We start from the raw sequence: 229,805 nt of genomic DNA on the forward strand, positions 1-229,805 counted from the left end.
TAGGCATACAAAACAGCTTTGAGCATCATTCGTGGGTGATAGGGAGAACGGCCGAACTCCTTATACAATTTATGGAACGAACTAAGGTCAAGGTTGTCAACCATAGCATTCAGAATACGTACAGGATCGTCCGATGGAATATTTTCATCTATTCTTTGTGGGAAAAGGACGATTTGATTGGGATTGTAAGAACGAAAATGTATCTTTGCCATATTACTTTGCTTATGCCTAAAGATACAAAATCTTTAGGTAATAACAACGCCTCGGCTTGGGAAAGTCGGGGCGTTGTCATAAAAAAAGAGGGTATGCATTTTGACACACCCTCTTTTCCTATGCAAAAATCAATTAATCGAGCTTCAACACTGCTAAAAACGCCTTCTGCGGCACCTCTACCGTACCAATCTGCTTCATACGTTTTTTCCCTCGTTTCTGTTTTTCCAACAGCTTACGCTTACGGCTCACGTCACCTCCGTAACATTTGGCCGTTACATCCTTGCGGACTGCCTTGATGGTTTCACGTGCAATAATCTTGGCACCGATAGCTGCCTGAATGGCAATTTCGAACTGCTGACGAGGTATCAGTTCCTTCAATTTCTCACACATCCGACGGCCCAAATCGTAGGCATTGTCAAAATGAGTCAAGGTAGACAGCGCATCTACTGATTCTCCATTCAGCAAAATATCCAGTTTCACCAGCTTGGAAGGACGGAAACCCGACTGATGATAGTCGAACGAAGCATATCCCTTGGAGATACTCTTCAGTTTATCGTAAAAATCAATCACAATTTCTCCCAACGGCATCTTGTAATGCAGTTCCACACGGTTACCGGAAATATAATCCTGTTTTACCAACTCGCCACGTTTGCCCAAGCAAAGGGTCATAATCGGACCGATATAGTCGGTCGAAGTAATGATGGAAGCGTCAATATAAGGTTCTTCAATGTGATCAATCAAGGTAGGATCCGGCATACCGCCCGGATTATGTACTTCCTGCACCCCACCCTGCTTGTCGTATACCATATAAGATACGTTCGGCACCGTAGTAATGACATTCATGTCAAACTCGCGGTCCAGACGTTCCTGCACAATCTCCATATGAAGCAATCCCAAGAAACCGCATCGGAAACCAAATCCCAATGCCAGAGACGATTCCGGCTGGAAAGTCAGAGACGCATCGTTCAACTGAAGTTTCTCCAATGAAGCACGCAGATTCTCATAATCTTCCGCCTCTATCGGATACACCCCGGCAAACACCATCGGTTTCACTTCCTCAAATCCGTCGATAGCCTTATCGCACGGGCGGTCGATATGCGTAATGGTATCACCCACCTTCACTTCTCGTGAGGTCTTGATACCCGAAATGATATAGCCTACATCACCGGTACGAAGTTCTTTCCGTGGCACCATGTCCATCTTCAAGACACCCACTTCGTCTGCCACATATTCTTTTCCTGTATTGAAGAATTTCACCTTGTCGCCGGTCCGGATGATACCGTTCTCCACCTTGAAATATGCGATAATACCTCGGAAGGAATTGAAGACAGAGTCGAAAATCAACGCTTGCAACGGAGCACTCTCATCTCCCTGAGGAGCCGGAATCCGCTCGATGACGGCCTGCAAGATTTCTTCCACTCCCAATCCCGTCTTACCGGAAGCACGGATAATCTCTTCGCGCTTGCATCCCAGCAAGTCGACAATCTCATCCTCCACTTCTTCCGGCATCGCACTGGCCATATCACATTTATTCATCACCGGAATGATTTCCAAGTCATGTTCCAACGCCATATACAAGTTTGAAATGGTCTGTGCCTGCACACCCTGCGAAGCATCCACTACCAGCAAGGCACCTTCACACGCCGCAATGGAACGAGACACTTCGTAAGAGAAGTCCACATGCCCCGGAGTATCAATCAGGTTCAGAATGTATTTTTCACCTTTATAAGTATACTCCATCTGAATGGCGTGGCTCTTGATAGTAATACCACGCTCGCGTTCCAAATCCATATCATCCAGCATCTGTCCTTCCGTAATCTTGATGGTCTGCGTATATTCCAGCAAGCGGTCGGCCAAAGTGGACTTCCCGTGGTCAATGTGTGCAATAATGCAAAAGTTTCGGATATTCTTCATATATAATATTACAACTTATCAAAATTATTGTGCAAAGATAGGCAAAAAAAGAGATTTTTATGTATGTTTGCCATTGAAACTAATCATAAAACATCATTAACCCATATGAAAAAAACATGGATTATTCTTATCGCAGTAGTCGCTGTCATCGTTATTTACTGCGTTACCTCGTATAACTCTTTAGTGACTCAGGAAGAAACCGTAGGCACTGCATGGAGCAATGTAGAAAACCAATACCAGCGCCGTTCCGACCTGATTCCGAACTTGGTCAACACTGTCAAGGGATATGCTGCTCATGAAAAAGAAACCTTCGATGCCGTAGTTTCCGCCAGAGCCAAAGCTACCCAGATGACCATCGACATCGACGACCTGACTCCGGAAAAGATTGAAGCTTATCAAAAAGCCCAAGGTGCCGTAGGCAGTGCATTGAGCCGTCTGCTTGCTGTGACAGAAAACTATCCGGAGTTGAAAGCCAATGAAAACTTCAAGGAGCTGCAAGCCCAACTGGAAGGAACCGAAAACCGTATCAGTGTAGAACGTCGCAAATTCAATGAAACGGCCCGCGAATATAACACGAGCATCCGCCGTTTCCCGAAAAACATCGTAGCCGGCCTGTTCGGATTTGAAAAACGTCCTTATTTCGAAGCCGAAGAAGGCAGTGAGAAAGCTCCGGAAGTTAAGTTCTAAACCGGGCTTACACATGAAACGTTATTTCTTACTGGGAATATTCTTCCTGCTGACTATCTCCCTCTGCCCCTTGCAAGCAGAAGGCTACAAGGTAGAAGATATTCCCCTTGTACATTTGCAGAACCGGACACGGTATGTCAGCAACCCCGATGGGATATTAAGCGACGCAGCTGTAGCCGTCATGGACACCACGCTTTTCGCCTTGGAGCAAAAGACCGGTATCCAGACCTTGGTCGTGGCTGTCCGTCAGATAGAAGGAGGCGACTGCTTTGACTTCGCTTACCAGTTGGGTGAAAAAAACGGCGTCGGCCAGAAAGGCAAAGACAACGGACTGGTCATCCTGCTGGTCACCGAGGAACGGTGCATCCAGTTTGCCACCGGATACGGTCTGGAAGGTATCCTTCCCGATGCCATCTGCAAACGTATCCAAACCCGCTACATGAATCCTTACCTGAGCAAAGGTAACTGGGATGCCGGGATGGTGGCAGGCGTGCAAGCTGTACGCCAGATACTGGACAAGAGTTCCGGTTCCCCCACTCCTCCCGAAGGAGAATCCGACAACCTCCTGCTCTTCCTTGTATTGGGATGCTGTTTCATTTTGGTGCCGGCCTTGCTTTGGTATTCGGTACGCCAGCGGAACAAATGCCCCAATTGCCACAAACATACCCTGAAGCAAGTCTCCGTCCGTACCATTTCCCGTGTAGGAGGTGTACGAACTGAAGAAGTGACCTACCTGTGCAGCCATTGCGGTCATGTACGCCACGTCCAGCGGAAAGTGAACGATGACGATTTCCACCATCGGGGTGGCAACGGAGGACCTTTCCTAGGCGGACCGTTCTTTGGAGGCGGCTTCGGTGGCGGAAGTTTCGGAGGAGGAAGCTTTGGCGGCGGAGGTGCCGGAAGCAAATTCTGATTACAATCACAATTATACTATACAACCATGTACAATAACACTTTTGGAAATATCTTCCGTCTCACCAGCTTCGGTGAATCACACGGAAAAGCTATAGGCGGCGTCATCGACGGATTTCCCGCAGGCATCGCCATCGATATGGATTTCATTCAACGGGAACTGGTCCGTCGCCGACCGGGACAATCGTCCATCACCACGGCCCGCAAAGAGGCCGATGAGGTGGAATTCCTTTCCGGCATTTACGAAGGCGTATCGACAGGATGCCCCATCGGATTTGTCGTATGGAACACCAACCAGCATTCCAACGATTACGACAACATGAAAGACGTATTCCGTCCTTCGCATGCCGATTTCACCTATACGCAGAAATACGGCATACGTGACCATCGGGGAGGCGGACGTTCGTCTGCCCGTGAAACCATCACCCGCGTAGTGGGAGGAGCACTGGCTAAACTGGCCCTGAAACAGTTAGGCATCCGCATTACTGCCTTCACCTCACAGGTGGGCACCTTCAAGCTCGACAAAGATTACACGGCGTATGACCTGAGCACCATCGAAAACAACCCCGTGCGCTGCCCCGACCAGGAACTGGCACAGCAAATGGCAGACTACATTTACAAGACCAAAGGCGAAGGCGATACCATCGGTGGCGTCATCAGCTGTGTCATTCAGGGATGCCCCATCGGACTGGGACAGCCGGTCTACGGCAAGCTGCATGCCGCTTTGGGCAATGCCATGCTCAGCATCAATGCCGTCAAAGGCTTTGAATACGGACAGGGCTTCGGACACATGGAAATGAAAGGCAGCCAACAGAACGATATTTTCTATCGCGACGGCGACAAAATCGGCTTCCGTACCAACCGCTCCGGAGGTATCCAGGGAGGTATCAGTAACGGACAGGACATTTACTTCCGGGTGGCCTTCAAACCAGTTGCTACCGTACTGATGGAACAGCCCACAGTCGACATTCACGGCAATGAAACCATCTTGAAAGCCCGCGGCCGTCACGACCCTTGCGTCCTGCCGCGTGCAGTCCCCATCGTAGAAGCCATGGCAGCCATGACCATCCTCGATTATTACTTGCTTAACAAGACAACCCACTTATAAATAAAAGCCTCATGGAAATCAAACAATACATACAAGCAAACGAAGCCCGGTTCCTCGACGAACTGTTCAGCCTCATCCGTATCCCCAGCATCAGTGCCCTGCCCGCACACAAGGAAGACATGCTGGCCTGTGCCGAACGCTGGCGCCAACTGCTGCTCGAAGCAGGAGCCGACGAAGCCATGGTAATGCCCTCGGAAGGACATCCGCTGGTGTACGCCGAAAAACGTGTCAGTCCCGATGCCCCCACCGTACTGGTATATGCCCACTACGACGTGATGCCCGCCGAACCATTGGAATTGTGGAAAACCCCGCCTTTCGAACCGGAAGTACGCGACGGACATATCTGGGCCCGCGGAGCCGACGACGACAAAGGGCAGTCGATGATTCAAGTCAAAGCCTTCGAATACCTCGTACGCGAAGGCCTGCTTCACCATAATGTGAAATTCATCTTTGAAGGAGAAGAAGAAATCGGTTCTCCCAGCCTGAATGCCTTCCTGAAAGCGCACAAGGAACTGCTGAAAGCCGATGTCATTCTGGTATCCGATACCAGCATGTTAGGTGCAGACCTTCCCTCCCTCACCACCGGACTGAGAGGCCTGGCTTACTGGGAAATCGAGGTGACGGGTCCGAACCGCGACCTTCATTCCGGCCATTTCGGCGGTGCCGTAGCCAACCCCATCAATGTACTCTGCGACCTGCTTTCCAAAGTCATTGATGCCGACGGCCGTATCACCGTCCCTCATTTCTATGACGATGTAGAAGAAGTGCCGGCTGCCGAACGCGCCATGATTGCCCAGATTCCGTTCGATGAAAAGAAATACATGGAAGCCATCGGCGTGAAAGCCCTGAAAGGCGAAAAAGGCTATTCTACGCTGGAACGCAACAGCTGCCGCCCGTCATTCGATATCTGCGGTATCTGGGGAGGATACACCGGTGAAGGCTCCAAGACGGTTTTGCCTTCCAAAGCCTACGCCAAAGTATCCAGCCGTCTAGTACCCCACCAGCAGCATGAAAAAATATCCCAGCTGTTTGTAGACTATCTTACCCAGCAAGCCCCCGACTATGTACAGGTGAAAGTCACTCCGATGCATGGCGGTGAAGGCTATGTCTGCCCTATCCACCATCCGGCCTATCAGGCAGCCGAAAAAGGATTTGAAAAAGCTTTCGGCAAGAAACCGCTGGCCGTTCGTCGTGGAGGAAGTATCCCTATCATCAGCGACTTTGAACAGATACTCGGCATCAAGACCATTCTGATGGGATTCGGACTGGAAAGCGATGCCATTCATTCCCCGAATGAAAACTTCTCGCTCGATATTTTCAGAAAAGGAATAGAGGCAGTAGTGGAATTCCACTTGCAATATAAATAACAAAAAAGGGTGACTTCAGGTCACCCTTTTTCGTTTTATTCCTCCACCGTCAGTTCCAGCAGTACCGGAAGATGGTCACTGTATCCTCCATGATATTTCATTCCTTTATACGTACGGAAGGGCGTATCTCCGCCATACACATTGTCTTCTTCCAGCAAGAAAGGGAAACGCAAGATGGCGGCCTTTTCCTTTGAGGTCCGGGTACGTGCATCCGGTTGCAGCAAACCACCGTTTACCACCATCTGATCCAGTACGCCCCATTCACTTTTATAACGGTAAGTCCCGTCCGGCTGGTTTTCCATCAGATTATACAAGGCACCCGGTTCCGGTTTTTCACCCAGCACAGATACCCGCAGTCCTTCCTGCAGCGACTTTCCATCGGGATAATCATTGAAATCTCCCATAATAATCAGACGGGGGTCCTGACGCTCAGCCATCACTGAATCGGCCGCCTGGCGAACCCTGCGAGCCACCCACAAACGGTACGGGTCTGTTTTCTCGGCTCCTCCTACCCGCGAGGGAAGATGACAGACAAATACATCCAAGGTGTCCCCGCTGACCACACGCCCCGAAACATACAGCACATCGCGTGTAGGCCGCATACCCAACGAGTCGGAAGGAATGCGGATTTTCTGTGAAGTCAGCAAACGGAACGAAGTGGGCTGATACAGCAGCGCCACATCAATTCCCCGTTCATCGGGTGAATCCGTCATGACATACCGATAGCCTGCTTCCCGAAGCGGAGAATGATGCGTCAGACTCTTCACACAAAACTCATTTTCCACTTCACACAAGCCAACCAAATCGGGCACCTGCTCCTTTCCTGCGGCCAGAATCACCTTGCCAATCTTCTCCAGCTTGTCCTGAAAACGATTGAAAGTCCAGTTCCGCACGCTGCCCGGCAAGAACTCCGTATCCTGCTTCAACGAATCGTGACGGCAGTCGAACAGGTTCTCCACGTTGTACTCCATCACCCGGAATGTCTGCTGTGCCTGAGCCGGTGCGACATCCATGCCGCACACAGCCCATAGCAAACCATAGATTATCTTTCTCATGCACGAGCCGGAATATGTGCCAACACATCCAGCAAGTGACGCCAGAACTTATCTACCGTAGGAATCAGCATACGCTCGTCGGGGGAATGTACTCCACGCAAAGTCGGTCCGAAAGAAACCATATCCAACGACGGGTATTTCTCCAGGAACAAGCCACATTCCAGTCCCGCATGGATAGCCTTCACCTTCGGTTCCACTCCAAACAGACGTTTGTAGCTTTCCACTGCCACTTTCAAAATAGCAGACGACGGATTCGGTTTCCAGCCCGGATAACCGTCCCCAGTGACACAAGTGGCTCCACCCAGTTCGAAGGCCGCACGTACCATCTGCGACATATCCTCGCGAGAAGAAAGAATAGAGCTACGCTGGCTGGTTACTACCACAATCTTGCCGTCGCGCATCTTCACAGAGGCTAAATTGGAAGAAGTTTCCACCAGTCCCTCAATGTCCTGACTCATGGCATATACTCCGTGATGTACGGCATACAATGAAAGCAGGAAGCGCTTCATCGCTTCTTTTTCCATCACTTCCGCACAAGGCGTTTCCGATTCCAGTTCCATGACCAGGTTCGGTTCCGTAACCGAAAACTCATTTTCTACATCTGCCAGGAACATATTCAGGGCTACCCGAACATTTTCCTTGTCGGCCATCGGCACCGCACATACAGCATGTGCCTCACGCGGAATGGCATTGTGCAAATTACCTCCGTCAATCAGGCTCAGACGCAAATCATACTGTTTCATCAGAATCACCAGGAAACGGTCGAGCAACTTGTTGGCATTGGCCCGGTTCTTGTTGATGTCATCCCCTGAATGACCGCCAGTCAATCCCTTGATGGTCACCTTGAAGAAGAAATAACCTTCCGGAGCCGCCGTCATCGGGCACGGGAATTCAGCCGTAGTACCGGCTCCTCCGGCACATCCGATAAACAGTTCCCCTTCGTCTTCTGAATCCAAGTTAATCAGGATGTCCCCGCTCATGAAACCTTCCTTCAAGGCAAATGCCCCGGTCAGTCCGGTTTCCTCGTCCACGGTGAACAAACATTCCAGCGGTCCGTGCTGGATATCCTTTGATGCCAGTACCGCCAGTTCCGTAGCCATTCCGATGCCGTTGTCCGCACCCAGCGTGGTACCTTTCGCTCTCAGCCATTCCCCATCGATATACGTTTCAATCGGGTCTGTTTCAAAATTATGTACCGTCTGGTTGTTTTTCTCACATACCATGTCCATATGCGACTGCAACACTACCTTCTTCAGGTGTTCCATACCCGCCGTAGCCGGTTTACAGATCAGCACATTGCCTGCTTCATCCACCTTATATTCCAACCCTTGTGCCTGGGCAAAATCCACCAGGAACTTCCGAATCTTTTCTTCTTTCTTTGAAGGACGCGGCACACGACAGATTTCTTCAAAATAATGAAAAACTGATGCCGGCTGTAAATCTTTCTTTTCCATAAAAGTATCTCTATAAACGTTTAAAACTCATGCAAACAAAAGTTAAATAAGCCGTTTTCACCTACGTAAAAGGCTTTTTTAAAGACAAAACCCGAAGGAATCGGGACAAAAACTATATCTTTGCAGCACAAAATTAATAGAAATGCTCAAGACTCTTCTGATAACTTTGTTAATAGTTGCTATCTGCATAGCGCTATTATCGGTAAAAATAATTTTCAAGAAAAACGGACGCTTTCCAAATACCCATGTAAGCGGCAGCAAGGCTATGCGCAAAAGAGGAATCGGATGTGTACAGTCACAAGACCGTGAGGCCCAGCACCTCAATCCTCATGCCATTCCGGAAAGACAGCCAGTTCATACCGAAGCAGAATAAACGCTAATAATTAACTAAAAAAACGATATCACTATCATTATGAAGAAAACGAATGTATTGAAGGGACTTCTGGCGCTTGCCGTAGTACTCCTGTTTACACAATGTACAGAAAAAAAGGGAACTTCCACTGAGACAGCTGCTCCGGCAGTAGCAGGTACCAATATGAAAATCGCTTATGTAGAGGTAGATTCCCTGCTGACAAAATACCGCTTCTGGAATGACCTGAACGAACTGATGATTCAGAAAGAAGAAAACATCCGTACTACTCTGAACGAAAAAGCAAAGGAACTGGACGGGGAAATGAGAGAGTTCCAGCGTAAATTGGAAAACAATGGATTTGCCAGCCGCGAACGTGCAGAACAGGAAAATGCCCGTCTGTTGCAGAAACAGCGCGACTTGCAGCAATTGCAGGAAAAGCTTTATGCAGATCTTCAGGCAGAAAACCAGAAGAACAGCTTGCAGCTCCGCGACTCTATCAATTCATTCCTGAAAGTATACAACCAGAAGAAAGGCTACAGCCTGATCATCAGCAACACCCAGTTGGACAACCTGCTGTATGCTGACAAATCACTGGATATCACACAAGAAATTGTAGACGGCTTGAACGCACGCTACAACCCGAGCACCAAGAAATAAATTTCTTATCATTTTATCATACAAAAGAAGAGTCCGGCCTTTTAGACCGGACTTTTTTTATGGCGACTTATCGCCTGTGGTTACATCTCATTCAGCAACGCATTCATTTCTTTCACCATCAAGGCAGGCGATTTCTTGTTCGTCTTAATCCAACCTTCCGGCGTAAACTCCGATAGCTTGGCGTTCAGTTTCTTCAACTTTCCGGTAGCCCCCTTGGCTTCCAGTTCCTTCCGCAGCACATAGATTTTCTCGCAATCCTGCAAACCCTCTACCAACCGTTCAAAACGGATACTGCTGCGCGGACCCGGATAGATACTGTAAGTATCCCCGGCTGCCCATGTACGGAAACGGGAATCACGCAACGGGTCCATCGGCCAGCTGTTCACCGCCCAACGCAGATAACCGTCGTATCCGCCTGCCACAGCATGCAGCGCCGTCCATGCGGCTTCCGCCGGTGCTGAGAAAGTAAACGTATTCGGGAACGCCTCCGTACAGCAAGTGTACACCGTACAGATTTGTCCCTTGCGTTCGCGTTCCGCTTTCACCTCTGCCGGGAACTGGTTTCCGTAAGGAATGCTGAGGTAATACAAATCGCCCTGAATCTCTTCGTGATAGTTTCCGGCCAGCGTAATCTTGAATTCCGGATCGGCCGACTTAATTACCTTGATAGCCTCCTGCATGGCTTCCATCGGACGTTCGTCCATAGAGATAGCCGTCTTTTCAAACCAACCCTTTTCACGCAGGTGACGAGCGAAATCTTTCAGGAAAGTGCCCCAGTATTCTGCGTATGCTTTATCTCCCGGTGCAGCCTTGATAAACTGTACCTGATTGGTAGCTTGGTCAAAATAGTCAAAACTCAACGCCCACGGAATCATCGTGTAGCAGCTGATCAAGTCCTTGATGCCCACTTCGTTCATCATGAACTCCACCCACTTGTCGAACACCGTATAGTCGTACACCCACGTGCCGTCCAGCTTCTTCATCCGGAAAATCATGCTATGATAGGGATCCTCCGTCTGCCCGGCCCAAGGCTTCTCCATGATACTGGCAGTAATGGAACGCTGCCCCGCATTAGCCAGCATCTTCATGATGGGACGCATGGCATCAAAATGTGCCTTGCTCCACAACGGCACCTGATAATATCGCGCCACGGCATACGGATTCTGCCACAAATCCAAATGGAACACCCAGTCCTTGGGAGCCGGCAACGTGCGGTTCACCACCTCAATCTCAAACGGCAGTTTCATTGCCTCAAAATTCTTTCCGGAAACAGTCAGCGTACCTTTATATTTTCCCGGTCTTGCCTCCGCGGGTACCCATACGTTCAGCCACACCGGCTGCGTGGTGCGCGCTTTTACTTCCCGCACCCGTACGATATCGAGCACATCGGCTACCATCGAAGAATCCCACTCCGCCTTATTCTCACGGACACCGCATCCTCCGCTTCCGTCCTTGTTCAATTCATCAGTCATCACGTAACGCACAAAATGAGTCCGTACTGCCGAAGCCGGAATCACCGAACTCCCGTTCTTCAACTCACTGACCATCATTTCTGCCCCTTCCAGGTCTTTCTGTGTCCACAATACCGCCTGTGCGTTCACCCGTTCTCCTTTCCAAGCCTTCAGGCGGAGCGTACCGGTCTGCTTCGCATCCGGCACATCCAGTTTCTTGTAACGCACATCCGTCGTACCCCAGCAGAACTGGACCGGAGCTTTCATCTTGTTCCATACTTCCACCCCGTCGTGAGGCTTCGTGTCTGTCAGTTCCTCATAATCTCCCAAAGGGAATTTCTCTACCTGCTGTGAAAAGCAGGCCGGGCCGCATGCAAGCAGCACCGATAGAATCAGCATTTTTTTCATTTCTTATTATATTTAGGTTAGTATACACTATCGAATTCATTTACATTATTCCCAGCTCCTTCGCCACCCGACAGGCCTCTATGGAACTCTTCACCTGAAGTTTCCGCAGGATTTCCTGCCGATGCCGGCTCACCGTATTGATGCTGATGGAAAGCAGGATGGCAATGTCCTTGCTCATCATCCCCTTAGCTATCAATCGGAGAATCTGTGTCTCCCGGTAAGACAGTATCTGCGAGTCATGCCGACGAGCCAGCTCCATCACCTCGCCCGTCACGGAATTGACCACCACACTCTTTCCGGAAAACATCGGAAGCCAAGGCGTATACACGCACAAAGCCAGCCACAATCCGTTCTCTACAGGAGAAGACACATAAAACAACCGGTGCAGCACAAACTGATAGTTCCCGGCCCCGTCCTTCATGCGCAGCTTGCTGGCCAGGTAGAAATCGGCCCGCTTCATCTTCGGCTGACGTCGCATGAAATGGAAGAAACGGAGCTCCTGCAAATATTTCTCGCGCAAATCGTCCGGATGTATCTGCTTCAGGATAGCCTCTTCCCAGATTGAATCAATCCGATCTTCCGTGCCAGGCACCTGCTTCCATCCCAAGGTCTGAGCAAAATGCCCATAATACACATAGCTGATATTGGTATGCATGTCGCTCAATACTGCCACCGCATTCTCCATTTCCGCATAACCGGAAGCAATCTTCTTGTATTTTTCCAGCTCCGCCACCGGCAGCCCGTCTCCCTGCGGAACCAGACTCTGCGTCAAAAAACGGCTGTTCAATTTATCTACTATGTCCATGAAAATGGTTATTAATCATCATTGTGCATTCGTTTCCAACACACTACATTTGCAAAGATAACGAGGAAAAATGATTATTCACGAATCACTCGGAAAACTTTTCACCAATTTAGAAACCTAAATTAATTTCATCTGATATGAAAAAACAACTCATCTTGGGCCTGGCACTCGGCGCATCACTTCAAGCCGGAATGGCCCAGACACTGGAAAAAATGCAATGGTTCAACGAACCTGAACAATGGAAAATTGAAAATCAAGCCCTGACCATGTTTGTCACCCCGCAGAGTGACTACTGGCGGATTTCACATTATGGTTTTACCGTGGACGACGCTCCTTTCTATTACACCACTTACGGAGGTGAGTTTGAAGTCAAGGTAAAAGTGACCGGCGACTACAAGACCCGTTTCGACCAGGCCGGACTGATGCTGCGCATTGACCATGAAAACTACATCAAGACAGGCATTGAGTTTGTGGACGGCAAGTTCAACCTGAGCACGGTCGTCACCCACAAGACTTCCGACTGGAGTGTCATCACACTGGACAAGCCGGTACCTTACATATGGATCAAGGCTGTCAGACGGTTGGATGCCGTGGAAATCTTCTATTCCTTCGACGACAAGGAATATGTCATGATGCGCAATGCCTGCGTCCCTGTCATGGTAGGTCTCATGGCGGCCAGCCCAGACGGAAACGGCTTCAATGCTACCTTCGAGAATTTCAAGGTAAAGCACCTGCCTGACCTCCGCCGACAGGAATGGCTGAAAAAGAATGCGGAATAAGAAATGAAAAGAGGTTGTCTTCCCAGTTGAAGCAACCTCTTTTATCATTTATGACGGAATCTTTTGTCACAATCCCTGCATATATAATTGGCCTTAGAAATCTTTCCGAAAAATACAATTACAAGAAACGAAATAAACATAGACAATGCGATATAATCGGCAACAGTTGATCTGATACCAAAATCATTTGCCCAAAGAAGATAAACCCCGGGAACAAGAATAAGAAAGATGCACAATAATGCGATAGCAGTTCCGTATTTATTACTTACGGCTATAGCTGATACATTGTAACTTCCACATTTAGGGCACCAGACATGAGATTGATTTCTACTATCCACAATAGGATTTATTATCTCAGCAGCCTTTTCATAGTCTTTTTCAAAAACATATATCGCAATCCCAGTAATAGCACCATAAGCACCTGGATTTTGATCTTGCCCCTCATCATGCTGGCGAGAAACGATATTATTTTCAATAAGCAGATTTGTAATCTCGTCTGCATAAATAGTTGTATCACATTTTATAAGAAGTTTTTCCCTCCTATTGCATTCATTCCGGCTATTGCATGACTTCTCATCACCCGGTGGCTTCTCCTTGGATATATACAATGATTCTTTCATATTATAATTTGATTTTACGCTAATATACTGATATTTAGATAAAAAAAAAAACAAAATTCACCTCTAAATTTTTATCCCTATTTTTTAGGTTGGCTTTTTACTACCTCAAGGTAGATATCATAAGATACTCAGATATATCTTCCATATCGCTCTAAAGTGAATCATATAAAATGAAAATAACATATCACCTTTGAACATTACCATGCTATAACTGATAAATAAGAAAAGTATCCATAAACATAATCACCAAATTTGGTTATTATCCTTTATTGATGTATTTTTGTACCAAAACATAAAGGAATCCAGTATGTATGAAGAATATATCACATCCAAAATGACACCGGCAGGAAAAGTGCTGGAGCATATTTTGAGGAAAGCAAAAATCACTCAAAAGGAACTATCCACCGAGACTGGTATATATCCACAAAGAATCAATGAATTAATTAAAGGAAAGCGGGATTTCACTATCGAGCAGTCTTTAAACATAGAAAAAGCATTAGGAATAGGCATTGAAGGCTATTTTTACATCATACAAGCCAATTATCAAGTTTATGCCTATATTACAGAAAAAGAACGGTCCCAGCATCCAGACTTATCAAAATTCAGCACAGCTTTATTCTGGGATACAAGAGTAGAAAAAATCAACTGGATAAAAAACAAAGAATGGGTCATTCAACGCATATTTGAATATGGTAACCAGCAGGAAATTGAGGAAGCCATCAGATTCTATGGAAAGGATACATTAAAAGCTATATTGCCCACCATAAACAGCGAATGGAAAAAGGAAACGAGGGAAAGGAACTTTAAAGAATTTGTGCAATGAAACTGCATTATGAAACTGTATCCCCACTTTTAGTTAACTGTCTCTGGAATAAAAATATATAAAAGGAATAAATACAGATTAGCTCCATTCTGTAAAGCCCACAGTAGGACGAATTTCTGAAATATTTTATTCTCTTGGTATTGGATGCATATTATATACTAATGAATTTGATTATTCATAAAGATAATATAACATAATATATATAAGTATTTGACAAGCCCTATTATGAAGAATATTCAGGATTTAAATATGCAGATGTAGGGGTGGGCATGTTCAATAATACATTTATTTCAATTTATAAACACCAATTTCTCCAAAAAGTTTTTCTTGGCTTGATGTATCCGTTTTCGTGTGTGCTTTGGGCGATAAATTCAAAACAGCTTCTTAAACATCACCTAAAGCCCTTGCCTTTTCGCCTCTTCCCAGATAGCGTCCATCTCTTCCAATGACATATCCGTCAGTTTCCGTCCGGCTTTCAGCGTATGTTCTTCCAGATAGTTGAACCGGCGGATAAACTTCTGATTTGTCCGCTCCAAAGCATTATCGGGATTGATTTTATACAGACGTGCGGCATTGATAAGGCTGAACATCACGTCGCCGAACTCGGCTTCCGCCTTCTCCTTATCCATTGTGGCTACTTCCGATTCGAACTCGCTGATTTCTTCCTTCACCTTGTCCCATACCTGCGTACGGTCTTCCCAATCAAATCCCACGTTACGCGCCTTGTCCTGAATGCGGTATGCTTTTATCAGTGAGGGCAATGCCTCGGGCACTCCGCTCAACACAGACTTGTTCCCGTCTTTTTCCTTCAGCTTGATTTGCTCCCAGTTCTCGGAAACCTGCTCTGCCGTGTCCGCCTTCACTTCGCCGAATACGTGTGGATGGCGGAATATCAGCTTGTCGCACAGGCGGTCGCACACGTCCTTGATGTCGAAATCGCCCGTCTCGCTTCCTATCTTGGCATAGAACACCACGTGAAGCAACACGTCGCCCAATTCCTTGCAAATGTTTTTCTTGTCGTCCTTCATCAGAGCGTCGCACAACTCATACACTTCTTCTATCGTGTTGGGACGCAAACTCTCGTTGGTCTGCTTCCGGTCCCACGGGCACTTTACCCGCAACTCGTCGAGCACATCGAGCAACCGCCCGAAAGCTTCTATCTTTTCTTCTCTTGTATGCATATACTTATCATTTTAGCGTCTGCAAAAGTAAGGAAAAGCTTCGGAAAAACCTATTGCGGATTTGAAAAAGCATGAATAATAAGTAGATGTTGAGAATTAGTTTATATAATGTGTCAGCTCAGAAACGCAGATTAACGCAGATTTTCGCGGATTATTATTCTAATTATTTGTTCTTAATCTGCGCTAATCTGCGAAAATCTGTGTTTCTGATAATATCATTTCATTTTGCATACTTACTTAAACAGTGAATAGCGACGATAAAAGACATCGCCGCTATTCACCGTTCACTATTTATTACTATTCATTAGAAAGACAATCCGTCGTTCCAACCCGGGTTCTGAGTCAGATTCGGATTCAGCGACCGTTCGTTGATAGGTATCGGATACAGGTAATCACGCTCTTCATTGAAAGCCGTACGTACAATATCGTGATGATAATCGACATACCCATGATCGCCTTCCGACAGAATAATGTCCGACCCAATCTGATATACCTGCGCATCGGGCACTTCGGGTTCGGTATCGCCTTCATCATACAAAACCACGTCAATCTGACCGTCGCCGCTCAAGTCGTATTCGCCTGCACCGGGGAAATACATGCCCATAATAGACTGGTTGATGCAAGCACCCGCTTTCCAGCGCACCAAGTCATCGAAACGGAAACCTTCCTGAGTCAACTCAATGGCACGCTCGCGACGGATTTCCAAGATAACCCCTTGATTGCTTCCGGTCACATTGGTATAGCCGTAATCGGCAGACGACAGGTAACTATCAGGATTTGCATTAGCCTGAGCCATATCCAAATGCGGCATACCTACACGGTCACGGATTTCATTCACCGACTTATCCAAGTCTTCTTGCGTCAATGTTCCCAGTTCTGCCTTAGCCTCAGCAAAATTCAGCATGACTTCAGCCAGACGGAATACAGGAAGGTCGCAGGTAGAACGGTCGTTACGGTCTACCTGACCGCCCGAAGCTGTCGGGTCTTGCACATATTTTATCGGCTGGTATCCTGTTACACTAACCGACAAATCGGGAGCCAGGATGTCTGTCTGCCCGATACGGTGATAACCCGGAGTACGGATGCTTTGTGCCAGACGCGGGTCGCGGTCTTTCACTTCTTCGGTAAACGGCATGGTTTCCCATCCTTCACGGTCGGTAAAACGTGTTCCGTCTTTCATCAGATACGTATTGACAAGCTTACGGGTCAGGCCCGGACGTCCTTGGGTAGGCACCAACGTATGTGCCGTCGCATTGTGGTAAACGCTCATGCCGTAATCGAACTTGATGGCAAGGATGTATTCATCGGGATTGGCATCTTCTTCGGCAAAAAGCATCAGATAGTCTTCTTCCGGATTATCGGTCGAATACAAATGATATTCACCGCTATTAATCAATTCTTCTGCCGCATCCGCTGCCTGTTGCAGATAATACGAATAATCATTCCCCTCCAAAGTCAGGTTATGATATTTCCGGTATGTACCTTCGTACAGACAGAAGCGGGACTTCAACGCCAGTGCCGCCCAGCGGTTTACACGGAAAGGACTGCTGGTCTCTTCTTCCTTGGTGGGCAGGTTCTCGATAGCATAGTCGATGTCGGCAAGCATATTGGTCATCACCAGTTCACGCGAATCACGTGCCTTATACAGGTCAGGGTCATCCGAAAACAATTCCTTGTCATACCAAGGCACATCACCGAAACGCTTTACCTTATCATAATAGAAGTAGGCACGGAAGAAACGTGCCAACGCCGTATATTTCACAGCCGCTTCCGCATCTTCACATTTGTCTACATTGCCCAGCAAGGTATTGACACTACGCAACGCCGTCCAGCTCCATCCTCCCCCGCTGGCAGGAACGATGCGGTTTTCTCCGCCCAACATCTCGTCTGAAAGTTCTTGCTGTACATACACATCGCTCTGCTCGTCATACGGTGATTTATTCAGGATACTGTTATAAAAACCGTTGCTGAAAAGCTGCAGGTCGGTCTCTGTCCTGAAATAATTTTCTTCCGTTATATCACTCAAAGGGCTTTTATCTATCCAGTCGTCACACGATGAAAGTCCGGCAAACAATGCAAGCGCTATAAAGATATTTCTATTTTTCATAATCGTTTTTTCTCTTCTGTTTAAAAATTCATGTTAGAAAGTGACATCGATACCGAACAGGAATGACTTCTGCCACGGATAGAATGCATTGTTGTAAGCTCCGCTCCGGTCGATAGCACCTTCAGGGTCGACATACTTCGAATGTTTCTTCAACGGAGACCAATAGCAGAGGTTTTCACCCGTAAAATATACGCGTACCGACTCAATGCCGGCTTTCTGCGTCCACTGTTGCGGCAAGGTATAACCTACGGTCAGATTCTTGAAACGCATGTAACGTATATTCTGCAAATAACGGTCGTTTACATTGCTCAGCACACCGCTTGATGCCGAATAAGCCATTGCACGCGGGAAATAAGCATCTGTATTATCTGTTGACCATACATCTTGTAAGAAATCCTTTTGCAAGAAAGACAGGTACGGATAAGAGTAAGCTCCCCAGAAAGGCATGGATTCTCCGTCGGGATACCAGTAATGATTGCCTGTCCCCTGGAAGAACGCCGATACATCAATGCCGTTCCAACGCACGCTTGCCGTAATACCGTAAGAAAGCGAAGGCAACGAATTACCGAGTATCTTACGGTCGCCCGGAGCATTCACATTATTGCTTCCGATATTTACCTTATTGTCACCATTCAAATCGACAAACTTCACGTCGCCTGCCTGCCAGCCTCCGGTTTGTCCATTCAATACATAAGTCAAGTCTACTTGGTCGGCGTATGCCTGTGCTTCTTCATCGGTTTGGAAAAGCCCGTCGGTCACGAATCCCCAGATTTCACCGATTTCCATACCTTCATAAAAGTCTCGGGCAAAAGTCTTGTCCTGATTATCATATTTCGTAACAATGCTCTTGTAGTCGCTCAGGTTAACCCCGATGCTGTACTCAAACGGTTTGCCTCCCAGCGTCAACTGGTCATGCCAGTTCAAGGTGATTTCGTATCCTTTCGTACGCAAGTCGGCAGCATTCATCTCCGGCATACTCGCTCCATATACAGAAGGCAGTTCCACACCGTCGGTCAACATATCGCGGGTATCACGTATATAACCGTCTACCGTCAAGTTCAAGCGGTTGCCCAGCATCGTCAAGTCGAAACCGAAGTCCCATTGCTGGGCGGTTTCCCATGTCATGTCCGAAGCAATCGGAGCACCCAACGTAGAATATTTGGGCAATACGCTTCCTTCACCAAACGTATAATTCAGATTGGCGATAGATACCAGACGCGCGAAGGTGTAATAAGAAGACACATTCTGATTGCCCAGGCTACCGAAAGAAGCCCTGATTTTCAAGTTGTCAACCAAACGGCGTGCAGGCAGGAAGAAAGGCTCTTCCGAAATGCGCCATCCTACAGAAGCCGAAGGAAAGAATCCCCAGCGGTTGCCTTTCGCAAAACGGGAAGTACCGTCGTAACGCCCGCTCACTTCGAACAGGTAACGGCTCTTGTAATCGTAGTTGATACGGCCGAAGATACCTAACAAAGCATACTCGTTCTGTCCGCCGCCTACACCGGTAATGGTAGCACCCTCGGCATTCTGACCTACCAAGTCCAAATCGTCCAGGTCGGCAGATACCAGGTTTTCACCGTATGCCGAAATGTTTTTGCTCTTCCATGCTTCGTAGTTCATACCGGCTACTACGGTCAAATGATGCGCATCGTTGAACGTATCGGTATAATTACCGAAGATGTTCGTCGAATAATAATTGCTCGTATTCACCGATTCATCCAAACGGTTGGCACCGGCACCGGTAGCATACGAAAGCAGTTCGCCATCGGGATATTCACGGTAATACATCGGATTGGAACGGCTTGTATTGCGTGTCTGATACAAACGGTATGTGAAGTCGCCCGTAAAGCTCAGTTCTTTTATCGGAGAATAAACCAAACGGGTTGTATTCGAAAAGTCTGTACCACGCTCTACATTGCGGTGTGAATCTTCGCCCAACAGAATATGACGGCCATTTGCCACCTTATAATTCAGATAAGGTGTACTATACAACCACGAACCATCGGGATTCTTCTGCGGGAAACAAGCCAAAGCGTGGCGGGCACTGTATGCCAACGTATTTTCTACACTGCCATCGCCCAAGTAGCTGTATTGCGAACTGTAGAACGACGTATTGTTCGACATCGTAAACCACTTATTAATCCGGAAGTCAATCTTCGAACGCAAGTTGTATTTCCGGTACACATCCGGATTTTCGCGCAAGATACCGGTCTGCTTGTCGAATGAGCCAGACAAATAATACTTGATATCGTCTTTTCCGCCGCTGACAGAAAGGTTGTGCTGCTGCACCGGACGATTATCGCGGTACAATTCGTGCCACCAGTCGTGGTTTCCATAATATACCCACTGGCGGCGTCCGTTACGTACGTCTTCTACCACCCACGGGCGGTCGGGGTTCTCGGTCTTGTCGTTCACACGGTTCAGCAACTCCTGCATGTCCTGGTCTGTATAATCGACATACAATGTACCCGAATTGGCTTGCCAGAACTTGTTGATAGTATATACCGACCAATAACCGGTCGTTTCGTAGTCGGTAGAAGTGGTAGGTGCCTGCCAGCCGAAACGGCCGCTATAATGCACCGTAGCTTTCCCGTCTTTAGCAGCTCCGGACTTGGTAGTCACCAAAATCACACCAAAGGCTGCACGTGCACCGTAAATAGCGGCAGCCGATGCGTCTTTAATTACGGAGATTGATTCTACATCGTTGGGATTGATACGGTCTATCTCGCCTACCGCACCGTCTATCAATACCAGCGGTTCGGCATCGTTGATAGAAGTCACACCACGCACATTGATAGTAGCCGAGCTTCCCGGTACGCCCGAAGAAGTGGTTACGTTCAAACCAGCCACCGTACCTTGCAGCATATTGCTGAGCGAAGTCGTCACGCGGTGTTCCAGTTCATCTCCGTTCACCGTAGATACAGCTCCCGTAAGATTTACTTTCTTCTGCTTGCCATATCCCACAACCACGGTCTCATTCAACAAAACCGCATCCTCACTCAGATGCACCGTAACACTTTTCTGATTGGGTGCCACCGTCACTTTTTGTGCGGCAAAACCTACATACGATACATTCAAAGTGACCTTTCCTTGTGGCACCTGAATCGAAAATGTACCATCCACATCGGTTATCGCTCCGATAGTAGAACTTTCAACCGCAACCGTCACCCCAATAAGAGGTTCATCGTTTGCATCCAACACTTTTCCCGATATGGTCCGGTTCTGTGCAGAAAGCGTCACATTGCTTCCCGCCAAGACCAATATCAGGAACAAAACTACAGATTGTAATGTTCTCATTATTTATTGGTTAAGAATGTGTATTTACACGAAAAATAACAGCCTTCAAGGATGTCACAGGCTGATAGTCTGTGTATAGACTTCGCCGAAACGGTTGGTAAACTCTATTTTGATTTGTCTGGCACCATCGGAAGGCATGGCACGGAACAGGTGAGCCGTAGGTTCAGCCTGGCTGCGGTCTTTCAGTTGCGAAGCACGCTCTTCATCCGAACCGACAAACTGTTCCATATCCCCCATCGGCTTGCCATCCTGATACCATACCACACGGCAAGCACTGTCCCAGTCCCAGACATTGGCTACCACAAAACTGCTTTGAGCCGTAAACTCTCCTTTATTATATATACGGAACTGATAAGCGAAATCGCGGCGCGTTGCCTTGTAATGCCATTTCACATTATCGCCATCTACATCTACTACCATATAGCCATTGGGCGCACCACACTGGTTTACCCAGCCAGCCCACCAGCCGCCACAGGCTGCGCCGATATTGTGCTCGTAAAGCGTAGGCGTCACTTCGTTGTTCTGGAAGAAATGCGTATGCCCGGAGAATACATGCACCTTATAATCTTTCAATACTTCCTTCAAAGCATCCGCATTACGGACATTTCCGCCCGGCGACACCTTATTCCATACCGGCGCATGCATATTCAGAATAACCAGACTTCCTTTCGGCACATAACTTAAATCCTTCTTCAGCCATTCCAACTGCTGCCCTGTAAGGCTTTCTACATAATTCTTCCCGCCCACATAGTTGATGTCTTTCATCGTTACAATGTGCGCCTTGCCGATATTAAACGAATAATCGGTAGGTCCGAAATAGCTTCCGTATATCCTTTCACCGTATACCGGAGTGCCCATCGCCATATTGTGAAGGTCTTGGTATTGCTTATCGAAATCGTGGTTTCCGATGCATTGGAAGAAAACAGCACCGGTATTTTTTACCGACTCTTGATATTCATCGAACAAAGGCATGTTGTCCCACACCAAATCGCCCAAGGTCATGGCAACCACTTCACGCGTCTGCTTTAAAGAATCGATAACTTCTTTCAAATCGGGTACCGTTTCCTGACGCCAGCGTTTCAGTTGTTTTTCATTTTTTACCTGAGGATCCGATATGGCTATATAATGGAAACGTCCGTCTGCTTGCTTCCGCTTCTCCAATACGAAATCATACTTTCCGCCTGCTTGAGCCAAGTCACGTACCGCAATATAATGTCCTGTAGCCAACCCGTCCTGCTGTGGCAAAACATACGCAGCCGGAGTAGATATTGCTACAAATTTACTGATTGTCGTATCCGAATTCAATGCCCATGCTCCCAGCTTGTCTGTCTTGGTAAAATGCACACCGTCATTTACCACCACACCAGGTATTCCCTTACCGCTTTGGTCTGTCACCTTCCCATTGAAACGCAACATTGCTTCCTGAGCACCTGAAGCCAGGCACATACCACAAAAGAAAGCACTAATAATTAAAGATTTACCATCCATCTTTACTTTTGATTTTATAAATTTAATCTAGTTTTGTTTACGAAAGCAAAAGTAAACCTGTGGTATTTCAAATCAGTTACACCTTAATGACATTACTATGTGAGAACAAAGACAAAACCAATACAAACAAAAATGCATACCTGAACCCATGACAAGGATTCAAGTATGCATTTTGATGAACATAAGTGAGTGAACCGTTTCACATAAGTAAGTCGGGCGTTTCACATAAGTAAATCAGGCCGATCACTTATGTTCGTTCGAGGAAGCTTTTTAACCATCAAGCCCAAAAAACTTTTTAGAAGCTGTTTTGAATTTATCGTGCGATGATTTGGGATGAGTTTTTGAGGCATTTTCGCTTCTGTGATGAGGAAGATAGCGGGCTATCTGACGAAGAACAGGAGCGAAAAGGACCAAGAAATCGCCCAAAGCACACACGAAAACAGAGACATCAAGCCAAGAAAAACTTTTTGGAGAAATTCAAAACAGCTTCTCAGTCTTAATTTCCGTTTATGTTCTTCCGATTATAATTCTCCCTCGTAAAAAATCAGTTTGCCACTTATGAGCGTGGAAGTTTGTCTTTCGTTGAAGCCGACTTTAAGACAGAAATTCTCCATACATAACATTTCACGATAATAAGGGAACCATATAGCAGCCTTTGATGAAATGACAATAAGCCTCCGGTAAAATACGTATTTCAAAATAGATAATAATTAGACCAGATTCGTTCTACGATTCAGAATTCATATATCTTTGAGGGTTATTTAAAATAGGCACAAAGATTTACTAAATTATTGCTTTCCATCTCCGAATGAATAGTTTATTTAAAAAACTAAATTCTGTTGCTGTTAGATTACGAAATGAATCAGAAAGCATGATATAGAAATTGTATAAATCCTGATTGGTAAAAACCTTAGTATAAGTTAAATAAATATCAACTCCGAAATGTGTACTGATTTCCTCTGGAATTTCCTTTAAAAAATCAATCGCATAACGAAGCATTTTAGAGTTAAGTTCTAATTCACTTTTTCCGTTATTACTCCAAATAGTATCTCTATATTTTTTTATCAAGTCGTATAAGTTGATGTAAGGCATATCTTTTTTAGAGACTATGAATCCCAATAAATAGCTTCGGTTCCACTGCCGATTGATGTAAAATTCTTTTAAATGCCATTCATTAAAAACAAGCTCTTCTCCATTTCTGTTAATGGGAAAATAAGAAGTATGATAATTCCCGAAATTTTCAGAACCCTTTACTGTAACTTCTGCCATTAAATTTTGAGGCTTCTCAGATAGAAGTTCCAAGTTGTCATCTAAATAGATTTGATAATTATAACTCATAAATTATTGGTATTTAATATTTTGTTTTAAATAGATGTATAGTTCCAGTCGATAGTTGTATATAACAAAACTATAAGTTCTTAATGAACAATGTATCATAAGTCAGAATAATAGTCCAAAGTCAGAACTAATAGTAACATATTGGACACAGCTCATAACTGGAGTTGATTATGAATCAATTTATTATTATCATTGAAAACAGAATCCAAATATAAGAAGAAACTTACAGCTGAATCTTGTTTTCATTTACTCAAATTTCCCTATTAGTTATTCCCACATTCCAACGAGATCTCCATCTAATGTTTTCAAACCGGTATGAAGATGGCAATTGGGGCAAACGTAGTCGTCTGGTTCAGTAACTAATCGCCCACCGCAAGTGCAATGTTTAATATTAGAATCTGTCACAAAAAAAGTTTTTCCACATGTCTCACAGTGTAAGGCTGTCCCATGCTCAGCACCAAAACCATAGTAATTATTCCAAGTATGACCACAATGGTTACAAGTCATTTCTAAACATACTCCCATTTTACTTCTTACTTTATTAATTTCGAAATCGTTTTTAATTATTTGAAAGCTTACAGTATAGTTAAAGTTCATCCAATTCTTCCCCACTTCTTTCCATGATGTTCGCAGCCAGTTTATCCGCTACTTGAATGATTGTAACCAAGGGATAGAGTTTCAGTGAGGTATCGAAACATCTCTGGTCTTCATAGCTGTTTAAGTTAAGTCCCCAGGCTCCCATATGCCAGCGTATAGCTAACATTTCATCATCAGTTAATGATATACCATTACAAAGGATAAGGATAACCGATTTTTCCCCATGTCCCATCGGGAAGTTTTTGTAAGATACTTTATATCCTTCACTATCCTCCCAAGTACCTATTGCTGTTTTCTTTTTCTTGACGCTCCGGAAGTAAATATCACTTTTGCAAACATCATGAAGTAGACTGGCAATAATTACGCTGTCTCTTTCTACTTCCTTCTCCAATCCGGGTCCTAGTGCAATCATTCCTTCCCATACCATAAGTGCTGCTTTGCATGTATTGAGTGAATGCTGTACTAATCCTCCTTCAATATTGAGGTGATGGGTAGAAGAAGCAGGTGCAGTAAAGAATCCGATTTTCTCCAATCCTTCCAATAAATCTTCAACTCCTTCACGATTGGTTGAACGAAGTAACTCTATAAATTCGTCTTTTGTACTCATCTTATTATTGATTGTTCGGTGCATAAAGGTATAAAAAAGATTGTTCTCTTGAGAAAAATTATTGCTCCTAAAAAGAATCACATTTTAATTCCCGAAGAAGAAAAATGAATATATCTCTCACCAGTACACTACCAACCTGGATGATGTGATTATGTTGAAGGCATGATTTGTCCTAAAAAAATATATTGAAAGAACTAGGCTATAATATGCTGACTAGGTAGTTTATATTTATTTGGGGAAACAGGATTCAAAAACTTACAACTGAATCCTGTTTCCATTTACACAAAATTTTGTATAGTGCCTTACATTTCCAAACTATCTTTTAACCGCTCTAAATTTGTATTGCTCCCCAATACTATTTGAATAATCTATATTAGCAATGTCACCATCCAAACTGGTAAACTTATAATACTCTGTAATAGGATCTAATGTGGTTCCTATAACAGTATTCCCTTCAATCTTATACTTTCCTATGTAATAATCTGAGAACATTACCGTTTTGTAGGACCCATCACTTTTCAATGTCATATAGATATACCCTTCAGGAACATCCACACTTTCCCCATCTTGTTCAGCCCATATGACATTCCACGTACCAACAACCTTTTCTGCTGTCACAAATACCTCTTCATCGTCTTTAGAACAAGAGGAAAAAGATACAATCATAGCTGCGAATAGCAGCATTACACCAAATAACTTTTTCATTTTTCTTTCTCCATTTCTATTTCAAAATAAGTATTTTCCCATTTAAAAGCCTTTTGAGTACCTAAATCAATCCCCCAGGCCAGTACGTTCAGTAAATTTATGCAAGCAACAGGATTGAAAGTTGATTCCAATCTCAAGGGGGTTGGTCTATAACCTTCCTTTTTTGCAATAAGTTCTTTAGAAGATATTTTCTTTCGAATGCGGACGCTTGTTTCACCACTCACTCCTATCGTAGCTATTTTCATACCATTGTCATAGATTCTTGTACCTTCTTCCCCAACAAAAGTAACAGTCTGTCTTGCACTTGTAAATATAGAACAGCATGAAGTGTTCAAGAATGGAATAAGAATTCCTAATAGAAACAGTTTTTTCATTTTACAAATCTTTTAGTTAAACATATATTTATTGCAATAAATCCAATAAAGGTTTGTCATACGTTTAACCAAAAAGAAAGACGCAGACAACCACCTACGCCTCTTGGCTCACCACAAGCCATAACACACTAAGTGAGAAGTCTGCGCCATATACGGACTCCTCAATGTGTGTTATTATAGCTCGTTCAGTTCCGAGGTGGTGATTCAGAGGCGATTGAGCTACGATATGTCAAATAAAAAAGCGCACCGGAAAATCCAATGCTTTGCAAAAGTAGCCAATATATTTTATAAATCAAAAGTTTGATGGCCAATCTTCATCCACTATACATAAAAGATAATTTATAGATTCTGCCTCCATAAAAACTTTCTTCTGAATACTCAATCAAAACCCCTAACATAACAAAATGTCAATCTCTCCTATCCCCCACTCAAATTTTCTAATTTAACCGCTCCAATCCCCATGCTTCCTTTTTTAACAAGGAAAAACATTTATACAAATTCAAAAAGAAACAATATTCAAATAAATAACAACCGCTATCACACAAATAAGAAATAAACCACACATATCCTCCACAAAACACAAGCAAACACGTACAAAAAGCAACTCCCATTTTCACACTCCAGGCCTCCCATTCCGCAAAAAAACACCCCCAAAATCCACATTTTCCAACCTCCTCCAGCAGCCCTAGAAACCACCTTCCAAAACGCAAGTACATTTGCCCTCAAACGCCCTTGCGTTTCCTCTCAAACGTCAAAGAGTTTTTCCTGAAACGCTTCGGGGTTTTCGTCCAAACCCTTCGGTATTTTGGCGTCAAATTCAGCTTTTCAGGCCGATTTTCCCGCATTTTCTTCTCCAGATTCATCCGAATACCCGTTTTTAGACAGGAAGCACCCCCTCTACAAGCCTTCTGAGAGGGGTAACTCAAAATTATACACAAAAAAATGCGAAATTCCGTTCTTCAGAAAGAAAGCAGAATTTCGCATTTCAAATCTTATATTCAGCAAAGAGCGAGAAATAAGGACAAAGTGATTTTTCCATTCAATACATCTCCCAATACTTTTCACACTCATGAAGGTAGTCTGTTTCCGGATGGGTACCGAACACCAGTGCATAGAAGGAAGTACCCCGCAAACGGGCACGATGGATGTCGGCCAGCAACGCATCATCGGGAGGGGGCATCTCGAAATCGGAAATCAGCACCACGTCGGCCCGATGCCAGCCGTGGGTACGCAGCATCATCAGCGCTTCGGCAAAAGCCGGACGCACATCGGTACCGCCGTCGAAACGACGTTGCAGGAAGTCCACCAGCACAGGGAAATCGGTCTTCAAATCGCGTACCAAGAGGGTTTGGATGTCTTCCGAAAAGTTGATGACGTAACATTTCCGCGAGGTGGCTTCCGTCAGTCGGGCAATGGCCAGCACGGCCGACTTGGCCAGGCGTTCACGGCCTTCGCGCATGGAACCGGAGGTGTCCACACAAATGATGTAGGGGCCCTGGGCACTGACTTTCTTTTTCTCCGGCGAACGGTCGGAACGGTCCTCACGGGAATAAGAGTCGAACTGTTGCAGGCGTTTTTCCACATAACGCTGCATGAAGACAGGATAGAGCCCCTCGTCCGTGAGGTAGCAATACTCCACGGGCAGCAGGCTGTTGAGGTCGTCGCCCAAGGTCACTCCTTCCACGTCGCTTTGGGCGGCATGATGAATCAGGCTGTCGGCCCGGAGTCCCGACAGGGAGTCGAAACTTTCTTTCCGTCCACCCACGTTCTTTCCCAGGCAGCGCACCAGCTCGCGTATCTGGCGGTTCTGCTCCATGGCTTTCTCATAGGGCACCACTTTCTGATAGAGTTCCGGATGGTTCCGCAACAGCCATTTCACGCGCGAGCCCCGGAGGTTGCCCTCCGTTTTCAGACCGAACGACTTGTCCAGCAGGGCGAACCCGCCGCACAGGCGGAAGAGGTGCTGGTACTGGTAGTCGTATTCCTTCACCGAAAGCAGGTGGTGCCACTTGTCCAGAAAGAGTTCCTGCAAGGCCGCACGTTCTTCGCTTCTTTCGGGAAGCTGGGAGAGGCGACTGATGTAATAGGACACATCGAGTTCGGCCAAGGTATAGCGCTTGCGGAAGGCCGTTTCCATCCGTTGCAGGAAGGTCAGGAAATCGGCCGACGAAAGGGTTTCGTTGGCATAGAAGACTTCCCATTCAGGGGTATAGCGGGAATAGAATTCCTGAAGCGAGGGCACCGTCTTGCGGTAATAGTCCCACACACATTCTTCCAGCTCGCTCTCTAATACCGTCCGCCCCTGAAGATATTCTTCCATCCGCGCCCGGCTCCGCTCACGAAGTTGCTCCAAATAGGCTGTTTTCAGGTCTTTCAGACGGATATTCCTCGTTCTCTTTCCGGTATGCATGTTTCATTTCCTCCAATTCGTTCCGATAGCGGAACAGGGCTTTCGTCGGCTCGCCCAGTATCCGGCTCATGGCTTCTTTTTCTTTTCGTCCGACAAACAGATGGTTCGCGCAATAGTCGGCTTCTTCTTTCACCCAGTCGCCGCAATGGGCTTCCACGTGGCCGAGCTGCTGTTCCAGCCGACTGAAGCGGGCGGGAAGGTCTTCGTGCGACTGTACCTCCATGGCGGGCAGGGCGGTGCAGTCGGGCGTGCACAGCAAGGGGTATTCATAGTCGTTGATGAATACCGAACGGCGGCCCCGACGGAGGGTGTAGACTTTCGAGGGAGATACCTTGCCGCGCATCGAGGGGTCGTATTTCTTCAGCACGTAACAGTCGGTCTTGTACTTGTCCTTATGCAGGTAGAACTGCTTGCCGGTATCATCCAGCTGCTGGTAGTCGGAAGCGAAGAGGAGCAACCGTCCGGCCAGGCGTACGCGCTCCACCTGGTAATAATAGGAGTCGACCAGTTGCAGTCCGGCATCGGCCCGCTCGCGCAGGGCTCCTGCGGAGTCGAGTTCTTTCTTCAGGGCTTGCAGGTCGGCTTCAATGCCGGAGAGGTTCAGCACATAGCCGCGCACGCTCTCGCCTACCGCGGTCAGCACGGCATCGCGCACCCAGTCTATCTGCCCGGTCTCGTTCCACAGGCAGTGTACCATCAGCAGGCAGTCGGACAGGCGGACTTCGGTATTTCCTTGCAAGAAGGCGGAGGCCCGCAGCAGACGCACGATTTTCTTCCAACGGCGGTCGGACACGTACAAGGCGGGCGAAGCGGGTACATCGGCATTTTCCAGCTGACGGTTGTAGTCTTCCAGCTTGTCTTTGAGGGAATGAATCACTTCCAGCACGGAATAGTGCAGACCGACGGCTTTCATCTGTTCCTGCCACCGACGGTATTCTTCGTCGCTCACGGCCAGCTGCTCGTCCATTTCCGGCTCGCTTTCATCGGCGGTCAGAATCATCTGGTCGAATTCAGACAGGTCTTCAATGCCACCCACTAACTTGCGCACCAAGAAGCGGTCGTACAAGGCTTCCAGTCCCTGCCCTGAAGCGGGGAGTTCGTTCGAGGCGGCAATCAACCCTTTCATGGGCACCTGTACGGTGAACTGTCCGTTGCGGTAGATTTTCTCGTTGATGACGGTCAGCAGGGCATTCTGGATAGCGGGACCGGCTTTCCAGATTTCATCTAAAAAGACCACAGTGGCGGTGGGCAGATAGCCTTCGGTCATACGCTCGTAGGTGTCCTCGTTTTTCAGCTTGGCGATGGACACGGGGCCGAATATTTCGTCGGGGGTACTGAAACGCGACATGAGGTATTCGAACGCGGTGCCTCCGCGGAACATGAGTTTCAGCCGACGGGCCACCATACTCTTGGCTACTCCCGGAGGGCCCAGCAGGAAGATGCTCTCTCCGGCCACGGCCGACAGCAGGGCCAGGGCCATGATTTCTTCCTTGCCGTACACCCGCTCGTTCAGGGTTTCCAGCAGTTTCTCAATGCGATTTCTCAATGCTTCCATTTGACGTAGAGTGAGGGGAAAAACTTATGTTGTTTCGACAGCACGTTGAGGGTCTGGAGCACCACCGATAGCACAATCAGTCCCAGTCCCAAGTAGAAACTGAAATTCAAGTCCTTGGCTTCCTGGAAAATAATCATGGCACCGATGATGCTGTATATCGGTTCGAGGTTGTAGCTCAGATTGACCGTAAAGGCGGAAATGACCTTGAGCACCTGAATCTGGAGGATATAGAGTCCGACGGTACAGACCGATGCCAGACAGAGCAGGTAAACCAGGTCTTTCGTACCGGGCAAAATGGAGGCTACAGGGAAATAATGGAGGTAGAAAGGCAACACACACGACAGGCCCAGGAAACCGCCCAGCATCTCGTACATCAGCATGGTACTGGAAGTGTAGTTTACGGCCACCTTCTTGTTGACAATGGTAAACAGCGAAGCCAGGGCCGACGAGATGATACCCATACAGATACCGGTCCGGTAACGGGTGTCGAAATGGAAAATCAGCACGATGCCAAGCACGGCCACTAAGCTGAACAGTATCTCCCGCAAGGAGATGCGGTGACGGTTGATGAGGGGCTCAAAGATGGCCGTAAAGAGGCTCATCACCGACAGGCAGACCACGCCGATGGACACGTTGGAGGCCTTGATGCTGCCGTAGAAGAAAATCCAGTGGCTGGCCAGCAACAGTCCCACGGAGGCAATCTTTGCCACATCGCCCCAGCTGACTTTTCGCAGCTTCTTCAGGAACGAGAGCAGCAGAAAGAACATCACGGAGGCAAACATCATCCGGTACCACACTAACAGCCCTTCGTTCAGGGATATCAGTTTTCCAAACACACCCGTTCCTCCGGCCAGCAAGATGGAAAGGTGCAGTTTTATAAATGCTTCCTTCATATGCAAAAATCGAATGTGATAACTATACAAGAAAGCGAAGAACCCTCCCGAATGACCGGCGGAATTCTTCGCTTCTGAATTTTTTAGGATGAATACAATCGCTACCTGATTACAGCGGCATGTTACCGTGTTTCTTCGGCGGATTGCTCTGGCTCTTGTTCTGAGTCATTTCCAATGCCTGAATCAGTTTGTAACGTGTATCTTTCGGCAGAATGATTTCATCGATGTAACCCTGCTCGGCCGCGCGGTAAGGATTGGAGAATTTCTCCTTGTATTCTTCCACTGCCTTGGCTTTCTCTTCCGGAGTAGCCTTGCGGTACAGGATGTTTACGGCACCGTCGGCACCCATTACGGCGATTTCGGCTGTCGGGTAAGAGAAGTTCACATCGGCACCAATCGGCTTGCTGTTCATTACGATGTAAGCACCTCCGTAAGCCTTACGGGTAATGACGGTAATCTTAGGCACAGTAGCTTCTGCGTAAGCATACACAATCTTCGCGCCGTGACGGATGATACCGTTGTGTTCCTGTGTACATCCCGGCAGGAAGCCCGGCACGTCTTCGAATGTCACGATAGGAATGTTGAAGCAGTCGCAGAAACGGATGAAGCGGGAAGCCTTGTCAGAGGCATCGATGTCGAGTACACCGGCCAGATAAGCAGGCTGGTTAGCCACGATACCTACGGAACGTCCGCCCAGACGGGCAAATCCGACCACGATGTTCTTGGCAAAGTGAGGCATCACTTCAAAGAAGTACTGGTTGTCGACCACCGGCTCGATGATGTTCTTGATATCATACGGCATGTTCGGGTCGTCCGGAATGACGCTCATCAGTGATTCATCGGCACGACGGATGTCGTCGTTGCAAGGAATCATCGGGGCATCTTCCATGTTGTTGGAAGGAAGGAAGCTCAACAGTTCGCGGATGCTCATCAGGGTTTCTTCTTCGGTGTCGCAGAGGAAGTGTGTCACACCGCTCTTGCTGCTATGGGTATAGGCACCACCCAGTTCTTCCTTGTCCACTTCTTCGTGGGTCACGGCTTTCACTACGTCCGGACCGGTGATGAACATGTGGCTCTTTTCCTTCACCATGAAGATGAAATCAGTCAGGGCCGGAGAGTAGCAGGCACCTCCTGCACACGGACCTAAGATGGCCGAAATCTGCGGAATCACACCCGAAGCGATGGTGTTCTGATAGAAGATGGAAGCGTAACCGGAGATACTGCCTACACCTTCCTGAATACGGGCACCACCCGAGTCGTTCAAGGCAATGACCGGAGCACCGTTCTTCAGAGCCAGTTCCTGTACCTTCACGATTTTCTGGGCACCGGTTGTGCTCAGTGTACCGCCAAATACGGTGAAGTCGTATGCATATACATAAACCAGACGGCCGTCAATCTTACCGTAACCACATACGATACCGTCGCCCGGAATATGTTTCTTGTCCATGCCAAAGTCTGTGCAATGGTGGATTACGAACTTGTCGATTTCATTGAACGTACCCTTGTCGAGCAACATGTCGATACGTTCGCGGGCTGTCATGTGACCGTTGGCGTGCTGTTTTTCCACACGTTCTACGCCACCGCCCTGAGAAGCCAGCTTGTCCAGCTCCTCAAATTTCTTATATTGTTCTGCTGTTGTCATTGTTCGTCTTCTTTAATTACATCCAACGTCATTATTACCTGATTGCTGTTGACGGAGTCTCCTTCGTTCACGAGGATTTCCTTCACCACGCATTCACTGTTCACTTTGTAGTTGCTCTGCATCTTCATGGCTTCAATCACTACCACGATGTCACCAGCCTGCAAGCGGTCGCCTACCTTTACCGGAATCTTGACTACCTTGCCCGGCATCGGAGAAACAATCTTGTCCTGCTGCTTCTCTTCGGCACCCTTGCGCATGCGCAGGTACTTGGCCTGAGAGTCGATGATATCGATGTTGTATGACTGGTAATGCGCATTGACGGTGTAGCTCTTTCCGCCTTCCTTACGAATCAGTTCGGCGTTGTACGACTTACCTTCGTGCAGAATGGAACAACTTCCGTTTTCGGCCATCACGATGTCCACATCGTAAGGCACTCCGTCGATGGTCAGCTGTACCTTATTGCCTTCCTTGCTGACCAAGGTCACGTCTGCAACTCTGTCTCCTATATGTATTTCCATAATCTTCTACTTTAATAAATACGTTTAGATTCGCAATACACCTTTCTTCAGGCCGAATTCACGCCAACGGCTGATCGGACGGTTATCGCTGGAAGCCGACTTGTTTTCTTCCAGATTCATCAGGTAGTCGATGTAAGCGGCAATCATGGCGATGTTTTCAGTTTCTTCTTCCTTCTGTCCGGCCCATTTACGCAGCATATCCTGGTGTTTCGGGATGAACAGGGTATTGTAGTGACCTTCTACGAAGTCGGGCACATTCATGATGTGACGCAGGTAACTGATGTTGGTCTTCAGGCCGGTAATCTTGTATTCGTACAACACGCGACGCATACGTTCGATGGCAAACTCACGGGTAGTAGCCCACACAATCAGCTTACCAATCATCGGGTCATAATAAATAGGAATTTCGTAGCTTTCGTACACATAGCTGTCGATACGTACACCGATGCCGTTCGGTTCAATCAGCTGACGGATGACACCCGGAGAAGGCATGAAGTTGTTTTCAGAATCCTCGGCACAGATACGGCATTCAATGGCATGTCCACGCTGCTGCAGGTCTTCCTGCTTGAAGTGCAGCGGTTCGTTGTTCGCGATGCGAAGCTGTTCCTTCACCAGGTCCACGCCTACCACTTCTTCCGTAATCGGATGCTCTACCTGCAAACGGGTATTCATTTCCAAGAAATAGAAATTGCGGTTCTTGTCGACCAGGAATTCGATGGTACCGGCTCCCTTGTAGTTCACTGCCTTAGCCGCAGCCACGGCAGCTTCCCCCATTCTCTGACGCAATTCAGGAGTGACAAAAGGAGAAGGAGTTTCTTCCACGATTTTCTGGTTACGGCGCTGGATAGAACACTCACGTTCAAACAGATGTACCGCATTACCGAAATTATCACCTAAAATCTGGAATTCGATATGATGAGGTTCTTCTACGAACTTTTCCAAATAAACGGTATCGTCACCAAAAGAAGACATAGATTCCGAACGGGCTGTATTGTAAGCTTCTTCCACTTCACTTTCGCTGTGGATAAGACGCATACCCTTACCTCCACCTCCCATGGAAGCCTTCAACATGACCGGATAGCCTATCTGATTACAGATTTCCTTGGCCTCTTCCACACTCTGCAACGGTTGTTCAGTTCCCGGAACAACCGGTACACCGGCTGCAATCATGTGCTTACGAGCTGAAATCTTGTCTCCCATGGCATCCATCGTTTCCGGATCCGGACCGATAAAGATAATACCTTCCTCACGGCAACGACGTGCAAATTCTGAATTTTCAGACAGGAATCCATATCCCGGATGAATGGCATCCACTCCATGACGTTTGGCCGCCATGATAATCTTATCTATGTTCAGATAACTTTCGCGTGACGCAGCAGGGCCTATCAGACAAGCTTCATCCGCATAAAGTACGTGGCGAGCCGTTCTGTCGGCTTCGGAAAAAACTGCGACGGTACGAATGCCCATTTCACGGCAAGAACGCATCACGCGCACAGCAATTTCACCACGGTTAGCGATCAATACTTTGTGTATCATGCTTTATGTTTTAATTATGATTTCTATGATACCGGGTCGTTCTCACACCACCCAATTAGCTGATTATCCACACGCTGAAAAAATCATTCGTGCACAGATAACCTAAAAACTGTGCAAAAATAGCAAAAAAAGAGACACCGTTCCAACGAATGCCTCTTTTTTTGCCAAATCGCTACTTTTTCCCCACAAAATACCTACAAATGAGGAGATAATTATCTTCCTAAAAACAATAACGCAAAGTCGAGTTTACAAAACAACGGAATGCCCAAGATGCATTTTTATTCCTGAAATATTTTATAAATTCTCATTTTGCAGGTCTGGAACAATTTAAGCCCACCGATTTATCGAGTCTGACGGACCGTATAAATCACCTTTCCGTCTTTATTGATCATGTGCAGGCATAACTCTTTCTCATCGGCCGAAACCAAAGAGAAACCGGATTCACCGCTACAGAACTGGGTTCCGTCGACGGCTTTCACCTTACGGCTTAACGAACCGGAAGAGTTTACCACGTAATCAATGGCACTTCCCGGCTTACGGATATACTGGAAATTATGAATATGACCACACAGGTACATATTTACATTTTTATGCTTGCGCAAAATGGAGTCTACTCTTTTTTCCATGTCCAGACGTTCGGCATCGCTCTTGTCGGTATCGGCAAAAATCGGATGATGTCCCACGACCAGCACCCAGTCTTCCTTGGCGGCGGTCAGCACAGAGTCTATCCATGCCAACTGCTTGTCCATGTCCTGCCGACAGGCATCCGGATATTTCTCCACATCTTTCCGATATTTGTCCAACAAGGGAGCGGTATCAATCATGACCAAGCGCACGGTCACATCGTCATTCTCCAACACTTTCGTATAATAACGGGCCGGCATTTCCCAACGGGCACTCACCTGGGCATAATCCAATACGGCCTGGGTATTGCCACGGTATTCATGGTTTCCCAAAATAGGATACCAGGGAATCATCAGTTCCGGATGACTGTATATCAGTTCGTAGTTGGTCATCCACAACGGGTCGTTCACGCTGCGGACACCTTCAAAATGGTGTACATCGCCTGCAGCTACTACAGCCTCGATATCTACATTCTCAGCCAGCTGCCCCATCAGTTCGGCGATAGGCTTCTGATCGTAATAACCGTTACGGCCCAAGTCATTGGCCAGCAGAAAGTTTACCGGCTTTTCCAACGCCTTCCATGCAGAAGCATCCTGCGCAAACGCCACCAATACAGACAAGGACAAACAGCAGGTCCAGAAAAGTTTCTTCAATGAAATCATAAATCAAGCAAATTAAATAAATTGAGATTTTCAAAGAATAAGCCCGAAACATTTTGTCCGGACTTATTCAATTGAGGAAAACGCAGTCACTCTGACTGCCTTAACAAAACTTAGAAAAGGAATCTATCATTTTGCACCATAGGCACCGAAACGAGCTTCTACTTTCGGAGATGTATATGTCTGACCGTTTACACTCAGACCTTCTGTTCCAAAATATGGAGCCAGTGCTGCATCGCTTCCGTCATATGCACCCGTCAGTACCGGAGAACCAGTCTGTACGTGGAAGTCCCAAGCCTCATCGTACACGTAATCTGTCAAAGCCACGTCGTTAATCGGGAAGTTGACAAATTTCGGGTCATTAGCCGTACATTCTTCAGCAGTCTTTGTTATCACGCTGTGTACATCGACTACACCTTCATTATAATTTTTATGTGCATATGCATATCCAGCCCAAGAATAAGCGACTCCTGACTCTTCTTCAAACACTACATCACTTTTCTGTGTTCCAGAAGCATAATAATTGTAATCGATGACAGAACTGCTATTGTATCCTCCATCCACTTTATTAGCATCCTTATAATTCGGAGTCATGGCTCTGAACTTGCAGTTTACCATCAGGTTGTTGAAGACATTTGCCAAGGCATTCTTTTCTACATATACGCAACCGCCTTTTTCACCGTCACGACGCCATCCGGCATTGATAATGGTATTGTTGTACGCCTGGATTTTGGCCATTCCACGTTCTTCGCTCTGACCGGAGCTGGACAGCTTCAAACCGTTGGTATTCGGACTGAACATCACATTGTCGGCCACATCGACCACGCAACCGGCTTTTACATTGACCGCTTCTGCCCCGTCGTATCCATTGGCGGCAAAAATATTATTGGCGATAATGGCATTTCCTCCCATCAGGTAAATGCCATCTGACCAACCGTTACGCAAAATGGAGTTTGTAATCACATAATGTCCGTTAATATTGTCAGTTGTTATCTGAGGATAAGCATCGTCTCCTGCAGTGTACATACCTGAACTAGCAGCTGGAGAACCTTCCACCACCTGGCCTCCTGTATATTCTATGACTGTATGGTCTATCAGCATTTCCCCGCAAGTTGAGGTGGCCACAATACCTCCCCACATTCCTTTCAAAGCGTTCTCTTTCGTACGTTCATCTTCTGCAATTGAGAACAAGATAGGTTTCTCAGCCGTTCCTTCGCAATACAAATTTCCATTTACGGTAAATTCTACGGGTACATGATTGGCTCCCACCCCATCAGTGCTTACAATAATCTGTACACCTTCTTTAATCACCAGACTCTTTCCTTCCGGCACTGTATAATGATCTGTAAGCTTTACAATAGTATCAGCAGGCCAAACAATGACATTGTCATTGGTTTCCTCATTGTTTCCACCATTGTTTTCATCATTTCCATCCGTATTCTCGGTACCGTCACCATTAGCAATAGGATCTTCTTCCGTACAAGCGGTCATAAAAGACAACGCTACCAATGCTGTACTTGCCAGCAAATAATTTTTCAGTCTCATTACGTAATAAATTTAGTTACTAGTTAAATTTTATATTTGATTATAGTTTATATCTGATTCCCAGCATGAACGACTGTCCATGCCATTCTTTCCGTTCAATCACGTTGCCGTTCTTACGTTCATAGTCCACATTTTCTGTATGCGGTCCCTTTTGAATGAATCGCAGCAAAGGAGTGTCCAGCAGATTGGACGCTTTGGCAAAAATACTGATGCCGTTCTTGAAGCTCTTTTCCACAGACGCATCCAGCTGCATGTAGCCGTCTTCCCAAATATCATCGTTATACCAGTTGGAAATGTCACTCAAACGCTTTCCGGTGTAACTTCCGGCAATCTGTCCTTCCCAGCCATATTTGGTGCTTTTAAAAAGCAACGATAAATTCGCCACATGGGCCGCCTGCCCGAACAACGGACGGGTTTGCGAAACGCTCTTCACATCATTGCCGTCCATGATACGCTTCTCGGTCGTAATCGTAGAGTGAGTGTACGTATAATTAGCCTTGATGCCGAACCAGTTGAAATATTTCATGATGTCCACTTCCACACCCAAGTTGGTTGCATCCCCAAAATTCATCGGCTTATAGTAGGTATCCTGTCCCTCGTTGAGCAAACCATATTCAATCGGATTCTGCAACCGTTTGTAGAACATGCCCACCATAAACTGTTCGGATGATTTCGGGAAATATTCATAGCGCAGGTCGATGTTGTCGGCCACGGTATGTTTCAAATCCGGATTACCTTTCTCCTTGTAATCTTCATTGATGATGCTGTAAGGCACAATTTCAAAGAAGCTGGGGCGGTTAATAGACCGTGCATACGATAAACGCAGGTTGGCATTCTTATGTACTCCATATTTTGCATGAAAACTGGGCAGCACATCCGTATATTTCTGGTTTCCTTCCGGATTCACATTTTCAGTCGGGAACTTCAATACATATCCTTGATTGGTGTGTTCCACACGTACTCCCGCAATGAATTCCCATTTCCGATAGGTATATTTCACCATTCCGTAGCCTGCGCCAATCTTTTCAGAAGCATCGTAGTTCAACGGGTCACTGATGTTACCGTATTTCAAGGGAGTAAACAGAATCTCATCGTAATTATTCCAGTCTTCCCCCTGATATTGCGGATCTTTCACGCCTGTTGCCGAGTTGAAGGTATATTCATTGAAAAAACTGTCACGCTTCTTGTCGCGGTACATACCTCCGACAGAGAAATCAAAGACGGAACCGCCGTCCAGTTTCAACTTGTACATCAAGTCTACATACCCTGCCTTATCTTTATCCGAATTGTGTTCCCAACGCCGGGTAGCCGCTCCAGAGGTCTGCACATGAGTGCCCTGCAAGAAAATTTCCGCATTATCCGGCGTCTCACTATAGGCTTTCGAAATCACAGCCGACCAGTTCAGGCGAAGTGCCCCATCGTCCAAAAAGGAATGTTCGCCTTTCAAGGTAGAATTGATGATATACTGGTGATTCCACTTCATACGTACGGCTCCTTCCTTGTCGTCATGACCGTCGCGCACTTCCGCCTCACGCATATCCATGTAACCGTTGTACCAGGTCAGCTTATGATGTTCGTTAATGAAATAATCCAGTTTGGCATGCGCCCCGATACGGGTCTGCTGGGAAGAGTAATTACGATACTCAATGCCGTTGTGAGTGGTGCCCGGCTGATAATACAACTGGCTTTCCTTACCACGATAGGTATTCAGGAAACTTCCGGCCAGCATCACACCCAGTTTGTTCTGGAAGAAACGGTCGCCATAAGAAATTCCGGCAGTCAGGTCCGGCAAAGGCTTTTTCCAGTTCATCCGTAAGTTGTCGGTGGTGAAATTATCCATGGTCACCCGGTTGTCTTCCGGCATTCCCATCTGTTCATAAGGCGACTGTTTGACGATGGCTCCGTGATTGAACGACTGGAAGTCACGGCCAAAATACATGGCATTGTAACCGGTCGACAAATTCACGGTAAACTGCCGTTCCGTAGGCGCATCCTTCATAATCAGGTTGACCGCTCCTCCGATTCCATCACCTTCCATGTTGGCGGTCAAAGATTTGGTTACTTCCAAACGGTCCAACATTTCTGACGGGAAAATATCCAGCGGCACAAAACGGTTTTTGTTATCCGGACTCGGAATTTTCACTCCATTTACTAATGTATAGTTGTAACGCTTATCCATACCGCGAAGAATGGCATACTGCCCTTCACCGCTACTGTTACGTTCAATTGTCACACCTGACATTCGCTGAATCACGTTGGCTACCGTAATATCCGGAGAAAGTTCTATCGCTTTCGCACTCATCACATTCACCACGTTCATTGCCTGACGTTCAATGCCTCTTGCACCGGCTTCAGTTCTTCCCGGATTAGAAGCTACCACCACCACTTCATCCAGAGCAACGTCGTCACTCTTCAAAGGAATTACAATTTCTTTCTTATCTGCTGCTATGCTGACTTCATATTTTTTATAGCCCACATAAGAACAGACCAGTGTATATTTGTCTCTGTTCACCGACAGATTAAAACTTCCGTCCAATCCGGTTACTGTTCCTTTTCCAGGGTCTTCCTTCACAATCACCGATGCACCAATAATTTCTTCTCCAGTCTGTGCATCCTTAATTTTACCTTTCACCACACCAGCTTGCAATCCTGTCGATACCAGTGATAACAATACCAATACAATCTTAGATTTCATTTGCTTTCCTTATTTGCCGCAAAAGTATCTCGTTCCATTTTCATCCGTATTGCATGGAAATTTCTTTTTTGTTACATTTAAGCAAGAGATAATGGCATAAAAAAAGAGGTATTCCTATCAAAAAGAAATACCTCTCCTTACAATATGTATAATGTCTCCAGGTTACTTCACCTTCGCCGGAAGCTGAATACTTTCCACCACTTTTTTCCAGTAACTCCGTACGTCTTTCCACGCATAATAGGGAGCCTTCTCACTACGAAGCGACAATTTCACCTCACGTTCGTTTAGCAATACCTTTACTAAGATATCCTGACCGCCCTTCTTCCGGTAAAATATCAGTTGCACATTTCCACACATCGGGATGATGCGATAAGTACGATACGTATCCGCTATGCGCTGCCAGTCAGCCGTGGAAGTCTGCAAGTCATTGATTCCCATCAGTACCGCCAAAGGAGCTAAGTTCGTATCGTGCCCGTAGCGAAGAGTCACCGCATTCTTTCCCGAAGCAATCACGGTATCGGCCGTTTCAATGAAATTCTTCAACAGATTTTTTTCGAGCTTGTACATGCAGTCGTCACTCAATGGGGAAGCTCCTTTCTCATAGTACCATTCAAAGTTGTTGCGCTGCCACAAGTCATACCGTTCCTGCGGAGTGAACAGGAAAGACAAATCGGGCTGACGGTCGCTGCTCTGACTGATGCCATGCAGTTCAAACAAATCGGTCATCAACTTCACCGGCTGAATATGAGCCTCCACATAAGAAGAATCGCAAAACAGCTGTTTCATCAAACGTGCCGGATGCACATACACGCTATCTGCCACACGATACACCGAGTCACTGTTCTCCAAATGCTGCGCTTCATACAAAGGATTCTTGTATTTTATATAATACGCATCGGCCTCACTGGTCTGCGTGGTGATATGCAGCTTCGGATTCAACCCTTTCAATTCCACACAACCCGCTGCCATGGAAAGAAAGGCACGCGTTTTATAGGTAGAACGTGCATCCACATGCACGCCGTCGGCAAACACCTCCGGATAATGCTGATACATGCGATCGACCAGCTCCCGGTGTTGCCGTGCCCCTTTCAGCGTCAGCTCGCCATAACGGTTTTCCGCTTCCTGCGCTAAGGCAGCCACCACCTTCAAAGCCCGCTTTCCGTCTGCAGTCAACACCCCAGCCTCATCCGCTGCAAGGAGAAGCGACAAAGGCTGTGTATATTTCTTTTCCTTCGTCAGATAACGCGAACCATGACGGGCAAACACAGAAATATAGAAAGGTGTATAACCTGCGGGCGCAGGGGTGAGCTGCACATCGGGTGCCTCATAGGCATAGTATTTTCCTCCCGCCAGTGCCGGATTCTCATCAATCTCTTCACGCGCCGTCTGCCCCTGCATGCACAAAGGGAAAACCAGGAACGGCAGTATCCATCCTATTTTTTTCATAAGCCTGTTTCTAATTTGAGGCATAAAAATAGTGGTTTATTCCTTCCGCTACTTTCTTGCCACCCCGAAAGTGAATCGTTCAAAGCTTACTGAAACAAAAATGCAATCCCACTGTCACCCGATTGAGACAACCGGCTTACTGGGCCTTTTCTCCCTCCATACTGACAATTTCCTGCAAAATGCCGACGGCATCTTGCACGTTGGTCACCTTGGAAACTACCATGCTGCGACGGCCGTTCTGTTCCCGCAGATTGCAGTAACGAGGATTCTTTGACATGTAGGCAATAATCTTTCCGAAAGCGATACTCTGATAATACGGGCTGTCCAGGTTGCTGACAAAGAAGAGGGTCATGCGCTGGGCCTTCAACACCACTTTCTCCACGCCTAAGCGCTTGGCCAGCCGCCTCAACGGCACAATGCGCAGCAACTCTTCCCCTTCGGGAGGAATCTTGCCAAAGCGGTCGAGCAGTCGGGCCCTGAACGCCTCCACATCCTTATCCAGTTCCAGCTTGTCCAATTCCCGGTACAACAGCATACGTTCGCTACTGCTCGGAATGTATTCATTCGGGAACAGTAATTCCAGGTCACTTTCCACCGTACATTCATCTACGAACTCTTCGCCGCTGATTTTCTCTTCGCCGGCCTTGATTTCATCCGCATACAAGTCGGCAAACTCTTCGTTCTTCAGCTCGGTCACCGCCTCGTTCAGAATCTTCTGATAAGTTTCATAACCCAAGTCGGCAATGAAACCACTTTGTTCGGCTCCCAGCATGTTACCGGCTCCACGGATGTCCAAATCCTGCATGGCAATATGAATGCCGCTTCCTAAATCGCTGAAATTCTCGATGGCCTGCAAACGACGTTTGGCTTCCGGAGTCAAAGACGACAACGGAGGAGCCAGCAAGTAGCAGAAAGCTTTCTTGTTGCTTCGTCCCACACGACCCCGCATCTGATGCAAGTCGCTCAATCCGAAGTTCTGTGCCTGGTTGATGATAATGGTATTGGCATTCGGAATATCGATACCACTCTCAATGATGGTGGTCGCCAGCAGCACATCGTAGTCGTAGTTGACAAAGTCGAAGATAATCTTTTCCAGTTCTTCCGGCTGCATCTGTCCGTGTCCGATGCACACCCGACAGTCCGGAATGTTGCGTTGAATCATGGCCTTCAGTTCGGCCAGATTCTGAATGCGGTTGTTCACGAAAAAGACCTGTCCATTACGACTCATCTCGAAGTTGATGGCCTCGGTAATGATTTCCTCATTGAACGTGTGCACCTCTGTCTGAATCGGATAACGGTTGGGCGGCGGAGTCTGGATGACCGACAAGTCACGGGCTCCCATCAGGGAGAACTGAAGGGTACGCGGAATCGGCGTGGCCGTCATGGTCAAGGTATCCACGTTCACCTTTATCTGACGGAGTTTTTCTTTCACGCTCACCCCGAACTTCTGCTCCTCATCGATAATCAGCAGTCCCAGGTCCTTGAACTTCACGCTCTTTCCGATAATCTTGTGCGTACCAATCAGGATATTGATGCTTCCTTCGGCCAGCTCCTTCAAGATGCGGCTGGTATCTTTGGCCGTACGCGCACGACTCAGGTATTCCACCTTGCAAGGCATCCCTTCCAGACGTTTCTTAAAGGTCTGGTAGTGCTGGAAAGCCAACACCGTAGTCGGTACCAGTACCGCTACCTGCTTGTTGTCGGCCACCGCCTTGAAAGCCGCCCGGATGGCCACCTCCGTCTTTCCGAAGCCCACATCGCCGCACACCAGACGGTCCATCGGCTTGTCGCTCTCCATGTCCGCCTTCACTTCCTGCGTCGCCTTCAGCTGGTCGGGCGTATCCTCGTACAGGAAGCTGGCCTCCAGTTCGTGCTGCAAGAAGCTGTCGGGGCTGTATTTAAATCCTTTTTCCTGCTTACGCTGTGAATACAGTTTGATCAGGTCGCGGGCAATGTCCTTGATTTTAGTCTTGGTCCGTTCCTTGATTTTCTCCCAGGCACCGGTTCCCAGCTTGCTGATGCGCGGCTGTTCACCTTCCTTGCCCTTGTATTTGGAAATCTTATGCAGCGAATGGATGGACACGAACACCACGTCGTCATTCTGATACACCAGTTTGATGACCTCCTGCGTGGTATTCCCGTTCGGGATACGTACCAATCCCGCAAAACGGCCGATACCGTGGTCGATATGCACCACATAGTCTCCCGGCTCAAACGTGTTCAGTTCTTTCAGTGACAACGCCACCTTTCCGCTGCGGGCCTTGTCGCTGCGCAGGTTGTATTTATGGAAACGGTCGAATATCTGATGGTCTGTAAAGATGCACATCCGAAGGGTGTGGTCCACAAAGCCCTCGTGCAACGTACGGTCCACCGGCTCAAACGTAATCTGGTCGCCTCTTTCCTGGAAAATATCCTTCAACCGTTCCGTCTGCTTGGCACTGTCGGAACAGATATACAAGCGGTAGCCCCTTTGCAGGAAATCCGTGAAAGAGCTGGACACCAGGTCAAAGTTCTTATGGAAGATAGGCTGGACAGATGTTTCAAAAGTAAGTCGTGCCTCCGGAGTACCGACTGCCTTGTGTCCGAAATCAATCCGGAAGAATTCGAGGGCCCGCACCGTGAACTCTGCCCCGTCAATCAGTTTTTTGGGCAGTTCCAGCAATTCGGTCTGCTCCTCCCCTTCGTAGGCTTTCAATGCCTGTGGCGACACGGTTTCATCGTGCACGGCCTGAATGCGCTCACGCACCCACAGCAAATCCTTTACCCAAAGAATGGCTTCTTTCGACACAAAATCCAGGAAACAAATCTCCGAACTCTCCGAGGCCGACAACTCCGGTACGATGCTGACCGAATCTTTCTTCTCTTTCGACAACTGGGTCTCTACCTCAAACGTACGGATACTGTCAATCTCATCGCCGAAAAAGTCGATTCGGTAAGGATATTCCGAAGCAAAGGAATACACGTCCAGGATACTGCCTCGCAAGGCAAACTGTCCCGGTTCGTACACATAGTCCACGTGCTCAAAGCCGCAACCAGACAGTTTCTCCATGAGTTTTCCCGTATCCTCCTGCTGTCCCACCTTCAGCGTCAGGGTGGACTCGGAGAGCTGATTGCGGGAAACCACTTTCTCGGCCAGCGCCTCCGGATAAGTGACCACCGTCACCGGCTCCTGCCGTTCCAGCCGGCTCAGCACCTCGGTACGGAGAATCTCGTTGGCCGCATCTTTCTGCCCGTATTTGATGGCCCGACGGTAAGAAGAGGGGAAAAACAAAATATCGGTATCGCCATTCGCCTGCACCATGTCATGGTAAAAATACCCGGCTTCTTCCAGGTCGTTCAGAATAAACACATGAATGCCCGGCACCGACTTGATGCATACCGAAGCGAACAACGAAGCGCACGACCCGTGCATGCCTTCTAAAAATACATTTCTTACACTCTTATCCTTACACAAAGAAGCCAAACCCGTGACGTTCGGATGTTTGGCATAAATATCTTGCAGTTCTTTTATACTCATCTTTCACTCCATAAGACGTTGCAAAAATAGCAAATCTTGCCTGAATATGCACACAAAAAAGGCAAAGAATGGAGCAAGAATTCACCCGTCAGAACTTAAAGCTGACACTTCCGTAGGGCAGAAAATTGCTGCGCCAATGCACGGAATAAAAGTTCAGGATGTCCTCTTCCGAAGGATTTCCCACCAGATTATAGACTCCCAGACGCATCGTCAAAGGAAGCAACTTCAAGGGTGTTGTAAGCTACATTCTTGACAAGGAAAAGGACGCTAAAATCCTTGTATGTGACGGCTTGTTTGCCGAGAATAAGGAGACAATCGCGGGCAGTTTCGAGGCACAGGCAAGGATGAATCCGAAGGTGACGAAACCTGTCGGACACATCGCATTGGCATTCTCCAAGAAGGACGAACACCGTTTGACAGACCGTGCAATGGCAGAAATAGCATTGGAATACCTGAAGAATATGGGGATAACCAACACACAAATCCTTATTGTGCGCCACTTCGACAAGGAGCATCCTCATGTGCATATCGCCTTCAACCGCATTGCTAATGACGGCAGGACAATCAGCGACCGGAACGAGCGGATACGCAGCACACGCATCTGCAAGGAGCTGACGCAAAAGTACGGCCTGTACTTCGCTAATGGCAAGGAACAGGTGAAACACCACCGCTTGAAAGAGCCGGACAAGACCAAGTATGAGATTTATTCCATCCTTAAATCCGAAGTTTCAAAGTGTGGGAACTGGAACATGCTCATTGTTAATCTGAAGAAACAAGGCGTGGATGTGCGGTTCAAGTACAAAGGTGGTTCGGATGAGGTGCAGGGTGTCGTATTCTCTAAGAACGGTTATCCGTTCAGCGGTTCCAAGATTGACAGGCGGTTCAGTTACTCCAAGATAGACGTAGTGTTGAACGCCAACCGCCACGAGGGACGGCAAAGGGTAATGAACAACCAAGCAGCAGAATATCCGACACCTTCAATACCACAGTTTGAACCAAGAGGTGATAACGACTTGTATAGTGGTTCCATCGGCCTGTTCATGTCTGCCAATGCAAACGCTCAGGTGGATGAGAACTATTTTGAGGAACAGCTAAAACGCAAGGACAAGAAAAAGAAACAACGTAAAATAAGATTCTAAAAATGGATAACAACGAAGTTTATGCACTTTTCGAAGACATCAAAAATGGCTTGAAGGGTATCAATGACAGATTGGAGAACACTCCAAAAGTAAGTAACAGTCAATCAAGAGAACAAACTCCTGCAATGGATTTGGCTCCCATAAAGGACTTGTTCGACAGTTCCGCAAAGGAGCATCAACAGCAGACGAAAGCTATGCTGACCAAGTTCGGGTAGGCGGAGGTTAACGCATCGAACCGGATTCTGCACCTATTGCGCGATTTGAAAGAGATGTTTGCTCGAAATTCGGAAAAACGGACGGACGATCCGCAGGAACATATCCACCGCCACTGCTTCGACATCCGGTCGAGCAAGGTATTTTCTCTTTTGGTCGGCATGGGCGTCGTGTGCAGCCTCTCCGTCTGGGGAAACATCGAACTCTGGAAGTCCAAACGCCAATATGCGGACGATGCTTTGAAGTTCCGTGTTATCCGTTCATGGGGAGGATGCAACGCAAAGACCATCCTTTGGCTAAACGATGTGTTCGACATCCGGCGTGACGAGGAAACCATTGAATGGCTGCGCCAAGAGGCTGACGGCTATGACAGGGACTTGAAAGCTGTATCCGACAGCCTGATGCAAGATAAAATCAGGCAACAAGGGGAATAATTTGTAATTCTATTTGCATTTACAATTTACGACAGAGGGATATTAAATGTATCCCTTTGCCGTAAATATACAAAGACCGTCACCTTTTATCATTTATTCGGGTTAAAATTCTTATCGTAGTTAATAAGATATTTGGCCATTGCCGGGTCATTGAAGTCCACTTTCAATTTGCCTGTGTCCATCTTGCGTATGGTTTCCATATCTTCTTCTGATAACTTGAAATCATCAATGGCGAGATTGCTTGCCATACGTTCCTTATGAGTAGATTTCGGTATGGCTACAATGCCTTCGTTGAGCAAAAACTTCAAGGCTACTTGCGCATTGGTCTTACCATATTTGTCTCCGATGGCTTTCAAGGTCTCGTTGGTAAAAATGCCGTCAGTTCCTTGTGCAAGCGGTCCCCATGCCATTAACTGCGTACCGTAATCCTTAATGAGTTCACGCATTTTTCGCTGTTGGGAGAAAACGTGAGTTTCCAGTTGCAGCACGGCTGGTTTCACCTCCATGTTTTCCACCAAATCCACAAAACGGGCATCGTAGAAATTACTCAAACCGATGGCACGAGCTTTGCCCTCTTTGTAGGCCTTTTCCAGTGCACGGTAAGTCCCGTAATAGTCTCCGAAAGGTTGGTGGATAAGCAAGAGGTCAACGTAATCTGTCTTCAATTTGTGGAGCGATTCGTCTATGCTTCGGGCTGCGTTTGCTTCGCCTGCATTGGAAATCCATACCTTGGTTGTAAGGAACAGCTCGTTCCGGGGTACGCCACATTTGCTGATAGCTGCGCCCACACCTTCCTCGTTGTAATAAGCCTGTGCCGTGTCTATCAGGCGATAACCTACGCTGATGGCATCCAACACACAACGTTCGCACTCTTCCGGGCTGACGAGGAATACACCGTAGCCCAACATCGGCATCTCAACGCCGTTGTTCAGTTTAATCGTTTTCATATCAGTCATGTATTTTATAAGTTCCGAATCCTCTTACGGTAGGTAAGTCCATGTCGTCATAAATGGGGCTTTTGCCCGTGTCCAGTCCGGAGATGGCTTTCATATCCTCATCCGTAAGCGTGAAATCAAAGATATTCAAGTTTTCTATCATCCGTTCCTTGCGAACACTTTTCGGGATGATGATGATGCCGCGCTGGTTCAGCCAACGCAGGATGACATTGCCCACTGTCTTGTCGTGATGCTTCGCAATGGTTTGCAGCACGGGGTTGTGGAAGATGTCGTTTTTCCCTTCGGCAAACGGTGCCCATGCCTCGTGTACGATACCTTCCTGGCGCAGGAAAGCATTGGCTTCTTTCTGCTGAAAGAACGGATGGGTCTCTAATTGGTTGACGGCAGGTTTCACCTCGTTGTGCAGGAAGAGGTCTTGTACCCGCTCGCTCCAAAAACTGGTGATGCCGATGGCACGGATGCGCCCCTCCTTGTACAATCTTTCGCAAGCCCGCCAAGCCGCATAGTAATTGCCGTAAGGCTTGTGCAGCAGGTAGAGGTCCAAGTAATCCAGCCCCAAAAGTTTCATCGACTTGTCGAAAGCACGCAGGGTGTCATCGTACTCATAGTCCTGCACCCACAGTTTGGTGGTGATGAACAAGTCCTCGCGTTTCAATCCACTGCGGCGGATGGCATTGCCCACTTGCTCCTCGTTGAAATAAGAGGCAGCCGTGTCTATCATCCGGTAGCCGACTTCCAACGCATCGCTAACCACTTTTTCAGTCTCGTTTACCGGAATCTGGAATACGCCGAAGCCGATGGCCGGCATCGTCACTCCGTTGTTCAATTTTACTTCTTTCATTTCTATTCGTATTTTAATATTCTTTTTCCTGTTTTTAATGACGATACAAAATTAAGATAATCAATTGACAATGCAGTTATACAAAAAGACGGGTTATTTATACCTTTTTTCGGTTATTTACCTTTAGCGATGTTTTGAGCCGCCTGCTTTTAGTGTATACAGATAGCGCATAGACGGGAAAGCCGAAATTCCCAAGGCCAGTATGATACAAACGAGAGCCACGGCCATGCCTATATGACAACGCATTCCTGCATCTACGACACCATTGCTTGCCGCTGTCATCAACGAAAGTCCCAATGCACCTCCTATCTGATGAGAGGCATTGACCAATCCGGATGCCGCACCGGAATCACGCTTGTCAACATCTTCTATCCCCAAATTGGTCAGCGGACTCATAGCCAACCCTTGCCCGATACCAATAAACAGTATAGGAAAAGCTATCCCGTATAGATATGATTTTCCAACAGTCAAGGACAAGAGCAAAAAGAAGCCTAAAAGAACAAGAGACAAACCGACATACAAGATTTTCTTATTGCCATATTTATGCACTAATTTGGGGACTTCCACCGCACCTAAAAATGTGGTGATAGTCATTGGTAGGAACGCCAGTCCGGTCAATAAGGGGGTAAAGTGGAATGCATCCTGCATGAATTCGGATATGAAGAAATTATACCCCATCAAGGCGGCGATGAGCAACGCCCTTGCCACGTATGCGTTCCTTCTTGTACGGCTGTGGAACAAGGACAAAGGCATGATGGGCATAGGGGCTTTTTGTTCGGCATGTACCAACAGGGTAAGAAGTACAATGCCCGACACGAGCCATAAAGCTACAGCTGATGCTCCGTCTATGGCATAGATTACGCAAAACACGCCAGCCACCGACAGTAGTGTGCCGATTATGTCGAAACGATGCTTTGTCAAGTCGGCATTGAGCAGATATTTCACGGAAAGGAAAAGCATGACGCCGACTATCGGCACATTTATCAGGAATCCGTCCCTCCACGTAAGATACGTTGTAACCGCACCTCCAATAATAAGCCCGAAACACAGACCTATTCCCGATATAGAACCGTACCAAGCTACGGCTTTCGTCCGTTTTTCCCCTTCAAAGTAGTCCATTATCAATGCCAATGCCGCAGGTGCCATGACTGCCGCCCCGACACCTTGTACAAACCGTGCGGCAATCATGATTCCTGCCGAAGGAGCCACCCCTGCACCCAGTGACCCGAAGCCAAACAGCATCAATGAAAGATTGAACATCCGTTTCCGTCCGAGCGTATCACCCAACCGTCCTCCCAGCAGCATGAATCCGCCAAATACTAGCACATAGGCGTTTTGCACCCATGACAAGGATACACTTGACAACTGCAAGTCCTCCGCAATTCTCTTCAACCCGGTGATGACAATAGAGCCATCTATTGCTGTGATAAAGTAACTGGATAAGACAAGAAACAGGGCAATGCTTTTCACTGTCCGTTCATTGCATTTCCTGTTTTCCTTGATACATTCAAACATAAAACAACATTCTGTCTTATTGGTTGGCAAGCTCTATCCGGACGCTGAAGCTGCCATGCAGTTTTTCAATTTCAGACAGCCGACAATCCACTTTCCCTAAATTAACTTGTTCTCCGTATGCCTCAGACTCCTCTTCATGCCCGATGAGGATGGTAAACCAATTCCCGTCCGGCACAAAGTTGATGTCTCCGTTCAGCCAGCCATACCGTTTTTCGTCCTCTTTGTAAGGAAGTGCCGGATGCATGGTGCCACAGAGGTCGAACTCATATCGGCTTACATTCACGTGCAGAGGTAATTTGCTTAACAATGCTTTTGCTGCACTCGTATTTCCTATCGTGGCAGGGATGGCGGTTTCTCCAAAATGGAGAGTTACTTTGGTTCCTGTTTCTATAACCCGTGTGGCAAGGTCTTTGTCGCTTTTCTGCATATTGGCATCATCCGATGCCTTTTTCCTTTCTTGTCTCATGCTTTTTTCAATTTTAATGTTTTCATTTGAACTGGCTTTCAATGATTGGCTCTGCATGGAACTGACCAACAAAAGGATGACAGTCAATGCGGATGCTGCCATTGACAGCCTGATAAGTCTTTTCATTGTTTGTTTTCTTTATTCTGTCCTTTCTTTTCGTCTTCCCAATTTTTCCCGAAGTCCACCTGTTCCGTTTCCACATGACCACGATGTCCATATACCGTGCAGGCATTCAAGGCGGTTTCCAACTTACGGAATTCGTCATCGGTCAGTTCCACATTGGCCGCTCCGAGGTTTTCCAAGATACGTTCTTGGTTCTTCGACCCGGGGATGGGCACCACGTTGGGATATTTGTGGAGCATCCATGCTAAAGAGATTTGCGCATTGGTGGCATGTTTCTTTTCCGAGAACTCAGCCAAGATGTCCAGTATGGGTTGGTTGGCTATGATGTTTTCCTTGCTCAGTTGCGGTACGAATTTGCGCACATCGTCCACTTTCTCGAACTCGGTGTCCGCCTTGATTTTGCCTGAAAGGAATCCGCTGGCTATCGGCGAGAACGGGACAACCGCTATGTCATGCTCCAGACAATAGGGGAAAATGTCTTTCTCGCAATCACGTTCTACCATCGAATAAAGGTTCTGCACGGCGGCGACAGGAGTAATGGCGTGTGCCCTGGCTAAAGTGTCCGCTCCCACTTGCGACATTCCCCATTCACGTATCAAGCCTTCCTGAATGAGCTTCTCCATGACTGCGGCCACTTCCTCGAAAGGTACATCCTGATTGACACGATGGAGGTAATACAAATCCACGTAATCCGTGTCTAAGTTTTTCAAGGATGCTTCCAAGTGACGACGCGTTGCTTCGTAGATACTTGTGCCGTCCGCCAGTTCATCGGGATGAAGGAAGAATTTGGTTGCCAATACAATGTCTTTGCGGAAATCTTTGACCGCCTTGCCCACCAGTTGCTCATTATGTCCTGGATAGAACACCACATCACCATATACTTCCGCTGTATCAAAGAACGTACAGCCAAAATCATACGCCTTGCGGATGGCTTCAATACTATACGCTTCTTCGGGCACTTTCCCATACCCGTGTGAGAATCCCATACACCCCATGCCTATTTCAGACACTTCCAAACTTCCGATTTTTCTTTTCTTCATCATATTACGCTATTTTTAATTTACGATGCAAAGTTACTGGACATTACCTAAAACTCTTATAAACAGATGTCGGCTTGTATTATACTTTTTTCTGTTTTTTAGGACATACTCCTTAATCACTCTTCTGATTATTCATTATTTTTGTACCCAAAAATATGAGAATGTATGATAGCACAAGAGATTCTTTTTGCGGATGATTTCAGCTTTATGGCCTCCAAAGAGATAGACCGTTATGTCACCCATGCGCTTTGTCATGAGGGAGAAGCCTCCTTCCACTTGGCAGGACAACCGTTTAGGATGAGAAAGGGCGATTGTATCGTGATTACTCATGGAGAATTGGTTACAGATATGTCTGTTTCTGATGATTTCCGCGTGACGGTGCTTTACCTTTTAGGCGAATATGCCTTAAAGAACATGCCTAAGAATGATTATGATGTGATAGGAAAACTGACCCTGCTCCGCAATCCCGTGCTTCCGCTCACTGAGCATGAACGGGAGGTATTCATGGAAGATGTCAATCTGATAAAGCGTAGATACACGGGAACAGACCATCATTTCCACGATGAATTGGTAGGTTGTCTCACGATGGCTTTCTGTCTGGATATTTATGATTTCCATGCCCGAATCTACGAAAATCCACAGATTAGCAAACAGGGGGCAGCCATTCTGACACGATTTATCGACATGTTAAAATCCGGTGAATATGTACGGCATCGTGAAGTGTCCTACTACGCATCACAGCTCTTCATCACCCCAAAATACCTGTCTGAAATATGCAAGAAAACCAGCGGATTCAGTGCGAACTTCTGGATAAGCCGATTCACCATTACTGGAATTACCCGTCTGCTTGCCGAGAAAGATTTAACATTGAAAACCATTTCGGATAATTTCAACTTTTCTTCCTTGCCTTATTTTTGCAGATATGTGCAGAACCTGTTGGGAGTCACGCCCTCTGAATACAGAGAAGGTCTGACATCACATGGATAATGTTTGGCGACATAATTTGTTATGCGAATTCCACAACTATATAAATTCCTTGTTTGTCTAAAAAGGAAAGCAGTATGCAGTATAACAACAAATTAACAGATTAACTTTATAAGATTTTGTAGATTACAAAAAAATGATTAGCTTTGCATTATGCTAATCACCCCACTTCAAAGCGATGAAGAATACAGAAGTTAGCACGTTACAAATCCATTACCTATTTTTAAAATAGCATCTCACAATTAACTGATAGATAATGATTCGCATTTAGGAAGAATAGTTGTTGCCAACTCGTTACCTCGTTTTTTGATGATTCGCATAAACTTTTTATTCTTAGCGGATTATGTGATTCTTCCAAAAATATTACATAAATTTAATTTTCATAAGTTCCAGTTTTTAATCATTAAATAATATGCAATTCTTATTCAAATCCTATCCTTGAAAAGTCTTGCGTTTAGTTTTTCTGTTGTTCCACTTAGCTAAGTTATTTCATCTTCATAACGCAGCCTGGAAAGAAAACCCCTATCCGGAAAAGAAAAAAAATTCCTTTTTCCGGAGCAAAAGTGTCGAACACAATCCTAACCCACTCAATATCAGGTATAAATAAATTTTCCAGAAAGTGTTGTTTTTTCTTTTATCCCCCCTCAAAAAGTGAAAAACAAGAAATAATTATTACTTTTGTCTCAAAAGGACAGAGACAGAAAAGAAATTATGCACAAGGAAATCATTCAACTTTTAAACGAGAAAAGATTAAAAGAAGCTTTTGCCCAAATCAAGGAGGCTGCCGAGACACTCAACAACTGGGAACTGAAGTCGCAGATTGAGGCTCAGCAGACCACTTACCACTATATGCTTCAATATACGGAGATGGGTACGCAAGACCCTCAGCGTGAAGCCATCTACCAGCAATTGCTATGCAAGGGATATGAGCTGGCCGACAAAACCTATTTTCTGAAAGAGCAGGAAAAGGCCTACGGCTACTTTGCCGACAAATTCCGGAAATTTGCCCAGACACCGGCCCATTCCTTCAAGGAAATCGGTTTCATGCTGGAAGCAGCCAAGCAGCCTTCCTTCACTCCGCAGACTCCGGAGGAAGAGAACCAGGTGCTGCAGAACTATACCCTGCACCAAAACACCGTCGACGAACTGTTCAACAAGATATGGGCTTCCACCCAATGGAGTGAAGAGGAACTTCAGGAGGCCCGCAACCTGTTGTCCAGTTCCTCCATGGCCGCCAACGACCGGGCAGTGATGGTCAGTGCCGTCACATTGAGCCTGCTGCAACTTTTCGACCAGCGGAAATTCCTGCTGCTGCTCTTTGCCTATCAGCAAGACCCGGAACCGACCGTCACGCAACGGGCTTTGACGGGTATCGCCCTGGCCACTTACTTCCAGTCAGACCGTGTGCGCCTATATCCGGAACTGGTTTCTGCCTTGAAACTGATGGAAGACGATGCCACGGCCCTGAAACAGTTGCACGACATACAGATTATTTTCCTTCTTTCCCGCGAAACGGAGAAAATCGATAAGAAGATGAGAGAGGAAATCATTCCTCACATCATGCGTAACCCGAAACTTCGCGATCCGGAACTGAAGGTCATCGATATGGAAGACTTGGAAGACCTGAATCCGGAATGGAAAAAAGACATGGAGCAGATGAACCAGCAAATACACGAACTCGGGGAACTGCAGATGGAAGGTGCCGATACCTACATGATGGCTTTCTCCCAGCTGAAGACCTTCCCGTTCTTCCAGGAAGCGGCACATTGGTTCTATCTGTTCAGCCTGAAAGTGCCCGACTTGTACAAAATCTACAAAGGGACACCCCTCAATGAAAAGTCCCTGTTAGGTCTGATGGTCAACTCTCCGGCATTCTGTGACTCCGACAAATTCTCTTTCTGCCTGGCCTTGCAGTCACTGCCTCAGGACCAGCAGACCCTCATGCGTTCCAAGCTGAGCGGAGACGAGATAATGCCCTCCCAGAACGAGCTGAACCAGATGCTGGAAGAACAAAAGCTCAATGCCCTCCAGCGACAATACATCCACAACCTGTACCGGTTCTACAAGCTGTGGAGATTCAAACAGGAGATGCACGACATCTTCAAGGACCAGCTGGATTTCTGGAACAACGACCTGTTGCGCCCCTTGCTGCTGAAAGGGGAGTATCACGGACAGATTGCCGGCTACCTGTTCTCCAAAGGTTATATGACGGAAGCGGCCCACCTGTATGAAACCTTGGCTGAAAAAGATCCGGCCCACACCGAGACCTGGCAGAAATTAGGATTCGCTTATCAGAAAGACAAGAGCTACGAGAAGGCCATCCGGGCTTACCTGCAGGCAGATGCCTTGAAAGCCAACCATGCATGGACCCTCAAACAACTGGCGCAATGCTACAAGCTGTCGGGAGAGTATGCGCAGGCGGCCACCTTCTACCGGAAAGTACTGGAGACCGACCCTGACAACCTGCATCTTCTGATGCAGACCGGACAATGTCTGGCGGCACTGAAGAATTATCCGGAAGCCATTAAGGTATTCTACAAGGTGGAATTCATGGAAACCCATCCGGAGAAAGCACGCCGGGCCATCGGCTGGTGCTATTTCATGTCCGGAAAATACGAAGAGGCACTCCGAATCTACGAGAAACTGCTTGCACTGGAAACTCCACAGGTGAACGACTGGCTGAACTCCGGACACGTCTACCTGGCCATGGGAAACATCCCCCAGGCGCTCACCCATTATCGGAAGGCCCAGGCTGGATGTGAATCGGAAGAGGACTTCATTGCCTTGTTCCTGGCCGACAAAGCGGCCCTGGAATCACAAAAGGTGGCGGAAAGTCAGATTTACCTGATTGCGGATATTCTGCGAAAAGCATAAGACTGATGCCCGAGAGCAAAAAATGGTATCTTGTAGATAGGCCAAGCAGATGCTGTGCATAAGAACCCGTTGGAACCATCCGTGCGCGGTTTCTTTGTGCCAGACTTCTTCATCCATTTGAGAGTAGCAATAGATTCCCTGTATTCTCTTGCTACTTTTCTTTTTTATAGGGCTCCAATGAACTATACTTCAAGTTGGATAATTCATGAATTAACTATATCTCGTATGATGAAACAACTGTGCCGCAAACGTTGCGACGTGTACAACCGCGAGCTTACGACCGACATCACACGATACATGGACGTGGCGATGAAGATACTGAAAGAGAACTGATGCACTCAGTTTGTAGTTTTCCTGTCACAAGGATGTGAACTTCCTGTTCAACGAACCAGAAAGTCATAGAAAGGAGTGTAGAGCCGGTCGTTCACCTCCAGATAGAGATAATTGTTCTTGAAGTCATAGAGTTGGTTGAAACGTTGCAGGAAGTTGTTGCCCAACACGCCGTCCATCGCGTCACTGGCCTGTACACCCGTTGTCACCGTAGAAAAGGCACCGGGTATGCGAGGCAAAGTCAGTGCATCTCCCAGTGTTACCGAATCGAAGTACACATTCTGAAGTTCATCGCCGTCCTTCACCGTACCGGCTATGCGCGAGATGGCAAATGGTTTCTGTGTGCCCCGCAGGCCGTTGCGACGGACGAAAGGTGTATTGAGATCGAACACACGGTCGGAACCGGTATCCACCTCTACCGACACCAGATAATCCACTCCGCCAACACGCACGCCGACCGGAACGACCGGCACTCCCAGACGATAGTCCATCTTCAGCCTGACAGCCTTGTCCGATGCCGCCTTCTGCCCGTCGCCCAATTCATACAGGAAGATGGATTTCCGCCGATAATCAATACGGACATCAAAGTTCCTCAGATAAGACAGCCCCAGCACACCGTCCAAGGCATCGGGCGGATAAGGAATAGCTACCAGTTCCAAGCCGGAAATGGCCCGGCTGCCCATCCTCACCACCTGAGAGGGCTCTGTGGAAGGGATGGTTTCCACCGAATTGGCGCTATTGTTCTCCTCACTTCCCGTAAAGGCAGCCAGCCCTTCGGTGCGCGGCGAATTGGAATTGAGCACCACATCCGTCGCTCCCGTGTCCAGCAGAAAGCGCAGGGGGCGGTCGTCCTGCCCATTAATATAGACTGTCACATACAGACGGTTGTCGGCACCCAGTTCAAAAGGTATCGTGTCGACCGGAATTACTTCTGCCCAAGCCGACAGACTCAACAGACAGAGGAAGCATATGCTCAGCAAAGATATTTTCTTCATATTCTTAATTCTTTCAAAAGTTCGGTCCGGCAAAGATACTGTTTTTTTGTGTAAGTATTCAGATAAATGCTTACGATTCAAACTTAAATCCCTTATTTCCCATTTTCACCCCATATTTTATAGTACCCAATTTGGAGACTGGTATAAATATTGTAATTTTACGCCCATCGGGATGGGGGTCTACCCTTTGGCACTGGCTGTTCCCCGACCGATGAGTTTCCTATAGAAAAATAATACGTGACACTGTTTATTTTATCCCCCCTATTTATCAATGAATATGATTCAAAAAATATATAAATATACATCACTCTTTTTTAGGGACTTTTTTGCATTGTTCGGAATGATGTCAATGTACTATATGCTCACAGAAACTTCAACAAAAAGTATTATCAAACCTTGTTTGTTTTATGCTTTTACTGTGGCTATTGCCAATCTGATAAGGACCATATTTAGAGATAAGAATAAAAAAGCCAGCTAATCCGCAACACTTTGTGTATGAATTAGCTGGCTAATTTTATTCTATTTATTGAATGTCCCTTTTTAGTTTACACTTTTCAATTAGAAAACTCGATGAAATCCTTGCAAACAAAATTCTTTTCTGCCATTCTTTCTTGCCAGCATTAACACTCTTTGCCTATTTCATCCAACAAGTCACTATAGGAAGTCACTTTATGATACTTTACCTTGGCTGTAGAGATAGAGTTATACAACTTCTCGGCACACTCTATCTTTGCTTTTTCTATCCCCCTTATCTCCATAGAGGCCATCGAGCCCTTAGTCTCAGCAATAAAGAAAATATGCTTTATTCCATCTACCTCCATGGCAATGGCCCAGTCCGGTGCATAATTTCCAACTATAAAATATGGTATTTTATGATTTCCCATCCGAAACAGTTGTTCGGAATTTCCGAACAACTATCTCTTCGTCTAACGCCCCTCTTTAAAGATATGCTTAATATGTTCACTGACATTCGATTTACTGGTCTGGTACAGTACACACACTGCGCTTGTGCAAGCCACAAAATGTCATCATCCAACTTGACATCAATCTTAGTTTGCCCGCCGATAGATGTATTTATTATAACCTTGTTTTCTCCAATTTTTCAGTCTTTTTTATTACAGGACTTTTCTTCTTTGTCCCACATAGTCATCATTGTTTTTCCAAGATCTGTCAGCCTGTACTTCTGTTTAGGATGATGCGGTTTATCCGGATAAAGAGGTTCTACCAACTTCATGGCAATGGCCGGTTTTAGAATATTTTTCATAAAAGCCCGTGCGGAATTCATGCGGAGTTCATGCGGAGTTCGTGCGGAGTTCACACGGAGTTGAATTTCATTAGCACTACAATCAACATCTTTCAAACTGAATATCAATCGCTTAAACATATTTACATACTCATCACCATGAGTTTCCAAGTTCGTGCGGAGTTCGTAACAACTTCGTTCCAAGTCCGTGGCATTCGCATCTTTTACTATTACCTCAAACACAGTCAACTTATCAATATTGAATACAGCAGGCTGAGAACCATTTTCCGCCAAAAACTCCTGTACCCGGCTCACACCTCGATTAAACATGTTGACATATTTCATAATCTTCATAGCCTCGGCTATAATGGGATTACGGTAAGCATTCACATTCATTTGACCGAAACCAGTCCGATAAGGTTCATTCCCTTACCAGACTGGTTTCTATTTTTTTGATATAAGCCAACGCCGCACCTATCGCTGTCTGGTATTCGGCATATTCCGGAATGATGAAACGCACGTCGTACATCTGCCCGATGGTTTCAAATACCGGACGGCACTGGGGAAGCTGCGTCAGGTTGCCAATCAGCACGAAATCGCGGATTCCCATCTCCATAGCCGACAACACGGCTGCCTGCCCGATAGACTGCAACACCATGTGCATCAAGCCCAAGGCCAGGTCTTCCGGCGAGGCATTGTTGTCCAGTTTGCCCAGTAAGGAAGCCGTCGCATCCAAGGGAAGGCCGGGCAAGGATGTCCGGCAAATGTCCTGAATCTGCAAGTCCACGTTCCGCAAATCGCCTTTCTCCGCCAGTTCCGATACCCACAGAATGTCCTGCGTATGCAGCAACAGACGCGACAAGCCCATCAAGGTACCACCTCCGATGCCGATGCCGCCCACGTGGCGAATCTCCTCATTCTCCACCCGCACGAAGGAAGTGCCTGTGCCCATGCTCACCACCATCAGCTTGTCCAGTCCGGTGGCATACTGCGCACTCAGTCCGTTGGCGATAAACTCGTCCGTACGGGCAGTGGGCAATCCGTATAAAGGCTGCTGGATGTACGAACTTCCCACTCCGGTCAGCATCACCTGCTCCACCTCCGAGAGCGGAATGGAGTGGTCGTATATGTATTTGCCAAAAGCCCCGAACAAGGAAGTGACCGGGTCGGCCGCTTTCACAAACATCGGATGGCTGATGCACCCGTTTTTCACACCGACAATCTTGGTGGTGCTTCCTCCTACATCGATTCCTATAATCATAACTTTAGTTCCAAATCTTAATTTTCACAATATGGGCGCAAGTCTACAAACTTTTTTCGTGAAAACAGGTACGTCGTCTTCTTTTTTTAATAAAAAATTAGATTAAATTCTCATGGACTTTCTCCTTTAAAGAATGTGAAAATTCTTTTTTCACCACTCATACAGAATCCGAAAAAACGCACTTGCGTTTCAGGCAAAACGTACTTGTCTTCCAACTCAAACGTACTTATGTTTCAGGTAAAACGCACTTGTGTTTCAGGCAAAACGCACTTGCGTTTCAAGACAGCCAGACCCCCCAAATCCATCCCAACCTTGACGGGTTGACGGGTTGGCACCGGTTTTCTAAACTTCCTATATACGGGTGTGGAAAAATATAAAAGTTGTATTTTTCCACACCCGTATATATAGAAGTTATAAAAATGCCTGACAACCCGTCAACCCCGACAAACCTGTCAACCCCAGAATGGAGAAAACCATAAAATCCATTTCCTCGTAAACTGCTGATAAAAAGAATCTTACAAGAGCATTTTCCTAACTGAAGAGAAAAAAGCTTGTCGGGGTTGTCAGGGTTGACAGGTAGTTTGTAAACTTTTATATAGTAGGGTGTGGAAACAGACTCAAATGACTTGTTTCCACACCTGTATATATAAAGTTTGAAAAAATGGGTGGCAACCCCGTCAACCCCGACAAGCCGGCCCTCCCCAAAAACAGGCCCCCTGTGAAGAAAAAAACCTGCCAAGAAAAGGAATCCATATTTTATGCGTATATTTGCACGACATATATAAAAATACCATGCAGACAAGTGACAGTATTGTGATAATTCCTACTTACAACGAGAAGGAAAACATCGAAAATATCATCCGGGCGGTATTCGGACTGGAAAAATGTTTCCACATCCTGGTCATCGAAGACAACTCACCCGACGGCACGGCCGACATCGTCCGCCGGCTGCAAAACGAGTTCCCCGAACGCCTGTTCATGATTGAACGGAAAGGCAAGCTCGGACTGGGCACCGCGTATATCACCGGATTCAAATGGGCCATCGAACACGGATACGACTATGTGTTCGAGATGGATGCCGACTTCAGCCATAACCCCAACGACCTGCCCCGGCTCTACAAGGCCTGTCACGACGACGGTGCCGATGTGTCCATCGGTTCACGCTACGTGAGCGGGGTCAATGTGGTCAACTGGCCGATGGGCCGAGTACTGATGTCGTACTTTGCCTCCAAATATGTGCAATTCATCACCGGTCTGCCCATTCACGACACCACTGCCGGCTTTGTCTGCTACCGCCGGAAAGTGCTTGAAACCATTCATCTGGACCACATCCGCTTCAAAGGCTATGCGTTTCAGATTGAAATGAAGTTCACGGCCTACAAATGCGGTTTTCACATTACCGAAGTACCTGTCATCTTCATCAACCGCGAGCTGGGTACTTCCAAGATGAACAGCAGCATTTTCGGAGAAGCCGTGTTCGGTGTCATCCAGCTGAAATGGGACAGCTGGTTCAAGAAATACCCCAAGAACTCTAATTGAAAACAGTGCTTATGAAACGTACGTGGATACATCATGCAATCATTGTAAACGAGGGACGGCGCTTTGCCGGGTCCGTAGTGGTGGAAGGAGAAAAGATTCAGGGAATCATTGAAGGAGACGGAAAACCTGCTGCCGACTGTGACGAACAGATTGACGCAGAGGGATGCTTCCTGCTGCCGGGAGTGATAGACGACCATGTACATTTCCGCGACCCGGGACTGACGCAGAAGGCGGATATGGCTTCTGAAACAGCCGCTGCCGCTGCCGGAGGAGTGACGGCCTTCATGGATATGCCGAACTGCAATCCGCAGACCACTACCCTGGAAGCACTGAACAACAAGTTTCAGGATGCCGCCACCAAGTGTATCGTGAACTATTCGTTCTACTTCGGAGCGACCAACAACAACACGCACCTGCTCAAGGAACTGGACAAGACCCGGGTGTGCGGCGTGAAGCTCTTCATGGGGGCCAGCACGGGCAACATGCTGGTAGACCGCATGGAGGCACTGAAAAAGATATTTTCGGAAGCGGGTATGCTGATTGCCACGCATTGCGAGGACCAGAATACCATCCGTCAGAATACCGAACACTATAAACAATTATACGGAGAGGACCTCGACATCTCTTTCCATCCGCTGATACGCGATGAGGAGGCTTGCTATCGTTCTTCCTCACTGGCCGTGGCACTGGCCAAGGAAACGGGAGCCCGCCTGCACATTCTGCACATCAGTACGGCACGTGAACTTAGTCTGTTTGAAGACCGTCCGCTGACTGAAAAGAAGATTACGGCAGAAGCCTGCGTATCGCACCTGATGTTCTGCGACGAGGACTATGCCCGCCTGGGTGCCCGCATCAAATGCAACCCGAGCATCAAGACAAAAGCCGACCGCGATGCCCTGCGAAAGGCACTGACCACGAACCTGATTGACGTGATTGCCACCGACCATGCACCTCACCTGCTGTCGGAGAAACAAGGCGGTGCGCTGAAAGCGGTATCCGGCATGCCTACCCTGCAGTTCTCGCTGGTGAGCATCTACGAACTGGTGCACGAAGGCTTGCTTTCGATGGAGCAGCTGGTACAGAAAATGTGCCACGCCCCTGCCCAGCTTTTCCAAATCAGCCGGAGAGGGTTCATCCGTCCGGGCTATCAGGCCGACCTGGTACTGCTGAATCCGCACAAGGAATGGACCGTCACGCCCGACTGCATTGAAAGCAAATGTGGCTGGAGCCCGATGGAAGGACGCACGTTCCACGGGAAAGTAGAGAAAACATTTGTCAACGGGGCCGTGGTTTATGAGAATGGAAAAGTGGACAAAGCTCACCGCGGACAAGCCCTGAAGTTTGAACGATAAGAAAAGCCGTATGAAAACAGACATCACTACCGTCCAATACGACATACACGACCTGGCCGAGTACATCAACTGGATTTACTTTTTCCACGCGTGGGGATTCCAGCCTCGCTTTGCCACCATTGCCGACATTCATGGCTGTGATGCCTGCCGGGCCGGCTGGCTGGCTTCGTTTCCGGAAGCCGACCGTGCCAAGGCTGCCGAAGCCATGCAATTGCATAAGGAGGCTGTGCGCATGCTCAACCACATCGATGGGAAATATCACGTCTATGCCATCTACCGCCTCATGGAGGCCAATGCCGACGGCGACAACCTGATCTTGGATGGAACTTTTTTCCCCTTGCTCCGCCAGCAGACCCGTGTACGCCCCGACGACCCGTTTCTTTGCCTGAGCGACTTTGTACGCCCGCTTTCATCGGGCATCAAGGATACGGTGGGGGGATTTGCCACCACCATCGACCCGGCCATGGAAGAAGAGTTCCTGCACGATGATTACCAGGCTCTGCTCATCAAGACGCTGGGAGAACGTCTGGCGGAAGCGGCTGCCGAAAAGATACACGAAACCGTGCGCAAGGAGGTCTGGGGCTATGCCAAAGACGAGCACCTCACCATGAAGCAGCTTCTGAACGAAGACTATCAGGGCATCCGTCCTGCCGTGGGCTATCCCTCCCTGCCGGATATTTCGGTCAGCTTCCTGCTCGACCGCCTCATCGACATGAAACGCATCGGCATCCGCCTCACCGAGAACGGGATGATGCAACCGCATGCATCGGTATGCGGACTGATGTTCGCGCATCCGGCTTCCCGCTATTTTGCCGTGGGAAAAATCGACGAGGAACAGCTCATGGATTATGCCGCACGACGGGAAATGAGTCCCGATGTGTTGCGGAAATACCTGGCCGCCAACTTACAATCTTAACCTATTCAAATCCAGCCATATGATTCTACTAAGAGTTTCCCTTCTGTTTCTGGCCTTGTTCCTCCTACCCGACTGGTACATCTGCAAGACCTATCTGTCGGATGGACCGTACCGGAAATGGAAGAAAAAATTCTGGTGGCCTACCCTCGTCCTGATTGCCGTACTGATTGTATTCCTGATAGGGCACAACTCACTGCATGACTACTTCGGCACGTACCTGATTGTGGCCTTGTGTGTCACCATCCCGAAAACGATTTTCATGCTGGTCAGCATTTTGCTGAGACTACTCCAGAAACTGTTCCGCTGCCACCTGCCTCACGGCAGCATCTCCTTGGTGCCCGCGGTACTCATCTTAGGATACATCTTGTTCGGTGCCATCAAAGGCAAGGAATATTTTCAGGTGAAGGAGGTGACGTTCTGTTCGCCCGACCTTCCGGACGCTTTCGACGGCTACCGCATCCTGCAACTCTCGGACATCCATTCCGGAAGCTGGAAAGGGAACGGCAAAGCACTCCAGAAAGCCATCGACCTCTGTAACCAACAAAAAGCTGACTTGGCCGTATTTACCGGCGACCTGGTGAACAGCCGGGCCGATGAACTGTTGGAGTTCATGCCGATATTCTCCCAGCTGAAAGCGCCCGACGGCGTGTATTCCGTCTTGGGGAACCACGATTACGGAACGTATGTCCGATGGGAAAACGAACAGGCCCGTCTGGCCAATGTGGACAGCCTGATTGCCCGTGAAGGCCGTATGGGCTGGCACATGCTGCTGAATGATTCGCACATTATCTACAAAGGGAAAGACTCTCTCGCCTTGGCAGGAGTGGAAAACAGCGGTAAACCTCCCTTCCCTGACCGGGGCGACCTGCCCAAGGCCCTGAAAGGAACCGACGGTATGTTTACGGTGCTGCTGAGCCACGACCCGACCCACTGGCGGCGGAAAGTATTGCCTGACACCTCCGTACAACTGACCTTGTCGGGACACACCCACGATATGCAGATCAGCCTGTTCGGGTTCTCCGTGTCCCGGTTCATCTATCCGGAACACCGGGGATTGTATCTGGAAGGCCCTCGCGGACTGTATGTCAACATCGGACTGGGCTATGTGCTCTTCCCCATGCGGTTGGGAGCCTGGCCGGAAATCACGGTCATCACCTTGAAAAAAGCATATTCAACTAACCCTCAAAATAATTCTATCAAATTATGAGATTCTTATACATCATTTACCAAATCTGTATCGGACTACCCATTTTTATCGTATTAACCATTCTGACGGCACTCATCACCATGTTGGGATGCTGGCTCGGGAACGGCCATTTTTGGGGATATTATCCTGGCAAGATATGGTCGCAGCTTACCTGTTTCCTGTTTTTAATCCCCGTCAAGGTAGAAGGCCATCAGCATATCGACCACAAGACCTCGTACGTGTTTCTGGCCAACCACCAGGGAGCTTTCGATATTTTCCTGATTTACGGATTCTTGGGACGGAACTTCAAGTGGATGATGAAGAAAAGCTTGCGCAACATTCCTTTCGTGGGAAAGGCTTGTGAATCGGCCGGTTTCATCTTCGTCGACAAATCCAGTCCGCGAAAAGTGTACGAAACCATCAAACGGGCGGAAAAGATTTTGCAGGGAGGTACTTCGCTCGTGGTATTCCCGGAAGGAAGAAGAACTTTTACGGGACACATGAATGAATTTAAGAAAGGCGCGTTCCTCATGGCCGACCAGCTGCAACTGCCTGTAGTGCCCATGACCATCAACGGCTCATTCAACATTCTGCCGCGTACCGGCAAACTGCTTTCCTGGCATCCGCTGAAACTGACCATCCATGAACCTATTTATCCGAAAGGCAAAGGACAGGAAAACCTTGCCCTGCTGATGGAAGAATCTTACCAGGCCATCGAAAAGGGACTGCCGGAAGAATACAAAGGAAGAAAATAAGGAAAAGAAAAGAGCATAAACAATAATCGGGTAGAAAGCGGTTTCTTTCTACCCGATTATTTTTTTAATGAAAAGGGGCATGCGACATATTCTCGCGCGCCACCGACACATACTCTTGTATCATGTAATTATTCTTGAACGAGTCGGGCGCCCCCTCTATAATCTCCTGCATGAGCGGGGTTAGAAGCGGATAAGGCAGGCTGTTGCCCAACATCAGAAAGACTCCCGGACCCAGTACATTCTCGTAATTGTCCTGAATGAAAGTCTTGGTCAGCTGGTTCATCTCTTCCGACAGCTGGTCTCGTTTTTTCTGGATTTCTTCATGAACGGTCTGCAAGTCTTTTCCGTCCATAATCATCCGGCTTTCTTCGTGTTCCACTTCGTATGCACGATCATCCAGTGAATTTTTCTGCATCACGAAATCATTGAAACAATCATTCAATGGAGTCCCCTTAATTGTGATCCCCGCATTGTCAATCTGTATGGCAATATGTCCTGGTTCTATCACTAAAGGCATAATACAGTCATCGTCCATATACAAAGAAGCCAGTACGGTAGAATCCACTTTCCCCTGCATCTCAAATAAGCCATGAATCACTTCAGCCGAGTCAATGTTGACCAATCTATCACCCACTGGGATTTTTATAAAAAGCATTTTGCCGTCCAACATTGAAACCGATGAAGTACCTTCTATCTTATATTTCTTACTGCAAGAAGTGCAGAGCAGTGCACACAACAGAAAAAAATAAAGTTTATACATGCTGCAACCGTTTAAATTTGTGGGCAAAGGTATAATCTTTCAAGGATGAGCCGAAATAAATTATCAAAATTTATACTAAGATAGTGGTTTATTACCTTTTAATGTAAGCAGATGAAAACGATATACGTTTTTTTGCTATTTTTGTGCTCTTGAATTAACATCATCACAATATGAAAAAGCTAAAAGTACTCGCACTCGCACTTATTTGTGCCGTCTTCTCTCCGGCGAAAGCCGACGAAGGAATGTGGTTGCTCCAACTCATGCAGGAGCAGAACCTTGCCGACCGAATGAAAGCGCAAGGCTTGAAAATGGACATCACGGCAATCTACAATCCGAACCAGATTACCTTGAAGGATGCTGTAGGAATCTTCGGAGGTGGTTGCACGGGCGAAATCATTTCTCCCAACGGACTGATTCTGACCAACCATCACTGTGGCTACGGTGCCATCCAACAACATAGTTCCGTGGAACACGATTACCTGACCGACGGTTTCTGGGCCAAGAGCTATCAGGAAGAACTGCCGACCCCGAGATTGACCTTCAAGTTTGTAGACCGCATCGTGGATGTGACCGACAAAGTAAACCAAGACATCCAGAAAGGCAAAATCAGTGAAACGGAATCCTTCGGAAGCAAGTACCTCAAGAAACTGGCAGACGAAGAATTGAAAAAGAGTGATCTGAAAGGAAAACCCGGTATTTCTGCCATGGCACTTCCTTTCTATGCAGGAAACAAATTCTATCTGTTCTTCATCAAGACTTACAGCGACATCCGTATGGTAGCTGCTCCCCCTTCATCTATCGGTAAGTTCGGTGGAGAAACCGACAACTGGATGTGGCCGCGTCACACCTGCGACTTCTCCATGTTCCGTATCTACGCCGACAAAGACGGAAACCCGGCTAAATACAGCAAGGACAATGTGCCTTTGAAAGTGAAGAAGTACCTGACCATCTCTTTGAAGGGATTGCAGGAAGGCGACTATGCCATGATCATGGGATTCCCTGGAAGCACCAGCCGTTACCTGACCGAAAGCGAGGTACGTCTGCGCATGGAAGGTACCAACATTCCGCGTATCACCGTACGTGAAGTCCGTCAGGATATTCTCCGTAAGGAAATGGCAGCCAGCGACAAGGTACGTATCCAGTATGCCAGCAAGTTTGCCGGTTCCAGCAACTACTGGAAAAACTCCATCGGTATGAACAAGGCCATCGTAGACAACCACGTGTTGGAAGCAAAGGCTGACCAGGAAGCCAAATTCGCTGCTTTTGCCAAAGAAAAACAGAATGCAGACTATGAGGCTGTAGTCGGTAAAATTGATGAGTACGTAAAACGCGTGACTCCGCTCCGCACCCAGCTGACGTATTTCACCGAAACTTTCAGAGGCGGTATCGAATTTGCACGCAGCTCCAAGATGAAAGCCCTGCAGGATCTGGCTGCCGCACTGAAAAAGAACAAGAAAAAAGACATCGAAACAGCCGTCGAAACCCTGAAGGAAGCCTACGCCGACATCCACAACAAGGATTACGACCATGAAGTAGACCGGAAAGTGGCAAAAGCCCTGATTCCGCTGTATGCTGAAAAGGTTCCGGCTGAAGCCCTGCCTGATTTCTATCAGACCATCAAGACGACTTTCAATGGCGACTACAATGCATATGTAGATGCCCTCTACAACAACAGCATCTTTGCCAACGAAAAGAATTTCAATGCGTTCATCGAAAATCCGACCGCAGAAGCCATCGAAAAAGATTTGTCGGCTGAATATGCCAATGCTATCACCAAGAAATACAAGGAACTGTCTGACCAGCTGGACAAGGCTAACGGCGACATCAACCTGCTGCACAAAACCTACGTACGCGGTCTTTGCGAAATGTATGCACCGACTCCGAAAGCACCGGACGCTAACTTCACTCTCCGTCTGACTTATGGTAACGTGAAATCTTACGACCCGAAAGACGGTGTACACTACAAATACTACACTACCCTGAAAGGTGTGATGGAAAAAGAAGACCCGAACAACCCGGAATTCGTGGTACCGGCCAAACTGAAAGAGCTGTATGCTACCAAGAACTACGGACGCTATGCTTTGCCGAACGGCGAAATGCCGGCCTGCTTCCTGACCACCAACGACATTACCGGCGGTAACTCTGGTTCTCCGGTGATGAACGGTAACGGAGAGCTGATTGGAGCGGCCTTCGACGGCAACTGGGAATCTCTTTCCGGCGATATCAACTTCGACAACAACCTCCAGCGCTGCATCGCCGTAGATATCCGCTACGTGCTGTTCATCGTAGAAAAGTTAGGTGGTTGCAAGAACCTGATTGACGAAATGACCATCGTAGAATAATGAAGCATAAGTTTTTACTCACTTTATTTGCCACATTCACCCTCGCCGCTCATGCGGACGAGGGTATGTGGATGCTGACCGACCTGAAGCAGCAGAATGCGGCTGTGATGCAGGACTTGGGACTGGACATTGCCATTGACAAGGTGTATTGTCCCGACAATGTCAGCCTGAAAGATGCGGTAGTGCACTTTGGCGGAGGATGCACCGGAGAAGTCATCTCTTCCGAGGGACTGGTACTGACCAACCACCACTGCGGATACGGGTATATCCAACACCACAGTTCCGTGGAACATGACTACCTGACCGACGGTTTCTGGGCCATGACCCGGGAACAGGAACTTCCTTGCGAAGGACTGAAGGTGACCTTCATCGACCGGATACTCGACGTGACGGAATACGTGCAGAAACAGCTGAAGAAGTCGAAAGACCCGGACGGAACAAATTATCTTTCTCCGTCTTTCCTGGCGGGAGTGGCCGAAAAGTTTGCCAAGAAAGAACACATCCGTACCGACGAATTCACTACCCTGGAACTGAAACCGTTCTACGGTTCCAACAAATACTACCTGTTTGTCAAGACTTCCTACAAGGATGTACGCATGGTGGGAGCTCCTCCCTCTTCCATCGGAAAGTTTGGAGCGGACACCGACAACTGGATGTGGCCGCGTCACTGCGGAGACTTCTCTATCTTCCGCATCTATGCCAGCAAAGACGGCAAACCGGCTGAATACAGTGCGGACAACGTGCCGCTGAAAGTGAAGAAACACATTGCTATCAACCTGAAAGGGGTGAAAGAAGGTGATTTCACGTTCGTCATGGGATTCCCCGGACGCAACTGGCGCTACATGATCAGCGACGAAGTGGAAGAACGTATGCAGACTACCAACTTCATGCGCGACACCATCCGCGGCGTACGCTTGCGGGTGTTGGGCGAAGAAATGGCCAAGGACGCGCACACGCGCATCCAGTATGCGGCCAAGTATGCATCATCGGCCAACTATTGGAAGAACGCCATCGGCATGAACGAAGGACTGGTACGTCTGAAGGTGCTCGACCGTAAGAAACGGGAACAGCAGCAACTGCTGGCCTTCGGCGACTCCATCGGCAACGACAGCTACCGGAAAGCTTACGAGACCATCAAACAGATTGTGGCACAGCGTCATGAGGCAATCTATCACCAGCAAGCCATCTACGAGGCCCTGATGTTAGGTACGGAATTCTTTAAGGTGCCGGATACGGAAGCATTGAAAGCGGCTTTGGAAAGCCAGAAACAAAAAGACATTGACGAAGCGGTAGCCGACCTGAGAGAAGCCGGAAAGAAGTTCTTCAACAAGGACTACAATCCGGAAGTGGACCGCAAGGTATCCAAGCAGCTCATTGCCTTGTATGCCCGACTGATTCCGACAGCCCAACGGATTGACATCTTCCAAACCATCGACAAGGACTTCCAGGGAAATACGGATGCCTTTGTAGACGCTTGCTTCGACCGGTCCATCTTCAGAAGCCCGGAAGCACTGGAAGCCTTTCTGGCACATCCGGATGCCACTCAACTGGAGAACGACCTGATGGTGAAATACGCCGCATCTGTCCGCAACGGTTACCAGGCTACGAGCGATGCCATGCAGGAAGAGACCAATGCCTACAATGCAGCCCACAAAACTTGGGTGGCAGGTATGCTGCAACTGAAAAAGGCACACGGACAGCCTATCTATCCGGATGCCAACTCGACCCTGCGTCTGACCTACGGAAAAATTGGTTCTTACGAACCGGCCGATGGAAAAGAATACCTGTATTATACGACCCTGAAAGGGGTGATGGAAAAAGAAGACCCGAACAATCCGGAATTTGTGGTACCGGCCAAACTGAAGGAACTGTATGAAAAGAAAGACTTCGGTCCTTACGCCATGCCCGACGGACGTATGCCGGTCTGCTTTGCCACTGCTACCGACAACACGGGCGGTAACTCAGGTTCTCCGGTCTTCAATGCGAAAGGAGAACTCATCGGTACGGCATTCGACCGCAACTACGAAGGCTTGACAGGCGACATCGCCTACAATCCTCAACTGCAACGGGCCGCTTGCGTGGACATCCGCTACACCTTGTTCATCATCGACAAGTTTGCGGGTGCAGGCCATCTGCTCAAGGAAATGACCCTTATCCGATAATTCGATTCATTCAATAAAAAAGCCAGACTTTCCGGTCTGGCTTTTTTGTATTAAGCTTGTGCGTCACTTTCTTCTTCGAGAATCTTCTTGATTTCCGCATCGGCTTTATACAATTTGTTCTTACAGAACTTGATCAGCTTCTGCGCCTCCTGCAGATACTCACCCAATTGGTCAATATCCAATTCGTTGCTCTCAATGCGGGCTACGATTTCTTCCAGGCGCTTCATGGCCTCTGAGTAGGTTTCTTTCTTTGCTGCCATATCATTGTTTCATTTGATTACTTTACTTCTGAACCGCCCCTTTGCCAGACGGGTTTCCACTTCATCCCCCGGTTTCAACAAAGCAGCGTCTGTTACTGCTTTTCCGTTCAGCAAGGTAAGGCTGTAGCCTTTCTTCAGCAAGACTTCCGGCGAAGCGGAAGACACCCGTTGCGCCAACAGTTCCAGCCGATGCGTTTCACGCTGCACCCGGTTCTGCAAGGCAGAAAGTACACGGGGCATCAGCTGCAAACGGTAGTTTTCCTGCAACAAACGCGACTGCCAGGCCGTCTTTATCCGGTTCTGAAAACGTTCCTGCCGGAAGTTTTCCCGCTGCAACCGCATCTGTACTTGTCCGGGAATACGGGTCACAAAAGCTTCCAGCCGTTGTTTCTCCTGCTGCAACAAGCGGGGAACTTCCTCATAAATAATTTCTTCGTATCCTTCCAGCTCCTGGGCCGTCTGCCGCAAGTGGTTAATCAGGAACTCGGCGGCGGCCGTCGGGGTCTTCACCCGCGTATGGGCAATCAGGTCCAATACGGTATCGTCGCGTTCATGCCCGATTCCGGTAATAATGGGAAGCGGGAACTGGGCACAGTTTGCTGCCAGCTCGTAAGTGTCAAAGCCGGAAAGGTCGGATGTGGCTCCTCCCCCTCGGATGATGACCACCACATCCCAAAGGTCGCGCGTGGCATTGATACGGTCGAGGGCCTGAATGATGGACTGCTCCACCTGCTCTCCCTGCATGACCGCCTGAAAAAGACAAGAATAAAACACGAAGCCGAAGGCATTGTGCTGCAACTGGTTGCAAAAATCGCCATAACCGGCCGCCGTAGCCGATGAAATCACGGCAATGCGTTGCGTCAGCACCGGCAGTTCCAGTTCTTTATTGAGTGTCAGGATGCCTTCTTCGTCCAGCCGACGCAGAATCTCCTTGCGGCGGCGTACCATATCGCCCAACGTGTACGTCGGGTCGATGTTAACCACCGTCAGCGAATAGCCGTACAGCTCATGAAAATCGACCGTCACCTTGACCAGCACCTTCAGTCCCGACACAAAAGCCTGACCGGTTTCCCGCTCAAAATACGCCCGCAACCGACTGAATACATTCGCCCAGATAATACCCCGGGCCTTGGCCAGCAGGGCATTGCCCGTCGCGTCTTTCTGCACGAACTCCAGGTAACAATGGCCGGAATAGTTCACGCGTACGTCGCTCAGTTCCGCCTGCACCCAATATTCATCCGGCAAGCAGGAAGTGATGCTCCTCCTGACCAGTGAATTCAGTTCCAGCAAAGACAAAGGCTTATTTTCCATTACCGTCCGTTTTCAATTTCAACCCCATCTGATAGGCTTTCCACATATCGGTCACGCCATAACCGTAAATATTGTCCGGATAGGCACTACGGTCGCTGGCCTTGTGCACAATCTCAATCAACTGAGGTACCGTCAACCACGGACAAGCCTGCCACAGACAAGCCACCAGTCCGCAGAACGTGGGAGAAGCAAACGACGTACCATTGGCAAAAGAGGTACCGCCATTCACGCCTACCACGGCTGAATGCACGCCTACCGCCATGACATCCGGTTTGATACGTCCGTCAGCTGTATCACCGATGGAAGAGAAAGGTGCGTTGACTCCCATATTGTCTATCGCTCCGATGGTCAAAATGCCGTCTGCATCCGCCGGAGGCGTAATCTTTTTCCAGGTATCCATGCCTGAGTTTCCGGCACTGCACACTACCAACAATCCTTTCTTCGCCGCATACGAGGCCGAAGAGGCCATCAGGGAAGTACGCCCGTCCAGTTCACGGTATGTATAGTTATCCACCGGGTCGTCAAAAGAGTAATATCCCAGCGACGTATTCACGATATCCACGCCCACACTGTCGGCAAACTCGACCGCAGCCGCCCAATAATCTTCTTCCACCGGCTGCTCCGTGTCATTGTCCTCACTCCGCAACAGCCAGTAACTGGCTTCCGGGGCCGTACCGACCATTACGTGCGGCACATCGGCTGCCATGCACGAAAACACCTTCATCCCGTGATTGTGTTCGCCGTAAATGTCCGAATGCGGATTCACAAAATCATGCGTGCCTAAAATAGACGTTTTACGGAAGATTTTCATGGCATCCACATTGAAGAAACCGGCATCGATGACGGCAATCTGCATGCCCTGTCCCTTGAAACCGGCCAGATGCAAACTGTCTCCGTTATGTATTTTTATCTGGCTGGAAGCCATGCCATAATAATCGTCTTGTTTCTTCCATTGATTTTTCACCAGGTCTTTCCGGTGAGCCACTCTCGGAGGGATGGAATCGGGAGAGGTCCAGACTTTCTTCACCGAACGAACAAAAGGATTATCCAGGTAACGGAGGGCCACCGACTCATCCGGCACTTCCATCAGTACCGTATTGTTCCACTTGCTGGACAACACATACTGTCCCCCCTGCTCCTTCAAACGGTCGATGTACGCCTGGCATATCGGCAAGTCCGTAGAATCGACCGCCAATCCCTGATGCGCCCGACGTGCCAAGGCCCGTGCAGACAAGAAGTCCTCCGGATGTGCCAACGAATAAGTAGTCTTTTTTTTGTCCGTAAGCTGGACCCGGTATTTATACATCGTTTCTGCTGAAGCGCTCCCCAAGCAGGCCAATAGGCAAAGGAATATTCCTACTCTGTTCAATTTCATCCACATAGCGTTTATTTTTGGAGCGCAAAGATACACAAAGTTTTCCCTGATTGCGGAAAAAAACTTACCTTTGCCCGATTTTTTAGAAAATCTAAAGATTACTGAATAACAATTAATAAGAAAAGAATAAGAGAGTATGACGTCACAAAAAGGAACAGCCACCGAGTTGGGAACAGAAAGAATCGGGAAACTATTGATGCAATATGCCATCCCAGCCATCATTGCCATGACTGCCTCCTCCCTCTACAACATGGTAGACAGTATCTTCATCGGACACGGAGTCGGACCGTTGGCCATCTCCGGACTGGCCATCACCTTTCCACTGATGAACCTGGCCGCCGCTTTCGGCTCACTGGTAGGAGTCGGTGCCTCCACCCTTATTTCGGTCAAACTGGGACAGAAGGATTATACCACCGCCCAGCATATTTTGGGAAACGTGGTTTCACTCAACCTACTCATCGGACTGCTGTTCACCCTTGTCAGCCTGCTGTTTCTGGACCCGATTCTGTATTTCTTCGGAGCCAGCGATGCGACCCTTCCTTACGCCAGAGACTACATGATTACCATCCTTTTAGGAAACGTCATCACCCACATGTACCTGGGACTGAACTCCGTGTTGCGTTCGGCCGGACATCCGCAGAAGGCCATGGCAGCCACCATCCTGACCGTGGTCATCAATACGCTGCTGGACCCCTTGTTCATCTATACCTTCCACATGGGAATCCGCGGTGCGGCCATCGCCACGGTACTGGCACAGGTCATTTCCTTATGCTGGCTTATCAAGATTTTCTGTAACAAGAATGAACTCCTGCATCTGAAAAGAGGGATTTATCGGCTCAAGACGACGCTGGTAGAAAACATTATCGGAATCGGACTGGCTCCCTTCTTCATGAACTTAGCTTCCTGCTTCATCGTCATCCTCATCAACAAAGGATTGAAGCTGTACGACGGGGATTTGGCCATCGGAGCTTTCGGCATCGTCAACCGCATCGTGTTCCTGTTTGTCATGATTGTGATGGGACTGAACCAAGGCATGCAACCCATTGCCGGCTATAATTTCGGTGCCCAGCACTACCATCGGGTGAACCAAGTCATGAAGTATACCGTTATTGCCGCCACCATTGTGACCACCACCGGCTTCCTCGTGGGAGAACTGATGCCGGAACTGGCTGTATCGGCCTTTACGACGGATGCGCAGCTCATCCAGCTGAGTGCCAAAGGATTGCAAGTGGTCGTCCTCTTTTTCCCCATCATCGGTTTTCAGATGGTGACCTCCAACTTCTTCCAGAGCATCGGAATGGCTAAGAAAGCCATCATCCTTTCCCTGAGCCGGCAGGTACTAATTCTGATTCCTTGTCTACTGATTCTGCCTCTTTTCTGGGGTGTAAAAGGCGTGTGGTACAGCATGCCGATTTCGGATATTACCGCCAGTATCATTGCAGGCACCATGCTCTACGCCCAGTTCAAGCAATTCAAACAACAACATGCGGCACAGTCTAACCGCTGACGAAAATAAAAGATAAAAAAGTCGCATTTTTCCATAGAATGATTTATATTTGCTTTATATCAAACTAAAGGAATTACACTATGGAAGGACATTATGTGATTAATCTCGGACGCCAGCTCGGAAGCGGCGGAAAAGAAATTGGCGAAAAACTGGCAAATGATCTGGGCATTGCCTTTTACGATAAAGAACTGATCAACTTAGCTTCTGAAGAGAGCGGACTCTGCAGGGAATTCTTTGAAAAAGCCGATGAAAAAGCCTCACAGACCATTTTGGGGGGATTGTTCGGCACCCGTTTTCCTTTTGTAACGGAAGGAGCCTATCCCTATAATTCCTACCTGAGCAACGATTCGCTGTTCAAGATTCAGAGCGACGTCATCCGCCAGCTGGCTGAAAAGCAATCGTGCCTGTTTGTCGGACGCTGCGCCGACTACATTCTCCGTGACCATCCCCGTTGCGCCAACGTCTTTGTGTCAGCCTCTCCCGAAGCCCGCATCGAACGCTTGATGAAACTGCATCACATCAGTGCCGAAGATGCCGAAGACTTGATGGAAAAGGCAGACAAGAAACGCTCGGCTTACTATAACTATTACAGTTACAAGACATGGGGAGCCGCAGCCACTTACCACTTGTGCATCGACTCCTCCGTATTGGGTATTGACGGCACCGTGGAATTCATCAAGAACTTTGTTAAACTGAAACTTCATCTTTAAACAGAATAAGACATCCTCAAAAAAGGAAGGGACTGTTCCATTGAAAAACGAACAGTCCCTTCCTTTTTTCCATCTGCCCAACCGCTACTATCCCAATAGTTATAAAAGCTGAGTTGGTGATATGCTTATCCACTCAGTACTTCCCTTATCTTCGTCTGCTTTCGAACAATTACTGCTTCATCAGATAAGCCTTGAAAGCGGCAAAGTCTTTCGACATCGGCACACTCTGCTTGGTTCCTTTCATGAAAGCCTGCAACTTTTCCGGAATCTTAACCTTCACGCCGATGATACTTTCCACCGTCTGCAAGAATTTGGCCGGATGAGCCGTCTCCAGGAACACACCCACTTCGCCCTCTTTCAATTCTTCGGCCAAGGCACGGTAACCGCAAGCTCCGTGAGGGTCGAGCAGATAACCGGTTTCCTCGTATACTTTCTGCACCGTTTCGCGAATCTGTTCATCGGTATAAGTCTCTCCGCTGATTTCAGAAGCGATGGCGTCATGACTGCCGTCATACAGGTCCAATACACGGGCAAAATTGCTCGGGTCGCCCACATCCATCGCATTGGCAATCGTAGCCACAGAAGGACGCGGATTGTATTTTCCCGTCTTCAGGTATTGATAGAATATGTCGTTCCGGTTGTTGGCGGCAATGAAACGCTTCACGGGCAATCCCATACGCTTACCGAACAGACCGGCGGTGATATTACCGAAATTACCACTCGGTACACAGACTACCAAGTTGTCCGCCTTTCCGATTTTCTTCATCTGGGCATAGGCATAGAAATAGTAGAATGCCTGAGGCAGGAAGCGGGCCACATTGATGGAGTTGGCCGAAGTGAGCTGCATGTGTTCGTTCAAGTCCTTGTCCATGAAGGCATTCTTCACCAGAGCCTGGCAGTCATCGAAGGTACCGTCTACCTCAATGGCCGTAATGTTATGTCCCAGTGTGGTAAACTGCTTTTCCTGAATCTCGCTGACTTTTCCTTTCGGATAGAGCACATAGACATGAATCCCTTCTACCCCCAAGAAACCATTGGCCACAGCACTTCCCGTATCGCCCGAAGTGGCCACCAGCACATTGACCTGTTTTTTCCCTTCCTTACGGATGAAATAGCCTAACAGACGCGCCATAAAACGGCCGCCTACATCCTTGAACGCCAGTGTCGGTCCATGAAACAGTTCCAAAGAATAAATATTGTCTTTCACCTTCACTGCCGGCACATCGAAATTCAACGTATCGTACACAATTTTTTTCAAAGTATCGGCCGGTACATCTTCTCCAAAGAAGGCATCGGCCACCCTATAAGCTATCTCAGGGAAAGAAAGCGTATCAATCTCGTCGAAGAAAGACTGCGGCAATGCCTTAATCTCACGAGGCATATACAAGCCCTTGTCGGCTGCAAGACCTCTGACCACAGCTTCTTCCAAAGTAGCGTCCAGCGCTTTTCCGTTTGTACTGTAATACTTCATATTGTCAATTTGGTTACTGAATGTCCATAAATAAATTCATAAACTCGTCTTTTTCCAGAAGTCCGTATCCGCCCTCCTTACAGCTTACTTCATCGTACGTCTGTACGGCATCGGGCACCATGCCCGGATAGTAAATCAGAAACGGTACAGGCTCATTGGTGTGGGTACGCAACTCGCAAGGCGTAGGATGGTCGGGCAACACAGCTATGGCGACAGGTTCCTTCCATTGCTTCACCGCCTCATAGACCGGACCTACAATCCGACGGTCCAGGTTTTCAATCGTCTGCAACTTCAACGGTACATCGCCTTCATGTCCGGCCTCATCGCTGGCCTCCACATGCAGATACACAAAATCATCGGTCTTCAAGGCTTCGATGGCTGCCTGGGCCTTTCCTTCGTAATTGGTATTGTACAGTCCGGTAGCCCCTTCCACATCGATGCAGCGCAAACCGGCATAACGCCCGATACCCCGAATCAAATCGACGGCCGTAATCACCGCCCCTTTATGGATGGACGGATATTTCTCGGCCAAGGGTTCCATCTGCGGACGGTATCCCGGACTCCAGGGCCAGATGCTGTTGGCCGGGTCCTTTCCTTCTGCCACCCGTTTCAGGTTGACCGGATGAGTGGGCAGCAGCTGTTGTGACTTCAAAATCAGGTCGTTCAACAAGTCGGCCGTTTCCTGCGCTTCCGGACACAGCGCTTTCACCATATTCGAGCGGAAAGGCTGCAACGGAATGTCATGCGGAGGCACACAGGCCAGCCGTTTGTCGCCTCCTTTTATCACCAGCAGATGACGGTACTGCACTCCGGTATAAAAATGGATGCGGTCGGACCCCAGTTTCTCGTCCAAAAAACGAATCAGTTCATCGGCTTCCTCGGTGGTGATATGTCCGGCAGAATGGTTCTTCAACGTATCTCCTTCCACACAGATGATGTTACACCGCATGGCCATGTCTCCTTCCTGAAGATCCACCCCGATGCTGGCGGCTTCCAGCACCCCACGGCCTTCGTACACAGTCGGCAGGTCATATCCCATTACCGACATATTGGCCACCTCACTTCCGGGGTGAAACCCGTCGGCTACGGTCTTCAACATACCCGTACGTCCCATGCGTGCCAGTTGATCCATGTAAGGAGTCTGTGCATACTGCAATAAAGTCTTTCCCCCCAGCGAAGGCACCGCCCAATCGGCCATGCCGTCGCCTAATATAATGAGATGTTTCATAATGGTCTGATTTTAGATATTGGCAATACTCATAATGTCTGCAAACACACCCGCGGCCGTCACACTGGCACCTGCGCCATATCCCTGAATCAACATCGGGTATTCATTGTAGCGTTCGGTGGTCAGCAGAATGATGTTGTTGGTACCGGCCAGATTATAGAACGGATGGTTGCTGTCCACTTCCTGCAAGGCCACTTTTCCATGTCCGTTTTCCAGCGTGGCCACGAAACGCCAGCGTTTTCCTTCCCGTTCCACTTCGCGGCGACGTTCTTCAAATTCTTTATCGAGCTTCGGAATGTTCTTCCAGAAATCATCCAGCGTACCTTCAAAATATTTGTCCGGGATAAACAAGTGAGTTTCCACATCTTCCTGATTCAAGCGATAACCTGCCTCACGGGCCAGAATCACCAGTTTCCGAATCACGTCCTTTCCGCTCAGGTCGATACGCGGATCGGGCTCTGAATAGCCGTCTTCCTTGGCCTGACGGATGGTGGCACTCAACGGCATGTCGGCACTGATGCGATTGAAGATATAGTTCAACGTACCGCTTACCACCGCTTCAATCTTCAGTATCTTGTCTCCACTGTTTATCAAATCGTTAATCGTATTGATGACAGGCAGTCCGGCTCCTACGTTGGTTTCAAACAGGAACTTGACACCTCGCTGACGGGCTATCCGTTTCAGTTCCGCATAGATGTCGTAATCTGAAGAAGCCGCAATCTTGTTGGCAGCCACTACCGATACGTTATGGCTCAGCAAATCCTTGTAGAGTGCTGCAATGTCCGGACTGGCCGTACAATCCACAAATACGGAGTTGAAGATGTTCATGCCCACAATCTCATCCCGAAGCACCTGCGGAGTAGAAGCGATTCCCTTTTCGTTCAATTCGTCCCGGAAATGCTCCAAATCGATTCCCGCACGGGTAAACAAAGCCTTGTGTCCGTTGGCAATTCCCACCACGTGCAACTTCAAGCCCCGTTCCTGTTTCAATTTTTCCTGCTGTCCATGTATCTGCTCAATCAGGCTGGAACCGACCGTTCCCGTGCCACAGATAAACAGGTTCAGCACCTGGTATTCGGACAGGAAGAACGAATCGTGAATCACGTTCAGCGTCTTGCGCAGAGAAGCACCATCTACAACGAAAGAGATATTGGTTTCCGATGCACCCTGTGCACAAGCAATGACATTGATACCGTTCCGTCCCAACGTACCGAACAGTTTTCCGGCAATGCCCGGGGTATGCTTCATGTTCTCCCCCACGATGGCTACCGTAGCCAGATTGCCTTCTGCCTTCATCGGAGAGATTTCGCCCATTTCAATTTCCTTGGCAAATTCCTCATTCAGCACCTCACAAGCCAAATCTGCGTCTTCGTTTCTCACACCGATGGAAGTAGAGTTCTCGGAAGAAGCCTGCGATACGAGGAACACGCTGATGCCGTTCTCTGCCAAAGTCTTGAAAATACGGTGGTTGACTCCAATCACGCCCACCATACCCAGACCAGTCATGGTAATCAGGCAAGTATCGTTGATGGACGAAATACCCTTGATAGGCTTGGAAGAATGGTCGGCATCCTGCTTGACGATGGTACCCGGTGCCTCCGGATTGAACGTATTCTTAATCAGAATCGGAATATTCTTGTGACACACCGGATAAATAGTCGGCGGATACACCACCTTCGCTCCGAAGTTGCACAACTCCATGGCTTCCACATAGCTCAGTTCCTTAATCGGATAAGCCGTACTGATGACCTTCGGATCGGCCGTCATAAAGCCATCCACATCGGTCCATATCTCCAGAATGTCCGCATCCAATGCGGCGGCAATGATAGAGGCTGTGTAATCCGAACCACCCCGGCCCAGGTTGGTGACTTCACCGGTATTCTTGTCGGTCGAAATAAAGCCCGGTACCACGGATACGTCCGGAATTTCACTGAACGTCTCACGCACCAGCTGATTGGTCAGTTCTGAATCCAGGATATGCTTGTTATGTTTCTTTTCTGTCTTGATAAACGTGCGGGAATCAAACCACATGGCTCCTTGGATCAAAGTAGCCACGATGATGGAAGAAAGCCGTTCTCCATAGCTGACAATCGTAGCCGACGTTTTGGGAGAAAGGTCCCGAATCAAATAAATGCCCTGAAAAATATCCTTCAATTCACTCAGCAGTTCATTGACCAGGTCCAGGAGCAGTTCACGACCCCGCCCCGCAGGAATGACCGTGTACACCATTTCAATATGACGGTTCACAATCTCCTTCATTTCCTTTTCATAAGCATCATCGCCCGAAGCCGCCATTTTCGAGGTACAAATCAATTTGTCGGTAATTCCACCCAAGGCAGAAACCACTACAATCACTTTGTCATCTACTGCTTCTACAATGCGCTTTACGCTTAACATGCTATTGACGGAACCTACGGATGTGCCGCCGAATTTCAATACTTTCATAGGTTTATATCATTTTTATCACCGGAGTCCCGATTGTCCGGTTTATTCCCGTGAAAACGAAGTCCTTGCACTCATTCCACACGGAAACAAATACATTAAATTAAAATTGAATGAATAAAATAATTGAGATGTCTGCATCCGCAGACGTGTATCACGTAGAAACACCAAACATACTATCCTTTACCCCCGAGGGGTCATCCCTGTGGCAGAAGTGATGAAAGGCATGTACCCGTGCCCGTTCAACAAGATGATATGAAGACAGCGTTCAGTCATAGATTATTGTTTTTCTGTCGGCAAATATAACAACATTTTTCTACAAACGCACATTTAAGTGATATTTTTTTGGCAGGGTCATAAATAAGCGTAAGATTTCGTACCTTTGTCTGGAATTATCGTGACAAATATGGCAAAAGAAAAAACAGTCTATGTCTGCACGAATTGCGGACAAGAATCCCCCAAATGGGCCGGAAAATGTCCCTCCTGCGGACAGTGGAACACCTTCGTGGAAGAAGTGGTACGGAAAGAAACTCCAGTGGCCAAGCACGTGGCGCATGGCATTGAATCGGTCCGTTCCAAACCCCAGCCGTTAAAGGAAATCGCCTCGGACGAGGAACAGCGCATCGATATGGGAGACGAAGAACTCAACCGGGTCTTGGGAGGAGGACTGGTGCAAGGCTCTCTGACCTTGATTGGCGGCGAACCCGGCATTGGAAAATCGACCCTGGTCCTGCAAACCGTGCTCCGCCTCGCCCATAAAAGAATCCTGTATGTATCGGGAGAGGAAAGTGCCCGCCAGCTGAAGCTCCGTGCGGTCCGTATCCCCCATCCCGACAACGACAACCTGCTGATTGCGTGTGAGACCTCGCTGGAACAGATTTTTACCCACATCAAGAATGCAGCCCCCGGCCTGGTCATCATCGACTCCATCCAGACCATCTCGACGGAAAACATCGATTCTTCTCCCGGCAGCATCGTACAGGTAAGGGAGTGTACGGCTTCTCTGCTGAAATTTGCCAAAGAAACCGGCACTCCGGTCATCCTCATCGGTCACATCAACAAAGAAGGCAGCATCGCCGGACCGAAGGTACTGGAACACATTGTGGATACGGTGCTGCAATTTGAAGGCGACCAGCACTACATGTACCGCATCCTGCGCAGCATCAAGAACCGTTTCGGAAGTACCGCCGAACTGGGCATCTACGAGATGCGGCAGGACGGACTACGGCAAGTGAGCAACCCTTCGGAACTCCTGCTCACCCAAGACCATGAGGGGATGAGCGGGGTAGCCATTGCCGGAGCCGTGGAAGGGGTACGTCCTTTCCTGATTGAGGTACAGGCCCTGGTCAGTACGGCCGCCTACGGTATGCCGCAACGTTCGGCCACCGGTTTCGACCTCCGACGCATGAACATGCTGCTGGCAGTACTGGAAAAGCGGGTCGGTTTCAAACTGGCACAGAAAGACGTGTTCCTGAACATCGCCGGAGGACTGAAGGTCAACGACCCGGCCATCGACTTAGCGGTCATCAGCGCCATTCTTTCCAGCAACATGGATGCGGAAATTGAAACAGGTGTATGTATGGCAGGCGAAGTGGGACTGAGTGGCGAAATCCGTCCGGTCAACCGCATCGAACAACGCATCAGCGAAGCCGAGAAATTAGGATTCCAGCGGATGCTGATTCCCAAGCACAACCTTTCGGGCATCGACCGCAAGAAAATCAAAATAGAACTTGTACCGGTCAGAAAAGTGGAGGAAGCTTTCCGCGAATTGTTCGGATAAGTTTCTTCCGCCCTATCAAGAATCACCACAACCGACACATTTTTTAGAGGGTCTTTTGTAAGGAAACTCTAATTTATGTATGTTTGCAATAGCATTATTACCTAAACACCTAAATAATATCCATGAAACATTATCTATTTCCCTTATTCTGCATGGTCTGGGGAGCCACACCTATGCTGGCCCAGACCGATGCCAGCCTGCTGCAACCCAAGGTGCAGGAGTTTGAACTGAGCCAAAACGAAAAGACTGTGGCCGTGCCGTCCTCTTATCAGCTCGTGCTGACCGAAGGCAGCTGTCCGCATGCCGCCGAAGCCCTGAAACAGCTTCTGCCCAACAAGCAGGAAAAGACCGCATTCAAGATTATTCTCGGCAAGAAAGGTGATAAAGCCGTCAAGAAATATGCAAAAAAAATTCCTTCACACAAAGAAGGCTATTATATAGAGGTGGACGATCACTGCATCGTGATTGCCGGAGCGGATGCACGAGGTGCCTTCTACGGCGTGCAGACCCTCGCACAGATGGTACGTCAGGGAGATTTGAGCCTCTGCACCATTGAAGACTATCCCGACATTGCTTTCCGTGGGGTGGTAGAAGGCTTTTACGGAACGCCTTGGAGCCACGAAGCCCGTATGCGCCAACTGGCGTTCTACGGCCGAAACAAGATGAATACCTATATCTATGGCCCGAAAGACGATCCGTATCACTCTTCTCCCAACTGGCGCAAGCCTTATCCGGAAAAGGAAGCGGCTCAGATTCATGCACTCATCGAGCAGGCTGCCCGAAACGAGGTGAATTTCGTATGGGCCATCCATCCGGGAAAAGACATCAAATGGACGGAAGCCGACCGTGATGCCTTGATCCAGAAATTTGAAGCCATGTACCAGTTGGGCGTACGTTCCTTTGCCGTGTTCTTCGACGATATTTCGGGCGACGGTACAGACCCGGTGCGTCAGGCCGAATTGCTGAATTACATCGATACCCACTTTATCCAACAAAAACACGACGTGACCCCTCTGGTGATGTGTCCTACGGAATACAACAAGAGCTGGTCGGACGTGAAAGGCGGATACCTGACTACGTTGGGCAAGATGCTCAACCCCAGTATCCAAATCATGTGGACCGGCGACCGGGTGATTGCCTGCATCGACAAGCCGACGCTGGACTGGATCAACCCGCTCATCCAGCGCAAAGCCTATATCTGGTGGAATTTCCCGGTGAACGACTATGTGCGCGACCATCTGCTCTTGGGACCGGTGTATGGCAATGCCAAAGGAATCCAGGACGAAATGTCCGGTTTCGTATCCAACCCGATGGAACACGCAGAATCTTCCAAGATATCCTTATATAGCGTGGCCGATTATACCTGGAACCTGGATACCTACGACAGCATTCAGTCGTGGAAACACGCCATACAGGACCTGCTGCCCCAGAAAGCTGCCTATCTGGAGACCTTTGCCACACACTGTTCGGACTTGGGAACGAACGGACATGGCTTCCGTCGTGACGAGAGTGTCCCCCTACAGCCGATGCTGAAAGTGCTGGCACAGGATATGAATGCCTCTGAGGCCGTCGACAGTGTACTTCGGGAATGTATGCGTCTGGAAACGGCCTGCGATGTACTTTTGGCCGACAACGAGAACCCGGCCCTCATCCACGAAATGCGTCCTTGGCTGAAACAGGGCAAACTGCTCGGCGAATACGGTCAGTGTGTATTGCAAATGGTCAAAGCCCTGAATGGAAAAGATGCTGCCTTCATGACCTACTACGACCGCGCACGTGCTTTGCAAACCCTAATGTACGAACTGGATATGACCGAAAACCAGAACCCGTATCAGCCGGGAGTGAAGGTAGGAAGCCTCATCCTGCTGCCGACGCTGAACCAGGTATACACGCAGGTAACCAGTACCTATAACGCACAGCACAAGACTCACCTGGAAACCAAGGCCGAATACAATCCTTACACGCTGACCAGCGACGTGCCTCAGCTGAAGACTCAGGTGGTACGCGCCCGCCATCAGTATGTGAATGTGTCCCCGTCTAACGAGGTCATCAAATGGCCGGCCGGTGCCATGCTGCAGATTGCCGTAGACCAGCCGGTACGCTTCGAGGCGCTGACTATGGACTTAGGAACTCCGAGAGTCGCTTCGCAATTCACGCTGGAGGTAAGCAGTGAAGGTCAGGAGTGGAAGTCCGTTTCTCTATCACAGGCCGCCGAAAAGACTGAAATCACCGCCTCCATCCCGACGGATACTTCCTTGAAGTTTATCCGCCTGACAAACAAATCCGGGCAGGAGACACAGGTTTATTTCAAGAAATTTACCTTGAAAGTACAGAAATAAAGAACGGAAAATCATTCAGAATCGCTGCATTGGCATTCCATCGTTCAGAGGAGCCGATGCAGCGATTTATATTTTGCTCACATCCCCCCGTCAGGGCATAAAAAGACCCGTACCAATGAAAGTACGGGTCTTTTTTATATCCAACGAATGATAGCGAATTACTTCTGCGGAGCAGTTTCATAAGGTACCATCTTTTCCAGATTGGCATTGGCTTTTTCAGGTTCTACACTTGCAGCTTTCTGGAACCATCCCTTGGCTTCTTCGGTATGGCCGGCCAACCAAGCCAACACACCCAAGTTGTTGTAAGCACGCGGATCTTCTTTCACTTTGTCCATGTAAGACGCAGCTTTCTTGAAATCTCCGCTGATGATGTTGGCAGAAGCCGCATTGATATTGGCAATCACATCTTCCGGATACGTATTGGCTGCAATTTCATAGACTTCCTTATATTCCTTCGTACCCGGCTGGTACATCGCTGCCACCCGATACATTTCCTGCAAGCTCAGCAGTTTAGGATTCGTATAAATCAAACGGGCTGCTTCAGAGTTCAGCACCTCTCTCACCTCATAGTCTACCGATACACTCAAGCGACGCAAGCGAGGATAATACTGATTCATCATGGTACGGTAAGTAGCTGTACCCAAAGTCGTTTTCAGACGAGCCTCACGCACATCCAGATTGTCATATTTCTGAATGACTGCCAAAGCTTTATCTGCATACGCAGGTTTGTCTTCTTCCAGCATTTTCACCAGGCTGTCCCAATCTTCTCCGGCAGAAGTCACATGCAACACTTCCTGCGGGAAATTATATCCGCCTTTCAGGTTCAAGGCGAAAGATTCCGCACGCTGGGATGCCACTCTGTCGTTGGTACGGACTGAACCATCCGGTGAAGAATAACCGCACACATTGATGGACTTGAAAGTCACCAGGTCACCGTCTTCCAGCGGCTCTAAAATCTCTTTCAGTTTCTGCAACTCACTCCGGTTGTTCTTATAATCCGCATCGAAGACTGTCTTTCCTACCGGGAATTCAATATACAAAGTGCTTTGTTCTGAACGTACCTTCAACGGTTCTTCTTTTGGAGTCAGCAATGAAACCATCTCCTTGCAAGGTTCACAAACCTCAAATTCTGTCGGCAGAGCAGGAGTCTCTACGGCTACATCCGGTTCAATCACCTTGATATTGAGCAAATCTACTTCACAGCATTCCTTTCCTTCCTGCAACAGAATCATGGAAGCATGGTCCATCCACGGCTGATAAGGTACAGCAGCCTTGTAGCGCACCACATCTTCGCGGTTATCCTGACGTCCGTGAATCACCACATACGGATTATCGTATCCGAAGCGACGGGCCATCTTACGCTCCGAACGACGCATCTTGTAATCTCCATTCTTTCCTGTCACAATGACCGGAGGCATGGCATAATAATTTTTACCTTCACGAAGCACCGGCGTAAAGGCATAAGTCTGTTCACTATTTACACGTACATCGGCTACATCCATAGAAAATTCCATGGTCAGTGTATCATTCTTCAAAGTCAATGCCGGACGGGTGTACTTGATATCACTTGCCATCGCACTAAAAGGCAGCATACCCAGCAAGCACATATATACTAATTTTCTCATATCTACTTTTTAATTTTCAATTATAATGACTGTACTTCTACACAATGGTATTTGGTCTTATGTTTCGGACCGAATGTGAAATTGATACCCAAATTCACGTTGGCAGAGAAACGGTTGATGGGGATGAAATACTTCGGAGTATATTTACCCAGAGGTACATCGGCTGCCACAAAGAAGTTGAAACCTCTCGGGTGGAAATTCAGCATCAAACCTCCTGTAGATCCAAAGTTAGAAAGCGCATAGTTTACGGATGCCTCAAACCAGGTCAAAGGAGAGACATTGGCAGAAATACGTGCTTCTGTCCAAGAGTGACGTCCCTGGAAACGAGTAGAAGACAAAAGACCAAACTTCAAGCGGTCATAAGCCGGCAAGGTATATTGTGCACCCAAGTTCAAGGTAGCTGCCAAGGCTGTAGCACGTTTCAAGCCTTCCCCTTCCTTCGTGAACTTCGCCATCTGTTCCAAATCATCTACTACACGGTCGGCCTGATTGTCGATTGAATTCGGGTCGTTGTCGCCCAAGTCTGATTTCACCGGAATTTCGTTGAAACCATCGAATTCAAAGCTATTGTTCATAGTAGCCTTCAAGGTATTTTTCCAACGGATAAATCCTAAATCCAATACGGCAGCCGAGAAGGTCCAGTCATCATTCAAACGATAGGTAGCACCAAAATCAAAAGCCAGACCAAATCCGGTAGGCCCAATCTTTTTGGTATCAAAATCCAGGTCATCATACGAAAGCAACTGCTCTGAACCCGGTTTCAACTGGTTCGTACGGTTTCCATTGTCATCGAGCACATAATCACTTTCATCGTAATTACCCGTTTCACCGCGTGTTGGTGCAATCAATCCTTTGGCAGAAAGATAAGCCTGTGCACCCGACGGAGTGATTTTCCAGGCATCCGGAGTAGCATCAATGTCCAGACGGTCAATCTTCACCGTAGCCTTTGCCAACCCGACCAAAAATTTCATTTTCGCACCCACTGTCCATTGCTCGTTGATCTGACGGGCATGTCCAAAGGCAATTTCCGCATAATTGGTAGATACAATGCTCAAATCATTCACACTGTAATGAGTGCCTTCCGGTGCATCCACTCCGTTCTTCATGAACTTAAACAACTGGTCAGGAGCAGACAAATTGGTATTACTTTTAATGGAAAGTCCGAAAGTATTGAAACCGCCCCATGCATAAAAGCCGGTAGACAAGATGTTCTCGTTCAGATTAAAGCCCAGTTTAATGCGGTTAGGCAGTCCGTTCAGGAAGTCCTGGCGACTTACATCTCCATGCATAAAGGTCATGAGGTCACCATTCGGTTTGACAAACAGGAAATCACCGACTCCTGCCGTACCTTGGGCACCGACTGACAGATTACCCAATCCCGGAAAACCTACATATCCTCTTTCTCCCATAAATGCCGGATTCAGTTCGTGGCGATAAGTAGCTCCCTCCAAGAAATAAGCGGAACGATTAATCTGAGGCTGTGCCACTGCTTCACTTACACATACAAAAGCCGCAAATCCGGACAATATCGTATATAAAATATTTTTCTTCATCTGTTTTATTTTTTCTCGTTCATTATTAGTTCAAATCCACATTCACACCACCCGGGACTGACAATTTCACACTTGTTACTTTCACCCATTGCGTATCTTTCAAAGGAATTCCAGTGGTTGCGCCCGTCGCTGCAGTAATCTTAAAACAGATTTTGTCAATCTTCGACAAGAATCCGGGATCGTTAGCTGTGGTCAAACTCAAGACAATTTCACTGGTAGCAGGTGTTTCTCCATCCCCACTTTCCGTAATATATTCCTTGCCTTCCTCAATTGTCTTTTCTATGCCTGTCAGTTCACGGCCATATATATCTTTAATCTGTACATTTTCAGCTTTCAACTGCAAGCCCAATGGAATGGCATTGTCTACCGTCAATACGATATTGGCTTTCTTCAACGTAATCTTGTCCAAGTCTTTCAAGTCTTTATTCAAGTCCTTGATAGAATCGCTGTACACAATGTTCAGGCCCTTTTCAAAGCTCAACGGTACGTCTACATCGTAACTGGCCGTCAACTGATAATCCTGTCCCAGTTCCACGCCATAGTAGTTGGAATTTGTCACAGTTGGCTTCAAAGAAACATCGATGTCATCCGGAATAATTTCCAGCACATTATTCATGTCGGAAACAACCACATTACTTGTCATTCCTGCTACTGAACTTGTTTCGATACGTGAAAGGGCAATGACATTCTCACCCGGATTCAAAGTAACCGCCGTTTTACCATAACCGGCACCGATTTGTACTTCATGACCTTCAATCGTGGCATTGTTTTTCTTCGGTGTCAGTACTGCATCCACTTCTACCGGGGTTTCCAATGGGTTGGTTGCTTTCAGCACAATCACCGGATTGGTAATGTCCAGACGAGTTTCCTCATCCTGCAAGAAATCAGGCAAATCGTTGAACTCTATCTGAGTTTTTTCCGCTTCTATCTTGGGCTGGATAACTCCCGTGACACGATCGGTAGCCATTTCACTTAATGTCACATACAAAGTCAGCGACAAATCTCCCGAACCACTAATTCCAGAAGTGACAACATCACCTTTCATAGACACATCACCTTTAATAGTCAAGCTTCTATTTTCATCCGGCTTGAGTCCCTCACCTGCCTTTTCACCAAATGTATAACCGACTACATCCAACTGTTTAGGCGTCAAAGCTCCATTCAGCGTTAACTTATTTCCGGCTTCAACCTCTCCTTCTTTGAAGATCAAAAAGGTAGGAAGTTGAATAACCAAGTCTTTAGCGTCTACTTTACTATAAGTCAATCCGTTTCCTTTCAAGCCAAAAGTCAAATCCAAAATGGCCGGAGTATTGGTACTCAGTGAACCTAATTCTTTCAACGCTTCATCGATATCTGATGCTTCAGCCGTCAATGTATTAGAAATTTCTATGGTAGTAGAGACAGAAGATGTACTACCTGAAGCATTCTCTACAATTTTCTGCTCCAAATCCGTTTTAGCATCAGTAATCATCACCTTATTTACGGTAGTAGGATTGACATTAATATCATCCTGTTTTGTCAGATGGTATATATGCGTAGCCGCATCCGGCTGCAAGATATCCCCTTCTTCCACTTCAATGATTTTACTCAGGAAAGCCGTATCAGTACTTCCTACAGGAACTGCAAGATGCTCTCCACCCACATTGATAGTCATATCAATATCCTTGTCGAGATCATACTTGTTATCTACACACGACACATTCCATAAGGGGAATGACAACAACAATCCCCATAATGGGTAAATTCTGTTTACCTTACATTTCATCATAATGTTATTTAATAAAATTCAACAATCGTACATATTAACACCTTATCACTTACAAAAGTTGAGAGAAATCGACTACAAATATAGAAATTTTTACAACACTTTTTATCACAATCTTTAAATCTATATAAGATTCAGGCCTCTAAAGCGATTGGAGAAACCAAACAGAAGCCCTATCTTTGCAAAAAAGTTACAAGTAATATGACGCACGAATATCAACTCCGTATTCTGCCCGAACAGGCAGCCAGCGAGCAGTCGCTCAAACAATATATCAGCCGGGAAAAAGGGCTGGATCTCCGTACCATCAATGCCATCCGTACACTGAAACGCAGCATCGATGCCCGCCAGCGTACCATTTACATCAATCTGACCGTCCGTGTTTTCGTCAACGAAACGCCTTCGGAAGAAGAATTTGAACGTACCAACTATCCCAATGTAGAAGGACGTCCGGCTGTCATTGTGGTAGGCGCAGGCCCCGGAGGCTTGTTCGCCGCCCTGAAACTGATAGAATTAGGATTGCGCCCCATCGTGGTGGAACGCGGCAAGAATGTACGTGAACGCAAGGAAGATCTGGCCCGCATCAGCCGGGAACACAAAGTAGACGCTGAATCCAACTACAGTTTTGGAGAAGGAGGAGCAGGAGCCTACTCCGACGGAAAACTGTATACCCGCAGCAAGAAACGGGGCAGTGTAGAGAAAATCTTGAATGTGTTCTGCCAGCACGGAGCCAGTCCGACCATCCTGTCGGATGCACATCCGCACATCGGAACCGACAAACTGCCCAGAGTCATTGAAAACATGCGAAACACCATCCTGGCCTGTGGCGGAGAAGTCCACTTCCAGACCCGCATGGACGCGCTGCTGATTGAAGGGCAGAAAGTGAAAGGCATTGAGACTCACGATGGAAAGAATTTCTTAGGACCGGTGATTTTGGCTACGGGACATTCTGCCAGGGATGTGTACCGCTGGCTGTATGCCCACGGCGTGCAACTGGAGACCAAAGGTATCGCCATCGGCGTGCGACTGGAACATCCCTCCATGCTGATTGACCAGATACAATATCATAACAAGAACGGACGGGGGAAATACCTGCCCGCTGCCGAATACAGCTTCGTACAACAGGTAGACGGACGAGGAGTCTACAGCTTCTGCATGTGCCCGGGAGGTTTCGTAGTCCCGGCAGCCAGTGGCCCCCACCAGTTAGTGGTGAACGGGATGAGCCCAAGCAACCGCGGCACCAAATGGAGCAACTCGGGCATGGTGGTCGAGACCCATCCGGAAGACTTGCTACGACCCGAAATGCAATTGCAGGCAGACCCGCTTCCCCACTCCAATGAATCACTCACCGAAGAATTGATACTCCGCGACGGGAAACTGCCGGAAGGGACCGTACATACGCTGGCCATGATGCGTTTCCAGGAAAAACTGGAACAAATCTGCTGGCAACAAGGCAACATGCGACAGACGGCTCCCGCACAGCGTATGGCCGACTTTACCCAGAAAAAACTGAGTTACGATTTGCCTGTAACCTCTTACAGCCCGGGACTGGTATCCTCTCCCCTTCATTTCTGGATACCGCCTTTCCTGAGCGAACGCCTGAGCAAAGGTTTCCAGCTTTTCGGCAAAAGTTCTCGCGGTTTCCTTACGAACGAGGCCGTCATGATTGCCGTAGAAACCCGCACCTCTTCGCCCGTACGCATCGTACGTGACAAGGATACCCTGCAACACCTCACCGTAGAAGGATTGTTCCCTTGCGGAGAAGGAGCCGGCTATGCCGGAGGAATCGTTTCGGCCGGTATCGACGGAGAACGTTGCGCGGAAGCTGTGGCCCATTACCTGAACCGTTAACTTTCCCCATTATGCACCAGCCGGAAATAGCCATTATTGAACCCAATACGCTGACCGCTCTCGGACTACGCACCATCTTAGAAGAGCTGATTCCCGAAGCGGTCATCCGCACGTTCTCGTCTTTCGAGCAACTCATTGACGACACGCCGGATATGTATGCCCATTATTTCGTGTCGGCTCAAGTCTATTTTGAGCATACGGCCTTCTTTTTGGAACGGAGGCCCAAATGCATCGTCCTTTCTGCCGGAGAACCGACCCTACTGACGGGAATTCCCAGCCTCAACATTCTCCTGCCACAGGAGCAACTGGTGAAAACCATCATGATGACCCGGAAAAAAGGACACGAGCTGACGCATCATCCCGTACCCGCCACACCGGCCGATACGGAGCATGAGCTGACAGCCCGTGAGATAGAGGTGCTCCGACTGGTGACCAAGGGACTCATCAACAAGGAAATTGCCGACAAGCTGCACATCAGTCTGACTACGGTGATTTCCCACCGGAAAAATATCACCGAAAAATTAGGTATCAAATCCGTATCCGGCCTGGCCATCTATGCGGTCATGCACGGATACGTGGAAGCCGATCAGGTGTGAATTACTTGAACAGTTCCGGAAGCAGGTGATTCAGGTATTTCCGCCAGTTACGCCATTCATGACCGCCGTCGGTCTCCATATACTCATACTTGTATCCGTGCTTGTCGAGCAACTGACGGTATTTCACATTATCCTGATACAGGAAATCTCCGTTACCGATGGCAATGAAATACAAATTGGGAGCCTCGGCAAACTGAGCGGCCAGTTTATCTTCCAGATTCTCATAAATAGATGCGTTTTCACCCTTTGCCTGCCGGTTGATGGCGGCAGAGAACAATCCCACGTAACCGAACTTATCCGGATAATTGGCTGAGATATACAACGAATGGAATCCACCCATTGACAATCCGGCAATGGCCCGGTGTGCCTTGTCATTCACCGTACGGTAATGACTCTCTACAAAGTTCATAATATCCGGGAATGCTTTTTCAAACGAACCCTCCATGGTTTTTGAATTCATGAACGAAGGTTTGTACATGCTGTTCGGGTATTCTCCGGGCACAGCTTCCTGAGCTCCGTTCCCGTTCGGCATCACCACAATCATCGGTTTGGCCTTTCCCTGTGCAATCAGGTTGTCCAAAATCTGCACGGCACGCCCCAGTTCACTCCAAGCATTCTCGTCGCCACCGGCTCCATGCAACAGATACAGCACCGGATAACTTTCTTTGCTGTCTTCATAGCCTGCCGGAGTATAGACCGTCATCCGGCGACGTTCCATCCCCAGCGTGGGACTCGGATACCACACCTTTGCTACGGTGCCATGAGGTACTTCGCGCACCAAATAATTCTGCGACAAATCCCCGTCGACCAGGAAATAGTTGGTATAAGTAGCAATGTCACGTAACATGTATACGTTGTTGGGATCCAGCATACGCATTCCGTCTACATAGTAACAATAGGTGTGCAGCTCTGGATTCGGCATCGAAGTGGTATACGACCATACCCCGTTCGCATCCTTCTGCATCGGGATTCTGCCGGCGACTTCCATTTCGCCCAACGGAGTCTGCTGACGTTGCTTTTCAAAGAAATCGGCCTCCACACAGACTTCTTTCGCATTCGGGGCCCACAAACGGAAAGTCACGGTCTGGTTCTTTACTTCAGGTGAAACTAAATTGCCCGTATTGACAGCCACAGTTTCCTGTGCCCAGACGCCGAGTGCAAATACACACATCGCCGCCAAACTTAAAATTCTTCTCATAGTCTTATACCTTTATTTATATGTACCTTCTTTTTATGATACACAAAATTAGCAAAATCCTCATTTATTAGGATTGCCCGTCCCGACAAATTGGCGTTACTTTGCACCCGTTAACTAAACTATATTACAGCAGAATGAAAAAAAATACCGCTATCGCTTTTCTATGGGCCGTCTCAGCACCCTGTGTATGGGCCGGAACTTCTCCTGTAGATGCCTTGCCTAAAGATACGACCAAGGTCATCGACATTGAAGAAGTAGTCGTCATTGCCACGCCGAAGGAAAACAACCGTCTGCGCCAGCAGGCCGCTTCGTCTACCTCGTTTTCACAAAGTGCCTTGCGCAACAACTCGGTCACTTCCGTAAAATCCCTGTCGGCTCTGGTACCGAACCTGTTCATTCCTGACTACGGTTCCAAACTGACCACTTCCGTCTATATCCGCGGTATCGGTTCTCGTATCAATACGCCGGCGGTAGGTCTCTACGTCGACAACATTCCTTTCATTGACAAGTCGGCTTTCGACTTCAACTACTCGGACATCGAGCGTATCGACGTCATGCGCGGACCGCAGGGTACCCTCTACGGACGAAACACCATGGGCGGACTCATCCGTGTGTTCACCAAATCGCCTTTCACCTATCAGGGCACAGACCTTCGCCTGGGTGCGGCCACTTACAACAACTACAACGCTTCGCTCACCCACTACCACCGTATCTCCAGCCAGTTTGCTTTCAGTGTAGGCATGTTCTACGACCACAAAGGCGGATTCTTCAAAAATGACTTCAACGGCAAACGCATTGATACGGACAATGAATTCGGCGGACGTATCCGTGCCATCTACCTGCCCACGGATAATCTGAAACTCGACTTCACCGTGAACTACGAATACACCAACCAGGGCGGCTATCCGTATGAATACACCGGAAAGGTAAGTGGCGAAGAAGACCGTGCGCAATACATCGGACGCATCTCCTACGACAACGCCTGCGGCTACAAGCGCAACCTGCTGAACAGTGGATTGAACTTAGAATATCAAGCCGACAACTTCATTCTGAGCAGTGTGACCGGCTTCCAATACCTGCGCGACCACATGGACCTGGACCAAGACTTCACGGAACAGAACATCTATACCATGATGCAGAAACAGAACTCCAAGACCCTGAGCGAGGAAATCGTCCTGAAATCCAAGCCCGGACGCCGCTGGCAGTGGACTACCGGAGTGAGCGGTTTCTACCAATGGTTGGATACGGAAGCACCTGTCACCTTCCAGAAAGACGGAGTCAACTGGCTGAACAGCACCATCAACACCAACGCCAACAAATACATGCCGACCATATCGGCCGGTCCGATGACCATGAAAATGACTTTCAATGACGTCATCAACGGCGAACAACTGGTCATTCCGGGACAGTTCGGCACGCCTATCCTGAATGCAGCCGTGTTCCATCAGTCCACCTTCAACGACCTCTTCGGTCTGGAAGGACTTTCACTGACCGCCGGTCTCCGCATGGACTATGAAAGCCTGAAGCTAAATTATTACAGCGGTTGCCAGTTTACCCATACCTACTCACTGAGCGGCACACTGACTCCTGGCAACAAAGTCATCCCGATGGTACCGGCACAAGATTTCAACGTGAACAACAGTTACAACGGAAAGCTGTCGCACGACTACATCCAGCTGTTGCCCAAGTTTGCCCTGCAATACAACTTTGATTCACGCAACAACATTTATGCCAGCGTGAGCAAAGGTTACCGCTCGGGAGGATACAACATCCAGATGTTCTCCGACCTGCTGCAAAACGACATGCAGGCCAGCATGATGAAAGATGTGGCCGATGTAACGATTCCTATCGTCAATAACGTGCCCATGCTGAGCGAGGACAAGAAGCAGATGATTGCAGGTATGCTGAACGGCATGGCCCAGGCTCCTCAAACCGACGTGAAGGCAGCCACTCTCTACAAGCCAGAATATTCATGGAACTACGAAATCGGTTCGCACCTCACCCTGCTGAACGGCAAACTGCAGGCCGACCTTTCTGCCTTCTACATGGATACCCGCGACCAGCAGTTGTCACGCTTCGCCGAAAGCGGACTGGGACGTATCACGGTCAATGCCGGTAAGAGCCGAAGCCTGGGAGCGGAAGCCAGCCTGCGTGCCCAGCTCACCGACCAGTTCAGCCTGAACGGTAACTACGGTTATACCTGTGCCACTTTCACCGACTATGTGGTGAGCGAGACGGGAAACTACAACGGCAATTACGTACCATTCGTACCGAAACATACCTTTACCGTAGGCGGACAGTATATCTTCCCGCTCCGCAAGAATGCCATTCTGGACAACATCACCCTCGATGCCAACTACCGGGCGGCAGGACGTATCTACTGGACAGAGCAGAACAACGCCAGTCAGGCCCTCTACGGCACACTGAACGGACGCCTCAGCCTGAACAAAGGAAACGGGCAAATCGGTATCTGGGTGAACAACGCCCTGAACAAGGATTACCAGGCGTTCTACTTCGAAACCATGAGCCGAGGCTTTGCCCAAAAGGGACGCCCCGTACAAGTGGGCATCGACATACGGTGCAGGTTCTGATACAAAATCATAACCAACTGATTGATAACTATTTAAAAATTACACAACCACATATAAAAAAACGCCTTTGCGTTTCATCTGAAACGTAAGGGCGTTTGCCCCAAAACACAAGTACGTTTTACTTAAAACGCAAGTGCGTTTAGAACAAAACGCAAGTACATTTGATGCCAAACGTACTTGCGTTTTTTCACGAGACATTTCAGGTCCCTAAGAGTCCTCTAAAATCCTCCGAATCCACTTCCAATATCCCTTATTTTTTCCGCGGAAGCATCTCAACCGTAGGAGGTTCATAGTTACTGATGGGTAACTTCACCTTTTTCAATTCCTTCAAGGTAAATACCGGAGGCTCTACCCCTTTGGGATAGGGTTGCTTGGAGAATGTACGGAAATACTCCAGACAAGCATCTTTCCACCACACGGCATCGTGTGCCTGAATGTCCAGCCGTTCAGCTACTGCCTGATAGCGTTCCGCATCCACATACGGCTGCATTTCCTTCCACACCCGCTGGAACGCACGCACATCGTCTACCCCTTTCTGGTACTTGTAACAGAGTTCATCCCACAAGGAACGTCCTGAACGAAGCTTTTGATTCCACTTCACATGATGGAACCAAAGCAGATATTCCTCCAGACATTGTTCCAGCGAATCGAACACCCGGGCTAACGAATCCGGATACTGCGACACGGCATCACTTCCCGTACGGCTCCGGTCGAAACCCAATCCCTCCTTGTCCGCCTGATGGTAATACGAAGGCAGCCAATCGGCACGTGCCCCAGGCACCTCACACCAAGGTTCCGGACCGTAATGATGTCCCCAGGCAAAAATGTGATGCAAGCCCAGCGGCATCATGTAATCGACCACCGCCTCCCGGCTCTCCATCATGACCTGCGTCATGGGTTCCACAAACCGGCGGTCGGTCGTGAAAGTCTGTGCCAGCCACTCGCGGGCAATCTCTTCCGCCGACAAGTCCGGATTCCAAGCCAACCTCCCGTAAGCATACCAGTTGGCCTGTGCAAAATCATGTCCGCACCAGTTCACGTGATCACCTACATTCACCACACCCGCTACCCCCTTCAGGGAAGAAGGCTGCACATAGCGGTAAAACTCTTTCCACATAGTAGCCAGATAAGCCAAGTGGTTGGAATGTCCTAAGTATTCCTGCGTTATTTGAAACTCCACCATCAAGGGTGTATGCGGCATGGCCCCGAACAAGGGACTGTAAGGTTCCCGCGGCTGAAAGTCAATCGGTCCGTTTTTCACCTGCACCATCACATTGTCCCGAAACCGGCCGTCTAACGGCTGAAATTCCAAGTAAGCCTGCTTGGCCCGGTCGGCATCCGACGGACTGTAGACAAAAGCCCGCCACATCACGATTCCCCCGTAGGGCTTCAAAGCCTCCGCCAGCATGTTTGCTCCCTCGGCATGCGTACGCCCGTAATCACACGGACCGGGCTGTCCTTCCGAATTGGCTTTCACCAGAAAACCACCAAAATCAGGAATCAACCCGTAAATTTCACGTACCTTCTCTTTCCACCAACGGGCTACCTCCTCGTCCAGTGGGTCGGCCGTAGACAAGCCTCCCAACTTCATCGGAGAAGCAAAATTGACCGAAAGGTACACCTTGATGCCATAAGGACGGAACACATCGGCCAACTTCCGCACCTTTTGCAGGTAGTCTTCGGAAAGAATCTCGGGCGAAGCATTCACATTGTTCAGCACAGTCCCGTTGATACCCACCGAAGCATTGGCACGGGCATATTCCCGATAACGGGCCGATACGGAATCGGTCAGTTCCTCCCATTTCCACAAAGAACGTCCCGCATAACCTCGTTCAATCGTACCATCCAGATTGTCCCAATGGTTCAGCACACGGATGTCAAAAGCCGGCTTTTCCTGAATGTCCAACTGGCTACAATCCGCTCCCTCCGCCTGTAACCGCAACAGATGGTAGGTCGCGTACAGCAATCCCTGTTCCGTAGCGGCTCCCAACACCGTCTTTCCCTCGGAAGTACGTATGGTATATCCCTCTTTACCCAGCCGACGATGAGTTTCATCGGCACAGAGCTGCAAATCCACTTCCCCTCCCTGCCACAAGGCGGCCAGTTCCTCACGCGCCACCGTAAGCATAGGGGAAGTCACTAAACAACAAACAGACGCTTGATTCACAGGCGTCTGTCGTAACCAAAGTCTGCTCCCGTCTTCGGCCCACAGTGTCAGGGCCAAAGACAGGAAACAGAGACCACTCCAAAATCGTTTATTCATCCGCACTGCCTTTTACGGTTTGAATCTTACCGTTCTCGTCATATTCCAGTTCCACCACCTTCAGGCTGCGAAGCCAGGTCTTTCCACCCGAAGGCACACAGTCGTGATGGAACAGATACCATTTTCCCTTATATTCCACAATGGAATGGTGTGTGGTCCATCCCACCACGGGTGTCAGAATCACTCCCTGATACACAAACGGACCATAAGGATTGTCACCTACGGCGTAACACAGCAAGTGTGTATCACCGGTAGAATAGGAGAAATAATATTTCCCATTGTACTTGTGTACCCAGGAAGCCTCAAAGAAGCGGTGTGGGTCACCTGCGGTCAGCGGTTTGCCGTCTTCCCCCAACACAATCACCGGACGCGGTTCTTCTGCAAAACCGAGCATATCATCCGACAATTTTACCACCCGGCTCGGCAAGGCCGGTTCATCAGCTTCCGGAAGGAACGGGTGCTCAATGGCCTTATTGTCCCGATAGCGTTGCAGCTGTCCGCCCCAGATACCGCCAAAATACATGTAATAACTGCCATCCTCATCCTGAAGCACTGCGGCATCAATGCTGTAACTGCCCCGAATCGGGTCGGGCTGAGGAATGAACGGACCCTCCGGCTTGTCACCGATGGCTACTCCCATCCGGAAGATGTCGTTCCGGTCCTTCAACGGGAAATACAAGTAATACTTTCCGTTCTTGCAGGCAATGTCACAATCCCAAAGCTGGCGTCCGGCCCAAGGAATATCAGCCACCTTCAAAGCCACTCCGTGGTCCACGATTTCGCCATGCATCACATCATCGGTAGACAGCACATGATAGTCATTCATGTCAAAATGGTCGCCGTTGTCATTTTCCGGAATGCCGGATTCACGGTCATGTGAAGGATATATATACAAACGGCCATTGAATACATGTACTGAAGGGTCTGCCATATAATCGGCAGGAAACAGATATCTTTCTTCTTTTTTCATTTTATGATGATTTGTGAGACCGCCCGAAAGCAGTCTCCGGTTAAACATTTACTTTTTTGCGAGCGCTGCCGTATCCGAAGCCTCTTCTATCATTTTCCGCACAAAATCTTTCGGCTGGTAATTCCGGTCGAACAGCAACGGATAGTCTTTTCTGCCCCGGATAGGGAAATCATTTTTCCAGGAATCTCCGTCCGTCACTCCCCAAGCAGTCACCCGTTCCACGATGTCGGCATGCTTCTCAAACAGCTGGAAGAACTGTTGCATTCTTTCATTCCAAACCTGGCTGACTGAATCTGGCAAAGCTTCCGGATAAGGGTTCAATGCCTTTTTGAAAGCGACCGTATCCGACACATTGGCACTTCGCATAGCCGTAGGCAGTGCACTCATATCCCATTCCGTAATCATCACCTTGACACCGGTAGCAGCAAAAGCCAGCATGCTTTTCTCAAACTGACGGATGTCCGGATAATCCATCCCCATGTGTCCCTGCATGCCTACCGCATCGATACGCAAACCCTTTTCTTTCAGCGAACGAACCAGTTTCACCACTCCGTCACGGCGTCCCGGCACATCCATCCCGTAGTCATTGTAATACAGCTCTGCGTCCGGATCGGCTTCGTGTGCATACTGGAAAGCCAAGGGAATGAACTCTTCGCCCAAAATCTCATAGAACTTGCTCTTGCGGTAAGAACCGTCTTCCACAATGGCTTCGTTCACTACATCCCATCCTTTAATCTTTCCCTTGTAGCGTCCGACCACCGTCTGGATATGGGTTTTCATACGCTGTTTCAACACTTCAGGAGAAACATTCTTTCCTTTTTCGTCCACACAAAACCATTCAGGAAGCTGTGAATGCCATATCAGGCAATGCCCCGTCACCGTCAGCCCGTTGTCGAGTCCAAACTGTACCAGGCGGTCGGCATCCTCAAAATGGAATTCTCCTTCCTTCGGCTGGATTTCCCCACTTTTCATGCAATTCTCTGCCACGATGGCATTGAAATGCTGTTTCACAATCTTCAAGGCGGAAGTGTCCATTCCTGAGGACTGACGTACATTAAGGGCTACCCCCACCAAGAATTTATCCCCAACCACCTCTTTTAATGATTTTTCCGAAACGGCCATTTGGGAAGCATTTCCTCCACATGCCATCAGAAAAAGGCTACATAATAGCGCAGATACAATGTGTTTGTTCTTCATTTTTCTTCGTATTTCCTAATTAATAATCATTTTTACTTCTGCGTTCGCTCAGTTCTGCCTGCATTTTCTCATTGTATTCCTTACTGATAGGATAGAAAAACAAGGCTACCACTCCCACCAGGAAGAAAGCGGCAGGAATCAGACTGGAAGACAGGATGATACCCTGCACAGCCGTATCGCTCTGTGCGACACCTGAACCGGAAATATACCCAAATCCAGACAATAAAAATCCCAGTACGGCACCACCGATACCCAATCCCGCTTTCAAGGCAAATACCACACCCGAAAAGATAAATCCCGTGGCACGACGATAATGGATATACTCGGAATGGTCGGCCACATCAGCAATCATCGCCCAAAGCAAAGGTACCGTAGGCGCATAAGCCAGACTCTTCAGGAAATTCAGCACGAACATCATGCCCACATTGTCTTTAGCAGGGAGATAGAACATGGCTGTAAAGACAGCTGTCAGCGAAAGGCACACAATAAACGTGCGCTTCTTGCCGTATTTGTTTGCCAAAAATTCAGATAAGAAAATCACTCCAAAGAACTGGACCAGTGCCCCGACCATATTGAAGACGCCAAATCCTACTTCGTATGCCTTATCCGGTGAGGTTACAATCAATCCAAAGGCATTGAGCACATGATAGCCCACCGAGTTTCCAGGTTCTGCTGCCACCAGCCCGATCTTATCCAGAAAAGCAAACAGCGCAGCCTTGTCTACATAGTTCTCAAAATAATAGTTCATGGCACTTCCCCACATGGCCAGTGTGATGAAGACGAACAATGTCAGGATAAACATGGCACGCCAAGGCACACTGCTCAACACGTCTTTGATATCCTGACGGGTATCATTCTTTTGGTTGGCCGGTGGAGTGATACGTTCCCTTGCCGAGAAAAATACAATCAAAAGGAAAATAAAACCGACTGCCGCAAACAGGGAAATCGTGCAAAGCCACCCATGAGCCTTGTCTCCTCCATCGGAAAACTTGCTTACCAATGGCAAAGTAAGTCCCTGTACCACAAACTGAGCAATGGTAGAAAAGACGAAACGCACGGAAGTAATGCTGGTACGCTCCTTAATGTCCGACGACATCACTCCGCCCAAAGAAGAATAAGGCGTGTTGTTGAAAGAATACATTGTCATCAACAAGGTATAAGAGATGGTCGCATACAACGCCACCAGTCCTTTCTCCTCAATCCCCGGATTATAAAAGGCCAACACATAAAATACCATGAACGGGAGAGCCGTCCACAACACCCAAGGACGATACTTTCCCCATCGGGTTTGGGTACGGTCGGATAAAATTCCCACGGTAGGGTCGACAAAAGCATCTACGATACGTGCCACCAACATTACGGTACCCGCAATTGCTCCTTCCAGCCCAAACACATCCGTATAGAATTTGGTCTGATAAATCATCATCATCTGGAACACCAGATTCGCAGAGCAATCCCCCAATCCATAGCCTACTTTTTCGGCCATGGATACTTTCTGATTCTGAATATTACTCATCATTACTTATTTTGTTTTTCATTCTGTATTACTGCATTCACCAACCGGGTAGCCGGCGTTTTCTTGTCCAATGGATGAATGTCATTCCATTCACCCGTGTCACTGTTTTTAATTAAGGTTACGTGCATGTTTTCCTGTGCCGCCTTTGCCTGTTGCTTTCTCAATTCCGCCCAAGCTGCACGTCCGGGATCCTCTGGTGCCAGAAAATCGGCCAGTTCCACCACATAGAAAGGTAAGTTCTTATTTTGAAACAGGGCTCTCCAGTCTGCAATCATTGCCGTAAGCAAGGAAGAATATTCCCTCCAGCGGTCCACATTCGATTCGCCCTGATACCATACCACCCCTTTGAAAACATAATGCTGCAACGGATGAATCATCCCGTTGTACAAGCCCACCGGGGTATAATGAAAGGCAGTAGAAGAAGGTGACGGAGGCATCACCGTGCCTATTTTATGTTTCCATCTACCCTCCAAGTTTATTTCCTGATTGCCGCACAGCAATTTATAGAGTTTTTCTTTGACAAAGGAAGGACAGGAGCCGTAGCTGAACAAACGTACGGTCAGCTGGTTTTTCCCCTCTTTCAGGTACTTGGCCGGTACCTGATAAATCCGCGGCGGATACTGATAGGAAACAGACCCCACAAAATGTCCGTTCACATACACTGAATCTGCATCCACCATACAACCTAACCGCAGTACGGCGTCTTTTCCTGCCCATCCATCGGGCACTACAAACTCTTTTCGGAACCAATGAGTTCCATTCAAGGGACGACCGTTACGAAGTGCCCAGTTATCTGAAAACATATCTACCCACTCCCAATCCGTATCATTGTATGACTCGGCATACCAAGGAATCTCCCCATGCAGTCCGGCATCCGACCGATACAATTGCTTGTTCCATGCCGACTGATGCAGCTGTTCGGTTTTCTTTATTTGATCCACCAGTGCGGCATCTTCATATAAGGTTTTCTGATTGACATATGCCGGAAAATCCTTCAATCCTTCCTCGCTGATCCATGCTTCAATGGGTGTACCTCCCCAACTGGAATTAATAATACCTACCGGCACTCCCGTCTTTTCCTCCAGCAGTTTAGAAAAGAAATAACAGAGGGCGGAGAAACTCTGCACGTATTCCTGGGTCATCGGTTGCCATTTTACCGCTTGCAAATCGTTCAACGGATGGGAAAAGTCATACGCATACGGGACCTTAACATATCGAATGGAAGAATTCTCATATTGTGTAATTTCTTGCGCATATTTATCCATCACCCGGTTCACCATCAATTCCATATTCGACTGTCCGGAACACAAGAAAACGTCTCCTACCAGAATATCTTTTACTGAAATGTCATTGACGGTCATAGAATAAGGACCTCCCGCCTTCAAGGCGGGCAACCCGATTGACCAATTTCCAGCTTCATCCGCTACCGTGTGATATTGCTTCTTCATGAAAGTCAGATTCACCTTTTCTCCCGGACTGGCTGTGCCCCATATTTTCAACGAAACCTCCCGTTGCAGCACCATTCCATCGGAAACCAACGCAGGTAAAGTAACTTTGGCCGACAAGCCAAAACTACAACAAGCATACAAGAGAAGAGCCCCCAATACCCTACCAAAATAAGTCTGTGTTTTCATATATTATACTTTGTATTTTTCATTAATCTCTACCATTACAAAAGTAGCAAAACCCTATAGAATCGGCTCTCACACAGGATACCAACCTCTTATCTATTGTTACACCATCCTTTCTGCTGTAACAAAAACTTTCGGAAATGTTACATCACATAAGGAAAATCCCCTTCAAAGGCTTTTCTATAATTCTCCAGGCATCTTTTACAAGAACTCACTTCCACCTTTAGAATCTATTTTCAAAAACCTGAAAAATCCCCGTTTTTTTTATTGACAACTAAGAAAAAAGAACTTACTTTGTATCAAACAAAGGTATTTTAATTCAAATTCAGCCCTACAAACCACACTCATAATGAGAAACAAGACATTCATTATAGCTGTTATTTGCTGCCTATTGCCCCTCCTCTGTAAAGGGCAATTCTGTAAGCTGTATACAACTCATGGAGAAATCTCCAGCAGTATGATTAACAATATATATCAGGATCAAAAAGGATATATATGGGTAACAACAGAGGATGGATTGAATAAATTTGACGGAGCCAAATTTACCAACTACCGCTCTCATCGAAAAGACTCTACTTCCTTATTAGGGAACCACGTATATAAAGTGTTCCAGGATTCCAAAGGAAATCTGTATATTCTTTCTACCAAAGGACTGCAAGTTTATGACTACCGGTCGGACACGTTCAAAACCATCAAGAAATCAGGTTCGTCCTATAATAACAAAAGCATCACAGAACTTCGCAACGGCAATATTCTGATTGGAACCAGCGGATATGGAATCAAAACCTTGTCGATTGACTCAAAAGGAAACTTTCAGATTAAAGACTGGAATATTCCTCTGCCCAGATATACCATCAATGAGATCAAAGAGGACAAGAACGGAAATATCTGGATTTGCACAGAATACCATGGTGTCATCCGGATTGATAAAAATGGAAAGAGATACGATTATTCGCTTGGTACACACAACGGCAACCAGTTTATTAATTGCTGTGCAGAAGACTCCTACGGCAATGTATATATAGGTACCACCGGACGCGGCGCATTCGTCTATCAAAAGGCGAACGATACGTTCCAGCAAATCATCAAATCCGAGTTTCCCATCAAAGACCTGAAACAAAAGGGAAGTTTCATGCTGATTGGCATTGACGGAGAAGGAATTGTGTCTTATGACATTTTAGGAAAAAACATTGCGGATACGGACTTTTATATAGACAATGTCAACCTGAAAAGAAGTAAAGTACACTCCCTCCTGATAGACAACAGTACCAATCTGTGGATAGGCATTTACCAGAGAGGCGTAGCTTTTATTCCTTTACAAGCCAATATGTTCGGGTATATCGGAAGTTATTCCTCGCTTCGGAATTACATCGGAAACAACTGCATCACGGCCTTATGCGACTATGACGACGGGAAACTTGTTGTGGGAACAGATAACGACGGAATCTACCAGCTGAATAACCAATATAATTTTATCCGCCATCTGACTCCTGAATCAGATTCTGACATACCTCCCACGGTGATGTGTCTGTTCAAAGATTCCCACAAGAATGTATGGATAGGCTCTTACCTGAGCGGACTTTCTTTCATGGATGCCAAAGGGGACAAATTTGCCAAAGTAACTTTGAAAGACAAAAACGGAAATGAAATCAAACGCGTATATTGCTTAGCTGAAGACAACCATAAAAGACTATGGATTGGCACAATGGGAACGGGACTCTATTTCAGTGATTTACAGTCCTCCATTCAGGAACATATCAATGTGTATAACACCCAAGACATGCAAAATATCAACCAATGGATTGATGCACTTTATTATGCCCAAAATGGAAGGTTATACATTGGCACTTACGATGGAATAAAATGCATAGATACTCAAAACTTGAAAATAGTAGGCCAAGAAAAGGCATTGCTTGGACTGGTAGTCTATTCCATTATAGAAGACCACGAACATCGTATCTGGGCCGGTACATCTGATGGAGTGATAATCATGGACAAGGATTTGAATATCCTCGAGCAATTCACCATCCAGAACGGCTTGCCCAACAATTCCGTTTCATCCATTGTTGTTGACAAAAACAACGATATCTGGGTCAGCACCAATCAAGGTCTCGCCAAATACGACTCACAAAAGAAATCTTTCATTCCGTTTTATGCTTCCGACGGCTTATACAACAACGAATTCTCCAGAAATGCGTTTTGCCTATATCCCGACGGTAAAATCCTTTTTGGAGGAACCAACGGAATCATTTTCTTCAATCCAGACGATATCAAGATCCAGAAATTCCAAGGGAAAATCCGAATTACCGGATTCTATCTACACGATAAGCCTGTAAATGAACTTACGAAATCCGGGAATTACCATGTGATAGACAATGACATATTCAATGCAAAAGAAATCAACTTGGCACATTACGACAACTCTTTCTACATTGAATTTGCCACCGATAATTATATTGCTCCCCAAAGCTTCATGTATTCCATGAACAATGGCACCTGGAACTCCCTGCCAAATGGTACATCCCGTGTCTCATTCAGCAATCTTCCGGCAGGAAAATATGAGTTCAAGATCAAAGCAATCAACGGTACTGCCGAATCTGAGGTAAAGACCATCCTCATCAATATCCATCCGACCTGGTATAATTCCGGCATAGCATGGATCATTTATATCATCGTGGCAGGCGGCATAGCGGCCGTTTTCATACACCAGGCAAAAGAAAAATACAAAGTGCGGCAAGAAATGCTCAAGCACAAGCATCTGGAAGAAATAAACGAAGCCAAACTCCAGTTCTTCATCAATATCTCTCATGAAATCAGAACGCCGATGTCTTTGATTATAAGTCCGTTGCAGAAACTTATATCTACCGATTCCAACCCGGAAAGACAAAAGAGTTATTCCCTGATTGAGCGCAATGCCCAACGCATCCTAAACCTGATCAATCAGTTGATGGACATCCGGAAGATAGACAAGAACCAGATGAAGCTCAGCTTCACGGAAGTGGACCTCATAGGCTTCATCCATAATATAAAAGACACATTCGACTATCAAGCGGCCAGCAAACACGCACAGCTGAATCTGATAACCCAACTGGATGAACTGAAGGTGTGGATTGACCCGAATAACTTTGATAAAGTCATTTTTAACCTGCTGTCCAATGCACTTAAACATATTCAGAATGAAGGAAAAATCAATATCTATATCAATACAGTCCACAACGACAAAGAGGAAGCTCCATTGAACCACTGCGCTGAAATAATCATTGAAGATAATGGAACCGGCATCAAGGAAAGTGAAATGCCCCGTATTTTTGAACGCTTCTACCAAATCAGTGACGACCGGTCGCGCAGCAAAGGAACCGGCATCGGGCTCCACCTGTCCATGTCACTCGTCAAGATGCATCATGGTACCATCACGGTCAAGAACAACGAGAACCAGCCGGGATGCAGCTTTACCATACATATCCCATTAGGATGTGCCCATTTGTCTCCTGAAGATATTGCTCCGGAACCCACTGAAAACACCGCACCTGCATTACAGGAAGATAATATGCTCCAGCATATCCCCATGGCACTCAATGAAGATGAAAACGAAGAAGAAACGGGAAAGAAAGTGCCCAGAAAGAAACATTCGGTCTTAATTGTGGACGATGAAGATGACATCCGTAATTATTTAGTGACTGAGTTAGGCAATTATTTCCGGGTATTAAGTTGCAGTAATGGAAAAGAGGCTCTGGAAATCATTATGTCGCACATGCCGGATTTGGTACTCAGTGACATCATGATGCCGGAAGTAAACGGCATTACCTTGCTCAAAAAGCTGAAACAGAACATCAAGACCAACCATATTCCGGTCATTCTTCTGACAGCCAAGAACAGTGAAAAAGATTACATTGAAGGACTCTCATTGGGAGCTGATGCTTATATTGCCAAACCGTTTAACCTGGAAATTCTGGTTACGACCATCGAAAATCTAATCAGAAACCGAGAGGTCTTACGCAATAACTTCAGTGGGAAACAGGAACAGGACGGACAAATTGAAGTCGTCCAGCCCCAGTCGGCAGATGAGAAGCTGATGAAGAAAGTGATGAAAGCCATCAACAAGAACCTGAACAATCCAGACCTGAATGCAGAAATGATTGCAGCAGAAGTAGGAATAAGCCGTGTACACTTGTACAGGAAGCTGAAAGAAATTACGAACCAGTCTACCCGGGATTTCATCCGGAATATCCGATTGAAACAGGCGGAGATTCTGCTCAAATCAGAAAAGAATTACAGTATCTCTGAAATATCCCAGCTGGTAGGGTTCAACAACACCACGTATTTCTCGAACGCATTTAAAGAATTATATGGTGTTTCTCCAAGCAAATACATGGAACACTGCAAGCAAAACGAGACCGAAAAGAATTCCACACAGGAATCAGAATAACCGACAGCCAGATAGCCCCTCTCACCGAGAGGTCTATCTGGCTGCAATCAAACTACATAAAACAACACGGAACAACTGCTTCCAGAGATACACGGCATTTTTCGTTCCCCCGGAAACAGATTACTTTTATTTCTCGGCTTTCAGAATTTGAAGCATGGCCTGCCCATATCTCTTGCCCAGTTCCCGATAGCCGGCTGCACTGAAATGCAATCTGTCGGATACTGCCTCACACCCTTCAGATGAAATGACATGTGCAGAGGGAATCGTTTCCGGCAATTTCTGAATCACCGGATTCATTGAAGCACAAGCTCCTCCCTGTCCTTCCGACACAAGTTCACCCACCAACAGAGGCAGCGAATTGGGTTTCAGATTAAGGTCTGAAAGAATATTGTCATACACTTTCTTCACTTTCAACGGCCACTCCGGGTCTCCGGTATTGGACTCTCCCTGATGGAGGAGAATCCCTTTTATCACCCCACAGCGGGAAGCCTGCCTGGCCAGTTCAATTAACCTGGCATAAGAATTGCCACCATACTCGGCCACCATGTTCTTCAGCCAGTCTGGAGAAGTCTCCACGTATGAAGTATAATTGTCTTTATCGAACAATTCAATTTTGCAACCTCCTACAGCCACATTGATTACCCCTACTTCTACGTTGGAAGGAAGACTGTCGACCAACGTACGACCGAAATAATCGGCTGGCGTCAGGCCGGTACTGCATCTGGCTAAAGGCGGAACAGCCGTATACCACTCTCCTTTTTTTCGTCCCAAATCCGGACAATCTACGGCCTGAAGCACTTTAAAACGAGGATTCACATTTACCGTATCACAAGCTTCTATTTTGGCATTCCCTTCCATATTTGACTGCCCAAGACACAAATAAACATAGAAGTTTTCATTCACCTTGCTTCCTTCCGCCGGTTCCTGAGCCACTACTGCCCCCAAAGACAGAAGCATCCACGACGCAACCGTCGCAAACATTCTTTTCATTTCCATCATTCAAAAAATTAGATTCAACTTTCAACTTCATATCTTACTTTCTCAGAACACGACCTTCAACTCTTGCCCCTTATAAATGACAGACTTTTCAGCTACTTCAACCTTTCCGTTTGCTGATGGAGTGACTTTCACAATCTTCATCTTCCGGGTCGTATCCATCCCTACATACTTACCGGTCCGTTTTCCGATCACTAAAGTGGAACGACTTTCATCCCAATCCAACCGGATACAAGAATATTCGCCTTTTTCGTACGCGTAATTCGTTCCTTCATCTTCATACAATTGGTACATACCGTCTTTCCCTGCATACACCCGTATCTCCAATTCCGACTTCAAGGCGGTCTTCGCATCGTCTGCGCATCCTGAAGCCAAAGGCAGAATGGTACCCGCCTTCACAAATACAGGAATATAGTCTGGAGAGACCTGAGTCTGAACCCATCCTGAGGATAAATGCTGATTGTCATAGAAATCATACCATCCCCCTTGAACGGCAGGCAAGTACGTATTCCAGGTATCAGGTCCCTCTTCCACTATTGGGGAAACCAGCAAGGAACGGCCGAACATATATTGATATTTCAAGGATAAGGCCTGCGTATCCTTCGGAAAATCCATTACCAAGGGACGCAACATCGTACCATTTTCGCGCGAAACCCATGCAGATTCGGAATAAATATAGGGCAGAAGGCGATAACGCAATGCCAAAGACTTACGCGCCATTTCTGTCACTTTCTCTCCGTAGTTCCAGAACTCCGTATCGGTCATATATCCATGTACACGCATCAAAGGCAGAAAGACCGAAGTCTGGAGCCACCGGGCAAACCGTTCATGAAAATGCACATCCGTATACTGGACCTCGCCCGGACGGAAGAATCCTCCGGCATCGTACGTCCACCAAGGCAGACCGCAGACTGAAATCCCTAAACCAGCTACAATCTGACGACGGAATGTATCCCAATCGTTTCCGACATCTCCCGACCAAGTGGCCACTCCATATCGCTGTATTCCCGGGAAACCGCTACGGGTAAGCAAAACCGTTCGGGAACTGAAGAAACCTTGTTTCCCTCCATTAGCAGAAAGGTTTCGCAGACCTTCATATACCGTTTTATTGACAACCAGAGGATAAACATTCCGGAATACTTCACCAGGAAAACTGGAATGATTTACCCGACGTCCTACCAAATCATCATTCTCTGGTTCCGTGGCATCCAGCCACCAGGCATCTATCCCTATCGGAAGAACCAAACTATCCCGGAAATTCTGCCAGTAAAAAGAAGCTGCCTCCGGATTAAAGAAATCAATCCAGGGAGTGCCCGGAATATAATAGTCTTTCTCGGCCATTCTTTTTCCCAATACGGAATTCTGATCCACCTTCGACCAGACTGAAAGCATCAGTTTCATATCCATCCGATGAAGGCTATCCACCATTTCCCGGGGAGAAGGATAATCCGCCTCGTCAAAACGCATGGCATTCCAGCCGTATTTTCCCCAATACTGCCAGTCCTGTACCATCAAATCGACCGGAAACTTTTCTTTCCGAAACCGGGAAGCTGTTTCCAGCAGTTCTTTTTGAGAATGGAAGCGTTCCCGGCAATGAATATAGCCCAAGGCCCATACGGGTAACATGGGTACCTCTCCCGTGACTTCCCGATAAGAGGCAATCACTTCGTCGGCCGTCCCAGCAAAAAACGTATAATCAATTCCATTGGAAACCGGAGAACGGAATGTCGTGGTAGCATCCACCTTCCGGAAAAACAGTTTAGGTGTATCTTCTTTGGTCAGTTCCGTCCGTAAACTATGCTCTCCTGCTTTCAGGTCAACCAATACAGAGGCTGTAGGCGGAAGCCACAGGTTATTCTGATCTATCACCGTACGACCGTCAATGACCAAATTATGCTTGCGGGCCATGGTACTTCCTACGTCCAGCATCAAAGCATATTGCCCATCGGATTCCACTTTCAGACTACCTATAAAGACATTGCTTTCACGTACTTCTTCCTTCCCTCCTTCGGTGGAAGTCACGTTCACGGTCACCTTATCTCCCAACACACCCGTCTTTTGGAGTGCAACCACAGAAGAAGCCGGGTTGAAGTCTGTCAGGCCGTAATTGTTCCACAAAAGTCCATACCCTCTGTTCGACATCACAAACGGAATGGCAATCTGCGTATTGACCTGAGTCAGCCTGCGTGTCAGCCCACGTACGTTCAAATACCCGTCCTGAAACTGACCCAATCCATAAAGATATTCATCGGAAGGAGAATGAAAAGTCTGTGTGGAAACATACGTTTTTTCTCCTTGCACAACAGACGACTGAATCCGGCTACCTTCTTCTTCCAAAATTTCTTTTCCATCGGCTGAGAGGAAAGAAACCCGTCCGTCGGATACAGCCACTTGTACCTTCAATCCTTTGAGCGACAGAAGATAAGTATCTTTTCCCTTTTTGAGCGTATAAGACGGGGCTTCAGTCTGCAGATAAACCAGCTCTGGCACCTGGTGAGCGATTCCCTTGCTTCGAATCACTCTGACTACTCCATCATTCAGTGGAATGAGCTTTAAACTTGTATCCGCAGAACGGAACACTACCTGCCCCACCTTTTCTTCTTCTAAGGTCCATTCGGATGCCTGACTAACAGACAAGAGGCCGGGAACATTCCCGGCCAAACTTTGTCCTTTCCACCCTATACAAACAAGAAAGAATAATAGTAGACAATAAGACTTTTTCATCATAAGTCGTTGCTGCATAGTTAGTAATTCAGCTTCCAATAATCGAAATACGCCAGATCTTTGGGAGCATCTCCTCTAAAGACAAAATAAAGATCATGCACTCCTGTCACTTGCGGAATCTGTGCTTCCACCATCCGCCAACGGTCGCTTCCCCCTGTCCGCGGCACCTTTATCTTTGCCAACACCTGTCCATCCAATCCGTCAAGATGTACTTCCATCGTAATCTCCGCATTGTGAGTAGTAGACAAGCGGGCAGTAAAACGAGAAGGAGCCTTTTCACCAAAATCAACAGACCGAACTCTTGTATAAGCCCCATCGGCCAAAGCAGTAATAAACACTCCCACTTGAGGATTATAGGAACTCTTCATTTTTTCCGACCAGGCAATGGTTTCGGCTTCTACCTTCCGATATGGACAAAGAGGCTTCAAACTGTTTGCCACACCCTCTTTCACCATTTTTACACATGGAATCTTTCCATCTGCCTGGAAATCCAGTTCTCTGACGCATACTGAACGGGTAAATCCACTTCCTCCCGGAAGAGCAGCATTATGATAGAATAAATACGTCTTTCCTCTGAAGTCTGCAATACCCGGATGGTTCGTAAAACTTCCTCCCTCGGTAGCCATCAACGTACCTCCGTACTTCCATGGCCCTTCCGGACTTTTCGACGTAGCATAGCCCAAATGCTCAGGCAGAGGTCCTCCCGCATAGAAAAGATAATACAACCCCTTCCGCTTATACAACCACGGAGCTTCCTCATACAGGGTAGGACGCTGCGGATCTCCCTCCCTAAGCCCAAAGGCCTCCGGCTTCATCGGAACCGCATGTATTCCTCCTTCATAAGAAATCATATCCTCATTCAACTTCACATAATAACAATTGGGATTTCCCCAATACAGATAAGCCTGTCCATCGTCATCAATAAAGACGGTAGGGTCGATATTTCCGTATTCAGCCCGCACGAGCGGAGCTCCCAACGGATCATAGAAAGGTCCATAAGGACTATCAGCCACTGCTACTCCAATGGCAGTTTCTCCTTTATGGTCTGTCACCGGCACATACATGTAAAATTTACCATTCCGTTCCATACACTGAGCTGCCCAAGCATCTCCTCCTGCCCACTCAAATGTTTTAAATGACAAAGGCATAGGATGTTCTGTCCAGTTCACCATGTCATCTGTAGAATAGAGTTTCCAGTCATTCATGGTAAACCAAGTAGACCCGCCTTCATCATGACTGGTATAAAGATACAACCGGTCATTATATACCAGAGGGGCCGGATCGGCTGTATATGAGGTCTGAATAATAGGATTTTGCGCATTCAATGTCAAGCCGGATAATAAAGCGATTCCGGTCATGATATTACGCCATTGGCTCTTGCAACTGATTGTTTCCATAGAAATATCCATTTAAAAGTTTGTTTATATTTTTCACGATTAGTTTCTAAATCTCCAATAATCCAACTCAAATAAGTCCTTCTTGTTCTCTCCTTCAAAGCTAAGGTACAAATCATGTACTCCACTGACCGCATTGACCTCACAGGAATAAAGTTGATAATTGGAAGTCTCACTTCCCTGTGGGATAGTCACGTTTCCCACAATCTTTCCATCCGGAGCATCCAAACGAATCTTCAGATTTCCTCCCACAAGAGGCAATGCAAAAACCTCAAAGCGGCGGGCTTTATTCTTGCCGAAATCGACTCCACGTACACAAATATATTCGCCATTATTGACATTCACCACAGAAAGGCCCTGCATCCCGTTAGGAGCTGTTTGCAATCCATATCCCCATGCCATTGTTTCGGCTTCCACTCTACGGAACGGATTGAAAGTACCTATCTGTTCCAGCTTGGTATCTGCCCAATAAGGCACTTCCTGAATGGTTCCATCCGCGTTGTAATGCATCTCGGCCACTGCCACTGAACGACGTTCATAGTGGGTGTCGGTTTCCAGCTTCAATAAATCATAATTCAAGCCAAAAACATACGATTTTCCTTTATAATCCATAATACCCGGATGATTGCCACGTGAGCGTTCAGTAGGCCGCATAATGTATCCTCTAGTCTTCCACGGACCTGTAGGACTGTCACTCATGGCATAACCGATACCTTCCGGACAGCAAGTAGAAGCAAAAGCCAAGTAGTAATGCCCGTTGCGTTTATAGAACCAAGGGCCTTCCTGATAATGCTCCGGGGTCTCTGCCAATTGCACGATTTCTCCTGAATAAGAAATCATATCTTCGTTCAACTTCACGTAATAGCAATGCGGATTTCCCCAATACATATAAGCCTGTCCGTCATCAATAAACACTGTCGGGTCAATGTCATCCCAATGTTCCTTCTGCCATACCAAAGGCTTGCCCAACGGATCCTTGAACGGTCCGTAAGGACTATCGGCCACCAGTACGCCAATGCCATTCCCATGAATCGGACAATACATATAGAATTTCCCATTACGCTCCACTACCTGTTCTGCCCAGGCACCGTTGTCACGTTTTGTCCAGCCGAAATCTTTGAGCGAAGCCACTGCTCCATGGTCGGTCCAGTTGACCATATCTGTAGAAGTATACAACAACCAGTCCTGCATCTTAAATCCTTCCGCATCATTCTCATCATGAGTCGTATAAAGAAACACCGTATCATTATATACCATCGGTGCCGGGTCGGCCGTATACTTTGTCTGAATAATTGGTCGTTGGGCATTGACATTCAAACAATTCAAGAGCCCATAACTTCCACATAACAATAAAATCTTACTAATATTCATAATATTCAAAATTTAAGTTCCTACAAATTTACCTTTATTTTACTTGCGAGGTGCCCCGCTTACACCAGAAGACGTCAATTCAATCGGTTGAATTGTGCCATCCTCGTTAAAATAAAGATATTCTACACATACATGGCGACGACAATCTCCTCCTGGCTGCCCATCCAAAGAATAAGAACCGTCATGATAGAAAAAATACCATTGCCCGTTCAATTCCACCACTGACGGATGAATGGTAAAACCAAAATTTGCTGGTCCGGTAATGAAACCACGATAAGTCCATGGCCCCTTTATGTCCTCAGCTGTAGAATAACAAATCTGTTCAGGCTGTGTACCCGGGGCATCTGCCGCATAAATATTATAATACAAGTTCTTCCGCTTGAAAAGCCAAGGTCCCTCCGAATAATTCCGATAAGGTACCTTTCGGATTTCACCGTCCAGCTCAATCATATTCTTCTTCAACTTCACCATGTAACAGTCTCCGTTTCCCCAAGCCATCCAGGGAGTTCCATCCTCGTCTATCCACACTGTAGGATCAATGTCCGCATTCGCACGATGCGAATCACACGTCATGGAGTCTGTAATGAGGGGCGTTCCGTCAGTACGTGCAGGTTTAAAAGGCCCCAAGGGGCTATCTCCCACTGCCACATCGATTTTATGTGCGCCATTCTCTTTCTGATCAAGCGTTACATAAAAATAAAACTTTCCGTTATGCTCCACCACTTGAGCAGCCCACGCTCCATTCGGATTGGAATCAGGGAAATCATCCGCACGCAATACCATTCCATGAGGCGTCCAGTGTTTCATGTCTTCACTGGAATAGCACACCCATCCCGGCATATTGAACCAACCGCCGACCCCTGCTTTGTCTACGCCCACATACGCATACGCCTTATTCTTATAGACCGTCACAGCCGGATCGGCAGTAAACTCATCCCGAAACAAAGGATTCTGACCGGACTCATACGGACGCTCCATCCCTTTTATGGATACCTCATCGATATACCCGTCTAATACCTGCAAACTATTGGGATACCCTCCGGGGAATCCACGTCCTACTATCCACATGCCGGCATTATGCCGTACAGCTAATCCTTTATAGGAAGTGTTCGCAGTTTTATAGCCCTCTTCTACAGATGGCTTTACTCCCAACGTCAGAATGGTAGCGTCTCTTGTCTTTTCATACTCCGCAGAAGCATACAAATCATACCATATTCCCGCCTTGACATCCTCACCTGCGGTCATACGAACCGTTTCTCCCTTGTCTGTAGCTACCTCCACAAAGAACTTCTTTTCCATGGGGTCAAAACCGATAGATATATCCCCTGTCAAAGTACCCTTTTTCCCTTCTTTACAAAGAAAGACCTGCTCCGTTCCAAGCTGATTACATTTAAGGCTCAAACTGATGTTCCACCCGTATTGAATGTCCAAAAAAGGAAGAGATGCATTAAACGGTACCTTGAATTCACTGTTGTTCAGCTTAAGCGAAGTACTGTTAGCCTTCCCGCCTCTTACCTGAAAAGGTACGTCTTTACTGAAAAGTTCCGCCACCTTTGCTCCCGGCCTCAGCTGAAGTGCATTTCCATTTTGAGAATTATCCACCACAAATGTAGGGGCAATGGAATCAGAATGTAATTCTGTTCCCAATTCAAAGCTCCAGTATGAAAGCTGTTTATAGCCCTCAGACATACTCCAAGCAGTCATAGGCAACATTGCCACACATAAACCACCGACAATATTTTGCATGTACTTTCTCATAATCTAACCTTAATGACAATTACTCTTTCATTCTCCACCAGTCAAAATTGAAAAGCTTACAGCCCTTTCTACCTTTAAAACAGAAGTACAAATCATGCACACCCGAAACAGTCTGCCCATCTTGTTTCACCGCTGTTTCCAAAGTCTTCCACACTTCCCATCCACCAGTATGAGGAACTTGTACTTCCGCAACCAACGTACCACCTATACTGTCGGCATGTACTTCGATGGTTCCCCCTCTCAACGCACTGGCTACACTAACTTCCAATCGGCTGACACCTTTCTTTCCTAAGTCAACTTCCCTCACCTTCACATAATCACCATTATGGATGTCCGACACATAGATTCCTGTCTGGTCATTCGGTTCCGTCTTCACTCCTTCAGAAAAAGCCATGGTCTCCGCTTCCACTCGTTGATAAGGATTGAAGGTACCTATCGGTTTTACGCCTTCTTGCGTAGCATTGATCACAGGAAAAGTTCCATCTGCATTATACTTAAACTCTTCCACAGCTACGGACCGTCCGAATCCACCTCCTCCCGGCAACTTTCCGGTATGATAAAAGAAATAAGAATTTCCTTTATAATCAATCACCCCGCAATGATTCGTAAATGAACCTGTATCCTGCAAAGGCATGATTTCTCCCATATACTTCCAAGGCCCCACCGGCGACTTACTCATGGAATATGCAATATGTTCCGGAACACCTCCTGCCGCATACAGCAAATAATAATTATCCTTCCGTTTGTAGAACCACGGACCTTCCGTATAGATATCCTTATATTTTTCTCCCTTCACACGCTTTTCCGGATTCGGAGCCCCGAAACTGTCCACAGTCTGCTCCTGCTTTTTTACCTCTCCCTTGATGGATATCATATCCTCATTCAATTCCGCATAATAGATATTCGGATTTCCCCAATACAAGAAAGCCCTGCCATCGTCGTCAATATACACGGTTGGATCAATATAATCCCAGCTTCCGTCACAAAGCGGTTTTCCAATGGCATCCCGGAAGGGTCCCACAGGTGAATCACCCACTGCAACCCCAATAGCCATCGCTCCTGTAAGTTTCGAATGCAGGCAGACATACCAATAGAATTTGCCATGACGTTCTACGCACTGCGCAGCCCATGCACGATCATCTGCCCATTCAAAAGATTCTATGGCAAGCGGAGAGCCATGGTCAGTCCAGTTGACCATATCCTCCGTAGAGTATACCCTCCATTCCTGCATCCAGAAAAAATCAGCTTTGTCCTCGTCATGGCCTGTATACACATAAAGTCTGCCATCGTGCACCATAGGAGCCGGATCGGTCGTATAACAGGTCTGCACAATCGGATTTTGCGCCAACAGTATGGGAGAAATCAATCCTCCCAATACTGTCAATACTACTTTATTGCTTATCATAACCTTTTCTACACTATTATTTCCGAGTAATCACCACTCCTCTATTCTTAGGAATAGAAAGATTGACAATCTGTTTCTTGCTGATAACCTGCTCCTTGACTGAGCCCGCCAGTTTATCATTATCTTCATACAAATTGACAACCTCTCCTGCCGCAAACAAGGTAGACACATCGATTTTCAACTTAATGGTTTTATCCTGTGCATTGATACCGGCTACATACCATTTACCGGCATGTTTACGTGCCATCACAATATACTTTCCTGGATAGCCATCTATAAATTTCACTTCATCCCATGTGGTAGGTACTTTCTTCATGAAATCAATGGCCCAAGCCGGCGCATCCGTCAGGTTATTCGGTGCCAATGCAAAGTGCTGTACCGGACTCTGAAACAATACTGCCGTAGCCAGCGCAAATACATCGGAGGTCACTCTCATCCGTCCACCCGGCTCATTTTTCGCATTATAATACTTGTTCAGTGTACTTCCTCCAAAGTCCATGCTTCCAATCGTGTTGCGCACAAACGGATGGATACATGCATTGAATGCTTCCGCATCGCAGCTTCCCTGAGAGAAATTCATGTTCTCACTGGCCAATACGGCTTCACTGGCCGCATAATTGGGATACATACGCTCCCACCCACGCGGAATAGTACATCCATGGAAAATCACCAAGAGTCCATAATCATTAGCATCGGCCAGAATATCTTCGTAAAGCTGCATGGTGACCTGCTTATCACTACCCACAAAGTCAACTTTGATTCCTTTAATACCGATACGCTGCATCCACTTCATCTCTTTCCGACGGGTGATGATGTTGTTCATCTTTCCACGAGGACCTTGGGGCGCATCATTCCAATATCCGTTGGAATTGTACCACAAATACAAGCCTACATTCTTCTGTTTGGCATAAGCTGCCAACTCTTCTATTTTGTCATAGCCCACCTGTGTATCCCACAGCGCATCGACCAGTACCGTACGGTAACCCATCGCTGCACAGAAATCTACGTAACGCTTCTGGTCGTCCATATTCATACTGGCATCGCCCGCAATAATCCAGCTCCAGGTACCGCAACCATATTCAGCCGCATAGTCTTTCGACGGTTCATACAACGGTTCTACCACATCAAACGGTACGGTTGTTTCTACAATTGGAGCCAAAGTAGAACCCAACGTAATAGTACGCCAAGGAGTCTTGCCTGGAAGAGCGATTCCTGGAGAAGTCGTACCATTGCCGTTAAATTCACCTTCCTGCGGGAAACCAATGGTATAAAGTCCGTTCTCGTGCCCTATCAGGCGACTGCCACAATAATAGCTGCTCACTCCGGTTTCGGATATTAACACCCAACCTTTGTCAGAATTTTTAAATAGACAAGGAAATGTGTATCCTTCTCCCCAACCATTTTTTCCCATCGTATTGCTACTGTATACGGTGTCTCATAACTGGGAGAAGTTCGCGCAAAACCTCCCATCGGAGTACTCTGCGGGCATAAGAATGTAGTAGTTCCTTCCGGCAACACAAAACCCGTAGCTTCCTGCTGCACGACACAACACAAGATATCCTTCTTAGGATACACAGTATATCTGAAAGCCACGTCATTGTTACTTACTCGAAATTCCACATCAAAAACCTTCTGTCCTTCTTTGGTAAATGGAATGACAGCCGATTCAGCAGAATAGTCAACTTTACTTTTCTTGATATTCGGCAAGCGATAATTTTTCCATATAGGAAGTTCTGCTATGTCACTTCCCAACGTCAAAGAAGAGGTAAAATCACCTATATTTGTCTTAAGCCCCAAGGGAGACTTCTTAATAAAAACGACTCCATCATAGAGGACCTGGTAAGAAGGCATTCCACCTTCATCCGATACAACCACCTTCACACGTCCATCAGGACTTAACACATCCTTTTCACTCGCATATAGTCCTGTGAAACAAATTATTGCCGCAAAGGATGATAACAATACACGTTTTATCATAGACATTCGTTTTTATAGCATATATTATTCCGTTAGCAGACGAAGCATGAAGATACGACCTGCCACACTGTTTTTCTCACTCTTAAACATGACTTCAATCTGACTCTTTCCTTTTACCAGAGATTCGGGCAATTTGTATTCCACATCCACAAACTCTTCCTTGTTCCATTTGCCCACGATATTCTCAGTCGCAATCACTGTACCATCGACCACAATTTCAAATTTCCGGTTACCTTGTTCGTTGCCCCAATAAGTAGCCATGAGTGAAAGAGGCTGTTTGCCGTTAGTAGAAAGTGTGTATTTAAAATACCCTCCATCGCGGGCATCTCTCCACTTCTTACCTTTCAGCAATCCGGTCTCAGAATTTTCCTTCGCCATCTTATGATCCACTTCAGGCTGCTGCTCAGCGACACTTACCGCATCTACCGTACGGGCATCCAGAGCCATCAACCGTTTTTCCTCTTCTTGGGTACGTTTCGTATATGCCGCATATCCATCTGCAGTCATGCATAGCCAGTACATCATGTATCGGCAGTCATGGATGCGGGAGAATGGTTCCAACACCAAACCATCAAACTTCGAATCATTGAATATGCCCGACAACTTATAACGTAAAGTCTGACCTTCCATGGGTTTCAGCCCATTCAGATAATCGGTCACCTCTTCTTTACTTCCAATCAAAACCGGAGTCTCGCTCAGCGGCACCAGTTTTCCGGATGCGATGTGTCCCCAACGGCCGTCGTCTGCAATCAATCCATCCAGATTATCAGTACCCACTGAGGCTCCCATCAAAATAGGACCACGCATGATGGCCACAAAATCATTCTCTCCTTGAAGCGTTTCCAAACGCATTTTCATAGGTAAAGACACTTCCACCTTATCCCCATCCTTCCATTTACGGTCGATGCAGATATAAGAAGAACCGTCTGCCTTCTTCGAGGCTTCCACTACCTTTCCATTGCATTTCACTTCATATCCTTCTGTCACCCATGCCGGACGTCTTACCAACAACTTGAAATGACGAGACTTTCCGCCCTTCAATCCCACTGTAAATTGAGAAGTTTCCGCATCAGGGAATTGGGTTTCCTGCGTAATAGTAACCTTCTCCTGCTCCCAGTTCAGCCGTGAAGGAATGAAAAGATTGACAAACAACGAATCAGAAGCATGCGTATAGATAAACTCCCCATACTTACCATGATTCTCCATTCCGGTTCCTACACAACACCACATGGCACTGTTGGGCTTTGAATACACCCGGTAATGTGCCGGACGAGCCGAAGTAAAGTACACATAACCCCCATGTTCCGGATGCTGGGTAGACAAAATATGATTGTATAGTGCTCTCTCATAAAAATCAGCATAGGCCGCCTTTCCTGTCATCCGGAACAAACCCTCCGTCAGTTTCAACATGTTATAGGTATTACAAGATTCCGGACCTTCCCGCACTTCTACATGACTTCTGAAATCGTCCATGGCCGAAAAATACTCCCGACGACTGTTGCCACCCAACGCCAGCGAACGCTTGCAGGCCACAATGTCCCAGAAGAAATCTGCCGCATCCAGGTATTGATGATCTCCACATACTTCTGCAATACGCTGATATCCGATGACTTTCGGAATTTGTGTATTTGCATGTATATTGTCCAGATTATCCTTGTGCGCTGCCATGCTGTCGAACAACCAGTGATGAGAGAAACGCTTAGCCGTAGTCAAATATTTCTTATTTCCCGTAATCTGGTAGGCATCGGCAAAGATTTCATCCATCCCTCCAAACTCATTGCCCAACATCTGTTCCATCTGATCGTCTGAAAGTCCTTCCGTAACGGAAATTCCCCAGTCACACAGTTTCAAGAACATATCCAATGCTTCTTGATTTCCCGTATACATCCAAGCATCTCTCAATCCGGCAAAGATCTTATGTACGTTATACCATGGGGCCCAATATTTCCAGATAGACTCTACTTTTCCGTTCTTAATATCCGTCCACAACACTTTTCCATTAGGAACACCCCCGATATAGCCGTCTCCATTACTGTCCTGACAACGCTTCAACTCACTCAGCATGTACTCCATCCGCTTTTTGCACTCTTCGTTGCCAGTCGCTGCATAATTCATTGCCATGGCCGACAAATAATGCCCTCCTACATGTCCGTCCAGACCAGCCCAGTTAGGAAATGGTTCTGCTTTTACGGGCAGCCCGGCTTCTTTCAAGAAAGGAGCCAGGAGGCGGTCTACATCATATTCCATCAAAACCTTGAGGTTTAATTCCTGGGCATGCTTAAACGGTCCGTCGAGTAATTCCACATCTCCTAACGGGAAAGTATTCTTGTATAGTCTATCTTGAGCCTGAATATCTTGAACGATGCCATTCAGCATCATCAGACCTACACATCCTGCAATCAAATTCAGTTTCATCATCCAAGTCTTTATTTAAGTTTAAAGTCTACTATCATTTCTTTATGTGCTTATAATCGAAGAAGTCTACATCTACAAAACCTCCCAAACTCTTCGTGGCATAATTAAACAAGGCAAATTTGGTTCCCATAAAGAAACGACGATAGTCAAAAATCATTTTAAAGTCAGTACCGATTTTCTTCCAGTCCTTATTATCGTAACTATAATAAAAACAAGCCATGTCTTTATTCAACCGGAAATCTCCATCCAGACGAAGATATATCACATCCGATGTCAACTCCACTTTCTGCATCTCCTTCCGATCAATACTTGTCACTGCCTTGCTCGTTTCATCCAGTTGAACACTTTCCGTTTTCATGGTCAGATACTTCCGGTTTCCTTCACAAGTCACGGCCAAGATGCCCGCATCTCCATTAAAGGCACTCAGCCCGGCTACATCTCCTTCCTTCATGCCTGAAAGATCCATACAAACCGCTCCAGAACATTTCGGTCCTTCCATGCGCTGTGTCAACGTATTGGGAGCCAAAAACAAATTATCAACCACCCGTCCGGTTTTCAACCGCAAATATCCCTTGCGTTCAGTCAATGACCAGCAGTCATTCATCGGATTGTGATTCCACTGCCAGTTCAACTTTAATTTATCTCCACTAAAATCATCACTGACTACCAGCTCTTCGGCAGCATATCCCTGTACTGGTTTGGTCATCGTAGCCGGCACATGTCCATTTTCGTCACCCAGCATCGGCCAACCGTCCACCCAGCGGCAAGGCATCACGGTCAATACGCGCCCCACTCCATTACGGTCCTGGAAAATGACCCCATACCAATTTCCTTTTCCGTCATCCACAATCGTACCTTGTGCCACATATGGGAATCCGGCAAATGCATCTTCCAATATCACTTTTTTCTCATAAGGTCCGGTTATCTTATCCGCCCGATAGCATACTTGCCGGCGGTTACCTCCCTGAGGCCATGAAATCATCAGCAAATAATACTTTCCATCGTGTTTAATCACCCTGCTACCTTCCAGCAAGGCATTTTCCTCTTTATCTCTTTCGAATATCTTCATATCGACCCCACCCGGCATGACACCGCTCAAATCCGGCTTCAGCTCACGCAATTGTCCGGTTCCATAAAAAATATAGGCCTTTCCGTCGTCGTCAAAGAACAAAGAAGCATCATGGAAATGAGGAATACATGACAAGAGTTTCCATCTTTTTTTCGGATCGGAAGTAGTATATACATATCCTTTGTAAGGAGTATCATTCGGAGAAAAATAGGCATAATACATTCCGTTATGATAGCGTAAGGAAGTAGCCCACTGCCCACGACCATATACCGTTCCATCCTTCAAATCATAAGCAGGTTTTTCATCCAACCGGTCATACAGATAGCTGACAATTTTCCAGTTCACCAAATCTTTAGAGTGCATGATGGGTGCTCCAGGAACCAGATGCATAGTTGTACTCACCATGTAGAAGTCGTCGCCCACACGTATGACATCCGGATCGGGCACATCTGCCCAAAATACCGGATTAGAAAAAGTTCCATCTCCATTATCTCCACACTGGGCATTGACCGGACCGGACCACATGCCTCCCATAGCCATTAACAGATAAGCTAACAAAAAGTGTTTTTTCATGATTATAAAGTTATTATAAATGATTCGCCTATATTTATTTTGCGTAAACTACATACCGCTTTCCCGGCATGGTTTTCAAATCGTATTCATATACTTTCTTCAATTCAGGTTGTTCCGGATGCGTCAATTTCTTTGAAATCAACGGTGCAGCTATTTCTGCCTGCCTCAACAAGTCATTCGGACAATCACCCGAAGCTTCCTTCAAACCTTTTCCTTTCAGAGGAACATAAGACCGTAAACGTATTACTCCTCCTATCCGGGAATAGACTACCGCCTGAGTGAGATTCATATTCTTCCAGTCCATATCCACCACGAAGCCTCCACGGGCCACCAGACCTTTTACACTTCCTTCCTGCCATTCATCAGGTATGGCAGGCAACAGATGTACAGCCCCATCATGACTCTGCAACAGCATCTCAGCCACTCCAGCCGTAAAACCGAAGTTCCCGTCTATCTGAAAAGGTGGATGCGCATCCAGCATATTCGGATATGTACGTCCTAAAGGATATTGACCGGCCAGACTGTCACAGGGTAACAAAGAAAGCATATTCCGGATGATGCGATACGCATGATTGCCATCCTGCATACGTGCCCAAAAATTGATTTTCCAGCCAATACTCCATCCGGTTGCCATATCGCCTCTCTGTATCAAAGTATTCTTTGCAGCCTGAAACAATTCCGGACTCCGATAAGGAGATACCTGATTGCTTGGATACAAACCATACAGATGAGAGATATGCCGATGCTGGTCTTTCGGATCATCCACATCCTCCAGCCACTCCTGCAACTGATTGTACTGTCCGATCTGCATCGGAGGTAACTGGCTTATCAAGTGCTGAAGAGAGTCACAATAAGACTTGCTTTCTCCCAATATCTGTGCCGCACGCAGCGTATTGCTTAATGCATCAAACGCAATCTGGTTGTCCATCGTACATCCAGCCACGATGGATACCCCGTTCGGTCCATGTTCTGGAGAAACGGAAGGAGCCGTCACCATCCAGCCATAACGGGGATGCCTGGTCATGAACGACAAAAGAAAATCGGCCGTACCTTTCAACACCGGATAATACTCCCGAAGAAAATCCTTGTCACCGGAATACAGATAATGCTGCCAAAGATGCTGTGCCACCCATGCTCCTCCATTGGGCCACATGCCTGCATCTGCAAAATCCACCGGTCCGGCCGCCCGCCAAAGATCCGCATTATGGTGAGCCACCCATCCCTTGGCCCCATACAACACACGAGCCGTTTCCTTACCTGTTACAGAAAGATCACGTGCCATCTCGAAGAACGGACGATGCGTTTCCGTCAGGTTTGTCACTTCTGCCGGCCAGTAGTTCATCTCCGCATTGATGTTGATGGTGTACTTGCTGTCCCAAGGTGCATATAAATCCTTGTTCCATATACCCTGTAGATTCGCCGGCTGACTACCTGGCTGCGAGGACGATATCAACAGATAACGCCCATACTGAAACATCAATGCAGCCAGCGAACAATCTTCTACCTTATTGAAATTATTGATACGTATATCTGTTTCCCTCTTCGAAAATTCTGAAGAAGGCAAACTCAGGCATACCCTTCCAAACTGCTTGGAATAGGCTTCCTTATGTTCCTTATACAATACTTTATCCGGTTTGGCCCAAGCACCTTCGATGGCACGACGCGCTTTGGCGTAGGCATCTCCCGACACATCCCGATAATTGACAAAATTGGTTGCCGCACTCAGAAAGATGGTAGCCGACGATGCATCCTTTACCGAAAGATGTCCATCCTTGCATTCCACCTTTCCATCCGACTTTACCCGCATCATCACTACTGCATGAAGTGCGGCTGGAATACCTTCATGCTCTGCACCATTACAGTACATAACAAGGTATTCCCCTTCACTTTTCACCTCTGAAGCCAACGGACAAGCATATTTCAAGCCAACTCCCAATTTTTGGGTACCCTCACCCGCAGCCAGTTCAATCACCATGACATTGTCGGCAAAGGAAGTAAACACCCGACGGGTATATTCCACTCCCCCACAACGGAAACGTACAGAAGCTGTCGCATCCTCTAAATTCAAGTCACGAGAATAAGAATCTACCTCTCCTTCGCAATCAAAATCCATCCGCAAACTACCCAAGGTCAGGTAACGCATGCCATGTTGGGAAGTCATGAACTTTGCATCCAGCAGACTTCTGGCCTCTAAGTTTTTCCCTTCAAAAATCAGTCTTCTCACCTCATTCAGATAGGCTGATGCCCCTTCCCGGTTATTACTATACGGTCCACCGGCCCAGAAGGTTTCTTCATTCAATTGGATTTCCTCATGTGCAACTCCTCCAAACACCATTCCTCCGATATGAGAATTACCTACAGGCAATGCTTCCCACCAGTTACGTGCCGGAGCCGAATACCACAATTTCAGATTCTCTGCCTCAGCCGCCATTAACCCAACGACAGAAGCTATCAGAAGCACACATACGCATAGAACTTTTCTCATAGATGCCTATTCTTAACCCGTTATTTATCGAAAGTTCTTGACACAAACGGCAGACACATATACAAAGCAGAATGCCAATATTCCCAATCATGTCCACCGTCTCTTACCCTGAACTGACAGGAAATGCCCGCCTTGCGCATCGCCTGAAAGAACTCTATGTTCCGGTCGAGCAGGAAATCATCATCTCCACAATCTACAAACCATCTCACCGACTTCAATGCCTGAATTGTATTTGCATCCGCTTCAGACACACGCTTGATGCAGCTGCGGTCTATCACAGCCCGTGTCAAAATGGCCAGCTTGCTGTCGGGATTCTCAAAGCGAGCTGCTCCTTCTTCCGGAATAGACATCAGTGCACTCATGGCATAGACAGAGGCAAACTTATCTGCATGCCACAAACCATAACCAGTGGCCCCGCCGCCTCCCATAGACAACCCGGCTACCGCACGATTTTCCTTATTTCCGATGATATTGTATTTACTTTCCACATAAGGCAAGAATTCTTCAAAAAAGAAATCCTCATAAAGCCATCCCGGCATGTTGAAAAAACCATTCCATATTTCTTTGTAGATATCCCCTCCCGCATTGGGCATAACAATAATCATCTCACTGGCCTCCTGTGCATAAATTAAACGGTCGGCCACTTCCTGCACATGTCCGCGCCATACCCAATCCTGATTGGTTTGCGACATACCATGAAACAGATAAAGTACCGGATATTTCTTACCAGGTATTTCCCCATAAGAAGGAGGAAGATAAATAGAGCATACCCTTTCTGTATTCAACTTTTTACTGAAAATCGTATCATTTACTACCCTGCTACGCGAAAACAAAGAGACAGGAATCAAGGCTACAGCCAATAAAAAAACAATAAAAGAATGTTTATCCATAGACATAAAATTTAATCTACACAAAAATAACTCACATATAGATAAATTACAAGAATTTACGTTACCAGTCCTTTTGTCTATGTTACACACCCTACATATTGTATTTACAAAGCGTACATTTTACCTATGCTCACATTACATTTTTTTCGATACACCATTGAATGACAATATTTTATAGGAATCACATTCAAATTACACAAAAAATACCACATCGTAACATACAATAAGAAATCTGCAACATACCGTCACACCCTTCCCCTGCAAAAAGCATACATTTGTATTCAGAAAGATTACACTTCATTTAACTACACAATCATTCAATTTTTACAATGTTATTATCATGAAAAATCAATTTAAACTACTTACATTAGGAACATTAAGTCTCTTGGCTGCCTCCTGTAGCAACAAGGTAACCATGCCTGAGCCAGGAGTACCGGTTTTCGGTCAGTTCACCTATACAGGAAAAGATGCGGTATACGAAAAAAATCCGCTCAATGAAGGCGAGTTCTACAATCCGATACTGCAGGGCTGCTACCCTGACCCCAGTATCTGTAAAAAAGGTACTGACTACTACTTGGTATGCTCTTCTTTTGCCATTAACCCAGGAGTACCCATTTTCCACTCTACCGACTTGGTAAACTGGAAACAGATAGGTCATGTGCTCGATCGTCCCTCACAGCTCAAAGTGGAAGATTCCGGTATCAGTGCCGGCATATATGCACCAACCATACGATACAATCCGTACAATGATACCTTCTATATGATTACCACCCAGTTCTCGGGAGGAATGGGAAATATGGTGGTAAAAACCAAAGACCCTATGAAAGGATGGAGTGACCCAATCAAACTGAATTTCGAAGGTATCGATCCGGATATTTTCTTCGATGACAATGGAAAAGCCTATGTCACCCACAACGATGCTCCTGAAAAGCCGTTATACGAAGGACACAGAGTCATTAAAGTGTGGGAGTATGACCTGGAAAAAGACCAAATTATTCCTGGAACAGATAAAGTTGTAGTCAATGGAGGAGTAGATTTGTCAAAGAAACCCATCTGGATAGAAGCTCCTCATCTCTATAAAAAAGAAGGAAAATACTACCTCATGTGTGCAGAAGGAGGTACAGGCGGCTGGCACAGTGAAGTCATTTTCATCGGCGACAGTCCGAAAGGTCCGTTCAAACCTGCACCGGAAAATCCGATTCTTTCACAAAGACATCTTCCGGCAGAACGCCCGTTCAAAGTAGACTGGGCCGGTCATGCCGATTTGGTAGAAGGCCCTGACGGACAATATTACGGTGTTTTCTTGGCAATCCGTCCCAATGAAGCCAACCGAGTAAATACCGGACGAGAGACCTTCATGCTGCCTGTTGACTGGAGTGGTACTTTCCCCGTATTTAAAGGCGGCCTGGAACCTATCCAGCCCAAACTGACCATGCCACAAGGCGTGAAGAATGAAACAGGAAAGAACGGTTACTTCCCCAACGGAAACTTCACTTATACAGAAACCTTTACGCAAAGCCCGCTAGATTACCGCTGGGTAGGAGTCAGAGGAGCTAAAGAAGGATTCATCTCTACCACAGAAGACGGACTGAAAATAACACCTTACGAAACCAATATCAAGGCTGTGGCTCCTACTTCCACTCTTTTCTATCGTCAGCAGCACATCAATTTCACCGTCACCACGACCCTGAAATATGTCCCTCGCACAGAAAAAGACCTTGCCGGAATCACCTGCTACCAAAGTGAGAAGTTCAACTACGTATTCGGACTGACCAAGAAAGGGGAAGATAACTACATCATCCTGCAACGGACTGAGAACGGAAACTCTTCCACGCTAGCCAGTGAAAAGATTGAAAAGGATACTCCTGTCAACCTGCGGGTAAATGCTGAAGGCGACAACTATACATTCAGCTATTCCGTAAAAGACGACAACTATCAAACCGTAGGAGGAACCGTTTCCGGAGACATTCTCTCGACCAACGTAGCCGGAGGATTTACGGGTGCCATGATCGGATTATATGCCACCACATCCAATGATGCGGAAGCACTATAATATGTATTCATTTTACTTCTCCAATTAAAAAAATCAGCCCACTGACTGCTAAAGGTTGGTGGGCTGATTTTTTTAATCCAATACAAAACACGGCTCAATTACTGTGGAAAGATTATCTGGTAACGCCCGCTCAAATGCATAAAAGCAAACAAGCGCAACAAACCATCATAATATTTATCCAAGTAACCATCTTCATAAGGCTCATGCTTTGCCTCCCATAGTTGCTTTACAAATTCATAACATTTTACATCTGTACACACCAATGATACAGCAGCAGAAGTAGCCACAAGTCCTAAAGAATGACGAAGCTGTTTATATTCACCAGCCTGCAAGACCTCTTTTACCGGGCTTCCGTCTACATTATATTGATCTTTAAAATCATAAAGCCCCTGACTATACAGAAAGTTCTGTATTTTATTGCCATATTCCTGCTGCCATTCTTTATCAGCACATGCCCATGAATAGTCCAAGGCAATGTTCATAGGCACACGCCATGAATCAAAACGAAACGCATCCCCAATGATCCCGCCTGAATTAAGCAAAGAGCCGTCATAGTTATTATAATCAGGATTCAATCCTGTTACCGGATGAATGCTTTTATGCAAATACTCACGGCTTTTCTGGGCACATTCTCTCCAAAAGCGACCTCTCCCGTCATTAGCCCATCTGGCCCATACCTCATAAAAGGCTGGCAAATGATAAGACGGGTCTGTAAATCTCGCTCCAAAACCTGTAGGAGTAAAAGTAATCAGTTTTTGCTCCACATTGATAAAAGGAGTCACTGCGTCCATCCCGGTCTTTTGCATGGAACAATCCAATATATTCTGCGCTTCTGCCAGATAATTGATTCCTGAGCTGTTTCCCCATCTGTTTGAAGCAAAAATCAAGGATGTCACATAATATAACTCCCCGTCGGATGCCGGTCCCTCTGAGTTACGAGTTCCATCCGTCTGACAACTCCATGCAAAATAACCTTTCAACCTTCCATCCTGATGCTGCATATATTTTTTACACCACCTCCACAAACGGTCAAATATGTCTTTCCGGTCAAACTGGACGGCTATCATCATACCATAGGACATTCCTTCCGTACGCACATCATGATTCTTCACATCACTAATATACGCCATAGAGTCGCCTACCTCAAAATAGACCTTGTTTTCCCCATAAAATACCTCATTGAAAACCTCATTCAGTTTTGCATCGATTTCAGCCTGAGAATATCCCATCTCCGCAAAGAAATTCCGATATTGATGAGTCTCAAAAGCTCCGGCAGACCATGGCACCGCATCAAAGCCTAACCAATCAATCTCCACAGCCCCTCCCTGCTGGAGCATAAGCCGTACGTCCTGTATTCCCTTTGGTACATCACGCACAGATTCCCTTATGATACACCAATCCTTACATGCCGGAACTTTGATTTGCGCCACTTCCTTATCTGCGACCTCCACTTTCAGCGTTCCGCCATGAAGAGACTTTACCCGCATCTTCACTTCCTGTACTGGCTGAGTACCGAAATCCACCTGATTATAACGGACCCAAGATTTCACTTTTGCCAGTTCACATTTCCATCCTTCAAATTTATTCTTTTCATCCACAAATGAAATCCCCACTCCTTTCTTACTGGCTTCACTGTATCGGTCTATCTGTATCTTCATACGTGCATTTGTCACGCCTACTCCTCTCAGTGTAGGCTTCACCTTCCGGATGGTCCCATCCGCATTAAAGCACAAAGTATCAATCCGGACCGAACGGCGTTTGTCTGCTTCAGGCGAGAAATCGTTATGATGATAAAAAAGATACCACTGGCCTTTGTATTCCACTACAGAATGATGATTGGTCCAGCATCCCGTAGGAGATTCATCCATCATGATTCCTTTGAAATCAAACGGCCCCATAGGTGAATCTCCCATTGCATAGGCCAGAGTTTCCGTCTTATCCTTTACCCACGGGAAAGTCAGATAATACTTGCCATTTCTTTCAAAAACAAATGGTCCTTCCTTAAAGCCCTCTGGAAGACCTTCTATCGAGACCGGTTCGGAAGCCAGCTCCCGCATATTATCTTTCAGTTTTGCCATATGCAATCCATTTCCAGACCAATAAATATAGGCACTTCCATCCTTGTCAATCAGCACACAAGGATCGATACCTCGAATTCCACTTATCGGCTTCCAATCAGGCATAAAAGGTCCCGACGGATTATCAGCTACTGCCACTCCAACCGAAAAACCTTTTGCATTTTTCGCCTTAGCCGGAAAATAAAAATAATACTTTCCACCCTTATAAACACAATCAGGCGCCCACATAGAATAAGAATCACGTTCCACCCAGGGCACATTATTCTGCGATAGAATCACCCCATGGTCCATCCAGTTTACTAAATCTTCTGACGAATATACATGATAGTCTTCCATACAAAACCAATCTTTAAGACGGGCTACCGGACTTTCTATATCATGTGACGGATACAAATAGATTTTCCCGTCAAAAACCCGCGCAGTCGGATCGGCTGAGAATGAATGATTGATGATTGGATTTTGCGAGTAAACCGCAAACTTAAAAACAAACAAAACAAGTACACAGGAATATAAATGCCTCATAAATATCAGTATTAGGTATAACAAAAAATAAAAAAAGCTGCCCCAAACTACATGGAGCAGCTTCTTATATTCAACAAAAAATGAAATTAGTTCGCAGAATTACCATGCATATTCGTATTGGTAGAAAGTTCTGTGGAAGGTATTGGCACACGTAAATGACGAGAATAATCAAACGTCTGAGTACCAGTCAAGTTAGTCTGTTCAACTTGAAGGGCATTTTTATTCTTCAAGTTATTCAACATGATACTCTGATCCGGGTCATTCGGATTATTATACCATCTCATCAAGTTGAAGAATCTCCAACCTTCCCAATACAGCTCTACAGAATATTCATGTTTCAGAATTCGACGTACGGTATTCAGTTTCATGCCTTCACAAATGACATTACCATTTGTTCCTTCCACTCTACCTACAACCGGCTGATGCTGCAACAATTCATCGACAGTAGGCAATGTACCACCTTTCAAATAATCTTTACCTGCATCCGCTTCAGTGGTATTGAACGCTTCGGTATTGTTATTCGCACGATCACGCACCATCTGAATGTATTTCTTAGCCGTTGCCTCATCGTTGTCAGCCTCCAGACAGCACTCTGCATACATCAACAGAATATCTGAATAACGGATAAGGCGGTCATTGATACCACTCTGTTCCTTGCTTCTCACCTGATCAAGGCTATACTTACGGCATCCAAACCATTTTCCTCTCCATTCATCAAAGGTATCGCCTGAGAACAAAGTCTCATAAGGAATCCATTTACCAGACTTACCAAAGAAATTACAACCACCTGGAATATACATACCCAGATAAGCACGAGGATCAATAATATTGTCATTCTCATCACGTTCAAACTCATTGTACAGTGCCAAAGAAGGCTGTCCATTCCACCATCTGCCAGACTCAGTAGAGTTAGGAGCACTCAATTCCAATTCACGGATTGTATTTTGTCCGGTTACAACCCAGTCATTTAAGTCACCATTAGCTGCAGGGTTAAAACCGTCTGTTTCTACACTCTGACAGAATTGTACCTCAAACAAGGATTCTGAATTGTTTTCATTATCTTCTGTGGCATTGTCACGATAATTAGCCACCAATGAATATTTACCAGAATTAATAATCTGCCACAACACGTCTTTGGCCAAGGCCCATTCTGCATCTCCAGCCTTAGCTGTTCCATCCAATATCGGACGAGCCATATATGTCTTTGCCAAAAAGGCAAGTGCAGAACCTTTGGTGGCACGACCTTCATTCTCTGTACCTTCGTATGACCAGTCGGTAAGCAACTCTGAGGCATCCTGGAAGTCTTTTATCATACGCTGATAAATAACACCTGGTTCAGCAGGAGCCAACATATAATCCCCTTCACCGGTAGTCACATAATCACGGTCAGGAATTTCGTCTCCCCAGAAATACACCAGATAGAACCGGCTCAATCCACGCAGGAAGATGGCTTCTCCTTTTAACCGGTTATATAACTTCTTGTCATCTTCATTGTTCAGATCAAAAGCTCCATCCTGATTTGCTTCCAGTTTTTCAAGCGCTAAATTAGCCGCATACTGCAATACATACAAGTCCTGGTAACAAGTTGATACACTACCCAGGTCTGCGTTCACGTTATACTGAGACAATCTCGCTGTTTCAGGTTCACCAGCAGCCGCTCCACTTGTAAACACATATTCATCACTACGTGCATTCAGCATGAACGGCATCCAACGAGCCCATCCACCAGCTCTTTGAAGAATGTTATACGCTCCATTTACCGCATAAGTCAAATGCTCTTTTGTATTATAATATGTAGCTTCGTTTTCTGCGGAAGGATTGTTAAAATCCATGTCAGGCTCACATGAACTCATTGTCATTAATAATGAGCCTAAACAAATACCCATATATGTTTTAAGATGTTTCATAATTTTCCGATATTTCATTGTTATTTAAAATGTCAACTGTAAACCAGCAAAGAATTCACGGTTAGCCCAATAGGTATCTCCAGAGTAGTAATAGGCTCCGTCTACACCACGATTCAAAGTTGAACCATTGTTAGGTACCTGCGGGTCAAACATGGAATATCCTGTAATAGTGAACGGATTCTTTACACCTAAATACAAACGTAAAGATTCAATGTGAGCTTTCGAAATCAATGCTTTGTCAAAAGTATAGCCCAGTGTAATACGGTTACAACGGAAGTAAGAACCATTTTCAATAAAATAGTCGGATGCCATTGTGTGATTACCATTCGGGTCATTCAGTACGGCACGAGGAACATCGGTATTCACATTGGCCGGCAATGTAATAGTTTCACCACCTGCAGTTGTAAAGGTCACATCTTTCGCACGGAAACGATTGTTCATATCTGCCATCTGATTCTTTGCAGCATAACCACCCATCAACTCTGTTTTCCAGTTATTATAAATTTGGTTTCCAAAGTCACCTTGCCACAACATTGAAAAATCAAATCCTTTATATTCTGCCGTAATATTCAAACCAAAAGAGCAATTCGGTAAAGAAGAACCGATAAATGTCTTATCGTCATCTGTAATTTGTCCGTCACCATTCAAGTCCACGTATTTCAAGTCTCCGGCTGCAGCAGAAGGCTGAAGACGTTCTCCCTTGCTATTTACATAATTAGCGGCCTCTTCATCTGTACGGAACAAACCATCTGTCTTATATCCCCAGAATTGAGCTACTGGCTGTCCAACTACCGTCATCGTCACATTACCTGTACTACAAGCACCACCGGCAAGTGAAGCATTATCACCCAAACTTGTTACTTCATTCCGATAAAGAGAGAAATTAGGAGAAATAGTCAATTTCACATCCCCAATCTGTTCACGATAAGTAGCTGAAAGTTCGATACCCCAGTTCTTCATGCTACCCACATTAGAATACATGGTATTGATATTACCTGTTGATTTAGGCAACTGTACGGCAAGCAACATATCGGTTGTCTTACGATTATAATAATCGAACACCAAGCTGAATTTATTATTAAACATATCAAGGTCGAAACCTACGCCTGCATCTCTGGTTGTTTCCCATGACAAATCAGGATTAGCAAAATTTTCAATCAATGGAGCTGGTGCGTTAGAAGTAGTTCCCTCAGGATTAATCTGGTTAGGACCAAAGGTATAATATCTGTTGTCGGTTACCACTACTGACTGATAATCATACCGTCCAACCGCATTGGCACTACCAATCCAACCCAATGTGGCACGAAGTTTCAAGTTGTTCAACCAACTGGAAGTGGCCTCTTTCATCCAAGATTCTTCGCTTACTCTCCAACCAACAGAGAATGATGGGAAATATCCCCAACGATTGCCTTTTTTAAACTTAGAAGATTCATCTGCACGGAAATTGGCAGTAATCATATATTTGCTGTTGTATGAATACATCACTCTGGCCAGATAAGAAAAATAAGCTTCGTTATACTGTGAACTCGTGATGTTCTGACTGTCTGGGAAACGACTTTCCGGACCGAAATCTGCATATTCATTGCTACGACCAGAAATACCAGTAGACCATCCGTCAAATTTTTCTGAAACCACGCCGACAACTCCAGACAAAGTATGTACATCATTAAAAGTCTTATCGAAAGTCAACAAGTTTTCAATAATCTCATGTCCGCTTCCTCCTTTTGTCGTAGTTTGTGAATTATATGCCTGTTTTCCATTGGCTGTTCCAAGATCATGTTCCGGAATGAGAGTGGCATCATTGTTTCTGGCAAATGAATAGGTATAAGTCAAACGGTATTTCAACCAGTCAAAAATCTTTATTTCTCCAAAAATACTTCCCAATGCACTGATGGAACGATTGCGAAGCTTTTCATTTCTTAAGAACCAGATCTGGTTGACCAAGTCATTTCCGTCACGTCCATTGTTACCAGTCAAGAAGAAACTACCATCTTCATTATATACTGGCAGGTTGGAAGGAGTCTGCAAAGTATTCATCAAAGAGGCACCCGTAAAGCCATTTGTTCTGCTATAATTGGCAAAGATACGACCACCGTAAGTAAAACGACCCACAGTACCTTGTACATTGGCATAGATGTTATCCACTTTCACATCTTCTGTATGCATCTTATCATCATTGTCTGCATGTGTGGCACCAATACGATAGCTGGCATATTTACTACCTCCACTTACTGACAAGTCATATTTCTGATAGTTTGTATTGCTAAAATATTCATCCCACCAGTCTGTGCTACCAAGCGGGTTACTTGGATTTGCCACACCTGTCGGAACTGTTTTATTCCATGTGCCATTGGCAATTGCATTCGCATCGGAGGAATTATAATAAAGTTCATTTACATAAACGGCATAGTCATAAGGATTCAACATGTCTACCTTACTTGTATTTGAACCAAAACCGGCATATGCATTAAAACTTACTTTCGGTTTTCCTTCAGCTCCCTTTTTCGTAGTGACCACAATTACACCATTTGCACCACGCACACCGTAGATAGCACACGAAGCTGCATCCTTCAACACCTGAATAGACTCAATTTCATTATCATTCGGAATATTACCAGAAGCGTCAATGATACCATCTACTACCCACAACGGGTCTGTACTACCTGTAATAGAAGAAGTACCACGAATACGAATCTTACCACCTGATACATTCACACCTGCCGTACTTCCCTGCAAGGCATCTGTAATTCCACCCGGAGACTTCAAAACTTCCTTTGGGCTTAAAGTGGCAATTGCTGAAGTCAAATCTTCTTTTTTCTGAGTACCATATCCTACTACTACGACATCATCCAGTAATTGCGTGTCTTCTTTCAACGTAACAGTCAGGTCTGTTCTGCCAGCAACCGAAATTTCCTGACTTTTATATCCTACAAAAGATACCACAATCACTGAATTAGAAGGTACATTCAATGTAAATCCCCCTTCAAAATCTGTAATTGTACCATTAGTCGTACCTTTCTGAAGCACACTCGCTCCAATAACCGACTCCCCAGTTCCATCTTTAACGACTCCTTTTACGGTAATATTTTGGGACAAAGCCCATAAAGGAATCATACAAAACAATATGAATAGCCATGTCAGGCGTAAATTAAAAGAGTTTTTCATTATAGTTGTATGTTTAAAAGTTAATAAATTTCTTTCTTACTTACCAAGTAATAATTCTTCCATTATTATTACTTCATCCTCCATTATACCTTGTTGTGTTCATACGCATTTCATTTAAGATTACACATTTACAAATCATTTAACATGTCACAAATGTAATTCTTAATAAATGAAAGAAATTATACCATATTACAAACACGCATATTATATGTTACATCCTACTCACACGTGTAACATTTTCTTTATGCCATGATACATTTAGGCTATAAAACATAAAAAAGGCCTTTTCAAGGCCATAAAAAACGCCTTTGCGTTTCATCTGAAACACAAGGACGTTTGAACCAAAACGCAAGGACGTTTTACTTGAAACGCAAGTGCGTTTAAAACAAAACGCAAGTACATTTGATGCCAAACGTACTTGCGTTTTTTCACGAGACATTTCAGGTCCCTAAAAGTCCTCCAAAATCCTCAAAATCCCGGAAGGTATTCTTTCAATGCCTCCACATATTCCGCCATGGCTTCCCTGCCTTTCGAAGTCATCCGGCAAACGGTACGAGGCTTTTTGCCCACAAAGCTTTTCTCTACTTCGATGTAACCGGCCTCACTCAGTTTGTCGAGCTGCACACTGAGGTTGCCGGCTGTGGCCTGGGTCTGCTCTTTCAGATATACGAACTCAGCCTCTTCCACCGACAAAAGAATCGACATCACCGCCAGCCGCAACTGGGAATGGAGCAACGGATTTAATTCCTTCAACATACCTGACGCGCTTTACGGTTCAGATAATGGCCGGGCAAAACCATCATCACCAAAAACGACAATCCGAAATACAGATTCCAGTCGACCGTAGAAGACTGGTGGATGGTATAGGCCATCAGCATATAGATGGCAAAACAGAAAGCCACCAGCGGACACCACGTCACCAAGCGGCTGCGGATAACCACCCCGGTGATGGAAACCCCAATGCCGCAATAAAGCAGGGACAGAGGAAACATCAATGAAAAATCCACTCTTCCATAACAAAAAGTCAGCAAACACATGATAAGTACCGTCAGCACAAACAGACTGCCTATCACTTTCCAAACCTGCATAATGGCACGGTCAGTATAAGTAATCACCTCAGCCACCTGCCGACGCTGCTCCCAAAGCATGAAGCCCCAGAACAAAAACATAGTGAACCAACCAAAGTTCCAGCGAGCATCCCCCGTGTAGTACACCAACAAGAACAACAAGACCGAAAGGGCGGTGGTGAAATAGCCCCAGTAAAGAAACTGGTTGCCACTGCCCACTTCCAAATTTTTCCGTGTGGAATGAATCATTTGCGAAATCAGTTCCAAACTTTCCCGTTCTGACAATTTCTTTTCTTCCATAAGGCACTCATTTTAGAGGTTTCAAACTAAATATAGTTTATTTTATAAACCATAAACTGATAAATAAAAGCAAGGAGGCGCGCTTCTCTTTTGCTTTCACCACAAAGATAAATAAGTTTATTTTATAAACCAAATAAATCAAGAAGAAAAATAGATAAAAAAAGCCGCTCCAATCTTCCCGACTGAAACGGCCTTCAGGTAGATTATAAAGGTATAGTCTTATTTCTTCGAATCATTCGCATTCGTCAACAACTTGCCCTCATATTCTCCGGTCAAGGTCTTCAAGAATGCGACAATCTGTTTCACTTCCTGCTGTGACAGGTTCACACCGACTTCATACTTAGCCATAGCTACCACCGCATCTTCCAGTGTAGCCTGAGTAGCATCATGGAAATAAGGCGCAGTCATAGCTATGTTACGCAAACCGGGCACTTTAAAGCGGTGACGGTCTCTTTCGTTCTTGGTTTCCTTGTAACGGCCGTTATCTTCTACGGTCAGTTCCGTACCACGGTCAGCAAAGTAGTCAGCTTTGATTCCCATCAGTTCATACGACTGTCCACCCATGTTTTCACCGACATGGCAAGTAGCGCAGTTGTATTTCTTGAACAAATCGTATCCAGACACTTCTTCTGCATTCATGGCTGTCTTATCCCCTTTCAGATACTTGTCGAAACGAGAATTCGGAGTCAGCAAGGTTCTTTCAAACTCCTGAATGGCATTCGTAATGTTGGCCTCGTTAATACCGTCAGGATATACTTCCGTAAATGCCTTGCTGAATGCGGCGTCTGCTTTCAGCTTATCACAGATTTCATCGAACGACTTGCAAGCCATTTCTACCGGATTCAAAGGAGGTCCGGCTGCCTGGTCGGCCAACGTAGCCGCACGTCCGTCCCAGAACTGCACAAAGTTATACAATGCATTGTAAACTGTCGGAGCATTTACCCCTCCGTGCTGTCCACCGACACCTTCTGAGAAAGCTTTGTTGTCCACACCACCGGTATTCAATCCGTGGCAAGAAGAACAAGACACGGTGTTATCGGCCGACAGACGTACGTCATGGAACAACATCTTACCCAATATCACCTTACGCATATCCACCGGCACGGAATCCTGTACCGGACGAACAGCCTCGTTCGCCCACTGCTTATCGGCCAACAGATTCGGATAGGAAGCCGCACGTTGAGATTTCACCCAAGCAAGTGCCATCTGTGTCTCCGTATCGGTCAGCGAAGAACCCCAGTGAACAAGGTAATACTTGGCCAACGGCATCGTACCATCGGCAATCACTTTTTCCACCTTGGCCAGATCCACTTCATTGATTTTTTCGCCCTTTTTCAATGCCTCTACCATCGGAATCATGTCAAAAGAACGATAGCCCAAGCGGACATCTTCTTTCACCAGTTTGCCTGCTATCGGGAAGCCCGCATAGAAAGGCAACTTCGGATTGGCTGAATGGCAAGCCATACAGCCACTACTTTCAATGATTTCTTCCATTTGCGCATTACTTTCTAGGCTGGCTGAAGGTGCTCTATTCACCAACCGGTACACTACGCATAGTACGATGACTACCACCAGTACGGAAAGAATAATCTTCGAACTTTTTTTCATAAAAGAATGAATTTAAAAATTAAACAACCAGTATATATTATAAATAAGACTATGAACGAGAATACAAGTGCACACTTTGCCGGGCCGCCGGAAGGTAATTCACCCCGTACCAGCACATCTGGAGCGAGAGGAAAGACACAATCAGTATCCAGTAAAGCGTACGGGCAGAAGCACTTCTGAACAAACGCAGGTGTACATACAGCAGGTAACCGGTCCAAGTCACTGCCGCCCAGGTTTCTTTCGGGTCCCAGCTCCAGTAATGCCCCCAAGCCGCCTTTGCCCAAATGGCTCCGGTAAGCATCCCCACCGTCAGAAAGGCCAGTCCGGTATACACCAGCTTATCGGCAGCTTCCAAATAATTGGACCGATGCTTGAAAAGTCCCATACACGACAGGATAAAGGCGCATCCCAGCACAGAATAAGAAAACATATAGATGGTGACATGGGGAATAAACCACGGACTCTGCAAGGCAGGCATGAGCGACTGGTCATGAATCTCCGGTTTCAGGATATTGACAAGGGCAAAGACCGCCCCCACCACCGTAGAAAAGCACAAAATCCAAGGATATTTCCAACGGATATACGTCAACAGGCCGGAGACGCCCATAAAAAAGGAATACCATAACCGAGTTTCTCCCATGGTGCGCAAAGGAGGACGCTGCAAAGAAATCCAAAATCCGGCAATAAACACCGCAAACACCGCGATGCCCAACGAGGTCAGCAGAATGGCCCAGCGACTCCGTTCTCTCGAGAACAAAGCAAATGCCGCGCCACTTGCCCACAAAACAATCGCCGACAGGGCAAACCATTCAAAATTATTCCACGTAATCATTTAAGCAAAACATTAGTTTTTTAAGTCTAGTCATCTGAAATTCTTAGTATGAAGCTCTTCGTTGCCTGTTCGGCCCAGCCAAGAACAACAGGCAACTCCCGCATAACATCATTACAATGCCCAGCCACATAAGATATTTCAAAGGCTCACGCACAATTTGAACCACACAATACTGCGGTTCGGGTGACCGTACATCGTAGGAAGTCAGATAATAATCGTCCATCCAATTGGCCGCATAAGGATGATTCACTTCCAAATGAGCCTGTTTCCCATCTATCGTGACCTCGGCAAAGAAATGACGAGGAGCTCCATTAGGATAATGCTCTACCGTAAAATCTGTCAATTGCAATTTTTGAGGCAGATAAACCTTAGCCCCCTGCTCTGTAAAGGCTTCATTGGTAGGCGAAGTCCGGAATACGGGAATACGCAAGGTCTGTTCTTCGGCACTGCCAATGAATCCAGCGAAAAGAGCCAGCCACAATCCCGCATGATTGAGCACGAAACGCCACCGGTTCCGCCCCGGAAGGAAGCATCTCCTCAGGGTAATCATCCCTAAATGGGTAAGCAATACAAACAGACTCGTCACAAAAATCCAGGAAGAAGTAAAATGATAGCATCCCAAACGGGAAAAGACACCTGATTTTTCCGCTATTTCCTGTGCGGACAGTTGAGGAAACAGTCCCACAACCAGACAACCGGCCAGAAACCACCCGAGTGTCCAGTAGGTACACTGCGGGGAAAGCCATAGTCTGACAGCTTCGGAAGAACGCTTTTCTTTATAGGCGTACCACATCCCTCCTATCCAAAGCAAGGCTAAAAGGACATCCAGCGGAAAGGAAAAGAACGTAAACGGGAAATTGCCAAACACACATTGAGCCGCCACCGAAAGCAATAATAATAAAATGAATAGCAAGTTAGTCTTTAAGTTCATACATCCATGATTTATGAAACTGGTGCAAAGATAAGAACTTAATTGAACTTTACAACAAAATTGTAAAGAGAACAAACCTATTCCCTCTTAAAACAAGGAAACAGGTTTGCCAGTTTCTTATTTTTCCCGACGCATCCGGTGTCCGTATACCACAATGACCAGAAAACAAATCAACGGAAGTACAAACGACACATTCACCGCCGGCATTCCTAACAAAGTCTTACAGTCTATCAAAGAAGCTTGCAAAGGAGGCAACACCGATCCTCCCAAAATGGCCATAATCAATCCGGCGGCCCCGAACTTTGCATCATCGCCCATGCCTTTCAAGGCAATGCCGTAGATAGTGGGAAACATCAGTGACATGCAGGCAGAAACTCCCACCAGGCAATACATGCCATAGATATTCTGCAAGAAAATCACTCCTAAAATACACAAGGAAGCTCCGATGGCAAGCACCTTCAGCAATTTGCCCGGATTGACATATTTCAGCATCAAGGTACAGGCAAAACGACTGATACAGAAAATCACCATGGCGACAATGTTGTATTTCTGTGACAAAACCTCAGCCGCCTGTTCTTCCATGCCTTGCGACATGAACAGATGCGTACCATACTGAATAATGAAAGTCCAGCACATAATCTGCGCTCCTACATAGAAGAACTGGGCTACCACTCCATAGCGGTAACGTTTGACGGCGTACAGACGCTTCAAGGTAGGCACAAAATCAATGCCATGAGACTGGTCGGCATTCTTGGGCATACGGGTCAGGCGAATGACAAGCAGCATAATCAGAATCACGATTCCAATGGACAAATAAGGAGTGATGAGGATGGTCAGGTCTGAATCACGGATCGCTTCAAATTCGGCCTGACTCAGCTGGGCCCGTTCGGCAGTGTCCAGCGGATGAAGCTGGTTCTGGATAAAGTTCATGGCCACAAACATTCCCATCAAAGAGCCTATGGGATTGAAGGCCTGTGCCAGATTCAAGCGACGGGTAGCGGTTTCTTCCGTTCCCATCGACAGAATATAAGGATTACAACTGGTTTCCAAGAAAGACAGTCCGCACGTCATGATGAAATAGGCCAGCAAAAAAGGATAATAGTTACCGGTCAGTTTGGCCGGGAAAAAAGACAAGGCCCCCAAGGCATACAGCCCCAGCCCCAGCATGACTCCCGCCTTGTAGGAATACTTGCGGATAAACATCGCCGCCGGGAAAGCCATGGCAAAATATCCGCCGTAGAAAGCGACTTGCACCAAGGTGCCATCAGTCACACTCATCCTGAATATCTTGGAAAAAGCCTTGACCATGGGATTGGTTATGTCATTGGCAAAGCCCCACAAGGCAAAACAAAAAGTAATTAGAATGAAGGGAATCAGGAAATTTACCCCATCTTTCTTTAATATAGATTGGTTATTCGATGTATTACTCATGGTATCAGATTTTAATAAGGTCAGCAAGTGTCTTGGTCACTTGATTTGTTGCATGATATTGCCGATGGCAGTAGCTTCCACCGGCCCTTCTTCTACAGGTATGCCGATGGCCTCTTCCGTCAACCGGTTCAGGTATTTGTTCTGACTTCCTCCACCTATGACATACAGTTTTGTGACCGGCTCCGGCAAAAGCTTGTTCAAGGCTTCCACCCCCACCTTATAGCGCAAAGCCAGCGAACGAAGCACACATTTCACAAATTCTCCCTGGGTGACAGGGGGCGTCTGACCCTGAGCCACACAATAAGTAGTAATGGCATCTACCATACTCACCGGGCACTGGAAAGTTGCTGCATCCACATCAATCAACGCCTCCGTTTCCGCACTTTCCGCAGCCGGCAACAAGGTAGAATAGGCCACATCTTTCCCTTCATCCTTCCACTCCTGCATCAGCTTCTGAAGTATCCACAGCCCGGTGATATTCTGCAAGAAACAAATCTGTCCGTCTCTTCCACCCTCATTGGTGAATCCTGCCAAGCGGGCTGCTTCCGTCAGAATCGGTTCGTTGTTCATGACTCCCAGCAAAGACCAGGTACCCGAACTCAGGAATGCCACTTTCTTTCCATCCACAGACGAAGGAACCACACTGGCTGCACTAGCCGTGTCGTGTGAAGCCACCGCTATTACCTCCACCTCATAATCTATTCCTATCTGTTCCTTGATTTCCTGTTTCAGAAAGCCCCGTGACGTGCCTGGCATAACCACTTCACCGAAAAGATGCTCCGGAAGCCCCAGTTCACGAATCAGTCTGAAATTCCACGTACGTGCCTTGGCGTCCAGCAGTTCCGAGGTAGAGGCGATGCTATATTCATTGTTGGCCACCCCGGTGAGATAATAGCTGAACAAGTCGGGCATAAACAACAACTTATCGGCCACCTTCAGCTGAACATTATCTTCCTTCTGCAGGGCATACAACTGGAATAAGGTATTGATAGCCATTACCTGCGTACCCGATTCCGCATAATGTGCCGCCACATCCACCTTCGCAAAGAACTCCTCGGGCATACCGTCTGTACGATTGTCACGGTAGCAGACCGGATTCCCTAACAGATTTCCCTGCCGGTCTATCAATCCGAAATCCACTCCCCAGGTATCTATACCGATACTCTTCAGGACATATCCTTTCTCCACCGCCCTGCGGATGCCCGTCTTCATCTCCTCAAACAAGGAAAGGAAATCCCAGTAAATATGACCTCCCATCCGCACCTGACGATTGGGAAAACGATGCACCGTATCCAGCTGGAGTTCCTCACCGGAAAGGTAGCCGGCGATTACTCTGCCGCTACCTCCTCCGAAATCAATCGCTAAATATGCTTCTTTCATTTGGTCTTCTTTCCTAAAATATAGGTATCAAGGTCATCAATCTCTTCCGGTGTCAACGTCTTGTACTTTCCCCCGGAAAGCACGATGATACGACATGCCATTTCAAAGAACATCGCTCTCTCAAAAGCCTGATCAAAGTCTTTTCCGCAGACCACTTGTCCATGTTTCTGCAACAACACCGAATTATGCGACTTCATGGCTGCAATCACCGCCTCAGCCAGTTCCTTGGAACCCGGACGGAAATACGGGATGACCGGAATCTCTGCTCCCACATGGCAAGGCACTTCTGCTGTCACATTAAAATCTTTGGGGGTATTTTCCATACACGACACCACCGTGGCATAGGGAGACTGGAAATGAAGTACCACATTTACCTCCGGACGTTCTCTCAACACTCCCAAATGGAACACACTTTCCATGGAAGGTTTCACGCCATTCATTACCTCTCCTGTATCCAAACGGCACACAGCCACTCTATCCTTTGTCAAGGACGGAACCCACGAGCCAGTGCCAGACACCAGCACTTCTTCGCCTACACGCCATGAAAGGTTACCACTGCTGCACACCGTCAATCCGGCATCACCTACCCGATGCGCCTGTTTCAAAAACTCTTCAATATGTTCGTTTGTAATCATAATTTTCTCAAGAATGGAAATAAAGCCGGAACCAACGGGCTCTCCCATCCGTTCCGGCAAGGTTATTAATATGAGTTATTTATAAATAGGACCGTAATTCTGGCAAGCCCGGTAATCGGCTCCTTCCTTATCCATACCGAACGCATTCCATGCTGCCGGACGGAAAATCTTGTCGTCTTCCACATTATGCATGCAGACCGGAATACGCAAGATAGAAGCCAGCGTAATCAAATCCTGACCAATGTGTCCGTAGCTGATGGCTCCATGATTGGCGCCCCAGTTATTCATGACTGAATAAACATCCTTGAAGGCCGGTTTGTCGCACAAGCGAGGTACAAACCAAGTGGTCGGCCATGTACGGTCAGTACGTTCATCCAGCAGTTTGTGGATTTCCGGATCGATTTCCACCGTCCATCCTTCAGCGATCTGAAGCACCGGACCCAGTCCTTTTACCAGGTTCAACCGGCTCATGGTAACAGGCATACCTCCCTTTGACAAGAAGTTGGAAGAGAAACCACCTCCACGGAAATAATCTCTGTTGGCCGGATACCAGGTAGTAGCTTCCAAGCATCTCTCCACTTCGCCTTCCGTGATTTCCCAGGACGGTTTCATCGCCGGATGGCCATCGGCATCGGTCTGCTGTCCTGTACCATCCAAGGTGGTCGCTCCGGAATTAATCAAATGGATGATACCATTCTTTGCCAATCCGGTCAGTTCCTTGCCTGTAACCCGTTTCACGGCTTCCGGGCTCCAATAAGTACGCACGTCAGAGAAAATCTGTGCACGATTAGTCAACAAATGGCCGAAAAGCATGGCTACTCCGTTGCAGGCATCATTTTCAGTCGCTACTACGTAGGCCTCACGGATACCGTTCCAGTCAAAGGAGGTATTCAACAAAGCTTCCGAGAAATCCCCGTTCGGATAGAAATCGGTCCACTGACGCTGTCCCTGGAAACCAGCTGCAATGGCATTGTGTCCCAATGCCTCTTCCTTGAATCCCATTTCTCTCAACTTCGGATTACCGGTCATCAAATCACGCATAATGAGGGTCATCTTCACGATAAATTCCCAGTCGGCATCCTTCTCTGCACGTGTCTTGACCTTGGCTTCCACATTAAAGTCTTTCCCTTCATTCTTCTTACAATATTTCTCGGTCCATGCCATCGCCTTGGCATATTCTTCCTTATCGTAAATTCCTTCGGTCATACGACGGATAATCTCGGTCAAATCGACCGACTCACAACGCATGCCCAAGTATTCCTGGAAGAAATCCGGATTGACAATTGAACCGGCAATACCCATGGACACACTACCCATAGAAAGATAAGATTTGCCTCTCATGGTTGCTACTGCCTGAGCCGCACGGGCAAAGCGCAAAATCTTTTCCGCCACATCGGCCGGAATGGTATTGTCATCCAAATCCTGTACGTCATGCCCGTAAATACCGAATGCCGGCAGTCCTTTCTGTGCATGCCCGGCCAACACCGCAGCCAAGTATACTGCTCCCGGTCTTTCCGTACCGTTGAAGCCCCACACAGCCTTCGGATAGTAAGGATTCATATCCATCGTTTCAGCCCCATAACACCAGCAGGAAGTCACTGTAATGGTAGCACCTACGCCTTCTCGTTCAAACTTCTCGGCACAAGCTGCACTCTCAGCCACACGGCCGATGGTAGAATCGGCAATCACGCATTCCACCGGACTTCCATCACCGTTTTTCAAATTGGAAGATATCAGTTCGGCTACAGCTTTCGCCAGATTCATTGTTTTTTCTTCAAGGCTTTCACGAACGCCACCCTGACGTCCGTCAATTGTGGGACGAATCCCAATTTTGGGGTACTTTTTCATTGTTTAGATTCTTTACAAAGTTAAACTTCTATTTATATCTGTCTCTTTCAATTATCCATACTGAACTGTGCTGAAACAGCCGTACAAAAAAGACACTCTGTTCCTTCTCCATTTTAATTTAAACAGAGTGCCGAAGATGCACTTCCGTAGGAAGAAACTCCTGCACCGGCTCACCTGTCAAAATAAAACGGGCAGCCTTCCGCCCCATTTCTTCCCAGTCAATACTAAGCGCCGTAATTCCGTCATCGATTACCTCATAGGCGGGCGTGTCGTTATAGGCAATCAATCCAAAATCGGTGCCACATTTCAACCCTTCCTTCCTGCTCCGCTTGATGACGTTTACCACATCTGTCTGCCGGATGACGATATACACCACACCTTTTTCTATCTGCTGAATCTCTTCGTAGCTCACTACCTCTGCCACCATATGGTTGTCACGGCAATAGGCTTCAAAACTCCACACGGAAGTCTGAGGATGCTTAGACTCCTGAGGCAACTGAAATACCATCTTGCGATAACGCTTCAAGCGTTCCGTCAATTCAGACAAAGCCTTATAAAATGCCTCATCAAAATCCTGGCAGATGTAAGAACGGTTTCCTTTCTCGAACTTGCCAAAATCGAGCAACAGAAGCCGCGAAGACGGGATTTTGTCAAACAAGGGAGAAAATGTCTCGTTGTCAAAATTCATGACGACATAATAGTTGTATCTGCCAATGGCTTCCTGCAAAATGGTATTGAATATATGTTCATTATACTGATGAAACCAGAGATCTACCTTGTAGGAAACAGAAAGTTTCTTGATAAAACTATTATATAAGGTATTCTTAAAAGGAGAATACTCATCCAATAGCAGAAAGATTTTCTCTTGCCGGTTAATGACATAATACCCTTTACCCGGAGTGGAATCAATCAACCGCCGCTCACGCAAAGCCGCAAAGGCCTTGAAAACGGTGTCACGCGATACATGATAAGTTCTGCTCAACGCATTGATAGAGGGCAGACTGGTATCCGTACGATATTTCCCTATCAGAATATCTTGCTCAATCATATCTGATAGTTGTTTTACCTTCGTAGACTGCTGTCCGAATTTCACATTCTTTTCCATATCAATGCATTATCTGTGCTGAACCATGCTGATACAAAGGAAAAGATTTTATACGAAACCACAAAAGAATACCTTATGTTAAAAAACAGATTAAGGAAAATTACAAAGCACAAAAAAATGGTTTCAAGAAAATTTCTTGAAACCATCCTTCGTACACCCTCAGGGATTCGAACCCTGGACCCACTGATTAAGAGTCAGTTGCTCTACCAACTGAGCTAAGAGTGCATCTTGTTGTTTGGAGGTTCCTGGCGGATTCGAACCGCCGTGCACGGTTTTGCAGACCGCTGACTAAGCCACTCATCCAAGGAACCGAATATGCTCTCTTTTTGGCTAATTTGCGAGGTTCCTGGCGGATTCGAACCGCCGTGCACGGTTTTGCAGACCGCTGACTAAGCCACTCATCCAAGGAACCAAAATGTTCGCTGCACTTGTTTTTCTCAAATGCGTTGCAAAGGTACAACTATTTTTCAAACTTACAATACCTGAAGAAAGGAATTTGTATTTTTCTTTACAAAAAGCACCCCGACCCTCTCTTTCACCTTAATGATAATAGGCAGAAACTTTGTGTTCTCACAAAAAACTTTTTTCTTTGCAGACAATTAACTATAAAACATGCAACCATGAAAGGTATTGTTCTTGCAGGAGGATCGGGCACCCGACTCTATCCTATCACCAAAGGAGTTTCCAAACAACTCCTTCCTATTTTCGACAAACCCATGATTTATTATCCGATATCGGTCCTGATGCTGGCGGGAATCCGCGACATTCTGATTATCTCTACCCCCTACGACCTTCCAAGCTTTCGCCGGTTGCTGGGCGATGGAAGCGATTTCGGAGTACACTTTGAATATGCCGAACAGCCTTCACCCGACGGACTCGCACAGGCATTTCTGATTGGAGAAGAATTTATCGGAAAAGAGGCGGTCTGCCTGGTCTTGGGCGATAATATTTTCCATGGAAACAGTTTCACGGTCATGCTGAAAGAGGCTGTTCGTACGGCCGAACAAGACGGAAAAGCCACCGTCTTCGGCTATTGGGTCAGTGACCCGGAACGCTATGGAGTGGCGGAGTTCGACAAGGAGGGCAATTGCCTCTCCATTGAGGAAAAGCCTCAGCACCCCAAATCCAACTATGCGGTGACAGGCCTCTATTTCTATCCGAACAAGGTGGTGGAAGTGGCCAAACAAATCAAACCTTCCGCCCGTGGGGAGCTGGAAATCACTTCGGTCAACCAACGTTTCCTGTCCGACGGCCAACTGAAGGTACAAACCCTTGGAAGAGGATTCGCCTGGCTGGATACCGGCACGCACGACTCGCTGGCAGAAGCTTCCACCTATATCGAAGTCATTGAAAAACGTCAGGGACTGAAAGTGGCCTGCCTGGAAGGCATCGCCCTGCGCCAGGGATGGATTACTCCCGAAAAGATGCGTGAACTAGCTCAGCCCATGCTGAAGAACCAATACGGGCAATACTTGCTGAAAGTTATTGACGAACTGCAAAGGAACAACCGATAAATGATATTAATCATTCACACATGGAAATAATACATACGGCAATCGACGGGGTAGTCATCATCGAACCCCGTCTGTTTAAAGATGAGAGAGGATATTTTTTTGAATCTTTTTCACAAAGAGATTTCGACAAGCAAGTACGCACCATCCATTTCGTACAAGACAACGAGAGTAAATCCAGTTACGGGGTATTACGCGGACTGCATTTTCAGAAACCGCCGTTTGCACAAAGCAAGCTGGTACGCGTCATCAAGGGTTCTGTACTGGATGTAGCAGTAGACATACGCAAAGGTTCTCCCACTTTCGGACAACATGTGGCGGTAGAATTGACAGAGGACAATCACCGGCAGTTTTTCATTCCCCGCGGCTTTGCCCACGGATTTAGCGTACTGAGCGACGAAGTCATCTTCCAATACAAGTGCGACAATTTCTATGCCCCCCAAAGTGAAGGAGCCATTGCCTGGAATGACCCGGCTTTGAAAATTGACTGGAAGATACCCGCCGACAAAGTCATTCTCTCGGAGAAAGACAAGCACCATCCGTTGCTCGCCGAAGCCGACGGATTGTTCAACTATCACGAAGACCTTTACAAAGAATAAGACACAAAAATCCCCGGAAAGCCCAAGCCATCCGGGGATTTTTTTATCAATTATTTTCCTGAGCACTTTTCTTCATGCGCAATTCATACAAATCATTCCGGCGGTCACGCAGGTTACGCACACTACCGTAGGTATGAAGTTCATTCAGCAAATCCAAATCGACATCGGAAACCAGAATCATTTCGGTATTCGGAGTAGCTTCCGCACGTTTTCCATCGGTCGGGAAAGCAAAGTCGCACGGCGTAAAGACGCCTGACTGTGCATACTGGATATCCATGTTGTGTACACGAGGCAGGTTGCCCACACTACCGGCAATTACCACGAAACATTCATTTTCAATGGCACGTGCCTGTGCACAGACCCGCACACGTGAATAACCGTTCTGTGTATCGGTCAGGAACGGCACAAACAGAATCTGCATGCCCTGATCGGCCATCAATCGGGAAAGTTCCGGGAATTCCACATCGTAGCAAATCAGCACACCGATTTTGGCACAGTCAGTATCAAATGTCTGTACTTTCTTACCGCCGCTCAATCCCCAGCTCTTCACTTCATCAGGAGTTACGTGAATCTTCTCATACATTTCGTAAGTTCCGTCACGACGGCAAAGGAATCCCACATTGTAGAGTCCGCCATCTTCCTTCACATAAGGCATACTACCTGTGATGATATTGATGTTGTGCTTGATAGCCAGGTTAATGAAACGGTCTCTGATATCTTCCGTATATTGAGCCAAAGCACGGATAGACTGGGCCTCTCCCATATTATTGAATTTGGCCATCAACGGGGCATTGAAATATTCCGGGAACAATACGAAGTCGCTCTTGTATCCGGCCACCGCATCGATGAAGAACTCTACCTGTTCAAACACATCGTCCAGTGTCTGATAGGAACGCATCTGCCACTGTACCAACCCCACTCTGACTGTGGTCTTCTTGTCGATATAAGAATCTGTAGGCGGCTGATAATAGATGTTATCCCACTGAAGCAAGGTAGCGCAATGCTTGGATTCCTCATCGTTCGGCAAATAGTTACGCATTACCCGGCGTACGTGGAAATCATTCGAAAGCTGGAAAGTCAGCACCGGGTCATAGATTTCACGCGAACGGACCTTCTCGATGTATTCCTTCGGACGCATCTGGTCGGCATATTTATAATAGTTCGGAATACGTCCACCGAACATGATGGCTTTCAGGTTCAGCTTTTCACATAATTCCTTGCGGTATTCATACATTCGGCGGGCCAGACGCAGACCCCGGTATTCCGGATGGATAAACACCTCAATACCATAAAGAATATTGCCTTTCGGGTTGTGTGTGCTGAAAGTCTCATCTCCTGTCACCTTCGCATACGTGTGGTCTCCCTTGACCAAATCATAATCCACGATGATGGAAAGTGCGCATCCCACAATCTTGTCATCCACCACGGTGACAATCTGCCCTTCCGGGAAAATACGAATCAATTTTTCTATTTGTGCATGTGTCCAGAACACATCTTTGTCTGCATAAACGCGAGTAAACGACTGGGCCAGCTGTGCATAGTCTTCAATCTGCAAATTTCGAAGCTCTACCTTGTTAATCTTCTTTTGAGTCGGTTCCATAATTTAACTAATTTTGTCCGTTATTTTTCTCGGGCACAAAAGTAATCATTTCCTCAGGTAGAGTGTATCGCTTGTTCAGGATTATTATACTATCTTTGTAACAAAAACCAAGCCTCATGAAAAAAATTAAACTAGGACTTTTACCGCAAATCATCATAGCCATTGCTTTAGGTATTGGTGCAGGTATCGTCTCACCGGCTCTTCCGGTACGTATCTTCGTGACCTTCAACGCGCTTTTCAGCCAGTTTCTGAACTTCATCATTCCTCTGATTATTGTGGGACTGGTCACTCCGGCCATTGCTGATATTGGAAAAGGTGCCGGGAAAATGCTGGTGGCCACCGTGCTCTTAGCCTACGGAGCCACCCTGTTTTCCGGATTTCTCCGTTCGGCGTAGGAGAAACCTTTTTCCCCAGTCTCATCACCCGGAACATACCTTTGTCGGAAATCAGTGAGGCACAAGGAACCACCCCGTTCTTCACCGTAGCCATACCCGAACCGCTCAATGTCATGACGGCCTTGGTGATGGCTTTCACCCTCGGACTCGGACTGGCCCACCTGGATACGACCTACCTGAAAAATGCCTGCAACGATTTCAAGGAAATTATCGTCAAAACCATACAAGCCGTAATCCTGCCCCTGTTGCCGATTTATATCTTCGGAATTTTCTTTAACATGACCCATTCCGGACAGGTATTCCACGTATTAGGCGTATTCATCAAGATTATCGGCATCATTTTCCTGCTGCACATCTTCCTGCTGATTTTCCAATATTGCGTGGCCGGACTGTTTGTACGCAAGAATCCGTTCCGCCTGTTAGCGAGGATGATGCCGGCCTATTTCACCGCACTGGGTACCCAGTCATCGGCGGCCACCATTCCTGTGACCCTGAAACAGACGATACTGAATGGCGTACACGAAGGAATTGCCGGCTTTGTCATTCCGTTGTGTGCCACCATCCACCTTTCGGGAAGTACCATGAAGATTGTGGCTTGTGCCTTGGCCCTGATGATGATGCAAGGTATTCCTTACGACTTCCAGATGTTTGCCGGATTTATCTTTATGTTAGGCATCACCATGGTAGCCGCTCCCGGCGTACCGGGAGGTGCCATCATGGCCTCATTGGGAATCCTGTCGTCCATGTTAGGATTTGATGAGAATGCACAGGCTCTGATGATTGCCCTCTACATCGCCATGGACAGTTTCGGCACAGCCTGCAACGTAACGGGCGACGGAGCCTTGGCTCTTCTTATCGACAAGTGGTTTGGTTCGTCGAAGGCAGATATACCGACCTCTCCCCACAACTGATTGTACTCCATTTTCTCATAGGCAACACGGCGCAAGCCGCAGAATATTTTTGTCAAAGCATCAAAAAAAGTGGCCGAACTTGTCCCTTTTCAGAATTATTTTGCATAAGTTTGCTATCAGCTTAAGCTAACACACACTTATGAAAAAGAATCCTTACAAAGAGGCTCCGGCCAGTTTTTCCATCTGCTTGCATACTGACTGCCCCTGCGCTTCCAATTGCCTGCGCCAGCTGGCCTATCCGGCACTGCTGGAACGGGAGGCATTTCTGCACCTGGCCAATCCTGCTCGATGCACCAAAGATACTTCCTGCCCGTACTACCGCGATGCCACTCCGGTGACCTATATGCGCGGTTTCACTCAAATGAAAAAGCGGATGTATCCCGACCAATATCAAAAATTCATGAATATCCTGGTTGCCTACTTCGGGCGAAATCCTTATTTTGAAAGAAGAAGAGGGGAAAGAAAACTGAATCTCCAAGAACAGGAAATCATCCGCAAGGCCCTGAAACAGGCGGGAGTGACAGACAACCTGGAATTCGACCAGCAAGAAACCGGATTCAACTGGTACGACTTGCCAGTACTTTCCCAAAAGTACTGCAGTACTGCCAAGGAAGTACTGCGGTACTTCTTAGGCAGTACTCACAAAGCATAATAATCTATTTATCAGCTTCATAAAAAGACACAAAAAAGGCCTGCCAGCGTAAAAAACGAGACAGGCCGTTCTTGTATTTATTTCATGCCACGTGCCTTGAAAATCCGCTCCTTGGCATCGTTGATGCGCTGGAGTTTCTCTTCGGCAGCCTTGCGGATGTCTTCTCCCAATGTGGCTACGCGGTCGGGATGGTGTTTCAGTACCAAACTGCGATACGCCTTGCGTACTTCCTCGTCCGTAGCCGTGGGTTCGATTTCCAGCACCTTGTAGGCATCTTCCAGTGAATCGCCTTTCAGGTTCAGCATGGAATCCACTTCCTGTATGGAAAGCTGCATGGACTGAGCCACTTCTTTCAATGCATCTACTTCGGCCTGACACACATCGCCGTCACTCTGGGCAATCTTCACCAAGAAATCGAGCAACTGCAGACGCTGTTCATAAGTCAGGTTGGCCGCAATCTGTGCTCCACATTCCCGGATGGTACGACGAAACGCAGAAGGGTCATTCCGTTCCATCTGCTTGCGCTGTTCAAACAGGTTCAGCAAAATACGTTCGCCCTCGTCCACTGCATTGACACCAAAATTAACCCGCAGGAACTGACGGACGAATTCCATTTCACTGTGCATGATACGACCGTCTGCACGGATGATATACGAAGCCATGACCAGCATGGAAAACAAAAAGCTGTTGCGCTGACCGGCATAGACATCTTCCTGCGTATAAGTTCCAGCAGTTTCCCTCATTTCATTCTGTGCAGTCACACTCTTGTCAAACAAGGAGCCGATGGCAAATCCTGCCAAAGCTCCCAAGGGACCCATGGCCATGAATCCCATGATACCCCCAATCCATTTTCCGTATCCCATAAACGAATGCTATTATTCTATCTTCTTAAAACAATGTACACACCTCGGCCTGACTCACTTTAATCAAATCTGCCGGAGCCAGCTTCACCTGCAGCCCTCTCACACCTGCACTGACATAAATATAAGGAAAGTCCGTGCAAGTGTGGTGGATATACGTCGGAAAATGTTTCTTCATCCCGATGGGAGAACATCCTCCCCGAATGTATCCGGTCAACGGAAGCAACTCTTTTACCGGAATCAAGTCACACTTCTTGTTACCAGAAACCTTGGCCGCCAGCTTCAGGTCAATCTCGTGTTCTCCCGGAACCACGCAGACAAAATAACCCGACTTGTCTCCATGCAGGACCAACGTCTTGAATACTTGTTCAATATTCTCTCCCAATGTGGCAGCCACATGTACGCAACTCAAGTCGTTTTCATCCACCTCATAGGGAACCAGTTCGTATTTCACCTTATCCCGATCCAGCAGGCGGGCTGCATTGGTTTTTGCAATCTTATCTTTTGCCATTTTTTATCGCTCCTTTCAGTTCTTCTTTTAAAAATCCTGATGTATATCCTTTTCCCGAAGCAGCCACTTCTTCCGGAGTTCCGCAGACCAGCAACTGGCCTCCTCCTTTTCCGCCTTCGGGCCCCATATCAATAATATAATCTGCCATCTTGATGACATCCAGGTTGTGTTCTATCACGATGACGGTGTTTCCCTTGTCTACCAAACGGTTCAATACGTTCATCAATACCCGGATATCCTCAAAGTGCAATCCGGTGGTCGGCTCGTCCAGAATATATACGGTCTTACCCGTATCTCTCTTCGACAACTCCGTAGCCAGTTTCACGCGCTGGCTTTCGCCTCCCGACAAAGTGGTGGAAGGCTGTCCCAACTTGATATAGCCAAGTCCTACTTCCTGCAGCACCTTGATTTTATTCAGAATCTGCGGTACATTCTCAAAGAATTCCACCGCACGGTTGATGGTCATATCCAGCACATCGGCGATGGATTTTCCCTTGTAACGCACTTCCAATGTTTCACGATTGTAACGCTTGCCATGACACACCTCACACGGTACCAGCACATCCGGCAGGAAATTCATTTCGATGGTCTTGTACCCGTTTCCACCACAAGCCTCACAGCGTCCGCCCGACACATTGAACGAGAAACGTCCGGCCTTATAACCTCGGATTTTTGCTTCCGGAAGACCAACAAACAAGTTACGGATATCGGAAAACACGCCCGTATACGTCGCCGGATTGGAACGAGGCGTACGGCCCAGCGGAGACTGGTCTACATTCACTACCTTATCAATGTACTCCAACCCTTCCACACTGTCATACGGCAAGGGGTCTTGCAACGAACGGTAGAAATGCTGGGAGAGAATCGGCTGCAACGTATCGTTGACCAACGTAGACTTTCCACTACCAGAAACGCCCGTCACGCAAATCAGCTTGCCCAACGGAAACTCCACATCATCGCCTTTCAGGTTGTTGCCCCGGGCTCCCCGCAGAATCAAAGAATGTCCGTTGCCTTTCCGCCGTTCTGCAGGCACCTCGATACACATCTTCCCGTTCAGGTATTGCGAAGTCAGGGTATTGGTTTTCAACATTTCCGCCGGGGTACCGGAAAAGACGACCTCTCCTCCCAACCGACCGGCTTTCGGACCCATGTCTACGATGTAATCGGCTGCCAGCATCATATCCTTGTCATGCTCCACCACAATCACGGTATTACCCAAGTCACGCAACTCTTTCAAAGAATTGATCAACCGGATATTGTCGCGCTGATGCAGTCCGATACTGGGTTCGTCCAGGATGTACAGCACATTCACCAGCTGGGACCCAATCTGAGTAGCCAGACGGATACGCTGGCTTTCTCCTCCCGACAAGGTCACGGACGAACGGTTCAAAGACAAATAGTCCAAACCCACATCCAGCAAAAACTTCAGGCGGGTACGTATTTCTTTCAGAATTTCCGTGGCAATCAGCCGTTGCTTTTCTTCCAGGAAATCCTCTACATGGCACACCCAGTCATACAGCTCACTGATGTCCATGGTGGCCAGTTCATAAATATTCTTGTCATGAATACGGAAATGCAAGGCTTCCTTGTTCAGACGTGCCCCTTTACATTCCGGACACACATCTGTCTTGGCAAACTGTTCCGCCCATTTCTGTGCGGTAGCCGAAGCTTCCTTTTCCTGCATCATCTGGATATACTTCACGATGCCTTCATACACCACAAAATAATCGGAAGTGGTATGAATCAGCGAACTCTTGATTTTCAGCCGCTCGTCACACCCATACAGAATTTCATTGATGGCATCCTGCGGCAATTCGCTCACCGGCGTCTTCAGGGTCGCTTCATAACGTTCCAGCAAAGCTTCCAACTGCCAGAATATCATCACGTTCTTGTATTTTCCCAAAGGGGCCACCGCTCCTTCATACACGGACAACGAACGATCGGGAATCACCTTGTCTTCATCAATCAGATTGACATAACCCAATCCTTTGCAACGCGGACAAGCTCCTTGCGGTGAGTTGAAAGAGAAATTATGCGGAGCAGGTTCCTTGTAGGAAAGTCCCGTCACCGGACACATCAAACGCTTGCTGTAATGGCGTACACTCTCCGTCTGCGCATCCAGAATCATCAGAAGGCCATCTCCCTGTTGCATGGCCGTCGACACGCTCTGCTTCAGCCGGCTGTCTTCTTTGTCGGCCACCACCATTTTGTCAATCACCACCTCAATGTCGTGGTTCTTATAGCGGTCCAGCTTCATGCCGTGTACAATCTCCTTGATTTCCCCGTCCACCCGGACATACAGATACCCTTTCTTGCGCACCTGCTCGAACAGTTCTTTGTAATGTCCTTTACGTGTCCGCACCAAAGGAGCTAAGATAAAGATACGTTTGCCCTTATAGTCCCGGTGTATCAAATCCAAAATCTGCTCTTCGGTGTATTTCACCATTTTCTCACCCGACAGATACGAATAAGCCGTACCTGCCCGCGCAAACAACAGACGCAGGTAATCATATATTTCGGTGGTCGTTCCTACCGTAGAACGAGGATTCTTGTTGGTGGTTTTCTGCTCGATGGAAATCACCGGACTCAGTCCCGTAATCTTGTCCACATCCGGACGTTCCATTCCTCCTAAGAAATTACGGGCATACGCTGAAAAGGTCTCAATGTAACGCCGCTGCCCCTCCACGAACAGTGTATCGAAAGCTAAGGAAGACTTCCCACTTCCGCTCAATCCGGTAATCACCGTCAGGCTGTCACGGGGTATTTCCACATCTATATTTTTCAGGTTGTGCACCCGGGCTCCTTGTACACAAATAGTTTCAGTTCCTTCAGTCATATTGTCCTTCAATGATATCTTTGCAAAGATAGAGATATTTACTTTTCCATTTTCATCCTACAATGCAATTTTTTTTGTACTTTTGTCCCTCAACAAATTAGATAAATGACCATGAGATTCTTTCAGATAGTTTGTCTTTCACTGGCTTTGACATTGGGAAATGCCGGAAAACTTCTTCATGCACAAAACGGAAACAATTATTTTCTACATACTGTAAGTAAAGGTCAGAGCCTTTACTCCATTGCCAACATGTACCATGTCACCGTGGATGATATTGTCCGCCTGAACCCGGGCAGTGACAAACAAATCCGGGCGGGAGAAGCCTTGAAAATACCCCAAACAAGCAATGCTTCCTCTGCCGAGAACGGAAGGTTTCACACCATACAGGCTGGCGAAACGCTGTACCAGCTGACCGTGAAATACAATGTCAGCGCGCAAGCCATTTGCGATGCCAATCCCGGACTGAGTGCCAGCAATTTCCGTATTGGTCAAGTGATTTCCATTCCTACAGGAAGCCCTGAATCACCTGTTTCCAAACCGAAAGAGACTCAACCGACTGCCACTCCGGCCACTTCGCAGAAAGACTGGAAAGAAATGCATAAGGTGGAACGCAAAGAGACCATCTTCAGCATCTGTCAGGAATACAACATCACACAGGAAGACCTTTTAGCATTGAACCCGGAACTGAAAGACGGGAAACTGCGAAAAGGCATGTTCCTTTTTATTCCTTATCCTAAAAATAGTCAGTCGCACAAGTCTGAGACTCCGGCAACCACCCCGACTCCTTCCAATGAGGAACTTTTCAATCAAAGCAAAATAGCCCAAAAGAATTTCAAATCGATTCAAGCAGCTGTTTTGCTCCCGTTTACCTCCACCAACAACGATGAACAAAGCCGTATGGTGGAATATTACGAAGGTTTTCTGATTGCTGTGGACAGCCTGAAACGGCAAGGGGTATCGGTAAACCTGTATACCTACAATACGGAAGGTAGTTCAAATACGCTTTCCAATATCCTGAACAAACCGGAAATGAAGAACATGGACATCATTTTCGGACCTGCCCACACGTCTCAAGTCGGCGCTTTGGCGGAGTTTGCCAAACGCAACAAGATACGGCTGGTGGTTCCCTTTGCCCCGAAAGTGGACCAAGTGTTCAACAATCCGATGATTTATCAAATCAATACGCCTCAGTCTTATTTTTATTCTGAAGTTTACGACCATTTTCTGCGCAAATTCAAACAAACGAATGTCATTTTTGTCGATGTAGCCAATGGCGACAAAGAGAAACAGGGATTTATCAACGGACTGAAAGATGAACTGAAAGACAACCACATTAAATTCAAACAAATACAATTGGGGGCGGATATGGTTCCCGGCAAAGTGATTGCAGCGATGGATACGCTTCGGGAAAATATTTTCATCCCGACATCAGGCCGCAGCAGTGCCCTCACAAAGATACTTCCACAGCTCAGCAACGTATTGCGGTCGCATCCGCATTTCAACATGCATTTGTTCGGTTATCCCGAATGGCAGACCTATACACAGGAACATCTGGCCAGCTTCTATGAACTGGATACCTATTTCTATTCTTCTTTCTATACCAACAATCTTTTCCCGGAAGCCGTACGTTTCACACAGAGTTTCCGCCGCTGGTATAGCAAAGACATGGCCAACACTTTCCCCAAATATGGTATGTTAGGATTTGATACGGGATATTTCTTCCTGAAAGGCTTGTCACAACAAGGAAATAAACTGGAAGAAAACCTGAACCGGGTAAATGTCACTCCTATCCAGACCGGCTTTAAATTTGAGAGAGTCAACAACTGGGGAGGATTCATTAACCAGAAAGTCTTTTTTGTACACCTCACCAAAGACTACGAACTGATTAAACTTGATTTTGAATAAGATGAGAACATACCGGCAAATCCTATTTATCAGCTGCCTGCTCTGCCTGATTCCACAATTTGTCCATGCCCAATTACAAGACGAACGGCATAATCTGGCTATCGGAATCAACGGAGGAGTCAACCTGAATTCTGTCAGCTTTACTCCCAATATCAAGCAGACCAACTTCATCGCTCCGGAGTTCGGCCTTACCGCCCGCTATATCTCCGAAAAATATTTCAAAATGATTTGCGGCATACAGGTTGAAGTGAACTACTCACAACGAGGCTGGAAAGAAGTCATCGAAGACGGAAGCAACAACACCTACCACCGAGCCATGAATTACGTGGAAGTGCCGCTGTTAGCTCATCTTGCCTTTGGAAAAGACCAAGGAAACGGAGCTCGGTTCATCTTGAACTTAGGTCCGCAAGTCGGTTTTCTGATAGGAGAAAAAGAATTCTACAGTGACCCATCCACTTGGGATACCTCCAACCGTCCGCAAGGAACCGATGCACAATACGGAAAATTTGCCGACAAGAAATTCGATTATGGTATTGTAGGCGGCGGAGGTGTGGAAATACGTACCGGTATCGGCCATTTCCTGCTCGAAGCCCGCTACTACTTCGGACTGAGCGATTTTTATAACAACAGTAAAAAAGATTATTTCTCCCGCTCCGCCCACTCGTATATCGGCGGACGACTTACCTATTTATTTGACTTGAAAAAATAATCCGTATGATCAAACTGATATCTTGGAACGTGAATGGGCTACGTGCCTGCTGCGACAAAGGTTTCCGTGAAGTATTCAACCAGCTTGATGCCGATTTTTTCTGCCTGCAGGAAACAAAAATGCAGGAAGGACAACTTGACCTCTCTTTTGAAGGCTATACCTCCTACTGGAACTATGCCGAAAAAAAAGGATATTCAGGCACGGCTATTTTTACCCGTCACCAGCCCCTGCAAGTGACTTATGGACTTGGTATGGAAGACCACGACCATGAAGGGCGTGTCATCACCCTGGAAATGGAGAAATTCTTCCTGGTGACGGTTTATACCCCCAATTCGCAGGACGGCCTGAAACGTCTGGACTACCGCATGACCTGGGACGACGATTTCCGGGCCTACCTGAAGAAACTTGACCAGACCAAGCCAGTACTGGTGTGCGGTGACCTGAATGTGGCTCATAAAGAAATCGACTTGAAGAACCCCAAAACCAACCGGATGAATGCAGGTTTCACGGACCAGGAACGAGAGAAATTCCAACAGCTGCTGGATGCCGGATTCATCGACACCTTCCGCTTCTTCTACCCCGAACAGACAAACATCTATTCGTGGTGGTCTTACCGCTTCAAGGCGCGTGAAAAGAATGCAGGGTGGCGTATCGACTATTTCCTGGCCTCAGCCAGCCTTTCCGACAAGCTGAAAGGGGCAAAGATACATACTGAAATCTATGGTTCAGACCATTGTCCGGTGGAAGTAACGCTCGATATTTAAATACATAGAAATGAAGAACGAAGGATTTACTTTGCGAAAGCGGTTGCGAAGCTTCAAGTTTGCCGGCAATGGCATCCGTCTGCTCATTGCCCACGAACACAATGCGTGGATTCATTGCTTCGCTGCCGTTTGCGTCACGATAGCCGGATGCTGGCTGGGACTCTCGACAACCGAATGGATTGCCGTGGTTTTTGCCATCGCCATGGTACTGGCGGCAGAAGCGGTCAACTCTTCCATTGAAGCTCTGGCCGACCTGGTTTCTCCCGACTACAACGAAGCCATCAAACGCACCAAAGACCTGGCAGCCGGAGCCGTTTTGATTCTGGCCATCGGGGCGGCCATTGTCGGACTCATTATCTTCGTACCTAAAATTCTCGCTTTGTGATGAAACAGCTTATACTATTCCTGACTGCTCTCTGCCTCGCGGTATCCCTTCCGGCGCAAGAACTGGAAGTCAGCGGACCGCGAAAGGCAGTCCGTACATCCGGCGACGTCGGTGCCGTATTGCTTCCTGTAGCCGGCCTGACAGCCATCCTCCTTCAAAAGGACTGGCAAGGTCTGAAACAAGGAGCCTTGGCCGGAATCACGACCTTGGGAGTAACTTACGCACTGAAGTATGCGGTCAAAAAGGAACGTCCCGACCACAGTGACAACCATTCGTTCCCTTCCATGCATACATCTGTTTCTTTTGCCGCTGCTTCCTTCATTCAGCGACGCTACGGATGGAAATGGGGATTACCGGCCTACGTAGTATCTACCTACGTGGGATGGAGTCGCGTGTACGGAAAAAAGCACGACTGGTGGGATGTGGCTGCAGGGGCAGTTATCGGTGCAGGAAGCTCCTACATCTTTACCCGACCGTTTGCGCAAAAGCATGATCTGACCCTCAGCCCGGTAGCAGGCGATGGCTACTGCGGACTGCATGCCTCACTGAAATTCTAAAAATATTCCATCTTCTGAAAAATCCAGAAGAAAATACTTTGCTTATATAATGCATAAAGGCCATCTCAAATTTATTTGAGACAGCCTTTTCTATGTTTGTTCTTTCTGATGTCAATCGATTAATTGAAATAGTACAAGAAAGTAGCAATACCTTCCAGAGCCTTCTTCTTCTGGTCCTTGATTTCAATTGAGAATTTGATTTCTGCCTTTGCCACTCCGCGCAGATTAACCAAAGAATACAGATTAGCCACCAGGCGTACACTCTGACCGGCCAATACAGCCTGTCCGAACTTCATTTTGTCCATTCCATAGTTGACCATCATCTTCAGGTTATTCACCTCAATGATCTGATTCCACAAATGAGGAAGCAATGACAACGTCAGATAACCATGTACAATGGTACTCTTATAAGGGCTCTCCACTTTAGCACGCTCAGTGTCTACGTGAATCCACTGATGGTCCAATGTGGCATCCGCAAACTGATTAATGCGCTCCTGTGGAATTTCCAGCCAGTCGGATACTCCAATCTGCTGACCTACCAACTTTTCAAACTCTTCGTAAGAGTTAATAATTACTTTTCCCATACTTATCTTTGTTCTTTAAATTGCATAAAATATAGGCAAAGATAAGTATATTTTCTTATTTCATCTGCTTTCTTACCAAAATAAACTATACTATAACTCACGATAAATAGACTATTTCTCTGATTTATCCCCCAAAAGGCAGAACACAGCCTGGCATCAATACCTTACCAAACGCTTGGGGGAACCGTGCCACGAACATCCCAGACAGAATACTTCTTCCAGATTAAAGCCTTCCAGTGATTCGTCTTCCTTTTTAGGCACCACTTCTCCTTCCGAAGTCACATACACCAGTCTGCGCTCTCCTGCCTCATTTTTTACATACATCGCCGCAATCTTACACTGCGGACATACCATTTTTTTCATATCTTTTCTTTCCATTAGTTTGTTGCAAAGATAAGGATTTCCAATCAAACCATTTGAGGTATGACTTACAATACACTCATCCTGCAACCAAGTTGTTATTATCATCTACCGTGTACAACATCGGACAAAAGCCCTTAACTTCGCAGCCGATAACAAAAAAACAAAAAACTTATGTCACATGTTCATTCACACGCCCACGAACATCATCACGTCATAGAATCCGTGAGCACCACACTGATTGTCTGTATCCTGCTGAACCTGCTGTTTGTCATCGTAGAAGCAGGCATCGGATTTGCCTATCATTCACTGGGACTGCTTTCCGATGCCGGACACAACCTGAGTGACGTCTTCAGCCTGCTGCTTTCTCTCTTTGCCATCCGCATGGCTACCCGAAAGGGAAACAGCCATTTCACCTACGGATACAAAAAAAGTACCGTACTCGTCTCACTGGCCAATGCCGTGATCCTGCTGATTGCCGTAGGCGGCATTCTGATTGAAAGTATCTACAAACTGAAAAATGCAGCTCCCATCTCCGGTGAAGCAATTTCCTGGACAGCGGGAGTAGGAATCGTCATCAATGGGGCTACCGCCCTTCTGCTGATGAAAGGACAAAAGAACGACCTGAATATCAAGGGAGCCTTCCTGCACATGGCCATGGACACCTTAGTTTCTGTAGGCGTCGTCCTGTCGGGTATCCTCATCAGTTTCACACAATGTTACATCATCGATGCCTTTATCGGCATGGCCATCGCCCTTATCATATTGGTTTCTACCTGGAAACTGCTGAAAGAAAGTCTTTATTTAAGTCTGGATGCCGTTCCGGAACAGATTCAACTGGAAAAGCTGGAAACAGCCCTCAGCCAGACTCCCGGCATAGAAAGCTGGCATCATCTGCATGTTTGGGCTGTCAGCACTACTGAAAACGCAGCAACCCTTCATGTAGTCCTCCGCAACCTGTCTGACATGGAAACGACCAAACACCAACTGAAGCATCTGCTTGCCACTTATGGAATCTCCCATTCTACCATTGAATTTGAAACATCCGACTCGCCTTGCTGTGACACCGCCGAAGGATGTTACAAACAAGAAATCCAATAAACAAAAATGCGCCGAACAGGATATTTCCTCTCGGCGCATTTTTATTTCTTTGAAAGAATTATTTCAACTTTACAAATAATTCCCCGTCCACTTCACTGGTTTCAATTTTATCTTCTCTCAGCAACCAACCCAGTCCAAGAAACAAATCCTTGTCAGCCTTCAATTTAGCAGCTTTTTTCAGTTGTTTCTGAGTTTTGCCTTCTGTTTCATTCAGTGCCTCCCAGATTTGTCCGGCAATGACACCCGCTTTTTCTTTTAACATAATCTTTTTGCTTTTATAATTAAACATCTAACATTGACGTTTCCTATTTGCCAGCAAATTTAACAAAAAACAAAATAATTGTATAAAGAAAAACAAGAAACTTTCATTTTAATATTGAGAAAACGACTTCTTATTACAATTTTCCTTCATTTTCCAAGAAATCGCCCCAAATTTTCGCTGCCGTTTCCACCATGTGAGCACATGGACGCTTGGCATAATACTGCGGAGTACGGGCTTCGGGAGTAGAAACAATCGGTTCTTTCTTGGAAAGTCCCAACAAATCCGCACAACGAAGCGACCCACATTCTTCCTTAAACTTTCCGGCCAGTTCCTGTACCAATTTGTAATTGGCCGCTTTCCCTTCCCGGTCGGCTCCGTCCTTAGCACATCGCTCCAGACCTGCCAACATAAACATACCGCACGCTGCCCCACAGGTTTCACGCATACGACCGATACCCCCTCCAAAGGAAGCGGCCATGTGCATTGCCTGGTCAAATGTAAATCCATACAAATCGGCATAGGCACCGACTACCGACTGTGAACAGTTATATCCTTCTTTAAACAGGCTGACCGCCTTTGCTATACGTTCTTCTTTTGTCATACTTCATTTCTTTTATTTAGATACCACATTGACCGGACGACCTTCCATGAAAGCTTTCAGGTTGTTGACTGCCAGGTTCATCAAACGCACACGCGCCTCACTCGTAGCCCAGGCCTGATGAGGGGTGATGTAACAATTACGTGCCTTCAGCAACGGATTATCAGCACGGGGCGGTTCGGAAGAAAGCACATCCAAACCAGCTGCCGCAATCTTGCCACCGTTCAAGGCATCAGCTAAATCCTGCTCGTTGACTAACCCGCCGCGGCCTGTATTGATCAGAATGGCAGTCGGCTTCATCAATCCTAACTTGCGGGCATCCACCAGCTCACGGGTATTTTCCGCCAACGGGCAATGCAGGCTCACGATATCACATTTACGGAACAGTTCGTCCAGTGAAGGGCATTTATGCACATCCGAAGGAAGTTCCATCGCCGACTTGCTGGTATAGGCATATACCTCCAGTCCGAAACTGACCGCAATACGGGCCGTAGCACTTCCAGTGTGTCCAAAACCGATGATTCCCATTTTCTTTCCATCGAGTTCGTGCAACGGCGTGTCCCAAAAACAGAAATCAGCCTGTCCGTTCCACTTTCCGTTCCGTACTTCCTCGGCATAATGTCCCGTACGCTGTACGATGTTCAAAATATGGGCAAAAGCCATCTGTGCCACGGATTTCGTGCTATACGCCGGAATATTGGTCACTACTATTCCCCGACGGGAAGCTGCTTCGATGTCCACAATATTATAGCCTGTAGCCAATACGCCGATATATTTCAAGTCGGGCAGTTTTTCAATTGTAGCGGCATCCAATACGACCTTATTGGTAAACAACACCTCTGCCCCAGCCGCACGTTTCAACACTTCTTTGGGGGCTGTCCGTTCATATACAGTCAGTTCACCCAACGCTTTCAAATCCTCCCAAGACAAATCTCCCGGGTTCAATGTATATCCGTCTAATACGACAATCTTCATTTTTTATTCTCCTTAATTATTATATGTTATTCTTTAAAACGTTCACCCCACAGTCCAACCATACGGTCCTTCATTTTCTGCTCCGACGGATTTTCCTGGGCATGCCACAGGCGCTGTGTCCGGATTTCTTCCGGCAGAAAATCCTGTTTCACGAAGTTCCCTTTATATGCATGCGCATATTTGTAATCTTTTCCGTATCCCAGCTGTTTCATCAGCTTGGTAGGAGCATTGCGCAAATGCAGCGGAACCGGCAGATTACCAGTATCACGCACCAGTTGCAATGCCGAATTGATACCTTCATATGCCGAATTGCTCTTCGGACTGGTAGCCAGATACACCGTCGCCTCCGCCAGAGGAATCCGCCCCTCGGGCCAACCGATTTTCATCACCGCGTCGAAAGCCGCATTGGCCAGCAGCAGTGCGTTGGGATTAGCCAGACCGATATCTTCCGAAGCCGAAATCACCAGCCGTCGGGCTATGAAGGCAGGATCTTCGCCTCCTTCCACCATCCGGGCCAGCCAGTACAAAGCACCATCCGGATCACTGCCTCGGATAGATTTGATAAAGGCGGATATAATGTCATAATGCATTTCACCTTCCTTATCATATGCCAGCGGATTCTGTTGCAGGTTGGCCACCACTTTCTCGTCTGTAATGACCACCGGATCCTCTGCGTCCGATTCAATCACCAGTTCCAGGATGTTCAACAGTTTACGGGCATCTCCTCCCGAATAACGGAGCATGGCATCCGTTTCCTTCAGTTCCACCTTCCGTTCCTTCAACACCGCATCTTTTTCCAAAGCATGGTGTACCAGTTCCAGCAAATCGTCCTTTTCCAACGGTTTCAGCACATAGAGCTGGCAACGCGACAGCAACGGCCGGATTACCTCGAACGAAGGATTTTCAGTGGTGGCTCCTATCAAGGTCACCGTCCCCGTTTCTACGGCTCCCAACAGTGAATCCTGCTGCGATTTGCTGAACCGGTGGATTTCGTCAATAAACAAAATAGGACTCTGCTGCGAGAAGAAGTGGTTGGCCTTGGCCTTTTCAATCACCTCACGCACCTCCTTCACTCCCGAAGTGACCGCACTCAGTGTATAAAAAGGTACTTCCAGCCGGTTGGCGATAATCTGCGCCAGCGTCGTTTTTCCCACTCCCGGAGGTCCCCACAAAATAAACGAAGAAATCCGTCCCGATTCAATCATTCTTCGCAACACGGCTCCTTCGCCTACCAGGTGTTTCTGACCAATATATTCATCCAGCGTCTTCGGACGCATCCTTTCAGCCAATGGTTGTGACATACACTATCAATTTAAATACCGTTTCAAAGATAGTGAAAGCTGAGCGCAGAGGCAAAAAGAAAACGTAGTTTTCTAATTTTGACGATACCGAGGCGCATCCTAAGCGCTCGTAAAGATAGTCAAACTTTCTTTTAAAGTGATACAGCAATCCCCTACCACACCTTGAAAAAAGAAGTGAAGAAATAAAAATGAAACAGAAATGTAAAGACAAAAAAAAGGCGCTTTTCACAAAGGGCCTTTTTAAGTTTTCAATAGGTATTAGTTTTTTTTCTTAAGGTAAAAAGATTGTTTTCAGGATAACGGCACAAAGATGCGGCGTTTTTTTCAGGTAACCAAATAAAAAAATATGTCATAAAACACATTCTGCGTTTTTTTTCATTTTCTTTCGTTTGCCATTATTAACAACATACATCCGTGTGCTCTTACAAAGATAAGCAAAATTAAGTAAAACGCATCCATTTGCAGAAATATTTTCCGCATTTATTCACACGGTGATTATTTTTACTAATTTTGCAACCATATAAAGAAAACATAAAACGTTTCCGTATGACAGAGATAAATACGACTGAAAATTCAGAAAAGAAGAGTCTGAATTTCATTGAACAAATTGTAGAGAAAGACTTACAGGAAGGTAAAAACGGCGGAAGAATACAGACCCGTTTCCCGCCTGAACCCAACGGATACCTGCACATCGGACATGCAAAGGCCATCTGTCTGGACTTTGGAATCGCCCAGCGCTATGGCGGTGTCTGTAACCTGCGTTTTGATGATACAAACCCCACCAAAGAAGACGTGGAATACGTAGAAGCCATCAAGGAAGACATCCAGTGGCTGGGATTCCAGTGGGGACACGAATATTATGCTTCTGACTATTTCCAGCAGCTTTGGGACTTTGCCATCCGTCTGATTAAAGAAGGAAAGGCATATGTAGACGAGCAGACTTCAGAAGAAATCGCTGCCCAGAAGGGTACACCGACCCAACCTGGAACGGAAAGCCCTTACCGCAACCGTCCGATTGAAGAAAGTCTGGAACTGTTCCAGAAAATGAATGCCGGAGAAATTGAGGAAGGAAAGATGGTGTTGCGTGCCAAAATCGATATGGCCAACCCGAACATGCATTTCCGCGACCCGATTATCTATCGTGTCGTAAAAACGCCTCACCACCGTACAGGTGACAAATGGAAAGCTTATCCGATGTATGACTTCGCACACGGACAGAGCGACTATTTCGAAGGAGTAACCCACTCACTGTGTACACTGGAATTCGTGGTACACCGCCCGCTGTACGACTTGTTCGTCGACTGGGTAAAAGAAGGCAAAGACCTGAACGACAACCGTCCGCACCAGTATGAGTTCAACAAGCTGAACCTGAGCTACACGCTGATGAGTAAGCGTAACCTGCTGACCCTGGTCAAGGAAGGTTTGGTAGACGGATGGGATGACCCCCGAATGCCGACCATCTGCGCATTCCGTCGCCGTGGATATTCACCGGAGTCTATCCACAAGTTCATCGACAAGATTGGTTATACCACTTATGATGCCCTGAACGACTTCGCCTTGCTGGAAAGTGCCGTACGTGAAGACCTGAACGCCCGCTCTACGCGTGTGTCTGCCGTACTGAATCCGGTAAAACTGATTCTGACCAACTATCCGGAAGGAAAAGTGGAAGAAATGGAAGCCATCAACAATCCGGAAGACTTGAGCACCGGCACACACACCATCGAATTCAGCCGTGAACTTTGGATGGAACGTGAAGACTTCATGGAAAATGCACCGAAGAAATACTTCCGTATGACTCCGGGACAGGAAGTCCGCCTGAAAAACGCTTACATCGTGAAATGTACAGGCTGCAAGAAAGACGAAAACGGAAACGTGGTAGAGGTATATGCAGAATACGACCCGAACACGAAGAGCGGCATGCCGGAAGCCAACCGCAAGGTGAAAGGTACCCTCCACTGGGTAAGCTGCAACCACTGCCTGAAAGCAGAAGTACGTTTGTACGACCGCTTGTGGAAGGTAGAAAATCCGCGTGACGAAATGGCGGCTATCCGCGAAGCCAAAGGATGCTCTGCACTGGAAGCCATGAAGGAAATGATCAATCCGGATTCTTTGAAAGTATTGCCGGAATGCTACGTGGAAAAATACCTGGCCGATGCCAAACCGCTCGACTACCTGCAGTTCCAGCGTATCGGCTACTTCACCGTAGACAAAGAGTCTACTCCAGAGCATCTGATTTTCAACCGCACGGTTTCTCTGAAAGATACTTGGAGTAAAATTAACAAATAAGAATCCCTTTCAGGATACAGAAAAAGTTGATTTTTTGGAAGATTTCTGACGATTTTTCGGGATATCGCCCCCTCTCAAAAAACGCCCTTGTGTTTAGACTAAAACGCAAGGGCGTTTTATTTCAAACGTAAGTGCGTTTAAAGGAAAACGCAAGTGCGTTTCAGTCCAAACGCCAAAGCGTTTTTTTGAAACGCAATGGTGTCTTTTTTTCAGGCCGGAAAATTCCCTTCCAAACCCCAAAATCAGCCATAAAAAAACCGCCGGACATTCATCCGACGGTAAAAGCATTGTGAAAATATCGAGTTAACGTTCCGAAGTCTTGGCCGAAAGTTTCTCCAGAAAATATACCAAGAAAAATCCGACCACCATCAGTACTACCGCTTCGAGTACATAGGCATTCGGAAGGATGTTATGTTCTACCAGCGGCTTCACTTCTCCATGACTGTCCACAAATGTTTCCACCACTTCTTTCCAAGGCCATACTTTATTCAATGACCCCAGCATGAAACCGGTCAGCACCGCTAATGTGATATTACGAAAATGGGCCAAGGCATACGACAAGATTCGTGAGAAAGAAGTGATTCCAATACAGGCACCTGCCGCAAAGACCACCATCACCACCACGTCCAGCGTCTTCACCGCATCCATAATGAAGAAGTATTTCCCCAACAACACCAGGATAAAGCTACCGGAAATGCCCGGAAGAATCATCGCACAAATGGCGATGGCCCCGCACACGAAGATAAACAGCAAGTTCGACGGCGTCTCGGCCGGAGTGGCCACCGTAATATAAAACGCTATCACCACCCCTATCACAAAGGCAATCCAAGTTTTCCAGCTTTTCCACTCCTTGATATCTTTCGATACAAACCAAGTGGAAGCCAGCACCAGTCCGAAAAAGAACGACCACACCAATATCGGATGGTCTACCAGCAGCCAGGTAATCAGTTTGGCCAGTGAAAACACGCTGATACCGATTCCTGCCAACAGAAAAAACAAGAAGTTGCCATTGATTTTTTTCCAGAAAGCCCCCCATTTTCCAGTAAAGAACAATTTCAAGCTTTCCAGGTTGATGCTTTTAATTGAATTAATCAACTCATCATAAATACCCACAATGAAGGCAATGGTTCCTCCCGATACGCCGGGAACCACATCTGCAGCTCCCATCCCCATACCTTTTAACATCAGAACCGCATAGTCTTTCAGTTTTCGTTCCATCAATTTATTTGTAAAAAGTTAGCGGATGCAAAGTAAACGAAAAAAAACTGCTATGCTACCATCCATCGGAAACATTTTACGTTTTTTATTGTTACTTTTATAGCGATTATTAAAAAATAGATTGATTATGGCTACAACTTTATTTCAAGGAACTCCTGTCACACTGGCCGGAGAGTTTATACAGAAAGGAGCACAGGCTCCAGATTTTTCACTGGTCAAAGGCGACCTGAGTTCATTCACCCTGGCTGATACCAAAGGTAAATATGTGGTATTGAACATTTTCCCGAGCATGGATACGGGTGTATGTGCCGCTTCTGTCCGTAAGTTCAACCAGCTGGCTGCAGGCATGGAAAATACACTGGTGCTGGCTATCTCTAAGGATTTGCCATTTGCACAAGGACGTTTCTGCACGGCTGAAGGCATCGAACGTGTCATTCCATTGTCAGACTACCGTTACACTTCTACTTTCGGTAAAGATTACGGTGTACTGATGACCGATGGCCCTCTGTGCGGACTGCTGGCTCGCGCCGTAGTAATCCTGAATCCGGAAGGAAAGGTTATCTACACGCAGCTGGTTCCGGAAATCGTGGAAGAGCCCGATTACGAAGCTGCACTGGCTGCCCTCAAATAAAAAGGGAAAACATCTACAATAATAAGAAAGGGACCACCCGTTTCATTACGAGTGGCCCCTTTCCTTATATTATGACCTTGTATGTTTATTCTGCAGAGAATTCCTTGATGCGCTGTTCTTCCGACAAGCGGCAAACCAGCAACGTATTGTTCTTTTCTGCCACAATGTAACCGTCCAGTCCTTGCACCACCACCTTCTTTTCCTGGGTAGTATGTACTATACAATTACGTGATTCATACATTTTAATGTCCGGTCCGATACACACATTGTGATGGGCATCGTGCTTGGAATTTTCATGAAGAGAGCCCCAGGTGCCCAGGTCGCTCCATCCGAAAGAAGCCGGGAACACATATATTTCGTCCGCTTTTTCCATGATGGCATAGTCCACCGAAATATTCTCACAAGTAGGAAACAGTTCATCCACCATCTCCTGCTCCTTGTCGGTATAGAAATAAGGAAAAAGACGTTCGAAAATCTTTGCCATGACCGGCTGATACACACGGATGGCATTGACAATCGTATTGACATTCCATACGAAAATACCTGCATTCCAGAAATAATTTTTCCGCTGCAGATAACGTTCTGCCGTAGCCAAATCCGGTTTTTCACGAAAAGCATCCACCCGATAGATTTCCTTGTTCGAAGGGCAGGCCATCGACAAATCGGCTTCAATGTATCCGTAACCTGTTTCCGGACGGGTCGCTTTCATTCCCAACGTCACAATGGCGTCTGAATCGGCCGTAAACTTCATCGCAGAAGTCACTACACGGTCAAATTCGCGCACGTTCATCACGATATGGTCACTGGGAGTCACTACGATATTGGCTTTGGGGTTGCGGGCCTTGATTTTCCAACTCACATAAGCAATGCAAGGGGCTGTGTTCCGTCGGCAAGGCTCAAGCAGGATATGATCTGAAGAGATTTCCGGCAATTGCTCTTTTACGATATCCGCATATTTTGCAGAGGTAACAACCCATATATTTTCAGGCAGACATACATCTTTAAAACGATCTACGGTCAGTTGGATGAGCGTACGTCCACAACCCAATACATCAATAAACTGTTTGGGCATTTCCGGACTGCTCATCGGCCAAAAGCGACTGCCTATGCCTCCAGCCATAATGACCACGTGATTATTCGTCGGATTCATAACAAACTTTTCTTGGTAACTTCGCAAAGTTAAATGTTTAATTTGAATATTTCCTATCTTTGTAAAAAATTATCTACTGGAAATGAGAACTTACCCATGCGTACTGACCATCGCCGGATCTGACTGTAGCGGCGGGGCAGGCATTCAAGCTGATATCAAAACCATCTCTGCACTGGGTGCCTATGCGGCCAGCGCCATCACCGCCATCACCGTACAAAACACCTGCGGCGTCACCGGTATCCATCCGGTTCCTCCTTCCTACGTGAAGGGACAAATCGAAGCCGTCATGGACGACATCCGCCCGCAGGCCATCAAGATTGGCATGATCAATGACACGAAAATAGTGGAAGTCATTGCTGAAATGCTTCAGAAATACCAACCTCAGTTTGTGGTGTTCGACCCCGTCATGGTATCGACCAGCGGCTGCAAATTGATGGAAGACGAAGCCATTGAAGCCATCACTACCCGGCTGATTCCACTGGCTACCCTGATTACCCCCAACTTGAGCGAAGCAGAAATTTTAGCAGGACAAAAGATCTGTACCGTGGAGGAAATGCAACGACAGGCAAAAGAAATGCTGAAACTGGGATGCCGGGGGGTACTTGTCAAAGGCGGACACCTGGAAGGCGGCCGTATGTGCGATGTACTTCAGGTCAGCGGCGAGGAAGCGCCTCATCTGTTTGCCGCCCCGAAGGTAGACAGCCGGAACACCCACGGTACGGGTTGTACGCTTTCCTCGGCCATTGCCACCTATCTGGCTTTGGGAGAGACTGTTACCGATGCTGTGGAAAAAGCCAAACAATATGTGTACAAGGGTATTGAAGCAGGAAAAGACGTATGCATCGGCCATGGACACGGCCCGCTGAATCACTTCTATTCGCCTGTACCAATGCACATTTTCGACAAAAACGGGTAATATGTCAAAAGAATCATTACCTTTGCAACCAATAACTTAAACCATAAAGAAAATATGAAAGCATTTGTATTTCCTGGACAAGGAGCTCAGTTCGTAGGAATGGGAAAAGACCTGTACGAAACATCTCCGCTTGCCAAAGAATTATTTGAGAAAGCCAACGATATTTTAGGTTACCGCATTACTGATATCATGTTTGAAGGTACAGACGAGGATTTGCGTCAGACAAAGGTCACACAGCCTGCCGTATTCCTTCACTCTGTCATCTCTGCCTTGTGCATGGGTGAAAACTTCAAACCGGAAATGACAGCCGGACACTCTTTGGGTGAATTCTCTGCCCTGGTAGCTGCCGGAGCCTTGTCATTCGAAGACGGACTGAAACTGGTGTATGCACGCGCCATGGCCATGCAGAAAGCCTGCGAAGCCCATCCGTCTACCATGGCGGCCATCATTGCTTTGCCGGATGAGAAGGTAGAAGAAATCTGCGCCTCTGTAGCAGCCGAAGGAGAAGTCTGTGTGGCAGCTAACTACAACTGCCCGGGACAGATTGTGATTTCAGGAAGCATTGAAGGTATCAACAAGGCTTGTGAGCTGATGAAAGCAGCTGGTGCCAAACGTGCCCTCCCGTTGAAAGTAGGTGGTGCTTTCCACTCTCCGCTCATGGACCCTGCCAAGGTTGAACTGGAAGCGGCTATTAACGCTACAGAGTTCCACACCCCGAAATGTCCGATCTACCAGAATGTAGACGCTCTTCCTCATACAGACCCGGCTGAAATCAAGAAGAACCTGGTAGCACAGCTCACTGCTTCTGTTCGTTGGACACAGACCGTACAGCACATGATTGCCGACGGAGCCGACGACTTTACAGAATGTGGTCCGGGCGCCGTACTGCAGGGACTGATCAAGAAAATCAACAAAGAAGTCAATGCACATGGAATAGCATAATCAGACAATCAGTCTGACACAGGCACGAATTATACGAAACTGGCGGATCCCTTTCATACATCCGTGCTAAACCGTATAATTCGTGCTTTTTCTTTTTTTATCAACCACAAATAAAGAACATCACTATGGAAACGACAAAAAAAATCATTATTTATCAGGTCTTTACGAGACTTTTTGGAAATCAGAACAAAACTTGTCAGCCAGATGGAAGCATCGAAGTAAACGGATGCGGAAAAATGAAAGATTTCACCAAACAGGCTTTACATGAAATCAAGAAACTGGGAGCCACCCACATCTGGTACACCGGCCTACTGGCCCATGCTTCTCAAACAGATTATACCGCATACGGTATCCCCAAGAATCATCCTTCCATCGTGAAAGGAAAAGCGGGTTCTCCTTATGCCATCCGAGATTATTATGATGTAGATCCCGACTTGGCCGAACACGTAGATAAACGAATGGAAGAATTCGATGATTTGGTGAAACGTACCCATGAATGTGGGCTGAAAATGATTATCGATTTCGTACCAAACCATGTAGCTCGTCAGTATCATTCCATTGCCAAACCACAAGGAGTAAAAGATTTGGGAGAAGAGGATGACTGCACACAGGCTTTCAATCCACAAAATAACTTCTACTACATTCCAGACCAGAAACTGGGAGGAGAAATTGATTTTTACAACCCGGAAATGGGAACCTACGAGGAAATGCCGGCCAAAGCTACCGGAAACGACCGCTTTGACCCATGGCCCAACCGGAACGACTGGTATGAAACAGTCAAACTGAACTATGGCGTGGATTACATCAACCATACAGGAGGACACTTCGACCCGATACCCAATACTTGGCTGAAAATGGAGCAGATCCTGAACTACTGGGCCGAAAAAGGAATCGACGGTTTCCGTTGCGACATGGCGGAAATGGTTCCCTGCGAATTCTGGGGATGGGTGATTCCGCGCATTAAAGCCACTTATCCGCATATCATCTTTATTGCCGAGGTATATAATCCCAACGAATACCGGAACTACATTTACAACGGACATTTCGATTACTTGTACGACAAAGTGGGACTGTACGACACACTGAGAAACATCACCTGCGGCTATGGTTCAGCCACCGGCATCACGCATTGCTGGCAAAACGTGGACGATATTCAAGACCACATGCTGAACTTCCTGGAAAACCATGACGAACAGCGTATCGCCTCCGGGTTCTTTGCACAAGACCCGTTCAAGGCTATTCCAGCCTTCATCGTTTCAGCTTGTCTGCGGAAAAATCCGGTCATGCTGTATTTCGGACAGGAATTAGGTGAAAAAGGTATGGACAGCGAAGGCTTCAGCGGACGTGACGGACGAACCACCATCTTCGACTACTGGTGTGTGGACAGTATTTTCCGCTGGAACAACCACGGGCGCTGGAATACGCATCTGCTGAATGACAGAGAAAAAGAATTACGTCATATTTATGAAACCATTCTGCATATCTGTCAGACTGAACCGGCCATCAGTGACGGTGACTTTTTCGATTTGATGTATGTCAACCTGAACGGATGGCAGATGAACGAACACAAGCAATATGCTTTCTTGCGGAAATTTGCCAACGAGGTACTGCTGATTATGGTAAACTTCGGGGATGCTGCCGCACAGATTGGCGTCAATATACCTTCACATGCATTCGATTATCTGAAAATGACTCCTGCACCAAAATGCAAATGCAAGGACCTGCTCTCCGGAAAACAGGAAACCATCTGCCTTTCTCCCGACAGTCCGGTCTGCACGGAACTTCCGGCATTCGGCGGAAAAATCCTGAAGTTCAAAATAAAATAACTCATACGCTGCGAAATACCGACCTCTATCGCATAGTTTTGATTTATTTTATTTGGTAACTTGAAACAAAAAGGTATCTTTGCACAAATGAGCCAACTTTGTGCAAACAATCAATACAATTATATGGAAAAAAGTTTTCTGGCCTTTGTAGAAGACAGCATCAAGAACAATTGGGATTTGGATGCCCTGACAGATTATAAAGGAGCCACCTTGCAATACAAGGACGTAGCACGTAAAATAGAGAAACTACATATTCTGCTGGAAGAAAGCGGTATCAAACCAGGCGACAAAGTAGCCTTATGCGGACGTAACAGTTCGCACTGGGGCGTCGCTTTCCTGGCTATCCTGACCTACGGGGCGGTAGCGGTCCCTATTCTACATGAATTCAAGGCAGACAATGTGCACAACATCGTCAATCATTCCGATGCCCGTCTGCTTTTTGTAGGCGATGTGGTATGGGAATCATTGAATGAAAACGAAATGCCCAACCTGGAAGGCATCATCCTGATGACCGACTTCACCCTGCTTGTATGCCGCAGCAAACAGCTGGAATATGCCCGTGAACATTTGAATGAAATGTTCGGGAAAAAGTTTCCCCGCAACTTCCGGAAAGAACATGTCAGCTACCGGAGAGATACACCGGAAGAGCTTGCCCTGATCAACTACACATCAGGAACAACCAGTTTCTCCAAAGGTGTCATGCTTCCCTATCGCAGCCTGTGGTCCAATACGCAGTTCGCTTTTGAAGTCTTGCATCTACAACCAGGAAACAAAGTGATTTCCATCCTTCCCATGGCCCACATGTACGGGCTTGCCTTCGAATTCATCTACGAATTCTGCGCAGGCTGTCATGTATACTTCCTCACTCGCATGCCAAGCCCGAAAATCATCTTCCAGGCCTTTACCGAAGTGAAGCCTCACATCGTGATTTCCGTTCCGCTTATCATTGAGAAAATCATCAAGAAGAACGTATTGCCCAAACTGGAAACACTGAAAATGAAAATCCTGCTGAAGGTGCCCATCATCAATGACAAAATCAAAGAAGCGGTACGTGAACACATGGTACAGGCCTTTGGCGGCAACTTCTATGAGATTATTATCGGAGGAGCAGCCTTCAATCAGGATGTGGAGCGCCTGCTGAGAAGCTTGCATTTCCCTTATACAGTAGGTTATGGCATGACGGAGTGCGGTCCGATTATCAGTTATGAAGACTGGCGGCGCTACAAACCTGGTTCATGTGGAAAAGCAGCTCCCCGAATGGAAATCAAGATTGACAGTCCAGACCCACAAAACGTGGTAGGAGAAATCCTCACAAGAGGCGAAAATGTCATGTTAGGCTATTACAAGAATCCGGAAGCTACCGCCCAAGCCATTGACGCGGAAGGCTGGTTGCATACGGGCGACTTGGGAGTGATGGACAAGGAAGGTAATCTCACCATCAAAGGACGAAGCAAGAATATGCTGCTCGGACCTTCCGGACAGAACATCTATCCGGAAGAGATTGAAGAGAAAATCAGTAACCTGCCGTATGTATGTGAGAACATTGTCATCCAGCAAAGCGACCACAAACTGGCAGCCCTGATTTATCCGGACTTTGATGAAGCATTCAAACAGGGTCTGACCAAGGAAGACATTGAAAGAATCATGGAAGAAAACCGTGTAGCAGTCAATGCGGAACTTCCTGCCTATTCACAGATTGCGCGTGTCAAGATTTATCCGGAAGAGTTTGAAAAAACGCCGAAGAAGAGTATTAAACGATTCCTTTACCAAGAAGTCAAATAATCACCATGAGATTAAAACTTATATCCGTGTTCCTGCTGGGAAGCCTCCTGGCGGGAACACCTGTTTCAGCCCAGAAAAAGGAGCAAAAAAGTGTACTGAAAAAAGGGCCTAATGTATCACTGAACATTACCAGCAAAAAAAAATTCCCTCAACGGACATACTTCAACCTGGGACTGTTCAGCAACTATCCTTGCCTGAACGGAGTGGGCATCAATGCGATTTCAAGCTTGCAACACTATAACGCATACGGCCTGCAGATTTCCGGACTTACCAATGTGGCAGGATTAAAATCCACGGGGGTACAGATTTCAGGTATTGCCAATGTGACAGGAAAAAGAGCCTGTGGATTTATCTTCTCCGGACTAACTAACGTAACAGGGACCTCTGCATACGGCATGTCTGTGGCCGGACTGGGAAACATCTCGGGAGGAGACATTAAAGGTATGGGTATTGCCGGACTGGTCAACGTAAGCGAAGACTTTCGAGGGGTAGCTATTGCGGGACTGGCCAACGTCAACAAAGATGTACAGGCCGGACTGATTCTCAGCGGACTGATGAACGTGTCAGGAACCTCCTCCAGAGGCGTTCAATTGACTTCGTTGCTCAACGTCACAGGAAAATCCAACGAAGGATGGCAGCTGGCTGGTTTAGGAAATGTCAGTGTGGAAAACAAAGGTGTACAAAGTGCCTTACTGAACTACAGCGTGGAAAACAAAGGCGTACAGTTAGGCATAGGTAATGTAAATACCAAAAGTGATGCCCGAGGCTATCAGATAGGAATTATCAACGTAAGTATAGACAGTACGGCACATCAGATAGGCTGTATCAACCTGAAACCGGAAACACGCGTACAAATGATCATCTCCGGAGGTAATGCCAACAAAGGAAGCCTGTCTATCCGCTTCAAGAACAAATTTACTTACACACAGATTGGTGCGGGAGCTTACTATCTGGGAACCGATCGTCCCGTTTCCGTCAGCGGATTTTATCGGGCCGGTGTATATCACAGCCTGACTAAGAAACTCGATCTCAGCGCAGACGTCGGATACTACCACATCGAATCACTGGACAAAAAAAATCAGGGAATCCCCGCACGCTTGTATGCGCTGGAACCTCGCATCAGCTTGGAATACAGCCTGACGAAAAAATTTGGTCTCTTCGTATCCGGCGGATACGGATGGACCCGTACCTATAAAGGCAATCATGCTTTTGACCAGAAAATGGTCTTTGAAGCGGGAATGGTTCTGTTTTAAACAGACCATTCCTCATTTTTTCAGAATCAACTGTTCAGACTTGCAGAACGCACCCGGCTCAAAGTTTCCGGAGTCATCTGCAACAGAGAAGCGATATACACCAAGGGGGCACGCTTCAAGATTTCAGGATGCAACTGAAGCAATTTGTTGTAACGCTCATGGGCCGGTTCAAACCGCAGCGTATCCGCTTTTACCTGCGACTCAATTAAAGACAACTCAAAAATTCTCCGATACCATGCCCCGATACCTGCATCTTTCAGCGCCAACTGCTCCAACCGGTCCTTTGGGATCTCCCACAATATAGAAGGTTCCAAGGTTTCAATCATCAGCCGCGTAGGCTCTTCTTTCAAGTAACTTTCAAGACAAATAACAACTCCTCCTTCGTAGGCAATGTGTTCCGTCAAATCCTTATCGTACTTAAAATAGAATTGACGAGTCAGTCCTTTTTCCACATAAAGCATGCAACGGCAAACGTCACCTTCATTCAAAATCCTTTCACCTTTCTTGTATTTTCTACAAGTCAGTATCTCCGCCAGTTCATGAAGCTGCTCCCGGTTTAGAAGACATTTCATCCCCGACGTCATCAGTCTAGCCACTTCTACATTTGTCATCATACTATTCACTTTTCTCTAACGTTACTTCACTTTTATACGGTCGAAACCTTCTCCAAACACTCCAATTACGGCACTTTGTGAAACAAAAGCCTTGGAATCAATATCTTTTATCAAACGGAAAATCGTGCTTGACTCTCTTTTCTTTGCCAATACAAACATCATCTTGACTCCATTGTGAGTATAACATCCCACCCCATCAATGAAAGTCACGCCACGATGCAGGTCCTTGTTGATGCGGGCTCCAATCTCTTCGTATTTATTGGATATGATGAAAAACTGTACTGACTGACGGGCACTGTTCACCACCTGGTCGAGCACAAAGCTGGAAATAAACAATACCACATATCCGTAAACCACTTTCTCCCAGCTATGTAACACCAAATAACTTGAAGAAATAATAATCACATCGCAAATCAGAATTACTTTTCCCAATGAAATGTCACGGTACTTATTGACAATAGCGGCTATAATATCTGTACCACCGGTACTTCCATTGGCAGAAAATGCCACTCCGATACCCGCTCCACAGAAAGAAGCTCCCAATACACACGACATGAACGGTTGATTATGAATCAAAGGCCCGGAAATAATTTTTTGAATGACACTCAAAATAACGGTCAATGTAAAGACTGCGAAAATGGTCTTCAAACAAAATTTAAGCCCCAAAATTTTCAAGGCAAGTAAAAGCAGCAAGAAATTAATGATTAAATAAGTGTATTGCACCGGAAAACCCGTACCCCAAAAAATAATTGACGCAATACCCGGCACTGCGCCCGAAGGAATATCACTGGGCAACAAAAATCCGGTCCATCCGATACCATACATAATCATTCCCAATGCGATCATTAAATAATCCTTGGTTTCTCTCAATAATTTCTGCTTTCTCGTAGTAGGCAAAGCTGGATTCATCTCTTTGGTTTTCTTTAAAAATTTCGAATGCAAAAGTAAAAAAAAATCCACAGAATTGACTTATATCAATTTCAAAAAATAAGAAAATAAAGCAAGAACAGATTTTCTAAAATGGCATGATTTTTGTAATTTTGCCGGCAAATAGAAGAATAAATGGCATTAGTCAACGAACACCTGCTCAAATTACCGGAAAACTACTTGTTTTCCGATATCGTGAAAAGAGTAAATTCTTTTAAAGTGACACATCCCCAGGCCCGCATCATTCATCTGGGAATCGGCGATGTGACCCTACCTATTCCCAAAGCATGTGTGGAAGCCATGCAAAAAGCTGCCGGAGAATTAGGCAACGCGGAAACCTTCAGAGGATATGGTCCCGAACAAGGATATGATTTCTTAATCGAAGCCATTCTGAAACATGATTATGCGGCTCATGGCATCAATTTTGACAGCAATGAAATATTTATCAGCGATGGTTCAAAATCAGATACGGGAAACATCGGTGACATCCTGCGCCATGACAACAGCATCGGAGTGACTGATCCCATTTATCCGGCCTACATCGACTCCAATGTTTCCTGTGGAAGAGCGGGAGTGCTGGAGGAAGATGGAAAATGGAGCAATGTAGTCTATATGCCTTGCCGTATCGAAAACAATTTCGTGCCGGAAATTCCGAAGCAGCGCATTGACATCATTTATCTATGCTACCCGAACAACCCCACTGGAGCTGTCTTGACGAAGAGCGAACTCAAAAAGTGGGTCAACTATGCCATAGAAAACGATGCACTCATCATTTTCGATGCAGCCTACGAAGCCTATATACAAGATCCCGACATTCCCCACTCTATCTATGAAATCAAAGGGGCCAAGAAAGTAGCCATCGAATTCCGTAGTTTCTCAAAGACCGCCGGATTTACCGGAGTACGCTGCGGATACATGGTCATCCCGAAGGAGGTGACCGCAGCCACCCTGGAAGGAGAACGGGTACAACTGAACAAACTATGGCTCAGACGACAGGCCACCAAATTCAACGGAGTATCTTATATCACTCAGCGAGGAGCCGAAGCAATTTATACTCCGGAGGGGAAAGAACAAGTAAAGGCCATGGTGAAATATTATATGGACAATGCCAAAATCATGAAAAAAATGCTCTCGAAGACCGGTGTACAGTTCTTTGGGGGAGACAATGCACCTTACTTATGGGTAAAGGCACCGGGCAATCAGACCGCATGGAAGTTCTTCGACAAACTGCTGTACGAAGCACACGTAGTGAGCACCCCGGGAGTCGGATTCGGCCCCAGCGGTGAAGGATATGTACGACTGACTTCTTTCGGCGACCGTCACCAATGCGAGGAAGGCATTCGAAGAATCTGTCAGTGCCTGTAAGCAACCTTCCAACACAACCCAATACCTCAAACAACAACCCATACATCAACCATAAAACCAAACAACTTAAATAAGAAATAAGATAGTATGTCTAAATTAAGATTCAGAGTTGTGGAAAAGGCATTCCACAAGAAGCCGGTAGAAGTACCGTCACCGGCAGAACGCCCGAGTGAGTATTTTGCCAAATACGTGTTCAACCGCGAAAAAATGTTCAAGTACCTGCCGAGCAATGTCTATGCCAAACTGATTGACGTCATTGACAACGGCGCTTCTCTCGACCGCAGCATCGCCAATGCCGTAGCCGACGGAATGAAACGTTGGGCCATCGAACTGGGAGTAACGCACTACACCCACTGGTTCCAGCCTTTGACCGAAGGCACCGCCGAAAAGCACGACGCATTCGTGGAACATGACGGAAAAGGCGGCATGCTGGAAGAATTCTCCGGCAAGTTGCTGGTACAGCAGGAATCAGACGGTTCGTCATTCCCGAACGGAGGTATCCGTAATACATTCGAAGCGCGCGGTTACAGTGCATGGGATCCTTCCTCACCGGTATTCGTAGTAGATGACACCTTGTGCATCCCTACCGTATTCATAGCCTATACCGGCGAATCACTCGACTACAAGGCTCCATTGCTGAAGGCCCTACGTGCAGTCAACAAAGCCGCACTCGATGTGATGCACTACTTCGACCCGTCAGTAAAGAAAATTGTATCTTATCTGGGTTGGGAACAGGAATATTTCCTGGTAGACGAAGGATTGTATGCCGCACGTCCGGACCTGTTGCTGACAGGACGTACTTTGATGGGACACGAAGCATCCAAGAACCAACAGTTGGAAGACCACTATTTCGGTGCTATTCCGACCCGTGTGGCTGCTTTCATGAAAGACCTCGAAATCCAGGCTCTTGAACTGGGTATTCCAGTCAAGACCCGTCACAATGAGGTAGCTCCGAACCAGTTCGAGCTGGCTCCTATTTACGAAGAATGTAACCTGGCCGTAGACCACAACATGCTGATCATGTCGCTGATGCGGAAGATTGCCCGCAACCACGGATTCCGCGTGCTGCTGCATGAAAAACCGTTCAAAGGCGTCAACGGCTCCGGAAAGCACAACAACTGGTCGCTCGGTACCGACACCGGTACACTGTTGATGGCTCCAGGCAAAACCTCCGAAGACAACCTGCGTTTCATCACCTTCGTAGTGAATACCCTGATGGCTGTGTACCGCCACAACGGATTGTTGAAAGCTTCCATCATGAGCGCCACCAACGCACACCGTCTGGGAGCTAACGAAGCACCTCCCGCCATCATCTCTTCTTTCCTGGGTACTCAGCTGAGTAAAGTACTCGACCATCTGGAAGAAAGCACCAATAACGACCTCGTGTCTTTGGGAGGAAAGCAGGGAATGAAACTCGACATTCCGCAAATTCCGGAACTGCTGATTGATAATACAGACCGAAATCGTACGTCGCCGTTTGCCTTTACCGGTAACCGTTTCGAATTCCGTGCACCGGGATCGGAAGCTAACTGTGCCAGCGCCATGATTGCCCTGAACACTGCCGTAGCTGAACAGCTCACTGAATTCAAGAAAGAAGTGGACGAACTGATTGAAAAAGGGGAACCGAAGATTTCAGCCATCATCCAGGTAGTCCGCAAATGCATCAAGGAATGCAAGCCTATCCGCTTCGACGGCAACGGTTACAGCGAAGAATGGAAAGAAGAAGCAGCCCGCCGCGGTCTGGACTGTGAAACCAGCTGTCCGGTCATCTTCGACAATTACCTGAAACCGGAAAGCATCCACATGTTCGAATCTACCGGTGTCATGAACCGCAAGGAGCTGGAAGCTCGCAACGAGGTGAAATGGGAAATGTATACCAAGAAAATCCAGATAGAAGCCCGTGTGCTGGGTGACCTGGTAATGAACCACGTGGTTCCGGTAGCCATTGAATACCAGAGCAAGCTGATTGACAATGCTTACAAGATGAAATCTTTGTTCCCGGAAGACGAAGCTCATGCACTGTCGGCTGAGAACCTGAACATCATCAAAGCGATTTCGGAACATACTTCATACATCAAGAAGCATGTGGACGAAATGGTAGAAGCCCGCAAAGTGGCCAACCGCATTACCACTGAACGTGAAAAGGCAATCGCCTACCACGACACAGTGGCTCCGATGCTGGAACAAATTCGTTACCACATTGACAAGCTGGAACTGATTGTAGACGACCAGATGTGGACGCTCCCGAAATACCGCGAACTGCTGTTCGTACGATAATTCGGCCGTACCCCACAACCTTATTTTTATCATCCCCGAAGGCTTTTCAAAGGCTATTTTCTGCCAGAAAGCCCTTCGGGGATTTGTTATTGACGCACTTTTCTAACATTTTGTCCGGTACAAAAGATTTATTTTCTACAAAGTATATATCTTTGCAGCATGGAATGGTTAATAAATTTATTTGTAGAACAGTCTCCACTACAGGCGGTCATCATACTTTCCTTGATTACAGCCATCGGGTTAGGATTAGGGAAAATTCATGTTTTCGGAATATCGCTCGGAGTTACCTTTGTCTTTTTTATGGGTATCCTGGCAGGACATCTGGGCTTTGCCATTGACCCGCAAATGCTAAGCTACGCAGAAAGCTTCGGACTGGTATTGTTTGTCTATGCATTAGGACTGCAAGTCGGTCCCGGTTTTTTCAGTTCCTTCCAACGAGGAGGTTTCAGCCTCAATATGCTGGGGTTGGGAGTCATTTTCCTGGGTACCCTCATGGCAGTCATCCTGAGTCTGACTACCCCGATAGGCCTTCCCGACATGGTAGGTATCTTATGCGGTGCTACCACTAATACACCGGCACTGGGTGCCGCCCAACAAACCTTAAAGCAGTTGGGAGAACCTACCAGCGGAGCTGCCCTCAGCTGTGCGGTAACCTATCCACTGGGAGTAGTGGGTGTCATTTTAGCCATTTTAGTCATCAAAAAATTCTTTGTCCGTCCTTCCGATATGCACGAACGGGAACACGATGACCCGAACCATACTTACATAGCCACTTTCCAGGTGCATAACCCTGCTATCTTCAACAAAAGCATACAAAGCATCGCTCAAGCCGGATATCCCAAATTTGTCATTTCCCGACTCTGGCGGGAAGGTACCGTCAGTATCCCTACTTCCGAAAAGATTCTGAAAGAGAACGACCGCATCCTGGTCATCACGACCGAAAAGGATGCCCCCACCCTGACCATTCTTTTCGGGGAACAGGAGAAACGGGACTGGAACAAGGAAGACATCGACTGGAATGCCATCGACAGCAAACTGATATCCAAACACATCGTCGTGTCACGTCCGGAAATCAACGGGAAAAAGCTGGGCTCGCTCCGTCTGCGAAACACATACGGCATCAACATCAGCCGGGTACTCCGTAGCGGTGTGCAACTGCTGGCCACTCCAGGACTGGTGTTGCAATTGGGCGACCGACTGACCGTGGTAGGTGAAGCGGCTGCCATCCAAAATGTCGAAAAAGTACTGGGAAATACGGTCAAGACCCTGAAAGACCCGAACCTGGCCTCTATCTTTATCGGTATCGTACTGGGACTGGTGGTCGGCTCTATCCCCATTGCCATCCCGGGTATCAGCTCACCGGTCAAGCTGGGACTGGCGGGCGGTCCTATCATCATGGGTATCCTGATCGGGGCCTACGGTCCTCGCCTGCACTTGGTCACCTATACCACCCGAAGCGCCAACCTGATGCTGAGAGGTATCGGACTTTCGCTCTATCTGGCCTGCCTCGGACTGGATGCCGGAGCCCACTTCTTTGAAACCGTCATGCGGCCGGAAGGAGCCCTGTGGGTAGGTATCGGCTTCCTGATTACCTTCATTCCGGTAGTCATCATGGCACTGGTGGCACTCCGCCTGTGCAAGATGGACTTCGGAAACACCTGCGGCATGCTGTGCGGCAGCATGGCAAACCCCATGGCCCTGAACTATGCCAACGACATCATCCCCGGCGACGAACCTTCCGTAAGCTATGCCACCGTCTATCCGCTCGGCATGTTTACCCGCGTCATCATCGCCCAACTGATACTGATGTTGTTCTTATAAAGTAAAATCTAAACTAAACCACTCACATGGAAACGTATAAACAAATCACACCCGAAATGATACAAGAGGATATCCGTTACCTGGAACTCCTCTCCCACGATTTTCCCAGCCTGGCTGCTGCCAGTACGGAAATCATCAACCTGGAAGCCATCCTCAACCTGCCAAAAGGTACAGAACATTTTCTGGCCGACCTTCACGGAGAGTATGAAGCCTTCCAGCACGTGCTCCGCAACGCTTCAGGAGCCATCAAGCGGAAAGTCAACGAGATTTTCGGCAACAACCTCCGCGAAATGGAGAAAAAGGAGCTTTGCACGTTGATTTATTATCCGGAACAGAAGCTGCAACTGGTGAAAGAAGTGGAAAAAGACCTGGTAGACTGGTATGTCATTACCTTGAACCAGCTGGTAAAAGTGTGCCAGAATGTTTCTTCCAAATATACCCGCTCAAAAGTCCGCAAGGCACTTCCCGAAGAATTCTCCTACATCATCCAGGAGTTGCTTCACGAAAGTTCCATGGACCCCAACAAGCAGGCCTACATCAATGTCATTATCCGCACCATCATCGATACCCGGCGTGCCGATGACTTCATCATCGCCATGTGCAACCTGATTCAACGGCTGACCATCGACTCCCTGCACATTTTAGGAGATATTTTCGACCGTGGTCCCGGACCTCACATCATCATGGATACGCTCTGCGACTATCACAACTTCGACATCCAATGGGGAAACCACGACATCCTGTGGATGGGAGCTGCTTCGGGCAACGACTGCTGCATTGCCAACGTACTCCGCCTGGCCATGCGCTACGGAAACCTCCCGGCACTGGAAGACGGTTACGGCATCAACCTGCTCCCGCTGGCAACCTTTGCCATGGAAGCATATGCCAACGACCCGTGTGAATATTTCGTGCCCAAAATAGCTCCGGAAAGCAGTACCTACAATGACAAGACCTTGCGACTCATCTCGCAGATGCACAAGGCCATCACCATCATACAGTTCAAGCTGGAAGCAGCCGCCATTCTCCGTCATCCGGAATTTGAGATGAACGACCGCATGCTGCTGCACCACATCGACTTCAAACGGAAAGTATTCCAGCTCGACGGCAAAGACTACGAAATGCGCGACTGCCTGTTCCCAACTGTGGATCCGGAACATCCGTACCAGCTGACAGAAGAAGAACAGGAAATCGTGGAAAAACTGCACAATTCTTTCACTGGCAGCGAAAAACTGCGCAAGCACATGAAGTGTCTATTCCGCTACGGCTGCATGTACAATGTCTGCAATTCCAACCTGCTTTTCCATGCCTCCATGCCGATGAACGCCGACGGCACTTTGAAGGAAGTAAGCATATTAGGACAGAACTACAAGGGAGAGGCCCTGCTGAAACGGGTAGGACAACTCATCCGTACCGCTTATTTTGCCGAAGACGACCATCCGGAAAAAGCGTTTGCCAGAGATTTCATCTGGTATCTGTGGTGCGGCAAGAACTCCCCGGCCTTCGACAAGAGCAAGATGGCTACTTTCGAACGGTACTTCCTGACCGACAAAGAAACCCACAAGGAAATAAAAGGATACTATTACACCTTGCGCGACCGGGAAGATATCTGCGACATGATTATGGATGAATTCGGCGTGGAAGGCGAACACCGCCACATCATCAACGGTCACGTACCTGTGAAAGCCGTGAAGGGCGAAAAGCCTATCAAGGCCAATGGCAAGCTGATGGTCATCGACGGCGGATTCTCCAGAGCCTACCAGCCGGAAACCGGTATTGCAGGCTACACGCTGGTATACCATTCCCGCGGTTTCCAACTCGTACAGCATGAGCCGTTCACTTCTACCCAGAAAGCCATCGAGGAAGGACTCGACATCAAGTCGACTACCCAGATTGTGGAAATGAGCAGCAAGCGAATGATGGTGAAGGATACCGACAAAGGACGTGAACTGATGGTACAGATTGAAGACCTGAAGAAACTCTTAGTAGCCTACCAGAACGGTATCATCAAAGAAAAAGGGATGTAAATATCCTCTCCAAAAAACGCTTAGACGTTTCAAGTAAAACGCAAGCGCATTTGAACCAAAACGCTTTGACGTTTTATCTAAAACGCAAGTACGTTTTACCCGAAACGTACTTGCGTTTTCTTTTAAATGCACTTGCGTTTTTCCAGCCCCTTCACAAAGACACATTTTTAAGCTTCCAGAGTCTTTTTTTTACATCATAGCGTATCTTTTTTTCATGAAACGCTTGCATATTCAAAAATAATGCGTACCTTTGCACCCGTGATTGAAAAACGCTTCAACACAAAGCCAGGATGGCCCGTTCGTCTATCGGTTAGGACGCAAGATTTTCATTCTTGAAAGGGGGGTTCGATTCCCCCACGGGCTACTGAAAAAAGAAACAACGCATACGGTATTCCGATGCAAAAGGATGGCCCGTTCGTCTATCGGTTAGGACGCAAGATTTTCATTCTTGAAAGGGGGGTTCGATTCCCCCACGGGCTACTGAAAAGCTGTCTCAATTCTTGAGGCGGCTTTTTTCATGTCCACAAGAATGATGCCCGCAATAAAAAAGGTGCCGAAGGCTGACGCCTTCAAGCACCTCTCTTGTGAATCAATAAATATGACAATTATTTATACCCCGTCAGTTTCCTTTAGAAGATGACACCCAAACGGAAACCAGCCTGGTTCTGTCCTTCTACATCGAAAGTCAACGTCTGGGTCTTGTTCGTAGCATAGCTGTAATATCCGGCTACGTGGAATCCCCACTTCTTTCCTGTAGGATAGATCTTCACACCGATTTCAGGAGACACATAGAATCCCCATGACTTGTCATACATACCGGTACTTCCAAAATAGGTCGTATAGCGGGCAAACATGGTACCGGCCTTTACTCCTACATACGGTTTTACATAACGGTTGGTAGAAAGATTATAAGCTCCCATCACGCCAAACGGTACCTGAAAAGCCGAACGCTGCTGGTCGGTAGTCAAAGATTCCGTAGGAGACAATGACAAGGTCTGCCGCCCTACATACTGATGATTGGTATGATAGGAAGCAAACACTCCCACTTCCCAACGAGGGGTCAATTCATATCCCAATTCAAAGTTCATTCCCCATCCGCTCAGCTTGTCTGCAAAATTGGTGGAGAAAGGAGCATTCATTTGCCAGTCAATCTTCAAGGTAGTCTTGCTGACATCATATTGCGAAAATCCTTTTACGGCTACTCCAAGGCACATAAAGGTCACCAACGCTATTCTTTTCAATACATTTAGTTTCATTTGAAATTCCTCCTTAGTTTAATTGACCGATTTGATATAAGGTGACTGTTCAAAGGCCTGAACTACCGCATCCTCTAACAAACTTTGATTGAAACGTCCGCTATACTGGAATCCGGACGCACTGGCATACCAGACTACTGGAAGATTCTTTGATGAACTGTCTGTTCCTGCTGAAAGGTCTACCATCTCCATCACCAATGTATTCGTATTGTAAGAATAGGTGACAGGGTACGGATAATACCATCCGGACCAAGGCCCCCAGAAACCATAGTCCCACCAGCCGCCCCAGTAGCCACCAGTAGTCACTTGAGTGGTCTGAGCCACGTAAGACAGCTGTACGCCTACGCTGGCCTCATCCTTTTTCTCCGGGTCAAGGATACGGGTATATCCACGGCTGTTCATTTCTTCAGCCACTTCATTCAGAATTGCTTTTGCATTCTCATCTTTCCAGTAAGTGGCACGATGTCCACCTGCCTCCAGAATACTGTCGGGCAGGAAATAAGTTTTATAGCTACCAAAGTCGGCATCCTTGTCATAATCGGTGTACACCACCAGATCCGCATCCAGCTTGTTCATGTCAGGGTCTTTCTCACAAGCCGACAACCCTAACAACAGACACGCAAAAAATAAAATTTTTCTCATACTACATTCCAATTTATTAAAGTGAACGTCCCTTGAATACAGAGCTCTTGTAAGCCGGCAGTATCACACCGTTCAAGGTCAGACGATTAGAATTAAAATTCGGTGAAATAGTCACAGTGGCACTGTTTGTACCTTTCGGCATGGTGATATCCAGACGGGCCGAAATGCCTATCCCCATCACATTCATGGAAAGATAAGTAGTGCCCTTCTTGTCGGTCTTTACCTCATAAGAAGATACTTTTCCATCCACTGTCACACCACCCAAGCCATTAGGTCCTGCCGCCGGAATGTTGAACGCTACTTGTACTACAGCATTCTCTCCGTTAACCGATACAAAGTTGGTATTTGCAGTTACATAAGCTGTCTGCCCATACTTAAACACCACTTGGTCGGCTTCAAGCGTAAATTCCTTTTCGTTGATAGCCTTAATAGCTTCCGCATGCTGGATACTGTCGATTTTCTCCTGGAGCGCCTTCTTCTCTGCTTTTGTCAATTCGACTTCTTGAGCCTGGATATGTCCGGCCATTAAGGCCAAAGCACATATCAAAATAGATACTAATTTTCGCATAATCTCTCGTTTTAAAGTTTACAACTAATAAACAAACGGATCGCATTTTTGCTGCATGCTATCCGCTTAAAAAAGTATAATAGTTATCTCCTTTTTCAAAGGAAAATGTTATCTTTAGAATAGAAAAAGAAAAATATATCAACTAACCTAAAAAAACAGCCTATGACACCCCTCAGTGAAATCACCCTATTAATTGCCGTCATCGCACTGGCGCTCTGGCCCGTGGTGCTGTTTATCTTGCGTTTCTGGCAAGAACGCCGCAGGAAGCTGGAACATATCGAGAGGATGACAAAAGATGAGCTCGACGAGGTCACCACAAAAGAACTTGTCATCAGCGTACTGAAGAAAATCGGCTGTCAGCCGGAAGTGAACGAAGAGAATCACATCACCTTCAAATATCAGGGAGATGATTTCTACATTGCGGCCGAAGAGGAAAACCGGTTTATCATGATCTGGAATCCCTGGTGGGGCTCCATCAATGCGGACAATGAAGCTTTACCTTATTTAAAAGAAATCATCAACTTGGCCAATGTGAACTCACTGGTCACCACCGTATATATGGCCGATGAGGATGAAAAGACTATCGGTCTGCATTCCCGTTGTCACACTTTCTTCTCTCCCAACGAAGGAGAACTGGAAGAGCACATGAAAATGCTGCTCGACTATTTCTTCGACATGCACAATGTAATCAAGGACAACATGAACCAGCTGGGGCAGGCCGCCATCAATGAGGAAGAAAAGAAAGAACGTGTGAAAGTGAAAGGCTTCTCCGCCTACAAGGAAAACACCATGCCTATCGAGACGAAGAAGGAGACGGAGACGGAAGCGGAGAAGAAGGAGTAGAAGACTCTCCATCCGGCTTGCGCATGCTGAACTCACAACCGCAGTATTGCTGGTTGTAGAAATTATATTCCTTGATAATGGCGATGCGGCGCTCACTGAGTCCTCCCTTGCGCCAGTTCTGTTCCCACCATGTGACATCCGGATAGGAAGCCACAGCCCAACGTCCGGCTTCGTTTATCTGGTCCAGACTTTTCCAGCGCGAAGAAGCCAGCGTAGTGGTTATCACCGAAAAGCCGTGTTCATGAGCATAGCGGGCCGTATCGGCCAAACGCATCTTGAAACATTTCAGACAGCGACCTCCACGCTCTGGCTCATTTTCCAGTCCGGCCACCGTACATCGCCAGGCTTCGTGGTCATAGTCCGCATCCACAATTTCCAACCCCAGCGACTGGGCATAACGGGTACATTCGTCCTTGCGGATGGTATATTCCTCCAGCGGATAGATGTTCGGATTGCAATAATAAATGGTAGGACGCACCCCATGCTGCATCAGGCATTCAATAATGGCCGATGAACAAGGTGCACAGCAAGTGTGTAGCAACACTTTGTCTGCCCCACCGGGCACCTCCAGTTCAAATTTTTTCTTTTTCATCGCTTCCTCCCTTTTTATGCACACGATTCAGACGATTCATCCGTATAGGCCGCAAACAACGGTTGCAGGATTTCCGGCACCTCCACTCCTTCGTCGCGTATGCCTTTCAGGCAACGGTACGCCTCGTCGGTCAACGAAAAATACATCTCCCGCTTGTCCTTCTCACCCAGGGTACGCACCAGCAGGTTACGTTCTTCCACCGCCCGAATTACCTTTGAAGCGTGCGAAGGGGTCAGTCCGGTACGTTCTACAATCGTGCGGGCTGCCACTTGTTCCTTGCCGATGGCACACAGCACCATGGCTTCGTTCAAAGACACTCCATGCGCCTGCAGCAAGTGCGATTCAAGATCAGAGAGAGCCCGGAAGAGCTCTCTCATCACACAGATACATTTTATTTTTTCCATACGTTAAATAAACAGATTGACATTGGCTTCCTCGGCACGGTCCATATAAGTGGCTACCCCACCAATGGTCACATTGTCCAGCAATTCCTCCTTCTTGATGCCCATCACGTCCATCGACATCTGGCAGGCAATAAACTCTACTCCGTTGTCAATAGCCTGCTGGCGGAGTGACTCCAACGAATCGATGCCTTTCTTCTGCATGATGTAACGCATCATCTTCGGACCCATACCGCCCATGTTCATCTTCGAGAGCTTCAGTTTCCGCGAACTGGAGGGAAGCATCATGCCGAACATTTTTCCGAAGAAATCTTTCTGCACTGACGGTTTCTGCTCCTTCTTGATGGCATTCAGCCCCCAGAAGGTAAAGAAAATAGTCACTTTCTTTCCGGTAGCCGCCGCGCCGTTAGCCAGCACAAAGGTAGCCAAAGTTTTGTCAAGGTCATCGCTGAAAAGAATGAAAGTTTTTCCCTTCTCTTCCGGTGCCCGACGGACAGCCTCCATGGCACAGGCCGTAGCCTTCTCTACCAACACTTTATAGATTCCTCCTTCCGACTTCGAAGACAGGAAGCGATTTCCGGTAGTACGGCACCACGCTTCTGCATCACGCGGAAAACCTGCATCCGTGGCATGGATTTCCATCTGTTCCCCGGCTTTCAGTTCCTCCATCCCTTTCTTCAACCGCAAAATCGGGCCCGGGCACTGAATGCCGCAAGCATCTACCACATGTACCTTCTTGCAGTCCGTGGTTCCTTCGGCCGTGTCACAAGTGCAAACCACCTCGCATGCCTCGTCTGGCTGGCAAACTGGAGTAACTGCCGCATTGTAGGTCTTGATACCACCAATCAGGTTACGCACATCCTTGTAGCCATTGTCTTTCAGAATATTGGATGCCAGATATCCACGCAAACCTACGCCACAGTACAGGAACACCGGCTTGTTCGACGGAATTTCCTTCATCCGCTTACGCATCTCATCCAAAGGTACATTGACCGCTCCGGCAATATGTCCCAGTTCGTATTCGTCTTTTGTACGGACATCGACTAATGTAACCTTCGTCAAATCGGCCTGCTGCAATTCTCTCCAGTAAAGCGGAGTCATCTTGCCGCTCAAGATGTTTCCAGCCACATAACCTGATACGGCTACCGGATCTTTGGCTGAAGAGAAAGGAGGTGCATAGGCATGTTCCAGTTGCACCAAATCATAAACCGTACCTTTCTGCTTGATGACCAATGCATATTCATCAATACGTTTGTCCACGCCATTGTATCCCACAATCTGTGCCCCGTACAACCGACCGTCTTCCGGAGAGAAGGTGATCTTGATGTCCATCTGCAGAGAACCAGGATAATATCCAGCATGAGAACCAGAATGGATGGTAGCCGACAAGTACGGAATACCGAACGCCTTCAAGCGCTTGGCCGGAAGTCCGGTAGAAGCCACGGTCAAATCGAACACCTTGGCAATAGCCGTACCAATGGAACCTTCATATTTCACTTTATTGCCAAACGTCATATTATCGGCTACGATACGTGCCTGACGGTTGGCCGGACCTGCCAAGAAGTTCAGCCAAGGTTTGCCTGTAATCGGATGCGGATATTCAATGGCATCACCTACTGCATAAACTGACTCATCGGAAGTCTGCAAGTATTCATTCACGTAGATGCCCTTCATTTCACCCAGTTTCAATCCGGCTTCCACAGCCAGACGAGTTTCTGCCCGTACACCGATGGAAAGAATCACCATCTGAGCCTCGGTCTGCAAACCCGACTGGAACTTCACCAACAATCCGGATGCCGTCATTTCAAAGGCAGCTACCGCCTGCTTCAAGTACAGCTTGACACCCTTCTGCTGCAGATGAGTGTGTACCAAAGCCGCCATGGAGAAATCCACCGGCCCCATCACTTGGTCGGCCATTTCCACCACTGATACCTCAATGCCTGCATGATGCAGGTTCTCGGCCATCTCCAATCCGATGAAACCACCTCCCACAATAACAGCTTTCTTCACTTCGTGTCCTTGCATGTAATTCTTAATACGGTCGGTATCTGCCACATTCCGCAAGGTAAAGATTCCTTCATTGTCAATTCCGGGCAGAGGGGGACGAACCGGAGAAGCTCCCGGAGAAAGCAACAGTTTGTCGTAAGTTTCGGTGTACTCCTTTCCGTCTGCAGTGCGTACTTTCACTTCCTTACGGGCTGTATCGATAGCCGTCACTTCCGAACGTACCCGTACATCAATACGAAAACGGGTGGAAAAAGCTTCAGGAGTCTGCACAAACAAACGGTTACGGTCCTGAATCACTCCCCCTATATAATAAGGTAAGCCGCAATTGGCATAAGAAATGTATTCTCCACGTTCAAACAAAATGATTTCGGCCTTTTCTGTGTTTCTCCGAATACGGGCAGCCGCAGTGGCTCCACCTGCTACCCCACCTACAATGACATACTTCATATTAATCTATTTTCTTTGTTATTATTTTCTATTGGAAACTATTTGCAAAGAAAAGAAATAATCGAGAAAAGAATAAATTTCCAATGGAAAATATTCTACAATTAAGGATTATTAAGAAGTTAGTGAGAAATTCTTACGCCAGTTTCTGGTAAGCCAAGCGAGGAGTACCGTTGCTAATATAAATAATGCCACAATATACAAAGCCCATGGATTGCACCAAATTCTGCATCACCTTGTTATCGGCATGCGTATCAATCCGCAAACAGGGCCATTGACGGAAACACCAGTCGATACACAATTTTCCGATGCCATGGCAAGAGCCGTCGGAAGCCAGACGATGAATCACATAATAAGGAGAATCATCCTTCCACTCCCCATTTTCAATATAGGCATACGTGGGGTCGGGCCCTTGAATGAAACAAAAGGTAGCCACTGCTTTTCCTTCTTCCGTTACACACACATAACAATGAGAAGCCTCTATTTCTTTCTGTATCAATTCCCGTTGTGGATAACCGTTAATCCACTGATTCGGATTTCCTGTACGGACCATAAAACGACGGGCTTCTTCAAATATTTCCATCAAACGATCCAAATCTGCCAATGAGGCCTTGCGTATCTGTAAATCCATAAATCTCCTTTTTTCGTAAACCGACACAAAACTAATGTTTTCTTTCGTTTTCCGGGCGAATGCGCTTGGTTTTTTAAAATATTATTGTACCTTTGTCACGCTTTCAAGCAATAATGGGGCATTAGCTCATCTGGCTAGAGCGTTTGACTGGCAGTCAAAAGGTGGCAGGTTCGAGTCCTGTATGCTCCACATTTCCTTTCCCACACCGTGGAAATTTTCCCTTGATAACTCACAAACAAACCTTGTCCATCTTACCACCCATACATTATTATGTACAGCATTTTAATCATAGAAGACGATAAAAGGGTGGCCGACCTCTTGAAAACCGGACTGGAAGAAAACGGTTATAACGCTTTCGTGGCGTACGACGGTGCCATGGGACTCCGACTTTTTCAGTCGCATGCATTCCAACTGGTCATTTCAGATATCATTCTCCCCAAGCTGGACGGATTCGAACTTTGCAAGGAAATACGCAAACTCAATGCACAGATTCCCATCCTCATGCTGACGGCCCTCGGCTCTACGGATGACAAGCTGGACGGATTCGATGCCGGAGCAGACGATTACATGGTGAAACCTTTTGATTTCAGGGAACTGAATGCCCGCATAAAAGTGCTGCTGAAGCGGAAAAACGAAGCAGAGAGCCCGACTGCTCCGCCCGATAAACTGAATTACAAGGACCTGCAAGTGGATACCAGCCGCCGGGAAGTTACCCGTCAAGGCATTCCCATCCGACTCTCCCCCAAAGAATACAACCTGCTGACCTACATGGTACAGCATCCGGAAAGGGTCATCAGCCGGGTGGAAATAGCCGAAAAGGTATGGAATACCCACTTTGATACTGGTACCAATTTCATCGATGTATATATCAACTACCTGCGCAAGAAAATAGACAAAGACTTCGACACCAAGCTGATTCACACCAAACCCGGAATCGGATTTATTCTTACCGACGAAAAACCATGAAAATAAAGACCACCCTGACACTCAAAAACACCGGAGTCATTGCCGTGGTATTTCTGTTGTGCATGAGCCTGATTTACTTGGTCAGCGAACACATCCGGAGCAACACGTTCTTCCACAACCTGAAAAGTGAGGCGGTGACCAAAGCACACCTTTTCCTGCAAGACCAGGTAGATGCCCGCATTATGCAGTCCATCTATCTGAACAACAAAAAGTTTATCAATGAAGTGGAAGTGGCGGTCTATACCCCCGACTTCCGCATGCTTTACCACGATGCCGTCGAGAATGACATTATCAAGGAAAGTCCGGAAATGCTCACTCGTATTCTTCACGAAAAAGAAATAGAATTCCACATCGGAAAGTTCCAGGCCATCGGGATGGTCTATCCTTTTCAAGGCAAGGATTACATTGTGACTGCCGCAGCTTACGACGGCTACGGTCACACCAACCTACTGGAACTTCAGAAGACCTTAGTCATTCTGTTTCTCTTCGGATTGCTGCTCTTGTTCGTGACCTGTTATTTCCTTGTACGGGCTTCTTTGAAACCTATTCGGGAAATCGTAAAAAAAGTGGAGAATATCACGGCTTCCCATATCGACCGGCGATTGCCGGTGAGAAACGAGAAAGACGAACTCGGAGAACTGAGCCTGGCCTTTAATGATTTGCTTGAACGACTGGAAATTTCATTCAATGCACAGAAGATGTTTGTCAGCAACGTATCCCACGAGATGAGAACGCCGTTGGCTGCCCTGATGGCCGAACTGGATTTGGCCTTGCAAAAGGAACGGACCGAAGCACAATACCGCCAGGCCATGCAAAACGTATTACAGGATGCACGACGCATGACCAAGCTGATTGACGGGCTCCTCAATCTGGCCAAGGCGGATTACCAGAAAGAGCAAATCAAAATGCACGAAATCCGGCTCGACGAACTGCTGCTGGATACCCGGGAACTGATTCTGCGGGCCCACCCGGAATACCACATCGAACTGATTTTCGAACAGGAAGATGCCGAAGACGACCGGATGATTACCGTCATGGGCAACTCCTATCTGCTGAACATCGCCTTTGCCAATCTAATTGAAAACAACTGCAAGTATTCGGAAAACAAATCCTCCTTCGTCCAAATCTCCTATTGGGAAAAATGGGCGATTATCCGCTTGTCCGACAATGGAATTGGCATATCGGACAAAGAAAAAGAGCAGATTTTCACCTTATTCTACCGAGGGGCACAGGACAAGCAAACAGAAGGGCACGGCATCGGCATGGCACTTGCCCAAAAGATTATCGGGCTTCACCAAGGGCATCTTGCCGTACATTCCAAGCAAGGAGAAGGCACAACCTTCACCATTGAGCTGCCTCATATCTAAAAGTTTCTTTTTCAGCTTCCACACCACACTATCAGAACAACGGCCGGAAACAACCGGCAGGATTCTAATAGTTTTCTAATACCACTCTAATTATCCTCTAACAGGCTCTACCAAGAGTATCGCTTACTTTTGCCGTGCGAAAAGGAAATAGAGTAATCACCCTATGAATTCAGGTATTATGTGGAAAAGAAGAAAAAGTAAGGAAACAAGCACATTCAATGCGGAAAAGGTATTTTTGGCAGCTACCCAGCCTCTCAACACCGTATGCAATTATTTCCAAACCAGCAAAAACGGACTGACCTCCGAAGAAATCGAGAACCGGCAGTCCATCTATGGAACGAATGAAGTAGCACACGAACAGAAGAAAAATCCGGTTTCCACCTTCATCAAGGCCTTCATCAATCCCTTCATTGGTGTACTGACCGTGCTGGTGGTCATTTCTTTCGTACTCGACGTCTTGCTGGCCAATCCTGGCGAACAAGACTGGACGGCCATTTTCATTATTCTGACGATGGTGATTGCCAGCACCATCCTCCGCTTCTGTCAGGAATGGAAAGCCAACGCTTCGAGCGAAGCTTTGCTCAAGATGGTCACGAACACCTGCTATGTGAGACGTACCGGCCAGCACGATGAAGAAATCAACATCACAGAACTGGTGCCGGGGGATATTGTCATGATTGCTGCCGGCGACATGATACCCGCCGACCTCCGCATCATCGAAGCAAAAGACTTGTTTGTCAGCCAGTCCTCCTTGACAGGAGAATCGGACCCGATTGAAAAGCGTCCGGAAACGAATGCGAACAAACACCGCAAAGGCAGTGTCATAGAACTGGAAAACATCTGTTTCATGGGCTCCAACGTAGTCAGCGGTTCGGCCACCGGCATTGTCTTTGCCACCGGAAACGACACTTACCTGGGCACCATTGCCCGCAGCATCGCCGGACACCGTGCCGCCACCGCCTTCGACAAAGGAATCAGCAAAGTCAGTTTCCTGCTTATACGCTTCATGCTCATCATGATTCCCTTCGTGTTTCTGGTCAACGGAGTAACCAAAGGCGACTGGCTGGAAGCTTTTATCTTTGCCGTGTCGGTAGCCGTGGGTCTCACACCGGAGATGCTTCCGATGATTGTGACGGCCAACCTTGCCAAAGGAGCCGTCGCCATGTCCAAGAAAAAGACCATCGTAAAAGACTTGAATGCCATTCAGAACTTCGGGGCCATGAACATTCTCTGTACCGACAAAACCGGTACGCTCACCTGCGACCAGATTGTATTGGAAAAATACATCCATGCCGACGGGAGCAGCGATGAAAGCCGCCGCATTCTGCGTCATGCCTATTTCAACAGCTTCTTCCAGACCGGATTGAAGAACCTGATGGACAAGGCCATCCTGTCGCACGTCAAGGAACTGTCATTGGAATACCTGAAAGACAACTATGTCAAGGTGGACGAAATACCGTTTGATTTCACCCGGCGGAGAATGTCGGTCGTGGTGGAAGACCGACAAGGAAAACGACAGATTATCACCAAAGGTGCCGTAGAAGAAATGCTGGCCATCTGCTCACATGCCGAATTCGACGGAGAGGTACATCCCATGACGGAAGCCCTGAAAGACAAGGCACATCGTATCATCGAGCAGATGAACAAGCAAGGCATGCGGGTCATTGCCGTAGCGCAAAAAAGCTACCTCGACAAAGCGTGCGACTTCTGTGTGGAAGATGAGAAAGAGATGGTACTGATTGGCTATCTGGCCTTTCTCGATCCACCCAAGCCATCGGCAGCCAAGGCCATACAGCAATTGCATGAACACGGCATTGAGGTCAAAATCTTGTCTGGAGACAACGATGCCGTGGTACGTACTATCGCCCGGCAAGTGGGCATCAACACTACCAACGCGCTCAGCGGCCCTCAACTGGCCGACTTGAATGAGGAGGAAAAGATGAAAGCAGTACGCGAGACGACCGTCTTCTCCAAACTGACTCCCGTACAGAAAACGGAAATCATCACCCTCCTCCAAGCACAGCAAAATACCGTCGGCTTCTTAGGTGACGGTATCAACGACGCGGCCGCCCTCCGCCAGTCGGACATCGGTATCTCGGTCGACTCAGCCGTAGACATCGCCAAGGAAAGTGCCGACATCATCCTGCTGGAGAAGAGCCTGATGGTATTGGAGGACGGGGTACTGGAAGGAAGAAAGACCTTCGGCAACATCACCAAATATATCAAGATGACCGCCAGTTCCAATTTCGGCAACATGTTCAGTGTCATGGCAGCCAGTGCTTTCCTGCCCTTCCTGCCCATGCTTCCCATTCATCTGCTGATTCAGAACCTGCTGTATGATATTTCGCAGACCACCATCCCCTTCGACCGGATGGATGCGGAATACCTCCGGAAACCCCGGAAATGGGATGCCTCCGACCTGAGCCGCTTCATGATTTTCATCGGTCCCATCAGTTCCATCTTCGACATCGTCACTTATCTGGTGATGTGGTTTGCCTTCGGCTGCCAGAGCATGGAGCATCAGACCCTCTTCCAGTCCGGATGGTTCATCGAAGGCCTGCTGTCGCAAACCCTGATTGTACACATGATACGTACGCGGAAAGTGCCGTTCATACAAAGCCGTGCCTCCTGGCAGGTAACCGGACTGACCCTGCTCATCATGGCTACCGGTATCCTGATTCCCTTCACCCCGTTTGGGACCTCCATCAGTCTGGAAGCCTTGCCTGCAAGCTATTTCCCCTGGCTGTTCGGCATCCTGCTATCCTACTGCGTACTGACACAACTGATTAAGAACTGGTATATCCATCGTTTCACCAAATGGTTATGACAAAACTCATCAAATACCTACTGGTCATTGCAACGGTATCCCCTTGCCGTTGCTTTGCCCAAAAACTCCTGATAAGCTATACCACCGAACTGCAGAGCGATTTCAAGAAAGGAGCCAACTGGGTGAATTTGTTACGGTTGGATTTTTCCGCCCCGCTAGGCCCGTCTGCCACCCTTGAAGCAGCCACCCTCAGCACGGCCAAAACCCGAGCCGAGTCTTTGGCCAACGATTTGCAGACCTTTTCCAACATCGAAGAAGACAATCACCCGCTTGCCGCAGCCATACTGGGCATCCGGCAGCCAATGGGAAACTCCAGCCTGTTCATCGGCATCCGCAACCTGAACGAAGACTATTTCACTTCGCCAGCCACCAGCCTGTTCACCAACAGCTCATGCGGCATCTTCCCCACCCTGTCGGCCGATTATCCCATAGCCAACTATCCGGTGTCTTCCATGGGGATACACTACGAGCTGCAACATGCTCAATGGAGTCTGCAAGCTTCTTTGTATAACGGAAAAGCCTCCTATCGCTTTACAGGAAAAGAAAATGTATTCCGTTTCTGCCCGAAGCACGACGGGATACTCTGTCTCACCTCATTCAGCTACCAGCATCATGACAGCAATTATCACATGGGCTTTGCTTTACATAGCGGGATGTATCGGAGTTATGCAGAAGGAGATACGGAACAAGCGTCCCCAAAAGAAAAGAAAGAAATCCGGAAAATAATCTGGGGATACGCAGAACAGACCATCACTCCCCGCCTGCAAGTGCTCTTACAGGTTTCTGCCCAGTGGCACGCCAGCCAAGGATGCAAACACTATTCCGGAGCAGGCCTTGTATGGCAATGTGGAAAAACAGAAGGCGGACTATTCACCGATTACGCCCGGTTCTCCCATTCACACGAATGTGCCAGTGAATTCACTTGGAAGATTCCCTGCCTGGGCAAAGGGTTCATACAGCCCACCTTGCATCTGATTCATCAGCCGGAAGCACACTACTTGATTGGCCTGTTACGATTCGGGTACGTGCTTCCGGCCCTCTGATATAGAATTATTTCACTACAATCTCGTCGGTAAACAAGAATCCACCGGCTTCAGGATTGATGTCAGCCTGTACCCGCACGTAACGAGCCTCGCAAGTGCCCTCCCATGCATAATTCTGGATAGTCAGCTTTTCATCCGTAATAGGCAGTGTAGTCGTAATCGTCTTCAACAGCGTATATTCCTTTCCATCGTCCGACACCAGGAAACTGACCTTCTGCGGCAGGAACACACCCGGACCAATCAACTGCATGAAGTCGATGGAAACCTGGCGGATAGGCTGTGATTTTTCCAAATCCACCACCGCGTCCATTCCTTTTCCAAGGAATCCCTGCCAACGCAAATCGGTGTAAACCCATCCTCCATGGATGCCGTTGGTCAAAGCTCCGTCTCCTCCTGCCGGATAGGAATCTGCCGCATAAGGCCGCAGATACTCTACCTTCTTGCCTTTTGCCAAGTGATTGTCAACACTCAGTGCCTCCGGACGGTTGCCCACTTCATTCTTCAAGTCAAAAGTATTGTATCCCAATGAATCCAGTACCTCCACTTCCTGCAAAGCCTCCGCATGGAAACGCTTCCAGTTCTTCCGTTCCGGGTTGGTCCAAGCCACCTCAGCCAAGGCCAGCAAACGAGGATAAATCATGTATTCCGTATGTTCCGGTGTAGGCATATATTCCGTCCATACATTTCCTTGAACTCCCCACACACAATCCAGCTTATCTGCCGGGAAAGCCGGGGTTACAGGCTCATAAGAATATACCTTTTCCAACGGAAGATACCCTCCAATGGCTTCAGGCTGTGTGCGCGGCGCATCCTGATAACTGTCAAAATAGCAATAGGCTCCCGGCGACAAAATCGTGCGCAGTCCTCTTTTCACCGACTCAACTCCTTTGTCTTCTCCACGCCACACGGTCACAGCCGAAGTTTCATCCAACTCACCAGTCAGTATTTCGTCCCAACCAATCATTTTGCGACCGTTCTCCCGCAAGAACTTTTCAATTCTGGAAACAAGATACTCCTGCAGCTCGCCTTCTTCTTTCATTCCTTCTTCCTTCATCCGGGCCTGGCAGTCGGGACATTGTTTCCAGTGGTTCGTGCTGGCCTCATCCCCCCCGATATGAATGTATTCCGACGGGAAAAGCGCCATCACTTCCTTCAGCACATCGGTCAGGAAAGTGTAAGTCAATTCTTTTCCAGGGCAGAACTCACCACCGGGCTTCAAATCACCTCCGCAGGCCAACTGCGGGAGGGCAGCCAGCACTTCTTCCGAATGAGCCGGCATCTCAATCTCCGGAATCACCGTAATATGACGCTGACGGGCATATTCCACAATCTCTTTCACATCTTCCTGCGTATAGTATCCTCCGGAAGCCCCCGGCGCATCCTGCCGGCAATATGTACGGCCACCGTTCCACCAGCTTTTCCAGTCCGGGAAAGGACGATAGGCCGTTTCACGCGTCAGCTCTGGATATTTCTTGATTTCAATCCGCCATCCGGCACCATCTGTCAAGTGCCAATGAAAGCGATTCAGTTTGTAACGGGCCAGTGCATCCAACTGCTTCTTGACGAATTCTTTCGGATAGAAATGACGTGACACATCCAAATGCATACCTCGATACGCGAAACGCGGCGCATCCTCGATGGTCACTTCCGGCAACAGGAAGGTATTGTTTCCTGCCGGCTGTACCAATTGATTCATTGACTGAAAAGCATAGAACAAACCGGAAGTAGAAGTAGCCTCCACTTGGATGCCCTTTTTCGTCACTCCCAACCGATAAGCTTCCTCCTTCATCGGAGACTGTTTCGGACTGACCAATTTAAACACAATATCCGCCTTGCCCCTCTTTTTATAAGTCCATGCAAAAGGAGACTGACCGACATACTTTACAAAATCTTCCTTATCGGCTCCTTTCAAATTGCATGAAAAGGAAGCATTTTTCTGAAAAACAAAATGACCTTCACCCACCACCATCTGTTGAGGGTAAGGAATCACATAACTCTCCGATACAGAAGAAGCCACGGCCGAAAACGCCATCGCCACAAAGAAATAAAGGAATAACAAGGGTTTCATCTACAAAGTAATTTAAGGGTACACAATTAATAAGAAATTACCCAAGCATACATTAATTAGTAAACTTGGGTAACTTCTACAGTTCAAAGATAAAAAAATCTTTTCAAAGTAACATTATATAACCGGCGCTAATTTTACCAACCTGGGTTCTGCTTAATATTAGGGGCCTTACCAATTTCATCGGTCGGTATCGGTGACAGATAATGCTTAGGATCTTCAAATATCGGATCCGGACTCTGACCTGCATAACGCTTTGCATAAATTGTCAACGCACCTTCTTCATTTACGCCTACAGTTTCCTTCAAAACGGCAATTTCTTCCGGAGTATATCCCGCTCCTTCTATAATAATACCCAAACGTGGAGCTGTCAACAAATTACCACATTTCCAGCGACGGATGTCATCATAACGTACACCTTCAGCAAACATCCCAATGCGACGCTCACGACGGATTTCCCGAATCAATTTTGCATTATCACCTGAGACATTGGGATAAGCAGCCTCAATAACCGGATCATTAAATGGAACAGACACTTCCAGTTTCTTATTAAATCCGACACGCGCACGCAACTTATTAATGGTTTCATCCAAATCATTCTGATTTATAGTTCCCAATTCTGCAGCTGCTTCCGCACGAATCAACATGATTTCACCCAAACGGAATACCGGAGCATCTTCTGTTCCCTGATAGTGCGATGCGCTGTATTCGGCCTCATTGTAGAACTTTACAATCGGATATCCAGTAGAACACTTGCTGGGATTACCCGTATTGGTCACAGAAGCAATGTTAGGCGCCTTGCCGTCCATATAATAGCAATGATCTACATCATTCACATCCGGCGTAGCAGTGGTCTGCAACAAACGAGGGTCACGATTCGCCAATTCAGCAATCAACGTAGTATGCTGCGTATGTCCCGGACAGTTACACAAAGAAATCGGCAAGCCGGTAGTGGCACACAAATAAGAATCGGCACAGTTCTTACTCATTCCCAGAGGAGTCTCACCTACAAAAATCTGACGAGTAAGATTATTTCCTTTATCAATTCCCGGATCGTATGCCTTTGATAAAATCACCTCAGGATTCGTAGACTGATCGGCCAAACAGAACAATTCATGATAAGCTGTAGCCGGACTTGAGCCCTGATACAAAGAATAACCATATTCAGGCTTCATCAATTCACATGCTGCATTATAGGCTTCTTGCAAGAACTTCTCCGGATTTTCAAGTCCATGATATTTACGCCAAGTACCTTCAAACAGACACATACGAGCCTTCAAGGCCAAAGCTGCATCCTTACTGATAAGGGTAACGTCCGTCTTTTTAGGCAGCCATTCAATAGCCTGATCGATATCTCTCAACATATTGTCCATAACTACAATACGTGAATCACGAGCCTTATACATTTCTTCATCTCCTGGATTCATCACCTTTTCAAACCAAGGTACATCTCCATAAGCTTTCACTTTATTGAAGTAATCCAGTGTTTTAAAGAACAATATCATACCGGCATATTTATGCTTCACCTCCTCACTTTCCGGAGATTGCTCATAATTACTGAGAAAGTCGTTACAAGCACGGATATTTTCCCAAGTCCACTGTGTTCCACTGGCACTGGAAGGTACGGTTGCCAAGCCAAAACTTGTCACATTACGTTCCCACGGCAACACATCATCACTGGTAAAATCATCTCCCAACATTCCCCAGTCGTAACTTTTAGGAGCTCCGTAACCCACAATCAATTTGGGATAAAAGTCATTGCAATACTGCTCCAATGCAGTGGCATTCGCAGTGGCAAAAAATTGATCCTTACCAATGGCATCCAATGGCTCTCTGTCCAAGAAATTACAACTAGACAAGGCCATCGCAAACAGACACCCGGTCAATATAGATATTTTTTTCATAATCATAAATCTTTTAGAATGTGAGATTAATACCAAATGAATAAGAACGGCAGAACGGATAACTCTTCATATCCGAATTCAAAGTACCTACCATTCCATCTGATGACTTCTGATATGTATTTCCAGTCATATCCGGATCTACGTATTTATACAAACCTGTAGCTTCCCACAAGTTCTGACCACTAAAGAATACCTTCAACTGAGACACTCCAATCGGTTCCAGCCATTTCTTCGGCAACGTATATCCAATGGTCAAATCACGCAAACGGATATAAGATGCGTTCTGCAAATATTTAGTCTGAACCTGTTTGCTTCGACTATTCCAGGTCGGTACAGGATAATAGGCATTCGGATTTTCTTCTGACCATGAATTATCCACATGATAATCGTTGATGGCACTGTTCCATACGCCATTAAATCCCCAGAATACTTCATTGCTAAGCCACAAATCACGTTTCATCACACCTTCAAACAGGGCACGTACATCAAAATTCTTCCAACTCAATCCTAAGTTGATATTGAAACGATAACGAGGAGTCTGATTACCAATCACTTTTTTATCGCCATGATTACTCAATGTATTGATAGGACCTTTCTCACTATCACCTTCATTTACCACTCCATCTCCATTCAAATCGGCATAACGGATATCTCCCGGAATCCATGTATTTGAAATATAAGACTGACGTTTAGATTGTTCAGCTGCTTCTGCTGCATCCATTATGAAACCATCCGTTGTATAACCCCAGATTTCACCTAAACGTTTACCTACATAAAGGTCATTCAATGTGCCGGTCGGATTATCATACTTCGTGATAGTAGAATAGCTATCAGAAAGTCCAACTCCGATATTATATTCCAACGGACTGCCAGCCACATCATTGATACGGTCTGCCCAATTCAATGAAAGTTCCCATCCGTTCGTTCTCATGCTTGCCAGGTTTTCTTTACCTCCACTGGTACCCATGGTATTAGGATAAGCTTTTGAAACCACCATATCCGTTGTATAACGCATATAGTAATCAAATGAGGCAGTCAGGCGATTGTTCAACAATCCCAAATCAATACCAAAGTTGGCCGTTGTCACTTTTTCCCAAGTCACATTATTATAAGCCAATGTAGCCGGAGTAATGCCTGTAGGAATCTGTCCGGAAAGTACATAATTCAAATTCTCACTTCCTACCGTACCTATGTAGTCAAAGTTTCCATTCGTTACCTGATTACCCAAAGAACCGATAGAAGCACGTAGCTTGAAATTATCGAATAATTTACGAGCTGGCTCAAAGAATTTTTCTTCAGAAACACGCCATCCTAAAGAAGCCGAAGGGAAGAATCCCCACTGACTGCCGGAAGCATATTTGGAAGAGCCGTCATAACGTCCGTTCAATTCAACCAGATAACGTCCTTTGTAGTCATAATTCACACGGAAGAAAGCACCTTGAACAGCCCATACGGTAGCAGACTCAGACAATGTTTCCTTGTCCTTTGCCATATCAATGATGGGGAAATCATTTACATACAGATTGGCAGCTACTCCATACATATCACTGGTATTCTTACGTTCCTGATTGTATTCTACCATTACAGAGAATGAATGATCCTTAATCTGTTTCTTATATTCAGCCCATACATTCAATGCTTCATAAGTATCATCATATTTTCTCAGTCCTGCCTTATTGGTCGGCATTTTGGCTGTCTGCGAACCATCCGGATTCAGCTGATAAATTGTTTTCAGATGCTCACGCTGCGTACGGAAATAACGATTTCCGGTATAATCTCCTTTAATGGACAATCCTTCAAAAGGAGTGATATTAAATGATCCTGTATACCAAATATCATCATATACATTCTTCAACCGTCCTGCTTCAGCCAAAATACCGGCATAGTTATAGTTGAAGTTACTACCCTCCATTGCAGCAAAATGCTGTCCATCCGGCAAATAAATAGGAATGAACGGGAAAGAACGATAAACTTCATAATAAGGAGAACTACCCATATAAGCCTGTGTATTAGGCTCATCCGACTCACTGCGGTTGTATTTTGCGCGGAAACCGATTTCCAACCATTTGGTTACTTGCGAAGTGAAATTGAACGACATGTTAATACGCTTATAGGTATCTGTACCATAAGCCAACAAACCATCCTGTCCTTTGTAACCGATTGAAGCATAATAAGCATTCTTTTCTGTACCACCTTGAATGCTGGCATTATGCTGTTGCATGAAAGCGGCACTCTTATAGAATTCATCAAACCAATCGGTATTTCCTGCATAAGCCCATTGTCCTTTAGCGGTAAAAGCACCGGTTTCATCCAAAAAGGCTGACGGACGACTCGGATCCTGACAATATGCGTGTACGGCATCGACTAGCTCTTGACTAAAATAGCCACTACCATTTGTATTTGTATTCGCTAACTGTACGGCATCAATCCATTTATCGGAAGAGATGCCATCAGGAAGGCGTGATGGAGCTGACCAAGAAAAATTATTATTATAATTTACAGTTACTTTCTGTCCCTTCTTACCTTTTTTCGTTGTAATAAGAACCACACCAAATGCGGCACGTGCACCATATACGGCGGCAGAAGAAGCATCCTTCAGTACAGATACACTTTCAATATCCTGTGGATTCAACAGTGAATTTTCTACCGTTACGAATGACTCATGCACTTCAATATCCCGGTAGTGGTTTTTCAGCGAAGCACGGATGTCCTCCAATGTTTCATTCAACTGGCGGGCTTTCTGTGTATTTCCTTTCGCCTTGCCCAAAACTGTATCCCAGGCATCCGGCTTCACGCTCAGTTTAGAACTGAACTGTGAGATTTCACCATTAAGTGACAGACGAATCATAATACAAACTGTTCCGTCCTTGTTTACCTGATTTTTTCTTAGATAGAACAAAATCTTAAATGTACTCTTACTCATATCCTTTTTTAATTTATCTCCGTTACAGTGGGTGTAATGACTTCCCTCTGCAAAGGAATAATTAATAATTGGGTTACAAGCAGACATTTGAACGTCAATGAGCGACAAATCAAGGACTTACATCGAAAATCGTTACAGAAGATTTTCCCGATTTTCCTGTAACGATTTTGTAACGGAACTTTGTCTGAAGTGGGCATTTAAATGTCTTTCGGTTGTCCACCGGATAAATAGAAAAAGTCCCGTAAAACGTTGATTTTACGGGACTTGTCTTAATTTGACTACCTAATGTCTTAGGTTTCAGCGGAGAGACAGGGATTCGAACCCCGGGTACCTCGCAGTACAACGGTTTTCAAGACCGCCGCAATCGACCACTCTGCCACCTCTCCAAAACTCCGATTGAGAGTTGCTTTGTTTTTCAAAAGCGATGCAAAGGTAGGGATTATTTTGGAATCCACAAATATTTGCCGCCTTTTTTGATTATTTTTTTTCATTGTCGTACCTTTGCACCCCAGTAAAATGAACCTACAACCCATGATATATCCGCATAATTTCGAACAAAAGATTGGATTCGACCAAATCCGACAATTGCTGAAAGCACGCTGTTTAAGTACCTTAGGAGAAGAACGCGTAGACGAAATGGCCTTCTCGGACGACTATCAGGAAATCAACCGCCGACTGGAACAGGTGGTGGAGTTTGTACGAATCACCCAGGAAGAGGAGGATTTCCCTGCACAATATTTCTTCGACGTACGCCCTTCGCTGAAACGTATCCGTGTGGAAGGCATGTACTTGGACGAACAGGAACTCTTCGACCTGCGCCGATCGTTAGAAACCATCCGCGACATCGTGCGCTTTCTCCAGCAGACCGATGAAGACGAAGCAGATGATATGGCCACTTCCCCCTACCCGGCTCTGCATGAACTGGCAGGGGATATCCTGACCTTTCCGCAACTGATTGCGCGCATTGACAGCATTCTCGACAAGTTCGGAAAAATAAAGGACAATGCCTCCACGGAACTGTTGCGCATCCGACGGGAACTTGCATCTACCACCGGAAGCATCTCACGCAGTCTGAACAGTATCCTCCGGGCAGCCCAGTCGGAAGGATATGTCGACAAAGACGTCACCCCCACCATGCGCGACGGCCGTCTAGTTATTCCGGTCGCTCCGGGTATGAAACGAAAAATCAAAGGTATCGTGCATGACGAGTCGGCCACCGGAAAAACGGTGTTCATCGAACCGGCAGAAGTGGTGGAAGCCAACAACCGCATCCGGGAACTGGAAGGAGAAGAACGACGGGAGATTATCCGTATCCTAACTGATTTCTCGGCGACGGTCCGTCCGCAGATACCCGCCATCCTGCAATCTTACGAGTTTCTGGCTAAAATTGACTTTATCCGTGCCAAAGCGCTGTTCGGCATTGAGATAAAAGGCCTGAAACCCTCGTTTGAAAACCAGCAGATTGTCGACTGGTTCCAGGCAGTACATCCCCTGTTGCAAATGTCGCTGGCCAAACACGGTAAGAAAGTGGTTCCCTTGGACATCACCCTTACCCGCGAAAAACGCATCCTGCTGATTTCCGGTCCGAACGCCGGAGGCAAGTCCGTCTGCCTGAAAACCGTCGGACTGTTGCAATACATGCTCCAATGCGGCATGCTGGTGTCCATGCACGAGCGAAGCCATGCCGGCATCTTCAGCCACATCTTCATTGACATCGGCGACGAGCAGAGCATCGAGGACGACCTGAGTACCTACTCTTCCCACCTGACCAACATGAAGGTGATGCTGAAATCGTGCAACGGCCAGAGCCTCATCCTGATTGATGAGTTCGGAGGAGGCACGGAGCCACAGATTGGCGGAGCCATTGCCGAAGCCGTCTTGAAGCGTTTCAACCTGAAAGGCACCTTTGGGGTCATCACCACCCACTACCAGAACCTGAAGCATTTTGCCGAAGACCATGAAGGCGTAGTGAACGGTGCCATGCTCTACGATCGTCACGAAATGCGTGCCCTCTTCCAGTTGCAGATTGGCAATCCGGGAAGCTCGTTCGCTGTGGAAATTGCCCGGAAAATCGGACTTCCGGAAGAAGTGATTGCCGATGCTTCGGAAATTGTGGGAAGCGAATACATTCAGAGCGACAAGTATCTGCAAGATATCGTACGTGACAAACGTTACTGGGAAACCAAACGTCAGAACATCCGCAAGCGGGAAAAACAGATGGAAGACACCATTGCCCGCTACGAGAAAGAAATAGAAGAATTGGAGCGCAGCCGAAAAGAAATCCTGAAAAAAGCCAAGGAAGAAGCCGAACACCTGCTCCAGGAATCGAACGCCAAGATTGAAAATACCATCCGCACCATCAAAGAGGCACAGGCTGAGAAAGAGCGCACCCGCACTGCCCGCCAAGAGCTGACAGACTTCAAGGAGCAGGTGGAAAAACTCGACAAGGCGGCATTGGAAGAAAAAATTGCCCGCAAGATGGAGCAGCTCCGTGAAAAGCAGGAACGGAAAAAAGACAAGAAGGCCAAACAGCAGCAGAAGGCCTCCGAGCCTCAGCCCGTACCTAAAGTCCGTCCGATAGAAGCCGGCGACTATGTCCGCATCAAAGGACAAACCAGCGTGGGACAGGTGATGGACATCAACGGAAAGAATGCCGTAGTCATGTTCGGCCTGATGAAAACCAACGTGAAAACCGAACGGCTGGAACGGACCGATGCTCCGAAAGCCGCTCCCCTTTCCAGCAAAACAACTTTCGTGAGCAGCGAGACGCAAGACCGGATGTACGAAAAGAAACTGAACTTCAAGCAGGATTTGGATGTCAGAGGAATGAGAGGCGATGAAGCCATCCAGGCCGTCACTTATTTCATTGACGATGCCATCTTAGTGGGAGTCAGCCGCGTACGCATCCTGCACGGTACCGGAAGCGGTATTCTGCGTACCCTCATCCGACAGTATCTGGCCACCGTCCCGGGAGTCGCTCATTTCCAGGACGAGCACGTACAATTCGGAGGGGCCGGCATCACCGTGGTCGATTTAAAATAACCCGAAGGGATTTTACAAACAGATACGACAAGCATATACGATTATTGCGTATCTTTGCAGAAAACTCACACCTATTTTGAAATGAAATCAATCAGAGAACTATATCGCATCGGAACGGGCCCGTCCAGCAGTCACACCATGGGCCCCCGCAAGGCAGCTGAACAGTTCCTTGCACGCAATCCACAGGCTGCTTCTTTTGAAGTCACGCTGTACGGAAGTCTGGCAGCCACCGGACGCGGTCACATGACCGACGTGGCCATTCTGGACACCCTGCAACCTCACGCTCCCGTGGAAATCATCTGGAAGCCTCATGTATTCTTCCCTTTCCACCCCAACGGAATGACCTTCAAGGCCTTCGACGCCCAAAAGAAGAAACTGGACGAATGGACGGTGTTCAGCGTAGGAGGAGGCGCACTGGCGGAGGAAGGACACGACCGCACGGCTACCGACGACATCTACAGCATGAACACCATGAGCCAAATACTTTACTGGTGTGAACACACGGGCAGAAGTTACTGGGAATACGTGGAACAGTGCGAAGGAAAGGAAATTTGGGATTTTCTGGCCGAAGTATGGGAAACCATGAAGGCAGCTATCCATCGGGGACTGGATGCCGAAGGGGTATTGCCCGGTCCGCTGAACCTGCGCCGTAAAGCCTCTTCTTATTACATCCGGTCGAAAGGATACAAAGATTCTCTCCGTTCCCGGGGCCTGGTCTTTGCCTACGCCCTGGCGGTCAGCGAAGAGAATGCTTCGGGAGGAAAAATCGTGACGGCACCCACCTGCGGTGCCTGCGGAGTGGTTCCGGCGGTTCTGTATCACCTGCAAAAAAGCCGCGAATTCAGTGACGCACGTATCCTCCGGGCACTGGCCACTGCCGGCCTAGTAGGTAACATCGTGAAACACAACGCTTCTATTTCCGGTGCCGAAGCCGGATGTCAGGCCGAAGTGGGAGTAGCTTGTTCCATGGCTTCCGCCGCAGCCAGTCAGTTGTTTGGCGGCAGTCCGGCACAGATTGAATATGCGGCAGAAATGGGACTGGAACATCACCTGGGCATGACCTGCGACCCTGTGTGCGGACTGGTACAGATTCCTTGCATCGAACGCAACGCGTATGCAGCCGCCCGCGCCCTTGATGCCAACATCTATTCCGCCTTTACCGACGGACACCATCGGGTATCGTTCGACAAGGTGGTCGAGGTCATGAAACAGACGGGACACGACCTTCCGTCTTTGTATAAAGAGACCAGCGAAGGAGGCCTTGCCAAAAACTATCAACCTATGGATTAAGGACTTAAGAAATCGCAAGGACGTTTCCCGAAAAACGCCTTTGCGTTTCATTTAAAACGCCTAAGCGTTTGGAGCAAAACGCACTTGCGTTTACGATAAAACGTCCTTGCGTTTTGAACAAAACGTACTTACGTTTTAGACAAAACGCAAAGGCGTTTTCTGCAAGTCCTCCAAACCTACCTTTTACCCGTTATTTATCCCCCTAAAAAGCCGTTTTTACATGACTTTCATCAGCCACTACGATTCTCCTCTCGGAGGCATCACCCTTGCTGCCACAAACGACAGACTCTGCGGACTTTGGTTTGACGGACAGAAATATTTCGGCAGCACCCTTCAGGGAGAAACTGAAGAAGCGGAAACTCCTGTCCTCTGTCAGACCCGACAGTGGCTCGACATTTATTTTGCGGAAGGACAACCATACTTTTTCCCTTCCATGCAACTCGTAGGTACCCCTTTCCAGCAAACCGTCTGGAACATCTTGCGTAGCATCCCCTACGGAAAAACCCTGACCTACAAAGAAGTTGCCACTGAAACCGCCCGTCGGCTTGGACGCCCTCACATGGCTGCCCAGGCGGTAGGAAATGCCATCGGACACAACCCCATCAGTATCCTCATCCCCTGCCATCGGGTGGTAGGAACCAACGGCAGCCTGACCGGATATGCTGGAGGAACAGAACGCAAACTTGCCTTGCTGCAGATTGAACATATACCTTATTATATAAAGTGATTACATGAAACCCTATTCAGTTTATTTATTCGATTTTGACTATACCCTGGCCGACTCTTCCCGCGGCATCGTGATGTGTTACCGTAACGTGCTCGAACGTCATGGATTTCACCAGGTGGACGACCACGCCATCAAACGCACCATCGGAAAAACGCTGGTCGACTCCTTTTCCATCCTGAGCAGAGTGACAGATGCCAATACCCTCGAGACCTATCGGAAAGAATACGTGAAAGAAGCCGACCAGCACATGACGGCCAACACCCGGCTTTTCCCCGAGACGGAAGAGGTGCTACACGCACTGAAAGCCCGCGGTGCCCGCATCGGTATCATCTCTACCAAATACCGCTACCGCATCCTGGAACTGCTGGGGAAAAAATTTCCGGAAGGATTCATTGACATCATCATAGGAGGTGAAGACGTGAAAGAAGCCAAGCCCTCTCCCGAAGGACTGCTGCTGGCCATTTCTCGCTTGGGATGCCCCAAAGAGCAAGTACTCTATCTGGGCGACAGCACGGTGGATGCGGAAACAGCCCAAAATGCCGGAGTCGATTTTGCCGGCGTCCTGCACGGCATGACCACCCGCGAGGAACTGGCTGTCTATCCACATGTAGACATTCTGCCCGATCTGACTCCCCTCAAATAAAAAAAACAGACTTATCAGTCTTTTTTTCAGACAAATAGTTGGTTATGTAAATTTAAAACCGTAAATTTGCAGCCGATTTTAGTCCGTGGAGGTAAAAAAGTAGCCGGAGAGAACGGTTCACCTTGCGGAGGAAACCCGTTTAATAATTATTTAAAATGTACGTAATCGTAGAAATTAACGGTCAGCAGTTCAAAGCAGAAGAAGGCAAGAAACTGTTTGTTCAGCACATCCAGAACGCTGAAAACGGTGCAACTGTTGAATTTGACAAAGTCTTGTTGGTTGACAACAACGGTACTGTAACTGTAGGTGCTCCTACTGTAGACGGTGCAAAAGTGGTTTGCGAAGTAGCTTCTCACTTGGTAAAAGGTGACAAAGTATTGGTATTCCACAAAAAGAGAAGAAAAGGTTACAGAAAACTGAACGGTCATCGCCAGCAGTTTACTGAATTGACAATCAAACAAGTTATTGCTTAATCATTTAAAACGTAGAAGAAAATGGCACATAAAAAAGGTGTAGGTAGTTCTAAGAACGGCCGTGAGTCAGCTAGTAAGAGATTAGGCGTAAAGATATTCGGTGGTTCAGCTTGCAAAGCTGGTAACATCATTGTTCGTCAAAGAGGAACAGTTCACAACCCGGGTGAAAACGTAGGTATGGGTAGTGACCACACTCTTTACGCATTGGTAGACGGTACTGTATGTTTCAAGAAAGGTCGCGAAGACAGAAGCTATGTTTCTGTAATTCCTTGCGCTGAAGCATAATCTACTGAAAAGGAAATTTTAAAAGAGACTTTTCCGCATTGCGGAAGAGTCTCTTTTTTTTGTATCTTCTTGCTTCCATCAAAGAACAAAACTAACTTTGTGCAAACCAATCTTAACTATACAAATATGAAGACAAGCTACCTGATTCTTTTATTGCTCCTACTCCCAATCTATTCACTGGCCGGCAATCGTCTCCAAGAACTACATTCAAATATTAATCATTTTATCGCACAGCAAAAGGCAAAAATAGGAGTGGCAATTATCGCAGACGGAAAAGACACCCTCACCATAGAAAACACTCACCACTATCCCCTGATGAGTGTGTTCAAATTACATCAGGCATTAGCCGTGGGAAATTATTGTGAGAAACATCGAATATCCTTTGACACCCTGCTCACTGTAAGCAAAACAGACCTCAAACGTGATACATATAGCCCGCTAAGAGACCAATACCCAAACGGAGGGAAATTCTCACTCAAACAATTGATGCAATATACCCTTCATCTGAGTGACAACAATGCATGCGACATTTTATTCAAATTTATGGGAGGTCCAGATGTGACCGACCGTTACATACGAAGTTTAGGTATCAAAGATTTCTCCATCCATCATACGGAAGAGGATATGCATCGCGACCTGAATCTTTGCTACCAGAACTGGAGTACGCCTCTCGCCACCGCAGAAGTTATTGAAACCTTACTCACCCGCTCCCTCTTCGACAAGGAACATCAGGAATTCATAAAAAAATCCCTTATCACCTGTCAGACCGGAAAAAGTAGAATAGTCCGACCCTTACAAGATAAAAATGTGACCGTAGGACACAAAACCGGTACCGGTGACTATAACAAATCGGGTCAACTCATTGCAATCAATGATGCCGGATTTGTACTGTTTCCAGACGGACGTCGTTATACGTTGGTAGTATTCATCAAAAATTCCCAGGAAAATCCTGAGCATACCGAAGCAATCATCTCACACATTTCTGAAATGGTTTATCAAACCTTCTCCAAACCCTGATAAACTCCTTTCACCAACTGACAGGCCGTTTTCAAATCAATCGTTCCGGTATTCAGCATCAGGTTGTAATGATGCGGTTCACCCCATTTCATGCCCGTATAATACTCATAGTGATGAACCCGGTTACGGTTCACCCGCTTGATTTCCGCTTCTGCATTTTCCCGTGCAATACCGTATTCTTCCACACAACGGTTCACCGCGCTGGCTACATCTGAGTAACAGAACACCTTCAGTACCTTCGGATAATCCTTCAACACGAAGTCTGCACAACGGCCCACAATGATACAGGATTCTTTGGCGGCCAGCTCCTGGATAATCTTACTCTCGGATACAAACAACACATCATCCGAAGAAAGACTGGACTCCAGCGGCCGTTCGCTGTTCTTCGACAGAATGCATTTCAACCAAAAAGAAGGGATAGACTGTTCATTCTTCACAATGTACTGCTCATCCATTCCACTACGCTGGGCTGCCAGCTGGATAAACTCCTTATCATACAGCTTGAGGCCAAGTTCCTTCGACAGCATCTCACCCAACAGATGTCCTCCACTTCCATACTCACGCGCAATCGTAATAACGATGTGTTTTCCCTGCGCCATAGCGGCTTCTTTCTGTACGGCAGGGTCTGTAATCCATTTGTCCAGACAACGGTAATACGGACTTACGAAATGCACAATCGGGCCGACAATCAAGGCAGATACCACAGTTCCTTCGCGCACGCCATAGATACCCGACATAAAGATAAATGACAATAAGCAAGCCAGAATGACCAGTGTCACATCAAATCCCAGTTTCACGTAGCCGAACTCTCCATGAAACCTTTTCGTAATGACGTTCACAAAATATTCCCCGGCCATCATGGCTGCATTCGTCTTTACTTCCAATGCGATACCAACAGCCAAAATCACACAACCTATCAGCAAGGCGATAATCATATATACATAAGACTCCGGATGCAACCAGAACAGTACATAGTGCATACAAATATCGATAAATGTACCAAAACAGAACGAAATGGGAATCTGCAAAAGATACATCCGCAAATCAGATTTCAATTCCTGGCGTGACATCAGAAACGGCTCCAGCACCACAAACAAAAGATTCAACAGGATAGTCCATTGCCCAATAGTCAAAGGCGTAAACATACTCAACACATACGTCACACTCGTAATCGGAGACGTACCCAGCAAAGCCTTGGTAATAAAAGCGATTCCAAGCGCATTCACAAACAAGGAAACACAAAACAACAGGTAACGTCTAAAAAGAAATACATTCATATCATCTGCTTTTATAAACGCCGCAAATTTCTGTCTATTTTTCCGCTTCTCCATCATAAAAGAGCAACCAATTTTGGTTGAAAACGAAACAAAACTTACTTTTGTAAAAAAATAGACACAATGAACAGACTATTGACAGAAATTATGGAAGAATCGGGACAAAAGGTCGGAAATACCTTATCTTCCCGAATCGGACATACACATCTTCAAGAAACTCCCGTGGTAATCAAACAAGGTTTCTTCTTTCTGCTCGTCACAAACGGAACAATTGCCATCACCGATGCCTTTCATCGTTATACGCTTTCTTCCAACCAACTTCTGGTACTTACTCCCAGCACTGAAAGTGTGCTTTCCGATGCCAGCACTGATTTCTCCATGGCAACTTTATACATCGCTCCCGATTATTTTGACAGCCTGCCCGACGGACAGCCTGTATACAACCAAGTGGCCCGCCATCTTGGCAATTACCTGCTACCCATCTTCCAACTATCAGACTCTCAAGCTGCCTACCTGGAAAAAACCATGTCTCTCTTTTCCGAACAACTGGCCTCCATGCAATTGTATCGTGAGGGAGTCATCCGTCACCTGTGCAGTTTTCTCCTCCTGCAAATCACGGAAGCCCTCTGTCAGGAAAACCGGAATACCCCCGTCTGCGTCAAACGTTCCAATGAGATATTCCGTAACTTCAAGAAACTGCTGGTCTACCACTACCGAGAAAACCACAGCATCCAGTTCTATGCCGACCAGCTCCATATCTCAACCACTTATCTTTCACGCATTGTCAAAGGCCTGACAGGACATACCGTCTGTTTCCATGTGTCGGAACTCTTGTGTGCAGATGCCCGGAAACTACTGGAATGTACCGATATGGACATCAAGGAAATTGCCGATTACCTGGGATTTTCAGACCAGTCGGTATTTGGCAAATTCTTCATGCGAAAAACCGGACTTTCTCCCCTCAAATTCCGGATGCGGAAAGAAAGAAGACTAAAAGAATCCCCCAATGACACGCAGATTTCTCAGGGATTGTAAGTCCAGCCGCAATCGTTGTGATATACCATCAACCGGCTCATTCCTCCATCGACCGTGATATTCTCGCCATTGATGAAAGAATTTCGCTCGTCGCAAAGGAAATCCACTACCCGCACAATGTCCATAGGCTCTCCCACTCTACCCGAAGGATGCTGTTTCAAATCCCCTTGACTATATACCGACTGATACGCCTCCTCTTTATGGTAAGCCCCCGTATCAATCCATCCGGGAGCAATTGAATTGACGCGTGCCACTCCCGCCAGACTTACCGCCAAAGCATGTGTCAATGCCGTAATGCCTCCTTTGGCTGCCGTATAACTCTCGGTGTTCGGCTGCGACTGAAATGCACGGGTAGATGAAAGGTTCACGATGGAACCTAATCCTTGAAAATGCTCCTTAAACAATTTGGACAGCATATAAGGAGCCGCTACCCCCACACGCTGTACATACAGAAAATCTTCATACTCACACCCTTCCAAAATCCCTCCGCGCATCAGACACGCATTGTTAATCAAGCAATGGATACCTTCCGGATGCTCCCGGAGCACCAAAGCCGCAAATTCTTCCAGCACTTTCTTCTCGGCGATGTCACCGACAAAGCCTGTGACTTTTCTTCCTTGGTTTCGCAATTTTGCCTCTTCCGCCACAGTGGATGCACTGTCACAATCTACGAAATAGACATCATCTCCCTGAGCCGCAAAATATTCCACCATACAACGGCCGATGCCACCGGCACCACCTGTCACTACTATGACTCGATTCATAAAACGTATAATCTTTTGATTTTGATAAACTTCGTATAATCCCCAAATTTTGTTACACTCTGCAAAAGTAAAAAATTTCATTAAACATTTCCAGTACAGAAAATGTTCTTTTCTTAAAATTGGAATGATTACATGAAACTGATTATGAGCGACAGACCGCTGGACATCCACGTCCAGCCCATGGAAGACATCCGCTATTTCGACTTGTCTTCCCTGAAAATTGCGAATTGCATGGGATGTTTCGGATGTTGGACAAAAACTCCGGGACGATGTGTCATCCGCGACGATGCCACTCAAATTTATCCCTGTATCGCCCAAAGTGAAACCGTACTGTATGTAAGCCGTCTGGCCTATGGAGGTTACGATACTCCTATGAAAACAATGCTCGAGCGAGCCATCCCCGTACAGCAGGCTTTCATCCGCATCCATCAAGGTGAAACACACCATGTGCAACGCGACGTGAAACTCAAACGGGCCACCATTATTGCCTACGGCGATACAGATGAAGAAGAACGGGACATCTTCCGTCAATTAGTGGCCCGCAATGCCTGCAACATGAGTTTTGCACAACATGAGATTATATTCACCACCGAAGACATGGTAAACGACACGGTAAAAAAGACACTGGAAAAATGGAAAAAATACTGATACTGAACGGCAGCCCACGAGCGCCTAAATCAAACTCCAAACGGTATGCGGAAATTTTCATGAAGCATTATCCGCACGAAGCGGTTTACCGCTCTGTTACTCCCAAGAATCACCTCAGCCTTTGTAAGGAGATAAACGACTATACACAGGTGTTGTTCGTCTTCCCGCTGTATGCCGATGCCCTTCCAAGCGGTTTTCTTCAATTCTTAAAAACCTTGGAAGCTCATCCGCCAGCCCGGAAACCTCGTATCTCCATTCTGATAAACTGCGGTTTCCTGGAATACGAACAGAATGAAGTGGCCATCCGCATGATGCAGCTGTTCTGCCGACAAAACGGATATCCTATAGGCTCTATTCTCATGTTAGGAAGTGGAGAAGCCATTCTGGGCACGCCTTTCAAGTACATTGCTACCCGCAAAATCCGCCAACTGGCCCAGTCCATCGCTTCAGGGCGTTACCGCACCCTGACCAGTACGATGCCTCTGACAAAGACTTTATTCCGTATGGCAGCCGAAATTTACTGGACCCGCTACGGGAAGCGCTTCGGCACCTCCAAGCGTCAGATGCAGATCCTTGAAATAGAAAAACATATCTTCCAATAGTTCTTAGTTCTATAAGGCCACAAAATATCCCCTTATTCAGCTTACAAAAAACAAGCTAAATAAGGGGATTTATCTTAACGGTTCAAAAAACGGATTAACCGATTGTCAGGTCACCTTCCACTGTTACTTGGTCTTCCCACGCACCGATGGAGCCGCCTTCTACCACAATACCATCACGATTTACCTTCAGTGTGATTTCACATTTGGCTCCACCTTTCAGTTCCTCCTGAGGCTTGCTCAACTGTTGCAACAAATCGCTCAGAACCAATGTTCTGTTCTGTCCACCTACCGCAATATCCAAGGTTATCCCAGAGGTAGCTTGCGGAATCATATAGAATGAAGCAGTGTTGCCCGTTACAGTATTCTTTCCAGTTTCTGCCTTTACTTCTTTAATTTCTCCTTTGAAAGCATCCACTACACACTGGTTCTTTGCGGTCAATGCACACGAAAGATTCTGCAAGTCCTCAGCCGAATAACCATTTCCTGGAGTAAAAGTCAAATCCAAACGATGCAATGCATGGGCAAAGTTCAAATTGACAGTATTGGCAGTCCCTACTTGTACGGTTTGAACTGGAGCAAGCAGAAGATCTTTCTCCGATGCGGTCAATACATCAAAAGTAAAAGTACCATCCTGCGCTACTGTCTGCTTGGGGTAGCAAGCTGCGAGGTTCACCCGACTTATATTTTCTGACAAATTCAATCCTCCCCATGTAACAACATCTTTCTGATACGCATAATCCATGGAAACTTTATCCGACTCAGTTTCTGCAATGCACAAAGTCATCACATCGCCTTTTTCAAAACTACCGCTACCATCCGGATTCAACTGTGGTGTACGCGATTGAGAGGAAACACTGGCCACAATCGTAATAGCCTGATCGGAAGATGACTGGGTTGGAATCTCATTGCTGGTACAAGATACTGCCATCCATGCAGCAGCCATCAGCACATAAAAACAATTCTTTTTCATTTTATTGTTCTGTTTCAATTATTTATCATTCTATGCCAGGAAAAGCTTTCTGCCATATATCCTGACGCAAGTCTACTAAAGTCAACGAACATATCATTGAGGTTAGCTTGGAAGGTGTTCCTTCTATATTATCCAATGGAGCCAAGAAGGTTTCACGTGTCTTATCATAAGATGTTTTTCCTAATTCGTATACCATCTTATACCGTTTGATAGCCCCATAGTTAGGATCCAGCTCAGACTGATTATTATCACAAAAATATAAATACGCCACATTCCCATTCGCATCAAATTCTGCTCCCCAGATGGTCATGGCATGCATGCCGCTACCTGCATTGGCAAAGCCGAACACAGAGAATCCGATAGCTTTATTCATGCGAAAAGCCTCTTTCATCCAACGGTTAAAGTTCTCTTTCGACATATTGTAGGTGTCCGTAGCCACGGCATTGTCTTTCGAAAACACCTCACTGAAAAAGCCTTTAAAATCCTTGTTATAATTCGCATTCAATTTCTGGCCGTCACCATTAATGAACCAATTGACTCCTCCTGTTTCCCAACTTCCTAAATTGAGGAAATTTTTTTTGAAGAAGTTAAATATATCACTATGGTTCTGGTCTGCTTCCGTCATCTGACGATATTCCTTGGGACAAGGGTTTCCCGGATGTGCTTTCTCGTATCCTGTACATACTTACTATTATGATTCAGCCACCAATGAAGCAGATTGGAAGCCGTGGCAGCCCAACACATGTTGCCGTCATTCCCTTTATATTCGAAAGTCTTGTTGCAGTCATACCATCCGCATCCTTCTTTCCAAGTAAGATACTCCACTTCGTCCAATACACCCGACGCATACCCCTTACGAAACCATTCTCCTTTAGGATAGCCAGTTTCCCAAGCATTCGATATCGTCTGTAGCTTATCTCTCTCCGGACAGGCCGGCGAAGTGATACCGCATACCCAGCGAGTCTGATTGGCAAATTCCGCATCTACCACTTCATCATCTACATCTTCATCGGCAGACTTCAGGATCAGATTCAATGTAGTCTGCATTCCCGGTTGGAACGACAGCACCTCGGAAGTAAGCAAATAAGGAATCTCTTTCCCGCCAAAAGTCAGTCGAAGCAATCCGTCTCCTCTCTGGTAATCAGAAGCTTCTTGCGGAAGGATGATGGCTGAGTATGTATGCTCCGCCGTTTGCCGTGGCGTAATCCAGTAATAACTTTTATTGGGCAAATATACACGTCCATCCACCAAAGAAATCTCACCGTTCGTACAGCTTCGTATCTTCAGTTCCAAATCCTCCGGAACAGTCCCTTTCAGATGAATATTAATCCGATGCAAAGCATGCTTGAACAACAATTTGGCAGAAGCATCTCCTGCCCCTACAGTGGTTTGGGCAAAAAGTATATCTGCTTCCTGCTGATTGGCTGCAGTACTCTGATTCAGTGGTAAATTAAGAATCCGACGGGTTGCATCCCCCACAGGCCGTGACAACACAGGATACAAGGCTGACAAAGTCCACGCTCCCTGTCCGTTATTCACCCACTTCAAGGAAGGTGTCCATTTTCCGCTTTCATACTGCAACCCAACGTTGGAGGTCTCTTCTCCTACTTGCGTCCACACATCAATCCGATCGCCGGCCTCAAAATGGCCGCTACCTTCGTCATCAATTACCGTACGACTTTCTTGTGCCCAAGCAGACTTGGCACACTCCAAGGTAAAACCCTCATTATCCGAAAAAGAAATATCCTCCGTACGGTCACATGAAATCAGGAACCACATACTTCCTAAAAGTACAGTCCACAGTTTATTCAGTTGCCTCATCAGTTCAAGTTCGTTTCTATGTTCTTAAAATTTACACATAAACAAGTGCTATTGTTCAACATATTAGATCAATATTTATTCGTTTTCTATTTTTTCACAAAAATAACAGGAAACTAACATTTTTGAACGAACGAATTATTTTTTCCGATAACAGATTGTTCCTGTAGCCTGATTTGTCGGCATCACCAGCACTTCGGCAATCTGAATGTGTGCCGGAGCAGAAGCGGCATAATAAACCACCTCGGCAATGTCATCGCCCGTGAGCGGACGAATGCCTTCGTATACCGCATCGGCTTTTCCCTTGTCACCCCGGAAACGGACAACGGAGAAATTTGTCTCTACCAGTCCTGGCTTCACATTGGTCACCCGCAACGGGGTATCCACCAAGTCAATACGCAATCCGTCGGACAAAGCTTTCACTGCCGCTTTCGTGGCGCAATACACACTGCCGCCTGCATAAGCTGCGTCTCCGGCCACGGAACCGATGTTAATAATGTGTCCGCATCCGCGTTCCACCATGCCCGGCACAATCATCCGTGTCATGGCCAGCAAGGCCTTGATATTCGTATCAATCACTACGTCCCATTCTTCCAGCGAACCTTCATATTCTTTATCCAGCCCGATGACCAGTCCGGCATTGTTGACCAATACATCCACATTTTTCCATTTTCCCTGCAAGGAATCCACTGCCTGACGCATCGCCTGACGGTCACGCACATCGAACGGAAGTGTCAGTACATCAACGCCCTGGGCAGTTAGTTCCTGTTTCAGGCTTTCCAACTTCTCCACATTTCTTCCATTCAAAATCAGATTACTTCCCATGGCTGCGAATTTCCGTGCGCAGCCTTCACCGATACCACTTGTGGCACCTGTAATAAAAATCACTTTTCCTTTCATAACTTCACATCTTAGCAACAGGCTTTTTGCCCGTCCTTCGGTTATCTGGCTGCAAAGATAAGACGCATTCCGACAAAAAATTGCAACGAGATTCATTCTTTTGTTTTTATTCGCTTATTACCGCGAGATTTCCTATCTTTGCGACCGATTATTAATGCACATTTAATTTTTTAACATGGAAAATAAATACATCACAGTAGCATATAAACTGTATGCAGTGGAAGACGGGAAAAAAGAATTGCGTGAAGAAGCTCCGGCAGCCCATCCGTTTCAGTTCATTTCTGGAATAGGCTATACGCTGGACCGCTTTGAAAAAGAAATTCTGGCCCTGCAGAAAGGCGACAATTTCAGCTTCACCATCCCTTGTGCGGAAGCATACGGCGAAAGAGACGAAGACAACGTACGTCAGGTGCCTAAGTCTATGTTCTGCGGACCGGATGGAAAATTTGACAGCGACAATATCTTCGAAGGAAACATCATCATGCTGAACGATTCTGAAGGTCATCAGTTCTATGCCAACGTGGGTGAAATTACAGACGACAAAGTGGTGCTCGACCTGAACCACCCGCATGCAGGCAAAGACCTGTACTTTGAAGGTACGGTGATGGAAATGCGCGATGCCACCAACAAGGAAATGGAAAGCATCATCAAGCTGATGAGCGGCGAAGGCTGCGGCGGCGGATGTGAAGGTTGCGGCGGCGGATGCGGTGACCACGCACAGGAAGACGAAGGTTGCTGCGGAGGAGGTTGCGGACACTGTCACTAATCCCCAAGAAAACCAATAATACAGAAAAGAAGACGGTGCATTCCGTCTTCTTTTTCTTTTCTACCCGTTTTTAATCTTATATCCCTATGATTCTTATAGCCGACAGTGGAGCGACCAAGACCGACTGGTGCGTCGGTACGACTCTCAGCCATAACCAGATTGTCCAGACAGAAGGCATCAACCCTTTTCATCAGGAAGCCGACAAAATAAACCAGATACTCCGTGACGGATTATTGCCGCAGCTTCCCTGCTCTCCGTCCGACATACAAGCTGTATTCTTCTATGGAGCCGGATGCACGCCCGACAAAATCGAGAAACTATCCTCCCTCCTCATTCAGGCATTTCCACACGCCAAAGTGGAAGTCCACAGTGACCTGACGGGAGCCGCACGGGCTTTATGCCAACACCAGCCGGGCATTGCCTGCATCTTGGGCACTGGGGCCAACTCCTGCCTGTATGACGGAGAGAAAATCACACAAAACATTCCCCCGTTAGGATACATTTTAGGAGATGAAGGAAGCGGGGCCTACCTCGGCAAACGCTTCCTGGGCGACTGCATCAAGCAGCAGCTACCCTCCTCCCTGCTAAAAGGTCTGTTGGAGGAATATCAGTTGACCTTGCCCGCTATTCTGGACAAAGTGTACCGGCAACCCTTGGCCAACCGTTTCCTGGCCAGTCTTACACCTTATATATATAGGTATAAATCACAACCGGAGGTACATCAATTCCTGACCACCTGCTTTACCGACTTCTTCCGGCGCAATGTACTTTCCTATCCCGGCTGCCACCAGCTTCCGGTATCTTTCACCGGTTCCGTAGCGTGGTACTTCCGCCCGGAAATCGAGGAAACGGCCCAGAAACTGAACCTTCATACGGGGATTTTCATCCAGGCTCCCATACAGGAATTGAAGCGTTTTCACCTGCTTGAAAAAACGCTTTGACGTTTCATCTAAAACGCAAGGACGTTTTGATCTAAACGCAAGGACGTTTTGGTTCAAACGCAAGTGCGTTTTATCCCAAACGCAAAGACGTTTTAAAAAGCTTGGAAAATCCATTTATTTTCAATACCTTGCCAGTCCATATTTCACCTTTAATCGTCAGAATCATCATGAAAAATTTCAGAATTGAAGCCATCATCCTGGCTGTCGGACTCCTTCTGCTCGGAGTCTTCATCGAAAAAGGATTCAGCAAGTTTGCAGAGAAAGACCGCAGTGTCACCGTAAAGGGACTGGCAGAAATGGAAGTTCCGGCCAACAAGGTAACCTGGCCTTTGGTGTATAAAAGTCTGGGGAATGATTTGGGCAGACTGTATGACGACATCAAACGTTCCAACCAGACCATCACGGGCTTCCTGAAAGAAAAAGGCTTGACAGAACAGGAAATCAGCATCAACGCGCCGGAAATCATCGACCTGGCAGCCGAACGCTACACCAACAACCCAACCCCCGCCAACCGTTATAATGTGACTACCGTCATCACCGTCACCTCCGACAAGGTAGACCTCATCCGAGGACTCATCAGCGAACAGGGAGAATTGTTGAAACGGGGCATCGCCATCACCTCGGGCGAATACCAGTACCGGGTACAGTATGAATATACCGACCTGAACAAAGTAAAGCCCCAAATGATTGAAGAAGCCACCAAGAACGCCCGGGAAGCCGCCGAGAAGTTTGCCAAAGATTCCGGCAGCCAGCTCGGAAAAATCCGCCAGGCCAATCAGGGACAGTTCAGCATCACCGACCGCGATCCTAACACGCCCTACATCAAGAAAATACGGGTAGTCACTACCATCGACTACTCCCTCGAAAACTAAAAAAATCCAAAATCCGGAAAACGAATCCCGCTGAGAGCCGTTTCCCGGATTTTCTGTTTTTCCTTCTGCCGAAAAAAAACAACGAAGTATTTTAATATTCAGTATTTTATTATACCTTTGCAGCCGATTTATATAAACAATATAAAGTCTAACACAATTAGTTATTTAAACAACAATTTTTTATTTAATGGAAAACTTAAAGAACATTGCTCCTATTGAAGATTTCAACTGGGATGCGTATGAAAACGGTGAAGCAACCAGCAACGTAAGCAAGGAAGAACTGGAAAAAGCTTACGACAGCACTTTGAACAAAGTAAACGACCGTGAGGTTGTAGACGGTACTGTTATCGCAATGAACAAACGCGAAGTGGTTGTAAACATCGGTTACAAATCAGACGGTATTATTCCGTTGAGCGAATTCCGTTACAATCCGGATTTGAAAGTAGGTGATACTGTAGAAGTATACATCGAAAACCAGGAAGACAAAAAAGGTCAGTTGATCTTGTCTCACAAGAAAGCACGCGCTACTCGTTCTTGGGATCGTATTAACGCTGCGCTTGAAAACGAAGAAATTATCAAGGGTTACATCAAGTGCCGCACGAAGGGTGGTATGATTGTAGACGTATTCGGTATTGAAGCATTCTTGCCGGGTTCTCAGATTGATGTGAAACCTATCCGTGACTACGATGTATTCGTAGGCAAGACAATGGAATTCAAGGTTGTGAAGATCAACCAGGAATTCAAGAACGTAGTTGTTTCTCACAAAGCTCTTATCGAAGCTGAACTGGAACAGCAGAAGAAAGAAATCATCAGCAAACTGGAAAAAGGTCAGGTACTGGAAGGTACTGTCAAGAATATCACATCTTACGGTGTATTCATCGACTTGGGTGGCGTAGACGGTTTGATCCACATCACCGACTTGTCTTGGGGCCGCGTAAGCGATCCGCATGAAGTGGTTCAGCTGGATCAGAAACTGAACGTAGTTATCTTGGACTTCGACGACGATAAGAAACGTATCGCTCTTGGTCTGAAGCAGTTGACTCCGCACCCATGGGATGCACTGGATCCTAACTTGAAAGTAGGTGACCACGTGAAAGGTAAAGTAGTCGTTATGGCTGACTACGGTGCATTCATCGAAATCGCTCCGGGCGTTGAAGGTTTGATTCACGTATCAGAAATGTCTTGGTCACAGCACCTGCGTTCTGCTCAGGACTTCATGAAAGTGGGCGACGAAGTAGAAGCTGTCATCCTGACTCTGGACCGCGAAGAACGCAAGATGTCTTTGGGTATCAAACAGCTGAAACCGGATCCATGGGAAACTATCGAAGAAAAATATCCTGTAGGTTCTAAGCACGTAGCTAAGGTTCGTAACTTCACTAACTTCGGTGTATTCGTAGAAATCGAAGAAGGTGTTGACGGATTGATCCACATCTCTGACCTGTCTTGGACGAAGAAAATCAAACATCCTTCTGAATTCACTCAGATTGGTGCTGACATCGACGTAGTTGTATTGGAAATCGACAAGGAAAACCGTCGTCTGAGCTTGGGTCACAAGCAGTTGGAAGACAATCCTTGGGATGTATTCGAAACAGTATTCACAGTAGGTTCTATCCACGAAGGAACTATCGTTGAAATGTTGGACAAGGGTGCTGTCGTAGCATTGCCTTACGGTGTAGAAGGTTTCGCAACTCCGAAACACCTGGTAAAAGAAGACGGTTCTCAGGCTCAGTTGGATGAAAAATTGCCGTTCAAGGTAATCGAATTCAACAAGGATGCTAAACGTATCATCGTTTCTCACAGCCGTATCTTCGAAGATGCTGCAAAAGCTGAAGAAAAGGCAGAAAAGAAAGCAAAGAAAGCTTCTAAGAAAGAAGAAACTCCGATGATTCAGAACCAGGCTGCTTCTACTACCCTGGGTGACATCGATGCACTGGCTGCATTGAAAGAACAGCTGGAAGGTAAGAAATAATCTTTCTGAATAAATATCAAAAAGGGATTGCACATGAGTGTAATCCCTTTTTTTTATCTATCTTTACGACCGTTATAAACTTAAAAACAAGAAACAATGATCAGACTAAACGTATTTATTCAAGTAGAAGACAAGAACTACGACCAAGTAGTCACTGCGGCAAAAGAACTGGTAGCGGCCTCATTGAAAGACAATGGCTGTGTAGCATATGACCTTTTTCAAAGCAGCACCCGCAAGGATGTCCTGATGATCTGTGAAACATGGAAGGATGCAGCCTCACTGACTGCCCACGAACAGAGCGCACACTTCACGACCCTGGTTCCCAAGATTCAGGGACTGGCTGCCATGAAACTGGAAAAATTTGAATTCTAGGCTCTTGGCTTACATAAAAAAATGAGGCCGTCTCAAAATGAATTGAGATGGCCTCTGTCGTTTCATCTCAGATTGAAGTTGTTTGGATTTTCCTCAAAAAAGGAGTATCTAAGTTTCCTCCTGCAAATTTCATCATTTTAAACCGTTTTCCCCCGTCAGAAGCCTCCTAAGAGGCTACTTTTGCAAGATTATGTGCTATGGCCAGCAGGCCAAATTCAATTTCC

The 229,805-nt window shown here is 46.9% G+C and carries 174 protein-coding genes, 7 tRNA genes and 4 pseudogenes; 73 read left to right on the forward strand and 112 right to left on the reverse strand.

All coding sequences use genetic code 11. From position 1 onward, the window contains the following. Both H6A28_RS02940 and lepA read right to left on the reverse strand, forming a co-directional pair. Positions 1-212 (reverse strand): transposase (locus H6A28_RS02940; protein WP_204478756.1); only part of this gene is annotated, 212 nt, incomplete at its 3' end. Between the two features lie 133 nt (positions 213-345). Next, positions 346-2,127 (reverse strand): translation elongation factor 4, encoded by a 1,782-nt coding sequence (lepA, locus tag H6A28_RS02945; RefSeq protein WP_204474257.1) that lies wholly within the window; start codon positions 2,125-2,127, stop codon positions 346-348. A gap of 105 nt (positions 2,128-2,232) precedes the next feature. On the opposite strand from lepA, the gene H6A28_RS02950 reads away from it, so the two are divergent. The 4 genes from H6A28_RS02950 to H6A28_RS02965 are packed head-to-tail and all read left to right on the forward strand — an operon-like array spanning position 2,233 to position 6,201. Further along, positions 2,233-2,814, forward strand: a complete 582-nt coding sequence (locus H6A28_RS02950) for a LemA family protein (RefSeq protein ID WP_204474259.1) — start codon at positions 2,233-2,235, stop codon at positions 2,812-2,814. Between the two features lie 13 nt (positions 2,815-2,827). Then, the gene (locus H6A28_RS02955) at positions 2,828-3,727 is read left to right on the forward strand and encodes a TPM domain-containing protein (RefSeq protein WP_204478757.1); all 900 of its coding nucleotides are present in this window, start codon (positions 2,828-2,830) and stop codon (positions 3,725-3,727) included. 27 nt (positions 3,728-3,754) lie between these two features. Further along, the gene (aroC, locus tag H6A28_RS02960) at positions 3,755-4,834 is read left to right on the forward strand and encodes a chorismate synthase (RefSeq protein ID WP_204478761.1); all 1,080 of its coding nucleotides are present in this window, start codon (positions 3,755-3,757) and stop codon (positions 4,832-4,834) included. A gap of 11 nt (positions 4,835-4,845) precedes the next feature. After that, positions 4,846-6,201 carry a dipeptidase gene (locus H6A28_RS02965; protein ID WP_204474270.1) on the forward strand — a complete coding sequence of 452 codons (1,356 nt, stop codon included), beginning with the start codon at positions 4,846-4,848 and terminating at the stop codon, positions 6,199-6,201. A 35-nt stretch (positions 6,202-6,236) separates the two neighbouring features. On the opposite strand, the gene H6A28_RS02970 is transcribed toward H6A28_RS02965, so the two are convergent. Both H6A28_RS02970 and H6A28_RS02975 read right to left on the reverse strand, forming a co-directional pair. Next, positions 6,237-7,256, reverse strand: coding sequence for an endonuclease/exonuclease/phosphatase family protein (locus H6A28_RS02970; protein WP_204474272.1), 1,020 nt, complete (start codon positions 7,254-7,256; stop codon positions 6,237-6,239). Next, entirely contained in the window at positions 7,253-8,710 is a 1,458-nt protein-coding gene (locus tag H6A28_RS02975) for an aminoacyl-histidine dipeptidase (protein ID WP_204478762.1), read from the reverse strand. The genes H6A28_RS02970 and H6A28_RS02975 overlap by 4 nt, the downstream gene beginning before the upstream one ends. 142 nt (positions 8,711-8,852) lie before the next feature. Here H6A28_RS02975 and H6A28_RS02980 point away from each other — a divergent pair, with 142 nt between their 5' ends. Continuing rightward, complete coding sequence (locus tag H6A28_RS02980; RefSeq protein ID WP_204478764.1) at positions 8,853-9,083, forward strand: hypothetical protein; 231 nt, start codon at positions 8,853-8,855, stop codon at positions 9,081-9,083. A 39-nt stretch (positions 9,084-9,122) separates the two neighbouring features. Continuing rightward, on the forward strand, positions 9,123-9,719 hold the full coding sequence (locus H6A28_RS02985; protein WP_204478766.1) for an OmpH family outer membrane protein: 597 nt from the start codon (positions 9,123-9,125) through the stop codon (positions 9,717-9,719). Between the two features lie 80 nt (positions 9,720-9,799). On the opposite strand, the gene H6A28_RS02990 is transcribed toward H6A28_RS02985, so the two are convergent. Together H6A28_RS02990 and H6A28_RS02995 are read right to left on the reverse strand one after the other, a co-directional pair. Next, positions 9,800-11,578: a DUF4091 domain-containing protein gene (locus H6A28_RS02990; protein WP_204478768.1), complete on the reverse strand. Its 1,779-nt coding sequence runs from the start codon at positions 11,576-11,578 to the stop codon at positions 9,800-9,802. 40 nt (positions 11,579-11,618) lie between these two features. Further along, complete coding sequence (locus tag H6A28_RS02995) at positions 11,619-12,383, reverse strand: response regulator transcription factor (protein ID WP_204478770.1); 765 nt, start codon at positions 12,381-12,383, stop codon at positions 11,619-11,621. Positions 12,384-12,520: 137 nt separating this feature from the next. Here H6A28_RS02995 and H6A28_RS03000 point away from each other — a divergent pair, with 137 nt between their 5' ends. Further along, the gene (locus tag H6A28_RS03000) at positions 12,521-13,162 is read left to right on the forward strand and encodes a DUF1349 domain-containing protein (RefSeq protein WP_204478772.1); all 642 of its coding nucleotides are present in this window, start codon (positions 12,521-12,523) and stop codon (positions 13,160-13,162) included. 44 nt (positions 13,163-13,206) lie between these two features. Here the strand turns inward: H6A28_RS03000 and H6A28_RS03005 are convergent, their stop codons facing one another. Continuing rightward, positions 13,207-13,782, reverse strand: a complete 576-nt coding sequence (locus H6A28_RS03005; RefSeq protein ID WP_204474285.1) for a DUF2007 domain-containing protein — start codon at positions 13,780-13,782, stop codon at positions 13,207-13,209. 307 nt (positions 13,783-14,089) lie between these two features. On the opposite strand from H6A28_RS03005, the gene H6A28_RS03010 reads away from it, so the two are divergent. Then, positions 14,090-14,605: a helix-turn-helix transcriptional regulator gene (locus tag H6A28_RS03010; protein ID WP_239465236.1), complete on the forward strand. Its 516-nt coding sequence runs from the start codon at positions 14,090-14,092 to the stop codon at positions 14,603-14,605. Between the two features lie 395 nt (positions 14,606-15,000). On the opposite strand, the gene mazG is transcribed toward H6A28_RS03010, so the two are convergent. From mazG to H6A28_RS03110, 21 genes and pseudogenes are all read right to left on the reverse strand, one after another. Further along, positions 15,001-15,786 carry a nucleoside triphosphate pyrophosphohydrolase gene (mazG, locus tag H6A28_RS03015; protein ID WP_087210364.1) on the reverse strand — a complete coding sequence of 262 codons (786 nt, stop codon included), beginning with the start codon at positions 15,784-15,786 and terminating at the stop codon, positions 15,001-15,003. Positions 15,787-16,090: 304 nt separating this feature from the next. Next, positions 16,091-17,893 (reverse strand): RagB/SusD family nutrient uptake outer membrane protein, encoded by a 1,803-nt coding sequence (locus H6A28_RS03020; protein WP_204478774.1) that lies wholly within the window; start codon positions 17,891-17,893, stop codon positions 16,091-16,093. Between the two features lie 33 nt (positions 17,894-17,926). Continuing rightward, a complete protein-coding gene (locus H6A28_RS03025; protein WP_204478775.1) occupies positions 17,927-21,190 on the reverse strand; it encodes a SusC/RagA family TonB-linked outer membrane protein in 3,264 nt (1,087 codons plus the stop codon). A gap of 54 nt (positions 21,191-21,244) precedes the next feature. Next, positions 21,245-22,678, reverse strand: coding sequence for a calcineurin-like phosphoesterase C-terminal domain-containing protein (locus H6A28_RS03030; RefSeq protein WP_204474291.1), 1,434 nt, complete (start codon positions 22,676-22,678; stop codon positions 21,245-21,247). Between the two features lie 524 nt (positions 22,679-23,202). Further along, a pseudogene (locus tag H6A28_RS15380) lies at positions 23,203-23,337 on the reverse strand (MobV family relaxase); the annotation flags it as partial. A gap of 124 nt (positions 23,338-23,461) precedes the next feature. Continuing rightward, positions 23,462-24,016, reverse strand: coding sequence for a hypothetical protein (locus H6A28_RS03035; RefSeq protein WP_204478777.1), 555 nt, complete (start codon positions 24,014-24,016; stop codon positions 23,462-23,464). 586 nt (positions 24,017-24,602) lie between these two features. Beyond that, positions 24,603-25,220 carry an HD family phosphohydrolase gene (locus H6A28_RS03040; protein ID WP_239465237.1) on the reverse strand — a complete coding sequence of 206 codons (618 nt, stop codon included), beginning with the start codon at positions 25,218-25,220 and terminating at the stop codon, positions 24,603-24,605. Positions 25,221-25,535: 315 nt separating this feature from the next. After that, positions 25,536-25,925, reverse strand: coding sequence for a hypothetical protein (locus H6A28_RS03045; protein ID WP_204474294.1), 390 nt, complete (start codon positions 25,923-25,925; stop codon positions 25,536-25,538). Continuing rightward, complete coding sequence (locus tag H6A28_RS03050) at positions 25,922-26,299, reverse strand: hypothetical protein (RefSeq protein WP_204474295.1); 378 nt, start codon at positions 26,297-26,299, stop codon at positions 25,922-25,924. The genes H6A28_RS03045 and H6A28_RS03050 overlap by 4 nt, the downstream gene beginning before the upstream one ends. Before the next feature lie 1,039 nt (positions 26,300-27,338). Next, entirely contained in the window at positions 27,339-28,709 is a 1,371-nt protein-coding gene (locus tag H6A28_RS03055) for a vWA domain-containing protein (protein WP_239465238.1), read from the reverse strand. Then, positions 28,636-30,264 carry an AAA family ATPase gene (locus tag H6A28_RS03060; protein ID WP_204478779.1) on the reverse strand — a complete coding sequence of 543 codons (1,629 nt, stop codon included), beginning with the start codon at positions 30,262-30,264 and terminating at the stop codon, positions 28,636-28,638. The genes H6A28_RS03055 and H6A28_RS03060 overlap by 74 nt, the downstream gene beginning before the upstream one ends. Then, positions 30,252-31,157, reverse strand: coding sequence for a DMT family transporter (locus H6A28_RS03065; protein WP_204478781.1), 906 nt, complete (start codon positions 31,155-31,157; stop codon positions 30,252-30,254). The genes H6A28_RS03060 and H6A28_RS03065 overlap by 13 nt, the downstream gene beginning before the upstream one ends. Before the next feature lie 109 nt (positions 31,158-31,266). Beyond that, entirely contained in the window at positions 31,267-32,799 is a 1,533-nt protein-coding gene (locus tag H6A28_RS03070) for an acyl-CoA carboxylase subunit beta (RefSeq protein ID WP_204474299.1), read from the reverse strand. Continuing rightward, the gene (locus H6A28_RS03075) at positions 32,796-33,317 is read right to left on the reverse strand and encodes a biotin/lipoyl-containing protein (protein WP_022354532.1); all 522 of its coding nucleotides are present in this window, start codon (positions 33,315-33,317) and stop codon (positions 32,796-32,798) included. Before H6A28_RS03075 ends, H6A28_RS03070 begins: the two co-directional genes overlap by 4 nt. Before the next feature lie 24 nt (positions 33,318-33,341). Then, positions 33,342-34,853: an acetyl-CoA carboxylase biotin carboxylase subunit gene (gene accC / locus H6A28_RS03080; protein WP_204478792.1), complete on the reverse strand. Its 1,512-nt coding sequence runs from the start codon at positions 34,851-34,853 to the stop codon at positions 33,342-33,344. A 341-nt stretch (positions 34,854-35,194) separates the two neighbouring features. Beyond that, a complete protein-coding gene (locus tag H6A28_RS03085; protein WP_204478793.1) occupies positions 35,195-36,139 on the reverse strand; it encodes a metallophosphoesterase in 945 nt (314 codons plus the stop codon). A gap of 126 nt (positions 36,140-36,265) precedes the next feature. After that, positions 36,266-37,681: a right-handed parallel beta-helix repeat-containing protein gene (locus H6A28_RS03090; RefSeq protein WP_204478795.1), complete on the reverse strand. Its 1,416-nt coding sequence runs from the start codon at positions 37,679-37,681 to the stop codon at positions 36,266-36,268. Positions 37,682-37,721: 40 nt separating this feature from the next. After that, positions 37,722-40,376: a TonB-dependent receptor domain-containing protein gene (locus H6A28_RS03095; RefSeq protein ID WP_204478797.1), complete on the reverse strand. Its 2,655-nt coding sequence runs from the start codon at positions 40,374-40,376 to the stop codon at positions 37,722-37,724. Between the two features lie 162 nt (positions 40,377-40,538). Beyond that, positions 40,539-41,822 (reverse strand): histidine-type phosphatase, encoded by a 1,284-nt coding sequence (locus tag H6A28_RS03100; RefSeq protein ID WP_204478798.1) that lies wholly within the window; start codon positions 41,820-41,822, stop codon positions 40,539-40,541. Positions 41,823-41,958: 136 nt separating this feature from the next. Then, positions 41,959-45,339: a transcription-repair coupling factor gene (gene mfd, locus H6A28_RS03105; RefSeq protein WP_204478800.1), complete on the reverse strand. Its 3,381-nt coding sequence runs from the start codon at positions 45,337-45,339 to the stop codon at positions 41,959-41,961. A gap of 88 nt (positions 45,340-45,427) precedes the next feature. After that, positions 45,428-45,568 (reverse strand): hypothetical protein, encoded by a 141-nt coding sequence (locus H6A28_RS03110; RefSeq protein WP_204474325.1) that lies wholly within the window; start codon positions 45,566-45,568, stop codon positions 45,428-45,430. Here H6A28_RS03110 and H6A28_RS03115 point away from each other — a divergent pair. Genes H6A28_RS03115 through H6A28_RS15325 form a run of 3 tightly spaced genes read left to right on the forward strand, consistent with a single transcriptional unit; the run spans position 45,546 to position 47,125 of the window. Continuing rightward, complete coding sequence (locus tag H6A28_RS03115) at positions 45,546-46,478, forward strand: relaxase/mobilization nuclease domain-containing protein (protein ID WP_204474353.1); 933 nt, start codon at positions 45,546-45,548, stop codon at positions 46,476-46,478. The genes H6A28_RS03110 and H6A28_RS03115 overlap by 23 nt on opposite strands. A 2-nt stretch (positions 46,479-46,480) precedes the next feature. After that, on the forward strand, positions 46,481-46,693 hold the full coding sequence (locus H6A28_RS15320) for a hypothetical protein (protein ID WP_309148263.1): 213 nt from the start codon (positions 46,481-46,483) through the stop codon (positions 46,691-46,693). Positions 46,694-46,747: 54 nt separating this feature from the next. Further along, entirely contained in the window at positions 46,748-47,125 is a 378-nt protein-coding gene (locus tag H6A28_RS15325) for a hypothetical protein (protein ID WP_309148262.1), read from the forward strand. An 89-nt stretch (positions 47,126-47,214) separates the two neighbouring features. Here H6A28_RS15325 and H6A28_RS03125 read toward each other — a convergent pair whose 3' ends face one another. The 5 genes from H6A28_RS03125 to H6A28_RS03145 form a co-directional block, all read right to left on the reverse strand. After that, positions 47,215-48,072, reverse strand: a complete 858-nt coding sequence (locus tag H6A28_RS03125; protein WP_204474326.1) for an aldo/keto reductase — start codon at positions 48,070-48,072, stop codon at positions 47,215-47,217. A 1-nt stretch (position 48,073) separates the two neighbouring features. Continuing rightward, positions 48,074-48,922, reverse strand: a complete 849-nt coding sequence (locus H6A28_RS03130; RefSeq protein ID WP_204474328.1) for an aldo/keto reductase — start codon at positions 48,920-48,922, stop codon at positions 48,074-48,076. A 123-nt stretch (positions 48,923-49,045) separates the two neighbouring features. After that, a complete protein-coding gene (locus tag H6A28_RS03135) occupies positions 49,046-50,437 on the reverse strand; it encodes an MFS transporter (RefSeq protein WP_204474330.1) in 1,392 nt (463 codons plus the stop codon). Between the two features lie 16 nt (positions 50,438-50,453). Then, positions 50,454-51,029: a cyclophilin-like fold protein gene (locus H6A28_RS03140; protein WP_204474332.1), complete on the reverse strand. Its 576-nt coding sequence runs from the start codon at positions 51,027-51,029 to the stop codon at positions 50,454-50,456. Beyond that, entirely contained in the window at positions 51,026-52,066 is a 1,041-nt protein-coding gene (locus H6A28_RS03145; protein WP_204398342.1) for an aldo/keto reductase, read from the reverse strand. Before H6A28_RS03145 ends, H6A28_RS03140 begins: the two co-directional genes overlap by 4 nt. Positions 52,067-52,231: 165 nt before the next feature. Between H6A28_RS03145 and H6A28_RS03150 the strand changes: the two genes are divergently transcribed. Together H6A28_RS03150 and H6A28_RS03155 are read left to right on the forward strand one after the other, a co-directional pair. Next, the gene (locus H6A28_RS03150; RefSeq protein WP_022053127.1) at positions 52,232-53,053 is read left to right on the forward strand and encodes a helix-turn-helix domain-containing protein; all 822 of its coding nucleotides are present in this window, start codon (positions 52,232-52,234) and stop codon (positions 53,051-53,053) included. A 708-nt stretch (positions 53,054-53,761) separates the two neighbouring features. Then, positions 53,762-55,924, forward strand: a complete 2,163-nt coding sequence (locus H6A28_RS03155; protein ID WP_204478802.1) for a tetratricopeptide repeat protein — start codon at positions 53,762-53,764, stop codon at positions 55,922-55,924. 380 nt (positions 55,925-56,304) lie between these two features. On the opposite strand, the gene H6A28_RS03160 is transcribed toward H6A28_RS03155, so the two are convergent. The 4 genes from H6A28_RS03160 to coaW all read right to left on the reverse strand — a co-directional run bounded on the left by H6A28_RS03160 (position 56,305) and on the right by coaW (position 59,753). Beyond that, entirely contained in the window at positions 56,305-57,249 is a 945-nt protein-coding gene (locus H6A28_RS03160) for a retroviral-like aspartic protease family protein (protein ID WP_204478804.1), read from the reverse strand. 620 nt (positions 57,250-57,869) lie between these two features. Continuing rightward, positions 57,870-58,133: a hypothetical protein gene (locus tag H6A28_RS03165; RefSeq protein ID WP_204478805.1), complete on the reverse strand. Its 264-nt coding sequence runs from the start codon at positions 58,131-58,133 to the stop codon at positions 57,870-57,872. A gap of 218 nt (positions 58,134-58,351) precedes the next feature. Then, a complete protein-coding gene (locus tag H6A28_RS03170; protein WP_204476515.1) occupies positions 58,352-58,846 on the reverse strand; it encodes a Fic family protein in 495 nt (164 codons plus the stop codon). Between the two features lie 67 nt (positions 58,847-58,913). Next, a complete protein-coding gene (gene coaW / locus H6A28_RS03175) occupies positions 58,914-59,753 on the reverse strand; it encodes a type II pantothenate kinase (protein WP_204478807.1) in 840 nt (279 codons plus the stop codon). A 792-nt stretch (positions 59,754-60,545) separates the two neighbouring features. On the opposite strand from coaW, the gene H6A28_RS03180 reads away from it, so the two are divergent. From H6A28_RS03180 to H6A28_RS03200, 5 genes are read left to right on the forward strand one after another with little or no spacing between them, the layout of a single operon-like run. Next, positions 60,546-61,292: a polyprenol monophosphomannose synthase gene (locus H6A28_RS03180; RefSeq protein WP_204476517.1), complete on the forward strand. Its 747-nt coding sequence runs from the start codon at positions 60,546-60,548 to the stop codon at positions 61,290-61,292. A gap of 11 nt (positions 61,293-61,303) precedes the next feature. Next, entirely contained in the window at positions 61,304-62,644 is a 1,341-nt protein-coding gene (locus H6A28_RS03185; RefSeq protein ID WP_204478808.1) for a dihydroorotase, read from the forward strand. Between the two features lie 10 nt (positions 62,645-62,654). Beyond that, on the forward strand, positions 62,655-63,560 hold the full coding sequence (locus H6A28_RS03190) for a vitamin B12 dependent-methionine synthase activation domain-containing protein (RefSeq protein WP_204478810.1): 906 nt from the start codon (positions 62,655-62,657) through the stop codon (positions 63,558-63,560). Between the two features lie 19 nt (positions 63,561-63,579). Then, the gene (locus tag H6A28_RS03195; RefSeq protein WP_204478812.1) at positions 63,580-64,767 is read left to right on the forward strand and encodes a metallophosphoesterase; all 1,188 of its coding nucleotides are present in this window, start codon (positions 63,580-63,582) and stop codon (positions 64,765-64,767) included. Further along, positions 64,764-65,501: a lysophospholipid acyltransferase family protein gene (locus tag H6A28_RS03200; RefSeq protein WP_204476499.1), complete on the forward strand. Its 738-nt coding sequence runs from the start codon at positions 64,764-64,766 to the stop codon at positions 65,499-65,501. The genes H6A28_RS03195 and H6A28_RS03200 overlap by 4 nt, the downstream gene beginning before the upstream one ends. Before the next feature lie 64 nt (positions 65,502-65,565). Here H6A28_RS03200 and H6A28_RS03205 read toward each other — a convergent pair whose 3' ends face one another. Continuing rightward, a complete protein-coding gene (locus H6A28_RS03205; RefSeq protein WP_204476498.1) occupies positions 65,566-66,261 on the reverse strand; it encodes a DUF4369 domain-containing protein in 696 nt (231 codons plus the stop codon). Between the two features lie 170 nt (positions 66,262-66,431). Between H6A28_RS03205 and H6A28_RS03210 the strand changes: the two genes are divergently transcribed. Both H6A28_RS03210 and H6A28_RS03215 read left to right on the forward strand, forming a co-directional pair. Continuing rightward, the gene (locus H6A28_RS03210; protein WP_204476497.1) at positions 66,432-68,603 is read left to right on the forward strand and encodes a S46 family peptidase; all 2,172 of its coding nucleotides are present in this window, start codon (positions 66,432-66,434) and stop codon (positions 68,601-68,603) included. Next, positions 68,603-70,765: a S46 family peptidase gene (locus H6A28_RS03215; RefSeq protein ID WP_204478814.1), complete on the forward strand. Its 2,163-nt coding sequence runs from the start codon at positions 68,603-68,605 to the stop codon at positions 70,763-70,765. The genes H6A28_RS03210 and H6A28_RS03215 overlap by 1 nt, the downstream gene beginning before the upstream one ends. A gap of 50 nt (positions 70,766-70,815) precedes the next feature. Here the strand turns inward: H6A28_RS03215 and xseB are convergent, their stop codons facing one another. Genes xseB through H6A28_RS03230 form a run of 3 tightly spaced genes read right to left on the reverse strand, consistent with a single transcriptional unit; the run spans position 70,816 to position 73,717 of the window. Next, a complete protein-coding gene (xseB, locus tag H6A28_RS03220; protein ID WP_022353962.1) occupies positions 70,816-71,025 on the reverse strand; it encodes an exodeoxyribonuclease VII small subunit in 210 nt (69 codons plus the stop codon). A 9-nt stretch (positions 71,026-71,034) separates the two neighbouring features. Beyond that, positions 71,035-72,336, reverse strand: a complete 1,302-nt coding sequence (gene xseA, locus H6A28_RS03225) for an exodeoxyribonuclease VII large subunit (protein WP_204476495.1) — start codon at positions 72,334-72,336, stop codon at positions 71,035-71,037. Further along, positions 72,326-73,717 (reverse strand): S8 family peptidase, encoded by a 1,392-nt coding sequence (locus H6A28_RS03230; protein ID WP_204478816.1) that lies wholly within the window; start codon positions 73,715-73,717, stop codon positions 72,326-72,328. Before H6A28_RS03230 ends, xseA begins: the two co-directional genes overlap by 11 nt. 130 nt (positions 73,718-73,847) lie before the next feature. Between H6A28_RS03230 and H6A28_RS03235 the strand changes: the two genes are divergently transcribed. Both H6A28_RS03235 and H6A28_RS03240 read left to right on the forward strand, forming a co-directional pair. Next, entirely contained in the window at positions 73,848-75,218 is a 1,371-nt protein-coding gene (locus H6A28_RS03235; RefSeq protein WP_204478818.1) for an MATE family efflux transporter, read from the forward strand. A gap of 80 nt (positions 75,219-75,298) precedes the next feature. Further along, the gene (locus tag H6A28_RS03240; protein WP_204476492.1) at positions 75,299-75,928 is read left to right on the forward strand and encodes an AAA family ATPase; all 630 of its coding nucleotides are present in this window, start codon (positions 75,299-75,301) and stop codon (positions 75,926-75,928) included. A gap of 169 nt (positions 75,929-76,097) precedes the next feature. Here H6A28_RS03240 and thrC read toward each other — a convergent pair whose 3' ends face one another. From thrC to thrA, 3 genes are read right to left on the reverse strand one after another with little or no spacing between them, the layout of a single operon-like run. Beyond that, the gene (gene thrC, locus H6A28_RS03245; protein ID WP_204478820.1) at positions 76,098-77,399 is read right to left on the reverse strand and encodes a threonine synthase; all 1,302 of its coding nucleotides are present in this window, start codon (positions 77,397-77,399) and stop codon (positions 76,098-76,100) included. A gap of 13 nt (positions 77,400-77,412) precedes the next feature. Beyond that, the gene (locus tag H6A28_RS03250; protein WP_204478821.1) at positions 77,413-78,627 is read right to left on the reverse strand and encodes a cofactor-independent phosphoglycerate mutase; all 1,215 of its coding nucleotides are present in this window, start codon (positions 78,625-78,627) and stop codon (positions 77,413-77,415) included. Between the two features lie 12 nt (positions 78,628-78,639). Continuing rightward, complete coding sequence (gene thrA / locus H6A28_RS03255) at positions 78,640-81,072, reverse strand: bifunctional aspartate kinase/homoserine dehydrogenase I (protein WP_204478823.1); 2,433 nt, start codon at positions 81,070-81,072, stop codon at positions 78,640-78,642. Positions 81,073-81,475: 403 nt separating this feature from the next. Between thrA and radA the strand changes: the two genes are divergently transcribed. Both radA and H6A28_RS03265 read left to right on the forward strand, forming a co-directional pair. Then, complete coding sequence (radA, locus tag H6A28_RS03260; protein WP_204478824.1) at positions 81,476-82,849, forward strand: DNA repair protein RadA; 1,374 nt, start codon at positions 81,476-81,478, stop codon at positions 82,847-82,849. A 122-nt stretch (positions 82,850-82,971) separates the two neighbouring features. After that, a complete protein-coding gene (locus H6A28_RS03265) occupies positions 82,972-85,188 on the forward strand; it encodes a beta-N-acetylglucosaminidase (RefSeq protein WP_204478826.1) in 2,217 nt (738 codons plus the stop codon). Positions 85,189-85,346: 158 nt separating this feature from the next. On the opposite strand, the gene H6A28_RS03270 is transcribed toward H6A28_RS03265, so the two are convergent. The 3 genes from H6A28_RS03270 to H6A28_RS03280 are packed head-to-tail and all read right to left on the reverse strand — an operon-like array spanning position 85,347 to position 90,134. Beyond that, complete coding sequence (locus H6A28_RS03270) at positions 85,347-86,813, reverse strand: DUF3868 domain-containing protein (protein WP_204478828.1); 1,467 nt, start codon at positions 86,811-86,813, stop codon at positions 85,347-85,349. 20 nt (positions 86,814-86,833) lie between these two features. Next, positions 86,834-88,366, reverse strand: a complete 1,533-nt coding sequence (locus H6A28_RS03275; protein WP_204476145.1) for a DUF5723 family protein — start codon at positions 88,364-88,366, stop codon at positions 86,834-86,836. A gap of 25 nt (positions 88,367-88,391) precedes the next feature. Further along, positions 88,392-90,134: a hypothetical protein gene (locus H6A28_RS03280; RefSeq protein ID WP_204478829.1), complete on the reverse strand. Its 1,743-nt coding sequence runs from the start codon at positions 90,132-90,134 to the stop codon at positions 88,392-88,394. A gap of 198 nt (positions 90,135-90,332) precedes the next feature. Here H6A28_RS03280 and H6A28_RS03285 point away from each other — a divergent pair, with 198 nt between their 5' ends. Together H6A28_RS03285 and H6A28_RS03290 are read left to right on the forward strand one after the other, a co-directional pair. Continuing rightward, complete coding sequence (locus tag H6A28_RS03285; RefSeq protein ID WP_204478831.1) at positions 90,333-91,979, forward strand: NAD(P)/FAD-dependent oxidoreductase; 1,647 nt, start codon at positions 90,333-90,335, stop codon at positions 91,977-91,979. An 11-nt stretch (positions 91,980-91,990) separates the two neighbouring features. After that, positions 91,991-92,575 (forward strand): response regulator transcription factor, encoded by a 585-nt coding sequence (locus H6A28_RS03290; protein WP_204476142.1) that lies wholly within the window; start codon positions 91,991-91,993, stop codon positions 92,573-92,575. Between the two features lies 1 nt (position 92,576). Here the strand turns inward: H6A28_RS03290 and H6A28_RS03295 are convergent, their stop codons facing one another. Next, positions 92,577-93,773 (reverse strand): esterase, encoded by a 1,197-nt coding sequence (locus H6A28_RS03295; RefSeq protein ID WP_204476141.1) that lies wholly within the window; start codon positions 93,771-93,773, stop codon positions 92,577-92,579. Positions 93,774-93,907: 134 nt separating this feature from the next. Here H6A28_RS03295 and H6A28_RS03300 point away from each other — a divergent pair, with 134 nt between their 5' ends. Further along, positions 93,908-96,364, forward strand: coding sequence for a TonB-dependent receptor (locus H6A28_RS03300; protein WP_204478833.1), 2,457 nt, complete (start codon positions 93,908-93,910; stop codon positions 96,362-96,364). 250 nt (positions 96,365-96,614) lie between these two features. Here H6A28_RS03300 and H6A28_RS03305 read toward each other — a convergent pair whose 3' ends face one another. From H6A28_RS03305 to H6A28_RS03325, 5 genes are read right to left on the reverse strand one after another with little or no spacing between them, the layout of a single operon-like run. Continuing rightward, positions 96,615-98,627: an alpha-glucuronidase gene (locus H6A28_RS03305; protein ID WP_204478834.1), complete on the reverse strand. Its 2,013-nt coding sequence runs from the start codon at positions 98,625-98,627 to the stop codon at positions 96,615-96,617. After that, positions 98,620-99,597 carry a glycoside hydrolase family 43 protein gene (locus H6A28_RS03310; protein WP_204478836.1) on the reverse strand — a complete coding sequence of 326 codons (978 nt, stop codon included), beginning with the start codon at positions 99,595-99,597 and terminating at the stop codon, positions 98,620-98,622. The genes H6A28_RS03305 and H6A28_RS03310 overlap by 8 nt, the downstream gene beginning before the upstream one ends. Before the next feature lie 48 nt (positions 99,598-99,645). Continuing rightward, positions 99,646-100,794, reverse strand: coding sequence for an endo-1,4-beta-xylanase (locus tag H6A28_RS03315; protein ID WP_204478838.1), 1,149 nt, complete (start codon positions 100,792-100,794; stop codon positions 99,646-99,648). A gap of 19 nt (positions 100,795-100,813) precedes the next feature. Then, the gene (locus tag H6A28_RS03320; RefSeq protein WP_204478918.1) at positions 100,814-102,310 is read right to left on the reverse strand and encodes an MFS transporter; all 1,497 of its coding nucleotides are present in this window, start codon (positions 102,308-102,310) and stop codon (positions 100,814-100,816) included. A gap of 2 nt (positions 102,311-102,312) precedes the next feature. Beyond that, a complete protein-coding gene (locus H6A28_RS03325) occupies positions 102,313-103,944 on the reverse strand; it encodes a sialate O-acetylesterase (protein ID WP_204478839.1) in 1,632 nt (543 codons plus the stop codon). Positions 103,945-104,290: 346 nt separating this feature from the next. Here H6A28_RS03325 and H6A28_RS03330 point away from each other — a divergent pair, with 346 nt between their 5' ends. Further along, entirely contained in the window at positions 104,291-108,367 is a 4,077-nt protein-coding gene (locus tag H6A28_RS03330; RefSeq protein ID WP_345944540.1) for a hybrid sensor histidine kinase/response regulator transcription factor, read from the forward strand. 132 nt (positions 108,368-108,499) lie between these two features. On the opposite strand, the pseudogene H6A28_RS03335 reads toward H6A28_RS03330, so the two are convergent. The 12 genes and pseudogenes from H6A28_RS03335 to H6A28_RS03385 form a co-directional block, all read right to left on the reverse strand. After that, positions 108,500-109,324: pseudogene (locus H6A28_RS03335) on the reverse strand (sialate O-acetylesterase); the annotation flags it as partial. An 84-nt stretch (positions 109,325-109,408) separates the two neighbouring features. Next, a complete protein-coding gene (locus tag H6A28_RS03340) occupies positions 109,409-112,024 on the reverse strand; it encodes a glycoside hydrolase family 31 protein (protein WP_239465239.1) in 2,616 nt (871 codons plus the stop codon). Positions 112,025-112,107: 83 nt separating this feature from the next. Beyond that, on the reverse strand, positions 112,108-113,484 hold the full coding sequence (locus tag H6A28_RS03345; protein WP_204476134.1) for a glycoside hydrolase family 43 protein: 1,377 nt from the start codon (positions 113,482-113,484) through the stop codon (positions 112,108-112,110). A 39-nt stretch (positions 113,485-113,523) separates the two neighbouring features. Beyond that, positions 113,524-114,852, reverse strand: coding sequence for a glycoside hydrolase family 43 protein (locus H6A28_RS03350; RefSeq protein WP_204478843.1), 1,329 nt, complete (start codon positions 114,850-114,852; stop codon positions 113,524-113,526). A gap of 39 nt (positions 114,853-114,891) precedes the next feature. Then, a complete protein-coding gene (locus tag H6A28_RS03355; RefSeq protein ID WP_204478844.1) occupies positions 114,892-116,610 on the reverse strand; it encodes a family 43 glycosylhydrolase in 1,719 nt (572 codons plus the stop codon). Positions 116,611-116,629: 19 nt separating this feature from the next. Beyond that, on the reverse strand, positions 116,630-118,015 hold the full coding sequence (locus H6A28_RS03360; RefSeq protein WP_204478846.1) for a glycoside hydrolase family 43 protein: 1,386 nt from the start codon (positions 118,013-118,015) through the stop codon (positions 116,630-116,632). A gap of 16 nt (positions 118,016-118,031) precedes the next feature. Next, the gene (locus H6A28_RS15340) at positions 118,032-119,048 is read right to left on the reverse strand and encodes a glycoside hydrolase family 97 catalytic domain-containing protein (RefSeq protein WP_345944543.1); all 1,017 of its coding nucleotides are present in this window, start codon (positions 119,046-119,048) and stop codon (positions 118,032-118,034) included. A 138-nt stretch (positions 119,049-119,186) separates the two neighbouring features. Further along, positions 119,187-119,998: pseudogene (locus H6A28_RS15345) on the reverse strand (glycoside hydrolase family 97 N-terminal domain-containing protein); the annotation flags it as partial. A gap of 18 nt (positions 119,999-120,016) precedes the next feature. After that, positions 120,017-122,407, reverse strand: a complete 2,391-nt coding sequence (locus tag H6A28_RS03370) for a glycoside hydrolase family 127 protein (protein WP_204478922.1) — start codon at positions 122,405-122,407, stop codon at positions 120,017-120,019. Positions 122,408-122,441: 34 nt separating this feature from the next. Then, the gene (locus tag H6A28_RS03375) at positions 122,442-124,010 is read right to left on the reverse strand and encodes a glycoside hydrolase family 43 protein (protein ID WP_239465247.1); all 1,569 of its coding nucleotides are present in this window, start codon (positions 124,008-124,010) and stop codon (positions 122,442-122,444) included. A gap of 73 nt (positions 124,011-124,083) precedes the next feature. After that, positions 124,084-126,534, reverse strand: a complete 2,451-nt coding sequence (locus tag H6A28_RS03380; protein ID WP_204478849.1) for a glycoside hydrolase family 95 protein — start codon at positions 126,532-126,534, stop codon at positions 124,084-124,086. 20 nt (positions 126,535-126,554) lie between these two features. Further along, entirely contained in the window at positions 126,555-127,424 is an 870-nt protein-coding gene (locus H6A28_RS03385) for an alpha/beta hydrolase (RefSeq protein ID WP_204478851.1), read from the reverse strand. Between the two features lie 415 nt (positions 127,425-127,839). Between H6A28_RS03385 and H6A28_RS03390 the strand changes: the two genes are divergently transcribed. Then, entirely contained in the window at positions 127,840-129,477 is a 1,638-nt protein-coding gene (locus H6A28_RS03390; RefSeq protein ID WP_239465248.1) for a glycoside hydrolase family 43 protein, read from the forward strand. 98 nt (positions 129,478-129,575) lie between these two features. Here H6A28_RS03390 and H6A28_RS03395 read toward each other — a convergent pair whose 3' ends face one another. The 16 genes from H6A28_RS03395 to H6A28_RS03470 form a co-directional block, all read right to left on the reverse strand. Continuing rightward, positions 129,576-132,077, reverse strand: coding sequence for a glycosyl hydrolase family 8 (locus H6A28_RS03395; protein WP_204478853.1), 2,502 nt, complete (start codon positions 132,075-132,077; stop codon positions 129,576-129,578). Positions 132,078-132,163: 86 nt separating this feature from the next. Then, positions 132,164-133,984, reverse strand: a complete 1,821-nt coding sequence (locus tag H6A28_RS03400; protein WP_204478854.1) for a RagB/SusD family nutrient uptake outer membrane protein — start codon at positions 133,982-133,984, stop codon at positions 132,164-132,166. 24 nt (positions 133,985-134,008) lie between these two features. Next, positions 134,009-137,098: a SusC/RagA family TonB-linked outer membrane protein gene (locus H6A28_RS03405; protein WP_204478856.1), complete on the reverse strand. Its 3,090-nt coding sequence runs from the start codon at positions 137,096-137,098 to the stop codon at positions 134,009-134,011. A 519-nt stretch (positions 137,099-137,617) separates the two neighbouring features. After that, a complete protein-coding gene (locus tag H6A28_RS03410) occupies positions 137,618-137,905 on the reverse strand; it encodes a winged helix-turn-helix domain-containing protein (RefSeq protein ID WP_204475857.1) in 288 nt (95 codons plus the stop codon). Then, entirely contained in the window at positions 137,899-138,516 is a 618-nt protein-coding gene (locus tag H6A28_RS03415) for a hypothetical protein (RefSeq protein WP_204478858.1), read from the reverse strand. The genes H6A28_RS03410 and H6A28_RS03415 overlap by 7 nt, the downstream gene beginning before the upstream one ends. Before the next feature lie 219 nt (positions 138,517-138,735). After that, positions 138,736-140,124, reverse strand: a complete 1,389-nt coding sequence (locus H6A28_RS03420) for a cytochrome-c peroxidase (protein ID WP_204478860.1) — start codon at positions 140,122-140,124, stop codon at positions 138,736-138,738. Between the two features lie 49 nt (positions 140,125-140,173). Then, a complete protein-coding gene (locus H6A28_RS03425) occupies positions 140,174-140,956 on the reverse strand; it encodes a cytochrome c biogenesis protein (protein ID WP_204475854.1) in 783 nt (260 codons plus the stop codon). Between the two features lie 43 nt (positions 140,957-140,999). Further along, on the reverse strand, positions 141,000-141,887 hold the full coding sequence (locus H6A28_RS03430; RefSeq protein ID WP_204475853.1) for a cytochrome c biogenesis protein ResB: 888 nt from the start codon (positions 141,885-141,887) through the stop codon (positions 141,000-141,002). A 117-nt stretch (positions 141,888-142,004) separates the two neighbouring features. Then, entirely contained in the window at positions 142,005-143,318 is a 1,314-nt protein-coding gene (gene fucP, locus H6A28_RS03435) for an L-fucose:H+ symporter permease (RefSeq protein ID WP_204475852.1), read from the reverse strand. 36 nt (positions 143,319-143,354) lie between these two features. Continuing rightward, entirely contained in the window at positions 143,355-144,698 is a 1,344-nt protein-coding gene (locus H6A28_RS03440; protein WP_204478861.1) for a rhamnulokinase, read from the reverse strand. Next, on the reverse strand, positions 144,695-145,333 hold the full coding sequence (locus H6A28_RS03445; RefSeq protein ID WP_204475850.1) for a class II aldolase/adducin family protein: 639 nt from the start codon (positions 145,331-145,333) through the stop codon (positions 144,695-144,697). Before H6A28_RS03445 ends, H6A28_RS03440 begins: the two co-directional genes overlap by 4 nt. Before the next feature lie 75 nt (positions 145,334-145,408). Beyond that, positions 145,409-147,181, reverse strand: a complete 1,773-nt coding sequence (fucI, locus tag H6A28_RS03450; protein ID WP_204478863.1) for an L-fucose isomerase — start codon at positions 147,179-147,181, stop codon at positions 145,409-145,411. 118 nt (positions 147,182-147,299) lie between these two features. Continuing rightward, positions 147,300-148,286, reverse strand: a complete 987-nt coding sequence (locus H6A28_RS03455; protein ID WP_204478865.1) for a GntR family transcriptional regulator — start codon at positions 148,284-148,286, stop codon at positions 147,300-147,302. A gap of 152 nt (positions 148,287-148,438) precedes the next feature. Continuing rightward, a tRNA-Lys gene (locus tag H6A28_RS03460) sits at positions 148,439-148,511 on the reverse strand. 11 nt (positions 148,512-148,522) lie between these two features. After that, a tRNA-Cys gene (locus tag H6A28_RS03465) sits at positions 148,523-148,597 on the reverse strand. 29 nt (positions 148,598-148,626) lie between these two features. Continuing rightward, positions 148,627-148,698, reverse strand: a tRNA-Cys gene (locus H6A28_RS03470). A gap of 208 nt (positions 148,699-148,906) precedes the next feature. On the opposite strand from H6A28_RS03470, the gene rfbA reads away from it, so the two are divergent. Next, positions 148,907-149,800, forward strand: coding sequence for a glucose-1-phosphate thymidylyltransferase RfbA (rfbA, locus tag H6A28_RS03475; protein WP_204475847.1), 894 nt, complete (start codon positions 148,907-148,909; stop codon positions 149,798-149,800). Between the two features lie 20 nt (positions 149,801-149,820). Beyond that, positions 149,821-150,396, forward strand: coding sequence for a dTDP-4-dehydrorhamnose 3,5-epimerase (gene rfbC, locus H6A28_RS03480; RefSeq protein ID WP_204475846.1), 576 nt, complete (start codon positions 149,821-149,823; stop codon positions 150,394-150,396). A gap of 46 nt (positions 150,397-150,442) precedes the next feature. On the opposite strand, the gene H6A28_RS03485 is transcribed toward rfbC, so the two are convergent. After that, complete coding sequence (locus H6A28_RS03485) at positions 150,443-151,996, reverse strand: carbon-nitrogen hydrolase family protein (RefSeq protein ID WP_204475845.1); 1,554 nt, start codon at positions 151,994-151,996, stop codon at positions 150,443-150,445. A gap of 116 nt (positions 151,997-152,112) precedes the next feature. On the opposite strand from H6A28_RS03485, the pseudogene H6A28_RS03490 reads away from it, so the two are divergent. Together H6A28_RS03490 and H6A28_RS03495 are read left to right on the forward strand one after the other, a co-directional pair. Next, positions 152,113-153,302: pseudogene (locus H6A28_RS03490) on the forward strand (dicarboxylate/amino acid:cation symporter). Between the two features lie 139 nt (positions 153,303-153,441). Beyond that, the gene (locus H6A28_RS03495; protein ID WP_239465240.1) at positions 153,442-153,954 is read left to right on the forward strand and encodes a DUF6078 family protein; all 513 of its coding nucleotides are present in this window, start codon (positions 153,442-153,444) and stop codon (positions 153,952-153,954) included. A gap of 77 nt (positions 153,955-154,031) precedes the next feature. Here H6A28_RS03495 and H6A28_RS03500 read toward each other — a convergent pair whose 3' ends face one another. The 3 genes from H6A28_RS03500 to uvrA are packed head-to-tail and all read right to left on the reverse strand — an operon-like array spanning position 154,032 to position 158,161. After that, the gene (locus H6A28_RS03500; protein ID WP_204478866.1) at positions 154,032-154,817 is read right to left on the reverse strand and encodes a TerB family tellurite resistance protein; all 786 of its coding nucleotides are present in this window, start codon (positions 154,815-154,817) and stop codon (positions 154,032-154,034) included. Positions 154,818-154,842: 25 nt separating this feature from the next. Further along, positions 154,843-155,325, reverse strand: a complete 483-nt coding sequence (ybaK, locus tag H6A28_RS03505; RefSeq protein WP_204475841.1) for a Cys-tRNA(Pro) deacylase — start codon at positions 155,323-155,325, stop codon at positions 154,843-154,845. Then, positions 155,312-158,161, reverse strand: a complete 2,850-nt coding sequence (gene uvrA / locus H6A28_RS03510; protein WP_204478868.1) for an excinuclease ABC subunit UvrA — start codon at positions 158,159-158,161, stop codon at positions 155,312-155,314. The genes ybaK and uvrA overlap by 14 nt, the downstream gene beginning before the upstream one ends. Positions 158,162-158,272: 111 nt before the next feature. Between uvrA and H6A28_RS03515 the strand changes: the two genes are divergently transcribed. From H6A28_RS03515 to H6A28_RS03535, 5 genes are read left to right on the forward strand one after another with little or no spacing between them, the layout of a single operon-like run. Next, positions 158,273-160,066 carry a LysM peptidoglycan-binding domain-containing protein gene (locus H6A28_RS03515; RefSeq protein WP_204475839.1) on the forward strand — a complete coding sequence of 598 codons (1,794 nt, stop codon included), beginning with the start codon at positions 158,273-158,275 and terminating at the stop codon, positions 160,064-160,066. 1 nt (position 160,067) lies between these two features. Then, positions 160,068-160,775 (forward strand): porin family protein, encoded by a 708-nt coding sequence (locus H6A28_RS03520; protein ID WP_204475838.1) that lies wholly within the window; start codon positions 160,068-160,070, stop codon positions 160,773-160,775. A gap of 5 nt (positions 160,776-160,780) precedes the next feature. Further along, positions 160,781-161,539, forward strand: coding sequence for an exodeoxyribonuclease III (locus H6A28_RS03525; RefSeq protein WP_204478869.1), 759 nt, complete (start codon positions 160,781-160,783; stop codon positions 161,537-161,539). Positions 161,540-161,549: 10 nt separating this feature from the next. Beyond that, on the forward strand, positions 161,550-161,924 hold the full coding sequence (locus H6A28_RS03530) for a diacylglycerol kinase family protein (protein ID WP_204475836.1): 375 nt from the start codon (positions 161,550-161,552) through the stop codon (positions 161,922-161,924). Further along, on the forward strand, positions 161,924-162,481 hold the full coding sequence (locus tag H6A28_RS03535; RefSeq protein ID WP_204478871.1) for a phosphatase PAP2 family protein: 558 nt from the start codon (positions 161,924-161,926) through the stop codon (positions 162,479-162,481). Before H6A28_RS03530 ends, H6A28_RS03535 begins: the two co-directional genes overlap by 1 nt. 119 nt (positions 162,482-162,600) lie before the next feature. Here the strand turns inward: H6A28_RS03535 and H6A28_RS03540 are convergent, their stop codons facing one another. After that, the gene (locus H6A28_RS03540; protein WP_204475834.1) at positions 162,601-163,065 is read right to left on the reverse strand and encodes a MaoC family dehydratase; all 465 of its coding nucleotides are present in this window, start codon (positions 163,063-163,065) and stop codon (positions 162,601-162,603) included. A gap of 156 nt (positions 163,066-163,221) precedes the next feature. Then, positions 163,222-163,428 (reverse strand): hypothetical protein, encoded by a 207-nt coding sequence (locus tag H6A28_RS03545; RefSeq protein WP_204475833.1) that lies wholly within the window; start codon positions 163,426-163,428, stop codon positions 163,222-163,224. A gap of 171 nt (positions 163,429-163,599) precedes the next feature. Here H6A28_RS03545 and H6A28_RS03550 point away from each other — a divergent pair, with 171 nt between their 5' ends. Continuing rightward, on the forward strand, positions 163,600-164,526 hold the full coding sequence (locus H6A28_RS03550) for a cation diffusion facilitator family transporter (protein WP_204475832.1): 927 nt from the start codon (positions 163,600-163,602) through the stop codon (positions 164,524-164,526). A gap of 58 nt (positions 164,527-164,584) precedes the next feature. Here H6A28_RS03550 and H6A28_RS03555 read toward each other — a convergent pair whose 3' ends face one another. The 4 genes from H6A28_RS03555 to H6A28_RS03570 form a co-directional block, all read right to left on the reverse strand. After that, positions 164,585-164,788 carry a winged helix-turn-helix domain-containing protein gene (locus tag H6A28_RS03555; RefSeq protein ID WP_022352777.1) on the reverse strand — a complete coding sequence of 68 codons (204 nt, stop codon included), beginning with the start codon at positions 164,786-164,788 and terminating at the stop codon, positions 164,585-164,587. Between the two features lie 133 nt (positions 164,789-164,921). Beyond that, a complete protein-coding gene (locus H6A28_RS03560) occupies positions 164,922-165,389 on the reverse strand; it encodes a C-GCAxxG-C-C family protein (RefSeq protein WP_204475831.1) in 468 nt (155 codons plus the stop codon). Positions 165,390-165,401: 12 nt separating this feature from the next. Further along, positions 165,402-166,361: a D-2-hydroxyacid dehydrogenase gene (locus H6A28_RS03565; RefSeq protein WP_204475830.1), complete on the reverse strand. Its 960-nt coding sequence runs from the start codon at positions 166,359-166,361 to the stop codon at positions 165,402-165,404. A gap of 26 nt (positions 166,362-166,387) precedes the next feature. Continuing rightward, complete coding sequence (locus H6A28_RS03570; RefSeq protein ID WP_204475829.1) at positions 166,388-167,662, reverse strand: replication-associated recombination protein A; 1,275 nt, start codon at positions 167,660-167,662, stop codon at positions 166,388-166,390. 546 nt (positions 167,663-168,208) lie between these two features. Between H6A28_RS03570 and H6A28_RS03575 the strand changes: the two genes are divergently transcribed. Beyond that, positions 168,209-169,948: a glutamine--tRNA ligase/YqeY domain fusion protein gene (locus tag H6A28_RS03575; RefSeq protein WP_204475828.1), complete on the forward strand. Its 1,740-nt coding sequence runs from the start codon at positions 168,209-168,211 to the stop codon at positions 169,946-169,948. 303 nt (positions 169,949-170,251) lie between these two features. Here the strand turns inward: H6A28_RS03575 and H6A28_RS03580 are convergent, their stop codons facing one another. After that, complete coding sequence (locus tag H6A28_RS03580; protein WP_204475827.1) at positions 170,252-171,166, reverse strand: DUF368 domain-containing protein; 915 nt, start codon at positions 171,164-171,166, stop codon at positions 170,252-170,254. A 127-nt stretch (positions 171,167-171,293) separates the two neighbouring features. Between H6A28_RS03580 and tpx the strand changes: the two genes are divergently transcribed. Further along, the gene (gene tpx / locus H6A28_RS03585) at positions 171,294-171,797 is read left to right on the forward strand and encodes a thiol peroxidase (RefSeq protein WP_204478873.1); all 504 of its coding nucleotides are present in this window, start codon (positions 171,294-171,296) and stop codon (positions 171,795-171,797) included. Between the two features lie 85 nt (positions 171,798-171,882). Here tpx and H6A28_RS03590 read toward each other — a convergent pair whose 3' ends face one another. Continuing rightward, positions 171,883-172,947 (reverse strand): mannose-1-phosphate guanylyltransferase, encoded by a 1,065-nt coding sequence (locus H6A28_RS03590; protein WP_204475825.1) that lies wholly within the window; start codon positions 172,945-172,947, stop codon positions 171,883-171,885. An 82-nt stretch (positions 172,948-173,029) separates the two neighbouring features. Between H6A28_RS03590 and thiD the strand changes: the two genes are divergently transcribed. From thiD to H6A28_RS03615, 5 genes are all read left to right on the forward strand, one after another. After that, positions 173,030-173,863 carry a bifunctional hydroxymethylpyrimidine kinase/phosphomethylpyrimidine kinase gene (thiD, locus tag H6A28_RS03595; RefSeq protein ID WP_204475824.1) on the forward strand — a complete coding sequence of 278 codons (834 nt, stop codon included), beginning with the start codon at positions 173,030-173,032 and terminating at the stop codon, positions 173,861-173,863. Positions 173,864-173,917: 54 nt separating this feature from the next. Next, on the forward strand, positions 173,918-174,805 hold the full coding sequence (gene fabD / locus H6A28_RS03600; protein WP_204475823.1) for an ACP S-malonyltransferase: 888 nt from the start codon (positions 173,918-173,920) through the stop codon (positions 174,803-174,805). Positions 174,806-174,930: 125 nt separating this feature from the next. Beyond that, positions 174,931-176,631, forward strand: a complete 1,701-nt coding sequence (locus H6A28_RS03605; protein WP_204478874.1) for an alpha-amylase family protein — start codon at positions 174,931-174,933, stop codon at positions 176,629-176,631. A gap of 123 nt (positions 176,632-176,754) precedes the next feature. After that, entirely contained in the window at positions 176,755-178,413 is a 1,659-nt protein-coding gene (locus tag H6A28_RS03610) for an AMP-binding protein (RefSeq protein WP_204478876.1), read from the forward strand. Between the two features lie 5 nt (positions 178,414-178,418). Next, positions 178,419-179,666: a hypothetical protein gene (locus H6A28_RS03615; protein ID WP_204478878.1), complete on the forward strand. Its 1,248-nt coding sequence runs from the start codon at positions 178,419-178,421 to the stop codon at positions 179,664-179,666. A gap of 26 nt (positions 179,667-179,692) precedes the next feature. Here H6A28_RS03615 and H6A28_RS03620 read toward each other — a convergent pair whose 3' ends face one another. Both H6A28_RS03620 and H6A28_RS03625 read right to left on the reverse strand, forming a co-directional pair. Then, positions 179,693-180,280: a Crp/Fnr family transcriptional regulator gene (locus H6A28_RS03620; RefSeq protein ID WP_204475819.1), complete on the reverse strand. Its 588-nt coding sequence runs from the start codon at positions 180,278-180,280 to the stop codon at positions 179,693-179,695. Between the two features lie 21 nt (positions 180,281-180,301). Further along, a complete protein-coding gene (locus H6A28_RS03625; RefSeq protein WP_204478879.1) occupies positions 180,302-181,189 on the reverse strand; it encodes a YitT family protein in 888 nt (295 codons plus the stop codon). Between the two features lie 153 nt (positions 181,190-181,342). Between H6A28_RS03625 and H6A28_RS03630 the strand changes: the two genes are divergently transcribed. From H6A28_RS03630 to H6A28_RS03655, 6 genes are all read left to right on the forward strand, one after another. Further along, positions 181,343-182,572, forward strand: coding sequence for an LL-diaminopimelate aminotransferase (locus H6A28_RS03630; RefSeq protein ID WP_204475817.1), 1,230 nt, complete (start codon positions 181,343-181,345; stop codon positions 182,570-182,572). An 87-nt stretch (positions 182,573-182,659) separates the two neighbouring features. Continuing rightward, complete coding sequence (locus H6A28_RS03635) at positions 182,660-184,849, forward strand: glutamine synthetase III (protein ID WP_204475816.1); 2,190 nt, start codon at positions 182,660-182,662, stop codon at positions 184,847-184,849. Positions 184,850-185,008: 159 nt separating this feature from the next. Next, positions 185,009-186,670 (forward strand): putative transporter, encoded by a 1,662-nt coding sequence (locus H6A28_RS03640; RefSeq protein ID WP_204475815.1) that lies wholly within the window; start codon positions 185,009-185,011, stop codon positions 186,668-186,670. Between the two features lie 26 nt (positions 186,671-186,696). Further along, on the forward strand, positions 186,697-188,694 hold the full coding sequence (locus H6A28_RS03645; protein ID WP_204475814.1) for a fructose-1,6-bisphosphatase: 1,998 nt from the start codon (positions 186,697-186,699) through the stop codon (positions 188,692-188,694). A 292-nt stretch (positions 188,695-188,986) separates the two neighbouring features. Beyond that, a tRNA-Glu gene (locus H6A28_RS03650) sits at positions 188,987-189,058 on the forward strand. 44 nt (positions 189,059-189,102) lie between these two features. After that, positions 189,103-189,174: transfer RNA gene (locus H6A28_RS03655), tRNA-Glu, on the forward strand. A gap of 149 nt (positions 189,175-189,323) precedes the next feature. Here the strand turns inward: H6A28_RS03655 and H6A28_RS03660 are convergent. From H6A28_RS03660 to H6A28_RS03670, 3 genes are read right to left on the reverse strand one after another with little or no spacing between them, the layout of a single operon-like run. Next, entirely contained in the window at positions 189,324-189,950 is a 627-nt protein-coding gene (locus tag H6A28_RS03660) for an outer membrane beta-barrel protein (RefSeq protein WP_204475813.1), read from the reverse strand. Positions 189,951-189,968: 18 nt separating this feature from the next. After that, on the reverse strand, positions 189,969-190,592 hold the full coding sequence (locus tag H6A28_RS03665) for a DUF4136 domain-containing protein (protein ID WP_204475812.1): 624 nt from the start codon (positions 190,590-190,592) through the stop codon (positions 189,969-189,971). Positions 190,593-190,608: 16 nt separating this feature from the next. Beyond that, on the reverse strand, positions 190,609-191,160 hold the full coding sequence (locus H6A28_RS03670; RefSeq protein WP_204478881.1) for a DUF4251 domain-containing protein: 552 nt from the start codon (positions 191,158-191,160) through the stop codon (positions 190,609-190,611). 162 nt (positions 191,161-191,322) lie between these two features. Between H6A28_RS03670 and H6A28_RS03675 the strand changes: the two genes are divergently transcribed. Further along, the gene (locus H6A28_RS03675; protein WP_204478882.1) at positions 191,323-192,003 is read left to right on the forward strand and encodes a hypothetical protein; all 681 of its coding nucleotides are present in this window, start codon (positions 191,323-191,325) and stop codon (positions 192,001-192,003) included. Here H6A28_RS03675 and H6A28_RS03680 read toward each other — a convergent pair. From H6A28_RS03680 to H6A28_RS03695, 4 genes are all read right to left on the reverse strand, one after another. Beyond that, on the reverse strand, positions 191,954-192,595 hold the full coding sequence (locus H6A28_RS03680) for an epoxyqueuosine reductase QueH (protein ID WP_204478884.1): 642 nt from the start codon (positions 192,593-192,595) through the stop codon (positions 191,954-191,956). The genes H6A28_RS03675 and H6A28_RS03680 overlap by 50 nt on opposite strands. A 14-nt stretch (positions 192,596-192,609) precedes the next feature. Next, entirely contained in the window at positions 192,610-192,999 is a 390-nt protein-coding gene (locus tag H6A28_RS03685) for a MarR family winged helix-turn-helix transcriptional regulator (RefSeq protein WP_148330845.1), read from the reverse strand. 3 nt (positions 193,000-193,002) lie between these two features. Beyond that, a complete protein-coding gene (locus H6A28_RS03690) occupies positions 193,003-195,450 on the reverse strand; it encodes a DsrE/DsrF/DrsH-like family protein (protein WP_204478885.1) in 2,448 nt (815 codons plus the stop codon). A gap of 133 nt (positions 195,451-195,583) precedes the next feature. Further along, positions 195,584-196,078, reverse strand: coding sequence for a GNAT family N-acetyltransferase (locus H6A28_RS03695; protein ID WP_204475806.1), 495 nt, complete (start codon positions 196,076-196,078; stop codon positions 195,584-195,586). Positions 196,079-196,193: 115 nt separating this feature from the next. Here H6A28_RS03695 and H6A28_RS03700 point away from each other — a divergent pair. The 5 genes from H6A28_RS03700 to H6A28_RS03720 all read left to right on the forward strand — a co-directional run bounded on the left by H6A28_RS03700 (position 196,194) and on the right by H6A28_RS03720 (position 202,281). Beyond that, positions 196,194-196,267: transfer RNA gene (locus H6A28_RS03700), tRNA-Ala, on the forward strand. A gap of 81 nt (positions 196,268-196,348) precedes the next feature. Continuing rightward, on the forward strand, positions 196,349-197,044 hold the full coding sequence (locus H6A28_RS03705; RefSeq protein WP_204477282.1) for a response regulator transcription factor: 696 nt from the start codon (positions 196,349-196,351) through the stop codon (positions 197,042-197,044). Then, positions 197,041-198,411 carry a HAMP domain-containing sensor histidine kinase gene (locus H6A28_RS03710; protein ID WP_204478887.1) on the forward strand — a complete coding sequence of 457 codons (1,371 nt, stop codon included), beginning with the start codon at positions 197,041-197,043 and terminating at the stop codon, positions 198,409-198,411. Before H6A28_RS03705 ends, H6A28_RS03710 begins: the two co-directional genes overlap by 4 nt. A 178-nt stretch (positions 198,412-198,589) precedes the next feature. After that, positions 198,590-201,238 carry a magnesium-translocating P-type ATPase gene (mgtA, locus tag H6A28_RS03715; protein ID WP_239465241.1) on the forward strand — a complete coding sequence of 883 codons (2,649 nt, stop codon included), beginning with the start codon at positions 198,590-198,592 and terminating at the stop codon, positions 201,236-201,238. After that, positions 201,235-202,281 (forward strand): carbohydrate porin, encoded by a 1,047-nt coding sequence (locus tag H6A28_RS03720; protein ID WP_239465242.1) that lies wholly within the window; start codon positions 201,235-201,237, stop codon positions 202,279-202,281. The genes mgtA and H6A28_RS03720 overlap by 4 nt, the downstream gene beginning before the upstream one ends. A 7-nt stretch (positions 202,282-202,288) precedes the next feature. On the opposite strand, the gene H6A28_RS03725 is transcribed toward H6A28_RS03720, so the two are convergent. The 4 genes from H6A28_RS03725 to H6A28_RS03740 form a co-directional block, all read right to left on the reverse strand. Continuing rightward, positions 202,289-204,349: a beta-N-acetylhexosaminidase gene (locus H6A28_RS03725; protein ID WP_204478890.1), complete on the reverse strand. Its 2,061-nt coding sequence runs from the start codon at positions 204,347-204,349 to the stop codon at positions 202,289-202,291. 134 nt (positions 204,350-204,483) lie between these two features. Beyond that, a complete protein-coding gene (locus H6A28_RS03730; protein ID WP_204478892.1) occupies positions 204,484-206,250 on the reverse strand; it encodes a RagB/SusD family nutrient uptake outer membrane protein in 1,767 nt (588 codons plus the stop codon). Between the two features lie 13 nt (positions 206,251-206,263). Further along, on the reverse strand, positions 206,264-209,173 hold the full coding sequence (locus tag H6A28_RS03735; protein ID WP_204478894.1) for a SusC/RagA family TonB-linked outer membrane protein: 2,910 nt from the start codon (positions 209,171-209,173) through the stop codon (positions 206,264-206,266). A gap of 301 nt (positions 209,174-209,474) precedes the next feature. Further along, positions 209,475-209,559, reverse strand: a tRNA-Ser gene (locus H6A28_RS03740). A 145-nt stretch (positions 209,560-209,704) separates the two neighbouring features. Between H6A28_RS03740 and H6A28_RS03745 the strand changes: the two genes are divergently transcribed. The 7 genes from H6A28_RS03745 (at position 209,705) to bla (ending at position 216,650) form a co-directional block, all read left to right on the forward strand. Beyond that, positions 209,705-212,215, forward strand: coding sequence for an endonuclease MutS2 (locus H6A28_RS03745; RefSeq protein WP_204478895.1), 2,511 nt, complete (start codon positions 209,705-209,707; stop codon positions 212,213-212,215). An 81-nt stretch (positions 212,216-212,296) separates the two neighbouring features. Then, positions 212,297-213,505 carry an L-serine ammonia-lyase gene (locus H6A28_RS03750; protein ID WP_022353045.1) on the forward strand — a complete coding sequence of 403 codons (1,209 nt, stop codon included), beginning with the start codon at positions 212,297-212,299 and terminating at the stop codon, positions 213,503-213,505. A 220-nt stretch (positions 213,506-213,725) separates the two neighbouring features. Next, positions 213,726-214,232, forward strand: coding sequence for a methylated-DNA--[protein]-cysteine S-methyltransferase (locus H6A28_RS03755; protein WP_204478897.1), 507 nt, complete (start codon positions 213,726-213,728; stop codon positions 214,230-214,232). Positions 214,233-214,236: 4 nt separating this feature from the next. Beyond that, entirely contained in the window at positions 214,237-214,875 is a 639-nt protein-coding gene (locus tag H6A28_RS03760) for an HAD family hydrolase (RefSeq protein ID WP_204477026.1), read from the forward strand. A gap of 155 nt (positions 214,876-215,030) precedes the next feature. Then, a complete protein-coding gene (rplU, locus tag H6A28_RS03765; RefSeq protein ID WP_072541873.1) occupies positions 215,031-215,348 on the forward strand; it encodes a 50S ribosomal protein L21 in 318 nt (105 codons plus the stop codon). A gap of 21 nt (positions 215,349-215,369) precedes the next feature. After that, entirely contained in the window at positions 215,370-215,633 is a 264-nt protein-coding gene (gene rpmA, locus H6A28_RS03770) for a 50S ribosomal protein L27 (protein ID WP_007562978.1), read from the forward strand. Between the two features lie 126 nt (positions 215,634-215,759). Next, complete coding sequence (gene bla, locus H6A28_RS03775) at positions 215,760-216,650, forward strand: class A beta-lactamase, subclass A2 (protein ID WP_204478899.1); 891 nt, start codon at positions 215,760-215,762, stop codon at positions 216,648-216,650. On the opposite strand, the gene H6A28_RS03780 is transcribed toward bla, so the two are convergent. Beyond that, on the reverse strand, positions 216,629-217,927 hold the full coding sequence (locus tag H6A28_RS03780) for a cytidylate kinase family protein (RefSeq protein WP_204478901.1): 1,299 nt from the start codon (positions 217,925-217,927) through the stop codon (positions 216,629-216,631). The two genes, bla and H6A28_RS03780, sit on opposite strands and share 22 nt — an antisense overlap. Before the next feature lie 120 nt (positions 217,928-218,047). On the opposite strand from H6A28_RS03780, the gene H6A28_RS03785 reads away from it, so the two are divergent. Next, complete coding sequence (locus H6A28_RS03785; RefSeq protein WP_204477021.1) at positions 218,048-218,959, forward strand: helix-turn-helix domain-containing protein; 912 nt, start codon at positions 218,048-218,050, stop codon at positions 218,957-218,959. Here the strand turns inward: H6A28_RS03785 and H6A28_RS03790 are convergent. Then, positions 218,947-219,723 (reverse strand): SDR family oxidoreductase, encoded by a 777-nt coding sequence (locus H6A28_RS03790; RefSeq protein WP_204478903.1) that lies wholly within the window; start codon positions 219,721-219,723, stop codon positions 218,947-218,949. The genes H6A28_RS03785 and H6A28_RS03790 overlap by 13 nt on opposite strands. A 132-nt stretch (positions 219,724-219,855) precedes the next feature. Between H6A28_RS03790 and H6A28_RS03795 the strand changes: the two genes are divergently transcribed. Both H6A28_RS03795 and H6A28_RS03800 read left to right on the forward strand, forming a co-directional pair. Next, positions 219,856-220,371 carry a flavodoxin family protein gene (locus tag H6A28_RS03795; protein ID WP_204478904.1) on the forward strand — a complete coding sequence of 172 codons (516 nt, stop codon included), beginning with the start codon at positions 219,856-219,858 and terminating at the stop codon, positions 220,369-220,371. Further along, positions 220,356-220,973 (forward strand): NAD(P)H-dependent oxidoreductase, encoded by a 618-nt coding sequence (locus H6A28_RS03800; protein WP_239465243.1) that lies wholly within the window; start codon positions 220,356-220,358, stop codon positions 220,971-220,973. Before H6A28_RS03795 ends, H6A28_RS03800 begins: the two co-directional genes overlap by 16 nt. Before the next feature lie 94 nt (positions 220,974-221,067). On the opposite strand, the gene H6A28_RS03805 is transcribed toward H6A28_RS03800, so the two are convergent. The 4 genes from H6A28_RS03805 to H6A28_RS03820 all read right to left on the reverse strand — a co-directional run bounded on the left by H6A28_RS03805 (position 221,068) and on the right by H6A28_RS03820 (position 224,661). Continuing rightward, complete coding sequence (locus H6A28_RS03805; protein WP_204478906.1) at positions 221,068-221,943, reverse strand: fimbrillin family protein; 876 nt, start codon at positions 221,941-221,943, stop codon at positions 221,068-221,070. Between the two features lie 25 nt (positions 221,944-221,968). Beyond that, positions 221,969-222,568, reverse strand: a complete 600-nt coding sequence (locus H6A28_RS15290; protein ID WP_204478907.1) for an IdeS/Mac family cysteine endopeptidase — start codon at positions 222,566-222,568, stop codon at positions 221,969-221,971. Continuing rightward, entirely contained in the window at positions 222,565-223,764 is a 1,200-nt protein-coding gene (locus tag H6A28_RS15295) for an IdeS/Mac family cysteine endopeptidase (protein WP_204478909.1), read from the reverse strand. Before H6A28_RS15295 ends, H6A28_RS15290 begins: the two co-directional genes overlap by 4 nt. Positions 223,765-223,899: 135 nt before the next feature. Beyond that, complete coding sequence (locus tag H6A28_RS03820) at positions 223,900-224,661, reverse strand: SDR family NAD(P)-dependent oxidoreductase (protein WP_204478911.1); 762 nt, start codon at positions 224,659-224,661, stop codon at positions 223,900-223,902. A 175-nt stretch (positions 224,662-224,836) separates the two neighbouring features. Between H6A28_RS03820 and H6A28_RS03825 the strand changes: the two genes are divergently transcribed. The 5 genes from H6A28_RS03825 (at position 224,837) to H6A28_RS03845 (ending at position 229,581) form a co-directional block, all read left to right on the forward strand. Beyond that, positions 224,837-225,427 carry an FKBP-type peptidyl-prolyl cis-trans isomerase gene (locus tag H6A28_RS03825; protein ID WP_204477009.1) on the forward strand — a complete coding sequence of 197 codons (591 nt, stop codon included), beginning with the start codon at positions 224,837-224,839 and terminating at the stop codon, positions 225,425-225,427. An 86-nt stretch (positions 225,428-225,513) separates the two neighbouring features. After that, a complete protein-coding gene (locus H6A28_RS03830) occupies positions 225,514-226,368 on the forward strand; it encodes an ATPase (RefSeq protein WP_204478912.1) in 855 nt (284 codons plus the stop codon). A 167-nt stretch (positions 226,369-226,535) separates the two neighbouring features. Further along, the gene (locus H6A28_RS03835) at positions 226,536-227,240 is read left to right on the forward strand and encodes an SIMPL domain-containing protein (RefSeq protein WP_204477006.1); all 705 of its coding nucleotides are present in this window, start codon (positions 226,536-226,538) and stop codon (positions 227,238-227,240) included. Positions 227,241-227,427: 187 nt separating this feature from the next. Further along, the gene (rpsA, locus tag H6A28_RS03840) at positions 227,428-229,209 is read left to right on the forward strand and encodes a 30S ribosomal protein S1 (RefSeq protein ID WP_204478914.1); all 1,782 of its coding nucleotides are present in this window, start codon (positions 227,428-227,430) and stop codon (positions 229,207-229,209) included. A gap of 96 nt (positions 229,210-229,305) precedes the next feature. Continuing rightward, positions 229,306-229,581, forward strand: coding sequence for a putative quinol monooxygenase (locus H6A28_RS03845; protein WP_204477002.1), 276 nt, complete (start codon positions 229,306-229,308; stop codon positions 229,579-229,581). The last annotated feature ends 224 nt before the right edge of the window (positions 229,582-229,805 follow it).

The organism is Bacteroides mediterraneensis (assembly GCF_016900355.1).
Lineage (GTDB): Bacteria > Bacteroidota > Bacteroidia > Bacteroidales > Bacteroidaceae > Phocaeicola.

Bases quoted from the DNA above. Each gene is read 5' to 3' on its own strand.
- uvrA (WP_204478868.1), bottom strand. From the start codon at position 158,161: ATGACTGAAGGAACTGAAACTATTTGTGTACAAGGAGCCCGGGTGCAC.
- H6A28_RS03640 (WP_204475815.1), top strand. From the start codon at position 185,009: ATGGAATGGTTAATAAATTTATTTGTAGAACAGTCTCCACTACAGGCG.
- H6A28_RS03630 (WP_204475817.1), top strand. From the start codon at position 181,343: ATGGCATTAGTCAACGAACACCTGCTCAAATTACCGGAAAACTACTTG.
- H6A28_RS03160 (WP_204478804.1), bottom strand. From the start codon at position 57,249: ATGAAGAAAATATCTTTGCTGAGCATATGCTTCCTCTGTCTGTTGAGT.
- H6A28_RS03100 (WP_204478798.1), bottom strand. From the start codon at position 41,822: ATGAAAAAAATAGGATGGATACTGCCGTTCCTGGTTTTCCCTTTGTGC.
- H6A28_RS03800 (WP_239465243.1), top strand. From the start codon at position 220,356: ATGGAAAAAATACTGATACTGAACGGCAGCCCACGAGCGCCTAAATCA.
- H6A28_RS03420 (WP_204478860.1), bottom strand. From the start codon at position 140,124: ATGAAAAAAAGTTCGAAGATTATTCTTTCCGTACTGGTGGTAGTCATC.
- H6A28_RS03665 (WP_204475812.1), bottom strand. From the start codon at position 190,592: ATGAGAAAAATTTTATTTTTTGCGTGTCTGTTGTTAGGGTTGTCGGCT.
- H6A28_RS03515 (WP_204475839.1), top strand. From the start codon at position 158,273: ATGAGATTCTTTCAGATAGTTTGTCTTTCACTGGCTTTGACATTGGGA.
- H6A28_RS03280 (WP_204478829.1), bottom strand. From the start codon at position 90,134: ATGATGAAATGTAAGGTAAACAGAATTTACCCATTATGGGGATTGTTG.
- H6A28_RS03285 (WP_204478831.1), top strand. From the start codon at position 90,333: ATGACGCACGAATATCAACTCCGTATTCTGCCCGAACAGGCAGCCAGC.
- rfbC (WP_204475846.1), top strand. From the start codon at position 149,821: ATGGAAATAATACATACGGCAATCGACGGGGTAGTCATCATCGAACCC.
- H6A28_RS03820 (WP_204478911.1), bottom strand. From the start codon at position 224,661: ATGAAAGGAAAAGTGATTTTTATTACAGGTGCCACAAGTGGTATCGGT.
- mgtA (WP_239465241.1), top strand. From the start codon at position 198,590: ATGTGGAAAAGAAGAAAAAGTAAGGAAACAAGCACATTCAATGCGGAA.
- H6A28_RS03185 (WP_204478808.1), top strand. From the start codon at position 61,304: ATGAAACGTACGTGGATACATCATGCAATCATTGTAAACGAGGGACGG.
- H6A28_RS03310 (WP_204478836.1), bottom strand. From the start codon at position 99,597: ATGAAAAAAGAAGAAAGATATCTGTTTCCTGCCGATTATATGGCAGAC.
- H6A28_RS03325 (WP_204478839.1), bottom strand. From the start codon at position 103,944: ATGAAAACACAGACTTATTTTGGTAGGGTATTGGGGGCTCTTCTCTTG.
- H6A28_RS03395 (WP_204478853.1), bottom strand. From the start codon at position 132,077: ATGAGGCATTTATATTCCTGTGTACTTGTTTTGTTTGTTTTTAAGTTT.
- H6A28_RS03140 (WP_204474332.1), bottom strand. From the start codon at position 51,029: ATGAAAAGACTTATCAGGCTGTCAATGGCAGCATCCGCATTGACTGTC.
- H6A28_RS03010 (WP_239465236.1), top strand. From the start codon at position 14,090: ATGTATGAAGAATATATCACATCCAAAATGACACCGGCAGGAAAAGTG.
- H6A28_RS03180 (WP_204476517.1), top strand. From the start codon at position 60,546: ATGCAGACAAGTGACAGTATTGTGATAATTCCTACTTACAACGAGAAG.
- H6A28_RS03315 (WP_204478838.1), bottom strand. From the start codon at position 100,794: ATGAAGAACAAACACATTGTATCTGCGCTATTATGTAGCCTTTTTCTG.
- H6A28_RS03040 (WP_239465237.1), bottom strand. From the start codon at position 25,220: ATGAGTACAAAAGACGAATTTATAGAGTTACTTCGTTCAACCAATCGT.
- H6A28_RS03780 (WP_204478901.1), bottom strand. From the start codon at position 217,927: ATGAATGTATTTCTTTTTAGACGTTACCTGTTGTTTTGTGTTTCCTTG.
- H6A28_RS03745 (WP_204478895.1), top strand. From the start codon at position 209,705: ATGATATATCCGCATAATTTCGAACAAAAGATTGGATTCGACCAAATC.
- H6A28_RS03250 (WP_204478821.1), bottom strand. From the start codon at position 78,627: ATGAAACATCTCATTATATTAGGCGACGGCATGGCCGATTGGGCGGTG.
- H6A28_RS03235 (WP_204478818.1), top strand. From the start codon at position 73,848: ATGACGTCACAAAAAGGAACAGCCACCGAGTTGGGAACAGAAAGAATC.
- H6A28_RS03410 (WP_204475857.1), bottom strand. From the start codon at position 137,905: ATGTTGAAGGAATTAAATCCGTTGCTCCATTCCCAGTTGCGGCTGGCG.
- H6A28_RS03330 (WP_345944540.1), top strand. From the start codon at position 104,291: ATGAGAAACAAGACATTCATTATAGCTGTTATTTGCTGCCTATTGCCC.
- H6A28_RS03545 (WP_204475833.1), bottom strand. From the start codon at position 163,428: ATGAAAAAAATGGTATGTCCGCAGTGTAAGATTGCGGCGATGTATGTA.
- lepA (WP_204474257.1), bottom strand. From the start codon at position 2,127: ATGAAGAATATCCGAAACTTTTGCATTATTGCACACATTGACCACGGG.
- H6A28_RS03370 (WP_204478922.1), bottom strand. From the start codon at position 122,407: ATGAAACTGAATTTGATTGCAGGATGTGTAGGTCTGATGATGCTGAAT.
- H6A28_RS03155 (WP_204478802.1), top strand. From the start codon at position 53,762: ATGCACAAGGAAATCATTCAACTTTTAAACGAGAAAAGATTAAAAGAA.
- H6A28_RS03210 (WP_204476497.1), top strand. From the start codon at position 66,432: ATGAAAAAGCTAAAAGTACTCGCACTCGCACTTATTTGTGCCGTCTTC.
- H6A28_RS03130 (WP_204474328.1), bottom strand. From the start codon at position 48,922: ATGAAAGAAGTAAAATTGAACAACGGAGTGACGATGCCGGCCATCGGC.
- xseA (WP_204476495.1), bottom strand. From the start codon at position 72,336: ATGGAAAATAAGCCTTTGTCTTTGCTGGAACTGAATTCACTGGTCAGG.
- H6A28_RS02950 (WP_204474259.1), top strand. From the start codon at position 2,233: ATGAAAAAAACATGGATTATTCTTATCGCAGTAGTCGCTGTCATCGTT.
- H6A28_RS03760 (WP_204477026.1), top strand. From the start codon at position 214,237: ATGAAACCCTATTCAGTTTATTTATTCGATTTTGACTATACCCTGGCC.
- fabD (WP_204475823.1), top strand. From the start codon at position 173,918: ATGAAAGCATTTGTATTTCCTGGACAAGGAGCTCAGTTCGTAGGAATG.
- H6A28_RS03785 (WP_204477021.1), top strand. From the start codon at position 218,048: ATGAACAGACTATTGACAGAAATTATGGAAGAATCGGGACAAAAGGTC.
- rplU (WP_072541873.1), top strand. From the start codon at position 215,031: ATGTACGTAATCGTAGAAATTAACGGTCAGCAGTTCAAAGCAGAAGAA.
- H6A28_RS03360 (WP_204478846.1), bottom strand. From the start codon at position 118,015: ATGATAAGCAATAAAGTAGTATTGACAGTATTGGGAGGATTGATTTCT.
- H6A28_RS03025 (WP_204478775.1), bottom strand. From the start codon at position 21,190: ATGAGAACATTACAATCTGTAGTTTTGTTCCTGATATTGGTCTTGGCG.
- H6A28_RS03825 (WP_204477009.1), top strand. From the start codon at position 224,837: ATGGAAAATAAATACATCACAGTAGCATATAAACTGTATGCAGTGGAA.
- H6A28_RS02955 (WP_204478757.1), top strand. From the start codon at position 2,828: ATGAAACGTTATTTCTTACTGGGAATATTCTTCCTGCTGACTATCTCC.
- H6A28_RS03805 (WP_204478906.1), bottom strand. From the start codon at position 221,943: ATGAAAAAGAATTGTTTTTATGTGCTGATGGCTGCTGCATGGATGGCA.
- H6A28_RS03565 (WP_204475830.1), bottom strand. From the start codon at position 166,361: ATGAAGATTGTCGTATTAGACGGATATACATTGAACCCGGGAGATTTG.
- ybaK (WP_204475841.1), bottom strand. From the start codon at position 155,325: ATGGCAAAAGATAAGATTGCAAAAACCAATGCAGCCCGCCTGCTGGAT.
- H6A28_RS03830 (WP_204478912.1), top strand. From the start codon at position 225,514: ATGATTCTTATAGCCGACAGTGGAGCGACCAAGACCGACTGGTGCGTC.
- H6A28_RS03240 (WP_204476492.1), top strand. From the start codon at position 75,299: ATGGAAGGACATTATGTGATTAATCTCGGACGCCAGCTCGGAAGCGGC.
- H6A28_RS03555 (WP_022352777.1), bottom strand. From the start codon at position 164,788: ATGTTAAAAGAAAAAGCGGGTGTCATTGCCGGACAAATCTGGGAGGCA.
- H6A28_RS03385 (WP_204478851.1), bottom strand. From the start codon at position 127,424: ATGGATAAACATTCTTTTATTGTTTTTTTATTGGCTGTAGCCTTGATT.
- H6A28_RS03300 (WP_204478833.1), top strand. From the start codon at position 93,908: ATGAAAAAAAATACCGCTATCGCTTTTCTATGGGCCGTCTCAGCACCC.
- H6A28_RS03575 (WP_204475828.1), top strand. From the start codon at position 168,209: ATGACAGAGATAAATACGACTGAAAATTCAGAAAAGAAGAGTCTGAAT.
- H6A28_RS03165 (WP_204478805.1), bottom strand. From the start codon at position 58,133: ATGGGAAATCATAAAATACCATATTTTATAGTTGGAAATTATGCACCG.
- H6A28_RS03615 (WP_204478878.1), top strand. From the start codon at position 178,419: ATGAGATTAAAACTTATATCCGTGTTCCTGCTGGGAAGCCTCCTGGCG.
- H6A28_RS03095 (WP_204478797.1), bottom strand. From the start codon at position 40,376: ATGAAATCTAAGATTGTATTGGTATTGTTATCACTGGTATCGACAGGA.
- radA (WP_204478824.1), top strand. From the start codon at position 81,476: ATGGCAAAAGAAAAAACAGTCTATGTCTGCACGAATTGCGGACAAGAA.
- H6A28_RS03625 (WP_204478879.1), bottom strand. From the start codon at position 181,189: ATGAATCCAGCTTTGCCTACTACGAGAAAGCAGAAATTATTGAGAGAA.
- fucI (WP_204478863.1), bottom strand. From the start codon at position 147,181: ATGAAAAAGTACCCCAAAATTGGGATTCGTCCCACAATTGACGGACGT.
- H6A28_RS03605 (WP_204478874.1), top strand. From the start codon at position 174,931: ATGGAAACGACAAAAAAAATCATTATTTATCAGGTCTTTACGAGACTT.
- H6A28_RS03350 (WP_204478843.1), bottom strand. From the start codon at position 114,852: ATGAATATTAGTAAGATTTTATTGTTATGTGGAAGTTATGGGCTCTTG.
- H6A28_RS03390 (WP_239465248.1), top strand. From the start codon at position 127,840: ATGCCTGAGCCAGGAGTACCGGTTTTCGGTCAGTTCACCTATACAGGA.
- H6A28_RS03485 (WP_204475845.1), bottom strand. From the start codon at position 151,996: ATGGAACCGACTCAAAAGAAGATTAACAAGGTAGAGCTTCGAAATTTG.
- mfd (WP_204478800.1), bottom strand. From the start codon at position 45,339: ATGAGTATAAAAGAACTGCAAGATATTTATGCCAAACATCCGAACGTC.
- H6A28_RS03125 (WP_204474326.1), bottom strand. From the start codon at position 48,072: ATGAAAACGATTAAACTGAACAACGGCGTTGAGATGCCGATGTTGGGC.
- H6A28_RS03430 (WP_204475853.1), bottom strand. From the start codon at position 141,887: ATGAACTTAAAGACTAACTTGCTATTCATTTTATTATTATTGCTTTCG.
- H6A28_RS03295 (WP_204476141.1), bottom strand. From the start codon at position 93,773: ATGAGAAGAATTTTAAGTTTGGCGGCGATGTGTGTATTTGCACTCGGC.
- H6A28_RS02985 (WP_204478766.1), top strand. From the start codon at position 9,123: ATGAAGAAAACGAATGTATTGAAGGGACTTCTGGCGCTTGCCGTAGTA.
- H6A28_RS03735 (WP_204478894.1), bottom strand. From the start codon at position 209,173: ATGAGTAAGAGTACATTTAAGATTTTGTTCTATCTAAGAAAAAATCAG.
- H6A28_RS03610 (WP_204478876.1), top strand. From the start codon at position 176,755: ATGGAAAAAAGTTTTCTGGCCTTTGTAGAAGACAGCATCAAGAACAAT.
- H6A28_RS03000 (WP_204478772.1), top strand. From the start codon at position 12,521: ATGAAAAAACAACTCATCTTGGGCCTGGCACTCGGCGCATCACTTCAA.
- H6A28_RS03845 (WP_204477002.1), top strand. From the start codon at position 229,306: ATGATCAGACTAAACGTATTTATTCAAGTAGAAGACAAGAACTACGAC.
- H6A28_RS15320 (WP_309148263.1), top strand. From the start codon at position 46,481: ATGGATAACAACGAAGTTTATGCACTTTTCGAAGACATCAAAAATGGC.
- H6A28_RS03680 (WP_204478884.1), bottom strand. From the start codon at position 192,595: ATGAAAAAGAAAAAATTTGAACTGGAGGTGCCCGGTGGGGCAGACAAA.
- H6A28_RS15325 (WP_309148262.1), top strand. From the start codon at position 46,748: ATGTTTGCTCGAAATTCGGAAAAACGGACGGACGATCCGCAGGAACAT.
- H6A28_RS03795 (WP_204478904.1), top strand. From the start codon at position 219,856: ATGAAACTGATTATGAGCGACAGACCGCTGGACATCCACGTCCAGCCC.
- H6A28_RS03190 (WP_204478810.1), top strand. From the start codon at position 62,655: ATGAAAACAGACATCACTACCGTCCAATACGACATACACGACCTGGCC.
- H6A28_RS03690 (WP_204478885.1), bottom strand. From the start codon at position 195,450: ATGAAGTATGTCATTGTAGGTGGGGTAGCAGGTGGAGCCACTGCGGCT.
- H6A28_RS03695 (WP_204475806.1), bottom strand. From the start codon at position 196,078: ATGGATTTACAGATACGCAAGGCCTCATTGGCAGATTTGGATCGTTTG.
- H6A28_RS03405 (WP_204478856.1), bottom strand. From the start codon at position 137,098: ATGATTCCTTTATGGGCTTTGTCCCAAAATATTACCGTAAAAGGAGTC.
- H6A28_RS03620 (WP_204475819.1), bottom strand. From the start codon at position 180,280: ATGATGACAAATGTAGAAGTGGCTAGACTGATGACGTCGGGGATGAAA.
- H6A28_RS03270 (WP_204478828.1), bottom strand. From the start codon at position 86,813: ATGAGAAAATTAGTATATATGTGCTTGCTGGGTATGCTGCCTTTTAGT.
- H6A28_RS03065 (WP_204478781.1), bottom strand. From the start codon at position 31,157: ATGAAGGAAGCATTTATAAAACTGCACCTTTCCATCTTGCTGGCCGGA.
- H6A28_RS03790 (WP_204478903.1), bottom strand. From the start codon at position 219,723: ATGAATCGAGTCATAGTAGTGACAGGTGGTGCCGGTGGCATCGGCCGT.
- H6A28_RS02995 (WP_204478770.1), bottom strand. From the start codon at position 12,383: ATGGACATAGTAGATAAATTGAACAGCCGTTTTTTGACGCAGAGTCTG.
- rpsA (WP_204478914.1), top strand. From the start codon at position 227,428: ATGGAAAACTTAAAGAACATTGCTCCTATTGAAGATTTCAACTGGGAT.
- H6A28_RS03670 (WP_204478881.1), bottom strand. From the start codon at position 191,160: ATGCGAAAATTAGTATCTATTTTGATATGTGCTTTGGCCTTAATGGCC.
- H6A28_RS03200 (WP_204476499.1), top strand. From the start codon at position 64,764: ATGAGATTCTTATACATCATTTACCAAATCTGTATCGGACTACCCATT.
- H6A28_RS03030 (WP_204474291.1), bottom strand. From the start codon at position 22,678: ATGGATGGTAAATCTTTAATTATTAGTGCTTTCTTTTGTGGTATGTGC.
- H6A28_RS03540 (WP_204475834.1), bottom strand. From the start codon at position 163,065: ATGGGAAAAGTAATTATTAACTCTTACGAAGAGTTTGAAAAGTTGGTA.
- H6A28_RS03375 (WP_239465247.1), bottom strand. From the start codon at position 124,010: ATGGGAGGCATGTGGTCCGGTCCGGTCAATGCCCAGTGTGGAGATAAT.
- H6A28_RS03170 (WP_204476515.1), bottom strand. From the start codon at position 58,846: ATGAAGATTATGAAATATGTCAACATGTTTAATCGAGGTGTGAGCCGG.
- H6A28_RS03005 (WP_204474285.1), bottom strand. From the start codon at position 13,782: ATGAAAGAATCATTGTATATATCCAAGGAGAAGCCACCGGGTGATGAG.
- H6A28_RS03195 (WP_204478812.1), top strand. From the start codon at position 63,580: ATGATTCTACTAAGAGTTTCCCTTCTGTTTCTGGCCTTGTTCCTCCTA.
- H6A28_RS03725 (WP_204478890.1), bottom strand. From the start codon at position 204,349: ATGAAACCCTTGTTATTCCTTTATTTCTTTGTGGCGATGGCGTTTTCG.
- H6A28_RS02975 (WP_204478762.1), bottom strand. From the start codon at position 8,710: ATGGAAAAGAAAGATTTACAGCCGGCATCAGTTTTTCATTATTTTGAA.
- H6A28_RS15340 (WP_345944543.1), bottom strand. From the start codon at position 119,048: ATGAATATGGACGACCAGAAGCGTTACGTAGATTTCTGTGCAGCGATG.
- xseB (WP_022353962.1), bottom strand. From the start codon at position 71,025: ATGGCAGCAAAGAAAGAAACCTACTCAGAGGCCATGAAGCGCCTGGAA.
- H6A28_RS03135 (WP_204474330.1), bottom strand. From the start codon at position 50,437: ATGTTTGAATGTATCAAGGAAAACAGGAAATGCAATGAACGGACAGTG.
- aroC (WP_204478761.1), top strand. From the start codon at position 3,755: ATGTACAATAACACTTTTGGAAATATCTTCCGTCTCACCAGCTTCGGT.
- H6A28_RS03835 (WP_204477006.1), top strand. From the start codon at position 226,536: ATGAAAAATTTCAGAATTGAAGCCATCATCCTGGCTGTCGGACTCCTT.
- H6A28_RS03045 (WP_204474294.1), bottom strand. From the start codon at position 25,925: ATGAAAAAGTTATTTGGTGTAATGCTGCTATTCGCAGCTATGATTGTA.
- H6A28_RS03755 (WP_204478897.1), top strand. From the start codon at position 213,726: ATGACTTTCATCAGCCACTACGATTCTCCTCTCGGAGGCATCACCCTT.
- H6A28_RS03415 (WP_204478858.1), bottom strand. From the start codon at position 138,516: ATGGAAGAAAAGAAATTGTCAGAACGGGAAAGTTTGGAACTGATTTCG.
- H6A28_RS03305 (WP_204478834.1), bottom strand. From the start codon at position 98,627: ATGAATAAACGATTTTGGAGTGGTCTCTGTTTCCTGTCTTTGGCCCTG.
- H6A28_RS03380 (WP_204478849.1), bottom strand. From the start codon at position 126,534: ATGAGAAAAGTTCTATGCGTATGTGTGCTTCTGATAGCTTCTGTCGTT.
- thrA (WP_204478823.1), bottom strand. From the start codon at position 81,072: ATGAAAGTATTGAAATTCGGCGGCACATCCGTAGGTTCCGTCAATAGC.
- thrC (WP_204478820.1), bottom strand. From the start codon at position 77,399: ATGAAGTATTACAGTACAAACGGAAAAGCGCTGGACGCTACTTTGGAA.
- H6A28_RS03675 (WP_204478882.1), top strand. From the start codon at position 191,323: ATGACACCCCTCAGTGAAATCACCCTATTAATTGCCGTCATCGCACTG.
- H6A28_RS03020 (WP_204478774.1), bottom strand. From the start codon at position 17,893: ATGAAAAATAGAAATATCTTTATAGCGCTTGCATTGTTTGCCGGACTT.
- H6A28_RS03570 (WP_204475829.1), bottom strand. From the start codon at position 167,662: ATGTCACAACCATTGGCTGAAAGGATGCGTCCGAAGACGCTGGATGAA.
- H6A28_RS02970 (WP_204474272.1), bottom strand. From the start codon at position 7,256: ATGAGAAAGATAATCTATGGTTTGCTATGGGCTGTGTGCGGCATGGAT.
- H6A28_RS03685 (WP_148330845.1), bottom strand. From the start codon at position 192,999: ATGGAAAAAATAAAATGTATCTGTGTGATGAGAGAGCTCTTCCGGGCT.
- H6A28_RS03400 (WP_204478854.1), bottom strand. From the start codon at position 133,984: ATGAAACATCTTAAAACATATATGGGTATTTGTTTAGGCTCATTATTA.
- mazG (WP_087210364.1), bottom strand. From the start codon at position 15,786: ATGCATACAAGAGAAGAAAAGATAGAAGCTTTCGGGCGGTTGCTCGAT.
- H6A28_RS03265 (WP_204478826.1), top strand. From the start codon at position 82,972: ATGAAACATTATCTATTTCCCTTATTCTGCATGGTCTGGGGAGCCACA.
- H6A28_RS03090 (WP_204478795.1), bottom strand. From the start codon at position 37,681: ATGAGACTGAAAAATTATTTGCTGGCAAGTACAGCATTGGTAGCGTTG.
- H6A28_RS03425 (WP_204475854.1), bottom strand. From the start codon at position 140,956: ATGATTACGTGGAATAATTTTGAATGGTTTGCCCTGTCGGCGATTGTT.
- H6A28_RS03070 (WP_204474299.1), bottom strand. From the start codon at position 32,799: ATGACAACAGCAGAACAATATAAGAAATTTGAGGAGCTGGACAAGCTG.
- H6A28_RS03290 (WP_204476142.1), top strand. From the start codon at position 91,991: ATGCACCAGCCGGAAATAGCCATTATTGAACCCAATACGCTGACCGCT.
- H6A28_RS03035 (WP_204478777.1), bottom strand. From the start codon at position 24,016: ATGAGTTATAATTATCAAATCTATTTAGATGACAACTTGGAACTTCTA.
- H6A28_RS03520 (WP_204475838.1), top strand. From the start codon at position 160,068: ATGAGAACATACCGGCAAATCCTATTTATCAGCTGCCTGCTCTGCCTG.
- thiD (WP_204475824.1), top strand. From the start codon at position 173,030: ATGAGAACTTACCCATGCGTACTGACCATCGCCGGATCTGACTGTAGC.
- H6A28_RS03550 (WP_204475832.1), top strand. From the start codon at position 163,600: ATGTCACATGTTCATTCACACGCCCACGAACATCATCACGTCATAGAA.
- rpmA (WP_007562978.1), top strand. From the start codon at position 215,370: ATGGCACATAAAAAAGGTGTAGGTAGTTCTAAGAACGGCCGTGAGTCA.
- H6A28_RS03645 (WP_204475814.1), top strand. From the start codon at position 186,697: ATGGAAACGTATAAACAAATCACACCCGAAATGATACAAGAGGATATC.
- H6A28_RS03500 (WP_204478866.1), bottom strand. From the start codon at position 154,817: ATGGGATACGGAAAATGGATTGGGGGTATCATGGGATTCATGGCCATG.
- H6A28_RS03345 (WP_204476134.1), bottom strand. From the start codon at position 113,484: ATGGAAACAATCAGTTGCAAGAGCCAATGGCGTAATATCATGACCGGA.
- H6A28_RS03355 (WP_204478844.1), bottom strand. From the start codon at position 116,610: ATGAGAAAGTACATGCAAAATATTGTCGGTGGTTTATGTGTGGCAATG.
- H6A28_RS15295 (WP_204478909.1), bottom strand. From the start codon at position 223,764: ATGAGGCAACTGAATAAACTGTGGACTGTACTTTTAGGAAGTATGTGG.
- H6A28_RS03710 (WP_204478887.1), top strand. From the start codon at position 197,041: ATGAAAATAAAGACCACCCTGACACTCAAAAACACCGGAGTCATTGCC.
- tpx (WP_204478873.1), top strand. From the start codon at position 171,294: ATGGCTACAACTTTATTTCAAGGAACTCCTGTCACACTGGCCGGAGAG.
- H6A28_RS03230 (WP_204478816.1), bottom strand. From the start codon at position 73,717: ATGTGGATGAAATTGAACAGAGTAGGAATATTCCTTTGCCTATTGGCC.
- H6A28_RS15290 (WP_204478907.1), bottom strand. From the start codon at position 222,568: ATGACGGAAGCAGACCAGAACCATAGTGATATATTTAACTTCTTCAAA.
- accC (WP_204478792.1), bottom strand. From the start codon at position 34,853: ATGATACACAAAGTATTGATCGCTAACCGTGGTGAAATTGCTGTGCGC.
- H6A28_RS03495 (WP_239465240.1), top strand. From the start codon at position 153,442: ATGAAAAAGAATCCTTACAAAGAGGCTCCGGCCAGTTTTTCCATCTGC.
- H6A28_RS03060 (WP_204478779.1), bottom strand. From the start codon at position 30,264: ATGGAAGCATTGAGAAATCGCATTGAGAAACTGCTGGAAACCCTGAAC.
- rfbA (WP_204475847.1), top strand. From the start codon at position 148,907: ATGAAAGGTATTGTTCTTGCAGGAGGATCGGGCACCCGACTCTATCCT.
- H6A28_RS03145 (WP_204398342.1), bottom strand. From the start codon at position 52,066: ATGAAGAAAAGAAAAATCGGAAGTTTGGAAGTGTCTGAAATAGGCATG.
- H6A28_RS03590 (WP_204475825.1), bottom strand. From the start codon at position 172,947: ATGAATCCGACGAATAATCACGTGGTCATTATGGCTGGAGGCATAGGC.
- coaW (WP_204478807.1), bottom strand. From the start codon at position 59,753: ATGATTATAGGAATCGATGTAGGAGGAAGCACCACCAAGATTGTCGGT.
- H6A28_RS03085 (WP_204478793.1), bottom strand. From the start codon at position 36,139: ATGATTTCATTGAAGAAACTTTTCTGGACCTGCTGTTTGTCCTTGTCT.
- H6A28_RS03440 (WP_204478861.1), bottom strand. From the start codon at position 144,698: ATGAAAGAAGCATATTTAGCGATTGATTTCGGAGGAGGTAGCGGCAGA.
- H6A28_RS03445 (WP_204475850.1), bottom strand. From the start codon at position 145,333: ATGATTACAAACGAACATATTGAAGAGTTTTTGAAACAGGCGCATCGG.
- H6A28_RS03530 (WP_204475836.1), top strand. From the start codon at position 161,550: ATGAAGAACGAAGGATTTACTTTGCGAAAGCGGTTGCGAAGCTTCAAG.
- H6A28_RS02965 (WP_204474270.1), top strand. From the start codon at position 4,846: ATGGAAATCAAACAATACATACAAGCAAACGAAGCCCGGTTCCTCGAC.
- H6A28_RS03730 (WP_204478892.1), bottom strand. From the start codon at position 206,250: ATGAAAAAAATATCTATATTGACCGGGTGTCTGTTTGCGATGGCCTTG.
- H6A28_RS03075 (WP_022354532.1), bottom strand. From the start codon at position 33,317: ATGGAAATACATATAGGAGACAGAGTTGCAGACGTGACCTTGGTCAGC.
- H6A28_RS03150 (WP_022053127.1), top strand. From the start codon at position 52,232: ATGATAGCACAAGAGATTCTTTTTGCGGATGATTTCAGCTTTATGGCC.
- H6A28_RS02980 (WP_204478764.1), top strand. From the start codon at position 8,853: ATGCTCAAGACTCTTCTGATAACTTTGTTAATAGTTGCTATCTGCATA.
- H6A28_RS03205 (WP_204476498.1), bottom strand. From the start codon at position 66,261: ATGTATAAACTTTATTTTTTTCTGTTGTGTGCACTGCTCTGCACTTCT.
- H6A28_RS03705 (WP_204477282.1), top strand. From the start codon at position 196,349: ATGTACAGCATTTTAATCATAGAAGACGATAAAAGGGTGGCCGACCTC.
- H6A28_RS03050 (WP_204474295.1), bottom strand. From the start codon at position 26,299: ATGAAAAAACTGTTTCTATTAGGAATTCTTATTCCATTCTTGAACACT.
- H6A28_RS03455 (WP_204478865.1), bottom strand. From the start codon at position 148,286: ATGGAAAAGAATGTGAAATTCGGACAGCAGTCTACGAAGGTAAAACAA.
- H6A28_RS03535 (WP_204478871.1), top strand. From the start codon at position 161,924: ATGAAACAGCTTATACTATTCCTGACTGCTCTCTGCCTCGCGGTATCC.
- H6A28_RS03720 (WP_239465242.1), top strand. From the start codon at position 201,235: ATGACAAAACTCATCAAATACCTACTGGTCATTGCAACGGTATCCCCT.
- H6A28_RS03055 (WP_239465238.1), bottom strand. From the start codon at position 28,709: ATGCATACCGGAAAGAGAACGAGGAATATCCGTCTGAAAGACCTGAAA.
- H6A28_RS03635 (WP_204475816.1), top strand. From the start codon at position 182,660: ATGTCTAAATTAAGATTCAGAGTTGTGGAAAAGGCATTCCACAAGAAG.
- H6A28_RS03580 (WP_204475827.1), bottom strand. From the start codon at position 171,166: ATGGAACGAAAACTGAAAGACTATGCGGTTCTGATGTTAAAAGGTATG.
- bla (WP_204478899.1), top strand. From the start codon at position 215,760: ATGAAGACAAGCTACCTGATTCTTTTATTGCTCCTACTCCCAATCTAT.
- H6A28_RS03275 (WP_204476145.1), bottom strand. From the start codon at position 88,366: ATGAAGAAAAATATTTTATATACGATATTGTCCGGATTTGCGGCTTTT.
- H6A28_RS03320 (WP_204478918.1), bottom strand. From the start codon at position 102,310: ATGAGTAATATTCAGAATCAGAAAGTATCCATGGCCGAAAAAGTAGGC.
- H6A28_RS03525 (WP_204478869.1), top strand. From the start codon at position 160,781: ATGATCAAACTGATATCTTGGAACGTGAATGGGCTACGTGCCTGCTGC.
- H6A28_RS03750 (WP_022353045.1), top strand. From the start codon at position 212,297: ATGAAATCAATCAGAGAACTATATCGCATCGGAACGGGCCCGTCCAGC.
- H6A28_RS03560 (WP_204475831.1), bottom strand. From the start codon at position 165,389: ATGACAAAAGAAGAACGTATAGCAAAGGCGGTCAGCCTGTTTAAAGAA.
- fucP (WP_204475852.1), bottom strand. From the start codon at position 143,318: ATGAGTAATACATCGAATAACCAATCTATATTAAAGAAAGATGGGGTA.
- H6A28_RS03660 (WP_204475813.1), bottom strand. From the start codon at position 189,950: ATGAAACTAAATGTATTGAAAAGAATAGCGTTGGTGACCTTTATGTGC.
- H6A28_RS03215 (WP_204478814.1), top strand. From the start codon at position 68,603: ATGAAGCATAAGTTTTTACTCACTTTATTTGCCACATTCACCCTCGCC.
- H6A28_RS02990 (WP_204478768.1), bottom strand. From the start codon at position 11,578: ATGAAAAAAATGCTGATTCTATCGGTGCTGCTTGCATGCGGCCCGGCC.